Source organism: Stenotrophomonas sp. YJH_SMC_73, assembly GCF_059370155.1.
The window spans coordinates 1-224,736 of the sequence record NZ_JCAFTJ010000001.1 but is presented as its reverse complement, the minus strand read 5'-3'; the positions used below and the strand labels follow the sequence as shown (position 1 = coordinate 224,736).

General features: G+C 66.3%; 208 protein-coding genes, 3 tRNA genes, 1 pseudogene and 2 riboswitches (1 of these 214 only partly in view). Of the genes and pseudogenes, 90 read left to right on the top strand and 122 right to left on the bottom strand.

From position 1 onward, the window contains the following. The 8 genes from atpD to AC5P8R_RS01025 all read right to left on the bottom strand — a co-directional run. A protein-coding gene (gene atpD / locus AC5P8R_RS01060) for a F0F1 ATP synthase subunit beta (RefSeq protein WP_005419510.1) crosses the window boundary here: on the bottom strand, positions 1–41 show its start. 1,366 nt of this gene lie to the left of the window's left edge; 41 of the gene's 1,407 nt are visible here — the first part of the coding sequence; its start codon is at positions 39–41; its stop codon lies beyond the left edge, outside the window. 37 nt (positions 42–78) lie between these two features. Further along, complete coding sequence (gene atpG / locus AC5P8R_RS01055; RefSeq protein WP_014648494.1) at positions 79–942, bottom strand: F0F1 ATP synthase subunit gamma; 864 nt, start codon at positions 940–942, stop codon at positions 79–81. A gap of 97 nt (positions 943–1,039) precedes the next feature. Beyond that, the gene (gene atpA / locus AC5P8R_RS01050) at positions 1,040–2,587 is read right to left on the bottom strand and encodes a F0F1 ATP synthase subunit alpha (protein ID WP_005419511.1); all 1,548 of its coding nucleotides are present in this window, start codon (positions 2,585–2,587) and stop codon (positions 1,040–1,042) included. A 44-nt stretch (positions 2,588–2,631) separates the two neighbouring features. Then, positions 2,632–3,159, bottom strand: a complete 528-nt coding sequence (locus AC5P8R_RS01045) for a F0F1 ATP synthase subunit delta (RefSeq protein ID WP_014648495.1) — start codon at positions 3,157–3,159, stop codon at positions 2,632–2,634. Positions 3,160–3,161: 2 nt separating this feature from the next. Further along, positions 3,162–3,632, bottom strand: coding sequence for a F0F1 ATP synthase subunit B (locus AC5P8R_RS01040; RefSeq protein WP_005419512.1), 471 nt, complete (start codon positions 3,630–3,632; stop codon positions 3,162–3,164). A 106-nt stretch (positions 3,633–3,738) separates the two neighbouring features. Further along, a complete protein-coding gene (gene atpE, locus AC5P8R_RS01035; protein ID WP_005411133.1) occupies positions 3,739–4,044 on the bottom strand; it encodes a F0F1 ATP synthase subunit C in 306 nt (101 codons plus the stop codon). A gap of 73 nt (positions 4,045–4,117) precedes the next feature. Continuing rightward, positions 4,118–4,918: a F0F1 ATP synthase subunit A gene (gene atpB, locus AC5P8R_RS01030; protein WP_014038569.1), complete on the bottom strand. Its 801-nt coding sequence runs from the start codon at positions 4,916–4,918 to the stop codon at positions 4,118–4,120. A gap of 31 nt (positions 4,919–4,949) precedes the next feature. Then, entirely contained in the window at positions 4,950–5,315 is a 366-nt protein-coding gene (locus tag AC5P8R_RS01025) for a hypothetical protein (RefSeq protein WP_014648497.1), read from the bottom strand. Positions 5,316–5,772: 457 nt separating this feature from the next. Here AC5P8R_RS01025 and AC5P8R_RS01020 point away from each other — a divergent pair, with 457 nt between their 5' ends. Further along, a complete protein-coding gene (locus AC5P8R_RS01020; RefSeq protein WP_014648499.1) occupies positions 5,773–6,591 on the top strand; it encodes a hypothetical protein in 819 nt (272 codons plus the stop codon). Between the two features lie 951 nt (positions 6,592–7,542). Here AC5P8R_RS01020 and lpdA read toward each other — a convergent pair. From lpdA to AC5P8R_RS01005, 3 genes are all read right to left on the bottom strand, one after another. After that, positions 7,543–9,345: a dihydrolipoyl dehydrogenase gene (gene lpdA / locus AC5P8R_RS01015; protein ID WP_014648500.1), complete on the bottom strand. Its 1,803-nt coding sequence runs from the start codon at positions 9,343–9,345 to the stop codon at positions 7,543–7,545. A gap of 107 nt (positions 9,346–9,452) precedes the next feature. Continuing rightward, positions 9,453–11,165 carry a dihydrolipoyllysine-residue acetyltransferase gene (gene aceF / locus AC5P8R_RS01010; RefSeq protein ID WP_495222924.1) on the bottom strand — a complete coding sequence of 571 codons (1,713 nt, stop codon included), beginning with the start codon at positions 11,163–11,165 and terminating at the stop codon, positions 9,453–9,455. A 167-nt stretch (positions 11,166–11,332) separates the two neighbouring features. Beyond that, positions 11,333–11,848 carry a DNA-deoxyinosine glycosylase gene (locus AC5P8R_RS01005; protein ID WP_014648502.1) on the bottom strand — a complete coding sequence of 172 codons (516 nt, stop codon included), beginning with the start codon at positions 11,846–11,848 and terminating at the stop codon, positions 11,333–11,335. Positions 11,849–12,034: 186 nt separating this feature from the next. On the opposite strand from AC5P8R_RS01005, the gene AC5P8R_RS01000 reads away from it, so the two are divergent. The 3 genes from AC5P8R_RS01000 to glpK all read left to right on the top strand — a co-directional run bounded on the left by AC5P8R_RS01000 (position 12,035) and on the right by glpK (position 16,029). Next, the gene (locus AC5P8R_RS01000) at positions 12,035–12,670 is read left to right on the top strand and encodes an OmpW/AlkL family protein (RefSeq protein ID WP_014648503.1); all 636 of its coding nucleotides are present in this window, start codon (positions 12,035–12,037) and stop codon (positions 12,668–12,670) included. Positions 12,671–12,916: 246 nt separating this feature from the next. Then, a complete protein-coding gene (gene glpD, locus AC5P8R_RS00995) occupies positions 12,917–14,422 on the top strand; it encodes a glycerol-3-phosphate dehydrogenase (protein WP_495222923.1) in 1,506 nt (501 codons plus the stop codon). A 107-nt stretch (positions 14,423–14,529) separates the two neighbouring features. After that, positions 14,530–16,029, top strand: a complete 1,500-nt coding sequence (gene glpK, locus AC5P8R_RS00990) for a glycerol kinase GlpK (RefSeq protein WP_495222922.1) — start codon at positions 14,530–14,532, stop codon at positions 16,027–16,029. Between the two features lie 136 nt (positions 16,030–16,165). On the opposite strand, the gene AC5P8R_RS00985 is transcribed toward glpK, so the two are convergent. Both AC5P8R_RS00985 and AC5P8R_RS00980 read right to left on the bottom strand, forming a co-directional pair. Further along, positions 16,166–16,960, bottom strand: a complete 795-nt coding sequence (locus tag AC5P8R_RS00985) for a MetQ/NlpA family ABC transporter substrate-binding protein (protein ID WP_014648506.1) — start codon at positions 16,958–16,960, stop codon at positions 16,166–16,168. A 25-nt stretch (positions 16,961–16,985) separates the two neighbouring features. Beyond that, positions 16,986–17,957, bottom strand: a complete 972-nt coding sequence (locus AC5P8R_RS00980; protein ID WP_014648507.1) for a helix-turn-helix transcriptional regulator — start codon at positions 17,955–17,957, stop codon at positions 16,986–16,988. 81 nt (positions 17,958–18,038) lie between these two features. Between AC5P8R_RS00980 and AC5P8R_RS00975 the strand changes: the two genes are divergently transcribed. Both AC5P8R_RS00975 and AC5P8R_RS00970 read left to right on the top strand, forming a co-directional pair. Then, complete coding sequence (locus tag AC5P8R_RS00975; protein ID WP_134966655.1) at positions 18,039–18,641, top strand: LolA-like protein; 603 nt, start codon at positions 18,039–18,041, stop codon at positions 18,639–18,641. Between the two features lie 106 nt (positions 18,642–18,747). Next, positions 18,748–19,524: a DUF481 domain-containing protein gene (locus AC5P8R_RS00970; RefSeq protein ID WP_032961276.1), complete on the top strand. Its 777-nt coding sequence runs from the start codon at positions 18,748–18,750 to the stop codon at positions 19,522–19,524. Positions 19,525–19,641: 117 nt separating this feature from the next. On the opposite strand, the gene hemC is transcribed toward AC5P8R_RS00970, so the two are convergent. The 5 genes from hemC to mdoH form a co-directional block, all read right to left on the bottom strand. Beyond that, positions 19,642–20,553 carry a hydroxymethylbilane synthase gene (gene hemC / locus AC5P8R_RS00965; RefSeq protein WP_014648510.1) on the bottom strand — a complete coding sequence of 304 codons (912 nt, stop codon included), beginning with the start codon at positions 20,551–20,553 and terminating at the stop codon, positions 19,642–19,644. A gap of 578 nt (positions 20,554–21,131) precedes the next feature. Continuing rightward, positions 21,132–21,863, bottom strand: coding sequence for a LytR/AlgR family response regulator transcription factor (locus tag AC5P8R_RS00960; RefSeq protein WP_014648511.1), 732 nt, complete (start codon positions 21,861–21,863; stop codon positions 21,132–21,134). A gap of 10 nt (positions 21,864–21,873) precedes the next feature. Then, positions 21,874–22,917, bottom strand: coding sequence for a sensor histidine kinase (locus tag AC5P8R_RS00955; RefSeq protein ID WP_014648512.1), 1,044 nt, complete (start codon positions 22,915–22,917; stop codon positions 21,874–21,876). 3 nt (positions 22,918–22,920) lie between these two features. Next, positions 22,921–23,580, bottom strand: coding sequence for an alpha/beta hydrolase (locus AC5P8R_RS00950; protein WP_014648513.1), 660 nt, complete (start codon positions 23,578–23,580; stop codon positions 22,921–22,923). 50 nt (positions 23,581–23,630) lie between these two features. Continuing rightward, positions 23,631–25,556 carry a glucans biosynthesis glucosyltransferase MdoH gene (gene mdoH, locus AC5P8R_RS00945; RefSeq protein WP_041863849.1) on the bottom strand — a complete coding sequence of 642 codons (1,926 nt, stop codon included), beginning with the start codon at positions 25,554–25,556 and terminating at the stop codon, positions 23,631–23,633. 497 nt (positions 25,557–26,053) lie between these two features. Between mdoH and AC5P8R_RS00940 the strand changes: the two genes are divergently transcribed. Beyond that, entirely contained in the window at positions 26,054–28,099 is a 2,046-nt protein-coding gene (locus AC5P8R_RS00940; RefSeq protein WP_495222921.1) for a TonB-dependent receptor domain-containing protein, read from the top strand. A 60-nt stretch (positions 28,100–28,159) separates the two neighbouring features. Here AC5P8R_RS00940 and AC5P8R_RS00935 read toward each other — a convergent pair whose 3' ends face one another. Then, on the bottom strand, positions 28,160–28,330 hold the full coding sequence (locus tag AC5P8R_RS00935; protein ID WP_005419553.1) for a hypothetical protein: 171 nt from the start codon (positions 28,328–28,330) through the stop codon (positions 28,160–28,162). A 217-nt stretch (positions 28,331–28,547) separates the two neighbouring features. Here AC5P8R_RS00935 and AC5P8R_RS00930 point away from each other — a divergent pair, with 217 nt between their 5' ends. Continuing rightward, on the top strand, positions 28,548–28,934 hold the full coding sequence (locus AC5P8R_RS00930; protein ID WP_014648516.1) for a DUF2628 domain-containing protein: 387 nt from the start codon (positions 28,548–28,550) through the stop codon (positions 28,932–28,934). A gap of 78 nt (positions 28,935–29,012) precedes the next feature. On the opposite strand, the gene AC5P8R_RS00925 is transcribed toward AC5P8R_RS00930, so the two are convergent. From AC5P8R_RS00925 to AC5P8R_RS00915, 3 genes are all read right to left on the bottom strand, one after another. Beyond that, positions 29,013–31,544: a methyl-accepting chemotaxis protein gene (locus AC5P8R_RS00925; protein ID WP_495222920.1), complete on the bottom strand. Its 2,532-nt coding sequence runs from the start codon at positions 31,542–31,544 to the stop codon at positions 29,013–29,015. 211 nt (positions 31,545–31,755) lie between these two features. Next, positions 31,756–32,649, bottom strand: a complete 894-nt coding sequence (locus AC5P8R_RS00920; RefSeq protein WP_014648518.1) for an NAD-dependent epimerase/dehydratase family protein — start codon at positions 32,647–32,649, stop codon at positions 31,756–31,758. 98 nt (positions 32,650–32,747) lie between these two features. Continuing rightward, positions 32,748–33,659, bottom strand: coding sequence for a S41 family peptidase (locus AC5P8R_RS00915; RefSeq protein ID WP_049439338.1), 912 nt, complete (start codon positions 33,657–33,659; stop codon positions 32,748–32,750). A 49-nt stretch (positions 33,660–33,708) separates the two neighbouring features. On the opposite strand from AC5P8R_RS00915, the gene AC5P8R_RS00910 reads away from it, so the two are divergent. Then, entirely contained in the window at positions 33,709–34,173 is a 465-nt protein-coding gene (locus tag AC5P8R_RS00910) for a MarR family winged helix-turn-helix transcriptional regulator (RefSeq protein WP_142235137.1), read from the top strand. Positions 34,174–34,177: 4 nt separating this feature from the next. Here AC5P8R_RS00910 and AC5P8R_RS00905 read toward each other — a convergent pair whose 3' ends face one another. Continuing rightward, complete coding sequence (locus AC5P8R_RS00905; RefSeq protein ID WP_495222919.1) at positions 34,178–35,662, bottom strand: DUF4434 domain-containing protein; 1,485 nt, start codon at positions 35,660–35,662, stop codon at positions 34,178–34,180. A 194-nt stretch (positions 35,663–35,856) separates the two neighbouring features. Here AC5P8R_RS00905 and AC5P8R_RS00900 point away from each other — a divergent pair, with 194 nt between their 5' ends. After that, the gene (locus AC5P8R_RS00900) at positions 35,857–36,162 is read left to right on the top strand and encodes a KGG domain-containing protein (RefSeq protein WP_046432675.1); all 306 of its coding nucleotides are present in this window, start codon (positions 35,857–35,859) and stop codon (positions 36,160–36,162) included. Positions 36,163–36,173: 11 nt separating this feature from the next. On the opposite strand, the gene AC5P8R_RS00895 is transcribed toward AC5P8R_RS00900, so the two are convergent. Further along, on the bottom strand, positions 36,174–37,646 hold the full coding sequence (locus tag AC5P8R_RS00895) for an MFS transporter (RefSeq protein WP_049404761.1): 1,473 nt from the start codon (positions 37,644–37,646) through the stop codon (positions 36,174–36,176). 124 nt (positions 37,647–37,770) lie between these two features. On the opposite strand from AC5P8R_RS00895, the gene AC5P8R_RS00890 reads away from it, so the two are divergent. Then, positions 37,771–38,400: a TetR/AcrR family transcriptional regulator gene (locus tag AC5P8R_RS00890; RefSeq protein WP_445391937.1), complete on the top strand. Its 630-nt coding sequence runs from the start codon at positions 37,771–37,773 to the stop codon at positions 38,398–38,400. Between the two features lie 15 nt (positions 38,401–38,415). Here the strand turns inward: AC5P8R_RS00890 and AC5P8R_RS00885 are convergent, their stop codons facing one another. The 4 genes from AC5P8R_RS00885 to AC5P8R_RS00870 all read right to left on the bottom strand — a co-directional run bounded on the left by AC5P8R_RS00885 (position 38,416) and on the right by AC5P8R_RS00870 (position 39,575). After that, positions 38,416–38,766 (bottom strand): VOC family protein, encoded by a 351-nt coding sequence (locus AC5P8R_RS00885; RefSeq protein WP_032958352.1) that lies wholly within the window; start codon positions 38,764–38,766, stop codon positions 38,416–38,418. A gap of 104 nt (positions 38,767–38,870) precedes the next feature. Beyond that, the gene (locus tag AC5P8R_RS00880; protein WP_032958391.1) at positions 38,871–39,071 is read right to left on the bottom strand and encodes a hypothetical protein; all 201 of its coding nucleotides are present in this window, start codon (positions 39,069–39,071) and stop codon (positions 38,871–38,873) included. Between the two features lie 91 nt (positions 39,072–39,162). Further along, on the bottom strand, positions 39,163–39,390 hold the full coding sequence (locus tag AC5P8R_RS00875; protein ID WP_495222918.1) for a hypothetical protein: 228 nt from the start codon (positions 39,388–39,390) through the stop codon (positions 39,163–39,165). A 2-nt stretch (positions 39,391–39,392) separates the two neighbouring features. Next, positions 39,393–39,575, bottom strand: coding sequence for a hypothetical protein (locus tag AC5P8R_RS00870; protein ID WP_401729910.1), 183 nt, complete (start codon positions 39,573–39,575; stop codon positions 39,393–39,395). A 174-nt stretch (positions 39,576–39,749) separates the two neighbouring features. On the opposite strand from AC5P8R_RS00870, the gene AC5P8R_RS00865 reads away from it, so the two are divergent. Then, positions 39,750–43,100: an autotransporter domain-containing protein gene (locus AC5P8R_RS00865; RefSeq protein WP_495222917.1), complete on the top strand. Its 3,351-nt coding sequence runs from the start codon at positions 39,750–39,752 to the stop codon at positions 43,098–43,100. Positions 43,101–43,179: 79 nt separating this feature from the next. Here the strand turns inward: AC5P8R_RS00865 and AC5P8R_RS00860 are convergent, their stop codons facing one another. The 5 genes from AC5P8R_RS00860 to lanKC are packed head-to-tail and all read right to left on the bottom strand — an operon-like array spanning position 43,180 to position 50,877. Further along, positions 43,180–43,875 carry an ABC transporter ATP-binding protein gene (locus tag AC5P8R_RS00860; protein ID WP_049439239.1) on the bottom strand — a complete coding sequence of 232 codons (696 nt, stop codon included), beginning with the start codon at positions 43,873–43,875 and terminating at the stop codon, positions 43,180–43,182. A gap of 53 nt (positions 43,876–43,928) precedes the next feature. Next, positions 43,929–45,143, bottom strand: a complete 1,215-nt coding sequence (locus tag AC5P8R_RS00855) for an ABC transporter permease (protein ID WP_014648529.1) — start codon at positions 45,141–45,143, stop codon at positions 43,929–43,931. Between the two features lie 10 nt (positions 45,144–45,153). Continuing rightward, positions 45,154–46,479 carry an ABC transporter permease gene (locus tag AC5P8R_RS00850; RefSeq protein WP_046432697.1) on the bottom strand — a complete coding sequence of 442 codons (1,326 nt, stop codon included), beginning with the start codon at positions 46,477–46,479 and terminating at the stop codon, positions 45,154–45,156. Between the two features lie 37 nt (positions 46,480–46,516). Next, positions 46,517–48,160 (bottom strand): ABC transporter transmembrane domain-containing protein, encoded by a 1,644-nt coding sequence (locus AC5P8R_RS00845; RefSeq protein ID WP_014648531.1) that lies wholly within the window; start codon positions 48,158–48,160, stop codon positions 46,517–46,519. Next, a complete protein-coding gene (gene lanKC / locus AC5P8R_RS00840; protein WP_495222916.1) occupies positions 48,157–50,877 on the bottom strand; it encodes a class III lanthionine synthetase LanKC in 2,721 nt (906 codons plus the stop codon). The genes AC5P8R_RS00845 and lanKC overlap by 4 nt, the downstream gene beginning before the upstream one ends. A gap of 460 nt (positions 50,878–51,337) precedes the next feature. Here lanKC and AC5P8R_RS00835 point away from each other — a divergent pair, with 460 nt between their 5' ends. Both AC5P8R_RS00835 and AC5P8R_RS00830 read left to right on the top strand, forming a co-directional pair. Next, positions 51,338–51,439, top strand: a complete 102-nt coding sequence (locus AC5P8R_RS00835; protein ID WP_014038605.1) for a class III lanthipeptide — start codon at positions 51,338–51,340, stop codon at positions 51,437–51,439. Positions 51,440–51,752: 313 nt separating this feature from the next. Continuing rightward, the gene (locus AC5P8R_RS00830; protein WP_032958333.1) at positions 51,753–52,424 is read left to right on the top strand and encodes a response regulator transcription factor; all 672 of its coding nucleotides are present in this window, start codon (positions 51,753–51,755) and stop codon (positions 52,422–52,424) included. Between the two features lie 91 nt (positions 52,425–52,515). Here the strand turns inward: AC5P8R_RS00830 and AC5P8R_RS00825 are convergent, their stop codons facing one another. Further along, positions 52,516–52,968, bottom strand: a complete 453-nt coding sequence (locus AC5P8R_RS00825; protein ID WP_495222915.1) for a PA2169 family four-helix-bundle protein — start codon at positions 52,966–52,968, stop codon at positions 52,516–52,518. A gap of 453 nt (positions 52,969–53,421) precedes the next feature. After that, complete coding sequence (locus AC5P8R_RS00820; protein ID WP_227864594.1) at positions 53,422–53,658, bottom strand: EamA family transporter; 237 nt, start codon at positions 53,656–53,658, stop codon at positions 53,422–53,424. Between the two features lie 122 nt (positions 53,659–53,780). Here AC5P8R_RS00820 and AC5P8R_RS00815 point away from each other — a divergent pair. Together AC5P8R_RS00815 and AC5P8R_RS00810 are read left to right on the top strand one after the other, a co-directional pair. Beyond that, positions 53,781–54,050, top strand: a pseudogene (locus AC5P8R_RS00815) (helix-turn-helix domain-containing protein); the annotation flags it as partial. 86 nt (positions 54,051–54,136) lie between these two features. Further along, the gene (locus tag AC5P8R_RS00810; protein ID WP_478439802.1) at positions 54,137–54,778 is read left to right on the top strand and encodes a glutathione S-transferase family protein; all 642 of its coding nucleotides are present in this window, start codon (positions 54,137–54,139) and stop codon (positions 54,776–54,778) included. Between the two features lie 287 nt (positions 54,779–55,065). Here the strand turns inward: AC5P8R_RS00810 and AC5P8R_RS00805 are convergent, their stop codons facing one another. The 3 genes from AC5P8R_RS00805 to AC5P8R_RS00795 form a co-directional block, all read right to left on the bottom strand. After that, entirely contained in the window at positions 55,066–55,911 is an 846-nt protein-coding gene (locus tag AC5P8R_RS00805; RefSeq protein ID WP_169411464.1) for a hypothetical protein, read from the bottom strand. Positions 55,912–56,090: 179 nt separating this feature from the next. Next, positions 56,091–56,498 (bottom strand): hypothetical protein, encoded by a 408-nt coding sequence (locus AC5P8R_RS00800; protein ID WP_495222914.1) that lies wholly within the window; start codon positions 56,496–56,498, stop codon positions 56,091–56,093. A 49-nt stretch (positions 56,499–56,547) separates the two neighbouring features. Further along, on the bottom strand, positions 56,548–56,967 hold the full coding sequence (locus AC5P8R_RS00795) for an H-NS histone family protein (protein ID WP_041863852.1): 420 nt from the start codon (positions 56,965–56,967) through the stop codon (positions 56,548–56,550). 117 nt (positions 56,968–57,084) lie between these two features. Here AC5P8R_RS00795 and AC5P8R_RS00790 point away from each other — a divergent pair, with 117 nt between their 5' ends. From AC5P8R_RS00790 to AC5P8R_RS00775, 4 genes are all read left to right on the top strand, one after another. Then, entirely contained in the window at positions 57,085–57,477 is a 393-nt protein-coding gene (locus AC5P8R_RS00790) for a DoxX family protein (RefSeq protein WP_495222913.1), read from the top strand. A gap of 669 nt (positions 57,478–58,146) precedes the next feature. Further along, on the top strand, positions 58,147–58,392 hold the full coding sequence (locus AC5P8R_RS00785; protein ID WP_014648541.1) for a hypothetical protein: 246 nt from the start codon (positions 58,147–58,149) through the stop codon (positions 58,390–58,392). Between the two features lie 91 nt (positions 58,393–58,483). Beyond that, entirely contained in the window at positions 58,484–58,735 is a 252-nt protein-coding gene (locus tag AC5P8R_RS00780) for a hypothetical protein (RefSeq protein WP_014648542.1), read from the top strand. Positions 58,736–58,912: 177 nt separating this feature from the next. Continuing rightward, the gene (locus AC5P8R_RS00775) at positions 58,913–59,473 is read left to right on the top strand and encodes a fasciclin domain-containing protein (protein ID WP_495222912.1); all 561 of its coding nucleotides are present in this window, start codon (positions 58,913–58,915) and stop codon (positions 59,471–59,473) included. A 140-nt stretch (positions 59,474–59,613) separates the two neighbouring features. Here the strand turns inward: AC5P8R_RS00775 and AC5P8R_RS00770 are convergent, their stop codons facing one another. Beyond that, positions 59,614–60,348, bottom strand: a complete 735-nt coding sequence (locus AC5P8R_RS00770; protein ID WP_495222911.1) for a P-loop nucleotide/nucleoside kinase family protein — start codon at positions 60,346–60,348, stop codon at positions 59,614–59,616. A gap of 132 nt (positions 60,349–60,480) precedes the next feature. On the opposite strand from AC5P8R_RS00770, the gene AC5P8R_RS00765 reads away from it, so the two are divergent. From AC5P8R_RS00765 to AC5P8R_RS00725, 9 genes are all read left to right on the top strand, one after another. Next, the gene (locus AC5P8R_RS00765; RefSeq protein WP_495222984.1) at positions 60,481–60,804 is read left to right on the top strand and encodes a DUF1353 domain-containing protein; all 324 of its coding nucleotides are present in this window, start codon (positions 60,481–60,483) and stop codon (positions 60,802–60,804) included. A 340-nt stretch (positions 60,805–61,144) separates the two neighbouring features. Beyond that, entirely contained in the window at positions 61,145–62,428 is a 1,284-nt protein-coding gene (locus AC5P8R_RS00760; RefSeq protein ID WP_080354603.1) for a beta-barrel domain-containing protein, read from the top strand. Then, positions 62,421–64,565 carry a peptidase domain-containing ABC transporter gene (locus tag AC5P8R_RS00755; protein WP_495222910.1) on the top strand — a complete coding sequence of 715 codons (2,145 nt, stop codon included), beginning with the start codon at positions 62,421–62,423 and terminating at the stop codon, positions 64,563–64,565. The genes AC5P8R_RS00760 and AC5P8R_RS00755 overlap by 8 nt, the downstream gene beginning before the upstream one ends. A 48-nt stretch (positions 64,566–64,613) precedes the next feature. Next, on the top strand, positions 64,614–66,221 hold the full coding sequence (locus tag AC5P8R_RS00750; RefSeq protein WP_495222909.1) for a hypothetical protein: 1,608 nt from the start codon (positions 64,614–64,616) through the stop codon (positions 66,219–66,221). Then, positions 66,218–67,453 carry a radical SAM protein gene (locus AC5P8R_RS00745; RefSeq protein ID WP_049404786.1) on the top strand — a complete coding sequence of 412 codons (1,236 nt, stop codon included), beginning with the start codon at positions 66,218–66,220 and terminating at the stop codon, positions 67,451–67,453. The genes AC5P8R_RS00750 and AC5P8R_RS00745 overlap by 4 nt, the downstream gene beginning before the upstream one ends. Positions 67,454–67,608: 155 nt before the next feature. Beyond that, positions 67,609–67,794 (top strand): hypothetical protein, encoded by a 186-nt coding sequence (locus AC5P8R_RS00740; protein WP_049404788.1) that lies wholly within the window; start codon positions 67,609–67,611, stop codon positions 67,792–67,794. A 105-nt stretch (positions 67,795–67,899) separates the two neighbouring features. Next, positions 67,900–68,844, top strand: coding sequence for an aldo/keto reductase family protein (locus tag AC5P8R_RS00735; RefSeq protein ID WP_158490976.1), 945 nt, complete (start codon positions 67,900–67,902; stop codon positions 68,842–68,844). A gap of 2,220 nt (positions 68,845–71,064) precedes the next feature. Continuing rightward, complete coding sequence (locus tag AC5P8R_RS00730) at positions 71,065–71,424, top strand: hypothetical protein (RefSeq protein WP_495222908.1); 360 nt, start codon at positions 71,065–71,067, stop codon at positions 71,422–71,424. A gap of 190 nt (positions 71,425–71,614) precedes the next feature. Further along, positions 71,615–72,544, top strand: coding sequence for a tyrosine-type recombinase/integrase (locus AC5P8R_RS00725; RefSeq protein ID WP_495222907.1), 930 nt, complete (start codon positions 71,615–71,617; stop codon positions 72,542–72,544). A gap of 210 nt (positions 72,545–72,754) precedes the next feature. Here the strand turns inward: AC5P8R_RS00725 and AC5P8R_RS00720 are convergent, their stop codons facing one another. Continuing rightward, complete coding sequence (locus tag AC5P8R_RS00720) at positions 72,755–73,207, bottom strand: hypothetical protein (RefSeq protein WP_495222906.1); 453 nt, start codon at positions 73,205–73,207, stop codon at positions 72,755–72,757. Positions 73,208–73,212: 5 nt separating this feature from the next. After that, positions 73,213–73,992, bottom strand: coding sequence for a hypothetical protein (locus AC5P8R_RS00715; protein ID WP_495222905.1), 780 nt, complete (start codon positions 73,990–73,992; stop codon positions 73,213–73,215). A gap of 343 nt (positions 73,993–74,335) precedes the next feature. Between AC5P8R_RS00715 and AC5P8R_RS00710 the strand changes: the two genes are divergently transcribed. Further along, positions 74,336–74,638 (top strand): hypothetical protein, encoded by a 303-nt coding sequence (locus tag AC5P8R_RS00710; RefSeq protein WP_495222904.1) that lies wholly within the window; start codon positions 74,336–74,338, stop codon positions 74,636–74,638. A 303-nt stretch (positions 74,639–74,941) separates the two neighbouring features. Here the strand turns inward: AC5P8R_RS00710 and AC5P8R_RS00705 are convergent, their stop codons facing one another. Further along, positions 74,942–75,235: a DUF5681 domain-containing protein gene (locus tag AC5P8R_RS00705; protein WP_495222903.1), complete on the bottom strand. Its 294-nt coding sequence runs from the start codon at positions 75,233–75,235 to the stop codon at positions 74,942–74,944. Between the two features lie 988 nt (positions 75,236–76,223). Between AC5P8R_RS00705 and AC5P8R_RS00700 the strand changes: the two genes are divergently transcribed. Beyond that, the gene (locus AC5P8R_RS00700) at positions 76,224–76,403 is read left to right on the top strand and encodes a hypothetical protein (protein WP_495222902.1); all 180 of its coding nucleotides are present in this window, start codon (positions 76,224–76,226) and stop codon (positions 76,401–76,403) included. On the opposite strand, the gene AC5P8R_RS00695 is transcribed toward AC5P8R_RS00700, so the two are convergent. The 10 genes from AC5P8R_RS00695 to dtd form a co-directional block, all read right to left on the bottom strand. Further along, positions 76,378–78,753 carry a TrbL/VirB6 family protein gene (locus AC5P8R_RS00695; RefSeq protein ID WP_495222901.1) on the bottom strand — a complete coding sequence of 792 codons (2,376 nt, stop codon included), beginning with the start codon at positions 78,751–78,753 and terminating at the stop codon, positions 76,378–76,380. The two genes, AC5P8R_RS00700 and AC5P8R_RS00695, sit on opposite strands and share 26 nt — an antisense overlap. A gap of 3 nt (positions 78,754–78,756) precedes the next feature. Next, positions 78,757–80,472 carry a lytic transglycosylase domain-containing protein gene (locus AC5P8R_RS00690; protein WP_495222900.1) on the bottom strand — a complete coding sequence of 572 codons (1,716 nt, stop codon included), beginning with the start codon at positions 80,470–80,472 and terminating at the stop codon, positions 78,757–78,759. A gap of 192 nt (positions 80,473–80,664) precedes the next feature. Continuing rightward, positions 80,665–81,036 (bottom strand): hypothetical protein, encoded by a 372-nt coding sequence (locus AC5P8R_RS00685; protein WP_372484650.1) that lies wholly within the window; start codon positions 81,034–81,036, stop codon positions 80,665–80,667. A 669-nt stretch (positions 81,037–81,705) separates the two neighbouring features. Then, positions 81,706–82,182 carry a hypothetical protein gene (locus AC5P8R_RS00680; RefSeq protein WP_262257896.1) on the bottom strand — a complete coding sequence of 159 codons (477 nt, stop codon included), beginning with the start codon at positions 82,180–82,182 and terminating at the stop codon, positions 81,706–81,708. 31 nt (positions 82,183–82,213) lie between these two features. After that, positions 82,214–82,750: an HNH endonuclease signature motif containing protein gene (locus AC5P8R_RS00675; protein ID WP_495222899.1), complete on the bottom strand. Its 537-nt coding sequence runs from the start codon at positions 82,748–82,750 to the stop codon at positions 82,214–82,216. Between the two features lie 635 nt (positions 82,751–83,385). Continuing rightward, positions 83,386–84,096: a hypothetical protein gene (locus AC5P8R_RS00670; protein WP_495222898.1), complete on the bottom strand. Its 711-nt coding sequence runs from the start codon at positions 84,094–84,096 to the stop codon at positions 83,386–83,388. Between the two features lie 843 nt (positions 84,097–84,939). Next, positions 84,940–86,154 carry a tyrosine-type recombinase/integrase gene (locus tag AC5P8R_RS00665; protein WP_495222897.1) on the bottom strand — a complete coding sequence of 405 codons (1,215 nt, stop codon included), beginning with the start codon at positions 86,152–86,154 and terminating at the stop codon, positions 84,940–84,942. A gap of 177 nt (positions 86,155–86,331) precedes the next feature. After that, positions 86,332–86,407, bottom strand: a tRNA-Ile gene (locus AC5P8R_RS00660). A 944-nt stretch (positions 86,408–87,351) separates the two neighbouring features. Further along, a complete protein-coding gene (rpoD, locus tag AC5P8R_RS00655) occupies positions 87,352–89,205 on the bottom strand; it encodes an RNA polymerase sigma factor RpoD (protein ID WP_014648552.1) in 1,854 nt (617 codons plus the stop codon). A gap of 90 nt (positions 89,206–89,295) precedes the next feature. Next, positions 89,296–89,736, bottom strand: coding sequence for a D-aminoacyl-tRNA deacylase (gene dtd, locus AC5P8R_RS00650; protein ID WP_014648553.1), 441 nt, complete (start codon positions 89,734–89,736; stop codon positions 89,296–89,298). Positions 89,737–89,797: 61 nt separating this feature from the next. Here dtd and AC5P8R_RS00645 point away from each other — a divergent pair, with 61 nt between their 5' ends. The 4 genes from AC5P8R_RS00645 to AC5P8R_RS00630 all read left to right on the top strand — a co-directional run bounded on the left by AC5P8R_RS00645 (position 89,798) and on the right by AC5P8R_RS00630 (position 94,053). After that, positions 89,798–90,718 (top strand): lauroyl acyltransferase, encoded by a 921-nt coding sequence (locus tag AC5P8R_RS00645; RefSeq protein WP_134809342.1) that lies wholly within the window; start codon positions 89,798–89,800, stop codon positions 90,716–90,718. An 87-nt stretch (positions 90,719–90,805) separates the two neighbouring features. Continuing rightward, complete coding sequence (gene ribA / locus AC5P8R_RS00640; RefSeq protein ID WP_041863895.1) at positions 90,806–91,942, top strand: GTP cyclohydrolase II RibA; 1,137 nt, start codon at positions 90,806–90,808, stop codon at positions 91,940–91,942. 75 nt (positions 91,943–92,017) lie between these two features. Beyond that, entirely contained in the window at positions 92,018–92,518 is a 501-nt protein-coding gene (locus AC5P8R_RS00635; protein ID WP_495222896.1) for a PH domain-containing protein, read from the top strand. After that, positions 92,515–94,053, top strand: a complete 1,539-nt coding sequence (locus tag AC5P8R_RS00630) for a PH domain-containing protein (protein ID WP_495222895.1) — start codon at positions 92,515–92,517, stop codon at positions 94,051–94,053. Before AC5P8R_RS00635 ends, AC5P8R_RS00630 begins: the two co-directional genes overlap by 4 nt. Positions 94,054–94,150: 97 nt before the next feature. Here the strand turns inward: AC5P8R_RS00630 and AC5P8R_RS00625 are convergent, their stop codons facing one another. Beyond that, a complete protein-coding gene (locus AC5P8R_RS00625; RefSeq protein ID WP_032958279.1) occupies positions 94,151–95,209 on the bottom strand; it encodes a CDP-glycerol glycerophosphotransferase family protein in 1,059 nt (352 codons plus the stop codon). Here AC5P8R_RS00625 and AC5P8R_RS00620 point away from each other — a divergent pair. Then, positions 95,208–96,014: a glycosyltransferase family 2 protein gene (locus AC5P8R_RS00620; protein ID WP_014648559.1), complete on the top strand. Its 807-nt coding sequence runs from the start codon at positions 95,208–95,210 to the stop codon at positions 96,012–96,014. The two genes, AC5P8R_RS00625 and AC5P8R_RS00620, sit on opposite strands and share 2 nt — an antisense overlap. A gap of 30 nt (positions 96,015–96,044) precedes the next feature. Here the strand turns inward: AC5P8R_RS00620 and AC5P8R_RS00615 are convergent, their stop codons facing one another. From AC5P8R_RS00615 to def, 5 genes are all read right to left on the bottom strand, one after another. Next, positions 96,045–97,301 carry an O-antigen ligase family protein gene (locus AC5P8R_RS00615; RefSeq protein WP_014648560.1) on the bottom strand — a complete coding sequence of 419 codons (1,257 nt, stop codon included), beginning with the start codon at positions 97,299–97,301 and terminating at the stop codon, positions 96,045–96,047. A 152-nt stretch (positions 97,302–97,453) separates the two neighbouring features. Further along, complete coding sequence (locus tag AC5P8R_RS00610; protein WP_197621293.1) at positions 97,454–99,163, bottom strand: ArnT family glycosyltransferase; 1,710 nt, start codon at positions 99,161–99,163, stop codon at positions 97,454–97,456. A 24-nt stretch (positions 99,164–99,187) separates the two neighbouring features. Then, the gene (gene rsmB / locus AC5P8R_RS00605) at positions 99,188–100,519 is read right to left on the bottom strand and encodes a 16S rRNA (cytosine(967)-C(5))-methyltransferase RsmB (RefSeq protein WP_046432737.1); all 1,332 of its coding nucleotides are present in this window, start codon (positions 100,517–100,519) and stop codon (positions 99,188–99,190) included. Positions 100,520–100,522: 3 nt separating this feature from the next. Then, positions 100,523–101,446, bottom strand: a complete 924-nt coding sequence (gene fmt, locus AC5P8R_RS00600) for a methionyl-tRNA formyltransferase (protein WP_075076444.1) — start codon at positions 101,444–101,446, stop codon at positions 100,523–100,525. 120 nt (positions 101,447–101,566) lie between these two features. Next, on the bottom strand, positions 101,567–102,079 hold the full coding sequence (gene def, locus AC5P8R_RS00595) for a peptide deformylase (RefSeq protein WP_014648564.1): 513 nt from the start codon (positions 102,077–102,079) through the stop codon (positions 101,567–101,569). A 126-nt stretch (positions 102,080–102,205) separates the two neighbouring features. On the opposite strand from def, the gene AC5P8R_RS00590 reads away from it, so the two are divergent. The 9 genes from AC5P8R_RS00590 to AC5P8R_RS00550 all read left to right on the top strand — a co-directional run bounded on the left by AC5P8R_RS00590 (position 102,206) and on the right by AC5P8R_RS00550 (position 111,779). Next, complete coding sequence (locus AC5P8R_RS00590; RefSeq protein ID WP_032958270.1) at positions 102,206–103,336, top strand: LysM peptidoglycan-binding domain-containing protein; 1,131 nt, start codon at positions 102,206–102,208, stop codon at positions 103,334–103,336. 129 nt (positions 103,337–103,465) lie between these two features. Then, complete coding sequence (gene dprA, locus AC5P8R_RS00585; protein WP_014648566.1) at positions 103,466–104,593, top strand: DNA-processing protein DprA; 1,128 nt, start codon at positions 103,466–103,468, stop codon at positions 104,591–104,593. Positions 104,594–104,636: 43 nt separating this feature from the next. Further along, positions 104,637–105,110, top strand: a complete 474-nt coding sequence (locus tag AC5P8R_RS00580; RefSeq protein WP_005419622.1) for a DUF494 family protein — start codon at positions 104,637–104,639, stop codon at positions 105,108–105,110. A 39-nt stretch (positions 105,111–105,149) separates the two neighbouring features. Further along, positions 105,150–105,914, top strand: coding sequence for a pilin (locus AC5P8R_RS00575; RefSeq protein WP_014648567.1), 765 nt, complete (start codon positions 105,150–105,152; stop codon positions 105,912–105,914). A 49-nt stretch (positions 105,915–105,963) separates the two neighbouring features. Further along, the gene (locus tag AC5P8R_RS00570) at positions 105,964–106,893 is read left to right on the top strand and encodes an RDD family protein (RefSeq protein ID WP_014648568.1); all 930 of its coding nucleotides are present in this window, start codon (positions 105,964–105,966) and stop codon (positions 106,891–106,893) included. A 193-nt stretch (positions 106,894–107,086) separates the two neighbouring features. Beyond that, the gene (locus AC5P8R_RS00565; RefSeq protein WP_126411408.1) at positions 107,087–109,579 is read left to right on the top strand and encodes a DNA topoisomerase I; all 2,493 of its coding nucleotides are present in this window, start codon (positions 107,087–107,089) and stop codon (positions 109,577–109,579) included. A gap of 128 nt (positions 109,580–109,707) precedes the next feature. Next, entirely contained in the window at positions 109,708–110,298 is a 591-nt protein-coding gene (gene tsaC, locus AC5P8R_RS00560; RefSeq protein WP_080053022.1) for an L-threonylcarbamoyladenylate synthase type 1 TsaC, read from the top strand. Between the two features lie 43 nt (positions 110,299–110,341). After that, positions 110,342–111,031 carry a hypothetical protein gene (locus AC5P8R_RS00555; RefSeq protein ID WP_014648571.1) on the top strand — a complete coding sequence of 230 codons (690 nt, stop codon included), beginning with the start codon at positions 110,342–110,344 and terminating at the stop codon, positions 111,029–111,031. 34 nt (positions 111,032–111,065) lie between these two features. Continuing rightward, positions 111,066–111,779, top strand: a complete 714-nt coding sequence (locus tag AC5P8R_RS00550; protein ID WP_041864295.1) for a hypothetical protein — start codon at positions 111,066–111,068, stop codon at positions 111,777–111,779. 94 nt (positions 111,780–111,873) lie between these two features. Here AC5P8R_RS00550 and AC5P8R_RS00545 read toward each other — a convergent pair whose 3' ends face one another. Continuing rightward, a complete protein-coding gene (locus AC5P8R_RS00545; RefSeq protein WP_014038643.1) occupies positions 111,874–112,650 on the bottom strand; it encodes an SDR family oxidoreductase in 777 nt (258 codons plus the stop codon). Positions 112,651–112,762: 112 nt separating this feature from the next. Here AC5P8R_RS00545 and AC5P8R_RS00540 point away from each other — a divergent pair, with 112 nt between their 5' ends. Then, on the top strand, positions 112,763–112,975 hold the full coding sequence (locus tag AC5P8R_RS00540; protein WP_126411411.1) for a hypothetical protein: 213 nt from the start codon (positions 112,763–112,765) through the stop codon (positions 112,973–112,975). A 98-nt stretch (positions 112,976–113,073) separates the two neighbouring features. On the opposite strand, the gene sppA is transcribed toward AC5P8R_RS00540, so the two are convergent. The 4 genes from sppA to AC5P8R_RS00520 form a co-directional block, all read right to left on the bottom strand. Continuing rightward, complete coding sequence (sppA, locus tag AC5P8R_RS00535; RefSeq protein WP_032958263.1) at positions 113,074–114,996, bottom strand: signal peptide peptidase SppA; 1,923 nt, start codon at positions 114,994–114,996, stop codon at positions 113,074–113,076. 115 nt (positions 114,997–115,111) lie between these two features. Continuing rightward, complete coding sequence (locus tag AC5P8R_RS00530; protein ID WP_046432753.1) at positions 115,112–116,476, bottom strand: MATE family efflux transporter; 1,365 nt, start codon at positions 116,474–116,476, stop codon at positions 115,112–115,114. Between the two features lie 206 nt (positions 116,477–116,682). Then, positions 116,683–117,264: a DUF3106 domain-containing protein gene (locus AC5P8R_RS00525; protein ID WP_495222894.1), complete on the bottom strand. Its 582-nt coding sequence runs from the start codon at positions 117,262–117,264 to the stop codon at positions 116,683–116,685. Continuing rightward, positions 117,257–118,261 (bottom strand): hypothetical protein, encoded by a 1,005-nt coding sequence (locus AC5P8R_RS00520; protein WP_014648577.1) that lies wholly within the window; start codon positions 118,259–118,261, stop codon positions 117,257–117,259. Before AC5P8R_RS00520 ends, AC5P8R_RS00525 begins: the two co-directional genes overlap by 8 nt. 412 nt (positions 118,262–118,673) lie before the next feature. Between AC5P8R_RS00520 and AC5P8R_RS00515 the strand changes: the two genes are divergently transcribed. Further along, complete coding sequence (locus AC5P8R_RS00515) at positions 118,674–120,851, top strand: primosomal protein N' (RefSeq protein ID WP_495222983.1); 2,178 nt, start codon at positions 118,674–118,676, stop codon at positions 120,849–120,851. Between the two features lie 96 nt (positions 120,852–120,947). On the opposite strand, the gene AC5P8R_RS00510 is transcribed toward AC5P8R_RS00515, so the two are convergent. Then, on the bottom strand, positions 120,948–121,568 hold the full coding sequence (locus tag AC5P8R_RS00510) for a glutathione S-transferase family protein (RefSeq protein ID WP_014648579.1): 621 nt from the start codon (positions 121,566–121,568) through the stop codon (positions 120,948–120,950). 112 nt (positions 121,569–121,680) lie between these two features. Then, complete coding sequence (locus tag AC5P8R_RS00505; RefSeq protein ID WP_014648580.1) at positions 121,681–122,460, bottom strand: NYN domain-containing protein; 780 nt, start codon at positions 122,458–122,460, stop codon at positions 121,681–121,683. A 123-nt stretch (positions 122,461–122,583) separates the two neighbouring features. Between AC5P8R_RS00505 and AC5P8R_RS00500 the strand changes: the two genes are divergently transcribed. Beyond that, a complete protein-coding gene (locus AC5P8R_RS00500) occupies positions 122,584–123,864 on the top strand; it encodes an NAD(P)/FAD-dependent oxidoreductase (protein WP_014648581.1) in 1,281 nt (426 codons plus the stop codon). A gap of 92 nt (positions 123,865–123,956) precedes the next feature. On the opposite strand, the gene AC5P8R_RS00495 is transcribed toward AC5P8R_RS00500, so the two are convergent. From AC5P8R_RS00495 to AC5P8R_RS00485, 3 genes are all read right to left on the bottom strand, one after another. Continuing rightward, a complete protein-coding gene (locus AC5P8R_RS00495; RefSeq protein ID WP_049408667.1) occupies positions 123,957–124,373 on the bottom strand; it encodes a hypothetical protein in 417 nt (138 codons plus the stop codon). Between the two features lie 3 nt (positions 124,374–124,376). Beyond that, positions 124,377–124,808 carry a nuclear transport factor 2 family protein gene (locus AC5P8R_RS00490; RefSeq protein WP_049408669.1) on the bottom strand — a complete coding sequence of 144 codons (432 nt, stop codon included), beginning with the start codon at positions 124,806–124,808 and terminating at the stop codon, positions 124,377–124,379. A gap of 144 nt (positions 124,809–124,952) precedes the next feature. Then, a complete protein-coding gene (locus AC5P8R_RS00485) occupies positions 124,953–125,228 on the bottom strand; it encodes a GIY-YIG nuclease family protein (RefSeq protein ID WP_111206764.1) in 276 nt (91 codons plus the stop codon). Between the two features lie 40 nt (positions 125,229–125,268). Beyond that, positions 125,269–125,358, top strand: a riboswitch (glycine riboswitch). Positions 125,359–125,371: 13 nt separating this feature from the next. Further along, positions 125,372–125,477: riboswitch (glycine riboswitch) on the top strand. Between the two features lie 82 nt (positions 125,478–125,559). Here AC5P8R_RS00485 and AC5P8R_RS00480 point away from each other — a divergent pair. Beyond that, complete coding sequence (locus AC5P8R_RS00480; RefSeq protein WP_005411215.1) at positions 125,560–126,177, top strand: trimeric intracellular cation channel family protein; 618 nt, start codon at positions 125,560–125,562, stop codon at positions 126,175–126,177. 262 nt (positions 126,178–126,439) lie between these two features. Here the strand turns inward: AC5P8R_RS00480 and AC5P8R_RS00475 are convergent, their stop codons facing one another. The 7 genes from AC5P8R_RS00475 to AC5P8R_RS00445 form a co-directional block, all read right to left on the bottom strand. Then, positions 126,440–127,513 carry a 3-deoxy-7-phosphoheptulonate synthase gene (locus AC5P8R_RS00475; RefSeq protein ID WP_014038657.1) on the bottom strand — a complete coding sequence of 358 codons (1,074 nt, stop codon included), beginning with the start codon at positions 127,511–127,513 and terminating at the stop codon, positions 126,440–126,442. A 294-nt stretch (positions 127,514–127,807) separates the two neighbouring features. Continuing rightward, positions 127,808–128,065 (bottom strand): hypothetical protein, encoded by a 258-nt coding sequence (locus tag AC5P8R_RS00470; RefSeq protein WP_014648585.1) that lies wholly within the window; start codon positions 128,063–128,065, stop codon positions 127,808–127,810. A gap of 90 nt (positions 128,066–128,155) precedes the next feature. After that, positions 128,156–128,494, bottom strand: coding sequence for a DUF6616 family protein (locus AC5P8R_RS00465; protein WP_046432768.1), 339 nt, complete (start codon positions 128,492–128,494; stop codon positions 128,156–128,158). 48 nt (positions 128,495–128,542) lie between these two features. Next, complete coding sequence (locus AC5P8R_RS00460; protein ID WP_495222893.1) at positions 128,543–129,283, bottom strand: DNA alkylation repair protein; 741 nt, start codon at positions 129,281–129,283, stop codon at positions 128,543–128,545. Next, entirely contained in the window at positions 129,280–129,780 is a 501-nt protein-coding gene (locus AC5P8R_RS00455) for a MarR family winged helix-turn-helix transcriptional regulator (RefSeq protein WP_032958244.1), read from the bottom strand. Before AC5P8R_RS00455 ends, AC5P8R_RS00460 begins: the two co-directional genes overlap by 4 nt. A gap of 72 nt (positions 129,781–129,852) precedes the next feature. Continuing rightward, the gene (locus AC5P8R_RS00450; RefSeq protein ID WP_169411511.1) at positions 129,853–131,151 is read right to left on the bottom strand and encodes a sensor histidine kinase; all 1,299 of its coding nucleotides are present in this window, start codon (positions 131,149–131,151) and stop codon (positions 129,853–129,855) included. Between the two features lie 32 nt (positions 131,152–131,183). Further along, entirely contained in the window at positions 131,184–131,891 is a 708-nt protein-coding gene (locus AC5P8R_RS00445; protein ID WP_014648590.1) for a response regulator transcription factor, read from the bottom strand. Between the two features lie 106 nt (positions 131,892–131,997). Here AC5P8R_RS00445 and AC5P8R_RS00440 point away from each other — a divergent pair, with 106 nt between their 5' ends. Further along, positions 131,998–132,927, top strand: coding sequence for a retropepsin-like aspartic protease (locus AC5P8R_RS00440; RefSeq protein WP_169411501.1), 930 nt, complete (start codon positions 131,998–132,000; stop codon positions 132,925–132,927). A 67-nt stretch (positions 132,928–132,994) separates the two neighbouring features. Continuing rightward, positions 132,995–134,158 (top strand): serine hydrolase domain-containing protein, encoded by a 1,164-nt coding sequence (locus tag AC5P8R_RS00435; protein WP_495222892.1) that lies wholly within the window; start codon positions 132,995–132,997, stop codon positions 134,156–134,158. Positions 134,159–134,250: 92 nt separating this feature from the next. On the opposite strand, the gene AC5P8R_RS00430 is transcribed toward AC5P8R_RS00435, so the two are convergent. The 3 genes from AC5P8R_RS00430 to AC5P8R_RS00420 form a co-directional block, all read right to left on the bottom strand. Beyond that, on the bottom strand, positions 134,251–134,862 hold the full coding sequence (locus AC5P8R_RS00430) for a DUF6445 family protein (RefSeq protein ID WP_032958237.1): 612 nt from the start codon (positions 134,860–134,862) through the stop codon (positions 134,251–134,253). A gap of 133 nt (positions 134,863–134,995) precedes the next feature. Then, a complete protein-coding gene (gene groL, locus AC5P8R_RS00425; protein ID WP_005411226.1) occupies positions 134,996–136,645 on the bottom strand; it encodes a chaperonin GroEL in 1,650 nt (549 codons plus the stop codon). An 81-nt stretch (positions 136,646–136,726) separates the two neighbouring features. Continuing rightward, positions 136,727–137,014 (bottom strand): co-chaperone GroES, encoded by a 288-nt coding sequence (locus tag AC5P8R_RS00420; RefSeq protein ID WP_005411227.1) that lies wholly within the window; start codon positions 137,012–137,014, stop codon positions 136,727–136,729. Between the two features lie 311 nt (positions 137,015–137,325). Between AC5P8R_RS00420 and AC5P8R_RS00415 the strand changes: the two genes are divergently transcribed. From AC5P8R_RS00415 to AC5P8R_RS00395, 5 genes are all read left to right on the top strand, one after another. Continuing rightward, the gene (locus tag AC5P8R_RS00415; protein ID WP_014648594.1) at positions 137,326–139,116 is read left to right on the top strand and encodes an endonuclease; all 1,791 of its coding nucleotides are present in this window, start codon (positions 137,326–137,328) and stop codon (positions 139,114–139,116) included. 68 nt (positions 139,117–139,184) lie between these two features. Beyond that, positions 139,185–139,523 carry a divalent-cation tolerance protein CutA gene (gene cutA, locus AC5P8R_RS00410; RefSeq protein WP_014648595.1) on the top strand — a complete coding sequence of 113 codons (339 nt, stop codon included), beginning with the start codon at positions 139,185–139,187 and terminating at the stop codon, positions 139,521–139,523. Beyond that, positions 139,520–141,901: a protein-disulfide reductase DsbD family protein gene (locus AC5P8R_RS00405; RefSeq protein ID WP_014648596.1), complete on the top strand. Its 2,382-nt coding sequence runs from the start codon at positions 139,520–139,522 to the stop codon at positions 141,899–141,901. Before cutA ends, AC5P8R_RS00405 begins: the two co-directional genes overlap by 4 nt. After that, positions 141,898–142,461 carry a TlpA family protein disulfide reductase gene (locus AC5P8R_RS00400; protein ID WP_126411418.1) on the top strand — a complete coding sequence of 188 codons (564 nt, stop codon included), beginning with the start codon at positions 141,898–141,900 and terminating at the stop codon, positions 142,459–142,461. Before AC5P8R_RS00405 ends, AC5P8R_RS00400 begins: the two co-directional genes overlap by 4 nt. 625 nt (positions 142,462–143,086) lie before the next feature. After that, on the top strand, positions 143,087–145,609 hold the full coding sequence (locus AC5P8R_RS00395; protein ID WP_495222891.1) for a PepSY domain-containing protein: 2,523 nt from the start codon (positions 143,087–143,089) through the stop codon (positions 145,607–145,609). Positions 145,610–145,701: 92 nt separating this feature from the next. Here AC5P8R_RS00395 and AC5P8R_RS00390 read toward each other — a convergent pair whose 3' ends face one another. Next, entirely contained in the window at positions 145,702–148,239 is a 2,538-nt protein-coding gene (locus AC5P8R_RS00390) for a methyl-accepting chemotaxis protein (RefSeq protein ID WP_495222890.1), read from the bottom strand. A 203-nt stretch (positions 148,240–148,442) separates the two neighbouring features. On the opposite strand from AC5P8R_RS00390, the gene AC5P8R_RS00385 reads away from it, so the two are divergent. After that, positions 148,443–149,282: an arylamine N-acetyltransferase family protein gene (locus tag AC5P8R_RS00385; protein ID WP_495222889.1), complete on the top strand. Its 840-nt coding sequence runs from the start codon at positions 148,443–148,445 to the stop codon at positions 149,280–149,282. A 65-nt stretch (positions 149,283–149,347) separates the two neighbouring features. On the opposite strand, the gene AC5P8R_RS00380 is transcribed toward AC5P8R_RS00385, so the two are convergent. After that, a complete protein-coding gene (locus AC5P8R_RS00380; protein ID WP_032959087.1) occupies positions 149,348–149,719 on the bottom strand; it encodes a VOC family protein in 372 nt (123 codons plus the stop codon). Between the two features lie 82 nt (positions 149,720–149,801). Between AC5P8R_RS00380 and AC5P8R_RS00375 the strand changes: the two genes are divergently transcribed. Beyond that, complete coding sequence (locus AC5P8R_RS00375; RefSeq protein WP_495222888.1) at positions 149,802–150,518, top strand: transporter substrate-binding domain-containing protein; 717 nt, start codon at positions 149,802–149,804, stop codon at positions 150,516–150,518. 34 nt (positions 150,519–150,552) lie between these two features. Here the strand turns inward: AC5P8R_RS00375 and AC5P8R_RS00370 are convergent, their stop codons facing one another. Continuing rightward, complete coding sequence (locus AC5P8R_RS00370) at positions 150,553–151,452, bottom strand: LysR substrate-binding domain-containing protein (RefSeq protein WP_495222887.1); 900 nt, start codon at positions 151,450–151,452, stop codon at positions 150,553–150,555. A gap of 98 nt (positions 151,453–151,550) precedes the next feature. On the opposite strand from AC5P8R_RS00370, the gene AC5P8R_RS00365 reads away from it, so the two are divergent. Further along, complete coding sequence (locus AC5P8R_RS00365) at positions 151,551–151,694, top strand: hypothetical protein (RefSeq protein WP_162838509.1); 144 nt, start codon at positions 151,551–151,553, stop codon at positions 151,692–151,694. 7 nt (positions 151,695–151,701) lie between these two features. On the opposite strand, the gene AC5P8R_RS00360 is transcribed toward AC5P8R_RS00365, so the two are convergent. After that, positions 151,702–152,268, bottom strand: coding sequence for a GIY-YIG nuclease family protein (locus AC5P8R_RS00360; protein ID WP_014648604.1), 567 nt, complete (start codon positions 152,266–152,268; stop codon positions 151,702–151,704). Between the two features lie 132 nt (positions 152,269–152,400). Here AC5P8R_RS00360 and AC5P8R_RS00355 point away from each other — a divergent pair, with 132 nt between their 5' ends. Then, complete coding sequence (locus tag AC5P8R_RS00355; RefSeq protein WP_495222982.1) at positions 152,401–153,195, top strand: D-alanyl-D-alanine carboxypeptidase family protein; 795 nt, start codon at positions 152,401–152,403, stop codon at positions 153,193–153,195. A gap of 5 nt (positions 153,196–153,200) precedes the next feature. Here AC5P8R_RS00355 and AC5P8R_RS00350 read toward each other — a convergent pair whose 3' ends face one another. Then, entirely contained in the window at positions 153,201–153,794 is a 594-nt protein-coding gene (locus AC5P8R_RS00350; RefSeq protein ID WP_111205593.1) for a TetR/AcrR family transcriptional regulator, read from the bottom strand. 16 nt (positions 153,795–153,810) lie between these two features. Next, complete coding sequence (locus tag AC5P8R_RS00345; protein WP_049407909.1) at positions 153,811–154,407, bottom strand: NAD(P)H-dependent oxidoreductase; 597 nt, start codon at positions 154,405–154,407, stop codon at positions 153,811–153,813. A 126-nt stretch (positions 154,408–154,533) separates the two neighbouring features. On the opposite strand from AC5P8R_RS00345, the gene AC5P8R_RS00340 reads away from it, so the two are divergent. Next, positions 154,534–155,067, top strand: coding sequence for a hypothetical protein (locus AC5P8R_RS00340; protein WP_169411607.1), 534 nt, complete (start codon positions 154,534–154,536; stop codon positions 155,065–155,067). 56 nt (positions 155,068–155,123) lie between these two features. On the opposite strand, the gene AC5P8R_RS00335 is transcribed toward AC5P8R_RS00340, so the two are convergent. Then, positions 155,124–155,951 (bottom strand): isocitrate lyase/PEP mutase family protein, encoded by an 828-nt coding sequence (locus AC5P8R_RS00335; protein WP_134966121.1) that lies wholly within the window; start codon positions 155,949–155,951, stop codon positions 155,124–155,126. A 164-nt stretch (positions 155,952–156,115) separates the two neighbouring features. Here AC5P8R_RS00335 and AC5P8R_RS00330 point away from each other — a divergent pair, with 164 nt between their 5' ends. The 5 genes from AC5P8R_RS00330 to accC all read left to right on the top strand — a co-directional run bounded on the left by AC5P8R_RS00330 (position 156,116) and on the right by accC (position 159,902). Continuing rightward, entirely contained in the window at positions 156,116–156,844 is a 729-nt protein-coding gene (locus AC5P8R_RS00330) for a DOPA 4,5-dioxygenase family protein (RefSeq protein WP_014648610.1), read from the top strand. A 274-nt stretch (positions 156,845–157,118) separates the two neighbouring features. Then, positions 157,119–157,568: a type II 3-dehydroquinate dehydratase gene (gene aroQ / locus AC5P8R_RS00325; protein ID WP_032959080.1), complete on the top strand. Its 450-nt coding sequence runs from the start codon at positions 157,119–157,121 to the stop codon at positions 157,566–157,568. Then, the gene (locus AC5P8R_RS00320) at positions 157,565–157,990 is read left to right on the top strand and encodes a lysozyme inhibitor LprI family protein (protein WP_032959079.1); all 426 of its coding nucleotides are present in this window, start codon (positions 157,565–157,567) and stop codon (positions 157,988–157,990) included. The genes aroQ and AC5P8R_RS00320 overlap by 4 nt, the downstream gene beginning before the upstream one ends. Before the next feature lie 54 nt (positions 157,991–158,044). Then, on the top strand, positions 158,045–158,524 hold the full coding sequence (accB, locus tag AC5P8R_RS00315; protein WP_005419696.1) for an acetyl-CoA carboxylase biotin carboxyl carrier protein: 480 nt from the start codon (positions 158,045–158,047) through the stop codon (positions 158,522–158,524). 10 nt (positions 158,525–158,534) lie between these two features. Continuing rightward, positions 158,535–159,902: an acetyl-CoA carboxylase biotin carboxylase subunit gene (accC, locus tag AC5P8R_RS00310; RefSeq protein WP_014648613.1), complete on the top strand. Its 1,368-nt coding sequence runs from the start codon at positions 158,535–158,537 to the stop codon at positions 159,900–159,902. Positions 159,903–159,998: 96 nt separating this feature from the next. Here the strand turns inward: accC and AC5P8R_RS00305 are convergent, their stop codons facing one another. Together AC5P8R_RS00305 and AC5P8R_RS00300 are read right to left on the bottom strand one after the other, a co-directional pair. Beyond that, the gene (locus AC5P8R_RS00305; protein ID WP_032959077.1) at positions 159,999–160,373 is read right to left on the bottom strand and encodes a hypothetical protein; all 375 of its coding nucleotides are present in this window, start codon (positions 160,371–160,373) and stop codon (positions 159,999–160,001) included. After that, on the bottom strand, positions 160,370–161,341 hold the full coding sequence (locus tag AC5P8R_RS00300) for a hypothetical protein (protein ID WP_032959076.1): 972 nt from the start codon (positions 161,339–161,341) through the stop codon (positions 160,370–160,372). Before AC5P8R_RS00300 ends, AC5P8R_RS00305 begins: the two co-directional genes overlap by 4 nt. Before the next feature lie 164 nt (positions 161,342–161,505). Here AC5P8R_RS00300 and prmA point away from each other — a divergent pair, with 164 nt between their 5' ends. The 3 genes from prmA (at position 161,506) to fis (ending at position 163,627) form a co-directional block, all read left to right on the top strand. Further along, the gene (gene prmA / locus AC5P8R_RS00295; RefSeq protein WP_180835825.1) at positions 161,506–162,426 is read left to right on the top strand and encodes a 50S ribosomal protein L11 methyltransferase; all 921 of its coding nucleotides are present in this window, start codon (positions 161,506–161,508) and stop codon (positions 162,424–162,426) included. A gap of 42 nt (positions 162,427–162,468) precedes the next feature. Then, positions 162,469–163,236: a DUF3426 domain-containing protein gene (locus AC5P8R_RS00290; RefSeq protein WP_049407899.1), complete on the top strand. Its 768-nt coding sequence runs from the start codon at positions 162,469–162,471 to the stop codon at positions 163,234–163,236. A gap of 115 nt (positions 163,237–163,351) precedes the next feature. Continuing rightward, positions 163,352–163,627 carry a DNA-binding transcriptional regulator Fis gene (gene fis / locus AC5P8R_RS00285; protein WP_005419706.1) on the top strand — a complete coding sequence of 92 codons (276 nt, stop codon included), beginning with the start codon at positions 163,352–163,354 and terminating at the stop codon, positions 163,625–163,627. A gap of 126 nt (positions 163,628–163,753) precedes the next feature. On the opposite strand, the gene AC5P8R_RS00280 is transcribed toward fis, so the two are convergent. The 6 genes from AC5P8R_RS00280 to AC5P8R_RS00255 are packed head-to-tail and all read right to left on the bottom strand — an operon-like array spanning position 163,754 to position 169,554. Further along, positions 163,754–164,749 (bottom strand): phosphatidate cytidylyltransferase, encoded by a 996-nt coding sequence (locus AC5P8R_RS00280; RefSeq protein WP_014648618.1) that lies wholly within the window; start codon positions 164,747–164,749, stop codon positions 163,754–163,756. Beyond that, the gene (locus tag AC5P8R_RS00275) at positions 164,746–165,375 is read right to left on the bottom strand and encodes a lysophospholipid acyltransferase family protein (RefSeq protein ID WP_495222886.1); all 630 of its coding nucleotides are present in this window, start codon (positions 165,373–165,375) and stop codon (positions 164,746–164,748) included. Before AC5P8R_RS00275 ends, AC5P8R_RS00280 begins: the two co-directional genes overlap by 4 nt. A gap of 13 nt (positions 165,376–165,388) precedes the next feature. After that, entirely contained in the window at positions 165,389–165,826 is a 438-nt protein-coding gene (locus AC5P8R_RS00270; protein WP_014648620.1) for a hypothetical protein, read from the bottom strand. Beyond that, entirely contained in the window at positions 165,823–167,127 is a 1,305-nt protein-coding gene (locus AC5P8R_RS00265) for a phosphatase PAP2/dual specificity phosphatase family protein (protein WP_169411616.1), read from the bottom strand. Before AC5P8R_RS00265 ends, AC5P8R_RS00270 begins: the two co-directional genes overlap by 4 nt. A 23-nt stretch (positions 167,128–167,150) precedes the next feature. Continuing rightward, positions 167,151–168,902 carry a bifunctional alpha/beta hydrolase/class I SAM-dependent methyltransferase gene (locus AC5P8R_RS00260; RefSeq protein ID WP_014648622.1) on the bottom strand — a complete coding sequence of 584 codons (1,752 nt, stop codon included), beginning with the start codon at positions 168,900–168,902 and terminating at the stop codon, positions 167,151–167,153. A gap of 34 nt (positions 168,903–168,936) precedes the next feature. Further along, positions 168,937–169,554: a CDP-alcohol phosphatidyltransferase family protein gene (locus tag AC5P8R_RS00255; RefSeq protein ID WP_014648623.1), complete on the bottom strand. Its 618-nt coding sequence runs from the start codon at positions 169,552–169,554 to the stop codon at positions 168,937–168,939. Positions 169,555–169,762: 208 nt separating this feature from the next. Here AC5P8R_RS00255 and purH point away from each other — a divergent pair, with 208 nt between their 5' ends. Together purH and purD are read left to right on the top strand one after the other, a co-directional pair. Further along, a complete protein-coding gene (gene purH, locus AC5P8R_RS00250) occupies positions 169,763–171,346 on the top strand; it encodes a bifunctional phosphoribosylaminoimidazolecarboxamide formyltransferase/IMP cyclohydrolase (RefSeq protein ID WP_014648624.1) in 1,584 nt (527 codons plus the stop codon). Positions 171,347–171,407: 61 nt separating this feature from the next. Then, a complete protein-coding gene (purD, locus tag AC5P8R_RS00245) occupies positions 171,408–172,691 on the top strand; it encodes a phosphoribosylamine--glycine ligase (protein WP_014648625.1) in 1,284 nt (427 codons plus the stop codon). A 78-nt stretch (positions 172,692–172,769) separates the two neighbouring features. Here purD and AC5P8R_RS00240 read toward each other — a convergent pair whose 3' ends face one another. The 8 genes from AC5P8R_RS00240 to rhlB all read right to left on the bottom strand — a co-directional run bounded on the left by AC5P8R_RS00240 (position 172,770) and on the right by rhlB (position 179,882). Further along, positions 172,770–173,102 carry a helix-turn-helix domain-containing protein gene (locus AC5P8R_RS00240; RefSeq protein ID WP_014648626.1) on the bottom strand — a complete coding sequence of 111 codons (333 nt, stop codon included), beginning with the start codon at positions 173,100–173,102 and terminating at the stop codon, positions 172,770–172,772. After that, positions 173,086–173,469 carry a type II toxin-antitoxin system RelE/ParE family toxin gene (locus tag AC5P8R_RS00235; RefSeq protein WP_041864299.1) on the bottom strand — a complete coding sequence of 128 codons (384 nt, stop codon included), beginning with the start codon at positions 173,467–173,469 and terminating at the stop codon, positions 173,086–173,088. The genes AC5P8R_RS00240 and AC5P8R_RS00235 overlap by 17 nt, the downstream gene beginning before the upstream one ends. A gap of 175 nt (positions 173,470–173,644) precedes the next feature. Next, complete coding sequence (rpoH, locus tag AC5P8R_RS00230) at positions 173,645–174,520, bottom strand: RNA polymerase sigma factor RpoH (protein WP_005411269.1); 876 nt, start codon at positions 174,518–174,520, stop codon at positions 173,645–173,647. Between the two features lie 278 nt (positions 174,521–174,798). Then, a complete protein-coding gene (ung, locus tag AC5P8R_RS00225; protein WP_014648627.1) occupies positions 174,799–175,512 on the bottom strand; it encodes a uracil-DNA glycosylase in 714 nt (237 codons plus the stop codon). Then, on the bottom strand, positions 175,509–176,351 hold the full coding sequence (locus AC5P8R_RS00220; protein ID WP_014648628.1) for a response regulator: 843 nt from the start codon (positions 176,349–176,351) through the stop codon (positions 175,509–175,511). Before AC5P8R_RS00220 ends, ung begins: the two co-directional genes overlap by 4 nt. Positions 176,352–176,358: 7 nt before the next feature. Further along, complete coding sequence (gene ftsX, locus AC5P8R_RS00215) at positions 176,359–177,306, bottom strand: permease-like cell division protein FtsX (RefSeq protein WP_032961674.1); 948 nt, start codon at positions 177,304–177,306, stop codon at positions 176,359–176,361. Positions 177,307–177,309: 3 nt separating this feature from the next. Next, entirely contained in the window at positions 177,310–177,996 is a 687-nt protein-coding gene (gene ftsE / locus AC5P8R_RS00210; RefSeq protein ID WP_014648630.1) for a cell division ATP-binding protein FtsE, read from the bottom strand. 164 nt (positions 177,997–178,160) lie between these two features. Then, the gene (gene rhlB / locus AC5P8R_RS00205) at positions 178,161–179,882 is read right to left on the bottom strand and encodes an ATP-dependent RNA helicase RhlB (protein WP_049439326.1); all 1,722 of its coding nucleotides are present in this window, start codon (positions 179,880–179,882) and stop codon (positions 178,161–178,163) included. A gap of 508 nt (positions 179,883–180,390) precedes the next feature. Here rhlB and trxA point away from each other — a divergent pair. The 3 genes from trxA (at position 180,391) to AC5P8R_RS00190 (ending at position 184,476) form a co-directional block, all read left to right on the top strand. Next, positions 180,391–180,720, top strand: a complete 330-nt coding sequence (gene trxA, locus AC5P8R_RS00200; RefSeq protein ID WP_005411275.1) for a thioredoxin — start codon at positions 180,391–180,393, stop codon at positions 180,718–180,720. Between the two features lie 227 nt (positions 180,721–180,947). Further along, positions 180,948–182,693 carry a transcription termination factor Rho gene (gene rho / locus AC5P8R_RS00195; protein WP_046429862.1) on the top strand — a complete coding sequence of 582 codons (1,746 nt, stop codon included), beginning with the start codon at positions 180,948–180,950 and terminating at the stop codon, positions 182,691–182,693. A gap of 208 nt (positions 182,694–182,901) precedes the next feature. After that, positions 182,902–184,476 (top strand): sensor domain-containing diguanylate cyclase, encoded by a 1,575-nt coding sequence (locus AC5P8R_RS00190; RefSeq protein WP_032961682.1) that lies wholly within the window; start codon positions 182,902–182,904, stop codon positions 184,474–184,476. 39 nt (positions 184,477–184,515) lie between these two features. On the opposite strand, the gene AC5P8R_RS00185 is transcribed toward AC5P8R_RS00190, so the two are convergent. Both AC5P8R_RS00185 and aceK read right to left on the bottom strand, forming a co-directional pair. Continuing rightward, positions 184,516–185,406 carry an energy transducer TonB gene (locus AC5P8R_RS00185; protein WP_049439329.1) on the bottom strand — a complete coding sequence of 297 codons (891 nt, stop codon included), beginning with the start codon at positions 185,404–185,406 and terminating at the stop codon, positions 184,516–184,518. An 80-nt stretch (positions 185,407–185,486) separates the two neighbouring features. Next, positions 185,487–187,217 carry a bifunctional isocitrate dehydrogenase kinase/phosphatase gene (aceK, locus tag AC5P8R_RS00180; RefSeq protein WP_046432816.1) on the bottom strand — a complete coding sequence of 577 codons (1,731 nt, stop codon included), beginning with the start codon at positions 187,215–187,217 and terminating at the stop codon, positions 185,487–185,489. A 155-nt stretch (positions 187,218–187,372) separates the two neighbouring features. Here aceK and AC5P8R_RS00175 point away from each other — a divergent pair, with 155 nt between their 5' ends. Then, on the top strand, positions 187,373–188,119 hold the full coding sequence (locus AC5P8R_RS00175; protein WP_014648638.1) for a KilA-N domain-containing protein: 747 nt from the start codon (positions 187,373–187,375) through the stop codon (positions 188,117–188,119). Positions 188,120–188,193: 74 nt separating this feature from the next. Here AC5P8R_RS00175 and AC5P8R_RS00170 read toward each other — a convergent pair whose 3' ends face one another. The 9 genes from AC5P8R_RS00170 to AC5P8R_RS00130 all read right to left on the bottom strand — a co-directional run bounded on the left by AC5P8R_RS00170 (position 188,194) and on the right by AC5P8R_RS00130 (position 197,217). Then, positions 188,194–188,553, bottom strand: a complete 360-nt coding sequence (locus tag AC5P8R_RS00170; RefSeq protein WP_014648639.1) for a hypothetical protein — start codon at positions 188,551–188,553, stop codon at positions 188,194–188,196. A 53-nt stretch (positions 188,554–188,606) separates the two neighbouring features. Beyond that, on the bottom strand, positions 188,607–189,023 hold the full coding sequence (locus tag AC5P8R_RS00165) for a roadblock/LC7 domain-containing protein (protein WP_014648640.1): 417 nt from the start codon (positions 189,021–189,023) through the stop codon (positions 188,607–188,609). Then, positions 189,016–189,564: a GTP-binding protein gene (locus AC5P8R_RS00160; protein ID WP_014648641.1), complete on the bottom strand. Its 549-nt coding sequence runs from the start codon at positions 189,562–189,564 to the stop codon at positions 189,016–189,018. The genes AC5P8R_RS00165 and AC5P8R_RS00160 overlap by 8 nt, the downstream gene beginning before the upstream one ends. Continuing rightward, on the bottom strand, positions 189,557–190,522 hold the full coding sequence (locus tag AC5P8R_RS00155; protein ID WP_014648642.1) for a hypothetical protein: 966 nt from the start codon (positions 190,520–190,522) through the stop codon (positions 189,557–189,559). The genes AC5P8R_RS00160 and AC5P8R_RS00155 overlap by 8 nt, the downstream gene beginning before the upstream one ends. Positions 190,523–190,838: 316 nt before the next feature. Further along, complete coding sequence (locus AC5P8R_RS00150; protein WP_046432822.1) at positions 190,839–193,061, bottom strand: NADP-dependent isocitrate dehydrogenase; 2,223 nt, start codon at positions 193,059–193,061, stop codon at positions 190,839–190,841. Positions 193,062–193,418: 357 nt separating this feature from the next. Continuing rightward, positions 193,419–193,931 (bottom strand): hypothetical protein, encoded by a 513-nt coding sequence (locus AC5P8R_RS00145; protein ID WP_014648644.1) that lies wholly within the window; start codon positions 193,929–193,931, stop codon positions 193,419–193,421. Positions 193,932–193,976: 45 nt separating this feature from the next. Beyond that, the gene (locus AC5P8R_RS00140; RefSeq protein ID WP_005419771.1) at positions 193,977–194,270 is read right to left on the bottom strand and encodes a LysM peptidoglycan-binding domain-containing protein; all 294 of its coding nucleotides are present in this window, start codon (positions 194,268–194,270) and stop codon (positions 193,977–193,979) included. A gap of 285 nt (positions 194,271–194,555) precedes the next feature. Then, positions 194,556–195,374 carry an NADPH-dependent 7-cyano-7-deazaguanine reductase QueF gene (gene queF, locus AC5P8R_RS00135; protein WP_049439336.1) on the bottom strand — a complete coding sequence of 273 codons (819 nt, stop codon included), beginning with the start codon at positions 195,372–195,374 and terminating at the stop codon, positions 194,556–194,558. Positions 195,375–195,897: 523 nt separating this feature from the next. After that, the gene (locus tag AC5P8R_RS00130; protein WP_495222885.1) at positions 195,898–197,217 is read right to left on the bottom strand and encodes a M20 family metallopeptidase; all 1,320 of its coding nucleotides are present in this window, start codon (positions 197,215–197,217) and stop codon (positions 195,898–195,900) included. A 186-nt stretch (positions 197,218–197,403) separates the two neighbouring features. On the opposite strand from AC5P8R_RS00130, the gene AC5P8R_RS00125 reads away from it, so the two are divergent. From AC5P8R_RS00125 to AC5P8R_RS00085, 9 genes are all read left to right on the top strand, one after another. Beyond that, positions 197,404–198,648 (top strand): efflux RND transporter periplasmic adaptor subunit, encoded by a 1,245-nt coding sequence (locus AC5P8R_RS00125; RefSeq protein ID WP_014648647.1) that lies wholly within the window; start codon positions 197,404–197,406, stop codon positions 198,646–198,648. 74 nt (positions 198,649–198,722) lie between these two features. Then, a complete protein-coding gene (locus AC5P8R_RS00120; RefSeq protein ID WP_495222884.1) occupies positions 198,723–201,956 on the top strand; it encodes an efflux RND transporter permease subunit in 3,234 nt (1,077 codons plus the stop codon). Positions 201,957–201,987: 31 nt separating this feature from the next. After that, a complete protein-coding gene (locus tag AC5P8R_RS00115) occupies positions 201,988–205,110 on the top strand; it encodes an efflux RND transporter permease subunit (RefSeq protein WP_495222883.1) in 3,123 nt (1,040 codons plus the stop codon). A gap of 185 nt (positions 205,111–205,295) precedes the next feature. Further along, complete coding sequence (gene yccS / locus AC5P8R_RS00110) at positions 205,296–207,473, top strand: YccS family putative transporter (RefSeq protein WP_014648650.1); 2,178 nt, start codon at positions 205,296–205,298, stop codon at positions 207,471–207,473. Between the two features lie 142 nt (positions 207,474–207,615). Next, on the top strand, positions 207,616–208,410 hold the full coding sequence (locus AC5P8R_RS00105) for an SDR family NAD(P)-dependent oxidoreductase (protein WP_014648651.1): 795 nt from the start codon (positions 207,616–207,618) through the stop codon (positions 208,408–208,410). Positions 208,411–208,508: 98 nt separating this feature from the next. Beyond that, positions 208,509–210,398: an MFS transporter gene (locus AC5P8R_RS00100; protein WP_046432845.1), complete on the top strand. Its 1,890-nt coding sequence runs from the start codon at positions 208,509–208,511 to the stop codon at positions 210,396–210,398. 221 nt (positions 210,399–210,619) lie between these two features. Beyond that, complete coding sequence (locus AC5P8R_RS00095) at positions 210,620–210,907, top strand: CD225/dispanin family protein (protein WP_005419784.1); 288 nt, start codon at positions 210,620–210,622, stop codon at positions 210,905–210,907. 34 nt (positions 210,908–210,941) lie between these two features. Continuing rightward, on the top strand, positions 210,942–211,220 hold the full coding sequence (locus AC5P8R_RS00090) for a CD225/dispanin family protein (protein WP_014648653.1): 279 nt from the start codon (positions 210,942–210,944) through the stop codon (positions 211,218–211,220). 44 nt (positions 211,221–211,264) lie between these two features. Beyond that, positions 211,265–211,690 (top strand): DUF2752 domain-containing protein, encoded by a 426-nt coding sequence (locus tag AC5P8R_RS00085; RefSeq protein WP_014038725.1) that lies wholly within the window; start codon positions 211,265–211,267, stop codon positions 211,688–211,690. 478 nt (positions 211,691–212,168) lie between these two features. On the opposite strand, the gene ampE is transcribed toward AC5P8R_RS00085, so the two are convergent. From ampE to AC5P8R_RS00060, 5 genes are all read right to left on the bottom strand, one after another. After that, the gene (gene ampE / locus AC5P8R_RS00080; RefSeq protein ID WP_014648654.1) at positions 212,169–213,056 is read right to left on the bottom strand and encodes a regulatory signaling modulator protein AmpE; all 888 of its coding nucleotides are present in this window, start codon (positions 213,054–213,056) and stop codon (positions 212,169–212,171) included. Positions 213,057–213,190: 134 nt separating this feature from the next. Beyond that, positions 213,191–214,096, bottom strand: coding sequence for an NAD(+) diphosphatase (gene nudC / locus AC5P8R_RS00075; RefSeq protein ID WP_053494960.1), 906 nt, complete (start codon positions 214,094–214,096; stop codon positions 213,191–213,193). A 153-nt stretch (positions 214,097–214,249) separates the two neighbouring features. Next, a complete protein-coding gene (gene erpA, locus AC5P8R_RS00070; protein WP_005419789.1) occupies positions 214,250–214,642 on the bottom strand; it encodes an iron-sulfur cluster insertion protein ErpA in 393 nt (130 codons plus the stop codon). 31 nt (positions 214,643–214,673) lie between these two features. Continuing rightward, on the bottom strand, positions 214,674–215,138 hold the full coding sequence (locus AC5P8R_RS00065) for a bactofilin family protein (protein ID WP_032956754.1): 465 nt from the start codon (positions 215,136–215,138) through the stop codon (positions 214,674–214,676). Between the two features lie 4 nt (positions 215,139–215,142). Beyond that, a complete protein-coding gene (locus AC5P8R_RS00060; RefSeq protein ID WP_032956752.1) occupies positions 215,143–215,886 on the bottom strand; it encodes a DUF6776 family protein in 744 nt (247 codons plus the stop codon). Positions 215,887–216,065: 179 nt separating this feature from the next. Between AC5P8R_RS00060 and AC5P8R_RS00055 the strand changes: the two genes are divergently transcribed. The 3 genes from AC5P8R_RS00055 to AC5P8R_RS00045 are packed head-to-tail and all read left to right on the top strand — an operon-like array spanning position 216,066 to position 220,859. Beyond that, positions 216,066–216,683 carry a DUF4126 domain-containing protein gene (locus AC5P8R_RS00055; RefSeq protein ID WP_014648657.1) on the top strand — a complete coding sequence of 206 codons (618 nt, stop codon included), beginning with the start codon at positions 216,066–216,068 and terminating at the stop codon, positions 216,681–216,683. Positions 216,684–216,727: 44 nt separating this feature from the next. Further along, positions 216,728–218,617 carry an EAL domain-containing protein gene (locus AC5P8R_RS00050; RefSeq protein WP_041863914.1) on the top strand — a complete coding sequence of 630 codons (1,890 nt, stop codon included), beginning with the start codon at positions 216,728–216,730 and terminating at the stop codon, positions 218,615–218,617. 1 nt (position 218,618) lies between these two features. Then, a complete protein-coding gene (locus AC5P8R_RS00045; protein WP_495222882.1) occupies positions 218,619–220,859 on the top strand; it encodes an ATP-binding protein in 2,241 nt (746 codons plus the stop codon). Between the two features lies 1 nt (position 220,860). Here the strand turns inward: AC5P8R_RS00045 and bfr are convergent, their stop codons facing one another. The 3 genes from bfr to AC5P8R_RS00030 form a co-directional block, all read right to left on the bottom strand. Further along, positions 220,861–221,331 carry a bacterioferritin gene (gene bfr / locus AC5P8R_RS00040; RefSeq protein ID WP_005419804.1) on the bottom strand — a complete coding sequence of 157 codons (471 nt, stop codon included), beginning with the start codon at positions 221,329–221,331 and terminating at the stop codon, positions 220,861–220,863. 142 nt (positions 221,332–221,473) lie between these two features. Next, a complete protein-coding gene (locus AC5P8R_RS00035; protein WP_005411309.1) occupies positions 221,474–221,683 on the bottom strand; it encodes a (2Fe-2S)-binding protein in 210 nt (69 codons plus the stop codon). Between the two features lie 108 nt (positions 221,684–221,791). Continuing rightward, complete coding sequence (locus AC5P8R_RS00030; protein ID WP_014648660.1) at positions 221,792–222,412, bottom strand: RNA pyrophosphohydrolase; 621 nt, start codon at positions 222,410–222,412, stop codon at positions 221,792–221,794. A 121-nt stretch (positions 222,413–222,533) separates the two neighbouring features. Between AC5P8R_RS00030 and AC5P8R_RS00025 the strand changes: the two genes are divergently transcribed. Both AC5P8R_RS00025 and AC5P8R_RS00020 read left to right on the top strand, forming a co-directional pair. Further along, a tRNA-Met gene (locus AC5P8R_RS00025) sits at positions 222,534–222,610 on the top strand. 55 nt (positions 222,611–222,665) lie between these two features. Next, positions 222,666–222,740, top strand: a tRNA-Gln gene (locus AC5P8R_RS00020). Positions 222,741–223,063: 323 nt separating this feature from the next. On the opposite strand, the gene rpsI is transcribed toward AC5P8R_RS00020, so the two are convergent. Further along, a complete protein-coding gene (rpsI, locus tag AC5P8R_RS00015; RefSeq protein WP_005411311.1) occupies positions 223,064–223,456 on the bottom strand; it encodes a 30S ribosomal protein S9 in 393 nt (130 codons plus the stop codon). A 2-nt stretch (positions 223,457–223,458) separates the two neighbouring features. After that, entirely contained in the window at positions 223,459–223,887 is a 429-nt protein-coding gene (rplM, locus tag AC5P8R_RS00010) for a 50S ribosomal protein L13 (protein WP_005414692.1), read from the bottom strand. A 196-nt stretch (positions 223,888–224,083) separates the two neighbouring features. Between rplM and coq7 the strand changes: the two genes are divergently transcribed. After that, positions 224,084–224,728 (top strand): 2-polyprenyl-3-methyl-6-methoxy-1,4-benzoquinone monooxygenase, encoded by a 645-nt coding sequence (gene coq7 / locus AC5P8R_RS00005; protein WP_014648661.1) that lies wholly within the window; start codon positions 224,084–224,086, stop codon positions 224,726–224,728. Positions 224,729–224,736: the final 8 nt, after the last annotated feature.

Here is a 224,736-nt window from a genome sequence, read left to right as displayed (position 1 = left end):
ACGACCGCGCCGATGATCTGAACGATCTTGCCCTGACTCATTGCTGCATCCTCTAATGTGTGCTTTGAACGAACGCGGTCAGACTGCTGCCGCGCCGCCGACGATTTCGGAGATTTCCTGGGTGATCGCTGCCTGGCGCGCCTTGTTGTAGACGAGCTGCAGGGTGCCGATCAGCTTGTTGGCGTTGTCGCTCGCCGCCTTCATCGCAACCATGCGTGCCGCATGCTCGGAGGCGACGTTTTCCAGCAGTGCCTGGTACACCAGCGACTCGATGTAACGCGTCATCACGTGCTCGAGCACGGTCGCGGCATCGGGTTCGTACAGGTAATCCCAGTCGTGGTGAGCGACCTGCTTCTCAGCCGGCGGCAGCGGCAGCAGCTGATCGAAGCTGGCCTTCTGCACCATGGTGTTCACGAAGCGGTTGTAGACCAGGTACACGCGGTCGATCCTGCCTTCGGTGAAGGCGTCGAGCATGACCTTGATCACACCGATCAGCGATTCCAGCTTCGGCACGTCACCGATGTGGGTCACGCTGCCGACCATGTTGACCTTCACGCGGCGGAAGAAGGTCGAAGCCTTCTGGCCGATGGTCACCAGGTCCACTTCGGCACCCTTGTCCTGCCATGCCTTGGCTTCGCCCAGCATCTTGCGGAACAGGTTGTTGTTCAGGCCGCCGGCCAGACCGCGATCGGAGGAGATCACGATGAAACCGACCCGCTTGACCTGCTCGCGCTCGACCAGGAACGGATGCTGGTAGTCGGTGCTGGCCTGGGCCAGATGACCGATCACCTGCTTCATCGCCTGCGCGTACGGACGCGAGGTCTTCATCCGATCCTGCGCCTTGCGGATCTTGGAGGCCGAGACCATTTCCAGGGCGCGCGTCACCTTGCGGGTGTTCTGCACGCTCTTGATCTTGGTTTTGATTTCGCGTCCGCTTGCCATCTCTTGTTTCCCGTGGCGCGGGGCTGATGCCCCGCGTTGTTCAACCGTTTGTCATCTGGTCCAGCGGAGCCAGCGGCTCCGCTCTACAGGACCGCGATTACCAGCTGCCGGTGGTCTTGAACTCGGCGATGCCCTTCTTGAAGGCACCTTCGATGTCGTTGTCCCAACCGCCGGTGGCGTTGACCTTGCTGATCAGCTCGCCCTGGGTGTTGGCGAAGTGGGCGTGCAGGCCTTCTTCGAACGCCAGCAGCTTGTTGACCGGCACGTCGTCGAGGTAACCCTCGTTGACGGCGTAGATCGACAGCGCCTGGTTGGCGATCGACATCGGCGCGTACTGCTTCTGCTTCATCAGCTCGGTGACGCGCTGGCCACGCTCCAGCTGCTTGCGGGTCGCTTCGTCCAGGTCCGAGGCGAACTGCGCGAACGCAGCCAGCTCACGGTACTGGGCCAGCGAGATGCGGATGCCGCCCGACAGCTTCTTGATGATCTTGGTCTGGGCCGAGCCACCGACGCGCGACACCGAGATACCGGCGTTCACGGCCGGGCGGATGCCGGCGTTGAACAGGTCGGTTTCCAGGAAGATCTGGCCGTCGGTGATCGAGATCACGTTGGTCGGAACGAAGGCGGACACGTCGCCGGCCTGGGTCTCGATGATCGGCAGCGCGGTCAGCGAACCGGTCTTGCCGGTGACCTTGCCTTCGGTGAACTTCTCGACGTATTCCTCGGACACGCGGGCAGCGCGCTCGAGCAGACGGGAGTGCAGGTAGAACACGTCACCCGGGTAGGCTTCACGGCCCGGCGGACGCTTCAGCAGCAGCGAGATCTGGCGGTAGGCAACGGCCTGCTTGGACAGATCGTCGTACACGATCAGCGCGTCTTCGCCGCGGTCCATGAAGTACTCACCCATGGTGCAGCCCGAGTAGGCGCTGATGTACTGCATGGCAGCCGATTCGGAAGCGGTCGCGGCCACCACGATGGTGTGGGCCAGCGCGCCGTTCTCTTCCAGCTTGCGCACGATGTTGGCGATGGTCGACGCCTTCTGGCCGATCGCAACGTACACGCACTTGATGCCGGTGCCCTTCTGGTTGATCACCGCATCGATCGCCATGGCGGTCTTGCCGGTCTGGCGGTCACCGATGATCAGCTCGCGCTGGCCACGGCCGATCGGGATCATCGAGTCGACCGACTTGTAACCGGTCTGCACCGGCTGGTCGACCGACTTGCGCCAGATCACGCCCGGAGCAACGCGTTCCACCGGAGCGGTCAGGTCGGTGCCCAGCGGGCCCTTGCCGTCGATCGGCTCGCCCAGCGCGTTCACGACGCGGCCCAGCAGTTCCGGGCCGACCGGCACTTCCAGGATGCGGCCGGTGGTCTTGGCGACGTCGCCTTCGCGCAGGTGCTCGTAGTCACCCAGGACCACGGCGCCGACCGAGTCGCGCTCCAGGTTCAGGGCCAGGGCGAAGGTGTTGTTCGGCAGTTCGATCATTTCGCCCTGCATCACGTCGGCCAGACCGAAGATGCGCACGATGCCGTCGGACACGCTGGTCACGGTGCCTTCGTTGCGCGATTCCGCGGCCAGCTTGACCTTCTCGATGCGGTTCTTGATCAGTTCGCTGATTTCGGAGGGGTTGAGCGTGGTTGCCATCGTCAAGTCCTAGTGCCGGCAGCGGGGCCGGACGTTAAATGAATTCAGTTAGCGAGCGCGGTCTGCAGACGGGCCAGCTTGCCCTTCAGCGAACCATCGATGACCACGTCGCCGGCGTCGATCACGGCGCCGCCGATCAGCGAAGCATCGACCGCGGTGGTCACGTCGACCTCGCGGTTGAAGCGCTTGCGCAGCGCAGCCTTGATCGCGTCCAGCTCGCCGGCCGACAGCTCGGAAGCCGAGGTCACCGTGGCCTTGACCACGTGCTCGGCTTCGGCGCGCAGGGCGTCGAACATGCCGGAGATTTCCGGCAGCAGCGGCAGACGATGCGATTCGGCCAGGATGGCCAGGAAGCGCGAGTAGGTCTCGCCGTGCGACACCGGCGCCAGCAGGGCGACGGCGTCGTCACGACCCAGCTCCGGGTTGGCGAGCAGGGCCGCCACGCGCGGGTCGGCGGCGACGTGGGCGGAGAACGCCAGGGCGTCCGACCACGGCGCGAACGCACCTTCGTCGCGCGCGGTCGCGAACGCGGCGCGGGCGTACGGGCGGGCAAGCGTGAGGGCCTGGCTCATCCTTAGATCTCCGAGGCCAGCTCGTCGAGCAGCGCCTTGTGGGCGTTGGCGTCGATTTCGCGCTTGAGCAGCTTTTCGGCACCGGTCACGGCCAGCGCGGACACCTGCTTGCGCAGATCTTCACGGGCACGGTTGGCGGCGGCGTCGATTTCAGCCTGGGCCAGTTCCTTCTGACGGGTGGCTTCGGTGATCGCTTCGTTACGGGCTGCATCAACGATCTGGTTGGCACGCGCGTGGGCCTGATCGATGATCTCGTTGGCCTTGGTGCGGGCTTCCTTCAGCGCTTCGTTGACCTTCTCCTGCGCCTGGGCCAGATCTTTCTGGCTGCGGTCGGCAGCAGCGAGGCCTTCAGCAATCTTCTGCTGGCGCTCTTCGATCGCGTTCATCAGCGGCGGCCAGATCTTGGTCGCGATGATCCAGATCAGACCAGCGAAGGCCAGCGCCTGCGCAAGAAGGGTGAAATTGATATTCATGGTTAGCTCGATCGCTGGTTTCGGGGTGGACGTGCCGCCGAAGCGGCACATCCGGCCTTCATCCGAAACCGGGTGCATCAGCACCCGGTCGTCTCAAACCGCTGTATCAGCCGGCCAGAGCCTTGGTGACGGCGCCAGCAAAGGCAGCCGACAGCGGGTTGGCGAAGGCCAGCAGCAGGCCAACGGCGACCGAGATGATGAACGCGGCGTCGATCAGGCCGGCGGTGATGAACATGCGGACCTGCAGGACCGGGATCAGTTCCGGCTGGCGCGCGGCCGACTCCAGGAACTTACCAGCCATGATGGCCAGACCCAGACCGGCGCCCAGCGCGGCCAGGCCGATCATGATGCCGACGGCAAGGGCGGTGGAGCTCTGAATCTGCGCGAAGTTGGTCAGGACGGCGAAGTACATGGTTATCTCCAGGAACTTAAGTTGCTAAGGGTGATGAAACGGATGAAGGTTGAAACGCGTTGAAGCTTGAAACTCAGTGAGCGTCTTCCGACAGGCTCAGGTACACGATCGACAGCATCATGAAGATGAAGGCCTGCAGCGGGATCACCAGCAGGTGGAACAGCATCCAGCCGAGGCCGAACACACCACCCGCGATGGCGCCGAAGAAACCGGCACCACCCAGCACCCAGATCAGCAGGAACACGATTTCGCCGCCGAACATGTTGCCGAACAGTCGCATCGCCAGCGAGATCGGCTTGCTCAGCCACTCGACGATGTTGAGGATCAGGTTGAACGGCATCATCCACTTGCCGAACGGCGCCGTCAGGAATTCCTTGACGAAGCCGACCAGGCCCTTGGACTTGAGCGCGAAGAACAGCATCAGGAAGAACACGCTGATGGCCATGCCGAGGGTGGCATTGACGTCAGCGGTCGGCACCGGCTTCCAGTAGTGCACGCCCACCCATTCCAGCGGCTTGGCGATGAAATCGGCCGGGATCATCTTCAGCAGATTCATCAACAGGATCCAGAAGAAGATCGTGATGGCGATCGGCGTGACCAGCTTGCTCTTGCCGTGGTAGGTGTCCTTGGCCTGGCGGTCGACGAACTCCAGGCAGATCTCGACGAAGGCCTGCCACTTGCCCGGCACGCCGGCGGTGGCCTTGCGGGTCCCCAGCCAGAACGCGACAACGATCACCAGGCCCATCAGGACGGCGGTGAGGAAGGTATCGACGTGGATATGCCAGAACATACCCTCACCCTTGCCGACCGGTGCGGTCAGGTTGTGCAGGTGATGCTGGATGTAGCTGGTAGGGGTTAGAGCCTCGCCCGCCATGTGTCCGGAACCTTCAGTTAATTGAATTCTGTCAACGCCTGGCCATGGCCAGGACCTGGAACATCAAGCCGACGGCGATACCGGCCAACAGCGCCAATGCAGGCAGCTTGAAGACCAGGAACCCCACCAGCAGGACGCCGAAAACCACGACCCACTTGGCCACGATCGCAATGATCAGGCGAGCCATCGCCGATCCTGCGGCCACCGCACCACCGCCCAGAGCCATCCGTGCCGCAACCCAGCCGCCGGCCGAAATGGCCACACCGGACGCCAGCGCGCCGAGGGCATACTTCGGACCTACCAGCAGGAAGGCCAGGGCCAGGACAGCCACCGCGGCCAGCGGGTAGACCGCGGCGCGCAGCATCAGTCGCCGACCCGCATCAACGGAGTTCAGCACAGGACGTCCCGCGTGGTTGCAAGTGGAGGGCTGAGGCGGCTACAGCAGGGGGGCCTCATCGAGCCGCCAAATTATAGCAATGGGACAATTTGCGAGACAACCGCTGCCTGTTCATCCCTGGAAGCCGCAAGTTGCGGTAACGGTTACATTTTTGCGTGCCACCCGGGGACAATGACGTCCGCGTGATGCTGCACCGCAGTATTGAACTTTGGTCGCAGGCGCGGAACTTTCGCCGGATGCGCCGGTCCGATCTTTCGACCTGCCTGCAGCAACCTCGTCGACGCTCCGCCCCGCAGGTCCCACGATGGCCCCGAAGCCCGGCTCCGGGGCCATCTTTTTGCGTCGTCGCGACAGGGCTGAACCGTGCACACTCCGTGGACCATACGTTCACGGATGGTGGACGGCGGCGTCCGGCACAGTGGTCTTCATTCTGATGAACCACTGCAAGGACTCTTCGATGCGCCCCGTACCCACCCTGCTCGCCCTTTCCCTGCTCGCTGCCGGCGCCTCGTTCGCCAATTCCGCCCACGCCGCCGAAGGCGACGACCGCTTCGCCATCCGTCTGGGTGCGATGAACATCGATTCGGACAACACGCTGCGCGGCAGCACCACCGTGGCCGGCCAGGACATCTCCCTGGACCAGGACTTCAAGCTGGGTGGCAAGGAATGGGAGCCGCGCATCGACGGCATGTTCCGCATCAGCAACCGTCAGCGCCTGCTGTTCAACTACTTCAAGTACGACAAGGACCGTCGCGAGACGCTTGACCAGGGCATTTCCTTCGGCGGTGAGAGCGTGCCGGCCGGCAGCTTCGTTAAGGGCGAGCTGAAGTACCAGGTGGCCAGCCTGGTCTATGACTACTCGGTCGTCGATACCGACACCTTCGACCTGGGCCTGCAGATCGGTGGCGAGTACGCCAAGGTCAGCACCAAGGGCTACGCGGACCTGGGCACGGTGTATGAAGGCCAGTTCCTCAACGAGAAGGCCGATGGCGTGGCACCGGTGGTGGGTGCGCGCATGACCTTCACTCCGTCCGAGCGCTGGATGATCACGCTGCAGGGCCAGTACCTGAACACGCGCTGGGGCAGTTTCGATGACTACAAGGGCGACCTGAGCCGCGCCAATGCGATCGTCGATTACCGCTTCACCAAGAACTTCGGTGTGTTCGCCGGCTACGACTGGTTCAAGCTGGACGTGGACAAGAAGGGCAGCGACGGCACGGTCGGCCTGAAGCAGGAATTCAAGGGCCCGGTGGCCGGTATCAGCTTCGTGTTCTGATCCCCTGCCCCTTCCACGGCATCTTCTCTCCTGGCGCGGCCTCCGGAACATCGGGGCCGCGTTTTTTCTTTGCATCGTCGAGCAGAAAAGCAGGCTGGTCGAGCGCTGGGGGAAGAGGGGCTTGCGTGCGAATGTCCCCCGGCGCCGGCCTACGGCCGTCACCTCCTCCTTTACTTCGCACACAAGCCCCTCTTCGTGTCAGGCATCCAGGCGGGCCAGGCTGTGGCTCTCGACTATCCGCAAGCCGAGCCGCTGCGCGGGTGGCAGGCGTTTGGACAAAGTAGAGGAGGAGGCGACCGCCAAAGGCGGACGACGGGGGACATTTGTCCAGACGCCTGCCACCCGCGCACCGGCCCAGACCTTCGCGGTGGCAGTTGCCGTAGACGCAGGCGTGGTCGAGCGCTGGGGGAAGAGGGGCTTGCGTGCGAATGTCCCCCGGCGCCGGCCTACGGCCGGCGCCTCCTCCTTTACTTCGCACACAAGCCCCTCTTCCCTCGCGTGTCAGGCATCCAGGCGGGCCAGGCTGTGGCTCTCGACTATCCGCAAGCCGAGCCGCTGCGCGGGTGGCAGGCGTTTGGACAAAGTAAAGGAGGAGGCGACCGCCGAAGGCGGACGACGGGGGACATTTGTCCAGACGCCTGCCACCCGCACAGCGGCCCAGACCTTCGCGGTGGCAGTTGCCGTAGACGCAGGCGTGGTCGAGCGCCGGAGGGAGAGGGCATCCGGGCGGCTTTGGCACTGCTCTCGACCGTCCGCAAGCCGAGCCGCTGCGCGGGTGGCGGGCATTTCGACAAAGTAAAGGAGGAGGCGACCGCCGCAGGCGGACGACGGGGGACATTTGTCGAAATGCCTGCCACCCGTGCAGTGGCCCCACCCTTTGCTGCAGCACTGATCGAAGAAAAAAAGCCCCGGCAGATGCCAGGGCTTTTCGTTCGGAACGGCGCGGACGCCTTACTTCTTCTTCGGCATGTACAGATCGGTGATCGTGCCGTCGTAGATTTCCGAGGCCATCGCCACCGACTCGCTCAGCGTCGGATGCGCATGGATGGTGTGGCCGATGTCTTCCGCTTCCGCCCCCATCTCGATCGCCAGGCCGATCTCGGCCAGCAGGTCGCCGGCATGCACGCCGACGATCGCGCCACCGATGATGCGGTGGGTCTCTTCGTCGAAGATCAGCTTGGTGAAGCCCTCGGTGCGACCGATGCCGATCGCGCGGCCACTGGCGGCCCACGGGAACTTGGCCACGCCGACCTTCAGGCCCTTGGCCTTGGCTTCGGTCTCGGTCACGCCGACCCAGGCGATTTCCGGGTTGGTGTAGGCCACCGACGGAATCACGCGGGCGACCCACTCCTTCTTGTGGCCGGCTGCCACTTCAGCGGCCAGCTTGCCCTCGTGCGTGGCCTTGTGGGCCAGCATCGGGTTGCCGACGATGTCGCCGATGGCAAAGATGTGCGGCACGTTGGTACGCATCTGCCGATCGACCGGGATGAAGCCGCGGTCGGTGACCTGCACGCCGGCCTTCTCGGCATCGATCTTCTTGCCGTTCGGCGAGCGGCCCACGGCCACCAGCACGCGGTCGAAGGTGCCCTGCGCCAGCGCAGGCGCCTGGCCTTCCTCGGCGGCTTCGAAGGTCACGGTGATGCCCTTGGCATCGGCGGTGACGCCCGAGGCCTTGGTCTTCAGGTGCACGTCGATGCCCTGCTTCTTCAGGCGGTCGGCCAGCGGCTTGACCAGGTCCTTGTCGGCGCCCGGCATCAGCTGGTCCATGAACTCGACCACGGTGACCTTGCTGCCCAGCGCGCTGTACACGGTGGCCATTTCCAGGCCGATGATGCCGCCGCCGACGACCAGCAGCGAGCCCGGCACTTCGGCCAGCTCCAGCGCATCGGTGGAATCCATCACGCGCTTGTCGTCCCACGGGAAGTTCGGCAGCTTCACCGCCTGCGAACCGGCGGCGATGATGCACTTCTGGAAGCGCAGCAGCTGGGTGCTGCCGTCAGCCGCGGTGATTTCCAGCTCGTTGGCCGAAACAAACCTGCCGACGCCCTGCACGTTGCGGACCTTGCGCTGCTTGGCCATGCCGGCCAGGCCCTTGGTCAGCTGGTTGACGACCTTTTCCTTGTACGCGCGCAGCTTGTCCAGGGTGATGGTCGGCTTGCCGAACTCGACGCCGAAATCACCGGCGTGGGCAACCTCGTCGATGACCGCTGCGGCGTGCAGCAGCGCCTTGGACGGAATGCAGCCCACGTTGAGGCAGACGCCGCCGAGGCTGGCGTAACGTTCGACCAGCACCGTATCCAGGCCGACGTCGGCGGCGCGGAACGCAGCCGTGTAGCCGCCCGGGCCCGAGCCCAGCACGACCATTTCGCACTCGATATCGGCCGGCTTGCCACTGGACAGCGCCGGCTTCGGCGCAGCCGGTTCGGCCGGGGCGCGGTGCGACGGGGTCACCGGCGGCTTGCTGGCCGGGGCGGCCGGAGCCGGCGCGGCGGCCTTGGCCGGGGCTTCGGCGGCGCCTTCAGCGTCCAGCACCACGACCACGGCGCCTTCGGACAGGGTATCGCCCAGCTTGACCTTGATTTCCTTGACCACGCCGGCGGCCGAGGACGGCACTTCCAGGGTGGCCTTGTCCGACTCCAGGGTTACCAGACCCTGGTCCTTCTTCACCGTGTCGCCGACGGCGACCAACACTTCGATCACCGGCACATCGCTGTAATCGCCGATGTCGGGAACCTTGACTTCAATCGTGGCCATGGTGGGTTTTCCTCGTGCCCGCCCGGCGGCGCCGGCGGGCTGTCACTGCATCTGTTCACGCGGCCGCGCCAGGGGCTGCGGCCGCACGGTGGGGGCGAAGCGGTGCCTTACAGCAGCACGCGGCGCATGTCGGCCAGTACCTGCGACAGGTACGTGGTGAAGCGTGCGGCCAGTGCGCCGTCGATGACGCGGTGGTCGTAGCTCAGCGACAGCGGCAGCATCAGCTTCGGTGCGAATTCCTTGCCGTTCCAGACCGGCTGGATGGACGACTTGGAGACGCCGAGGATGGCCACTTCCGGTGCGTTGACGATCGGGGTGAACGCGGTGCCGCCGATGCCGCCCAACGAGCTGATCGAGAAGCAGCCGCCGCTCATGTCCGCCGGGCCCAGCTTGCCGTCGCGTGCCTTCTTGGCCAGTTCGCCGGTTTCCTGCGCGATCTGCACCACGCCCTTCTTGTCCACGTCGCGGATGACCGGCACGACCAGGCCGTTCGGCGTGTCGGCGGCGAAACCGATGTGGAAGTACTTCTTCAGGGTCAGGTTTTCACCGCTGGCATCGAGCGAGGCGTTGAATTCCGGGAACTTCTTCAGCGCTGCGGCGCTGGCCTTGATCAGGAAGGCGAGCATGGTCAGCTTGATGCCGGCCTTCTCGTTCTCCTTGTTCAACGCCACGCGCAGGCCTTCCAGGTCGGTGATGTCGGCCTGCTCGAACTGGGTGACGTGCGGGATCATGGCCCAGTTGCGGGCCAGGTTCGCACCGGAGATCTTCTTGATGCGCGACAGCGGCTGGACTTGGGTCTCGCCGAACTTGCTGAAGTCGACCTTCGGCCACGGCAGCAGGTTCAGGCCACCACCAGCGGCGACGGCGCCACCGGCAGCGGCCGGCACGCCACCGCTGAGCGCGGCCTTGACGAACTTCTGTACGTCACCCTTGGTGATGCGGCCACCCTTCTCGGTGCCGTTGATCTGCAGCAGGTCCACGCCCAGCTCGCGGGCGAACACGCGCACCGCCGGGGTGGCGTACGGCACCTTGGCCGGCAGCACGCCATCGGCATTGAACTGCACCGGCGGGCTGGACGGGGTACCGGCCGAGGCGATCTCGCGGGCCGCCAGCTTGTCCGGCTGCGCCGGCACAGCGACCGGCTCGACCTTGGTGGCGGTCTCTGCGGCAGCCGGAGCGGCAGCAGCAGCGGCCTTGGTCGGCGCCGGCGCGGCAGCGCCCTCGGCTTCGATGATGGCAACCACGTCGCCTTGCGACAGATTGTCGCCCACCTTGACCTTGATCTCCTTGACCACACCGGCCACAGACGACGGCACTTCCATGGTGGCCTTATCGCTTTCCAGCGTGACCAGGCCCTGGTCCTTCTTGACCGTATCGCCCACGGCGACCAGCACTTCGATGACCGGAATGCCGGCGTAGTCGCCGATGTCCGGCACCAGGGCTTCAACCGCACCACCGCTGGCAGCCGGAGCGGCCGGCGCAGCTGCGGCCGGCGCGCTCTGGGTGGCGGCAGCCGGGGCAGCGGCCTTGGCCGGTGCCGGTGCCGGTGCGGCCGGCTTGGCGGCTTCGGCTTCGCCTTCGGCCACTTCGATCAGGGCCACGACCTTGCCTTCGGACAGGCTGTCGCCCACTTTGACCTTGAGCTCCTTGACCACGCCCGCCACCGAGGACGGCACTTCCATGGTCGCCTTGTCGCTTTCCAGCGTCACCAGGCCCTGGTCCTTCTTGACCGTGTCGCCGACGGCGACAAGCACCTCGATTACCGGGATATCGCTGTAGTCACCGATATCGGGGACAAGTGCTTCCTTGATTTCGGCCATGGGGATAACTCCGGCAATCTGGTGTAGGGAAACGTCTATTGTGCGGCCAGCGGGGTCCAGCGCCAACCGTTACAGGTGTTTTCAGTACGCACGCAGCCGGGACAGGCTGTTGCCCATGGGTCGGGTGCGCGACCAGTCGGTAGCGTATTGTCCAGGCGATGTCCGCTTCATGTCGCCCGCGCGTCGGCCACCGGCTGCCAGGCCTGGCGCAGGCGCGGCAACGACCACGCCGCATTGGCAGGGCTGGTCGACGGCAGCGCGACCACCTTCGGCGGGGCCTCCAGCCGCGGCAACACCCAGCGCTGGAATGCCTGCAATGACGCGCCGCCATTGCAGCCGATCAGCGTCAGCTCAGGCAACGTGGCGATCAGTTCCGGCAGTGCATTGGCCACTTCCGTGCCATGCACGATGTCCGCATCCAGGCTGCCGCGCCGCTCGCAGCGCCCGATCACATCCCACAGGCCGATGCCTGCGGCGTTCAACGCCTGCAGCCGTTGCGCATAGGGCAGATCCGCGTCGAAACCGCAGATATCGGCCATCAGCGGCCAGAAGCGGTTGCGAGGATGCGCGTAGTAGCGCTGCTCCTGCAGGGATGCCACGCCTGGCATCGAGCCCAGCAGCAGCACCCGGCATCCCACGTTCACCTGCGCTGGCAGGCCAATGCACAACGTTGCTGCGCTCACATCTTCTCCAACTGCATGAATGTCGGCCAGAGCAGAAAACGCCATGAATAAAGGCATTCCGCACCCGTCGCTGAACAAGGAAAACTATTTTTTAACGTGCGTCGGATTCGATTCATGTTGGGGCGACTACGGTGTGCTCGCCCCGCAACCGGGGGCCCAAAACAAGAAACATTAGGAGATACCCCCATGCGCTCCATCCGTATCCTGAGTCTCGCCCTGCTGACCTCCGCCGCCTTCGCGCCGGCCGCTTTCGCCCAGGACAGCAGCACCACCGATACCGCTTCGGGCAAGCATTTTGCCGTTGTTGGCGGCATCTCGCTGCTGGAGCCGAAGAACGACCCGATCACCGGCGTGAAGAAGACCGACGGTGGCCCGGCGCCGACCGTCAGCTTCAGCTACTACATCAACGACAACTGGGCCGTTGAGCTGTGGGGCGCTGCCGACAAGTTCGACAACAAGTTCAAGGGCCCGAACAACGCCCGCCTGGGTTCGGTCGAGCAGCAGCCGGTCGCGCTGAGCGGCCAGTACCACTTCGGCCAGGCTGACAACGTGTTCCGCCCGTTCGTGGGCGTGGGCTACTACCAGTCGAGCTTCAGCAACGAGAAGCTGGGCAACGGCGCTGACACCGACATCCGCTTCAAGGATGCCAAGGGCGTGATCGGCACCGTCGGCGTCGACATGAACATCAACTCCACCTGGTTCGCCCGCGCTGACGCCCGCTACATGCGCGCCCGCCCGGACATCAAGGTCGGCGGCGAGAAGATCGGCGAAGCCAAGATGGATCCGTGGACCGTCGGCTTCGGCATCGGCGCCCGCTTCTGATCCAGGCAGCACCTGCTTCACTGATGCAACGCGACGGGCCCTTCGGGGCCCGTCGTCGTTTCCGTCACCCGCGTTCCGCGTGTAGAGCCGAGCCCATGCTCGGCTGCTTTTTTGTAGAGTCGAGCCAAGCCCCCTATCCCGAGTCGAGCGGCGGGCTCCGCGCGCATTGCGATGCGTTACGTTCAATGGCGCCCACGGTCAAGGGTGGCGCGGCTCGGCTCTACAGACACAGGACGCGGAGACACGATGGACGACGTCGACCTGCTGGTGATCGGTGGCGGCATCAATGGCGCCGGCATCGCCCGTGACGCCAGCGGTCGCGGCCTGCGCGTGCTGCTGTGCGAACAGCATGACCTGGCCGCGCACACCTCCAGCGCCAGCAGCAAGCTGATCCACGGCGGCCTGCGCTACCTGGAGCAGGGCGAGTTCGGGCTGGTGCGCAAGGCGCTGGGCGAACGCGAGGTGGTGCGCCGGCAGGCGCCCCATCTGGTCCATCCGCTGCGCTTCGTCCTGCCGTGGGAACCGCACCTGCGCCCGCGCTGGATGCTGCGCGCGGGGCTGTGGCTGTACGACCATCTGGGCCGGCGCAGCCCCGCCTTCCCCGCGTCACGCGCACTGGAACTGCAACACGATCCGCTCGGCCAGTGGCTCTCCCCGGCGCTGCGGCAGGCCTTCAGCTACGCCGATGCGCAGGTCGATGACGCGCGGCTGGTACTGCTCAACGCCCTGGATGCCGCGCAGCGGGGCGCACAGGTGCAGGTGCGCAGCCGCTGCATCGACCTGCACCCCGTGCAGGGCCGGTGGCGGGCCGTTCTGGAATCCGCCGATGGCCAGCGGCACCCCGTGAATGCCCGCGCCGTGGTCAATGCGGCGGGCCCGTGGGCCGGGGGCCTGCTGGAACGGATGCAGACGCGCAGCGGCGGCCCTGCGCTGCGCCTGGTGCAGGGCAGCCACATCGTGCTGCGCAGGCCCTGGCCCGATGACAGCGCCTGCCTGCTGCAGCAGCCCGACGGACGGGTGGTGTTCCTGCTGCCTTTCGCCCACGACCACCTGCTGGTGGGCACCACCGATACCGACTATCGCGGTGACCCGGCGCGCTGCAGCGTGCTGCCTTCCGAGGTGACCTACCTGTGCGAAGCGGCCAATCGCTACCTGCGTGACCCCATCGCCCCGGACGAGGTGGTCTGGGCGTTCGCCGGTGTCCGTCCATTGCTGGCCGACCCGGATCCGCGCGCAGCGCAGCTGAGCCGCGACTACCGCCTTCAGGTGCAGGTGGACCCGGCGCCGGCGCTGCATGTACTGGGCGGCAAGCTGACCACCTACCGGGTGCTGGCCGAGGAGGCACTGGACCTGCTGCGCCCTGCCCTGCCACAGATGGGACCGGCCTGGACGGCGCGCGGAGACCCGCTGCCGGGCAGCGACTGGGGCGACGCCGCACAGGCGTGCTCGCGCCTGCTGGCGCTGGCACCGTGGTTGCCCGAAGGTATCGCGCGACGCTGGGCCGGGGCCTATGGCAGTCGCAGCGCGGAACTGCTGCAGGGTGTACACGGCCTGCACGATCTGGGCGAGGACTTCGGCGGTGGCCTGCATGCACGCGAAGTGGACTTCCTGCGCGAACGCGAGTGGGCGTGTGACACCGACGATATCCTGTGGCGCCGGAGCAAGCTGGGGTTGCGCCTGGATGCTGCGCAGGTGGCACGGCTGCAGGCGTGGATGGAGGGGCGGATCCCTTTTCCACGGAAAGGGCTCTGACCCCCGTGTTGCCACGTGTGCCAACCCAGGTTGGCAGCTCTACCAGGGCAGCCGCGCGCGACGCGATCGATGCATTAGGATTTCCCCATCGCCATTGGAGACGCTGCATGACGCCCCGCTACGTGCTGGCCATCGACCAGGGCACCACCAGTTCGCGCGCGATCCTGTTCGACCGCGCCGGCGACATCGTCGGCAGCGCGCAGCGCGAGTTCGCGCATATCTTCCCGCAGCCCGGCTGGGTCGAGCATGACCCGCGCGAGATCCTTACCAGCGTCTATGCCACATTGACCGAACTGCTCAGCCGCGGGCAGATCGACCCACGCCATATCGCCGCGCTGGGCATCACCAACCAGCGCGAAACCACCGTGGTCTGGGACCGTGCCACCGGCCAGCCGATCCACAACGCCATCGTCTGGCAATCGCGGCAGAGCCACGCCATCTGCGAGCGGCTGAAGTCCGACGGGCATGAAGCACTGATCCGCGAGCGGACCGGGCTGCTGATCGACGCCTATTTCTCCGCGACCAAGGTGCGCTGGATCCTCGACCACGTGGATGGTGCGCAGCAGCGCGCCGAACGTGGTGAGCTGCTGTTCGGCACCATCGACAGCTGGCTGGTGTGGAACCTCAGCGGTGGCCAGGCACATGTGACTGACTACAGCAATGCGGCGCGCACGCTGCTGTTCAACATCCACACGCTGGACTGGGATGACGACCTGCTGGCCCTGCTCGACATTCCGCGCGCGATGCTGCCGCAGGTGCGCGACTCCAGCGCGGTGTACGCACACACCCGGCCGCAGTTCTTCTTCGACCATCCGATCCCCATCGCCGGCATCGCCGGTGACCAGCAGGCGGCGCTGTTCGGCCAGGCTTGTTTCCAGCCGGGCATGGTCAAGAACACCTATGGCACCGGTTGCTTCATGTTGATGCACACCGGCGCGCAGGCGGTGCGGTCGCGCAACGGCCTGCTGACCACCATTGCCTGGGGCCTGGACGGCCGCGTGGAGTACGCGCTGGAGGGTTCGATCTTTATCGCCGGCTCGGTGGTGCAGTGGCTGCGCGATGGACTACGCATGATCGAACGCGCCAGCGACAGCCAGGCGCTGGCTGCGCAGGTGCCCGACAGTGGCGGCGCCTACCTGGTGCCGGCGTTCGTCGGCCTCGGCGCGCCCTATTGGCGCAGTGATGTGCGCGGTGCGATGTTCGGCCTGACCCGTGGCACCCGCAAGGCGCACTTCGTGCGCGCCGCGCTGGAAGCGATGGCCTACCAGACCCGCGATGTACTCGATGCGATGCAGTCCGATGCGGGTATCGCGCTGACCGAGCTGCGCGCTGATGGCGGTGCGATCGGCAACGACTTCCTGGCCGGTTTCCAGGCCGACATTCTCGGTGTGCCGCTGCTGCGGCCGCGACTGACCGAGACCACCGCGCTGGGTGCGGCCTATCTGGCCGGCCTGGCAGTGGGGTTCTGGAACAGCCGCGAACAGATCGCCGCGCAATGGGGCCTGGACCGGCGCTTCGAGCCACGGATGGAGGTGGCCCGGCGCGAGAAACTGTATGCGGGATGGCAGCAGGCGGTGGCCGCCACCCTCGCCTTCCACGTCGATTGAAATGGCAATGCCCTGCCCTGCTGCGGCACGTGGAGTGACACTGTAGAGCCGAGCCATGCTCGGCTGCTGCTGGCGGGATACCGCAAAAAGCAGAGCCGAGCATAGGCTCGGCTCTACAGGCGAATGGGCGCTGGCGTCAGAACGCCGGCAGCACCGCGCCCTTGTACTTGGTCTCGATGAACGCCTTCACCTGCGGGCTGGTCAGGGCCTTGGCCAGCTTCTGCACGCGGGCGTCGTCCTTGTTGTCCGGGCGCGCGACCAGGAAATTCACGTACGGCGAGTCCTTGCTCTCGATCGCCAGCGCATCCTGGGTCGGGTTGAGGCCTGCGTCCAGCGCGTAGTTGGTATTGATCAGGGCCAGGTCGACCTGGTCCAGCACGCGCGGCAGCATCGCCGAGTCGAGCTCGCGGAACTTCAGGTTCTTCGGATTGGCGATGATGTCGCGCTGGGTCGCCAGTGCGTTGGTCGGGTCCTTCAGCTCGATCACGCCGGCCTTGTGCAGCAGGATCAGCGCGCGGCTGTTGTTGCTCGGGTCGTTCGGGATCACCACGTCGGCGCCTTCGCGCAGCTCGGCCAGCGACTTGACCTTGCGCGAGTACGCACCGAACGGCTCGATGTGCACGCCGATCACCTTCACCAGGTCGGTCTTGCGGTCGCGGTTGTAGGCATCCAGGTAGGGCTCGGTCTGGAAGTAGTTCGCATCCACCTGCTTCTGCACCAGCTGGTCGTTGGGCTGCACGTAGTCATTGAACACCCGCACGTCCAGGTCCACGCCTTCCTGCTTGAGGATCGGCTTGACCACCTCGAGGATCTCGGCATGCGGCACGGCCGTGGCGGCCACCACCAGCTTCTGCGAGGGCTCGCCGGACTTGCCGCAGGCGGTCAGGGCCAGCGCAGCGGCGAGCAGGGGCAGCAACAGGGTCTTTTTCATGGGGGATTGAATTCTCGGGGGAGTGTCAGGAGTTTTCGTAGTTGCTCAGGGCCAGCTCAAGCAACGCCTTGGCCTGCTCGCGCAGCATCATGGGCTCGACGATCTCGGCATCCGAGCCGTAATGCAGCACATCCATCAGCAGCTCGCGCGAGACGCTGTACGGCACCTTCAGCTCATAGCGGCCGTCGGCCAGGAAGCGGCCCTGCTGCTTGGAATGCCAGTGCTCGTCGGCCACCCAGCGCGCGGCCTTGGCGCTGAACAGGATGGTCGCCCAGCCCTTCGGCGCGCCAGAGAAGATGCCGTAGCTGGCGCCGAGCTGCTCGTCCAGCTCGCTGTCGGCGACATCGCGCGCGGTGCTGTCGACCACCCGCGCCTTGTGGATGCGGTCGACCGCGAAACTGCGCAGGGCGTCGCGGTCATGGTCCCAGGCATCCAGGTACCAGTTGTCGCGATAGTGGGTCAGGCGCTGCGGCGAGACGGTGCGCTTGGTCGGCTCGTCGGTGGAACGGGCACGGTACTCGAACGCCAGCTGGCGGCGCTCCAGCACGGCCGATGCGACGCTGCGGAAGCTGCCTTCGTCAAACTTGCGGCCACGGTGCGGAATCACCCGCACGCGGTCGACCGGCCAGCTGGACACGCCGGCCTGGGCCGCCAGCAGGCTCTCGATGCGTTGCTGCAGCGGTGCCAGCACCGACGACAGCACACCACCGCCGGTCCGCGCCAGCAGGTGCTGCGAGGCCAGCAGGGCATGCAGCTCCTCCGAGCTGAGCCACAGGCCGGGCAGCTCGAAACGGTCGCTCTCGTCAGCCTGGTAGCGGAAGCCCGCCTCGCCGTCGCCCTCGATCGGTGCCATCAGCGCATCGCGCAGGAAGGCCAGGTCGCGGTAGACGGTGGCGCGGGAACAACCGAGCTTGTCCTGCAGGGTCGCCACCGTCACCGGATAGCGCGCGGACTTGAGCAGACGATGCAGGGCGGTGATGCGTTCGTATCGGTCCATACCCCCGATTATGTCCGAGTCGCGGGTCTTGTGTGGGACGTTTGGGCTATCGTGGTCGCCCCCACCCCCATGGAATGCCCGATGCGCCGGTTGCCTGCCCTGTCCCTGCTGGCCTGCCTGCTGCTGGCCGCCTGTGATCGCGCGCCGGCGCCGGCCGGCGCCGAGCCCCCGGTACCCGTCGCCGATCCGACGCAGGCGGTGCTGGGCGCCAGCCAGCGTTTCGCGGCCCTGCGCAGCTTCCACGCCGAACTGGAGGTGCTGGGCGCACCACAGCCGGTGCGCAGCGCCATGGACTTCGTCGCGCCTGATCGTTTCCGGGTGGAGACGCCGGCGGGGCCGCAGACCATCATCGGCGACACCATGTTCCTGCAGGCCGACGGCGCGATCCGCCAGGTGCCGACCCCGCCCGGCCTGCTCGAGCAATGGCGCAACCCGCTGCCCGCCGATGCCCTGCCCGCCGATCTGAAGGCCGAAGATCTCGGCAGCCAGTCGCTGGACGGGGTGCAGACCCGGCACTACCGGCTGCGCGGTGCCCAGCCCGGCGAACGCCTGGAGTACTGGGTGGATGCCCAGGGCCTGCCACGCCAGATCGTACGCAGCGGCAGCAGCAATGGCCGCAGCTTCCAGCTGCGCCTGCGCTATTCGCGCTTCAACGACCCTGAGGTGCGCGTCGATCTGCCCTGAATAGGCGACCGCGCCAACGTTCGCTGAAGCGCGCATTGGATCGATTCGGACCGCCATCACGCTTCCAGTATCATCACCGGCTGTCAACCGTTCCGGAGAAGCCTCGATGTCCCTGCGCGTGTCCCTGCTGATCCCCCTGCTGCTGTGTGCGCCGCTCGCATACGCGCAGGATGCCTCCGAGCTGGCGGCGATGTCCTCGCCGTGGAGCGGCAGTGGTGGCGAGCTCGGGTTTGCCTCGGCACGCGGCAACAGCAGCACCGAGAGCTTCAACGGCCGCCTGCGCCTGCGCTACACCGACGGTGACTGGGTGCACAGCATGGACCTGTTCGGCCTCCGCTCCAGCTCCAAGGTGACCGAAACCAACGACGACGGCACCACCACCCGCCGCAACAACACCACCGCCAACCGCTACACCGGCAGTGCCGGCAGCGCGCTGCAGCTGGGCGAACACCGCCAGCTGACCGCGACGGTGCGTACGGAACGCGACGACTTCGCCACCTACGACCGCCAGAGCTCGTTCGGTCTGGGTTACGGCACCCGCCTGTGGAACACCGAGCGCTTCTCGTTCGACGCGCAGATCGGCCCCGGTGTGCGCCGCACCCACAGCACCGAGGACGACCGCACCCGCACCGGCCTGATCGGCCGTGGCCTGTTCGACATGAAGTATTCGCTGACTGACAACACCGACCTGGTCAACACGCTGCTGGTCGAATCCGGTTCGTACAACACCTTCGGCCAGAACGACTTCGGTGTCTCGGTGAGCATGAACGAGCACCTGGCACTGAAGGCCGGCTGGCAGGCGCGCTACAACAGTGACGTGGCCGAGGACAAGCGCAAGACCGATACGCTGACCACGATGAACGTGGTCTACAAGTTCAAATAAGCAGAACGGGCGCCAGGGCGCCCGTTCTTCTTCCGGTAGTGCCGGCCGCTGGCCGGCAACTGCGTTCAAGTGGTGGCACGCGGTTGCCGGCCAGCGCCCGGCACTACCGGCGGTAGCTCAGACGTTCAGCAGTTCGCCGGCACCGGCTTCCAGCAGCATCTTCGCCACGCGCTGGCCCAGCGCCTCCGGATCCCGGGCCGGGCCCACCGCCTCGGCGCGCACCGCACGACCATCGCTGGCACTGCCGACCAGGCCCTGCAGGTGCAGGTCGTCACCCTGCCACTGCGCGATGGCCGCCACCGGCACGTGGCAGCTGCCATGCAGCGCGCGGTTCATCGCCCGCTCGGCTTCCACGCAGGCGCGCGTAGCGGCGTCATCAAGCGTGGCGAACAGCGCCATCAGGCGCGTATTTCCACCGTCGCACTCCACCGCCACCGCGCCCTGCGCCGGTGCCGGCAGCCACTGCGGCGGTTGCAGGCGCGCGACGATGCGCCCGCCCAGGCCCAGGCGCTCCAGGCCGGCCACGGCCAGCACGATGGCGTCGTAGCCACCATTGTCGAGCTTGGCCAGGCGGGTGTTGACGTTGCCGCGCAGGTCCAGCAATTCCAGATCCGGGCGCAGCGCGCGCAGCTGGGCCTGGCGGCGCAGCGATGAGGTGCCGACCCGCGCACCGATCGGCAGCGCGTCCAGCGAGGCGTACAGGTTGGAAACGAAACCATCGGCTGGATCGTGGCGGGTCAGCATCGCCGGCAGCGCGAAGGGTTCGTCCAGTTCCATCGGCACATCCTTCAGCGAGTGCACGGCGCAGTCGGCCTCACCGCGCAGCATGGCCAGCTCCAGCTCCTTCAGGAACAGGCCCTTGCCACCGATGGCGGCCAGCGAGCGGTCGAGCACCTCGTCACCGCGGGTGCTCATCGGCACCAGTTCCACATGCAGCCCGGGATGGGCCTGGCGCAGGCGGTTGGCGACGTGTTCGCTTTGCCAGAGGGCGAGCGGGCTCTTGCGGGTGGCGATGCGGACGGTTTCCATCCGGTCATTATCGCGCCTTCGGCGCGGATACGGCCAACGGCGGAGCCCCTCGTGGCTGGCGGCGGGGTCGTGAAAGCAACAGCCGCGCTTGGCCGGGCGGGGTGGGTTCGCGGGGGACGCCGTAAACCCGTCCCTGGGGGCTTGGCCGCGGCATCCATGCCGCGGACACCCCCGCGAACCCACCCCGCCCGGCCTCTGACAGTTTCCGTGTGCGTCAGCCACGGAAGATCAAAAGAAAAGAAAAAAGAGCAGAAGCAAAAGCAACTGCCGAAGGCTTCCGGGGTCAGATCCCTTTTCCGCAGGAAAAGGGATCTGACCCCTCTTCCCCCACCCGATAACAACAATGCCTTTGCCGTCCGACGCGGGAAAAACGAGAGGGTTGGGCCGGGGTGGGGTGGCGGGACCGTTGGCGCCATGGATGGCGCCATCGAGCTTACATGGATGTACTTGCAGCGTGTCCCGCCACCCCACCCCGGCCCGACCCAGCACGTAAGAACAACGAGCCGGCCAACCTGCTGTTGATCTTGATGTTGATGTTGATCTGTAAGCAGTCGCGGCCGCAGGCCGCGCGGGACCACTCACAGATGCCGCAGTTCCTGCTTCAGCGTCGCCACACAGCGGCGGCTGACTTCCAGCGGCTGCCTGCCATGCCGCAGCACCGCCTGCACCTGCCCGCCGGAGCCGCGGCGCAGCTCCACCAGCTCGTGCCGCGCCACCAGGCAGTTGCGATGGATGCGGATGAAGCGGCTGGCGAACTCTTCTTCCAGCGACTTCAGCGATTCCTCGATCAGGTCCTCGCCGCGCGCGTGGTGCACCACCACGTACTTCTCTTCGGCCTGCAGGTAGTGGATGTCGTCCAGCGGAATCAGCCGCAGGCTGCCGCGCAGGCGTGCGCACAGTACGCTGCGTGCCTGCTGCCCGCTGTGCGCCTGCGGCTGGCCATCGCGACCGGCCAGGAACGTGCGTGCCCGTGCAATCGCCGCTGCCAGGCGTTCGGCGCGCACCGGCTTCATCAGGTAATCGATGGCTGCCGCTTCGAAGGCCGACAGCGCATGCGCATCGTAGGCAGTGCAGAACACCACCGCCGGCCGCGGTTCGAAGCTGGCCAGGTGGCGGGCTGCTTCCAGGCCGTCCAGCCCAGGCATTGCGATGTCCAGCAGGACCAGGTCCGGCTGCAGCTCCGCGCACGCGTGCAGGGCCTGCTCGCCGTTGCCGGCCTCGGCCACCACGTCCACGCCGTCCTGTGCGGCCAACAGGCTGCGCAGGCGCTCACGCGCCAGTGGTTCGTCATCGGCGATGACTACCCTCACGATCGTCCCCTCACTGGATCGGCACTGTCACCTGGCAGGCATAGTAGCCCTCGCTCCAGCCAGCCGTCATCCGCGCGGCACTGCCAAAGCGCCAGGCCAGCCGATGGCCGATGCTGTGCTGGGCATGGCCAGCCCCCCGCGCCAGGGCCAGCCCGGGCGCCTGCGGATCAGGCGCGGGATTGCGCACGCGGATCTGCAGATCGTTGCCCTCGCGCAGCAGCTGCAGCTCGATGGTGCCGCCCTCGGGCAGGCGCGAAATGCCATGCAGCACGGCGTTTTCCACCAGCGGCTGCAGTACCAGCCTTGGCAATGGCAGGTCCCACGGCAGCGGCTCGTCACGCTGCCAGCGCACCTGCAGGCGTTCGCCCAGGCGCAGCGATTCGATCGACAGGTAGCGCTCGGCCAGTTCGCATTCGTCGCGCAGGGTGGAATCGCCCTCGCCTGCACCGAGCGCAGCACGGAACAGATCGGACAGGTCGAGCACGGCACGCTCGGCCACCGCCGGGTCCCGATGCAGCAGGCTGGCGATCAGGTTCATGCTGTTGAACAGGAAATGCGGGCGGATGCGCGCCTGCAGCGCATCGGCCTGCGCGCGCGCATTGGCCTGCACCTGGGCCGCCCAGCGGTCGCTGACATAGAAGTAGCGCAGCGCCAGCGCGCTGATCAGCGCGGTGGTGGCGGCGCTGCCGAGGGTGAAGCGCCAGAAGCTGATGCCGTTGGCGAAACTGTCACCCAGCACCGCGTACAGCGCGTGCACGATGCCGGCGCAGACCACCGCGATCAGGGCCGCCAGTGCGATGGCAGCGACCGCCCCCATCACCTGCGGCAGCCTGGACAGCGCCTGCCGCAGCAGGCACAGGCTGGCGGTCACGGCCAGCGCCAGCCACAGCGCGAAGCCGCTGGCCGACAGCAGCTCGCCAACGGTCCAGTGGCGGCTGCCATCCGGCGCAAGCGCCAGCACCACCACCACCAGCTCGGCCAGGCCCAGCATCGCCGCCAGCCGCGGCAGGCGGCACAGTTCCGGCATCCACGGCGATGGGCTGGCCAGGGGCATGGCTCAGGCCGCGCCCAGCCGTTCCTGCAGCCAGTCACCCAGTGCCTGGATTTCCTCGGCACAGACCTGGTGGGCCATCGGGTAGCTGTGCCACGCCACGTCCAGGCCCAGCGTACGCAGCGCCTGTGCGCTGTGGGCCGCCACGGCCTGCGGAATCACCGGGTCGCCACTGCCATGGGCCATGAACACCGGCACCTGCACCGCGCCTTCAACGCGCGTGGCACTGTCGGCTTCGGGCAGATAGGTGGACAGGGCGATCAGGCCGGCCAGCGGCGCGGTACGCGACAGTGCAGCAGTCAGGATGATCGCACCACCCTGCGAGAAGCCGGCCAGGAAGATCTTCTCCGCCGCGACGCCACGCTCGATCTCGCGCGCGATCAGCGCGTCCAGCTGCACCACCGATTCCTGCACGCCGGCCATGTCGGCACGCGACCGGAAGTCCATGCCGACGATGTCGTACCAGCCGCGCATGGGCACGCCGTTGTTGATCGTGATCGGCCGCACCGGTGCGTGCGGGAACACGAAGCGCAGCGCCGGCCAGTGCGGCCGCACCAGCTCCGGCACGATCGGCGCGAAATCATGGCCATCGGCGCCGAGGCCGTGCAGCCAGATCACCGACCACTGCGGCGAGGCGCCGGTTTCCTGTTCCACCGTTTGCAGCATGATGCGGCTCCTTCAAGTTCGAGCCGCATTATGCCGCTGGCGTGGGGCAATCAGTACAGCGGCGGTTGCTCGGCCGCTTCGCGCCGCAGCTGCGCGGCGCGGACCAGTACCGGTGGCGGGATGTTCTCTTCGGGAATGTCCAGCAGGCCCAGGCGATGCAGGAAGGCGCCCGGACCACGCGAGGAGGTCAGCGCCACCACCGGAATGGCCAACACCATGCCGATCACCACCGGCGCCATCCACGCCGCCAGCGACGGCGACACGGCCCAGGCCAGCACGCCCATGAAGGCGCCGAACACACCCAGGCCACCGTAGCCGCGGATCAGTGCCAGCCACGAGATGCCGCCGTCGTCACGCTGCTGCGCATCCCAGCCGGAATCGCGGCCGGACAACACTTCGGCCACGCCCCGCGACTGCACGTACATCACCACCGGCGCCATCAGCGCGGCCAGCACGGTCTCCACCAGCATCGACACGAAGGCACGGATCGCACCGCCGCAGCCGCGGCGGTCGACCGGGTCCAGCAGCATCGCCAGGTAACCGAGCACCTTGGGCAGCAGCAGTACCGCCATCGTGGCGGCGAACAGGCGCACCACCTGCTCTTCGTCCTGTGCGCGCCAGTACACGCTGGGCGACAGGTGCAGCAGGGCATTGAAGTCGATGCCCTCCTGGAACAGCGGGATGGCGATGCCGATCAGCATCAGCATTGCCCACATCGGTGCGGTGAAATAGTGGCCGATGCCGATCAGCATGTGCGTGCGGCTGATCCAGTGCAGGCCGCGGCTGCCCACGACCTTGCCGTGCTGCAGGTTGCCCTGGCACCAGCGGCGGTCGCGAACCAGCAGATCGGTCAGCGTCGGCGGGCCCTCTTCATAGCTGCCACCGAGGTAGGGCACCATGTGCGCGGCCCAGCCGCCACGACGCATCAACGCTGCTTCGACGAAGTCATGGCTGAGCACGTGGCCGCCGAACGGCTTGCGCCCCGGCAGCGCCGGCAAGCCGGCGTGGTCGGCGAAGGCGCGGGTACGGATGATGGCGTTGTGGCCCCAGTAGTTGCTCTCGGCGCCATGCCACCAGGCCACGCCACGGGCGATCACCGGCCCGTACACGCGGCCACCGAACTGCTGCATGCGTGCGAACAGGGTGCGGCCGCCGATCACCGACGGCAGGGTCTGGATCAGGCCGACGTCGGCGTTGTGCTCCATGCCGGCCACCAGGCGCACGATGCTGTCGCCGGTCATCAGGCTGTCGGCGTCGAGGATCAGCATCTGCGGGTAGGCACCGCCGAAGCGACGGACCCAGTCGGCGATGTTGCCGGCCTTGCGCCCGCTGTTGTCACCACGGCGGCGGTAGAACAGGCGGATCTGCCCGTCCGGCACCCGCTCGCGCAGCTCGCCGAACACCCGCTCCTCGGCAGCGGCGATGTCCTCGCGACGGGTATCGCTGAGCACGAAGAAATCGAATCGGCCGAGCTGGCCGGTGGCCGCCACCGACTCGTAGATCGCCTGCAGGCCCGCCAGCAGGCGGCGCGGGTCTTCGTTGTAGGTCGGCATCAGCAGCGCGGTGCGGCTGTGCACGGTCGGCAGCGGCTTGTCCGGGTCGATGCCGAGGCGATAGCCACGGTCGAACACGGCGGTCAGGAAGCCGGCCAGGGCGCTGGCGAAAGACAGCGCGATCCAGGCAAACAGGCCAACGAACAGCACCAGCAGGCAGGCTTCGAGCACGCTGATGCCATTGGCCGACAGCACCCGCCACATCATCCGCGTGGCCACGGCGGTCATGCCGAGCGTGCCACCGAAGATGTACAGCCGGCGCAGGCCGATCAGGCGCGGCGACGTGCGATGCCGCCGGACCTTCAGTGCACCTTCGCGCAGGGTCTGTTCGGGCATCTGCAACGGCGATTCAGCGGGCAGCAGCGCCCAGCCGGCGTCGAGCCGGGGCGTTTCTGCTTCCGCATGGATGGTCTGCACCCCCATCGCCGCCTACTCCGCGCCGTCGGCACGGCCGGCCATCCCGGCCGGGCTGCATGCACCAAGGTTCCCGGCGCGCTTTCCCGGCGCCCGCACTTGTCCAGACTGTGTCGGCTTCAGGCCGCACAGTCGATGTCTGTCACTACCGGAACCCACACGATCTCCAACGGGGCGGAATCGAAAATGCGGCCCAGTCTAGGGCGCTGAATGTAAGCCGGGTGCGAAGGCCTACGCCGGGATTTATCCCCATTCAGCAAATAGCAGGCGATCACGTCGGGGGATGGCCAGATGTCCTTGCATCGCCCCGGGTACTGGATCGTATCAAACGCGAACGGTTATCATTTCATTAACCAGGCAGGTCACCGTCTTCCCGCACGGCCGCGACCCACCCAGCTGCGCCGGTCCACACCGCGCGCACCGACGACCCACGGAAGGGTGGCTGCCTGCTGTCTGCCTGCGCCTGCTGCTTCCACCGGGTCACCCCACCTCCCATGGAAGCCGCCATGTCCCCATCGTCCCGTTCCCGTTCCGCGCGCCTGCCGCGCACCCGCCTGGCCCATGCCCTGACCTCCGCCTGCCTGCTGGCCCTGCCAGGCCTGGCCGCTGCAGAGGCCGGCACCGATGCCTCCACCAAGGATCTGGATACCGTGGTGGTCACCGCCTCGGGCAGCCAGCAATGGATCAAGGATGCCCCGGCCAGCATCAGCGTGATCAGCCGTGAGGACATCGAGCGCCAGCCGGTTCCCGACCTGGCCACCCTGCTCAGCCGCGTGCCGGGCGTGACCGGCGGCCTCAGCGCCGTCGGCGAACAGTCCAAGATCAAGCTGCGCGGCATGCCGTCCAACTACACGCTGGTGCTGGTGGACGGCAAGCGCATGGGCAGCTCGGCCGCGACCAACTACCGCCCCGACCTCGGCCGCCAGGACCTGAACTGGATCTCGCCCGACCAGATCGAACGCATCGAAGTGGTGCGTGGGCCGATGTCCTCGCTGTACGGCTCCGACGCCATGGGCGGGGTGATCAACATCATCACCCGGCGCATCGGCGACGAATGGAACGGCAGCGCCACCCACAGCTACACCCGTCCCGGTGATGGCAAGCGCGGCGATACCCAGCAGATCGGCGCGACCTTCTCCGGCCCACTGGGCGAACGCTTCGGCCTGCGCATCGGTGCCAACAGCATGCGCCGTGATTCGGACCAGTCCAACCACGGTGTCTACGGCAATGCCTACGCCGGCGAGAAGGACCGCACTGTCGATGCGCTGCTGCAGTGGAAGCTGAGCGACGCACAGGAACTGTCGCTGGAGGCCGGCCATGGCGTGCAGCAGGCCTTCATCGATGCGTCGCTGGAAAAGCAGGACGAAGGCGCCTGGGGAGCCAGTGAGCTCAAGCGCAGCTCGCTGGCGCTCAACCACGATGGCACGTGGAGCTTCGGCACCTCCAGGCTCAGCGCGTACTGGACCGAATACAAGAACGACATCGGCGCCACCGGCCGCTCAGAGGCCACCGACACGATCATCGAAGGCAGCCTGACCACGCCGTTCACTCTGGGCGTTGAACACCAGTTTGCCGTGGGTGGGCAGTGGAAGCGCCAGGAACTGACCAACACCGATACCATCGGCCGCGCGCCGATCGACTACGCCGGCAACGCCGTCAGCGGCTCCAGCCTGGAAGTGGATACCTGGGCGCTGTTTGTCGAAGACGAACTGAAGCTGCACCGCACCCTGGCCCTGACCGTGGGCGCGCGCCTGGACCACCATGAGAAGTTCGGCGGCCACGTCAGCCCGCGTGCGTACCTGGTCTGGCATCCGGCCGAACAGTGGACCATCCGCGGTGGCGTCTCCAAGGGGTTCCGTGCGCCCAGCCTGACCGAGAATTCGGCCACCGCTGCCACCCAGTCCGGCGGCCGTGGCTGCACCTCGCTGATCCCGCTGGGTTATGCCCGCGGCGGGTGCTACATGGCCGGCAACCCGGACCTGGATCCGGAAACCAGCACCAACCGCGAGATCGGCATCAGCTTCGACAATGACCTGATCGATGTTGGCGTGACCTACTTCCACACCGACTTCCGGAACAAGATCGAATACGCACCGCTGGGCCGCTTCAACGGCATCTGGTGGACGCGCATGAGCAACGTGCAGCGCGCGCGCACCAGCGGCATGGAAGGCAACTTCAACGTCCGCTTCGGCGAGCAGTGGCGCTGGCGCACCTCGGCGACCTGGATGAAGGAAGCCAGGAACCTGACCACCGGCCGCAACCTGATCGATACGCCGGAATTCTCCGGCTACTCGTCGCTGGACTGGTCGCCGAATACGGTGTTCTCCGGCAGCCTGTCGGCGCAGTACACCGGCAGGCAGACCGGCACCGCCACGACCTTCCTCAAGGCCTACATCCTGTATGACCTGACCGTCGCATGGAACGTCAACGAGGTGCTGACCCTGCGCGGTGGCGTCAGCAACCTGGCCGACAAGAAGCTGTATGCGGAAGGCTCCACCGACTACTTCGTCGCCGGGCGCAGCTACTTCCTCAGCATGACCGCGCGCTTCTGACCGGCGGCACGCGCCGTGATCGCGCTGGCGACATGCCAGCGCGATCGACGGTATTGCGGGTTACTCGCTTTCCAGCGCGGCCGGCGCCGCGTCCCGCGTGGCGGCCGTGCGCGCACGGTCCATCGCCACCGCCAGTTGCTGGCGTGCGAGCAGTTGTTGTGCCTGCACCACTTCAGGTGTCGGCAGGAGCACCGGTCCCGGTGCGTTTTCCGGTGTAGCAGGTGTGGTCATGCAACCTCCATGGACATCCCGCCGCCGCACGGGTCCAACCGGGGCGGCAGCGGAACTGCGCACCCTATCCTAAAAACAAGGCGGGCGGGTGACGGTGCGGCACCCGGCCGCAGCCTGTGGAACACGGCACGCGTCACATTTTTGACGGCAGCCCTTGGATCCTGAATAGGACTTGCCTTATCATGAAAACGTTTTCTCACAGGGATGTTTCCCCCAAATGAATACCACTGACCTGTCCCAGTTCAGCCCGAAGTGGCAGTTCCGCTTCAACTTCTTCCGCCAGCATGGCGCGCCCAAGAATCCCGGTTTCAAGCAGGCCTGGAAGGCGCTGTCGTTCGGTGACCGCCTGAAGATCAACCTGAACTTCTTCGCGTTGTTCTTCGGTGCGATCTACCTGTTGATCCTGGGCATGTGGCGCAAGGCGCTGGTGGTCATCGGCATCAACATCGCGCTGGCCATCGTCAGCATGTTCCTTCCCGACGTCGTCGGGCGCATGCTGTTCATCGCGATGAATCTGCTGGTCGCCTCCAGCACCAACTACAGCTACTACCTGGAGAAGGTGGAAGGTCGCGCCAGCTGGAACCCGTTTGAAGGAATGTTCTAAGCCATCAGACCGGCGCAGGGATGCGCGGCAAGGACGCAACCGACGCCCGGCCCCCGCCGGGCGTCTTCATTTGCGCGATCAGGCCGCGCGGCGTGCCACGGCCGCCGGCTCGGCCTGCAGGCGGAAGCGCGACACCGCCACCGCCAGCTGCTCGGCCTGCTCCTCCATCGCGCGCGCGGCGGCACTGGCTTCCTCCACCAGCGCGGCGTTCTGCTGGGTGGTTTCGTCCATCTGCACCACAGTCTGGTTGACCTGCTCGATGCCGGCCGATTGTTCGCGCGACGCGGCCGAGATCTCGGCCATGATCTCGTTGACCCGACCGACCTGACCGACGATGTCCTGCATGGTGCGCCCCGCGCCGTGCACCAGCTGCGCACCGGCACCGACCTGGGCCACCGAGGCGTCGATCAGCTCCTTGATCTCCTTCGCAGCACCCGCCGAACGCTGCGCCAACGCGCGCACTTCACTGGCAACCACGGCGAAGCCACGGCCCTGCTCACCGGCGCGCGCCGCTTCCACTGCTGCGTTCAACGCCAGGATGTTGGTCTGGAACGCAATCCCATCGATCACCGAGATGATCTCGGCGATGCGCTGCGAAGACGCCTCGATCTGCTCCATGGTGTGCACCACCTGGCTGACCACCTGGCCGCCTTCGCTGGCCACGCCCGCCGCGGAACCGGCCAGCGCGTTGGCCTGCAGCGCGTGGTCGGCGTTCTGGCGCACGGTGGAGGTCAGTTCTTCCATCGACGCGGCGGTTTCTTCCAGGTTGGCAGCCTGCTGTTCGGTACGGCGCGACAGGTCGCTGTTGCCGGCAGCGATCTCACCGGCGGCCAGGCGGATGCTGGCTGCCGACTGCTGGATCTGGCCGACGATCTGGGTCAGGTGCTGCACGGTGCTGTTGGCATCGTCGCGCATCACCGCAAATACCCCATGGAAGTCACCCTGCATGCGGGTACTGAGGTCACCGGCGGCGATCGCGCGCAGCAGCGTCGACAGTGCGGCCAGGTTGTGGTCGCTGACTTCCATCATGGTGTTGAGGGTCTCCACCATGTGGCGGAAATCGTGGTCGAAGCGCAGTGCATCACCGCGCACGGCGAAGTCACCGGCGGCGGCCGCAGCGGCAAGCTGCTGGATCTGCTCGTTGATCGCGGCCAGGTTGCGCTTGGTGGTGGCCATCGCAGCGGTGAACACCGCCTTCTCGCCCGGCAGTGCTTCCATGTCCACGCTGAGGTCGCCGACGGCATAGCGCTGCATCACTTCAACCAGGCGCTGGGTGACCGCGTTGCTGGAGGCCACCAGCTGGTTGCTGTCGGCCACCATGCGGCCGTACTCGCCCGGGAACGCCGCGGCATCCATGCGGTAGCTGAGTTCACCGGCATCGTGGCGGCGCGCCATTTCGGCCTGCGCAGCCATCACCGCCTGCAGCTGGCCGCGCATGCCCTGCATCGCGTCCAGCAGGCGCCCCACTTCGTCGTTGCTGCGCGCCGGCAGGGTGCTGTCCAGCTTGCCGGCGGCGACGTCACCGGCCACGCGCACCGCTTCGGCCAGCGGGCGGATCGCCAGGCGGCGCAGCAGTATGTAGACACCGGCGCTGAGGGTCAGCGCGGCGATCACGCCGACCAGCAGGGTCAGCCACAGCAGCTGGCGCGCTTCGGCCACGATCACCGCATGCGGCATCACCACGCCCAGCGCGAAGCGCTGCGGGGCATCGCCCACGCGCAGCGGCACATACACGCGCACGTTGCCGGCCGCATCGGGGCTGAAGGCCTCGAAGGGGCGGTCGGCGGCGATCTCGGCCAGCATGCTGCGGGTCAGTGCGTCGTCGCGAGGCTTGCCGATTTCGGCGGCATTGGCCGAGGCCAGCACCACGCCCTTCGGCGACAGCAGTTCGACGCGGCCGGCCCCCATCGGCTTCAGCGTGGCCAGGTGCTTCTGCAACGCTGCCAGCGAGAAGTCGACGGTGAAGACACCGAGGAACCTGTCGTTCTCGATGATCGGCGTGCTCAGCGTACTCATCAGCACCTGCTGCCCGGCGATGTCATAGGCATACGGTTCGCTCACTTTCGGCAGCTTGTCGCGGCTGGGCACCATGTACCAGTCACCGGAACCGCTGGCGGTCTCGGTGTAATCGGTCATCACCGACTGCTGCGGCTTGCCGTCCTGCCAGGCCCAGTAGCTCATGTAGCGGCCGGTGGCATCGTGCGCCTCGGTGTTGACGAACTCGGCATCCTTGCCGTCGAAGGCATCGGGCTCCCACATGGTGCTCTTGCCCAGCCATTCGGGATGGGCGCGCAGCTGCTCGCCCAGCACCGCCGCCAGGCTGGCGCGGTCGGGCACGTCACCACGGGCGCGCTGGGCCAGCACGCCTTCAACCATGGCATCGTTGCTGGCAAAGGCGGTGCCCAGATCGGCCGCCACCTGGCGCGCCTCAGCGGTCGCCTCGCTGGTCATGGTCTGGCGCGAGGCGCTGATAAGGCTGGCGCTGGCCTGTCGGTAGATCAAGAACGCGGTCAGGCCGAAGCACAGCAGCGCGATCGCGGCGGTGCCCAGCATCAGCTTGTGGGCGATGCTGCCCGGGCGGCGGGCAGCGGCGGAACGGGAAGAAGGCATGGGAGGGTCCGCAAGGCAGTTCAGGACGACCGGCACCACGAAGGCACCGCGCAGGCGCGCGATCCGTCGCGCAGGCCACCGGCCGCCGGGCGGGCCCGGCGCTGGAAGCGCACCGGGTTAGCGGCCGCCCGCCAACGAGGTTGAGGCGACCGGCCTGCACATTCCTGAATCTGCTCAGGGTCGGGTCAGCCACCCGTCCGTCGCGATGGCCTCACTCGGCCACGCGGTCCTTGATCCACTGCGCGCGCGGCAGTACCTCGATGCTGCCGACGGCATACTGCTGCAGCACGTCGTCCGGCCCGAAGCACGGTTGCCAGCCCAGCTCACTGCGCAGGCGGGCACTGTCGTAGACACGGTCGATGCTCAATGGCAGCGGCCAGCCACGGCGTTCGAACTCGGCCAGCAGCTGCGGCGCGCGACGGGCCAGCACGCTGCGCGGGTGGGTGGCCAGTTCCAGGCAGTCCTCGCGCCGGAACGGCGTCGGTGCGCAGGCGAGATAGCGGGCGAATCGGGCGCCTTCGTCGAGCAGCAGTGCAGCGTGTGCGCTGGCCACATCGCGGGCGTCGATGCCGCGATGCAGGCGGAACATCGCCATGCGCTCGGGCGGTTCCGGGAAGCACCGGCCCATGCGCAGCACGCGAACGCTGAAGCCCGGCGTGGCGGCAGCTTCAGCCAGGGTCTCGGCCTGCAGCTTGGTGCGATGGTAGATCGTGCGCGGCAGTGGCTCGGTGTCTTCGTCGATCCAACGGCAGCCACCGGCTACCACGGCATGGCCGTACAGCGCGGTGGTGCTGGTCAGCACGAAACGCCGTGCGCCGGCTTCGCGTGCGGCCTGCAGCAGGTGCGCGGTTGCCTCCACGTTGATCTGCTGGAATACCGCGTCCGGCACCAGGCCGACATGCGGAGCATGCAGGGCCGCGGTATGGATGACCGCGTCCACGCCCTGCACCGCACGCGTGACCGCCTGGCGATCGGTGACATCGGCAATGATGCGCGTGGTGGCGAACGGGCTGCGGTCCAGCCCCACCACTTCGTGGGCGGCCGCCAACGCACCGAAGATCGCGCGCCCGATGCGCCCGGAACTGCCGGTCAACAGAATCTTCATTGAGTCCATTCACTCGAAGCGCCCGGGAACTACCGGGATGCTTCGATTCTAGGCATGCATTCGCGCATCTGCGATAGGACAGCCATGCAATCGTGCGTTCATCTTGACGACTTCGCAGGCGCCAGCAGTTGCCGCGCGATGAACAGCGGATCGTCGCCGCCGGCCACATCAGGCCTCACGCCGGTGCCTTCCCAGTTGCCGCCGGTGCGCAGATTGATCGGTTGCCGGTCGGGAATGCTGATCTGATAGCCATCGGGCAGCAGCACAGGATCACCAAACATATGCGCGGCACCGCCACTGCGCGTGCCGACAATGCGCGCGCGGCCCAGGGCCTGCAGCGAATAGGCGACGAACTCGGCCGCCGAACCGGTACGCCGGTCGATCAGCACCACCAGCGGCTTCAGGTACACAGGCAGGCTGGCAGGCGGCAGCGGTACCGGCGTGCGCCGGCCACGCTGGTCCAGCTGCTGCACCGCGCCGATCTTCGCGTCCAGCAGCGTGCGCACCAGCAGGTCGGCACTTGCATCGTCGCCTCCCCCGTTCTGGCGCAGATCCAGCACCAGGCCATCGGTGTCGGCCAGCAGCGTGAAGGCCGCAGCGAACTTCGGCCGCGCCAGATCCAGCGGGTAAAAAGTACTCAACCGCAGGTAGCCAATGTTGCCTTCCAGCACCCGCACCTCGCGCACACCGGCACCATTGCTGCGGGCATCGGCACGCCAGGCCATCAACCAGTCGTCCTGGCCGGCAGCTGCGTCCACGCGCTCAACGTGGAAGTGGCCATCGAACATGTCCAGGTCCTGGTTCAGGCGTGCGCTGAACGCAGCAGGATCCGAACAACTGTCCGCATAGCGCTGCTGCGCCGACCAGCTGCGCAGGGCATCGGCGATGCGGGCGGCCTCCGCCTCGTCCAGGTACTGCGCCTGCACGGCGCTGGCGGCCGCCTGCAGCACCGCATCCTGCGCCGGGCAGGCCGTCGCCAGCAGCGCGCCGAGCATCCAGGAGACCGCCATCATCCACCCCGCATTGAGGATATATAAGCGCTTATATATCATCCCACTCATGGATCTCCAACACGCCACGCTGGGTACCCTGCTGCGCGCACTGCTGGACCAGCTGGACCCGGCCGTCGAGCAGGCCTACCGGCACCTGCAACTGGACTACCGGCCGCGCTACACGCCGGTGCTGCGCACGCTGATGGCGCAGGGCCCCTGCCGGATCAAGGACCTCGCGCTGGCCTGCGGGCTCAGCCATTCGGCGCTCAGCCAGACCGTGGCGGCGATGGTGCGCGATGGTTGGCTGCACACTGCCAATGGTGACGACGGGCGCGAACGCATCCTGCAGTTGAGCCCGCGCGCGCAGCGCGCGATGCCCGTGCTGCAGGCGCAATGGCAGGCCACCGCAGTGGCGGCACGCAGCCTCGATGCCGATCTGGGGCAGTCGTTGGAGCAGGTGCTGCGCAATGCACTGGTGGCGCTCGAACAACGGCCCTTCGCACAGCGCCTGCAGGACGCCCGCCGGCGCTGAGGCGTTACTGCTCTGCAGCCATCTCGATCTCGCTGAGGAAGGTCCAGCTGCCGTTGGCCACGCGCAGCTCCAGCGTGCGGCATTGCGCAGCCAGGGGGGCTGCATTGCCGAGCACGTACTCCTCTTCGGTCGAGCCCATCACGCCGGACTGGGTGAAGGGTGCCGACAGCGTGCCGATCGTTACGGCGGCAGTTCCGGGCTCGGCGCACATCACCTCCACCGACATCGGCGTGACGATGCCCCAGGCCGGGCGGGTCATCGTGTGCAGGCCGATCCAGTCCACCCGTCGGCGCTGGCCCAGGTCGATGGTGATGTCGACGTTGCCGTGCACGCCTACCCAACCCGCGTCCATCGGATTGCGCGGGTCGCCTACACGGCGGTCGAACAGCTCATGGCCGCTGCCGTCGGGATAGCTGGTCGCCGGCGCCACGCTGTAGTGATAGGTGGTCTGCACCGGATCGACGAGGTACGAGGCACCCAACCCGTACAACCCACGATAGGTGTTCATCATCCGCGGCGCCTCGCCGTAGCCCTGGCCGGGGCCGACCACTTCGGACATGTGGTACTGGTTGAGCCAGGCAACGCGCTTGCCAGCCGAACGCGCGCTCCACAACTGCTGGTTGATGCGCTGCACCGACGCCGACCGGTATGCACCGGACAGGCCGTTACCGGCATCAAGGAACAGCGGGCTGCCATGGTTGAACAGCTCGATGTCGGCCCACACAGCGCTGGCGCCCAGCTGCGCCGACAACGCCTGGTAGTACTGCTCGGTGGAATAGCCCGGTCGATCCCACTGGAACAGTTTCGCGTGCGACGCCGCGCCGATGCCGTCCTGCCAGATCTGCACGTCGACCCCCGTGGCAGAGCGAAACCGTAGCGCAGCACTGGCCACGCTGGCCGGGTCGACGCTGGAGGATGCCAGATAGGGCGCCACCATCACCGGCCTGGATGGCGTCGCCGCTTTCAGTGTGGAAACGATTGAACGATAGAACGACGCACGCTCGGCCGGTACCTGCGCGGGCTCATCGGTGATGTACCAGCCGGCGAATGCCGGATGCATCGCGTACTGCTGGGCCAGCTGCGCCATCGACTGCGCTGCGTCCTGCGCCACCGCTGCAGCGTTCGAGCCCTGCCAGAACGCCGCACACTGGCCCGAACTGTAGGTGGTGCCGACCACGACCTTCATCCCACGCGCTGCGGCCGCGTCCAGCACCGTGCCCAGCTTGGCCGGGAAGCCGGCGATCCATTCGAAATCCTGCGCGCTGCTGGCGCAGCCCACGCCGGCACGGGTGGCGCGGGTCTGGCCGATGATGAGCGTGTCGTTGCCCAGGTCCCGCAGTTCGTCGAGGAACAGCGGCAGCTGCGCCGCTGGCAGCTGCTCATCGGTGGACGAGTAACCGAAGTGAACGAAACTGCCGCTCAGCAGCGCAGTGTCCGCATGGGCCGGTGCAGCGCAGGCCAGCAGTACAAGCCATCCGAATCTGTTCACGGCGTCCTTTCCTGTCTGGGCGGTCATCCGCCATGCCGGTCCATCCTAGCCAAGCGGCGCTCATCGCGCAGCGGCGTAGTTGCGCCGTGAAAGCCGGTGCGGCGTGGCGTGAGGGCAGCACCGCCGGTGCGGACACTGCCTTAGCCGGGCACACGCAAGGATGAGCTCCCCTTCCATGCACCGGGAGCCTTCACATGGCTGACCAGCATCACGGCACCTCCCATCGCGGCTTCGCTTCGATGGACCGGGACAAGCAGCGCGCGATTGCCGCAAAGGGTGGACGCGCCGCGCATGCGTCCGGCAATGCACATGAGTTCAGCCCGGCCGAGGCACGCGTGGCGGGCCGCAAGGGCGGCGAGGCGATCAGCCGCAATCGCCAGCACATGGCAGCGATCGGCCGCGAAGGCGGGCACGCGCGCCACGCCAATGCACGGCAACAGCGGCAGCACGCGGCCGAACCCGCGCCGACGAAGGAAGGGCCGCAACGCCAGCAGGGCTGACCGCAGCGTGCTCAGGCGCGCCTGCACTGGCGGTACAGGGCGAGCGCCGCCAACAGGGCCAGCACGCCGGCGACAGCCATCGCCCAGCCGAAACCGCTGGCCATCGCGCCGCGGTACCAGGCCAGTATCTGCGTCCCCGGCAGCAGTGACGACGGCTGCAGGATCAGCGTGCGCGCCTGTGCGGCCACTGCGGGCTGCCCTGCCGCCTGCGCGGTCGCAGTGAACTGGCGTACCGCGCGCAGGCCCATCAGGCTGCCCAGCAGCGCGATGCCAAGGCTCATGCCCGCCTGGCGCAGCGCGTTCATCGTGGCCGACGCAATGCCGGCACGCTCGGCCGGTACGCATGACATCACCGCCATGCCGGTCGCAGGTACCGCCAGTCCCATGCCAGTGCCGAGCAGCATCAGCAGTGCGCTAGCCTGGCCGTGCGCTGTAGTCGGCTCGAACGTGGCAATCGCACACAGCGCCATGCCTGTCATTGCATAGCCCGTCACCAGCGCGGCATGCAGCCCGAACCACGCCGCCAGACGGCCGAACAGCAGCGACACCACCGCCATCAGCACGAACTGCGGTACCAGCTGCGCACCGGCCTGCGCAGCCCCATGTCCCTGCGCCTGCTGGAAGAACAGCGACAGGAAGAACAGGCTCGCATAAGCGGTGAATCCAAGCACGAACGAGGCCAGGTTGAGCATGCCGAAACCCGGCTTCGCCAACAGGTCCAGCGGCAGCAGCGGCCGCGCCACGCGGCGCTCGACCCACGCAAACAGCGCCAGGCCGGATGCTGCGATGCCGAGCGCCAGCAGGGTCGAAGGTGCCAGCAGGCCGTGCTCGCCGATCGCGATCAGGCCGTAACTGAGTGCACCCAGCGCGACGATGCTGAGCAGCTGCCCGGCCGGGTCCAGCGCGGCGTGCTGCGGATGCCGTCGCTCTGGAATGCCCCAGGCCCCCAGCGCGAGTGCAAGCAGGCCCAGCGGCAGGTTGATCAGGAAGATGCTGGGCCAACCTGCGCGCTGCACCAGTTCGCCTCCCAGCAGCGGCCCCAGCACCAGCGCCAGCGCGCTGAACGCCGACCAGCCCCCGATCGCGCGTGCACGCTGGCGCGGATCAGGGAATGCATGGCTGAGGATCGGCATCGCACTCGGGATCAGCAGGGCGCCGGCCACCCCCTGCACCGCCCGCCCCGCCACCAGTGCGGAAAGACTGCCTGCGCAGGCACACAGCAGCGAGCCCACGGTGAAGGTCGCCACGCTGAGCAGCCACATGCGGCGGTGGCCATAGCGGTCACCCAGCGGCCCCGCCGACAGCATCACTGCGGACAGGGCGATGGCATAGGCGTTGATCACCCACTGCAGCCCGGCCATGTCGGTGTGCAGTGCCTGCTGCAGCGTCGGCAGCGCGACGTTGACGATGCTGATGTCCAGCGAGGCGAGGAAGGTGCCCAGGTAGGCCGCCAGCACCAGGGCCGGCCGTCGGAAGCGTTGCATGTGCGGATGCCGGGAGGGAGCGTGCGCGCATCGTAGTTTGCTGACTGACCGTCAGTCAATGACCGGCGGTCAGTCATTGCCGGAGGAAGCTAGAATGGCGACCGTCGCACCCGGACCCCGCCCCATGCAGATTCCCGCAGTCGCCAGGCCCCGCACCAAACCCGCTGAAACCCGCCAGGAAGAGCTGATGGACGCCGCGCAGGCGCTGTTCCTGTCACAGGGCGTGGAAGCGACCACCATCAGTGACATCGTGGCCGCCGCCGACGTGGCCAAGGGCACGTTCTATACCTACTTCGCCTCGCGCACCGAGATCCTGCAGGCGCTGGCGCAGCGCTACACGCTGCAGTTCATGGCCGAGGTCGACCATGCCGTTCAGCAGCAGCCTGCCCACGATGGCGTGGCGCGCCTGTGCGCCTGGATCCGCGCCAACATCGAGACCTATGTGCGCACGCACGCACTGCACGACGTCGTCTACGCCAACCATCACCACCACCAGCGCGGCAATGCCGAGCGCAACGCCATCCAGCAGCAGCTGCTCGACATCCTCGAGGCGGGCACCCGTGCAGGCCTGTGGCAGCTGCCGGCACCGCAGATCACGGCCTCGCTGATCTATGCCGGCGTACATGGCGCCACCGATGACCTGATCGCTGCGCCCACGCAGGACGCCGACACCTTCATTGCGGCGGTGGTGGCCGATTGCCTGCGCATGGTCGGCGTGTCGCCGGCGCCGAAGCATGGCGGCACCCGTCGCTGAAGCGCCCGCCGTCGCTCAGGCGTGGGCGAGGATGTTCAACAGCCGGCCGAACGGGTCGCGGACGAAGAAGCGCCGCACGCCCCAGGGCTCGTCGGCCGGCCCATAGTCCAGCGCGATGCCAGCCGCGTGCATGCGTTCCAGCACCTCCTGCAGGTTGTCCACTTCGATAGACAGGTCCGGCACCGGTGCGCCGGAACCCCCTTCGCTGGCGAAGCTGACCTGCGCCAGCGCACTGCCCTGCCCGCCATGGGTGACGATCCAGCCATGGTCCATCACCACCGGCATGCCGAGCAGCTCGCCATAGAATGCAGCGGCGCGGGCGGGATCAGACGTGGCGATGTTGGCGACGACACGCATGACGGCCATGTTCCACTCCACCAGGAAGAATGCGCCGAGAGTGCCCGACCCTGCGCACAAACAGAAGAGCCCCGTCATGGACGGGGCCCGTCATCAGCCGATCATGGCTGGGCTTACACCGCGCCGCAGCGCTCCATGACGCATCGATCGTATTCGTACTGGCATTCCATGGCATCACCCCCACCGGCTACACACGCCTGGTAGGCCTTCCAGCAGGGAAAATCGCAGGGCTGGACCGGTCCGGCCACGGCCACCGAGCCGCTGCAGGCCAACGCGAACACAGCACCGGCGATCACTTTCCTGAAAGTACGCATCGACATCACTCCTTGATAAGCCTGGTGAGCCCAGGCCGGGCAACCTTAGCGCTGCACACGGGACGTTGGGTGAAGGCGGATGCGGCTGGACTCAGTGTTGCAGCATTCCCAGGACACGCAGTTGCCCGGCCAGCTCATCACTGTTGCGCCACGGCAGGATCGGCGAATTGCCGCGCTCGTCCGGCGGGGTGTCCGGCAGCGCGTCGGACCCGCTACCTGCCCCTGCAAGCGGCAGCAGCGGCCGCTTGTGCAGCCAAACCTCCGAGATCGTGCAGGCGCGCCCACCGCTGACGATGCAGGCATCACCGGCAAGGGCCATGATCAGGTTGCGCGCATCCCCATGCCACAGGGCACCACCACCGTGGCCGGCCAGTCGGCCGGCGGCATGCTGCCTTCCGGGATGACGCTGGGCACCTGGCCACCAGCTGCGCGCTCGAACGCGTCGCTGCCAGGATCGGCACCGCCCAATATCGCCAACGGTGGTTTACGGAATGCGGTACGCATGGGCGGTTCCGAAGCCTCGGAAGGAAGGGTCACGTTGCCCTGCCCGCTGGAGCCGCACCATGCACCGATCACAAAACATTAACACGTTCATAAAATTCCCTTCACATTACTGGGGGATATCGCCATGCCTTGGCGTTAACGGCCTTGTTGTCCGTCAACCAAGGAAGTTGTCCGATGAATCACCCGCTGTACGGCCGTTCGTCCCGCTCCCTGTCGCATCGCCCGCTGGCGCTTGCCGTCGCCAGCTCGCTGCTGCTGGCCACCGCACTGCCAGCCATGGCCAGCGAATCACTCGAGGCCTGGCAGCAGCAGCGCCAGCTGCAGGCCGCGTGGGCGCAGCCCGCTGCCAGCACCGCACCTGCAACCACGGCCACGGCAGCTGCCGCCAGCAGCAACGCCGTTCTTGGCAATCCCGGCGATCCGGCCAGCTGGCGCAGCGACGAATTCAACGCCGATTGGGGCCTGGGCGCGATGGGCGCGGACTACGCCTATGCGCGCGGCCTGACCGGCAAGGGCGTACGCCTGGCGCTGTTCGACTCGGGCTCCGCACTGGCGCATCCGGAGTTTGCAGGACGCAATACCTCCAGCATCACCATCGGTGCCGACTGTGCGACGCCGGGCGTGGTCGCAGGGGCGGGCGCCTGCGGGCAGACCCGCGGCGAACAGCCCGGCTACAACTACTACGGACTGGGCGCCGGCGTTCCGGCCTCACTGGCGGCACGCCTGATCGCCGCCGGCCAGCCCTATGGCTTCAGCTACGCCGATCACGGCACGCATGTGCTTGGCACCATCGGCGCCAACCGCAATGGCACCGGCATGCATGGTGTGGCCTTTGGTGCGGATCTCACCGCCGCCCGCGTGTTCGGTGACACCTACTACGAGTGGCGCCTGGACCCGGACAGGTTCTATCGTCCGCGCGCGGTGTACCGCACCGATCCGGATGATGCCGCCACGCTGGACATGTATGCGCAGATCCAGGCGCAGGGTGTACGCGCCATCAATCACAGCTGGGGCATTTCCACGCGCAACATGACCGCCGCCGCGCTGGACCAGCAGTACGCCAGCATCGGTGCCGACTACGGCGTATACGGCAGCATCTACGCCAACAACGGCGATGCCCCGGGTTCCACTCTCATCCAGGTGTGGTCGGCTGGCAACGGCAGCGGCGCGGTTGCCGGCATCACCGCCTCGATGCCACGCTGGAAGCCCGAACTGGAACCGTACTGGCTGGCGGTCGCCAATGTCCGCCGGCCCGACGCCGCCGCAGGTGAAACCGACTACGTGATCGATGGCAGTTCCAGCATCTGCGGGGTTGCCGCCAACTGGTGCATCTCGGCCCCCGGTACCGATATCGTCAGCACCATCGTCTCCGGCGATATCCAGGGCCGCATCGAGAACACCTCCGCCTACGTGCGGCTGATCATCGACAGCGAGAACACCAGCTACGTCTACGGCACCAAGACCGGCACGTCGATGGCCGCCCCCCATATCACCGGCGCCCTCGGCCTGCTGATGGAGCGCTTCCCGTACCTGGACAACGCCCAGGTCCGCGACGTGCTGCTGACCACCGCACGCGATCTCGGCGCGCCAGGCATCGATGCAATCTACGGCTGGGGCATGGTCGACCTGCGCAAGGCCATCGAAGGCTATGGCTCGCTGCGCGTGGACACCAACGTGGTGATGAACCAGAGGGCCGGCGGCCTGAAGGTCTGGGAAGGCGATGCGTGGGACAACTGGACCAACGACATCGGCGGCCCCGGCAAGCTGACCAAATCCGGTATCGGTTGGCTGCGCCTGAGCGGCAACAACAGCTTCAACGGCGCCGTGGTGCAGGACGGCATGCTGGAGTTGAACGGCGCCAACACGCTCACCTCGGCGGTCGAGGTCCAGGGTGGCCGGCTGCTGCTCAACGGCAGGCTGGTCTCCACCGCCCTGACCACCACCGGTGGCGTCAGCACGGTCAGCACCAGCGGCGTGCTGGATAACAGCAACCTGGTAGTCAACGGCGGCGTGGTGTCCTTCAACGGCACGCAGGCCGGTGGCACCACCACCGTCGGCGCCAATGGCCTGCTGAAGGGCGTCGGCACGCTCGGCAACACCCGCGTGGACGGCATCATCGCGCCGGGCAACTCGATCGGCACGCTGACCATCAACGGCAACTACGTGCAGGGCGCCACCGGCGTGTATGCGGCGGAGCTGGCACCGGGTAGTCGCAGTGACCAGCTGCACGTGACCGGCACCGCCACCCTCGGCGGCACCCTGGTCGCCCTGCCGGAACCGGGCGTGTATTACCTCGGCGAACAGTTCAACGTCCTGCGTGCCGACGGTGGCATCAGCGGCCAGTTCGCCAAGACCGACTTCAGTGCGTTCTCGCCCTTCCTGCAGTTCAGCCTGGCCTACGGCGCCAATGGCACGCGCATCGACGTTGCCCGTGGCGCTTCGCTGGCCACGGCTGCCAACACGCCCAACCAGCGTGCGGTGGCGGCCGCCGCCGACCTGCTGCCGATCGCCCAGGGCCTGCCCAAGCCGCTGACCCAGCTGTTCCCGCAGCAGGTCGGTGGCGTGCTCGATGGCCTCAGCGGCGAGCTGCATCCGGCCACGGCCATCGCCCTGGTCGAGGGCAGCCGCTACGTGCGCGATGCCGCGTTGTCACGCCGGGCCGGCGCCGCCGCACCCGGCAGCGACGTGGGTGATGCGACGGGCGCATGGGTGCAGGCCATCGGTGGCAACAGCAGGCTGGACGGTGACTTCAACACCGCCCGCACCGAGGCCAACAGCAACGGCCTGCTGGTCGGCATCGACCGCGAGTTCTCCGGCTGGCAGGTCGGCGTGCTGGCCGGTACCGGCCGTACCGACGTCAAGCAGCAGGACCGCCGCGCCAAGTCGAAGATCGACAACACGCACTTCGGTGCCTATGCCAGCCACACCTGGGGCGGCTTCGGCCTGCGCGGTGGTGTGGCGTGGAGCAAGCACGAGGTGAAGAGCACGCGTGAAGTCGCCTTCGCAGGTTTCAGTGACAGCCTGAGCGCGCGTTACGACGCCCGCACCCGCCAGGCCTTCATCGAAGCTGGTTATCGCTTCGGTGGCCCCGAAGCCGGGCTGGAGCCGTACCTGCAGGTGGCGCGCGTGGAAGTGGACCTCAAGCGCATCAGCGAACGCGGTGGAGCAGCGGCGCTGCAGGGCAAGGTGGACGACACCGGAACCACGATCGCCACCGCCGGCGTGCGCTTCGACAAGGGGCTGAAGGCTTCGTTCCAGCAGGACAGCTGGCTGCACCTGCGCGGGGGCGTCGGCTATCGTCGTGCCTCGGGGGATCGCAGCCAGGTCGCCAACCTTGCGTTTGCCAATGGCAGCTCCACGTTCGCGGTCAACGGCGCGCCGATCGCCGACAACGCGGTGGTGGCCGAACTGGGCCTGTCGGCGTGGCTCACCTCGCGCCAGCAGCTGGAGCTGGGCTACAGCGGCCAGTTCGGCAGTGAGAGCCGTGACCATGGTGCGAATGCACGCTGGTCCGTGCGTTTCTGATCTGTGCCTGCAGTGCGATGAAAACAGGAGGGGCGGCCCATCGGCCGCCCCTTCTGCTTGCGGGTGACGCTCTTTCAGCTCAGGCGCACAGCGCCTGCATGGCCTGTGCTGTGACCTCGACGATCTGCCCATCCACGATGTGGACGCTGCGACCCGCGCACGCCGCCAGCTCCTTGTCATGCGTCACCATGATGATGGTCATGCCGCCCTGGTTGAGCTCACGCAGAATCTCCATGACCCCCTGCGACATCTGCGAGTCCAGGTTTCCGGTCGGCTCGTCAGCCAGCAGCAGGGCCGGCGTACCCGCGATGGCGCGGGCGATCGCCGCGCGCTGCTGCTGCCCGCCCGACAGTTCGCCGGGATAGTGCGACATGCGGCTGCCCAGTCCGACCTGGGCCAGTGCCGAGGCCACACGCTGCCTGCATTCGGCTGCCGCCATGCCACGGTAGCGCAGGGGCACCTCCACATTGGCCTGGATGGTCAGATCCGGAATCAGGTTGAACGCCTGGAACACGAAGCCGATCTTCTCGTTGCGCAGCGCGCTGAGCGCCGCGTCGCGCATGCCGCCAACATCCACGCCACCGATCGCGTAGTGGCCGCCGGAAAAGCCCTCGAGCAGACCGAGGATGTTCAGCAGTGTGGACTTGCCGGAGCCGGAGGGGCCGGTAATCGACAGGAAATCGCCCTCCTGCACCGACAGGTCGATGGAGCGCAATGCATGGGTCATGACTTCACCCACCTGGAACACTTTGCTGACGCCTTGCATCCTGAGCATGGGAATTCTCGCTTGCAGATGGAAGCAGCGACCGGCCAAGGCCGCTGCGGGACTCACAACGAACGGATGGCCGACACCGGCGCGATGGCCGCGGCACGCAGCGCCGGCAGCAGTACCGCCGCCTGGCCCAGCAGCAGCAGGATCACCGCACTCACCGGCAGGTACAGCAGTGGCAGGCGCGGCAGTTCGTAGAAGCGCATCAGGGTCAGGTTCATCGCGTAGGCCAGCAGAGCCCCGGCCGCGATGCCGATGGAGACAATCAGCAGGTTCTCGATCTGGAAATAGCGCATCACATCGGTGCGCGTGGCCCCCAGCGCGCGGCGGATGCCGATCTGCTTGCGACGTTGCTCCACCCAGTAACTGGCCAGTCCGACAATGCCCAGGGCAGTGGCAGCCAGCAGTGCGATGATGACACCGCCCAGCAGCCCCATCATGACCCGGTCACCTTCGAAATGCCGCTCGCGCAGTTCGGAGATCCGGCGGCTGCCCTCGACATCGAACACCACGTCCGGCGCGACACGGCGGATTGCCTGCTGCGCATCGCGCATTACGTGGTTCATGTCGCCGGCCTCGGCGCGCACCAGATAGCGGCCGGTCAGGCGCGGCCCCTGCGATGCGGGCACGATCACCGACCAGTCCGAGCCCTTGGCTTCACCGCGGCCGGGGCGGGATACGGCCATGTGCTCGACCACGCCGATCACCCGCAGCCGGGTGTCCATCGCCCACAGGCTCTTGCCCACGGCGTTTTCGCCGGGCCAGTAGCGTTGGGCCAGCTCCTGGGTGACCAGCGCCGGGGGATTGGCCGGCACCAGTTCATCGGTCGGTGCGAACTCGTCCGCACCGGGCATGCGCCCCCCCACCAGGTGCAACTGCAGCGCGTCCAGGGCCACGGCATCGGCCAGGTAGAAATCCAGAACACCGCCGGGCACCTGCTGGTCCTCGTCCAGGTTGACGCCGGCGCGTATGCCCGGGCTGCCGAACGGCATGGCACTGACCAGCCCGGCCGCCGTCACGCCGCTCAGCCCCCGCAATGCACCAACGACCCGCGCGTTGACATCGTTGGCGCGCTCGGCATCGATGCCGTCGAGCTGGATCACCCCCAGCCGTGACTCGTCCAGGCCACTGACCAGCTGCATTGCAGCGCTCCGCTCGATCATCAGGAAGATCGCGTTGCACAGCACGGCGCAGGCCAATGCGATCTCCATCGCGATGAGGAAGGTCGCCAGGCGGTGCCGGCGCAGGGCCGAAAGTACGATGCCGATCTGCATGGTGGTTCCTCTACAGAAGCTTCAGTTGGGCGATGGGCTGGACCGCACTGGCACGGATCGCGGGAATCAGGCTCGCCAGCAGGCTGGCCAGCACCGACAGCGCCAGGGTGAACAGCAGCATGGTGGTATCAAGCCGCGCCAGGTCCGCATAGGCCACCGGCTGGCTGCGCACCGCGCTCAGGCCGAGCCAGGTCAGCAACAGGCCCAGCGTGCCACCCAGTGCCCCCACCAGCGCGGCCTCGACCACGCACTGCAGGAAGATCGCCGCGCGGCTTGCGCCCAGTGCGCGACGCAAGCCGATCTCGCCGCTGTAGCGCAGGAACTTCGCCAGCAGCAGACCGACCACATTGGCAATGCAGATCCCGAGGAAGGCGAAGGCCAGGATGGCCTGCAGCTTCACGTCGCTGGGTACCACCTGGTTGAAGTCGAGCCACTGCATCAATGAGCGCAGCCGCGTGTTGTCGGCGTGGCTGATCCGGCCCAGGGCCTTCTGCTCAGCGGCATAGTTCTGCAGGAACCGCTGATAGGCGGCCACCTTGGCGGCGCTGTCCAGCTTGACCCACAGGTGTACCCAGACACACGGCGCGGTCTGCAGCCGGCCGCGCTCCTCCGGCGTGGACCAGCAGGTGAACGGCACGAAGTCGCCGTCATTGATCTCCAGGCTGGAGGTCAGCGGCATGAACAGATCATCGGCCGAGGCGAAGAAGCCCGACGTGTTGCCGCCGCTAAAGCGGCCGCCCCGCACCTTGTAGAACAGCGGCGAGGGTCGCCAGGGCGCGAGCACGCCCACGATGCGCATCGCGGTGTCCTTGACCCGCAGTGTCTGCCCCACACTGTCGCCCCCACCGAACATCTGCTCGTTGAGCTCCGACGAGATCACCACCACACGTGCGCGCGCGTCATCCTCCTCGCGCGACCACCAGCGTCCATGCGCCAGCGGCACCGCGAACATCGTCGCGAAGTCGGTGGTGGTGGAGATCGATGAGCGGATGACCGGTGGCGCGCTGCCCTGATCGGGCCGCAGCTTGACCGGATTGGTAACCACCAGTGTCTGCTGGTCCGCGCGCCCGGACGACCACAGGTCGAAGGCCGAGCGATAGTCCAGCACGTCGTACGGCTCGCGGCCCTTCGAGTTCGGATTGGCATCCAGCTGGGGGTAGTAGAGGTCACCGCTGCGCCCGGGCAAGGGATCGCCGGACAGCAGGTAGACCACGGTCAAGGTGGTCATGCTGGCTCCAATTCCCACCGCGATGGCCAGCACCATCAGGGCGGTGATGGCCTTGCTCCGCAGTGTATTGTGCAGCGCCACCTGCGCGCAGTAGACCAGCCTGCGCATGCCCGCACCCTTTCCTGCACCCTGTATCGACTTCATGTCATGCCTCTCCCCGGACGTGCACGGGCGTGACCCGTGCCGGTTGCCACATGGACCTGCCAAGTTCGTGTACGTGATCGAATCGGGCGCGGTAGGCCTCGGCGCCGTGCATGATCATCACCAGCATGCGGCCATGGCTGCGTGCGAAGATCGCGTCCATCGCAATCTCGCGGCTGGCCGTATCGAGGTTGGCGACCGGCTCATCAAGAATGTAGAGGTCGGCGTCCTCGCCCAGCACCATCGCCAGGGCGATCTTCTGCTGCTGCCCTGCCGACAGGGTTTCCGGCAGGCTGTCGGCGATCCCGTCGCCGTCCATCCCCAGTCGCGCCAGCAGCACCGGATCGGCGCCGAGGTCGCGCACCTTCAGCGGAGGGAACTGCAGAGGAAGCGTGATGGCGCGGATACGCGCCGGTCGCAGCAGCTGGCCGGCGACGGGCTGGAAGTACCCGGCCAGGACGTTGGCCAGGGTCGTCTTGCCGCTGCCATTGTCGCCAATCACCAGTGCACGTTCACCGGGTGAAAGGGCCAGGGTAAAATCCGAAAACACGGGAGTGGCGCCGTACCCGTAGCCGATCGACGTCGCCAGCAGACCACCCTCGATGTGCGTGGCCGACGCCGCGGCTGCCGGCGCGGTCATGAACTCCGCCACCCGCACCACCACCACACCGTGGCTGTGCATCTCGGCAATGTTCTTGAAGATGCCGATGAGCGTCGTGGCGGAGCGCCAGAAGGCGTTCATGAAGGCGATGAACGAACCCAGTGTCATCTGTTGGCGGAACACGAACAGTGCGCCGACGAAGATCGAGCAGACATCCGAGATCACCATCGTCAGGTCGCTCGCACCCTGCAGGGTCCTCACCACCCTGAAGCGCTGGTAGGTCGAATCCAGCACCTCGCGCAGGCTGCGGTCATGGGCCTGCACCGTCCTGGGGCCCAGGCCGAACGTACAGACCATCTTGAAGGCAGACACGGCCCGGGTCAGCAAAGAAACCAGTTCGGCCTCGCGGTCACGCTCCACCACGGTCAGCTCGCGGATGCGTCGGCCGACCAGCACGCTGACCGTGGTGGCGATGGGGATGATGGCCATCAGCACCAGGAACGCACGCCAGGAGATGATCAGCAGGGCTGCGATCAAGGCGACGAATGTCACCGCCTGGGTCAGGGTGGTGCGTGCGACCGACAGCATCGGCACCACGCCATCCTTCACGTCCGAGCGGATCCGCGCCACATAGTAGCCAGCCCCCTTCTGCACCACCTCGTCATAACTGCGGCCATAGTAGGCGGTCAGCAACGAGGTCCCGATCCGCTCCACGATGCGGTTATCCACGCGCTGCTGCCACAGCGCGCAGCTGTAGTTGCCCAGGTTGGTCACCAGGCACAGCAGCAGATATGCACCGGTAAGCAGCAGGAAGCGATTGAAATCCTGCCGGCTGGCGGCCTCGTCGAAGATCGCGCGGATCAGCAGCGGATGCAGCAGCCCGCCCAGTCCGCCGAACATCGCGGTGGTGGCGGCCACCGCAAGGTAGCGCCCGCGGAGGGGGCCGAGCAGGATCGCGAAGCTGGCGAGGATGGCGCGCACACTGTGCCGCTGCGCGGTCTGCTCGCGCTGAAGTGGCTGTCCGGCCGGGTGCGGGCGCGCATTCATGCAATCGCCGCCTGCCCCACCTCGGCTCCGTCCACTTCCCGTACCACCGCGCCATGCACATCGAGTGCATCCAGGAAGAACTCATCCGGCGCCAGCGTGTCGTACCGATGCAGGGCGCGGATCACTCCGGCGATGCCGGTACCGTGGTCGAAGGAAATGCGGAACAGATTCTCGCCCGGCACCGCCGCCATTCCCTCCTCCTCCTCGAACAGATACAGATCGACGATGCCCTGGTACGGTCGCTCCGCCATCTGCAGGTACCTAGGGTCACCGGAGTAGAGATGGGCGTCGACAAACACATCCAGCATGCCCGACAGGCCATACAACAGACCGCAGAAGCCGGAATACTTGCGATGGAAGTCATCCACCAGCCGATTCACGTCCTGCCACAGGCCGTAACGGATCGCGACCTTGGCGATGCCCGCAGTCCCCTGCTCCAGATAGGGTTCATAGGTGTTGACCTCTTCCGGTGAGCTGGGAAAGGTGGTCACCCCGGTCTCCAGCTCGAAGCCGTAGGAGAGATCGTGTCGCAGTGCCTGCTCGCCAAGCACGCGCCATGCCGGATCACCACTGAGCTGCGACAGCCTCAGCAGGAACAGCGCCACGCCGGCCTGGCCGTAACCCATGCCGATGCGGACGCCACCTTCGTCCTGCCAGTAGGCACCCCGCTCTCCGTGGTGGACGGTGTCTGCAAGCCGCCGCGCCAGCGACAGCGCCCTGTCGAGATGCCCGGGCAGGCCGGTCGCGTGATGCATGGCCAGGTGCGCCATTCCGATACCCGCCATGCCGTGATACAGCGAGTGATGCGCATGCAACAGGTCACTGCTGTCAGCGCTGTCGAGCAGGCTGCGGGCCAGTTCCACCTCGCCACGCAGCAGCGCCGACCAGGCGATGCCGGCAAGGCCGGTGAGGAACCCCGGCGGTAACGATGTGCGATCCAGGGCCTGCAGCTCCTGCGCATAGCGCTCCATCACCGCCGGCGACGGCTGATGACCCACCCCATGGAAGGCGTGGATCACACCGGTCGCCCCCAGACCAAGGCTCATCGTGTTGGTGGAGTGCGAGAACGGATCAAGTGGGAACAGCGTCCGCTCCGGCTGCAGCCGGCTGTGTGCATCCATGAACGCGAGCAGCCGCCGGATACACTGGCGCGGCGCCGGCAACGGGCGCTGCGGCGACGAGAACGGCGCCTGCAGGGTCGCCGGCTGCTGCAGCAGCTGTGCGGCCTCTTCCAGGCCGATACGGTCGTCCACCAGCGCCTGGATGACCTCGGCCACTGGCGTGTGTTGCCAGCCGATATCCTCCATCATCACCGGCAGCACCTTCTGGAACAGGTCGGTACGGATGTAGGCCATGGCCATCAGCGGGAACAGGCAGTAGAACATCACCACTGCGGTCGCGTAACGGTCATCCCTGAAACAGCTGGCGCGCTTGCGCCCCTTCATGATCCGGCGGAATCCGGGCGTGTGGATGTCATCCCACTCATCGCTGCCGTCCAGGAACGCGGCCTCCAGATCGATCAGGCGCACACGCATGTCGCTGCGGTCGACCATGATGTTGGACGGCGAGATGTCACCGATCACCACTCCCACCTTGTGTGCGCGGTCGACCGCGCGAAGCAGACCGGTGAAGATGGTCACGCACATGCCGTAGTAGTCACTACCATCGCGTGCGCTGGGACGGGCCTTCATCAGCGGCGAATGCTTGAGCATCAGCTCGCGAAGATCGAATGCATCCAGGCGCTCTTCCACCAGATAGCTGTTTTCCCAATCGGTGAATGCATCCAGGCAGCGCGGCGAGGCGCCCACCGGGCCCAGCAGTTCCAGATTGCGTCGTTCGCGTGCCAGGCGGCTGGTGGCGTCGAACCCTTCCCCGTGCATTTCCACATGGGGCCGCGCCTCCTTGATGACCACTTCCTCCCCGGTGACCTGATCCAACGCCAGGTAGACCCCGCCCGTGTTGGAGAACCCAAGCGCGGCCTGCACCTGATAGCGGCCCTCCTTCAACGTCATCTCGCCGGGATCATCCTCGCTGGGGAACGGGTCGGTTTCCCAGGCAGGCACCTCGAAATAGGGATTGCGCAGGTCGGGAACATGGCTGCCGTCGGGCGCGACCAGCATCGGCACCTTCTGGCCGATGAAATCAAGCCGGTACACCTGGCGCATGCCGCCATAGCGGTAATACAGGCAGCGGCAGTCCTTGTAGCGTCGATCGGACAGGATGTACGAGCCATCTTCGTCCTTCAGCGCCCCGTGCAGCTGCTCGATGAAGCGCGTGAAGACCGCAAGGTCCAGCGGATAGAGCGTGATGAACTTGCCCGAGCCACCGCGTGGCCAACGCTTGGAGCTCATCATGCGCATCGTGTTCATGTCATTGGCGAACTTGAACTTCACGCGCTCGGCCAGGGCCATCCGGGTGACGGTGCGCAGCACCCGCTGGCAGTTCTCCTGCGTGGCTGAAACGTGGATCTTCCAGCCTTGCGGCGGCAGGTTGCCGGCGACCGGGTCGCCATGCGTCGCCAGGTGCGACCAGACACCGATGCGATGGATCGTCCACGCCATGCCGGCCGCCTCGATCTCCGCTTCAACGATACTGCGGAAATCTTCGCTGGGCCGGTACTGGTTGTAGCTCAATTCGTAGAACCGCTCGTCGCCCCCCACATAGGCGGCCTTGTCCATGTGGCGTGCTTCACGCAGTGATCGTTGACGCGCTGACATCGTCTCTCCCTGGTCGGTTCCACGGCTCGTTTGCCCGGTGCACACATCCGCGAACGCCTCGCAACGCCTCGCACATGCGCGATGGATGCATTGCGGGCGCTCCAGCCTGCAGGCATCGCAAAATGCGGAATGCGGATTCCCTGCCTGCTTCATTCGTAAGCACGGCGTGAAATCCGCCGGCTATCGCTGCAATGCAGCCGCCCGGAATGTCCCTGCAGATCGATGATTGCCACCGTACCTTGCCGCTACATTGCGCAGGCGATTCTCATTCCACAATTGACTTGACTCATTCCAATCGGCAATGCCATTTTCCATCCGCCACGTATAGACCGGGGTTCTTCAGCAACTGCAACAGGGCTTTGAGATTGCGTGGTGCAATCGCGCAGTGAATCATTTCATTGCGTAACGCGTGGGAGGCACGCATGCCTCCCGATCCCATGTACGACTAAGGAGAGTTGATATGAATCGCGTCCTGAATCTGCAGCGCCTGATGATCGAAAACCAGCAGGAAAACCTGGGCAACAGCTGCAGCAGCTCCGACAGCAACTGCTGCAACGGCTAAGCCTCTCCGGCTTGCCTGAGGTGGTGGTGCGCGCCCACCACCTCGACATCTGCCACAGCGTGATGCACCGCCACGTGGCAGGTCTCCATACGACGTAGAGATCGCTTGGCAGGCAGCCGTCCGCTGCCCGCGCTGCGCGTCCTGCATCTGCCAATGCCAGGACAGGCATCCCGGGGGGGGGATGATCAGCCAGCTGCAGCACGTGCTGCAGCCGTGACCATTGCTCGGCCCCGCTGCGACCTCACCACCATGACGGACGCTACGCAGTGCGCCTGCACGCCCGCCGGATCCAGCAATCAGGAAAAGACGCAGCATGCGCATCCTCGTGGCCATGGACGACGCCGAACTTGCACAGGCGCTTCGCAACGTATTGCAGAGCCGCAACATGCTGGTGGACCTCGTGGCAACCTGGTCACTGGCCAAGGCCGCGGTACAGGCCGTGGAGTACCGCGCCCTCATTCTCGACCGCTGGCTGCCCGAAGGCGATTCACTGAAGCTGGTGCAGATCGTGCGCGGCTTGCGTACCTGGCTGCCCATTCTGCTGTTGGGGCGCCACAACCACGCTGCAGACTGCATCGCTTGCCTGGATGCCGGTGCCGATGACTACCTGCCCACGCCGTTCGAGTTCGACGAACTGGCCGCGCGGCTGCGCGCGATTACCCGGCGCCTCGACGCTGATGCCGGCCACATTCTGAGAATCGGCAATTTCACGTTCGATTTTTCCAACCGCATGGCATTGGTAGGCGGTGCGCCCCTGAGCCTGCCGCGCAGCCAGCTGCTGCTGCTGGAAGCCCTTTGCGCCCGCCAGGGCCGGATCGTCCGCCATGAAGTGCTGAGTGCTGCCGTGCACCTGGCCGGCGCCGACGGCGGTACCACCGTGTTGGATCCGCACGTATCACGCCTGCGCCGTGCCCTGCGCTCGGCCAGTGTCAGCATCGAGTCCAAGCGTGGGCTGGGCTACATGCTGAACGACGACGCGGCCTGATCAAAGGCCATCGGCGCGGGCCGCAAATGCAACAGCCGGGGCGGTAAACCGCCCCGGCTGCCAGTCCCGCTGATTGGGCCGACCGCTGCGGTCAGGCGGCCTTCATTGCTTGCTTTCGCGCACGCATGACGTTGTGGCACTCCTGCACTTCCGGCAGCAGCTGGGTCACTTCCTGGCGCACGGCCGGCGGCAGCTCGTTGTCCTGCAGCACATCCTTGAACGCGCCCAGCAGGCGGTCCTCGGATTCTTCAAGTTCAGCCACGTAGCCATAGTTGGTGTCACCGAAAGCGGCTCGAACCTTGCCGTAGAACTGCTGCATCGAACCGACCACGGTGCCATGTTCGGCCGGCTTGCCACCGCTGGCGGCCACTGAGCCGCTCAACGCTGCCACGATGCGGCCCTTGACGCCAGCGATGCGGGTGAACAGTGCCGACAGCTCGGCATCCTTGACCTTGGTGGCCGCTTCTTCATAGAACGACTTGCCATCGCGGGCGATTTCGATCAGGTCGTTGAGGCGATGTTCGATGGTGGACTGGGTGCTCATGGCGTCGCTCCTGTGTGCTCGAAAGTCAGTGGAGAATGGCAGTGCATCTGCATTGCCTTCGACCCAACTGTGTGCAATCGCGTGTGCCAACCAGGTGAGCACGAATTGATGCACGCATCACCATGCGAAACACCTGCTGACTTCGTCATTTCAAGCATCGTCGGCTTTCACGGAATCTGAGCGCGTTGCACGCGTTACCACGGTGCGGTGACGATGATCAGAGTGACCAGCAGCGCGATTGCCAGGATCACCAGCAGCACGTGCCATTGCTTCCAGGTGGGTCTCGGCTTTCCAGGCGTATTCATCGATGGGCTCCTGCGCGGGCGGGGAATGGGGTTGCCAGACTGAAGCGCAACGGCATCGCACAACGTCGACGTGAGGTGCACGTTTCGTGCAGACCTTGCTGGAATATCGGGCCGCATCGGCCTTCCGCACCCGTGCTTGGCGGCATATTCAGCAAGTACCACACCCGACACCGCCAGCAGGCTGCCACCCAGCACCCCATCCGCTGAGTGACTCACCCAGCAGCATCACCGCCAGTGCGGCGGTCACGATCGGCACCAGGTTGAAGAATCCCGAAACGCGCGCCGCGCCCAAGCGCGAAAGACCGGTCATCCAGCTGAGGGGCGCAAGGATCGATGCACACACCGCAGCGAAACCGAAACAGCCCACCGCGGTCAGGTTGTTCACTCCGGCAGCTGCACCGGCAGCAGGATCAGCGACGCCGCCGTGGCCTGCAGGAACAGTGACTCCAGCACCGTCAGCGGAATCTTCCGGCGCTGCATCAGCACGATGCAGGCGGCAAATGCACGGCCGAATCCGTGGCCGAGATCGCGCAGCGGCCTCACATGAGCGTGCGCACGCTGGAGCGCATGGCGCGCAGTGAACTGGGCATGTCACTCGGCGGCCGGCGTGGGCGTGTGAAGTTCGTGCGCGCCACCGAGGCGCTGTGCACACGCAAGCCGATCAGCCGCATCGCCGGGGAGCTGGGCTATTCAGGCGTCAGCGCGTTTGCCGAAATGTTCAAGCGGCACGCGCAGTGCACGCCCGATCAGTATCGGGAGCAGCATCGGGCCGGGTGAAGGCCCGCATCGAGGGCTGTCGATTTCCCGCCCCGTCGCTCGTCGGAACAGGAAAGGCAGGCCCATCGGCCTGCAGGAGCGCTCCAATGCCGCCGATCCTCACCGCCTTCGCCACCTCCCCCGACCGCGGCCAGGGCCTGGCCCGTGACATGCGCGTGCGCTGGGCGCTGGAGGAACTGGCCGTGGCCTATGACGTACAACTGCTCAGCTTCGCCGAGCTGAAGCAGCCCGCGCACCTGGCACGGAATCCGTTCGGGCAGATTCCCACGTGGCAGGAGGGCGACCGGACCCTGTTCGAATCCGGCGCCATCGCCCTGCACCTGGCCGAACAGCACCCCGGCCTGCTGCCGCGCGATCCGGACGCCCGCATGCGCGCGATCATGTGGGTGTTCGCTGCGCTGAACACGGTGGAGCCCCCCATCGTCGAGCGCTCCATGGCCTGGGTGCTTGAGCGCGAGCAACCCTGGTACGCGCAACGGCTGCCAATGCTCGATGAGCGGGTCCGGACGCGGCTGGCCCAACTATCGACGTGGTTGGCCAGGACAACGTGGCTGGACGGCGAATTCAGCGTGGGCGACCTGATGATGGTCTCGGTGCTGCTGCGCCTGAAGAGCAGCGGCCTGCTCGACCAGTACCCACAGGTCGCCACCTATGTGGCCCGGGCCACGCAGCGGCCGGCCTACCAGCGTGCGTTTGCTGCGCAGCTGGCGGTTTTCCAGGACGCCTAGCGCTGCGCCTCCTCCCAGGCAACAAGGGGCCAGCAGTCACGCAGGCCCCATGCGTTACTTCAATCGACGCGATCTCCAGTTCAGGTAACCCCGCCAGCCAAAGGGAGCACTAAAAAGCGCAACCGCGCCGCACGCCAGCAGGCCGTTGAACATCCAAGGGGTCAGCTCCGGGGAACCTGCCGACATGGATGGAAACACGAACCCGCATAGCAGTGCTCCCACAAAGGAAGTACCGAATATGACCGTGGAACCCAGGCCTGGTGAAACTCGCATCGATCTATTCCTCATCAGTTCCGGTTGCAGGTCACCTTGACCTCGGTCAGCCTGATCGTGCTGGTGCAGGTGACAGACTGATTGCCCGCCCCCGTCACCGGGACACCGATGTTGTTGAGCGCATTGACGAAGCTTCCCATATCGGTGGCATTCCCATTCGGGAATTCGAAGCGATGCGTAACGCCGCCTCGCCCCTCGCTCAACTGTGTAACGCTAAGCGGAATGGAGTTACCGAACCTGTCCTTGTAAAGGAGGGCGTTGGGCTCCCAGCGACGGTTGATCATGCTGTAGTTGTAGGAAGCGGTAGACCCGTCAGCATAGCGGATCTTCTGCGGCGCCCAGACATCGATGCCAAGCGAGTACGCGCCGGAAGCCAGGTAGATGTAAGTCTCGAAACGCTGCCCCAGATGCTGGCTGACCGCATCCCTTCTCTGCGGATTCTGGATGTCATCGTACACATTGGTCGGGTAGCCGGGCTCAGACAGGCTGATCACCGATTGAGCGACTATGCGCTTGAACTGAAGATAGTTGATCGCCGGTTGCTCGACCGGGAGCTCGTCGATGATGACGAAGGGTTCGCAATCCATCGCGCCGGGTTCCATTTTGTCGCAACGGATGCCGCCTTCACGATCACGCATGACGCTGAACTTTCGTGCCATGTTGCCCGATGGATTCAGTATGTAGAGGATCCTGTGCGACGGCATGCTCATGCCGTGCGCGAACGACTCCGCCATTCCCTGCATCTGCGGGTAACTGCAACCATCGCAGTCTCGAGCCACGACCTGCTGGGCATGCGCCTCCCCTGCTCCACCCAACCACGCCATCGCGATCAAAGCCGACGCACCAATCCATGTAGCCACGTTCTTTCCTGCCACTGCTTCATATCCCTGAAATCAAGTGAGTCCAGACAAGGTACGTGGAATTTCACAAATATGAAAGACACTTCGTGAGCATCGCGCGCCACACGCGATGTCACTACCGCTTTGAAGGATTGAGAGCGCTTGCCATACCCGGCACTTCTCCCGCAGCGACGACACTGTCAGTGCAACCTGCGCCGGCAGGCGGCCTGCACCAGCATCAGCTGCGCCACCAGGACCAGCATCGCGCAGCCCGACAGCAGCCACGGATCGATGTACCACTGTTCGTTGAAACTGAAGTCGCCGGCGGAAATGCGCTTCCAACCGTTGAAGTGCTGCATCGCCGCCACCACGAACGCGAAGGCGCCCGCGCTGTACGACAGCCAGGGCACCACGATGCCGCCCGGGCGCGCGAACAGCGCCAGCAGGCCCAGCACGCCGATGACCGTGCGCTGCACGCGGCAATATGGGCAGACATAGGCCATCCCGCTCCATTCCACCGCCCAGGCCAGCAGGCTGACCAGCACGGCCGCGGCCGCGGCGGTATACAGCATCGTGGGCGTGATCGTCCTGCCTGCATCGTGTGCCATCCCGCGCTCCTTCGTTCAAAGACCCCGGCAGGGTAGCAGCGTGGCAGGTTCAATCCTTCTTGAAGACCGTGCGCTTGCCGATCGGGCTGCCCTTGCGCGCCGTCGGTCGCGCCAACCCGGGAATCAGGAAGTCGGTGACCTTGTGGCCCTTCTGGATCCTGGAAGCGAGCCAACGCGGCATGCGCCCGCGGCCGGACCAGGTCAGCCGCTTGTATTCCGGGTCTCGGTATTTGGCGGCCACTTTGCCGGTTCTGCGCCGTGCCGGTTTCCGGCTGGGTGCGCCCGCTTCGATGGCTTCATCGCCAAAGAGTTCTTCGAGGGTATATCCCGCTTCCGCCGCGGCGGCTTTCAGCATACGCCGCACCGCGCTGGCAGGACGGCGGTTGGAAATCAGCTGCTTCCGCTGTTCAGCGGCAACCACCAAGGCGCCCAGCTCCCGCAGGCTGAGCGATTCAATATCGATCGTCATGCTGGAAAGGTCTACTGCCGCGCGGCGCCTGTCAAGGCGGCTCGCCCCCGCGTAGACACGGGCTTCACTGCGGGTGGGCTCCGATCGCCTTCGTCGGCCATCCCCGAGGACATCCCTGTGAGCACCTCATCGCATTCGCTTGCCTACCTGCTTGCGCGCATCCTGCTGATGGCGCTGTTCCTGGTCTCCGGGCTGGGCAAGCTCGGCGATCTCAGCGGCACCCAGGCCTATATGGAAGCCATGGGCGTGCCCGGCATCCTGCTGTGGCCAACGGTCGCCTTCGAGATCGGCAGTGGTCTGTGCATCCTGCTCGGCTTCCAGACCCGGCTGGTGTCGATCGTGCTGGTGGGCTTCACCCTGGTCACCGCTTTCATCTTCCACCACAACTTCGCCGACCAGACCCAGCAGATCATGTTCCTGAAGAACCTGGGGCTGGCCGGTGGGTTCCTGCTGCTGGCCTGCACCGGGGCCGGGCGCTACAGCATCGACGGGCGCGGTCGGCGCGGGTAAGCCTCGATTCGAGGTGTGCACGCGCTAGCGGCGAAGTTCGGCCTCTGGCGCCAGCGTGTGGATCACCTTGCCCTGTGCATCCAGAAACTCGATGGCACCGTAACCCTCGGCCGTGAGGGTCCGGCCACGTTGAAGGCGCGCTTGTACTGCAGGCCATCGATGATCGGCGCCGGCGTCTTGACCTGGGTGATTCGCCAGCGTCGGACGCGAATGCCCGAACGCATTGCGATGCAGCCAGAACGAAGGACGTACAAGCACTGCGCATCATGCGATCTCCTGTCGGGATCGGAATCAGCATCCGCACGCCCAGCATGCCTGTGGTCGACGACCCCGCGCGGTGACACCGGCATGCTGGCGATGGGTCGACACCATCCCGTCAACCACGCCCCCCGACGTCGGCCTTCCCCCTGTGCACGCCGCCGGATACGGAAATGATCCCGGCATGCGGACGGGGACATGCCGACAATGCCCTGGGACACCTTGCGGAAGGCGCTCACGTCGTCGTATCCAACTCTCACTCGCGCGGCGTTGGATTACCTGTCCCGCTGCGAGTCCGCACCGTCACTCGAATTCTTAACTCTTCAGAATTCAACCAAGCCACCTTTGTCCCAGATGGCCCACAAAACAGCATGATGGCGCCCTACGGATTCAGGGATTTCGTTCATCTTCATGCGTGACATCGGACAGTTCTACGTAATCAGCGTCGAGGGAGTGACGCGGGCAGACGGCACCCTGCTGCAGGTCACCCGAATCGATTGCTCCTGCATCAAGTGTTCCTGGCAGTTCAGGGCCATTCCCAACCATGGCCTTGTCGATCTCGACGGTGCGGCTGCCCTCAGTTGCCCAACCTGCGGCAATCACCAGTCAGTCAGCCGCGCGCGGCTTGAAGAGCTCAATCGACGCAGCGACGAATAGCCTGCACTTCAACCATCCATCAACACAGCACCGACACGACCGATACCCGGTGGGCCCTATCGTTCGTCAACAAGCACCCCCCGGCATTCCCATGAGTCATACCGGCATTTTTCAGATCACCGATCTCACCTACAAGGCTGGGGAGCAGGGCGACCTGGCCCGCGCACTGCAGATCGTCGCCACCTGCACCGCCTGCGGATCGACGAGCGTGTGGGACGAGCATGAGATGGAACACGTTGCCGGTGGAACCGTGCTGTCATGCCGTGGCTGTGGTGTCCGCCAGGCCATCAGCAACGCGCGCCTTTCTGGCTGCGCTTCCGACATCCGCCATCCGCGCCGCTGAGCGGCGCGCAGTTCGTACTGCGTAGCCGCCGGCAGGGGCAGTCGTTCACTCGGCTTTTACAACGCTGCGACGTTTCAAGCGACAACGCGCACTGATGCATCTGCCTGCATCCAAGGGCCGCGCCAGCGCGTATGTAGGATGCTCGCGCCTTGCGGGCATCCCATAGAGGAACGCGCCGTGAAAGCCCTTCAGCGGATAGCCGCCACAGTCAGCTTCGCCGTACTCGTCTCAGCCACTTCAATGAGCTTCGCCGCCAGTACCGTGGTGGTCGGCGGAGCGGAGATGTATCCCACCAGGACCATCGTCCAGAACGCCATCAACTCCAAGGACCACACGACCCTGGTCGCTGCGGTCAAGGCAGCGGGCCTGGTCGATACCCTCAATGGCGCCGGCCCCTTCACCGTCTTCGCGCCCACCAATGCAGCCTTCAGCAAGCTGCCCGCAGGTACGGTCGATACGCTGGTGAAACCTGAAAACAAGGCACAACTGACCAAGATCCTGACCTACCACGTGGTGCCAGGCAACTACAGTTCAGCGCAGCTGATGGCCGATGCCAGGAAGCACGGCGGCAAGGCGACGCTGAAGACCGTTGAAGGTGAATCCCTCACCGTCGCACTGCACGATGGCAAGCTTTGGGTCATCGATGCGAAGGGCGGCAAGGCGGGGATCAGCATTGCCGATGTCGGCCAGTCCAATGGCGTGATCCACGTGATCGACACGGTGTTGATGCCGAAGTAGTTGCAAGCAGCAGGACGTCCACATGAGCGGCAGCCGCATGGCGGCTGCCGCTGCCGCCTTCCTTGAACCAGAATCGCGGCTGCAGGGCAGATGACACGCCATCGCATCGCTCCTGAAGCACCCGGCAGCCTTGATATCCCTCATCCACCAGAAGCAGACCCTGGATTCCAGGTGATTACCTGGACGTCGTAGATCTCGCACTCGGTTTGGTCCATGGGCTCCCAATGGTCGCTCGCCAACTCAAAGAAGGCATCCGGCACATCCATGGAAAACGTTGGGCCTTTCTCGCGATTGCGCTGGCGGACGCGATCACGACGAACGTCACGTGGGGCATCCAGGAGATACACGGCCAGATCGTAGCCCGCCTCCCTGACCTGCGCGTAGAAGCTCTCGCGGCTGGCTCTCTCCACCAGACCCAGCTCGAGTACAACGTCGCGACCCGTATCGAGCACTTCGCAGGCTGTGATCCATATCTGCGCCATGCAACGCGCCTTCCTTGCGGCATACCATTCCATCAGGTTGGCGGCGGGACGGTCCGGGCTGTACAGCCGTACGAACCACGCGTCCAGAATGAATCCTGCAGCCGTGTGCAGACTTCGCAGCTCGGCAACAAACGTGGATTTGCCCGCACCGACGGGCCCTTCGACCAGGTGAATCGTTGCCATCGTGGTGGAGCCATCCATCATTGCATTCAGAGACAGACCGGCCATCAGAGACCAATCGCTGTTTCGGAGGTGATAGCAGAGGTGAGGGGTATGACCATGGACATCCGTGACACTGACGATCAGGCTCACCTGGACCGCTGGCAACCCCGCGCTCCTGCCCCACGTGAATTCTGCCCGCGGCACAAAAAAGAGCACCTGGGCGGAACCCAAGTGCCATTCCTGCGGTGGGCCCACCAGCACTCACACTACCCACATTTCGCGGGATTCGTGCATGACGGAGCGTCCATCCCGAGAATCCTACATGTCGCCACTCCCAAGACACGCTGGTAGGGCCGGGCCGCCATCATTCACGATTGCCTGCACTGGTCTCAGTTATGCCCCCGAAAACAGGCCGACAATTTGATGCTGATTGCGATGAAAGAGAGCAATGTCTCCACGATTGATCGTGTCGCAATCCACATGGCAGTAAGGAAGGGAGCCCCTGACATGTCATGCCGATTGCAGCACTGGTCAGGACGGGCCGATACATCCCCCCACCTACATCACTCCCCCGAACCTCACTTCGGTTTTCGTAGCGGCTGGATTCAGGCGGCCAAGTCAACTGGTGATGCAGGGGATCCAAGCGCACCCCCACCATTGTGTCGCCTTTCGTCTGCTTGGCGCTGACCTGCGTACACCGCAACGCCGAGGGTGACTATGTGAGATCAAAGCATTGCCACCATCTTCGATGCACCCCGCTCCACGCTCCACGCCGAAGGGGTTGACGCCATGCAAATACTTCCATAAAGAAATTGCATACAAGGATGGTGGCGGAGAAATTCGATGGGGGCATTTCCTGTTTTCGCGTGCGCTGCGATCAAGGACCAGCGGGGCTGGTCTAGGCCCGACGCCAATGGCGACAGATGCCCGGCTGGGGGGGGCATAGCCACCGGAGCCGATTGCGGACATCGCCTCATTTCGAGGCTGAGCGACATCGCGACTGTGCATCAATGGCGCGAGGTATGCCGTGGCAGATAACCTCTTTCGCAGAGAGGCTTCACCTGAAGATCAGCATAGTGGCCTCGGCGAGACCCTGCTTGCCGGACCACCTTCTCGCTGGCTATGGCTTTGCCTGATCCTTCTGCTAACGACTGCTATGGGCCTGTTCCTGGTCCTAGGCCAATACACCCGCCGAGAAACGGTGACGGGTCAACTGGTGCCCGCTAGCGGACTGATCAATATCACCGCTCTTAGCCCGGGAACAGTCGCGCGACTACATGTTGAAGATGGCCAATCCATACAGGCAGACGAAGTCCTGATGGAGATCTCAAGCGATCAGGACACGGTTCGACTTGGTGCAACCCGAGCATCAATTGATGAGCAGCTTGCGGAAAAGGAGGGGCGCTACAGGGCCGATCTCGTTTCCCAGGATTCTGTCGCCCGGCATCAGCGAGAGGCGCTGGTTGCTCGCGAATCGCTCATACGACGACAGCTGGACCAAGTCGGCGAACAGGTTGCATTGCAGGCTGAGGAAGTTGAAGGCTCGCAGGCGCTCTTGGAGCGGATCGAGCCTTTGGGAAAGGGTGGATACATTTCGGCATTTGAGATTCAGCGGCAGCAAGCGGTGGTACGTGCCGCACGCTCCCGGAAGGCAGAACTGCAGCGGCAGGGGCTCGAACTCCAGCAACAGCTTGCTGCCGCCCAGGAGTCCTTGGCGAAACTTCCGCTAGAGGACGCAACTCGCCGAAACGAAATCGTGCGAGAGCTTGCCGACGTAGCTCAATCGCAGGCCCAAAACGATCTACAACGCGGCACACTGTTTAGAGCGAGACAAGGAGGTGTCGTCGCAGCTCTACTTGTTAAGACCGGTCAAATGGTGAGTGCCGGTCAGCCCATGATAACGATACTGCCTGGCGACGCGAAGCTGCAGGCGCAGCTCCTTATTCCTAGTCGTGCAATTGGATTCATCGCTCCAGGCAATCGCGTCATCCTCCGCTATGAGGCATTTCCGTACCAGAAATTTGGTCAGCAGTACGGAAGGGTATCCATCGTCTCCCGAAGCGCACTGACGCCAGCGGAACATTCCGCTTTGACTGGCCGACTACCGCCAGCGGATCAAGGACCACTCTATCGAGTAGATGTAGAGCTGGACCGGCAGTACGTTTCCGCATATGGGATCAAGGAGTCGATCCGGCCTGGGATGGCGCTACAAGCAGATGTGCTTATAGAGCGGAGACGCCTTATCGAATGGTTGTTTGAGCCGCTTTTTGGCATCCAGAGACGTGTGTTCGAGGAAAACTCCAATGGCTGATGGCTCCGCATCGGCAGAGCGGAGGCGCCCCGATCGACATTCGCGAGCGGACGTCCGGGCCGAACTCCGTTTTGGGTGGCGTCGCGATACGCCATTGATTCTGCAGGCAGAGACCGCTGAATGTGGACTGGCCTGTCTAGCCATGGTCGCGGGGCATCACGGTCATCATGTGGATATGCTGGGAATGCGGGCGAAATTCGGATCGTCCCAGAAGGGCGTCACGCTGAGGCAGATGATGCATTTGGCGACGGCACTCGGCATGGAGGGGCGACCGCTGAAGCTCGATCTTGGCAACCTATCAAGATTGAAGCTGCCCTGTATCCTGCATTGGGGCATGAATCATCTCGTCGTGCTGTGCAAGATTGGCCCTCGATCGGCTGTAATTCACGATCCGGCACGAGGTGTCCGAAAGCTCGATCTTCTGGAGGTGTCAAGCCAGTTCACCGGTGTCGCTTTGGAGCTCATACCAGGCGCCGACTTCCGTCCAGCGCACAGATCCCCATCTATTTCACTTCGGCGACTGGCAGGTACCATCCAGGGACTCGTGCCGGCTTGCCTCCAAGTTCTGGGGCTTGCACTGGCGCTAGAGGCATTCATTCTCATTGGACCATTCTATCTCCAGTGGACGATGGATCAGGTCATCGTATCCGCTGATAGAGATCTTCTTTCGCTGCTGGCGATTGGTTTCGCAATTGTTGCGGTCTTCCAGGTTGTCATCACGGCACTACGCGCCTGGCTACTGAGCTGGATCAGTGCAACAACATCTGCGCAATGGATGAGCAACATGGTGGGGCATCTCCTCCGGCTGCCCTTGGCTTGGTTTGAGAAGCGGCAGGTGGGTGACATCGTCTCGCGACTTGGCTCAGTCCAGATCATCCAAAGTACGCTGACAGTCCAGTTCATCGGCTCACTGTTGGACGGGCTGATGTCACTTGTCGTTCTTTTGATAATGACCTTCTACAGCCCTGGATTGGCGGCGCTGGTAGCGGGCCTATTTCTACTTTACACGATGCTTCGATGGGTGTTCTTTGCTCCGTTGTGGAGGGCAAACGAAGATCAGATTGTTCATGCGGCACGCCAGCAGGGCGAAATCCTAGAATGCATCCGAGGAATTCTTCCGATCAAGCTGGCCAATCAGCAGAATGTGCGACGCGCACGCTATGCCAATGCTTCGGTTCAGGTAATAAACCGCGGAATCCGAATTCAGCAACTGAATATTTCTTTCGGAATTATCAACGGCCTTATCTTTGGCCTGGGCAGAGTCGCACTGATCTGGATAGCTGCTTCTCTGGTCATGGATGAGAAGTTCTCTGTTGGCATGATGGTTGCATTTGTCGCCTTCGCAGACATGTTTATTCATAGATCTACTTCTTTGGCGGATAAGTGGGTGGATTTCAGGATGCTTAGATTGCACGCGGAACGGTTGTCCGATATCGCCCTCAGCGAACAGGAGAGCGCCGACGGAGTCGACTCGTGCCACGTGCCGGACGATTCGAGTGTCGAATTCAAGAATGTCAGTTTCCGCTACTCCGACGGAGAGCCCTGGGTGTTGAGAAACTGTAGTTTTAAAGTGGAATCGGGTCGTTCAATCGCCATCACTGGAGTGTCAGGGAGCGGCAAGACGACACTCGCCAAGATCATGCTCGGCCTACTGAAGCCTAGCGAAGGAGAGGTGATCTTTGGAGGACAGAAAATTGATGATATGGGTCACGGACGATTCAGAGGCCTGGTCGGTGCAGTCATGCAGGAAGATCAGCTGTTCGCCGGAACGATCGGGGACAACATCAGTTTTGGTGATCAGGACTCAACCGATGAGCGCATCAGGGAGGCGGCGACGCTCGCTGCAGTGAGCGACGATATCGAGGCGATGCCAATGGGCTACAGAACTCTGGTAGGCGACATGGGTTCCAGCCTGTCTGGAGGGCAGAAGCAGCGAGTGATCCTCGCTCGAGCGCTATATCGCCGCCCCCGTCTGCTGGTCCTGGATGAGGCAACCAGCCATCTGGACCTCGAGTGTGAGCGGCGCGTCAATGCGGCCGTGAAGATGTCGAGCATGACCCGGGTGGTGATCGCCCATCGGCTGGAGACAATACAAAGTGCAGACGAACGGTTCGAGATAAAGCACCGGGAGTGCTGAGCAATGCTGAGTCTGAGGATTCAAGGAAGTGGCTGTGGACGGGGTGATATGCGCGTAACTGTCGGCAAAGCTTTCATTCGACTGGTGCCCATAGCTCCAAAGCCATGGGCGCTGTTGGCAACCTTGCTCATGTTGGCTCTGCCCACGGCAAACGCATGGGCAGGGAAGCGTGATTGCCTCGCGTCCGGCCTTGAGGTTGACACAGCCATGTCAAAGGCGACCTTGCGAGTGACCTCGCTGGGTACGCCCAAACTCAACCTGCAGGAGTGGCAAGCGTCGAAGAGCGCCCGCCCGGACGAACACGTCTATACCTTGGATATCAGCAGGAGCCGGCTTCCGGAGGGAAGAAAGTATCCGCTGATCATCAGGTTGGCGCCCTCCACTGTCATGATCAACCTACAGCCTCTGATCAATCCTGACGATCCGCAGTTTGAACGCCTATGTGGCGATATCGATCCAGGAGCCTCACAGCACCCAGCAAGCTCTCCAGTGACGGTGTTCGAAGGCTACGCATTCTTCAGCGATGGGCGGCCAGTACCCGTTCCAACGATGCTGGCCGATCAAGGCGTGCCACAGGTGTTCAGGAGCCAGTATAAGAATTGGCTGGAGAAGGCCCAGAAGTTCTATGGGCGTGCCCTCGGACCTGAGCAGCACAGCGTGAGCTCTGTAATCTTCTTGCTTGAGCAGGGCGCCAATACCCAGCAGGGCTGCCACTTCAGCGGAAGCTCATTGCCCGGACTGCTGCTGATTGGCCTTCGTGCGGGTTGCCTGGACATCTCAAAGGGCTTTCCAAAAGACTTATCTCACTTCATTGCCCATGAAGCATTTCATCAATGGAATCAAGATGTGCAAATGATGGAGTCACTCCCACAGCAAAGCAGAATGATGCTGCTCGAGGGCGGGGCAGAAATGGCAGCAAGCTTGTTTCTTTCGGAGGAGACTGGGAGCAAGGAGCAAGGGATCACGCGCGACGTGGGCGCAGCTGCAGAGTCATGTATCGACCAGGCAGAGTACAGGAAGCGACCATTGAACGACCTGATCAGTGAGGGCAAGTATCAACTCGCCTACTCCTGCGGGATGGTCTACACGTTCCTCAACCTCGTCCGGACAGATTCTGATCCAGCAGCTGCTCTGGGCACGTTCTGGAAAAGTACCCTGCAGGATAACTCCTCGTCTCGTTTCAATGAACGCACCGACTTCAATGAGGCATTCGGTGCGCGATCGTCGGTGCAGAACGCCATGATCGAACTTCTAGCCCAGAATGGCTACGCGCTTCGCGAAGCGATCAGCGGCTTGAGCAAGGACCAGCAGTTCCGCATTGCCGCCGAACTGATGCGAGAGGTTTCACGCAACGACTGCCAAGGGAACTACGGCCTGTTTACCGGTGGCGGGGTGATTGTGCTTGATCCCGAAGTGAAGACCTGCAGCTCTCTGAGGCCTGGGGGAAAACCCGCGGCAATAGATGGGTTTGATTTTAGAGAGCATGTGTTGGACGCTCGATCTGCATGGATTTCTGCTTGCCGGAATGGAGGAGCAGTGCGCATCGACTACTCCGACAGCTCTGCGAAACGGTCGATCGTGTCGTGCCAATCCCCCCCAAGATCCCTGTACACGCCGTTTCATCTTTCCCGAATCACGCCAAGGGGGCGACCATGATCGACGTACTCAACAGCGACACATCTTCCCCGATTCAGAAGCTACATGAGCTGCAGGTCATCATCAAGATCGCCGAGCGCTGCAACCTCGCTTGCAGCTACTGTTACTACTTCTTCATGGGCGATGATTCCTACAAGGGCCGTGATCCGATCATGAAGCCTGACAAATTCTCAGCCGTCGCTGATTACATCAAGCGTGGCGTCGAGGATCTAGGCATCAGGAATGTAAACATCGTCTTCCACGGCGGGGAGCCCACCCTCATGAGGGCTCGCGATTTCAGGGGACTGGTTTCTGCTCTGCGTGAGACGTTGACCCCCATATGCGGGTTGAGTCTTGGCATACAGACAAATGGATATCACCTTACGGCCGAGTGGGAAGATCTGATTTCAGAGTTCAGTATTTCCGTTGGCATCAGTCTTGATGGTCCGGCTGAGTACAACGATAGATTCCGGGTAACCCATAAGGGGAAGGGATCGCATGAGAAGATCGCGCGCACGGTTGGGCGACTTCACGAGTTGGAGGCCGAGCGAAAGATCAGTGCAATCGGCGTACTAAGTGTGCTTGGACGCGACATCCCGATTGAAGAAACATTTGATCACTTCGTTGAGGAGCTCAAGTTCCGTCATATGGGGTTCCTGTTGCCGGACAGGAGTCATGATGAACCATTCGTCGATGGAGAGACCCCAGACGAGTACGGAGATCTACTGATAGGCCTCTTCAATAAGTGGCTGAGCCACCAGGACATCTCTGTGAGGGAAGTAACGAAGGTAATTCGCTACTTTCAAGAGTATGCGCCTGCACGCGCCGCGGCCACGGACGTATTCGACAAACGAACCCATGTGGTGGTGATCCAGAGCACGGGCGAAGTGAGTTGCGATGACTCGTTGATTCCCGCATTGGAGTGGCGATCCTCGCAGCGTTCGTACTCAATCTTCGGTTCGTCGCTCTATAGCTTCGTCAATGACCCAGGCCTTGTGGTACTTGATCGGGCGCGAGCAAACCTCCCCGATGACTGTTTCAACTGCAGGTGGGTGAGAATATGCGGAGGGGGCGCACTAGAGAATCGCTTTAGCCGCACTCGACAGTTCGATAATCCAAGCGTCTATTGTGCTGGACTGAAGAAGTACTACTCACATGTAGTTGATTTTCTGATCGAGAACGGATATCCGGAGGCAGCGATTCAGGAGCGCCTGAAGGCTGACGAGGTCATGCAGCCCACCTTCGCCATCTAAGCAGTGTGCTGGACCTGAGCGGTGATTGCTTGGCAATCCTGCTCTCTCGCTTCACCGAGGCTCATGCCTGTTGTACCCGTCGATCCCGACCGCGGTCGACAGAAATCAAGGGAAGTGCGGTCAATTGTTGATCTACAATCAGAAGGGAGTTCGCGATGAATGCAAGCGACAAGAAGTCACAGGGTGAAGAATTGGTCGCGCGGCTGCTGACGCCGCAGGAGACCGATGCCGTCGCTGGTGGCGGGTTCGAAACCTATGCGCAGAATACAGGTGGGTATTGCAAATTCGACCAGAAAAGCGGCGGATATGACCAGAAGTGCGAGACGCCTAGCTTTTCCTGAGATATTCAACTTCTAATCTTGCTGCGTGACGGGGTGTCCTATGGCCACCCCGTCTTTACCGGTACTTTCATGCAATATCGATATCTTGGAAGGACGGGCTTGAGCGTGTCTGTACTCAGCCTTGGCACCTGGCTTAGTGTTGGTCAGCGGCTGAGTAATTCGGATGGCGCCAGGTTGCTATCGCAGGCTTACCATAGAGGAATCAATCTGTTTGATACCGCCCAGAATTATGGCTGGGGTGGGGCGCAGACGGAGCTGGGGCGTGCGATAAGAGATGCCGGCTGGCAGCGCGACACCTACTCCATCTGTAGCAAAGCATTCTACGGGGCAAAGCCGGACGACCAGCTCAAGCCGACTCAACGCGGTTTGGGCCGCAAGCACCTGGTGGAGGAGTGTGATGCTGCGCTGACACGGCTGGGCTTGGAGTACCTGGATATCTATCTTTGCCATTCACAAGATGCAAATGTGAGTGTTGGAGAGATCGTATGGACGATGCACTCGTTGATTGTGCAGGGCAAGGTGCTGCATTGGGGGACGTCGAAGTGGCCTGCTGGACTGGTGGCGGAGGCGCATGATTTCGCTCTTTCCAATCATCTGATTGGCCCGTCCGTCGAGCAGCCTGAGTACAACCTGGTCGCTACCAGAGCTGTGGAGGAAGATCTACCAGACCTGATTGATCGATATGGCATGGGGTTGCTCACTTGGTCGCCATTGAAGCAGGGCATACTCGCTGGTCGCTACGACCAGGGCATCCCGCCTGGCTCGAGACTGTCCTTCCGGGACTTCACGACGTTGAGGGATCATGCGGGTGAGGCACAATTCCTGCGATGGGTCGAAGCTGCAAAAGGCATCGAGAGAATTTCCAAGGCTCTGGGAGTATCTCGCGCCCAGCTTTCCATTGCGTGGTGCTTGCAAAACAGGCTCGTCAGTAGTGTCCTGCTCGGTTGTTCGGAGGGCACGCAACTAGCCGAATGTCTGAAATCAGTAGACGTCGCGAGCTCCATCACTCCAGAGTTGTGGCTGGAGTTGCACTCGCTGGGTCAGTGCTGATCTCATGCGCCAGCCGAGGGGTCGGGAGAGATCCGTCCGCCGTTGATACCAGAGCGACATCCAGCGTTGGATTCGCGCACGCAGGAGCGCTCTGCAGTGGACGCCCGAAGATGCAGGGCAACCCGCGGCCAACTGTGACAGCAGCGGAGCGTAAACGGTCACCGAGCGGTCACCGGGTCGCGCCGGCTTGACGAAGAAGGCGCTGCGGATGATTCTAAGTGCCTGATTCGATGGTGCCCACCAGCACCCACAAAGGTCACGTATCCATCTGATTTATATTGAATTTACACTGAGATTTACAATATTCGACTCGCAAAATGACTCACTTTACAGAATCTGCTAGCGTCGCCCCTCAGCCAGCTCGGACCACCAGCATCTTCTCAGTCGATCTTGAATAGGTACATGTTCACCGCCGCCACTCCAGTCGTCTGATCTGCGTAGATGACGGTAACTGGAATCGGGTCTCCAGTACTGCAGGTCCAGGGTGCAGGGGCGGAGTGCAGTACGGTTGCGACTCCGTTTGTCCCGATAGACATGCAGCCCTTAGGCCGGTAGATCAGTTTTGGCGAGCCTGTGACATCGGTTGTGTTTCCTGCCGGATCTACGAGCTTGATTCTCAGCTGGAAGGAGCTTCCCCTAGCCACACCTACCTGAGCAATGCCCGCCGCACTGAACACCTCATTGGCCGTTGCGGCGCCAGACAGAGTCGATAGCTCCCATTCGCCAACGAGATCAGTGGAAGGAGTTGATGCCTTCAGACTCCAGGTCGGCCTATCGTCGCTCTGCGCGCCCACAGAGAACGTCATGGCAGCGGCTGCAAGCACCGCTAGTATTACTGAGGTACTGCGCATACTTTCCCCGCGATGTCTGTGTTGATGTCCAACGATCCGCTAGGACGATTAGCTCTGCATTGCTGCCTCACTCTCTCACGGGCGTAATGTACAAACACTCCGCCCATTTCGTAGTAGGCCTGCGGGTAACCCGGCTGCGTCTCCCGGAGACAGGGCACAATTTGCTCCCCGACCAGATCCCAATCATTCTTTGATCCACAACCGTATTGGGTTAGCGCGTTCTTCAGATCGACCTGGACGTGATACCACCCCATGGTAGAAAAGCACTCTCTGTCCGCGATCCACTTACCAACGGCACCATGACCAGCCATGGCGGCGACCACGCCGGTGCAGGAGGCTTCAACCATGGGCCACAGATCCTCGCCCCCCAGGTAAGGATCGACAAATGCTGGAATTACACGCTCCATCCACTGGCAGTTGTCCATCTGACAACGCAGCTCGCATGACTTCCTTGCAATGCAAGTTTGTTGCGCGTGGAATAGGCGAGTTGGGTCAATCGGAGACTTAGCGGTCGCCTCAAGCTCCGCAACGCTCTTTCCGCAACCATAGCCACTGTTAGCAGGATAGCGATCGCAAGCATTGGGAACTCTGGAACATTGACCGGTCCCAAAGTTCATCGTAAATCCAGCTCGACAAACAGCCCTGAGTTGAATACTCCGAACGTACTGATACGGCGCTCCAGGCGGGGAGAGACCATCTGGCCGATAGCTTTGACAGGTATGTGTGAAATTCAGATGCCCGGACCACTGCTGTGGAAAAGGGTAGTACACCACTGGGTTCGTACTCACGTCGGCGGCACCGCAGCGAGTGTGCCATGGGGAACTTGGCTGCTGAATGTCCCAACCATTCTTTTCGAGGTAGTCCGCCTCCGCTTGAGCGGCGGCCGCCCCCTCATCAGAGTACATCTTGGTCTTGTACTCGTAAGGTCCTCGTCCACCCCCGGCATATATATCGCAAGGTCCTGTCACGCAGTGCGCGAAGTAGTCAAGATCCTTTTTTAGATCATCGGCATCGGCGGTGCCTGGAAGGAGTAGGCATACCCAAAGAGCAAGGCATAGCGACCATACGTACCAGCTGTACCCATGCAACTTCCATTGCATTGCAGTTGCTCCTACTCCGAAAGTTGATCTTGAACCGACAATCCCCGATGGATAGTTGATTATCAGGCAGCATGTCCACTGTCCATTCCCTAGGTGCGGGCCTGCGACGAAGTTCTCGAAATGCACACTCAATAGCTACAGCGCCGTTGTCAAGAAGTACACACGACAGGCTAAGCATCAGCGCCTGAAGTTGGATCGGCTGATCTCCGGGGTTACGACGTAGCCCGCACTGTGGCAGGGTGCAGGTAGGCACGCAGGAGCAGATCCAGATGGACACCCCTGAACCCGACGTCTCCCTACAGGACGAGATCAAAGCTCTCCGACAGCAGTTGGCTGCCCTACGTTTCGACATTCGAGGTAAAGACTGGCTCACCGTTGACGAGGCAGCCCATTACTGCGGCGTGTCGTCCCGCCAGTTTCGACGAAATGCCCCTGAACTCGGCCTTGTGCCCAGAAACTTCATGGGCAAGCAGCTCTATGAGAAGAATGAGCTGTACAAAGCAATCGAGAACTCCGGCAACTGGAGATCCCGGGGGACAGCGGGCGCCTCCCTGATCCCGACCTCCCCCCAGATGGAGGAGGCTCTTGCTCGGCTGAGGCGCTACGACCAGCGAAGGGGAAAGGGGTAATGGCTCCGACTGACAAGCTAATGACGCTCGCTCAGGCTGCGGAGCTTTGCGCCTGCCACCCACGAACCCTTCGCCGCGCCATAGGCATAGGCGAATTGGCCGCGTGTCGATTGGGCCAGGGCCCGAAATCAGACAGGATTCACCCCGTAGACCTGGCCGTTTGGCTGGGCAAGTGCAGGGCCAAGACTCTATGCCCATCACCAAGCGCGCCAATGGTCACTATCAAGTTACCGTCGGATACGGCGGAAGAACGCATCGCAAGACTTCTCGACTCTGGTCGTTCAAAGACGCGAAAGACTACGAACGCAGGTACATCTCAGCGCTCAAGGACATTGCGGCCGGTAGAGAGCCGGAACGAGTGATCGCCGATGCGGTCGAGCGCTGGCTGACGGACCACGTGCCGCGCCTGCGCTCGGCGACCAAGACAAAGGCCCATGTCCGGGCGCTGCTGCCCTACATCGCTGGTCGGAAACTGGAGGAGATTGCCCAGGTTTGGGCGGAGATAAAAGCGGCCGAGATCGGGAAGGCTCCTGCCACGGTCAACCACAAGGGGCGCATCCTGCGGCAGATCAGCCGGATGGCGTGGCGCGAGTGGGGGTGGCTGGAACGGCCTGCTGCGATTGGCTTATTGCCGGAGAAGCCTCGTGAGACGTTCCTGACGCTCGATCAGGTCGAGGCGCTGGCGAGGGCATGCCCGAACGCTGCGGCGGGCGACTATGTGCGGCTGGCAGCGTATACGGGAATCCGTCGCGGACACCTGCTGCGCTTGACCGCTCACGACGTGCGCGGCGGGTTCATCCATCTGGACCGCACCAGCAAGACGCGGACACTGCAACTGGTCCCGCTGCATCCCAAGGTGGCAGGGATCGCGGCTCGGCTTCCGCTGGGCGCCTCAGACGATCAGGTCCGGGATTCGTGGGCTAAGGCGCGCGAGGCGTGTGGCCTGCAGCACGTCCGTTGGCATGATCTACGGCACACGTGCGCCTCATGGCTTGTCCAGGCTGGCGTGCCCCTGCATACGGTGTCGGAGGTGCTTGGGCACAGCTCTATGGCGATGACCCGGCGCTATGCTCACCTGTCGCCGGAACACCTTTCAGACGCCATCAAAAAGATGGCCTAGCGCATCGGGGATGGGGTGCAATTTCTGCACCCCGAGGCAGTGCGAGCGCATCCGAAATCGATGCGAACGCATTGCGAACGCATCGCCCAAGCATGACGAACGCATTGGAGGACTACATATAACTCAAGCGGCGAATACACCAAAGGGCAGCACGCAAGCGCTAGTCAGAGGTGACGTCACTGCTACGTCACGGTGTAGGCTCGTTGCCCTCTATGCAGTAGACGAGCCAGTTGCCACACCCCTGTCCTGCTCGACAACTGCAAGAAGGTTGTGGGTAGCACGGATAACCTGCTCTACGCGATTGATCTGCCCCAAGGTGTCGGCAAAGGAAACGTCTTGACCAAGCCGATAGTCTGCGATGATCCGCTTAGCGCGCGCGGCATCCATAGCCCGCTGAGCTCGGGCCTTAATGTCGCGATAGCCCTTGAGCGCCGGACAGAGAGACTCCACTCGCCACTCGACCAAACGTTCGGTGACTTCAAAGTGATTTACATCCCTGCCAACCGCATTCGCAGACGGCGGGAGTTCCTGAACTAGAGGAAGTAGCGAATGAAAGGCGGCGTAGTACGAACGGCTCATCGACGCTCTCAACTGGCATTCGCTCGCATCTTCTGATGCAAGCGACTTTGCGTACGTGAGCAGGTCATCTTCCTTGATTGCCATAGCAGCTATGCTCCCTTTGAGTCGGTCGTAACACTGAAAACAATGCGCCTATCCAGCTCTAATGGGAAACCCTCCGCGTCTAGCCTGCCGTAAAGATCCCATTCAAGCTCGGAGGCGCGGTCAGGCGCCGCACTGACCTCAAGCTCGTACAACACAGCCGACGGCATCTTGTCCTCCGCCGGGACCACTGTGATGGCCACGCGCTGCAGGTTGACGCCTTCTTCAAACAAGAACCGCCGAACGAAGGCCACAACCGGCGCGGTGTCAGAATCAGTCACACCATCGCTATCGAACTGGGCGAGCAAATGCTCACCAGGAGCATAGGAGACCTCTTCTACAGTGGCGTTCATTTTTGCTAACTCCGCCCTCAGTTCGCCGGCCGCTTTTAAGTAACCATGACTGGCCAAGATCTGTCGCGCCTCCTTGGTCGCCGTTACGTTACCGGCAAAGGCGTGACGATGCTCAAAAAACACCTCAGCCACTTCGGCAGACAATCCTCGCTGCTGAAGGCCCTGCATGTATCGAAGTATCACGTTCGGAGAATTCGGGGAGAGGGCCAAGACCCGGTCCAAAAGCTCGCGCCCGGCCTCCAACTTATCCGAGAGGAGCGCGAGGTGCCCGCGAATCTCCATTGCCCAAACGGCATTCACACCTGCCAGTTGATCAGCCTTCACCTTCAATTGGCGAAGAGTGAATTCATTTGCGGAACTCTCTCCCAAGTAGAGAGATGCAAGCTCTTGCAGCAGGTCGTTGTAGATCGAGTCGGGAGCGGCTGAAGCTCTCATCTGTTCCTCATAGGAATGCCATCCAGTGCATTCAGGCAAAAGATCATAGCGCCACTAGGGTTCCCATGCGTTAACCAAGGGAGGACATAGTGGAGCCAACTTCCGAGCCCCCTGAACAAAATTCATATAAGTATTTGATTTTAAATAACTTCAAGTGAACTTCGAACATGGCCGCCGGGCTTGGATGGTGGCCGGCCCGGTGACTCTAGGCACATGCTAAGGCGGAATTACGCGCCGCCGCCAAGACCGTCTCATGCCATAGCTCTCCCTGTGCCCAACACCCTGATGTGCATACGCGTTGCGGACGCTGATACGCTACCTCTACCAAGCCAAGGATCTGGCTATGTCCAGACTACCGGTCGTCGGTCTTTTTCTTCTCGTCAACCTTCAGGGCTGCTCCAAACAGTCGGAGACATGGACTGCCTTCCTCTACCCGCCCGGGAAGTCCTTGGCTGCCGAAGACGCATCGAAGGCGATCTACGGTCACTACGAGTCCTTCGAGCAGTGCCAAGAGGCATCTATTGGCGCTCTGCGGCAATTGGCCTTCCAGCATCAGTCCGAGGACTTCGGGAGCTACGAGTGTGGCGTCGGCTGCCGGTACGAGAAGGAGTGGGAAATGTACGTCTGCAAGGAGACCCGGAAGTAGGGCTAGTGCAGCGTGAAGATGTCCTGGACCGAATGGAACATGTCGACCCCCGCTATCCAGCGTCCATTGCTGAAATAGCTCACCAACCCGCATTGGCAGTTGCCACCGCTCAGGGCGGGGCATCGCCCTTCATGTAGGTCGTACGCCCTCCAAGGGGCGCCAATTGCAGCGGCAGCCACTTGCATCCGGCCTTCGAAATCCTCAGGCAGGCATTGCCGCTCGGCAGCGAAGACCTCGTAGGTCACACCGTCCCAGGACTCTTGGGAGCTATCCGCTTCTAAAGTAGAGATTGCCTCTCGGTCATCAGCCACGAGCGCCCTCCGGCTCATTGTCAGCTGTCACAGGTACAAGTCGCACCGTTATGGCTCGGACCGGCTCCGAATCAGGATCTATCCCTACTGATTGGACTGGCTTGCCATAGCCGCGATCCAGCAGCGCCTCACTGGCCGCTTTGGCGAGGGCCGCGTTATCGCCCCGCATGATCGCCACCAGCTTCTCGATGGCCTCCCGGCCGTACTCTCTCGCCAACTGTCGAACCTCAAAATCCACTTTGGGCCGGCCACTCGGGTTGCCCGATTGCCCTGGCTTGAACGCCATAGCCTTCACCTATTGTTTTCAGTTGTTACCAATGTGAACCCGTGCTTTCGGAAGCTCTTGTCCGCTGTTTCCAGACCCACCTCCTCGACGTGTCGTAGGAGGAACCTCGCGGCGACCTCGGTGACGTCCAAGCCGCCTAGGTAGACACGTTGCCCGGCGTTGGCTCGAAGCATCACTGCAGCGATGCCCTTCACCGCTGAGGGTGACAAGGGAGCAGTCATGGCCGCTCTCCTATGCTTTCTTCGTTGTGATGAAACCGCGCTTGTAGTCCACTGGGTTACTGCCTGCGAATCGGCCGCCCACGATGCCCGGCATGCCGCCTCCGCTTGTCTGGCCGCTACCCCCGCCTGAGCCGCCCCCAATGAAGCCGCCCACGTTGTTGCCCAGCCCAAGGTTCGACCCTGTCGGAGCCGCCAGCTGCTGGCCCCATGCGCTATGAGGGTTCCAGTTCCCGATGCTTGCCATACCATTGCCAAACTGGGTGTTGCCGAAGCTGCCCATAGAGCCAGCTCCACCCGTGTAGCCGTACCAGCTGCCGCCCGGTCGCTGGGCGCCCAGGCCGAGGTTCTGCGTTGTCATCTGCGAAGGCGTGGGCGCAGTGAATGCTCGGCTCGACGAGGGAGCACCCGGGATATCAACCTGCTCCATGACTGGGCCACCGATACCGTAGTCAGCCCCTCGGTTCACCCAGCCGGATAGCCCTCGGTCCACCAGCAAACCCGTTCCGGGAACAAACGCGTTTGCGAGCAACTTGAGGCCGGTGGCGATGGCCGCCCTGCCGCCGTTGCCCATATAGTTGCCACGTGCGTCAAAGACGTTTCCCGGCACCGCCCCGTTAACAAAGCGATTGCGCGCCCCTACAAAGAATGCCGGAACTCTTGAACCTGCCATTACACACCCCTTGGGCACGTGCCGTGCCCGTTCATTTTCTTAAGTGATTAGCGGGGCCAGGTGTATCCTGACCCCACACCTCTCCGATGGACGGGAAATGGACGCCTGGAAAAAGACGAGCTACCCCCTGCCGCAGCCGCTGGAAAGCGACCGCTTTTCTGATGGACGGAAGGGCGGCCTATACGGCCTTGCCTTTGCCAGCTTGCTGATCGCAGTTCCCGTTCTACTGGCGGCCTTGGTAGTGCTCGCCTTTACGGGCTTCGCTGTGGCCTCGTAGCCTCAAGCCGATCTGCAAACGCATCCAGATCCGGGTTGTCTTCCCGCTCTGCAATTTCCCGCAGCAAACGCGCTTGCGGTATCAGCTCACCAACTGGCTTCTCGCCGTTCTGCGCAACCCAGCGCACGAAGCCGGGGCTGGTCATAAGGCGGGCCAATCCACTCAAGCCACCAGCCAGCGCCATCGAGCCAGAGACAATCCCCGCAGCCAGCAGCGGACTACCCGCCACCAATGCGCTACCGGCACTGCTCGCAGTGCCAGCCGACTGAGTTATCAGGGAGATCAGGCGAGCGGATCCTGAGGGATTGCGGAACACCGAACTTCCCTGCCGAATTCGATCCGTCATCCTGGCGATCCTGTCCATGTCCTGCCGGAAGCCGAGGCCATGCCGGTCAAACAACACCCGCTTTGCCTCAGGGCTCATGTTCGCCCAGTTGGTGAGGAACGTCTCCATACTGAAGACGTCACTGTCCGCATTCTGCTGACTGCCGGTGGCCCGACCCATGCGGCGAATGAAGGACGCCGATACTTCACGCTGGGCGTCCTTTGGCAACGACTGCATCACCGCTCGCAACGTGGTCGCACCCTCTCGGGTGTTGCCAAACGCCGCCTTGTAAACAGCCTCCGGTCCGCCGCTCTTTTCCACCACATGCGCCACGGCGTCGATTCGATTGCTACGCGCCGCGTAGTAGGCGTTTGCCCGACTCCAAGCCTGCCGCGCTTCGGGTGTCGTGGCGGCGGCCTCCATATCCTTCGTAAGTGCCCCATAGAGCGTTTTCCACTTGTCCCGGGGAACGCTGTCAGCCAAGGAGTAGTTATCGAGCTCCCGCCCAACCAGCGTGCGAAGCTTGGTAAGCGCCTGATACGGCAGTTGGTTGTCGGCCATTCCAGATACGGCGGCCACCACCTGCTCGTCGATCTGCTGAGGCGTCAGAACGGGAAGCGAGCCACGCATCCCCAGTGACTGAAGGCGCGCGTTCTCCGCAGCTGCCCGCTGCGCCTGCCCTTCAAGCTGCTGTTTCAGCTGCTCTGCTTGGCGCTGTACATCCGGGCGCTGCAGTGCCGCCTCCATCCCGCTGATGTCCTCGTCCAATGCACCGCCGATTCCTCGAATGCGGGCGTTCTGGAATAGACGCGCAACGTTGGGGGCACCCTCGATGGAGGCGTTCAGATCGGCCAGCGCCCTCTGCGTGTTCTCCACAGGCACCCGTGCATCCGGTGCAATTTGCTTCGAGACTCGACCGTAAAGCTCTTCCGCCCTTTTGGCTGACTTGGGGACGAAGGCGGCAGCGCTCTTCCCCTCAATTCCTTCTAGGATGGTACGTCCTGCCTGCTCTGGACTCATTGCTCGGCCGCGTGGAGAAAGTTCCGCCGCGTACTGACCAACCGCCGCGTTAGCGTTATCCGCCTGGTTGCGCGCAAGACGCGCAATCGGACCAGCACCGCCAGCAACGTTGCCCAACATGGTCTCTGTAGCCTGGGCAAACCGCCCGCCCGTTGCCTGGCCCACACTCGGCGAAGTACCTGCTGCCGCGAAATCGGAAATCGCCCTTTCCACGTCCTGGGCGGTCACGCGCTCACCCGAAGCATTGCGGCCCCTCAGCGCTCCACGGGTAGCATCCGCGACAACCTGAGGAACGATGCCGCTACGCATGCCAGGAAGCGCCGAAGCGACGCCCGGGGCGAAGCCACCAGCCAGCCCAGCGGCTACCTGTGCACCAGTACCACCACCCGCCTCACGAACGGCTGAGCTTGCGCCTGTGCCTGCCACAGTGGCAGCGGTCTGCAGGACAGGATTTGCGGCAAAGAACTCGCCGACAGTCTGGACAAGCCCCCTGCCACCGCTAGCCGCTGAGCCTGCGCCCAGGGTGAGCGCTGTCCCGGTCAGCCCTTCGCCAATGTCTGAAACAATGCGCTGCGCCTTCGTCTGGGGCCGCTGCATGCCCAACTCATCTGCAATCTGCTCGCCGACCTGGCGATACGGGGCAGTCGGAACGAAGATGTCCCGCCCCGTAGCGATATCCTCTTCCGTAGGTTCGTGCAGGCGGCGCCGAATCGGATCCACGACATAGTGGTTGAAGGCGTCGCCGCCAAGGGCACCGAGAAGGCCGCCAGCACCTTGAAGGACTTGGCGCCCGCCATACTGACCCAGCCACCGACCTAGGGCGTTGCCTGGCAACTCGGCGGTGCTATCCCAGCTGGACGCTACCTCGCTGAAATCGGGTTTGGCGGCCTGTACGGCAGGGAGCGTCACGATCTCATCGGGCTGGTCGAACTGGTCAAAGACGTTCTGCCCGGTTGAAGAAGCGCCCGATGGGGCATCAAACTGATCAAATGGATTTCTTTCCATTGGCTACCTCAGGTAGTCATCTGCGCTAACGCCGTACTTCTGCTCGAAGGCGGCACGCATGTTGGGGTTTTTCCGAAGGAAGTCCACCGCCGCTGGGGGAACTGCGGAGGCCCCACGTGCTGCTGCACCACCAGATGCAGTGGACCTACCCACTACACGCTCCGGCGCGTAGTTGTATTCCCGCGCCAAGCCCGAGTACTGCTCTCGATAGGCGTCGATCTGAGACTTCGCCTGGTCGTGCAGCCCCTTGGCGGAGTTAACAAAGCCAGTTCGCTGCTCAGGGTTCAGCCGCTGACCATCTCGGAGCCTGTTGTACTCGTTGCGGATGCGGTCCGGAACGCCAGCGGCGTTCTGAGCATTCGCGAACTCGCCCTCGCGAACCACCGAAGTGGGATCAAGCATGCGCATGTAAGAAAAGATCAGCGCAAGATCGTTCTGCGCAGACGGATTCTTGGCGGCCTGCGCGATCTGCTCGTAAGAGTTGACCACCGTCTGAGGGACCTTGATCTGAGCGATGAACTCTTTCCGCAGCGCCTGCTCCGCCTGAGCGAGATCGCCCGGGGCAGGATTGTTCTTTCGGTCTGCGGGGCCGCCAGGGATAGCCTCTAGCTGTGAGCCATCGGCACTAAAGCGGTAGCCAGACGGAGCTTGGCGCTCCGCCTGACGAGCCGAACGATCAGGTCTGAAACCAACCTCCAGACCAGCAGTTCTCGTCGGCCTCGCCTGGCCTGCCTGCGCAAGCACCTTCGGGACATAGGCGCGCGTCTCGGCCGGAGCAGATGCGAGCATGGCGTCTACGTTTCCGCCCGCTGCACGCAGGGCATTGTCGACATTGCCAGGACCCCAGTTGTAGGCGGCAAGCGCAGCACGCGGGTCTGCGTACTGGCGAAGCATGGCGCCAAGATAGTCCTTACCCACTCGCTCCTGCTCAGCCGGAGACTGGTCACGAGCCGGGGCAACTCCGTACCCCGGATCGCGCAGCGTCCCAGGCATCGTCTGCATGGTGCCTACCGCGCCCTTGCTCGACACGGCAGCCGGATTGCCGCCCGACTCAACCTGCATCACCGCCTGTTCCAAGCCTGGAATGAGGTCGGAACCCGGCAGTCCCCCGCTGGGCATTTGCAGCCGCGCTGCATCTCGCGACAGAAGGCCTGCACTCGGCAACTGCGGTGCAGCGGCTCCTGAGCCAAGCAGGCCTTCACTGATGATGTTGCCTTGCAGATCCCGATACTCTTGGGTTTCGGTGTTGCGGATGACATCCAGCAACCCCTCCTTACCCGTCTTCGGGTCGCGGTAGCCGATCTGGCCCGGCTCCCATTTCGCCTTCGGACTCACCTTCTGCCGGAACTCCTGGGCGCCAACGGGGTCGACACTTGCCCACTGACTCCATGAGCCCTCATTGAGCGATCCGTCAGGGTTAAGTACGCCTCGCTGAGCCTCTTCAATAGCCGCGTTCCGCAGCATGCCCTGGCGAGTCCGAGCGAGGATTTCGTCCTTGTACCGGGCGTTCTCGACATCGCTCACGCCTTGGTTCGCCGAGAGAAGTCCACCTTGGATGCCATTTGCCAATGCAGCGCCAAAGTTACCTCCGGTCGGCCGGAGCATGGCAAGTCCAGCGGATAGCAGGCTCTGGCGAGCAACCGCACCCTGGTCCTTCTCAGAGAGACCTTGCCATCTCGGCGTGACCCTGCCGAAGAAATTGTTAATGTAGGAGTTCATTTGCTTCCTGTGCTTCTAGGGCGTCTCATACGCCGGATGGGAATGGGCGGCGCCACCACTCGATGACGCCGCCCAGGAGCCCGCCCTTGGGTAGTAGAGCCCCTATTACTTGTGGCGTTTGGCGGGTGTAAATCGCTCCCGGGCAAATGCGCGCGGGACAAAGAACCCAGAGGAAAGGGCTGGGTTTACTGGTTAGCCACTCGCCGTCACATTCAAGATTCTTCCCACGCCAACATCCCATCCTGTGCTCTCTCCGAGCTCCTCCAGCAGGGCATAGCTGGCCCGTTCAAGCCAATCCCAGAGAATGGCCTCGACGGTTGACACTTGCTTCCGATAGGTAGCCTCTCGAACTCCGGAACTGCGCGCGCCGTCCTTGTAGCTGCGCCCGACGCCGAGAAGCTTGGCCGCCGCCGCCCTTGCCACTTCGGCTGTATGCCCCATTACGGTCAGATAGAGCTCAACCTTGGGCCATAGCTCCATCCTCTGTGCCGCGTAGACCATCAGCCATGCCTCAAGCGGGCCATCAAGCGACGCATCGGACAATGCCAGCAGCACTGGCTTCACCGGCCTCACAGTTGGGATGACCAAAGCTCCCGCAAAACGGTGGTTCTCCCAGCGCCGCACGCGTCGAACACGCGTGGCGCACGCGTCCGCACGCATGTTCGCAACTTGATCGAAGTCCTCAGCTGCTTGCCGGTCTTCAGCTCTGAAGGAGCGTAGAGCGGCTATCCGTGCCCGCGTACTTTTGGGCAGATATCCCCGAGCGTCCTGAACTACGCGCCCCCTGGTGTGAATGGCTAGCCCCGCTGGATCAACTGAGCCGTCTTCATCAGGCAGAACCTCCACCCAAGTAGCCTGCACTGGCAATGACATGCATGGGCCGCAACCGAAAGCAGCGGCAAGGGCCTTGGAAGCTCGATCCACGTTAATCGATCCTTCCAGCCAGGGCTTTGACAGCCCTGAAATTTCCGGCGCTCGTACCTGCTTTAGGCCGGCTTTGAACTGTGCTCGACCGTTCAAGGGGCGCCCTCCCTAGAGCAAGGCTTCAGAAGCACTGGAAGCAATGAAGAGCGCGCTCCGCTTGGTATATATCTAGAAGGGTGTACACATAGCGACCTCGAAGGGGTGTGGATAACCGCCTGACTGGCCTGCATTGCGACCTGGTAGGTCTCTATACGGGCCAACTCAGAGCGGGATTGGCCTGCATAGCGACCACATTGGCCCACATAGCGACTACCCATTGCGATTCCTCCACAGGTTCAGTGGAGTTACGGTCGCTGGCTCAAGGTGCTTTTCGGACTCATCGACGGCGTAATAGGTCAGCGCGTACAGGCTGCACATGTTCTTGCCGCCTTTGCGCGTCTCGATGATCCAACCTGCGGCAAGGAGCTCCAGCTTGGCGCCATGCACCGTAGCCTTACTCCTCCAGCCACGGGTCGAGAGCATTGACCACGGGATGCTCAAATCGCCGTTCTTGCCTGGTCGGTATTGGCGGGCCAGCTCCAGCAACAGCTTGACGGCATTACCGGACAGTTGACCAAACTCCGGCGAGTCGGAAATCCTGTGCTCAAGCATCAGGAATGGTGCGCCCTTTGACCGCCCTACGAGCTTCTGCCGTCGCCTTTCAGTGTTCTTCTTGGGTTGCGCCAGGCCATAGCTGGCGCCGCCCTCTGGAGACCGCTGCGCGCGGTCCTCACTTGTGCTGTGCATACACCCCCCAAGGGCATAGGTATGAGCCCGACTAGGGCTTCTTGCGACGTGCCTTCGCGGCGCGCTTCCCCGGCAGGTGCGCCCAGGTCTGTCCGCTACGAACTTGGTTCACCGTGCGAAGAGATATTCCGAGTCGCTTGACCCAAACCTTTGACGGAATGCTCTCCGTGCTGTCGCGTATTGCGCTGACTTGGTCAGGCGACAATTTGCAGTACGGTGATCTACAGCCGTACAGCGCCAGACTCCTATTAGCCTGCCTGGCGCGGTTCTCCTGGGGGGTCACCAAATCTAGATTGGACAGCGCGTTGTTGCCCGCATTGGAGTCGAGATGATCGATCTGCATGCCCTCAGGGATGGGTCCGTGAGCGGCTTCCCAAACCAGTCGGTGCGCGTACCAGGTCACGGGGGTACGGGCTTCTGACTGGCGACGTATCACCCTCACATAGGTGTCCGAAGTCTGGATCCCTACCTCTAATCCATCCGGCTCAAAGATCCTTCCGGTGGAAAGACTGACAAGGAGGCCAGATGACACGTGTGGCACAAGCTGACCAATAGCCTGCTCCGTCATAGCTGCCCCTCCTCCCGGTCGTCTGGCTCAATCTCCTGTTCCCTTGAGCCGCTCAATGTCTGCCAGGCGCGCTGAACGTCTTGCGGGACGTAGTACTCGACCACCTTGTATGATCCGTGGTCGTCCTCATGCGTGGCGGGGTAAGCCTCAATGAGCCCACGCTCTACCAGCTCCCTGACGGCGCGCCGCGTAGGGGCTGGACGAGCGCAGCCGGCCGTCCACCCAGCCGCATCCAGAAGAGCCGACTGCTCCCGATTAAGGCAGGAAAAATTGAACCCGTTCACGCTGCGACCTCCGTGGAGGCCGCAGCGAGCCGTGCGGGTAGTGTGTAAAGGCTATCGAGGTAGACGAATCGACGTGTGCCGATGCTGACTGTCTCAAGCAGACCGGCCTTTGCCAGCTCGTAAGCCTTAGAGCGGCCGATACCTACCTTCGCGCATTCCGGAATGAAGGGCCGGAAGTCCCGATGTCCATACGTATCCATTGACTGCACCGTGTGGCCGCTGTGCGCGGCGGGTGAGTCGAAATTTATGGATGCGGGGCCTAATGAAACATGCCGTCAAACCTGCGATCTACTGATTTGGCTCAGCTGAATCAGAATCAGGAATTCCTGATTCTGATTCAGTGCCGCCGACCTACGCTCTCTTCGAGACAGGAGCCAGCTTGGAAATAGCAGCCTCGTCCAAGTCCTCAGTGCTAAAGAACACCGAGGTTAGCGCGAGCACCAGCGCTCTGTGTGGCGTACCAAACTCCCTCATGAACTTGCTAGTCACTCGCCGGATAAAGCGCAGCCTCCTTACGTTGGGGTCGTTCGGCTTCTTTACCTCGCTTTCCAATTCAGCCAGTCGAAGAGCGCCATTGTGGATCGCATCAAAGACAAGCCCTAGGTCCATCTTGATCCCGTGATAGATGGCGAACCGAATTCGGTTGAACGAGTCCTCTCTTTCATCTTCGTCAAGAGCTTCGAAATCATCCGGATGGGCAGCCTGGTAGTTGATCGCGCTGTTGAGCGCAGCCAGGTCCAGATCGGGCTGAAAGGGCCAATCTAGGCCACTCTTCTCGTCGTAGAACGGTATGAGCAGTTCCCTGAGAGCCTCGCAATGGACGACCATCTTCTTTGAGGCTTCCTGCCTCTGTTTGGATGTCATCTTTTCGAATGGCTCCAGTTCTGCGAGACCGTGCATCACCGCACCGCCAATCCAATCCTCCAGCGTCCCCGCCCACATCCCGGGCCTGCGATCTTTTCCCTTCAGGGATTCCAAGCACAACGCATACTCCGCAGATGCCGTCAGCTTCCGCCAAGCAGCTTCTGCCCCCTGATTCATGAAATATCGGGTCGTACTCATACGCCGCTCCGATGTGGTCTCCAGCCTGGGAGTTCCCGAGGTTCCGACATCCTACCTAGGGCCACTCAGGTGGGCGATAGTGTCGTTTACTAGATCGCGAGCCGCGCACCTCGCCTGGGCCATTGTTCTAAGCTCAGGGCCATCGGCAGGTGGATTACGCAGCAGGTCTTCCGCAAGCCTCTCGAGACTTCGCCTTGCCTTCTCCCGCGCCCGCTTGGCAGTCTCCTGCTGTGTACGCTTGAAGCGTCTATCCGCTGCCGCATCGCGCCGTCGCTGCCGCTCTCGGCCCGCTATCAGCGCGACCTCAGGAAAGCCAAGGGGAAGCATTTCGTCAGTGTCATCGTAAGCACTCGCATACCAGTGAATGCCTCGCCGAAGATTGTACGAAGCCTCTTCGAATAGGTGGCAACCCGCACCAGGTCCCATCGGGTCCTCGACGGGCCGCCAACCGATCTCCTGCGCACGAGTGAGAAGCTGGTCGGCGCCAACCATTTCCGTCACGACTGCGCCTGCGCTGTCGTAGTAGCACAAGCAGAACCTGTCTCGACGGTGCACGGCCAGCCAGTCCATGCAAACGAGTTGGTGAGAGATGAGCAAGCGGGGAGCCACCCCCATTGCCAAGAGTTCGTCAATCGGGTCACGGTCCTGAATGGCCGGCTCACCCGTGACGGGATCTTTATGCGTGCTCCCGGAGGCAGCATTTATACTCACGCTATCCATGATCGACTCTCCAATAGTCGTTTGTGGTAGGCCGAGCCAGGGGTTGCCGCCCCTTCCTCGGCCGCTTTGTTTATGCGGCTGTGCTTCTTTGACCGGCCCTCCCTAATGGCCTTTCTCTGGCGGTCAGGCGCGCTTGGCTGTAAAGGCCAACACGTTCGGTTCTGCAACCCGCAGTTGGTCGAGGTAGTCGGACCAGGCCTGCATCATCTTCCTGCGCTCCGGCAGGTGGGTCGCTCGGTTGTAGGCACGCCCAAGTGGGTCCTTCACGGCGTGCGCCAACTGATGCTCGATGTAGTCCGGGCGATAGCCAAGCACTTCATCCAGCACCGTTCTTGCCATCGCTCGGAAGCCATGGCCCACCATCGTGTCTGAGTCGTATCCAAGATTTCGCAGCGCCGCGTTCAGCGTGTTCTCGCTCATGGGTTTTTGGGCGCTACGGACCCCCGGAAACACGAACTCGCTGCGCTTGGTATAGGGATACAGGTCCCTGAGCACCTCCACGGCTTGGCTCGAGAGCGGGACGATGTGCGGAGTCTTGGTCTTGCTGGTGACGTAGCGCCACTCCGCCGCATCGAGGTCGATGTCAGCCCACTTCGCCTGCCTCAACTCCCCTGGACGGACAAATAGCATCGGAGCCAGCTTTAGCGCGGCCTGTGTGACCAATGCCCCCTGGTAGCCCCACAGCGCGCGCAGGAGGCTACCTATAACGGCGGGGTCGGTCACGCTGGCAAAGTGCTTGGTCTGAGGCTGCTCAAGCGCTCCTGTGAGGTCCTGAGCGGGATTCCGATCAGCACGACCCGTAGCGATGGCGTAGCGGAAGATTCGGCCGGCGTGGGCTCTAGCCCGATGTGCAGTCTCGACTACGCCCCGCTGTTCCAGCTTCCTAAGCGCAGCTAGCAGAACCGGCGCGGTGATGTCGCCAACAGGCAGATCCGCCAATCCAGCCAGATCCTTCTCGATCAGCCGACGCTCGCGCACAACGGATCCAGGGGAAAGACCTTCCTTTGTCCGCTTGGCGAGCAACTCCAGGCCGATGGCACCGAAGGTGTTCGCTGCCCTTTCTCCTTGCGCAGCCTTCTCGGCCCTTGCCACCTGAGCGGGATTTGCTCCGCCGCGCAGCAGCGCACGAAGACGGTCACGTTCGACGCGAGCAGCCTGCAGCGACATTGAGGGGTATTCGTCGAGGGTGACGATGCTCGCCCTACCGGCGTACCTATAGCGGTACCGCCAAGCCTTCGACCCCGTTGGACGCACCTCGATGCATAGCCCATTTGAGTCAGCGATCCGGTAGGCCGCTGACTTGGGCTTCAGTGTGCGAACTTTGGTGTCGGTGAGCATGTGAGTCATCCGCCAGTGAGTCGGGGTCGGGAATTACCTACCCTCGACTCACAGCCTGACTCACTTTTTTTGCGGATGCAAGTGGATGCCAACGGATGCCGACGGACGGTCAAGCAGCCTAAAAGACCCATTTCTCTAGCATTCTTGGACATCCCCGGACTTCGCTGGACGTCAATGTGGTGGGCCCACCAGGATTCGAACCTGGAACCAAGGGATTATGAGTCCCCTGCTCTAACCGTTGAGCTATAGGCCCTGCGCAGCCTCACAGTGTAGTGGAGGCCGCGCTCGATCGGCTACCCGGTAGCATCAAGAGTCTCAGCAACGCGCCCCAATCGCTTCTCCGCCACTTCCGCGAACCACTCCAGTCGCCGCAAGTGGGCGTGGAACAGCGCCACCGTCCTCCTGGCCTCTTCCAGCCCAATCTGGTTGCCGCCGCCGAAGCCAGCAAGCAGTCCGGCACCCGACTGTGTCAGCAATGCCAATGTCGCTCGTCGGGCGAACCCCAGTGGATCCTCGCGTTCATCACGCAGCACATCGTCCCAGTCCAACAACGGGGGGAAGTCGCAACCACGCGTACCCGAGCCACCCCAGCCACACCCACCGTCAATCTCCGTCAGCCCCATACTCACTCTCCTACGATTCGTCGAACCTCTTCCGCCTCCTGTTGAGAGAGGCGACCGGGTGCTTCAACACGGTCGTAGGGCCGCCCGCAGCTTTCCCCTTGCAGGGTCTTGTATGGCTGCGCGCCACCCGGCCAGAAACCCTTGGGCTCACCGGAATGGCGAGAGTTGCGGTTTGACCTTGGATTGCCTGCTGTTGCGGCAGACAGTCCGCCTACGACGGTGTGTTGAGCACCTGAGGAGGACTGTGTGGAAGGAAGGCTAGAGGCTTCAATTGGTGAATGCGACATTGCGTGCGCTTATCACTCACATGCGGCTACTCATTTCATTGAGGCACTTGGGGTTTCGGCTGAATGACCACTTCCCCCGGCAGCGAATCGCAGCGAAGTCCTCAAGAATCCTCAGGCCAGTTACGTCACAAGGTGCGGCAAGCAACCGACACCCGTTGAGAAGACCCGTCGAATACGTCATCGCGAACAGCAGCCGAGCATGGCTCGGCTCTACAGAAAGCACGCCCAAAAAAGAAAAACCCCGCACCAGGCGGGGTTTCTCTCAACGCTTCACCAGCCGCTGGAAATCAATCGATATCCAGGAAGCTGCGCAGCTGCTCCGAGCGGCTCGGGTGACGCAGCTTGCGCAGCGCCTTCGCTTCGATCTGGCGGATGCGCTCGCGGGTCACGTCGAACTGCTTGCCGACTTCTTCCAGCGTGTGGTCGGTGTTCATGTCGATGCCGAAGCGCATGCGCAGCACCTTGGCTTCCCTCGGGGTGAGGCCGGCCAGCACGTCGCGCACGGTTTCAGACAGGTTGATGTTGGTGGTGTTCTCGATCGGGGACTCCACGTTGGTGTCCTCGATGAAGTCGCCCAGATGGGAATCCTCGTCGTCGCCGATCGGGGTTTCCATCGAGATCGGCTCCTTGGCGATCTTCATCACCTTGCGGATCTTGTCTTCCGGCATGTCCATTTCCTTGGCCAGCTCCTCCGGCGTAGCCTCGCGGCCGTACTGCTGGAGCATCTGGCGGGAAATGCGGTTCAACTTGTTGATCGTCTCGATCATGTGCACCGGGATACGGATGGTGCGCGCCTGGTCGGCAATCGAGCGGGTGATCGCCTGGCGGATCCACCAGGTGGCGTAGGTCGAGAACTTGTAACCGCGGCGGTACTCGAACTTGTCCACGGCCTTCATCAGGCCGATGTTGCCTTCCTGGATCAGGTCGAGGAACTGCAGGCCACGGTTGGTGTACTTCTTGGCGATCGAGATCACCAGGCGCAGGTTGGCCTCGACCATTTCCTTCTTGGCCTTGCGCGCCTTGGCTTCACCGTAGGCCATGGCACGGCTGATTTCCTTCAGCTCTTCCAGGTCCAGCTGGGTCAGCTTCTCGATGTCGATCGTCGCCTGCTGTTCGGCGATGATCTGGTCCTTCACTTCGCGCAGGGCCGACGACCACTTCTGCTTGCGCTTCAGTGCGTCTTCCACCCACTCCAGGTTGGTCTGGTTGCCTTCCCAGGAGCGGATGAAGTCCTTGCGCGGCATGCGCGCGGTGACGGTGGCCAGGTTCAGCACGCGTCGCTCATGGGCCTTGATCGACGCCATGGTGTCGCGCAGCTGCTTGGTCAGCACGTCGGTCAGCGGCAGCGGCAGCTTCAGGGTGACGAACACCGCCGACATCTCTTCGCGCAGGCGCGGCAGGTTCTTCTTGTCGCCCTTGGTCGCCGCCTTCTTGAAGGCATTGAAAGCATCGCTCAGCGCCTGCATGCGCGCAGCGACTTCCTCCGGATCCGGACCGGTCGGTGCGGCTTCTTCCTCGCCACCCTCGACGTCATCGTCCTCGTCCTCGTCGCCTTCTGCGTCGGCATCGCTGCTGTCATCGGCAGCGACCGCCGGCGGCGCCGGCTCTTCGTCGGCCAGGTCGTTGAAGCCGACGATCACTTCGGCCAGGCGCTTCTTGCCTTCCTTGTGGGCCTCGTAGTCGGTCAGCAGCGATTCGACCGAAACCGGGAACTGCCCCAGGGCGGCCTGGACCTGCGAAAGGCCTTCCTCGATGCGCTTGGCGATGGCGATTTCGCCTTCGCGGGTCAGCAGCTCGACCGTGCCCATTTCGCGCATGTACATGCGCACCGGGTCGGTGGTACGGCCACCTTCGGTGTCGAGCGCGCTCAGCGCGGCGGCAGCTTCTTCGGCCGCGGTGTCATCGACTTCGCGGTTACCGGTGTTGCCGTCGTTGAGAAGCAGGGTTTCCACATCCGGCGCAACTTCATGGACATCGATGCCCATGCCGTTGATCATGCCGATGATGTCTTCGATCTGTTCCGGGTCGACCATGTCGTCCGGCAGATGGTCATTGACTTCGGCGTAGGTCAGGTAGCCCTGTTCCAGGCCCTTGCTGATCAGTTGCTTGATTTCGGATTGGGCAGGACGTTCGTTGGCCATGTAGTGCTCGCGCCACCGGCTAGGGAGAAATAGGGAACGTAGCATTATACCAGCCCGGGGCCCTGCCTGCCGGGCGGTGGTCCCGGCGGCCTAGGGCCTGAGAAGGAAGGTCACGGGACCGTCGTTGACCAGGCTGACGACCATATGGGCACCAAACCGGCCCGTTTCCACCCCTGGCGCATGATTTTCACGGCAGATGTCGACAAATCGATTGAACCCGCGTTCAGCCTCGTCCGGCGGTGCGGCGCTGGTGAAACTCGGCCGCATGCCCGAACGGGTATCGGCCGCCAGGGTGAACTGGCTGACCAGCAGCAGGCCGCCACCGGTGTCGCGCAGCGACCGGTTCATCTTCCCGGCCTCGTCGGCGAACACCCGGTAACCCAGCAGGCGTTCGGCCATCCGCCGCAGCTGGGCCTCGCTATCCCCCGGTTCCATGCCGACCAGGGCCAGCAAGCCGGGGCCGATCTGCCCCACCACCTCCTCGTCGACATGGACGGCGGCCTGGCTGACACGCTGGATCAGGACGAGCATCGTGGGCTTCCAATGAACGGGGCCAGCCACGATAGCAGCGCCCTTGGCTAAACTGGCGCCGATGAATCCGCAACGCAAAGCCCGGCTGGTCTACCGCGCCACCACCCTGTTCGCCCGCCTGCCCTGGCCGCTGCTGCGGGGGGTCGCACACGCCCTGGCGTGGACGTGGGTTCGTGTCAATGCCCGTGAGAGCCGCGTTACCCGGCGCAACCTCGAACTGGCCTACCCGGAGCTGGACGGTCCTGCACGCGACCGCCTGCACCGCGAACTGCTGCGCTCCACTGCGCTGCAGGCCATCGAGACCCTGCGTTTGTGGAGCCGGCAGCCGGCCGACAACCTGCGGCTACACCTGAAGCAGCGCCACGGCGAAGCCCTGTACGACGCGGCCCTGGCCAGCGGCAAGGGCGTGATCGTGGCCGCACCGCACTTCGGCAACTGGGAGCTGCTGAACCAGTGGCTGGCCTCGCGCGGGCAGATCGCCATCGTCTACAAGCCGCCGGAAGACGAGGCCAGCGACGCCTTCCTGCAGCTGGTGCGCGGCGGCCAGAACGTGCAGCAGGTACGCGCCGAGGGTCCGGCCGTGCGCCAGCTGTTCAAGGTGCTCAAGGACGGCGGCGCCACCGGCATCCTGCCCGACCAGCAGCCCAAGGCCGGCGATGGCGTGTTCGTGCCGTTCTTCGGCGTGCAGGCGCTGACCATGACCCTGGTCAACCGGCTGGCCGAGCGCACCGGCGCCACCGTGCTGTATGGCTGGTGCGAGCGCATCGGGCCGGACATGGAATTCGCCCTGCACATCGAGCCGACCGACCCGGCCGTGGCCGATCCGGACCCGCAGGTGGCCGCCACCGCGCTCAATGCCGGCATCGAGCGCATCGCCCGCCGCGACCCGTCGCAGTACCAGTGGACCTACAAGCGCTATACGCTGCGGCCACCGGGCAGCGGCGAGGAAGATCCGTATGCGACCGAAGAGCATCCGCACTGACGGCCCCCACGCCCAGGCCCATCCGGCCCCTGCGACCGGCGGCCGCACCACGTTGAATACGACGCCGGCGCCCCCATAGAGACTGCGATGTCCGCCTCCCCCGGTCCCGCCATGCCTGCTGCCTCTTCCCTGTTCGGCGACCCCGCCGCGATCCGCTGCGAACGCGCGGTGGCCGAACTGCGTGCCGGTCGCCCGGTACTGCTCCACGATGGGCAGGGCCAGCGCCTGGCGGTGATTGCACTGGACAGCGCCACTGCCAGCAGCTTCGCTGCCTTCGCCGCTGCCGCACGCGAGCGCCATTACCTGTTCCTGACCGCCACCCGCGCCCGCGTGCTCGGCGTGGAGGCACCGGCAGGCGCGCGCCTGCCGCTGGCAGGGGTTGCCTTCGATGCCCTGCCCTCGCTGGGCTACCTGCGCGAGCCCGGCCCGATGCCGGACGACTGGACGGCCGGCGACGCCTTCGATGCCGGCGCGGTGGAGCTGGCCCGCCTGGGCCTGCTGCTGCCGGCCATGGTGGCCGTGCGCCTGGACGCAGCTGACCGCACCTTCGAGGGTGCTGCTGAAGTGGCGCTCTGCGATCTGGCCGAAGGCGCGGCACACGCCGCCCACGATTACGAACTGGTCGCCCGTTCGCCGGTACCGCTGCGCGACGTCGGCATGACCACCTTCGCGGTGTTCCGCGGCGGCGTGGCCCAGCGTGACCAGGTCGCGATCATCGTCGGCGAACCGGACCTGTCGGCGGTGGTGCCGGTACGCGTGCACTCCTCGTGCCTGACCGGCGACCTGTTCGGCTCACTCAAGTGCGACTGCGGCGACCAGCTGCGGCGCGGCCTGCGCAAGCTGAAGGAACTGGGCGGCGGCGTGCTGCTGTACCTGGACCAGGAAGGCCGCGGCACCGGCATCGCCGCCAAGATGCGCGCCTACGGCTACCAGCACGACGGCCTGGACACCATCGATGCCGATGCACAGCTGGGCTTCGGTGCCGACGAGCGCCGCTACGGCAGTGCGGTGGCGATGCTGCATGGACTGGGCATTTCGCGCGTGGCCCTGCTCAGCAACAACCCGACCAAGGCACAGCGTCTGCGCAACGCCGGCATCGAGGTGCTGGACTGCATTCCGGTCACCGGCGAGATCACTGCCGAGAACGAACACTACCTGCGCACCAAGGCCGATCGTGCCGGCCACATGCTGGATGTGGACGCGCTGATCCAGGCTGCCCAGTAGCGCGGTCGACCTGCTACCGTCTGCGCGGTGCGGCCCCCGCCGCCACCGCCCGCCCTGCCACCTGACGGAGCCTGCGTGATTGACGTTCCCCTGACCTCCCCGCCTGCCGATGCCTGGCAGTCGCTGCCGCAGCGCGCCGCCCGCCTGGCCGCACTGGAAGGCGCCTTCGGCGGACTGTTCGTGCCGGGCCTGCCGCTGGCCGCGGCCGCGTGGTTCTTCGAGCTGCCCGGCGGCCTGTGGACGGCCGCCCTTGGGCTGCTGATCGGCATCGTCTTCGGCGCGTGGCTTGGCCACCGGCGCTTGACCCGCACCCGCTGGCGGCTGGATACCCAAGGGCTGGGCCTGCGCCGCGACCTGATGTGGCAGCTGGAAACGCGCATCCCCATTTCGCGCGTGCAGCACCTGGACCTGCGCCGCGGCCCGCTGGAACGCCGTGCCGGCCTGGCCACGCTGATCGTGCACACCGCCGGGACCCGCATGAGCGCAGTGACCGTGAACGGCCTGGACGAGGCCGACGCCGAGCGCCTGCGTGACACCCTGTCCCATCAGCTCGACCAGGACGCCGACGCCCTGTGAGCCTGCCGCCACCCCTGCCCGCATCGCTGCCTGCCGGTGGCGAGGACCATCGCCTGCACCCATGGTCGTGGCTGTTCGTGCTGCTGATGCAGCTGCGCCACTACTTCCTGCCGCTGGTGGCGCTGCTGGTGTTCGGCCAGCGCGGTGACCGCGACCCGATGTGGGCGCAGCTGATTCCGCTGTCGGCGATTGCCGCGCTGGTGCTGGTCTCGGTGCTGCAGTACCTCAGCTACCGCTACCGCATCGGCAGCGACGCGATCACCGTGCGCAGCGGACTGCTGGCGCGCAACCGCCGCGAGATCCCGTTCGCCCGCATCCACAACGTGGAAGTGCGGCAGAACCCGCTGCACCGCCTGTTCGGCGTGGCCGAGCTGCGCCTTGAATCGGCCGGCGGCGTGCGTCCGGAGGCCGAAATGCGCGTGCTGAAGCTGGACCAGGCGTTGGCGCTGGAACGACTGGTGCGCCAGCGTGGGCAGGCACCGCAGGCCGCCGACGTCGTGGCCGCCCCCTCGATCACCGACGCCGACACCGAACAGGTGCTGCTGCGCCTGTCGAGCTGGGATGTGGTGCGCATGGGCCTGCTGTCCAACCGCGGCTGGGCATTGGCGATCGCCGCTTTCGGCGTGCTGTTCCAGACCGTGCCGCGGCCGGTGATGGACGCGGCCATCCAGCGTGGCGGCCGGGAAGCCTTCGGCTACGCAAGCCACCTGCATCCCGGCGTGGCCGGCGCCTTCCTGCTGCTGGCCGCAGCCTTGCTGCTGGGCTGGCTGGCGCTGCGTGCGCTGTCGGTGGTGCTGACCCTGCTGCGCTATCACGGCTTCACCCTCAGCGAGCAGGACCGCCGCCTGACCGTCTCGGCCGGCCTGCTCAGCCGCACACGCAGCAGTGTCGCGCGTCGCCGCATCCAGGCCTGGACGCTGCGCGAAACCACCCTGCATCGCTGGTTCGGCCTGCGCCAGCTGCGCATCGACAGCGCTGCCGGCGGGCCCTCGCGCGACGAGGACCGCGCCCTGCGCGAGCTGGCACCGCTGGCACCGGCAATGCGCTGCGAGCAGCTGGTGCAGCACCTGTTGCCTCAACTGCGGTGGCCGCCAGCGCAATGGCAGTCCATTCCGCAGCGTGGCTGGTGGCGGCTGTGCCTGGGCGCGCTGCTGCTGGTGCCGTTGCTGGCAGCGGCCGCGTACTGGCGCTGGGGATCATGGGGCCTGATCGTGCTGGCCTGGCTGCCGGTGGCGCTGCTGGTGGCACATCGGCAGATGGCGCGCATGGGCTGGTATCTGGATGCCCATTACGTGGCCGTGCGCGGCGGCTGGTGGACGCGCTGGTGGCGCTGGGCCGAGCTGGACAAGGTGCAGGGCCTGCGCCTGCAGCGTTCACCGCTGGACAAGCTGCTCGGCACCAGCAGCCTGCAGCTGGATACGGCCGGTGCGCACGGTGATGTGGCGTTGACCCTGCGCCACCTGCCGCAGGCGCAGGCGCAACACGTGATGGAGCAGCTGGCCGCGGCGCTGGCGCGGCGCAAGTTGCGCTGGTAAGCAACACCGGTAGTGCCGCCCGCTGGCCGGCAACCGCAGACATTCCCGAGGTTGCCGGCCAGCGGCCGGCACTACCGCGAGCGGGGTCGGCGAGGCATCAGCGCTGCGACGGCCCCCAATATCCCAGATCCTTGCGGATCTGCAGGTCGCGCACCCAGCTGCCGAAGGGCTTGCGCCGCAGCACGCCCATTTCACCGGACAGGAAATCCTCGGTGGCGGCGATCACCCTCTCGCTGGACAGGCCATCGCGGTACGGATGGATGGCGTCGGCGTAGCGCACGATCTCCGCCTGCAGCGCGGCGTCGGGATGCAGCGCGCGCTGCAGCATCGCCGGCAGCTGCGCCGGGTCATCGAAGTCGATCATGTGCGGCTTGGGCACGCGGTTGCGGAAGGTCACCACCGGCTTGTGCTGGACGATGAACTCCGAAACGATCGACGAGGTGTCCGACACCAGCACATCGGCGGCGCGCTGCGCGGCCATCACCTGCTCCGGCTCGATGAAGCGGGCATGGGCACCGGCCAGCGCGCGGTAGCGCTCGAACAGTTCCGGTGGGCACTTCGGGTGCAGGGTCAGCAGCCAGTAGCGCTCACCGCCAGCGATATCGGCGGCGATCTGCGCATGCAGGTGGGGCGCTGCGCTCAGGCGCTCGGTGAAGGTCGAACCGAACAGGATCACCGGGCGCCCGCCCGCCGCTGCGCGCAGCGCGGCGCTCTCGCCACCGTCGTCGCGGAACAGCGGGTCGAGCTTCGGCCAGCCGGTCTCGGCTACGGCGAAGTGGCCCTGCAGGGCGGCGATCTCACGGAACGGCGCGGTGGTGGCCGGCCCCTGCGTGCAGTACAGGTCGAACATGCCGCGCACCCGGAAGTGGCCGCGCGCACTGTCGCGCTTCTCCACGTTGAAGCCATGGAACAGCTGTACCTTGGCGCCGGACAGGAAGGTCGGCACCCAGTTGGCGGCGCTGAACACGGCACGCGGCCGCATCGCCAGGGCCTGTTTCAGTCCGATGTTGGGCACGCCCGGCAGGCTGCTGGCGGCCGCGCCGTCCTCGAACCAGGCCGCCACCTCCTGCCCGGAGGCGTGCAAGGCCTGCGCCAACGGGGCGAGAATAGGCAGCGCATAGCGCTCCGTCGCAAACAACAGGTACCCGGCCATCATGTCCTCCACGACCGCTCCCATCGAACGGCCTCGCATCTCGGCCTGCATTATCGCGTTCAACGAGGCCGGCCGCATCGGCGACTGCCTGGCCTCGCTGGCCTTCTGCGACGAAATCATCGTCGTGGACTCGTACTCCACCGATGCCACCCTGGCCATCGCCGAGGCCGCAGGCGCCCGCGTGCTGCAGCGCGCGTTCGATGGCTTCCGTAGCCAGAAGGCCTACTGCGTCGAGCAGGCAAGCCACGACTGGGTGCTGTGCCTGGACGCCGATGAGCGGATCAGCCCGGAACTGCGCGCAGCCATCGAACGGGCCCGCGACGGTGGCTTCGCCGGCCATGCCGGCTATCGCTTCGCGCGCCTGTCGGAGTACTTCGGCAGGTTCCTGCGCCATGGCAACGCCTACCCGGACCGGGTGATGCGCCTGTTCGACCGCCGCCGCGGCGGCTGGCGCGGCAAGCGCGAGATCCACGAGGCGGCCAGCGTCGACGGCAGCGTCGGCACCCTGCGCGGCGACCTGGTCCATTACCCGTACCGCTCCCTGCAGCAGCAGCTGGCCAAGACCGAGAAGTACGCGCGGATGATGGCCGAGCACGAGTTCGCACGCGGCAAGCGGGCCACGCTGGGCAAGCTGGTACTGGCGCCGGCCTGGCGGTTCTGGCGCGGCTTCGTGTTCCGTGGCGGCTTCCGCGACGGCTGGCACGGCCTGGTCTACGCCTACGTGCGCGCCAACTACGTGCGACAGAAGACCATCATGCTGTGGATGCTGGGCAACGGCCAGCCCGTGGCCGACCCGCCGAACCCCTGATCGCCGGGGCCCGCCCGGCGCGCCGACGCATCACGAGCCGGTGATCGCCCGGTGGCGCGCGCCTTCGACGATCGACAGGCCGGTCAGCAGGCCGACCAGGGTCACGTAGAAACTGGCCGTCATCTGGTGCGCGAACATCGACTGGGTCAGCCCGCACAACGCGTAGGTGATCACCAGCATGACGCCGGCAGCGGCCGGCCCGCGGAAGGTCGCCCGTCCGCTGCGGCGATGCAGGCGCACGAACAACCACAGCGGGATGCCATACACCGCCAGCAACAGCAGCAGGCCCGGTACACCCTGGGTCGCCGCCCATTCGGCCACGTCGTTGTGGGCATGCCCCAGGTGGCAGCGCAACTCTTCCGGGTTCTCCCGGCAGACCGGCACGCGCTGCATCGCGCTGTCGAAATGACCGATGCCAACACCCACCAGCGGATGATCGAGGAAGGTCTGCCAGGCTACCTGCAGGCGCTCGACGCGGGCACCGGCGGAAGAATCACTGTCGCCCAGCTCCATCCGCTGCACGTCGCTGTGCAGCTCGCTCAGGCGGACCTGGTGGCGCAGCTCCGGTACCGACAGCAGCAGCGTCGCACCGATCGCCAGCATCCCGGCCAGCACCGACAGGCGCGCCGCACCGGTACGCCAGCGCAGGCTCAGCGCCAGCACCACCAGCAGCGCCAGCAAGGCGGCGAACACACCGCGGCTGCCGGTCAGCACGATGGTGCCGCAGCCGGCGGCCATGCCGAGGATCACCAGCGACCAGCGCCGCGACGGGCGGCAGAACACCAGCAGCACCATCAACACCATCACGATGTCGGCCAGCACGATGGCGTTGGTGAACAGCTCCGCGCGCGGGGCGCCGCCCAGCACCTGCCACAGCGACATCACGAAGGTGGCGAGCAGGCCGGTCAACGAGCCGTACCAGAGCCACCGCAGGCTGGGACGCAGCGCGCAGATCCACAGCGCGATCCATGGGATCACCACGAACCGCGAACGGTTGTCGACGTCACGCAGGCCCTGTTCGAACAGCACCACCGACAGTACGCCGAGCGCCAGCACCGCCAGCATCAGCCAGACCAGCACTTTCACCGGCTGGCCGGCCATGCCCCGCGCGCGCCACAGCAGCTCCGGCGCCAGCAGGGTGCTGAGCAGCAGCAGAAGACCATACGGCAACAGGTTGATCGGCACGGTCAGCACCAGTGCCGGCAGGCAGAACAGCCCCAGCTGGGCCAGCCCGTGTGCAACCCCGTGACGCCCACCGACGGGAACGCCCAGCGGGTCGCCGGCCATGAGGTTCAGGTTGTCCGGTGAAGCTGGCACGTCGGGAAGTATCGCTGCAATCTGCTGGAAGAATGGGACGGGCCAACGCGGCCCGTCCCAGCCTGCTGTTTTACTGCCTTTGGACCCGCTTGGGCAGACTGGACAAGCGGAAATCGTGCTGGCTAGTCATGTTCCTGCAAACGCCGTTCACGTTCCCGCTCCTCGGCAGTGACCACGCACGGCACCGTCACCGCCGCCGCCGGCACCAGCCACCAGCGCCGCCGGTTGGCCACGCCGGCCAGTTCGGAGCGGTTGCGGTCGACGCACGACAGCATCGCGTACTCGTGGACCAGCAGCCAACGGCGTCCGGGCGCCAGCCGCTGCCAGCGCGTGGCCGCCACCAGCTGCTCGTCCCAGTCAGTCTCGAAACCGAAGGTCGCTGCGGGACGGTCGGCCAGCAGCAGGTGCTGTTCCTTCCAGGCCACCAGCCCCAGCTCGGCATCGGGGCCCAGGCGGGTACCGACCGCGCGCATCAGGCCACGGGCCGAACTGGAATCGTTCAGCAGCGGGTAGCCGACCAGGCTGTACAGCACCCAGACCACCGCCAGGGTCGACACCAGCGCAAGCTGCCGGCGACGGCCACAGGCCAGCAGGCTCAATCCGCCCCACAGGCCCATCGCCAGGATCGTCCACGCCAGCGCGTCGACGGCCCCGGGGGCGAGCCCGCGGCTATGGGTCAGGCGCAGCTCGAAGGCCGGGTCACCCAGCACCGCCATCGCGCCAGCCACGGCCAGGCCCAATGACAGCAGGCCGGTGAACAGCCCCACCACGGCCTGCACATCGCGTCGCTTCAGCAACCCCGGCAACAGCGGTGCCAGCACCAGGCAGAACATCGGCAGCGCCGGCAGGATGTAGACGTCGCGCTTGCCGGCGGGAATCGAGAAGAACAGCACCACCATCAGCCACCAGGCCAGCGGCAGCAGATAGCGCGCGTCGCGGCGTTGCAGTCGGCGGCGCCAGGCCGGAATCGCCCAGGGCAGGGCCAGGAATGCCGGGATCCACATCAGCGGCATCGTCGCCAGGAAGTACCAGGCGGGCTGGTGGTGATCCCAGGAATGGGTGTAGCGCCGCGCCGTCTGCTGGAACAGGATATCGTCCATGTAGGCGCGATATTCGTCCGAGCCGGTGGCAAAGCCGGCCAGCAGCATCGGCGCCAGCCACAACGACACCGCCAGCAGGAAGGCCAGCGGCGCCAGCCAGAAGCGCGCCTCGCGCGCGTGCAGGCCCACCCGTGGCCACCGCAGCGCCGTGGCGATTGCCGCGGGCACGATCATCAGCAGCGCCAGCATGCCCACGCCCTTGGTGATCACGCCGATGCCGGCGAAGAACCAGCCCAGCCACCACCAGCGCCAGGCAGGCCCCAGCAGCAGGTGGCGCAGCAGGCCGTAGTTGGCCAGGGTGATGAACAGCAGCAGCAGGGGATCGATCTGCGCCTTCTTCGCCTGGAAGGTGAACTGCAGCGCGAACAGCAGCGCCCAGCCGGCATACAGCCCCACCCGCCGCGTCCACAGCCGCCGGCCCAGGTCGACCACGCACCACAGCGTGCCCAGTGCCGCCAGCAGCGACGGCAGCAGGAAGGCCACGCGCCACTGCCCGACCAGGCTGTACAGCGTGGCCTGCCACCACATCAGCATCGGCGGCTTGTCCGAGTACAGCTCGGTCCCGCGGTGCGGGAACAGCCAGTGGCCGCTGTCGAACATCTGCTTGGCCACCAGCGCGAAGCGCGGCTCGTCCGACGGCCACGGATCACGAAGGCCCAGCCCGGCCCCCAGCACCAGCAGGGCCATCACCACGAACAACCACGTCTCGCGCGACGCGCGGGATTTCAGCATGGGACTCGCAACGTCAGCGGGGGGTCAGGCCGTTTTTAGCAGACGCGCGTAAAAGAAACCGTCAGCATCGCTGTCACCCGGCAGTCGCTGGCGCGCGATCCCCTCGCAGTCCAGGCCGAATCTGTCATCCAGCGGCTGTGCCACCGCGTCCGGATGCCACTTCAGGAAGGCCCGCACCTGATCGATGTTCTCGGCGCGCAGGATCGAACAGGTGGCGTACAGCAGCACGCCGCCCGGGCGCAGCATCGACCAGCAGGCCTCCAGCAGGCGGGCCTGCACGCCGACCAGCGCATCGATATCCTCGGCGCGGCGGTGGAACATCACGTCCGGCTGGCGGCGGATCACGCCGGTGGCCGAACACGGCGCATCCAGCAGGATGGCGTCGAACGGTGTGCCATCCCACCACGCACCGGGGTCGCTGGCATCGGCCACCCGGGTCTGCGCGCCCTCACCTACACCGGTGCGGGTGTAGGTATCGCGGGCACGCGCCAGGCGACGCGCATCGATATCCAGCGCCAGCAGGCGCAGGCTCGGGTCACGCTCCAGCAGGTGCGCCGACTTGCCACCCGGTGCCGCGCAGGCGTCCAGAACGCGGGCGCCGGACGCCGGTGCCAGCGCGTCCGCCGCACATTGCGCCGACAGGTCCTGCACCGACAGCGCACCGTCGGCGAACCCCGGCAACTGGTTCACCGCGATGGGCGCCACCAGGCGCAGCGCGTCGGCGCTGAGCGGGCTGGCTTCGGCAGCAATGCCGGCCTCGGCCAGCGTGGCCAGCGCCTTGTCACGCCCCCCCTGCTGGCGGTTGGCACGCAGCCACAGCGGCGCCGGCTGCAGGCTGGCAGCAAAGATCGCCTGGGCCTGGGACGGCCAGTCGCGCTCGACGGCATCGGCCAGCCACGCCGGAAAGGCGTCACGCGCAGGCTGCTCCGGGAACCCCTCGCGCTGCGCGCGGCGCAGGATCGCGTTGACCAGCCCGGCCTGGCGCTCACGGCCCAGCGCGCGGGCGGCGTCGACCGTGGCCGACAGGGCCGCATGCGCCGGCAGTTCCAGCACGTCCAGCTGCGCGAAGCCCACCATCAGCAGCGTGCGCAGGTCGGCATCACGCGCCGACAGTGGCTTCTGCATCCACGACTGCAAGGCAGCGTCGTAGGTACTGCGGCGGCGCAGGACTGCAAAGCACAGCGCTTCCAGCAAGGCCCGATCACGACTGTCGGCCAGCTTGGGCAGTGCCCAGGCCAGTTCCGCCTTCAGCGAGCGGCCACGGGTGAACACCTGCGCCAGTACGCGTGCGGCCAGCATGCGGGTGGCCGCGCCCGGCGCCGCCTTGGCGACGGAGAAATCATTCTGCTTCGACACCGCTTATGCCCCCACGTGCAGGTCGCGGCGGGCATTGAGGTAGTCGGCGGCGGTGATCGCCTTGCCGCCTTCGCGCTGCAGCGTGCGCAGGCGCAGCGCGCCCTGGCCGCAGGCGATGTCGATACCATCGCGGCCGGCCGCCAGCACCGCTCCCGGCGCCTGGCCGTGGGCCAGGTCAAGAGCGACCGCGCCGTGGATGCGCACGCGCTCGCCGGCCAGCGTGGCCTCGGCGATCGGCCACGGATTGAAGGCGCGCACGGTGCGCGCCAGTGCATCGGCGTCCTGCGCCCAGTCCAGGCGGGCTTCGGCCTTGTCCAGCTTGTGCGCGTAGGTCACGCCCTGCTCGGGCTGCGGCCGCGCGATCGGCTTGATGCCGGCACGCAGCAGGCCCAGGCCGTCGGACAGCACCTGTGCGCCCAGTTCGGCCAGCTTGTCATGCAGCTGGCCGCCGGTATCGGTGGCCGCGATCGGCAGCTCCTGGTGCAGCAGCACCGGGCCGGTATCCAGGCCGGCTTCCATCTGCATCAGGCACACGCCGGTCTTTGCGTCACCGGCCTGGATCGCGCGCTGGATCGGCGCGGCACCGCGCCAGCGCGGCAGCAGCGAGGCATGCACGTTCCAGCAGCCGTGGGTCGGGATCGCCAGTACCGCCCTGGGCAGGATCAGGCCGTAGGCGACCACCACCATCAGGTCCGGCTGCAGGTCGCGCAGCTGCCGCTGGGCAGCTTCATCCTTCAGTGATTCGGGCTGGTAGACCGGAATGCCACGGGCCACGGCTTCGAGCTTGACCGGCGACGGTGCCAGGCCACGGCCGCGCCCGGCCGGGCGATCAGGCTGGGTATAGACGGCCACGACCTCGTGGTGGCGCGCCGCGGCGCGCAGCGACGACACCGCGAATTCCGGCGTACCGGCAAAGACAATCCTCATGGCTACCCCACTTGCAGGATGGATTCGTGCAGGAAAGAAAACGGCGCCGTCGGCCGGCGCCGTACAGCCCGCGCGCGTCGCGCAGGCACGGGCCACCCGGAGGGCGGCCCGGATTGGCGATCACGCCACGTGCTTGCGCTGCTTGGCCAGCTTCTTGCGGACCATCTCGCGCTTGAGCGGCGACAGATAGTCGATGAACAGCTTGCCGTCCAGGTGGTCCATCTCGTGCTGGATGCAGGTGGCCAGCACTTCACCGGCCTCCAGCTGCTGCTCCTGGCCGTTGCGGTCCAGGTACTTCACGGTGATGGTGTCAGCGCGGGTCACGTCGGCGAAGATGCCCGGGACCGACAGGCAGCCCTCCTGGTACACCCGGCCCCCGTCCTTGGCGACGATTTCCGGGTTGATGAACACATGCGGTTCATTCTTCTCTTCGCTGACATCGATGACCATGAAGCGCTTGTGCACGTCCACCTGGGTGGCGGCCAGGCCGATGCCCGGGGCGTCGTACATGGTCAGGAACATGTTGTCGATCAGTTCCTGGAAGGCCGGCGTGGTGACTTCGGCGGCGTCGATCAACGCAGCCTTGGTACGCAGGCGCGGATCGGGGAACTCGAGAATGGGGAGAAGGGCCATGGCTGTTTCCGGGTAGGGGGCCGGCACGCCGGCATACGTCGCAGATTCTAGCTCCAACGCTTGCCTTGCGCCCCGGTTTCTGGACTATAGTGCGTGGACCTGTTGGGGAATCAGGGCTTCACACCTATGTTGCTTCGTTTTCGTACGGTCGTCGCCGCGGCGATGCTGACCGTGGCTGCCTATGCTACCGCCGTGGAAGTGAATGGCGGGCACCCGGACACCTATGTGGTCCGAAAAGGGGATACGTTGTGGGATATCGCCGCACGTTTCCTGCAGAAGCCTTGGCTGTGGCCGGAGATCTGGCAAGCCAATCCGCAGATCGCCAACCCGCACCTGATCTATCCAGGTGACGTGCTGAGCCTGGCCTACCTGGACCGGGTGACCGTGTCCCAGGCCGGTCCGCGCCAGGAGGCCCCGATCGACGCCATTCCGCTGGCCCAGGTCGAGCCGTTCCTGAAGCAGCTGAGCGTTGTCGACAGCGTCAAGCAGCTGCCCTACGTCGTCGGCCTGGAGGACAGCCGCCTGCGCGTGTCCGGTGGCGACACCGTCTACGTGCGCCTGGCGGATGCCCAGGTGGGCCAGCGCTGGGCCGTGGTACGCCCGACCGTGCGTTACGCCCAGCCCAAGCCGACCGAGGACCTGACCGCCAACGGCGACGTCACCCCGGGCAGCGGCAACCTGTGGAAGGCCTACAACGCACCCAACGCACGTCGTGGCGTGCTCGGCTACGAACTGGCCCAGGTCGCCACCGGCACCATCACCCAGATCGCCGGCGGCAAGGTCGAGGCCTCCACGCTGGTGCTGGACAAGAACGTCGGCGGCCGCGAAGTGCGCGCCGGCGACCGCCTGGTGCCGGTCGAAGCCCGGCCGTACGACCTGCAGTTCGTGCCCCACGTACCCGCTGCGGGTGTCGAGGGCGTGGACGTGCGCGTGCTGGCGGTCACCGACATGTTCACCGCCGGTGGCCCACGCGACGTGATCGCGATTTCGGCCGGCCGTGCCCAGGGCGTGGACAACGGCACCGTGTTCTCGCTGTGGCGCCCGGGCCGCCATGTAGCGCACCGCATGAAGTACCCGACCTCCTCGCGCATGGACGACTCGCTCAGCACCGGCGCAGGCCGGGTCTCGCTGCCGGATGAATATGCCGCGCATGCGATGGTGTTCCGCACCTTCGACAACGTCAGCTACGCGCTGGTGATGCAGGGCGTGAAGCCGGTGCAGGTGGGCTACAACGCGCTGCACCCAGACGCGAAGTAACGGTTGCCGGACTGCCCCGGCCACCACTGGAGTGCCGGCCGCGGGCCGGCAGGCACCTCCGGCAAAACCTGACAGCCACATGCGAAGGCGCCCTAGGGCGCCTTTGTTGTGTGCGGCCGATAGTGGGGGATGACCACACATGCATACGAGGCGCTGCTGCGCCTGTTGATGGCGGGAGGCGCACTGGCGTCCCGACGGGCCCTGCTGCAGGCCGCGGGCGATGCGGAAACCGCCATCGCGCAAGGCACTGCGACCTGGCGTGCGCACGGTTGCACGCCGGAGCAGTGCGCCGCCCTGGAACGCCCCGATACCCGGGCTTGGACATCCGCCCGGCGCTGGCTGGAACAGGACAACCATCACCTGCTGCCGTGTACCGATCCGGCCTTTCCGCCATCACTGCTGGAGGTACCCAACCCGCCGCTGGCGCTGTTCGTGGCCGGTGATCCCTGCCTGGCCTGGCGCCCTTCGGTGGCGCTGGTCGGCAGCCGCTCGCCCACCCCGGGCGGGCGTGCACTGGCCGCGCGTTTTGCCGGCTGCTTCGTCGAGGCCGGCCTGGCGGTGACCAGCGGCCTGGCCGCAGGCATCGATGCGGCCGCGCACCAGGCTGCGCTGGAGGCCGGCGGCTGCACCATGGCAGTGATCGGCACCGGCCCTGACCGGGCCTATCCGGACAGCCACGCGCGGCTGCAGGCGCGGATCGCCGCCGAAGGCGTGGTGCTCAGCGAGTACCTGCCGGGCACGGCTGCCCGTCCCAGCCACTTCCCTGCGCGCAACCGGCTGGTGGCCGGACTGGCGCTGGCCACCGTGGTGGTCGAGGCCGCGCAGCGCTCGGGCGCGCTGATCACCGCGCGCCTGGCCGCCGAGGCAGGCCGCGAGGTCTGTGCCCTGCCCGGGTCGGTGCTCAACCCGCGCGCGACCGGCTGCCATCGCCTGATCCGCGAGGGCGCGGCGCTGGTCGAGCGCCCCGAGGAGGTCCTGGAACTGCTCGCCCCCGCCCTTCGCCAGCAGCTGCCGGGCTTGCAATCGCGGTTGGCCACCCCCACTGAACAGGCACCGCCGGCGCTCCTGCCGGCGCGCTGGGCCGACGACCCTGACTACCAGTGCTTGTGGCGGGCGCTGGACCACAACCCAAGCGGTATGGATTCACTGATCACGCGTTGTGGATTGACGGCGTCACAGGTGTCCTCCATGCTGCTGGCCATGGAACTGGCGGGAATCGTGGTGTGCGTACACGGCCGCTACTGTCGAACTCCCTAGTTTCTTCACCTCCACAGCGTCGCGCGACGCAGGCCGAGGGGCAATGAAAGAGAGCATCCTGGATGTACTGCTGTACCTGTTTGAACACTATTTCAGCGAAGATGCGGACCTGATCCGTGACCGCGATTCGCTCCAGAACGGCCTGATCCAGGCCGGTTTCAGCCCCACCGAGATCAACAAGGCGTTCGACTGGCTCGATGCCCTGGCCGCGCAGCGGCCGAGCGTGGCCCAGGCGCGGGTCGATGGCCCCGTGCGCATCTACCACGGCCCCGAGCTGGACAAGCTGGACGTGGAATGCCGCGGCTTCCTGCTGTACCTGGAACAGCACGGCATCCTCGACGCCGACCAGCGCGAGCTGGTGCTGGACCGGGCGATGGCCCTGGACCAGGACGAACTGGACCTGGACGACCTGAAGTGGGTCGTGCTGATGGTGCTGTTCAACCAGCCCGGCTCCGAAGCGGCCTACGCCTGGATGGAGACGCAGATGTTCATGGACGAGCCAGAACCCCTGCACTGACCGTACACTTGGGGGCATAGCGCATTCAGGAGCGTCCCCGTGAGCGAGTGGTTCCACGCAGAAGGCAACCGGCAGCAAGGCCCGCTGCCGGCGGAACAGTTGGTCGAGTTGTTCCGCAACAACCAGATCTCCCTGGACACCCTGGTCTGGCGCGACGGCCTGCCGCAATGGCAGCCGTTGCGCAGCGTGGTCGATGAGCTGGGCCTGATCGTGCCGGCGCTGGACGTCGCCGCGCCGGCCGTGGAACCCGAGCCGGAGCCCGAACCGGAACCGGTTGCGCCGCCGCCGCCGCAACCACCGGTGCTGCCACCGTCCACGCCCTATGCCACGCAGACCCCGGCCGGGGTGCTGCCGCCGCCGAAAAAGAAGCTCTCCGGCTGCGCCCTGACCGCGATCATCGGCGGCGGCCTGCTGCTGGTGCTGGTGCCGGTCATGGCCATCCTCGCGGCGATCGCCCTGCCTGCCTACAACGACTACACCGTGCGTGCCAAGGTTGCCACCGCGGTCAATGCCCTGCAGCCGCTGAAACAGCAGGTGCAGCACTTCGCCGACGACGAAGGCCGCTGCCCCGGTGCCAACGATGCCGGTTTCCCGGCGCCGGGTGATTTCACCCAGGCCGGCCTGTCGGCGGTGAACATCGGCCGCTTCAACAACGGCCACTGCGGCATCGAAGCAACGCTGGCCGTGCCCGGCAAGAGCCTCGATGGCGACCTGCTGTGGCTGGAATATGATCGCGACAGCGGCCGCTGGGAATGCAGCGGTGAAAGCGACGACAAGTACCTGCCGCCGTCGTGCCGCGGCTGAGCCACGTGCACGGCAGCACCTCCAAGGACGATCCAACAGGGAACATGCAATGACCGAGTGGTACTACGCCGAAGGACAGCAACGCCAGGGCCCGCTGCCGGTCCAGGAAATCCGCCAGCGCTTCCAGCGGGGCGAACTGAACCTGGACACCCTGGTCTGGCGCGAAGGCATGGCCCAGTGGGCTGCACTGCGCCAGGTGGTCGATGAGCTCGGCCTGCAGACACTGGCCGATGCCAGCACGGCCACCGCCAGCGGCGGCTTCGACCTGCGCGGCGACTACGCCGCCATCGACAACGGCACTGCACCGCTGCCTGGCACGGGCGCGCTCAGCAGCTCGCCCTACAGCGCCCCGGCCGCTTCCGGTGCCGGTGGCCCGCAGCCGGTGATCGGCGGCGAGGTGGTCTACGCAGGCTTCTGGAAGCGCGTAGCGGCGTACATGATCGACTACTTCGTGCTGGCCATTCCGGGCGGCATCATCGGCGCCATCATCGGCGTGGTGCTTGGCGCCAGCATGGGCGCGGTGGGCAGCGGCGAGACCTCCATCGAAATCGTCGCGCAGGTGGCCAGCGCGCTGATCAACATGGCCATCGGCGTTGCCTACTACACCTGGTTCCATTCCTCGCAGGGTGGCGCTACGCTGGGCAAGATGGCGGTCGGCATCAAGGTCGTGCGCAGCAACGGCGATCGCCTGACCAAGGGCCGCGCCTTCGGCCGCTACTGGGCCATGCTGCTGAGCAGCTTCACCCTCGGCATCGGCTTCCTGATGGCCGCCTTCACCGAGCGCAAGCAGGGCCTGCACGACATGATCTGCGACACCCTGGTGGTCGACCGCTGGGCCTACACCGACCAGCCGCACCTGCAGCGCCATGAGCTGGGCACGGTCACCATCGTGATCCTGGTGCTCACCGGCCTGCTGGTGCTGGCGGGCCTGGTGCTGCTGGTGGCCGCGGTCGGCTTCATCGCCAAGATGGCCTCATGAACGGCCATCCTCACGTCTGGCTGCTTGACAGGGGCTGGCCGGGCGTGATTCCTCTAATAAGGTGAAACCTGAACGCCCGGCACACTACCGGGCGTTCAGCGTATTGATTTGTCCGTGGCCGCTTCACTAATGCGGCCGTTTGCTCCACCCTAGCGGCCCCTCCCCTGCGGCTCGCCCCACAGACACTGCTGCCATGCCCAAGCACCTGCTCATCGTCGAATCGCCGGCCAAGGCCAAGACGATCAACAAATACCTCGGCAAGGACTACACCGTCCTGGCCTCGTATGGGCATGTGCGTGACCTGATTCCGAAGGAAGGCGCGGTCGACCCGGACAACGGGTTCGCCATGCACTACGACGTGATCGACAAGAACGAAAAACATGTCGACGCGATCGCCAAGGCCGCCAAGGGCGCCGACGACATCCTGCTGGCGACCGACCCGGATCGCGAAGGTGAAGCGATCAGCTGGCATATCGCCGAGATCCTGAAGGAACGCGGGCTGGTCAAGGACAAGCCGATGCAGCGCGTGGTGTTCACCGAGATCACCCCGCGCGCCATCAAGGAAGCGATCAGCCAGCCACGCGCGATCGCCAGCGACCTGGTCGATGCCCAGCAGGCGCGCCGCGCGCTGGACTACCTGGTCGGCTTCAACCTGTCGCCGGTGCTGTGGCGCAAGGTCCAGCGCGGCCTGTCCGCCGGCCGCGTGCAGAGCCCGGCGCTGCGCATGATCGTCGAGCGCGAGGAAGAGATCGAAGCCTTCATCGCCCGCGAGTACTGGTCGATCGCCGCCGAGTGCGCACACCCGTCGCAGCACTTCAACGCCAAGCTGATCAAGCTGGACGGGCAGAAATTCGAGCAGTTCACCATCACCGACGGCGACACCGCCGAAGCCGCCCGCCTGCGCATCCAGCAGGCCGCGCAGGGCTCGCTGCATGTCACCGACGTGGCCAGCAAGGAGCGCAAGCGCCGCCCGGCGCCGCCGTTCACCACCTCCACCCTGCAGCAGGAAGCCTCGCGCAAGCTCGGTTTCACCACCCGCAAGACCATGCAGGTGGCGCAGAAGCTGTATGAAGGCGTGGCGATCGGTGACGAAGGCACCGTCGGCTTGATCTCGTACATGCGTACCGACTCGGTGAACCTGTCGCAGGACGCGCTGGCCGAAATCCGCGACGTGATCGCCCGTGATTACGGCATCGCCTCGCTGCCCGACCAGCCGAACACCTACCAGACCAAGTCCAAGAACGCCCAGGAAGCGCACGAGGCGGTGCGCCCGACCTCGGCCCTGCGCACCCCGGCCCAGGTGGCGCGCTTCCTGACCGACGACGAGCGCCGCCTGTACGAACTGATCTGGAAGCGCGCCGTCGCCTGCCAGATGATCCCGGCCACGCTCAACACGGTCAGCGTCGACCTGTCCGCTGGCAGCGAGCACGTGTTCCGTGCCAGCGGTACCACCGTGGTGGTGCCCGGCTTCCTGGCCGTGTACGAGGAAGGCAAGGACAACAAGAGCGCCGAAGACGAGGACGAAGGCCGCAAGCTGCCGGCGATGAAGCCGGGCGACCGCGTGCCGCTGGAACGCATCCAGGCCGAGCAGCATTTCACCCAGCCGCCGCCGCGCTACACCGAAGCGGCGCTGGTGAAGGCGCTGGAAGAGTACGGCATCGGCCGTCCGTCGACCTACGCCTCGATCATCCAGACCCTGCTGTTCCGCAAGTACGTGGAAATGGAAGGCCGCAGCTTCCGCCCGTCCGACGTCGGCCGCGCGGTGTCCAAGTTCCTGTCCAGCCACTTCACCCAGTACGTGGACTACGACTTCACCGCCAAGCTCGAAGACGAGCTCGACGCCGTCTCGCGTGGCGAAGAAGAGTGGATCCCGCTGATGGCCCGCTTCTGGGAGCCGTTCAAGGAGCTGGTGGAAGACAAGAAGGAATCGGTGGACCGCGCCGAGGCCAGTGGCGCGCGCGAGCTCGGCACCGACCCGAAGACCGGCAAGCCGGTCAGCGTGCGCCTCGGCCGCTTCGGGCCTTACGCCGCCATCGGCAGCACCGCCGAGGACGCCGAGGAGAAGCCGAAATTCGCCTCGCTGCGCCCCGGCCAGTCGATGCACACCATATCCTTGGAAGACGCGCTGGAACTGTTCCTGATGCCACGCGCGCTGGGCGAGGACAACGGCGAGCCGGTCAGCGTCGGCATCGGCCGCTTCGGCCCGTTCGCCAAGCGCGGCAGCACCTATGCCTCGCTGAAGAAGGAAGACGACCCGTACACCATCGACCTGGCCCGCGCCGTGTTCCTGATCGAAGAGAAGGAAGAGATCGCGCGCAACCGGATCATCAAGGAGTTCGAGGGCAGCGACATCCAGGTGCTGAACGGCCGCTTCGGCCCGTACATCAGCGACGGCAGGATGAACGGCAAGATCCCCAAGGATCGCGAGCCGGCATCGCTGACCCTGGCCGAAGTGCAGCAGCTGATGGAAGAAACCGGCAAGCCCGTGCGCAAGGGCTTCGGCGCCAAGAAGGCTGCCGCGAAGAAGGCACCGGCCAAGAAGGCGGCGGTGAAGAAGGAAGCGGCGCCGAAGAAGGCCGCAGCCAAGAAAGCGCCTGCCAAGAAGGCGGCGAAGAAGGCCGTGGTAAAGAAGGCCGCTGCAAAGAAGGCACCGGCGAAGAAGGCCGTCAAGAAAGCCGCGAAGTAGATTCACGCCATGCGTGGATAAGGGGTAGTGCCGGCCGCTGGCCGGCAACATCCAGAAGCACCCGATGCCGGCCAGCGGCCGGCACTACCGGGCCAGGGTCCACCCCTTCTGCACGCCGCAGGGGGATAATGGGGGCCCACGTCGGGCCGGTCGCCGCCATGAAAGAACTCACCCTGGACTCTGCTGTCGCCACGCTCCGCGCCGGCGGCGTGATCGCCTATCCGACCGAAGCGGTCTGGGGCCTGGGCTGTGATCCCTCGCATGAGGCGGCGGTGCACATGGTGCTGCGGCTGAAGCAGCGCCCGATCGAGAAGGGCATGATCCTGGTCGCCGCCGAATTGTCGCAGCTGGAGGGCTGGGTGCGCCTGCAGGCGTTGCCCGATGCCCGCCAGCGCGCGGTGCTGGCCAGCTGGCCGGGTGCCAACACCTGGATCCTGCCGGCCGGTCCGCGCGCCCAGCCCTGGATTACCGGCGAGCACAGCGGCATCGCCGTGCGCATCAGCGCGCACCCGCTGGTCGCCGCCCTGTGCCGCGCCTGGGGGGGGCCCCTCGTCTCCACCAGCGCCAACCTGGCCGGTGAACCACCGGCACGCAGCCGTGCCGAGCTGGATCCACGCCTGCTGCGCCTGCTCGATGGCATCCTCGATGGCGAAACCGGCGGCCTGGCCCAGCCCACCCCGATCCGCGACGCGCTCAGCGGCAACGTGCTGCGCTCCTGAGCGGACGATTGCACTGCCACGCACAATCACGCACCCTGCCGCCATGAACCTGCTGCGCACCGCCCTGGGCCTGTGCCTGCTGCTGCCATGGACCGCACCGGCCGCCGAGGACGTGCGCGTCTACCGCTGCGTCGCCAGCAATGGCGCCGTGGCCCTGCAGGACAGGCCCTGCAGCAGCGGCCGGCAGGAGGTGCGTGACCTGCAGCGCCCGCGCGATCCGGCACCCCGGGTGGTGCGCAGTGACGCCCCTCCCGCGGCGCCCAGCGAGGTTCCGGTGATGCGCGATCGCGAAGTCCGCCACGTCTACATCCAGCCGCCACAACCGTTGTACGAGTGCGTGAGCGACGACGGTCGCCGCTACACCAGCGACAGCAACGAGGGCAATCCGCGCTGGGTCCCGTTGTGGACCAGCGTGTGGCTCCCGCACGGGCACCACGGCGCGGTCCATCCCGGTCCACGCCCGGGCTTCGGCACGCCGGTCGGTGCGCCGATCGGTGAAGGCACAGGCTACCGGCCGCCTGCGGTGGGCGTCGGCGTGCAGGTGCCGGCCGGCAGCGTGCTGGTCCGTGACAGCTGCCATGCGCTGCCGCCGCAGGACGTCTGTGCGCGCCTGCGTGACCGCCGCTGGGAACTGGACCGCCGTTACAACAGCGCGCTGCAGAGTGAGCGCACCGCCATCAGCAATGAACAGCGTGGCATCGACGCGCGCCTGTCGCGGGACTGCGAACGCTGAGCGCGATGCCTGCCGGGGCATGTACGCTGTGCGCATGAAGAACCTGATCTGGCTGGCCCTGGGCCTGTTCGCCGGCAACGCGTTGGCCGACGACGGGGTGATCTACCGTTGTACCTCCAGCAGCAGCGATGTGCCCACCCTGCAACGCACGCCCTGCCCTGCCGGCAGCAAGCAGCAGGTGGTGAGGGTGCCGGCCAGTGCTCCGCCGGCGCCGGCGTCAGCGGCACCCGTGCCGGCCGCGCCCGGACCGGCCGCGGCCACTGCGCCGTCCGTTCCCGCACCCGCGCCTCGTCGCCCCGGCGAAGGACGCACGATCATGGAAGCTGGCATGGTCGAACGCGAAGGCGGCGATCTGATACTCGACAGTGCATCGCTGCCACGCCAGGCCGATGCCGCGCCGGACAGCAATGCGCCGCCGAAGCCGCCGCTGCCACCGATCTTCCAGTGCACCGACAGCCAGGGCGGTGGCTACCTGCACGAATACGAAGCCGCCCCCGGGCGCTGCGAACTGATGACCGTGCAGGGACTGGGCGGCGCCACGCCGGTCAATGCCGCCGGCTGCGAAGTGGTGCGCGACCGCTGCGAGGAACTGCCGGACGCGCAGCGCTGCAGCAGCTGGCAGCAACGCTTCCGCGACGCACGTGGCCGTGAGCGGTTCGCCTCGCCGGAAAACCGCGACAACGCCCGTGGGGAACGCGAACGGCTGCAGGGCGTGCTGGAGGCCAGCAACTGCCCGGTACCGGGGTGACAGCCACCCGGTAGTGCCGGCCGCTGGCCGGCAATCGCAGGATCTTCAAATGATTCCAGTTGCCGGCCAGCGGCCGGCACTACCCTTTGGAAGATCAGAACCCGTAGCGCAGGAAGCCGCCATCCACCGCGATGCATTCGCCGGTGACATAGCTGGCCGCCGGCAGGCACAGGAAGCCAACGGCTGCGGCCACTTCCTCCGGCTCGCCGATGCGGCGCATCGGCGTGCGGTTGATCACTTCCTCGTAGTAGTCCGGGTCCGACAACGGACCGGACGTGCGCCGCGTGCGGATGTACCAGGGCGCCACCGCGTTGACCCGGATGCCATCCTCCGCCCACTCGACGGCCAGGTTGCGGGTCATCTGGTGCATCGCCGCCTTGGTCATGCCATAGACCACGCCACTGCGCACATGGGTCAGCCCGGACACGCTGCCGACATTGACGATCGACGACGACGCGTGCCGGGCCAGCAGCGGATGCGCGTAGCGCGACAGCTCGAAGGCCGAGAACAGGTTGGTCTCGAAGATCTTGCGCCATTCGTCCTCGGAATATTCCGTGGCCGCCTTGGTGACGTTGCCACCGGCATTGTTGACCAGGATGTGCAGGCCATCGCTGTGATCTTCCACCCAGTCCAGGATCTGCCGACGGTCCTCGTCATCGGAGACATCGGCCGCCAGCGCGTGCACCTGGTGCTGCGGATAGACATCCAGCAGTTCGTCGCGCGCCGTTTCCAGCATGTCGATGTCGCGGCCGACGATCATCAGGTCGGCGCCGAGGCCCGCCAGTTCGTGCGCAATGGCCAGGCCAATACCGGCGCTGGCACCCGTGATCAGGGCCGTCTGGCCGTCCAGGCGCCACCGTTGCTGGGTCATGAGTCCTCCGGGGCCGCGCCCGCTGTGTTTCGATGCCGCAAGGATACGCGCTCACGGCAGCGCTCGGCCGGGGATGCGACACTTGCCCATACGCCCACCGCGGAGAGCCGCCATGCGTATCCTGATCCAGTCCACGTCGCTGCTGGCCAGCCTGCTGCTGGCGGCCTGCCAGCGGCCGCCCACGCCGAACCCGGAGAAGCCACCGGTGCCACGAGCGATGTCGCGTGCGATCAACGACCCGCTGGACCGCGCCAAGGACGTGCAGAAAACCGTCGATGATGCCGCTGCGCGTGAGCGCAAGGCCGAAGCCGACGCGACGCAATGACCTGTGGGGTCAGAGACCTTTGTGCTGCCAAGGAATCCGACCCCATGAACGAAAACGCCCGGCCAGAGCCGGGCGTTTTCATTCGGTACCGTTGCCGATCAGAATCCGCAGAAGCAGTACGCCAGCGCCTTCACCGGAGCGCCATTGCCCTTCTCGCGGGCCGCGTTCTCGACGAAGCGCAACTGAGTGTCCACTTCCGGCATCGTGCGTGCCAGCATCATCCGCGCCATCCCCGAATCGGACAGCATCCAGGCACCGGCGCGGCTGCCGGCGAAACCGCTGACGAACTGCGCGAACGGCGTGGCCGCCTTCTCGATGTAGCGCACGCGATAGGCATCGGCCTTGCCCAGCTTGGCGCGGCTGGCCGCATCGGCCACCGCGTCCTTCAGGCCACCGAAGGCGTCGACCAGGCCGCGTTCCTTGGCCTGTGCACCGCTCCACACGCGGCCACGGGCGACCTCGTCCACTGCCTCGACCGGCTTCTTGCGGGCGTCGGCGACACGGCCGGTGAAGTCCGCGTAGCCCTTGTTGATCACCGTCTGGATGACCTGGCCGACGGCCGGGTCCATCGGGCGGGTGACATCGAAGGCGCCGGCGAAGCGGGTGGTGCCGACACCGTCGGTGTGCACGCCGATCTTGTCCAGCGCGCGGCTGAAGTTCGGCACCATGCCGAAGATGCCGATCGAACCGGTGATGGTCGACGGATCGGCATAGATGCGATCGGCGTTCATGCTGATCCAGTAGCCACCGGAAGCGGCCAGATCCCCCATCGACACCACGACCGGCTTGCCAGCGGCCTGCAGGGCTACCACTTCACGACGGATCTGCTCGGAGGCGAACACTTCACCGCCCGGCGAATCCACCCGCAGCACCACCGACTTCACGTTGTCGTCGTCGCGCGCGGCACGCAGCAGCGCCGAGGTCGACTCGCCACCGATGCGGCCGGCCGGCAGGTCACCGCCACTGATTTCGCCGGCGGCCACCACCACGGCCACCTGCGGACGCGAGTCCACCGGGTTGCGGCGCGCGTCGAGCAGGGCCAGGTAGCGGCCGAAGTCAACGTTGCGGAAACCACCGTCGGCATCCTCGTCGGCCACGCCGCGCTCGATCATCAGATCCTCGAATTCCTCGCGGGTCTTCAGCGCGGTCACCAGCTTCTGCTGCAGGGCGAACTTGGCTAGGTCACCACCGGCGGCAGCGATGCCTTCCGGCAGGGTGTCGATGCCGGCGGCCAGCTGTGCCGGATCCAGGCGGCGGGCCTTGGCGATGTCGCCCAGGTAGCGCTGCCACACGTCGTTCATCCAGAACAGGTCGGCTTCCTTGGAGGCCGGCGACGCCGCGTCGAGCACGTACGGCTCGGCCGCGGACTTGTACTCGCCCACCTTGAACAGGTGCACGTCCACGCCCAGCTTGTCCTGCAGGCCGGTGCGGAAGTACTGGCGGTAGCGGCCGAGGCCTTCGAGCACGACCGAACCCATCGGGTCCAGGTAGACCTCGTCGGCCTGCGCGGCCAGCAGGTACTGCGACTGGCCCATGCTCTCGCTGTAGGCCACCAGCTGCTTGCCGGAGGCGCGCAGGTCCTGCAGCGCGGCGGCCACCTCACGCAGCGAGGCGAAACCGGACGGCTGCAGCTTGTCCAGCTCCAGCACCACGCGTTCGATCTTCTTGTCTTCCTTGGCCGACTCGATCACCCGCAGCAGATCGCGCAGCTGGATCTCCTCGGCGCCGTTGTCACCCACCGCCTTGGCCAGCGCGCGGCTGACCGGGTCGGCGCTGAACTGCTCGACCAGGCGGCCTTCCGGCGCGATCACCAGCGTCGTGCGGTCCTGCAGCGACTTGCTGGCACCGGCGCCCATGCCGGCGGCGATGACGAACATCACCAGCAGCAGGAACAGCAGGCCGAAGAACACCAGGTTGAGGATCAACCGGCGGGTGAAGTTCATGACGTCCCACAGCCCGATGAAGAAACTGGCGACGGGGTTGCGACGCGCCGGGGGCAGCGGGGGCACGGGTTGATTCATGGAACGCTCCGGATGGCTTCTTGCCGTGGTACCAGCATAGCCGGTGCCGCGTGATGCAGCATCGGACACAAGTCAGGGGATCGCCCGTCACGGGTGAACGTGGCGGGCGGGAAGATCAGGACAGCGCGGATTGCCCGATGCGCTGGCTGCTGCGGCGCAGGCGCCAGCCCATCAGGATGGCAGCGGCGGTCAAGCCGACGATCAGGCCGATCCACATGCCCTGCGGGCCCATGCCCAGCCCCAGGCCGAGCCCGGCGCCGAGCGGCATGCCCAGGCCCCAGTACGCGAACATGGCGATGAACATCGGCACGCGGGTGTCCTTCAGGCCGCGCAGCGCGCCGGCCGACAGCACCTGGATGCCGTCCGGGAACTGGAAGGTGGCCGCGTACAGCAGCAGGGTCGAGGCCAGGCCGGCCACTGCCAGGTCGTTGGTGTACACACCGACGATGGCATCGTGGCCGAACAGCAGCACCGCCGCCGACAACGTCTGCGTGCCCATGATGATCGCGTAACCGGCCCAGGCCGCACGCCGCACGCCGAAGCCGTCACCACGGCCGACCGCATGGCCGACGCGCACGGTGGTGGCCTCGGCCACGCCCATCGGGATCATGAAGCACAGCTGCGCGACATTGATCGCGATCTGGTGCGCAGCGGCTTCGTTGGCACCAAGGCGGCCGATCAGCAACGCGGTGACGATGAACAGGCCGCCCTCCATCAGCACGGTGATGCCGATCGGCAGGCCGGTGCGCAGCAAGTCCCAGATCGCCTTCCAGCGCGGCCCTTCGAAATGCGAGAACAGCTGCAGATGGGCGAAGCGCCTGGTGAACCACAGGTAGGTGGCGAAGGCGATTGCCTGCAGCCACATCATCACCGCCGAGGCGATGCCCAGGCCTTCGGCGCCCATTTCCGGGAAGCCGAGCTTGCCGTTGGCCAGCACATAGCCCATCGGTGCCAGCACCAGCAGGCCACCGAAGCCGAGCAGCATGGTCGGCAGCGTCCAGTGCATGCCTTCACTGAGATAGCGCATGCAGAAGTACAGGGTCAGCGCAGGTCCGCCCCAGCGCACCGCATGCAGGAACGCGGTCGCCCCCGGCACGATGTCCGGCGCGATGCCGAACGACGGCAGCAGCGGCGGCACCACGGTGAGGAAGGTGAACATGATCAGGCCCAGCCCCAAGGCCAGCCACAGTGCCTGGCGGAACAGCGGGCCGATCTCGCGCTCGCGGCCGGCGCCATGCAGCTGCGACACCGAGGCGGTGAGCGAGATCAGGGTGCCGATCGGAATCAGCATCGGCAGCCACAGCAGTGCCGTACCGATGGTGACGGCGGCCAGTGTGGCCGTGGCGTGGTGGCCGGCAATCACGTTGTCGACGAAGGAGATCAGACCGGTGGACACATGGCCCAGCACAAGCGGCAGGGCGAGCAGACCGGTGGCGCCGACTTCCTTGCTGAAGCGCGGCGTGGAGGTTGCAGTAGACATAAGGTGCTTGACGCGAACTGCGGTTGCGCGCGAAGGGCACAGGCACCGGGTTGCGGGCGCCCATCTTACGCGGGCGGCGCCAGCATTCCCATGACATGGCGTGAATGCTGGGTTTCAGCCGCCCCACACAAAAAGGGGACGGAGGGGATTAAGTCGTTTCAGGCCCGCTAGTGCCGGATGCGACTTAATCCCCTCCGTCCCCTTTTTTACTGGCCGGCCTGGCGCTTGAGCCAGCTGTCGCGCTCGGCGGCGGGCACGGCGAGGAAGGCGCTGCGCACTGCGTCGCGTTCCTGCGGTGGCGTGCGCTGCGCGACCAGAGTCAGCTGGGCCAGCTGCGCCGGGCTGAGCTGGCGCAGTACGGCCAGCGCGGTCTCGCGCTGTTCCGGCGGCACGAAGCCGAACAAGCCATGCAGCTTGGGGAATTCCAGGCCCAGTTGCGGGCCCAGCCGCCACCCGTCGCGGAACGCCTGGTCCTGGTCGCGGAACTGTTGGCGCAGGCGCTGCTGCTGGTCCGCAGGCAGCGCATTGAATCGCGCAGCCGCCTGGCGGATGCGCTCGCGCTCTCCTTCCGGCAGCGCGCGCCAGGCGGCGTAGTCGGCGCGGCGCTGGCGCTGCTGCTGCGCATCGAGCTGGGCGAAGCCAGAGGGTGCTGCCGTCGACGGTGCTGGCGGAGCCACCGGGGTGGCCGGCGACGTCGGTGGCGGCAACGGCACGTTCAACGATTGCGGCGCGGCAGACAGCGACAACGGCAGGGCCAGCAGCAGGCTGGCGAACACGGACTTATTCATCGGCAGCAGCGGTTTCCAGCGTGGCACTGGCCGGCTCCGGCCGGCTCGGCCTGGATTGCGATTCATCCACCGGCAGCGGGCCGCCCGCGGCAGTCCACGCGTACAGGTCGGCATCGGCAACCAGCGGGTAGTCACGATCGGCCAGCATCGCTGCGTCGTCCGTGGCCTGGGCCGTGGTCGCATCCGGCGTGGCGTTGACCTTGCTGGGTGGCAGGGCTTCCACCGTCACCGGACCGGCTTCGCCCACCACCCCCTCCGGCAGCGGTGCATCACTGCCGAAGGAATGCCCCTGCCAGTGGCGCCAGCCCAGCGCTGCGGCCAACAGTATCGCCACGGTCGCCAGCAGGATCAGCGGACCGCGCCAACGTGGCTTGGCGTTCGTGCGACGGCGCTTGCCATTGGCGGCCGCCCGCTCATCGCGCTGCGGTGCGCGCCAGCTCGGGGTCGGGGCTTCATTGTGGGCGGTCGCGGCGGCGGGTTGCTGCAGCTGCTGCAGGCGCGCGGCCGGCAACTCACGGATACGCGCCTGCACCTGTTCGGCCAACTGGCGCCAGGCCGAGGCATCCGGCTGGCCGTGGGCATCACGCGGGCAGGCGTCGGCCAGCAGGTGCTGGTAGCCCGCCTCGTCCTGGTCGAGCACGCGCATGGCGATGCCCTCGTCCAGGCTGCCACCCACCCGCAGCAGCAGCGCAAGGCGCGGCAGCGGCGGCATCGCGCCCAGTACGGCCAACGGCGGCAGCCACTGCCCGCCCACCGGCTCGCGCAGCGCCTGGCGCTGGCCCAGAAGGGTCCAGAAGCGGGTCGGCCACTGCGCCATCGGCAGGTCGCTGGCCACTGCGGCAAAGGCGCGCATCACCGCCACCAGGGTCTGCTCGGCACGCGCGGCATCGCCGCACTGCAGTTCAGCGACCACCAGGGCACGGCGCTCGACGCCACGCAGGAACGCCGACAGCGCGCCGGCCGCGGTCGAGGAAACAGGGGCGGGCACAGCCGTCATCGGTCACTCCAAAGGTCTGCCGGCATGATAACGGCAGGCCATCGACGCCCGTAGGACTTGCGCCCACAGGCACTTCGTGCTGCAGGTTGTGCACAGCACCACGCCCCCTCCGGCGAAAACTGTGGCTTCGGGCTGAATTCACTCTGTTTCAGCATTGTTTCACACTTAAGATATTGATTTTATTGTCTTTTGTTGTGTGGCGATTTTTTGACCAACCCAAGCGTGAGGCCGTCGCCATCGGCCTTCTACGTTTCCGATGGCCGTTAACGCACAACGTTATCCACAGAACATGTGGATAAGACTGAATCTCCAATGGACACCGATATTTAGGTGACATTTATGATTCAACGGGCGCCGCCCCGCCGCTCCCGCTGCTGCCGTTCGCGCGCGCATGGCCCGTTACACTGGCCCGATGCTTTCACCGATTCCGACCCTGCAGGTCGCCCTGCCTGTCCCCCTGTCCCGCCTGTTCGACTACCTGTCGCCGGAGGGCGATGCACCGGCGGTCGCGGTCGGCTGCCGCCTGAAGGTGCCGTTCGGCAACCGGGAGCTGGTCGGTGTGGTGGTGGGGCACGGCCAGACCGACGACGGCCAGGGACTGCGCCAGGCCCTGGCCTGGTGCGACCCGCAGCCGCTGCTGCAGGGGGAGCTGTGGCAGAGCCTGCAATGGCTGGCGCGCTACACCCATGCGCCACTGGGCGAGGTGCTGAGCACCGCCCTGCCCGGCCCGCTGCGCCATGGCGAGGTCCTGCCCGACACACACCACTGGGGTTGGCAGCTGACCACCGAAGGCCACGCCCAGCGTGAAAAGCTGCGCGCCGGCAGCCGTCCACGGCAACTGGCCGAGCTGCTGGCCGAAGCCATCGTGGATGAGGACGTGCTGGGCGAACGCATGCAGGACTGGCGCACCGCCGCGCGCAGCCTGGCCAAGCGCGGGCTGGCCGAGCGGGTTGCGCTGAGCGTGGCCCCCCAACACGCGCAGCCACTGCCCGGTCCCACGCTCAACCCGGACCAGGCCGAGGCGGTGGCCGCGATCACTGCCGCCGACGGCTTCCAGCCGTTCCTGCTGGATGGCGTGACCGGCAGCGGCAAGACCGAGGTCTACCTGCAGGCGATCATCCATTGCCTGGCGCAGGGCAGGCAGGCGCTGGTGCTGGTGCCGGAAATCGGCCTGACCCCGCAGACCCTGGCACGCTTCCGTGGCCGCCTCGGCATCGCCGTGCATGCGCTGCACTCGGGGTTGAACGACAACGAGCGCGCGCGCGTCTGGGCAGCGGCCTCACGCGGCGAAGCGCGCGTCATCGTCGGCACCCGCTCAGCGGTGTTCACGCCGCTGCCCCAGGCCGGCCTGCTGATCGTCGACGAGGAACACGATGGCAGCTACAAGCAGCAGGACGGCATCCGTTACCACGCGCGCGATTTCGCCCTGGTCCGGGCCAAGTCGCTGGGCGTTCCGGTGTTGCTGGGCAGTGCCACGCCCTCGCTGGAAACCCTGCACAACGCCTACGCCGGGCGTTACACCCACCTGCGCCTGAAACAGCGCGCCGGCGATGCGCGGCCACCGCGCGTGCGCATCCTCGATGTACGCAAGCGCCCGCTGCATGACGGCCTCTCGGCCGATGTGCTGGCCGGCATCGGGGAGCATCTGCAGCGTGGCCAGCAGGTGCTGGTGTTCAAGAACCGCCGCGGCTACGCACCGGTGCTGCTGTGCCACGACTGCGGCTGGACCGCGCCATGCCAGCGCTGCGATGCGCCGATGACCGTGCATGGTGGCGGTCGTCGCCTGCAGTGCCACCACTGCGGCGCGCGGCAACCGGCGCCGCTGGCATGTCCGGCCTGCGGCAGCCTGGCACTGCAACCGCAGGGCATCGGTACCGAACGCCTGGAAGAACATCTCACTGCGGCCTTCGCCGACTTCCCGGTGGTGCGCATCGACCGCGGCACCACCTCACGGCGCGACGCGCTGGAACAGCAGCTGGCGAAACTGGGCGACCAGCCCGGCATCCTGGTCGGCACGCAGATCCTGGCCAAGGGCCACGACCTGCCCAAGCTGACCCTGGTGGTGGTGGTGGGTATCGATGAGGGCCTGTTCTCAGCCGACTTCCGCGCCAGCGAAAAACTGGCGCAGCAGCTGATCCAGGTGGCCGGTCGCGCGGGACGTGCGCGCGACCCGGGCGAGGTCTGGCTGCAGACCCATCACCCCGGGCACCCGCTGCTGGAAACCCTGGTGAGCGGTGGCTACCATCCGTTCGCGCAAGCCGAGTTGAACCAGCGCCAGGCGGCCGGATTCCCGCCCTTCGCGCATCTGGCGCTGATGCGCGCCGAAGCGCAGCAGGTGGAGCATGCCAATGCATTCCTGCTGGCAGCCCGGCACCTGCTGGGCGAACAGAACGTGGTCGAGGCCTACGGGCCGATGCCGGCGCCGATGCCGCGGCGGGCCGGTTACCAGCGCACGCAGCTGCTGCTGTCTGCGGTGCAGCGGCCGCCGCTGCATGGCGTGCTTTCGCAACTGGTTCCGCAGCTGTACGCGCTGCCGGAAGCACGCAAGGTGCGCTGGTCGCTGGATGTGGATCCAACGGATCTTTATTGAGGGGTCAGAGCCCACCCGTCGGGTGGGATCCGACCCCGATGCCCTGGGGTCGGATCCCTTTTCGCAGAAAAGGGCTCTGACCCCGGACGCCTTCGCTTACGTCAGCGGCGACATCACGCCGCGCTGGTAGGCCGGTCGCTCACGCAGGCGCGCATACCACTCGGCCAGGTGCGGCAGGTCCGGGCGCTGGATCGGCAGTTCATACCAGGCGTACACCAGCGAGCCGAGCGGAATGTCGCCCATCGCGAACGTCCCGCCCGACAGCCATGGCTGCGTGGCCAGGGTGGCATCGGCCATCGCCAGGTAGTCACCGGCACGGACGATGGCCGCGCTGATGCGCGCTTCGTCACGGTCGGCCGGCGCGGTGCGCATGATGCCCCAGACCAGGTCGCTGTACAGCGGCGCCATCCGCGAGGTGCTCCAGTCCATCCACTTTTCGGCCTGCGCGCGCTCCATCGGGTCCTCGGCGTACAGCGTGCCCAGCGCATAGCGCGCGCTCAGGTAACGCACGATGGTGTTCGATTCCCACAGCGGCAGGCCGTGGTCCTCGATCACCGGCACCAGGCCGTTGGGATTCATCGCCTGGTACTCCGGCGTCTGCGTGCCGCCATGGCTGCCGCCGACTTCGATGGATTCGTACGGCAGGCCGATCTCCTCGGCACACCACAGCACCTTGCGGACGTTGCTGGAATTGCGGCGGCCCCAGATCTTCAACATGCGGGTTTTCCTTGCTGGCAATGCGAGCGGCAACGATACGCCTGATTGGAGTGGAGATGTGCGTGCAGGATGCGGGATCGGGCGCCTGCGCGCTGCCGGCCGGCGGCCGGCACTACCGGTTCTTTTTTGGCAGCGCGCGCACGTAGGACGACTTGCCGTCCTTCTTCAGCTCGAACAGGCCGATCGCCGCCAGCAGATCGCTGAGTTTGCCGTAGCCATAGTTGCGCGGATCGAACGAGGCCTGGTTGCCGATCTGGCTGCCTACCGGCCCCAGGTGCGACCAGCCATCCTCGCCCTCGGCCGAGGACACCGCGCGGCGCAGCATCTTCACCAGCCGGGTGTCGCTGCGCATCTCCGCCCCGCTCTTGCGCGGGCGTGCATCATCATTGGCGACGGGCTCGTTCGATGCCTGTTCGCTCGATGCCTGCTCGGCATCCGGCACGCTGGCGTGGGTCTGGCCCAGCGCTTCCAGGTAGGTGAACTTCGAGCACGCGTTGACGAACGGTTCCGGCGTCTTCTTTTCGCCGAAGCCATACACCTTCACGCCGTCGGTCAGCAGGCGCATCACCATCGGGGTGAAATCGGCATCGCTCGACACGATGGCGAAGCCATCAAGGTTGCGCGCGTACAGCAGGTCCATGGCATCGATCACCATCGCCATGTCCGACGCATTCTTGCCCTTGCTGTAGGCGAACTGCTGGATCGGGCGGATCGCGTATTCGTGCAGCACCGCTTCCCAGCCCTTCAACCGCGGGCTCTTCCAGTTGCCGTAGGCACGGCGCACGTTGGCCACGCCATAGCGGGCGACTTCGGCCAGGACCTCGTCGATCTTCGAGGCCGGCGCATTGTCGGCATCGATCAACAGGGCGATGCGCTTTTCCGGTTCGCTCATGGATTCCTCGCGGGCGGTTGCCTGAACCCGAGTATCGCCGATCCACCCAGGCGCTGACGTGACAGGTGGCCGCCGTGCGAAGATGCCAGGCGCTTCCCCCAATGCCCCCACTGGAGTGAGTCGATGAGTCGCGAGCGCGTTCCCCACCTGGTCGTTGTCGGCGGCGGTTTTGCCGGTCTCTGGGCCACCCGTGCCCTGGCCCGCGAGCGCATACGCATCACCCTGGTCGACCGCCGCAACCATCACCTGTTCCAGCCGCTGCTGTACCAGGTGGCCACCGCCGGCCTGTCCGCGCCGGATATCGCCGCACCGCTGCGCCACATCCTCGGCCACCAGCGCAACGTGGAAGTCCGCCTCGGCGAAGTGGTCGCCATCGACAAGCAGGCACGGCAGATCGGCATGGCCGATGGCAGCACGCTGGACTACGACAGCCTGCTGCTGGCCACCGGCGCTACCCACGCCTACTTCGGCAACGACCAGTGGGCCGATGATGCCCCTGGCCTGAAAACGCTGGACGATGCCATTGCACTGCGCCGCAAGCTGCTGCTGGCGTTCGAACGCGCCGAGGCCGAACCGGACCCGGCCAGGAAGGCGGCGTGGCTGAGTTTCGCCATCGTCGGTGGTGGTCCCACCGGCGTCGAACTGGCCGGCACGCTGGCCGAGATCGCGCGCCACACGCTGCGCAACGAATTCCGCCACATCGATCCGGCCAGCGCCAAGGTGCGGCTGGTCGAGGCTGGGCCGCGCGTGCTGTCCTCGTTCCCGGAAGTGCTTTCGCTGAAGGCGCGCCGCCAGCTGGAAAAGCTGGGCGTGGAAGTGCTGACCGGTACCCCGGTGAGCGACATCGACAGCCAGGGCTTCAAGCTCGGTGAGCAGTTCGTGCCGGCCCGCACCGTCGTCTGGGCCGCCGGCGTGGCCGCTTCACCACTGGCGCGCACGCTGGACGTGCCGCTGGACCGCGCCGGCCGCGTGCAGGTGCAGCCGGACCTGACCCTGCCCGATCACCCGGAGCTGTTCGTGGCCGGCGACCTGGCCGCACTGAGCCAGGCCGACGGCAAGCCGGTTCCCGGCGTGGCGCCCGCGGCCAAGCAGATGGGCAAGTACGTGGCCGAGGTGGTCCGTGCACGCCTGCACGGCAAGCCCGAGCCCGGTCCGTTCAAGTACGCCGACTACGGCAACCTGGCCACCATTGGCCGCATGGCCGCGATCGTGCACCTGGGCCGGCTGCAGCTCTCCGGCGTGCTGGCCTGGTGGTTCTGGCTGGCCGCGCACGTGTTCTTCCTGATCGGCTTCCGCAACCGCATCGTGGTGCTGCTGAACTGGGCGGTCGCGTACTGGAGCTACCAGCGCAGCGCGCGCATCATCTTCGGTGATGATCAGGACGACCGGCGGCCGAAGCGGTAAGGCCGCACGCAACAGGGGTCGGATCCCTTTCCGCGGGAAAGGGCTCTGACCCCGTCAACAAACATGGAGCGCCATCCACGCATGACGTGGATCTACTTCCGGCAGAAGTCCTCCTTCCTCGCGGTGTCGGCAATCTGCGCGGTACTCCAATGCCGGGTGATCCAGATCGCCAACGCGGTGCTGCTGAGATGCCAGCGCAGCATGCCGCGCCGAGGTTGCCGCCACAGGTGGCGCCGGGCAATCCAGAAGGCCTCCCGCTCCACTTCAGGCACCTTGTTCTTCATCCCGTCCTTGTCGAAGAACTGGGCGGTGAAGCGCCAGGGGTTCATCGGCTGGTATCCCGCCCGTGGCTCACCGCTGCACGCAGCCACGCCACTGGGCGCGCGGTCGGCCGGCTTCGGCCGACCGTCCACCAATGCCAGCCCGAGCAGATACAGCAGGCCAGGCAGCAGCGCGATGCCGGCGACCAGCACGACGACGGAGATCCATGCGTTGCCGGCGGCACGCATCGCTCAGTGCGCCTTCGGTTTCGGGTACCACAGTGCGTTGACGATGACCCAGCGCTGGTCGAAACGCCCCATGTGGAAGTAGTCGACGAACCACGGGGTTTCCAGCCGCACCGAGGCCGCGTTGCCGGTCACGTCCAGCACCGTGCAGCGGCGATCCCATTGATCCTTCGGGGTCTTCAGCGCGCCCTGTTTCGTCAACGAGACCAGCTCTTCCTTCGACATCCGGCGCAGGCCCAGGCGCTCGTCGGGTGTATCGCCGAGGACCGCGCGCTTGGCCAGGTCCGGGTGCAGCGAACGGGCGACGCGCTGCGGGTCGGCCTCCAGCTGGCCATCGACGTAGTCGTGGCAGGTGGCTTCGATGGCCGCGATCGTGGCGGGGTCGGCGGCAGGGCTCGTTGCTGCGGAGAGAGCGAACAGCAGGGCGATCGTGGACATCCGGGTCTCCAGCTCTGGGCGCGGGGCGATCATCGCATGGACCGGGTAGCCCATCCACGCAGGGCGTGGATCTACTGTAGAGCCGAGCCCGTGCTCGGCTCCCGCATCGGGCAGACGGAACAACAGCCGAGCGTGGGCTCGGCTCTACAGAAGCGCAGGATCCGTTGCCTGCAGCCAGGCCAGCTTGCGTTCGCGGGGCTGCTGCTTGAGTTGCCACTCGGCCCGCGAGGCCGCGGCCCGGTCCGGGTACTCGCGCACGGCCAGCACGCGCAGCGGCGGCCGGGCCCGGGTGTAGCGCGCGCCCTTGCCGGCCTGGTGGGCGGCGAAACGCGCCTCCACATCGGTGCTGATGCCGGCGTAATAGCTGCCATCGCGGCATTCGAGCAGGTACAGGAACCACGGGCGGACGGACGAGGCCATGCCTGGATTATGCCGTGCTGCACTGCAGCGGATATACTGGCGCCCGAATGCAGGAGAGAGGCGCCGCGCTGGCGCCCGCCGAAGGCGCAGGCTCCCATGATCGCTCAGGCCGGTGGGCTGGAATCCCACCAACCATGCATTCGACTCGCCGAGCTGGAGAGAGGTCACCGGGCATGCCCGGGACGATCCGCCGAAGGGGCACGCGGCCCATGCCGCTGAACTCTCAGGCAAAAGGACAGCGGGAGCGGCACCGGTCATCGTCATCCCGTCATTGCGCAGGCAGTGGCGGTGGTCGCGCATGGCCGGCCCCACCGCGCCCGGAGCCTGTCCCATGCTGCTGTCCATCATCTACCTGATCGCCATTTCCGCCGAAGCCATGACCGGCGCACTGTCCGCCGGCCGCCGCCGCATGGACCTGTTCGGCGTGGTCATGATCGCCTGCGTCACCGCCCTCGGTGGCGGCTCGCTGCGCGACATCCTGCTCGGCCACTATCCGCTGGGCTGGGTGAAGCATCCCGAGTACCTGGGCTTCACCGTATGCGCGGCGCTGATCGCCACCTGGGTGGCGCGCTGGATGCACCACTTCCGCCGCACCTTCCTGGTGCTCGATGGCCTGGGCCTGATCGCCTTCACCCTGATCGGCTGCTCGATCGCGCGCGAAGCCGGCCATGCAATGCCGATCGTGCTGATCGCCGGCATGCTGACCGGCGCGTTCGGCGGGGTGCTGCGCGACATCCTCTGCAACGAGGTACCACTCATCTTCCAGAAGGAGCTGTACGCGATCATCGCGCTGCTGACCGGCGCGGCCTATCTGTTGCTGCTGCACTGGGGCGTGGCCGATGCCACCGCGATCCTGTGCTGCCTCGGCGGCGGCTTCGCGTTGCGCCTGCTGGCGATCCACTACCGCTGGGAAATGCCGAAGTTCGTCTACCACGACGAAGTGCATTGAGCCTCTTCGTAAAGTCGAGCCATGCTCGACTGCTCTTTGCAGGAAACCAACGCGCTTCGCGCGCAGGTCGGGCATGGCTCGACGCTACAGGAAGCGGTATCACCACCCCGGCGATGTACCTGGCGCTGTCGCTCATGCGCAGCGCCAGGCGCATCGCCGGTGCAGATGGGCCGGCCTCCAACTCCGACCGGCCCTGATCGCGGCCGCACCCCCGCAGGCGCTGGCCGCCATCCACACACGTGCCGCACTCGGGCGGCTTCCATCAGGCTGCTTCGGACACCTTCACGTCGCGACGGGCGCGCACGGCCGCAGCCAGACGCTCCAGCACCGTCACGGTGGTGTCCCAGTCGATGCAGCCATCGGTGATGCTCTGCCCGTAGACCAGCGGCTGGCCTTCCACCAGTTCCTGGCGGCCACCGACCAGATGGCTCTCGATCATCACGCCAACGATGCGCTGTTCGCCGTCTTCCAGCTGAACAGCGATGTCCTCGATCACCTTCGGCTGGTTCTCGGGGTTTTTCAGGCTGTTGGCGTGGCTGGCGTCGATCATCAGGCGCGTCGGCAGCTTGGCCTTGGCCAGCACCTGGCAGGCGTCGGCGACGCTGCCGGCGTCGTAGTTCGGCTGCTTGCCGCCCCGCAGGATCACATGGCAATCCGGATTGCCGGTGGTCGACACGATGGCGGTGCCGCCCTGCTTGGTGACCGACAGGAAGTGATGCGGGTTGGACGCCGCACCCACCGCGTCAGCGGCGATCTTGACGTTGCCATCGGTGCCGTTCTTGAAGCCGACCGGGCACGACAGCCCCGAGGCCAGCTCACGATGCACCTGGCTTTCGGTGGTACGCGCGCCGATCGCGCCCCACGCCACCAGGTCGGCGATGTACTGCGGCGAGATCACATCGAGGAATTCGACACCGGCCGGCAGGCCGAGCTTGTTGATGTCGCGCAGCAGACCGCGGGCAATGCGCAGGCCCTTGTCGATCCTGAAGCTGCCGTCCAGGTCCGGGTCGTTGATCAGGCCCTTCCAGCCCACCGTGGTGCGCGGCTTCTCGAAGTACACACGCATGACGATTTCCAGTTCGCCGGCCAGCGCGTCGCGCAGCGGCTTCAGGCGCTGGGCGTATTCGATGGCGGCCTTCGGGTCGTGGATCGAGCACGGGCCCACCACCACTGCCAGGCGGTCGTCACGGCCGTGCAGGATCTGGTGCAGGGCCGCGCGCGAGGCGCTGACGGTGTCGGAGGCTTCATCGTCACAGGGCAGCATCGCCAGCAGCTGGGCAGGCGGTGTCAGCGGTTCGATGGTGCGGATACGCAGGTCGTCGGTGTGCGGGGGCATTGCAGGAGATCTCCGGAACGTTGGGGTCCCCAGCGTGGCGGCATGAAAAAAGCCGCCAGGTTCGCTGGCGGCTTTCGGGAATGCGTCTGAAGCTTTCTTCAGGGTGAGCGCAGTCCTTCCTCCGCCAGTGGCTTCGGAAAGTAATACCAGTAAAAGCGGGTGGCGGCTGCGTTCATGGGGTGTATTGATAGCACAGCTTTTGCGCAGTGCAAAATGTTTCATCCGCAACCGCGGGTGCGGTTCAGCGAGGCGCGCGCCGGCGCTGCCCACGCGGCAGCAGCCACGCAAAGCCGCTCATTTGCCATGCACTTCCACGTCCAGCAACAGGCCTTCGTGGATGTCGGCCCAGCGCTCCAGCACGCGGTCCAGCTCCTGCCTGGCCTCGTCCAGCTGCTCGGGATTGAGCAGGGAACGGGTGGTGTAGAGGTCGGAAACCAACCGCCGCAGGGCCGCCTCCGGGATGGCCACCGACGGCCCTTCCCGCCCCGGCAACTGCAATGCCGGGCTGTCGCCAAGCGGGCCGAACAGCGTGACCTGGAGCGTGCTCTGCATGATCAACTTCCCTGCGGATGGACATGGGCAATGTCCTGTTTACCGCGTCCGGGTGACAGGCGCATGTGCCATGCGCGTCCGGAGACGCTGCTACAAGGCGGCCAGGTCGGCAAGGTGCTGCCCCATCCCATCGTCTGCGCCGACGGCGTTGATGGTGGCGAAGTACTGATGCCAACCGGTGGCGGCAATGCCGGCCACCAGCGCATCGGCGTCCGCGCGGCTTGCACAGCGCCAGACCGCATAGAACTGCTCATCGCTGCCGTGCTGTACGCCCCTGGCAATGCGGCCCATCGCCAGCAGTGTGATGCGGACTGGATCGAACTGCTGCATGCCTGCACCGATACGGGCGAAGAAGGCATTCCGCTGCTCGGGCTGGAGCGTGGTCCAGGCGGGGGTGGCGGTGTAGAGCTCGATGAAGGTGTGCGACATGCTGCTTCTTCCTTGAAGGTTTGGGGGGTTGCCGGCCAGCGGCCGGCACTACCGGAGCGAGCGCATGGCGCGTTTGCGGATGTAGGCATTGGCATCACCAGGGTGCTGCTGTTGCCAGCGCGCGCACAGCGCACGCAGCCACTGCGGCTGTGTCTTGCCGGCATCATTGAGCCAGTTGCCGACCGAGTCCTGCACATAGCGCTCCGGGTCGTCGGCGAGTGCTTCCAGCATCGCCTCTGCAAGTTCCGGCTGCCGCTTGAACAGCGCGACATGTGTGGCCCACACGCCGCGCGGGCGCAGCGCTTCGCAGGCGAAGCGGCGCAGGTACGGCGATCCTTCCTGCGTCCATGATTGCAGGTACTCCAGCGCCTGCAGTGGTGCGGCAACAATGTCGGCACGCAGCGCCAGCCACGCCCATTCGCGCACGCCGAAGTGCGGGTCGTCAGCCAGTGGCCGCATCGCCTGCAGCTTGGCCGGCAGCGTCGCGTCGGCGTCGCCGCCGATCAGGTAGCAGGCCCAGCCACGCACCGTGTCTGACGTATGCGCCTGCCAGCGCGCAGGCTCCCCCTGTCCGGCTTCGTGCAGCAACCGCGCCGCCAGCGCCATGCGCTGGGTGATGCCCTTGCCAGAGGCGTCGCGCATGCATTGCAGCGATTCCGGCTCAAGGGCAGGCGCCACCACCTGCAGCAGCGCGGTGAAATCCACGGCCAGGCATTCGGCCAGATGGGTGGCAGCAGCGCTGCCACTGTTGAGTGCATGCAGCCTTTGCGCAGGAACGGGCGTGCTCATGCTGCCGATTCCCGCCCGCCGTCCGTGTGCTGCCAGACCTTGTGCAGCAGCTGCGACAGCTGCTGCTGTTCACCCGCATCCAGGCCGTCGAACAGGCCGCTGATCCATTGCGTGTGCTGCTCGAACAACGACTCGGCCAAGCGCTTTCCCGGTGCGGTCAATACGATCTGCAGACGGCGGCCATCCCCGTCATCGCTGCGACGCTGCAGCAGGCCTTCACGCTGCAGGCCATCGAGCAGGCCGCTGATGGTGGCACGGGTCACGCCGGCACGCTCGGCCAGCAGGTGCGGCGGCAGCGTGCCACCGGCCCCGTGCAGCAGGAACAGCACGATGAAGCGGCCCTCGCTGAGCCCATGCGGTGCCAGCCGCGCGGCGCAGTCGCGATCGATCGACGAGGACAACGAGAGCAGCTGGAAGCACAGGCGCAGTTGCGCGATGTTGGCGTGGCCGCGTCGCTGCGATTCCTCCAGCAGGGCCTGATGCTTGGCTTCGATCATCTCACTAACACGATATGGTTAGGAGCCTAATCATATAACCGGATAGCCGCCATGTGTAAACCACAGCCGATATCAGCGGAGCTTTCCCAGCAGCAGGCGCGCGATCAGCCCGCCGCCCTCGCGGTGCAGCAGCTGCAGTTCGCCTGCGTGACGCCTGGCCACGTTGGCGGCCATGGCCAGTCCCAGCCCGGTCCCACCGGTAGCGCGACTGCGCGAGCTTTCGCTGCGCTGGAATGGTTGCAGCAGGCGGACACGATCAGCTTCGGCGATACCCGGCCCGCGATCCATCACATCCAGCTGCACCCCATGTCCCCACACGGCGACATGCAGCTCCACGGCGCCCGCGTAACGCTCGGCGTTGTCGATGAGATTGTCGACCGCGCGCCGGAGCAGCAGCGCATCGCCATGCCACGGCAGCGTATCCGGGCACTGAAGCGAAATGTCGACCCCGCGCAGCAGCGCCCCTTGCAGGCATTCCTGCAGCAGGTCAGCCAGATCCAGCGAGCGCATCTGCAAGGGCTGCAGCTCGCCGCGTGCATAGTCCAGCACCTGCTCGATCATCGCGTCCATGCGTTCGATGTCCGCCACCATCCGGGCGGCCTGTGGTGCGGGAGCGAACTCGGCGCGCAGGCGCAGGCCGGTCAGGGGCGTGCGCAGGTCATGCGCCACTGCCGCCAGCATATGGGTCATGTCCTGTGCCTGGACCCGCAGGCGTTCGCGACCGGTGCTGATCGCGGCGGCCAGCATCTGCACTTCGCGTGGGCCATCGTCGGGCAATGGCGACTCGGCCTGCAGGTCGACGCGTGCGCTCGCTTCGGCCAGGCGCCGCAGCGGGCGCCCCAACCGGATCGACGCCCACGCCGCCAACGGCGCCAGCAGGATCGCACCGCCCAACAGGGCGAGCATCACCTGGCGGCGCCAGGCCGCCAGGTCACTATGGTCGCTGCCGACCACCCGCCAGCGGCCGTCGGCCTGGCGCATCCCCAGTTCAAACGGCGGCCACTGCATCGCGGTCAGCAGCGCGGCCTGTGATTTCAGCACGCCAGCACGACCGGAGGCGTCCAGTACCGCGCCACCCTCGATGACCTGCACATCGGGCGCCCTGCCCTGCCCCGTCCATGCCAGGCGTACATCCTCGGCCGGCATGCCCATCTGCGCGGCCGCCAGCTGCGCGAGCCAGTCGCTGGCGCTACCTTGGGGGGGCGCGTCCTGCGTCGCCCTGCGCAATCCCAGTGGCGCCGGCGCCTGTTCCCCACGCAGTACCTGCATCGCATGGTCCAGCCGCATCGGTGGCGGCGCGGGCCGGGGCATCCAACCCACCACTGCAACACTGACCAGGGTTGCCAGCAGCAGGCTGGCCAGCGCCAGCATCGCGATCCAGCGTGTGGTCGACCACCGGCTGCTCACAGCACCTGTACCTCAGCGTCGAAGCGATACCCTTCCCCGCGCAGTGTCTGCACGAGGGCTTCTGCCCCGGACGCGGCCTGCCCGAGCTTGCGGCGCAGGCGGCTGATCGCGAGGTCGATGGCACGGTCCACGCTGTCACTGGCTTCTCCGCGACTCAACTGCAGCAGCTGCTCACGCCCCAGCACCCGCCCGGGACGTTCGGCCAGCGCCAGCAACAGGGAAAACTCGCCACGACTCAGCACCAGCTCGGCACCGTCCGGTGCGAACAGGCGACGCTGGTCGGGCAGCAATCGCCAGCCATCAAACCGCAGCTCGCTGGCCACCTGCGTGCGCAGCTTGTCCTGACGGCGCAGCAGTGCGCGTACCCGCGCCAGCAGTTCACGCGGATCAAAGGGTTTGGCCAGGTAGTCGTCCGCGCCCATCTCCAGGCCGATCACGCGGTCCGGTGCAGCCCCCATCGCCGACAGCATCAGGATCGGGATCGCCCTCGCCTGCAGCCTGCGGCAGACCGACAGCCCATCCTCACCGGGCATCATCCAGTCGAGGATGATCAGGTCCGGTCGTTCGGCCTGCAGCAGCACGTCCAGTGCCGCCGCATCCGCCGCCAGGCGTACCTGGTAGCCGTGCAGCAGCAGGTGGTCGGCGATGGCGTCGCGGATGCTGGCATCGTCGTCGACGACGATGACACGGATGGGAGTACTCATTCGGACAGTATCCAGCACCTGTGTATCAGGACGGTATCAGCGCCGATATTCCGGCGATACGCCGCCGTGCGCCAATGGTCACCCACGATCACTGCGGAGTCTTCCCTTGCGCCTCTTCCTGTTGCCCCTGTTCGCCGCTCCCTTGCCTGCGCTCGCCTCCAACGCCGCCGCGCACATCCTGCCGATGTGGATGCAGGGCGGTCATCCGGCGGTGGCCGTCTCGCTGGACGGGCGCGCCGAACCGCTGCGCTTCGTGGTCGACAGTGCCGCCGGGGCAACGCTGGTCGATGCCCGCGTCGTGCGGCGCTATGGCCTGGAGGATGCGGATGCAGAGGTATCACAGGCGCAAGGGGCGAGTGCAGCTTCGGCGCGGTTGCAGCGCATGCGCAGCACGTCCTGGCAGCTGGGCAGCTGGCAGCTGCAGGCCCAAGCCATGAACGTGGATCTGTCATCGTTGCCGAAGGATGATGATCCAGCCATCGACGGCTTGATCGGCAACGATCTGACCGGGCGCTGGGACACCCGTTGGGACTTCGGCCGCAATCAACTGGCGCTGTGGACACCCGGCGGATTGAACCTGGAAGGACCGGGTTGCCAGCCCAATGCGCTGCCCGGCCGCACTGGCGGCCTGCGCCAGTTCGGCTTCATCACGCTTGTACTGGGCGCGCCTGCGGTGGACGCCATCGCCGTGGTCGACACCGGTGCCGCACAGACCGTCCTCAACGCCGAAGCCGCCCGCGCACTGGGGCTGCGCACCGACGGCAGCGACGCGCGGGTGCGGGTGCGTGAAAAGGGCACCGAAGGCCTGGGCGGCGGCAAGCAGGCAACCTGGCTGTACACCCTGCCCGGCATGACCGGCGGCGGCTGGCAGCACCCGTCGATGGAGGTCCGCATCAGCGAACTGCCGGTGTTCAAGGCGATCGGCCTGGAGGGCCGGCCGGCGCTGATCCTCGGTGCCGATGCAATGCGCGGCGGCCAGGTGGACATCGGTGCCGGCGCGGCGCGGATCTGCCTGCGCCGGCCGCAGGCCAGCTGACATCTGGCGATGACGCCAGCGGCAGCCCGGCGTAGCATCACCGTGCGCCCCACCAGGAGTTCCACGCATGTGCCGTGCCACCCTGATGTTGCTGACGCTGCTCCCGCTGGCGGTACTGGCCGCGCCGCCACCCGTGCCCTCGCCCACTCGCATCGATGCCGAAGCACGGCGGCTGATGCAGGCGGCCCATGCGCGCGGGATGGCGCTGGCGGTGATCGATGACGGCAAGGTGGTGCATGTGGCCGCCTACGGTGAACGCAACGCCGCAGGCGAGCCGCTGCGCACCGACACCGTGATGTATGCCGCATCGCTCACCAAGATGGCCTTCGGCCACCTGGTCGCACAGCTGGCGCAGGACGGGGTGATCGATCTGGATGCCAGCATCGCCACAGCTCTGGACGTGCCGCTGCCAGACTACCCGCCCGAACCGAAAAAGTACGCCGACTACAGCGTGCTGGCGAGTGATGCACGCTGGCGCCGGCTCACGCCGCGAAAGCTGCTGAATCACGCCAGCGGCTTTGCCAACTTCGGCTTTCTCGAACCGGATGGCCGGTTGAAGTTCCACTTCGAGCCCGGCAGCCGCTACGGCTATTCCGGCGAGGGCCTGATCCTGCTGCAGTTCGTGATCGAACGTGGGCGACTGGGCGAGGATGTGGGTGCGTTGATGCAGCAGCGCGTGTTCGATCGCTTCGGCATGGCGCGCACCAGCATGTCGTGGCGCGCGGATTTCGCCGGCAACCTGGCCGATGGCTGGACCGTCGAAGGCAATACAGAGCCGCACGATCAACGCAGCCGTGTGCGGGCGGCAGGATCGATGGATACCACCATCACCGACATGGCCCACTTCGCCGCCGGTTATGTGCGCGGCGATGGGCTGTCTGCGGCAATGCGCAGGGAACTGGTGCGGCCGCAGCTGCCGATCACCACCGCCAGCCAGTTCCCAACGCTGCAGCCGGAGCTGCCCGTTGCGCAGCAGCACCGGGATCTGGCCGCGGGCCTGGGCGTGGTGACCTTCCGTGGCCCCCAGGGTGCAGGCTTCTACAAGGGCGGCCACGACGATGCGGTCGGCAACACCCTGGTGTGCATCAAGCGGCACAAACGCTGCGTGGTAATCCTGGGCAACGATGTACGGGCCGAGGCCACCTTCCCGGCACTGGTGGCGTTCGTGCTGGGTGATACCGGCGTGCCATGGCAGTGGGAGTACGGCGCGGCGAAGGCCTTCGTCGAATGAAGGCGCGATGATCCCTGGGCGGGGAGTGCGGAGGGATGGGAGCAACCATGCATGGCGTGTGGATCCACCTCACGCGTGGATGCCTGCTCCGCTCAGCGCGCCTGCTCGAAGAACATCAGGTACACCAGCCGGCCATTCTCCGGGCGGTCGCCGAACGCTGGCCCGGCGGTATGCCAGAACCAGGGCCGCAGCAGCACCAGCCGGTTGAAACGCATCGGGATGCGCATGGTCATTTCCCACTGGCTGTCGTCGTTGCTGTCGCGCTCGATGATGTCACGATGCATGTCGCCGCCGTTGGCATAGCCCAATGCGGCCAGCTCCGCTGCATCCAGGGCCATGCGCTCGGTGCCGGTACGGCGGTGGCGGAAGAACTCGGTGCCGCCCTCGCAGTGCTCCGGTGCACTCAGGTAGAGGATGCCCGACCAGTGCGAGTGATCGGCGTGCACCTTGGCGCGGCCGGTGTCACCGGCCAGGGTAAGGCGGAACTTGCCGTGCGACTGCAGTGGGTTGACCGGCCGCAGCGGTTCGTTGACCAGCCGCGAGACCGCGCCGGACAGCCCATCCAGTTCCAGCCGCTGCTGCGAATTGCGGCCGGGGAATGCACCCTCCTGCACCGGATAGGTCAGGCCCAGCGCCGCCTGGCGCAGCCCCTGCGCATCGGCAGGAGAAAGGAAGTCGTCGACGACGATGAAGGAGGTAGGCATGGCCACCGAGCGTAGCGATGCGCTGCTGCGGCGGCAACCGGGCAACGAAAAACCCCGCCTTGCGGCGGGGTTCTTCCTTGCATCGGGAGGGCGTGCCGACCAGGGTCGGCAACGACCGCCGGGGGACGTGGACTTAGAAGTCCATGCCGCCCATGCCACCCATGCCGCCCATGCCACCGGCGCCACCCATGGCCGGCTCGTCCTTCTTCGGAGCTTCGGCAACCATGGCTTCGGTGGTGATCATCAGGCCAGCGATCGAGGCGGCGTTCTGCAGCGCCGAACGGGTCACCTTGGTCGGGTCCAGGATGCCGAACTGCAGCATGTCGCCGAACTCGCCGGTGGCGGCGTTGTAACCGAAGCTGCCGGTGCCTTCCTTGACCTTGTTGATGATGACCGACGGCTCGTCACCGGCGTTGGCCACGATCTCGCGCAGCGGGGCTTCCATCGCGCGCAGGGCGATCTGGATGCCGTGGTTCTGGTCTTCGTTGGCGCCCTTCAGGCCGGCCAGCGCGGTGATCGCGCGGACCAGGGCAACGCCGCCGCCCGGAACCACGCCTTCTTCAACGGCCGCACGGGTCGCGTGCAGGGCGTCGTCGACGCGATCCTTCTTTTCCTTCATTTCGATTTCGGTCGAGGCGCCGACCTTGATCACGGCAACACCGCCGGCCAGCTTGGCCACGCGTTCCTGCAGCTTCTCGCGGTCGTAATCCGAGGAGGTGTCCTGGATCTGGGTCTTGATCTGCGCCACGCGTGCATCAACGTTGGCCTTGTCGCCGACGCCGTCGATGATGGTGGTGTTCTCCTTGGAGACCTGCACCTTCTTGGCGCGGCCCAGGTCCTTGATGGTGGCCTTCTCCAGCGACAGGCCGACTTCTTCGGAGATCACGGTGCCGCCGGTCAGCACGGCCATGTCTTCCAGCATCGCCTTGCGACGGTCGCCGAAGCCCGGGGCCTTGACGGCCACGACCTTGACGATGCCACGGATGGTGTTGACCACCAGGGTGGCCAGCGCTTCGCCTTCGACTTCCTCGGCCACGATCAGCAGCGGCTTGCCGGCCTTGGCGACGCCTTCCAGCACCGGCAGCAGGTCACGGACGTTGGAGATCTTCTTGTCGTGCAGCAGGATGAACGGGTCATCCAGGTCAGCGGTCTGCGACTGCTGGTTGTTGATGAAGTACGGCGACAGGTAGCCGCGGTCGAACTGCATGCCCTTGACCACGTCCAGCTCGTTGTCCAGGCCCGAGCCTTCTTCAACGGTGATGACGCCTTCCTTGCCGACTTCCTTCATCGCGTCAGCGATGATCTGGCCGATCGACTCGTCCGAGTTGGCCGAGATGGTACCGACCTGGGCGATCGCCTTGTCGTCGGCGGTCGGCTTGGAGATGTTCTTCAGCTCGGCGACGGCGGCCGAGACGGCCTTGTCGATACCGCGCTTGAGGTCCATCGGGTTCATGCCGGCGGCAACGGCCTTGGCGCCTTCGCGGATCAGGGCCTGGGCCAGCACGGTGGCGGTGGTGGTGCCGTCGCCGGCATCATCGTTGGTGCGCGAAGCAACTTCCTTCACCATCTGCGCGCCCATGTTCTCGAACTTGTCAGCCAGTTCGATCTCCTTGGCGACGGAGACGCCGTCCTTGGTGATGGTCGGCGCGCCGAAGCTCTTTTCCAGCACGACGTTGCGGCCCTTCGGGCCCAGGGTGGCCTTGACGGCATTGGCGAGAACGTTGACGCCGCGCACCATGCGCGAACGGGCGTCTTCACCGAAACGAATATCCTTGGCAGCCATTGCATTTACCTCATTGGTAGCGCCGGACGATGCCCGGCGGCTGGGAGTTTGGGATCAGGTTGAAACAGGTCGCGCCGGGGCTCAGCCGATGACGGCGAGCACGTCGTCTTCGCGCAGGACCTTGTATTCGACGCCTTCGCTCTTGTACGAGCTGCCGGCGTACTGGCCGTAGATGACCTTGTCGCCGACCTTCAGCGACGGCGCGCGCACGTTGCCGTTGTCCAGCGGCTTGCCGGGGCCGACGGCCACGACCTCACCCTTGGTGGACTTTTCCTTGGCCGAGTCGGGGATGACGATGCCACCGGCGGAGATTTCGTCGGCTTCGATCGGCTTGACCACAACGCGGTCGTGCAGCGGCTTGATGCTCATAGGAGACCTCTTAAGTGATTGATTGGTCTAAAAAAGTCCGGCGATGTTAGCACTCACCCCAAGCGAGTGCCAGAACCGCACGTGAAGAAACCCGACAACGTCGGGAGCAGGGCAGAGATGGAGCCCCGCCGCCCCCTTTCAAGGGCGGAATGAAAAAATTTTTCCGCCCGCGCGCCTCGGCCAAGGCGTCGGTCTTGGACAATTTCGGTGACAAGCGTCGCACTGTCAGATATCTGACGTTCATTTACGACAAAGTGTCACTGGATCGGCCTTAGGCTCGGTCAGGCATTCCCAATCACAAGGAGTAGTCGATGCGATTGCTGTCCCCGCTTGCCGCCGCCTGCCTGCTGGCACTGGCCGCCGCGCCGGCCCAGGCCGAGGTTTTCATCAACGAACTGCACTACGACGACAGCACCGCCGCCGGTGACGTCGGCGAAGCCATCGAAGTGGTCGCCACCGCCGGCGAGGACCTGTCCGGCTACCGCCTCTACCTCTACAACGGCAGCAATCCTTCGGCGGCCGCGGTCTACGCCAACAACCCGGTCCCGGCCGGCACCGCCGCCGGCTGCGGCAGCGCGACCATCGCCGTGGTCAACTACCCGACCAACGGCATCCAGAACGGCCCCAACGACGGCATCGCCCTGGTTGATGCCAGCGGCAAGGTGGTCCAGTTCCTCAGCTACGAGGGCGCCATCACCGCCTCCGGTGGCCCTGCCGCCGGCATGACCAGCCAGAACATCCCGGTGGCCGAGACCAACAGCACGGCCGCGGGCACCTCGCTGCAGCTGACCGGCAGCGGCAGCCAGTACACCCACTTCACCTGGGCCGAGTCGGCCAGGCAGACCTTCGGCAGCTGCAACAACGGCCAGACCTTCAGTGGCGGCGGAACCCCGGGCCCGAACACACCGCCGTCGGTCTCCACCACCACCCCGGCGCAGGGCAGCAGCACCTTCCCGGCCGCCGCCGACCTGGAAGTGGTGTTCAGCGAGACGGTGAACCTGGCCAGTGGCGCCTTCGCCCTGAGCTGCGGCACCTCCGGCAGCGTGCCGTTGACCTTCCCGGCCAGCGGCCGCAGCGTGAAGCTGTCCACCAACACTGCGCTGGTGGCCGGTGAGGCCTGCCGCTTCGACATCCGCGCCGCGCGCATCACCGACCTGCAGGGCGCGCACCCGGCCGCCGACAGCCGCATCGCCTTCACCGTGGCCAGCACCGGCGGCAATCCGGACCCGGGCAACCCGGGCGTGCCGGCCGGCTATTACTCCAAGGTCAACACCAGCAGCCCCAGCCAGCTGCGCTGCTCGCTGCATGCCACCATCAAGGGCCACACCGCCTACCCTTACAGCGGCTCGGGCACCAGTACCTGGACCATTCTGGAAATCGCCGACGAGGATCCGAACAATTCCGGCAGGATCCTCGATGCATATCGCAACCACAGCTACGCCAAGGTGACCGATCGCGCCGGCAGTGGCAGTGGCCTGAAGTACAACCGCGAGCACACCTGGCCGAACTCGCTGGGCTTTGCCACCACCACCGGTGACAAGGGCCTGCCGTACGCGCCGTATACCGACACCCACATGCTGTACCTGACCGACGCGCAGTGGAACGCCGACCGTGGCAACAAGCCGTTCGGCAAGTGCGACGCCAACTGCGGCGAGCGCGCCACCGAGGCCAACAACGGCCAGGGCGGCGGCAGCGGCGGCTATCCGGGCAACTCCAACTGGGTGCGCACGCCGGACGGCAACACCGGCACCTTCGAGGTGTGGGGCAAGCGCAAGGGCGACATGGCGCGTGCGGTGATGTACATGGCGATCCGTTACGAGGGCGGCAAGGATGCGGCCACCGGCCAGTCCGAGCCGGACCTGGAGCTGACCGACGACCGCAGCAAAATCGTCAAGACCAGCAGTTCGCCGGCCTACATGGGCCTGCTGTCCACGCTGATCGACTGGCACCTGTCCGATCCGCCGGATGATGCCGAGCGTGCGCGCAATGACGTGATCTACAGCTTCCAGGGCAACCGCAACCCGTTCATCGACCACCCCGAGTGGGCAACCCCGGCCCTGTTCACCTCGGCCAAGCCGGCCACCTGCCAGCTGGCCAACTGACCGCGCAACGCAGCGGTCCACTGCCGCCGCCGGGCCCTGACCCGGCGGCGGCCCTATACTCGGCGGTCATGTCGACCGTCGATCCCGTCCTGCTGCTGTTGACCACCTGCCCGGACCGGGCCAGTGCCGAGCGCATCGCGCACGCGCTGGTCGGCGAGCGCCTGGCGGCATGCGTGACCCGCCTCGATGGCGCGCAGTCGACCTACCGCTGGCAGGGGGAGGTGACCACCGACGCCGAACTGCAGCTGCTGGTGAAAACCACCGCGAGCCGCGTCGATGACGCAATTGCCCGGATCGTCGCACTGCATCCGTATGAACTCCCGGAGTGCATCGCGGTCGAAACCCGGGCCGGCCTGCCGGCGTATCTGGACTGGATCCGGGCACAGACCCGGGAGGACACTGATTGAAGACTCTGTTTGCGCGCGGCGCCGCCTTGTGCGCCCTGTTGTGGCTCTCGCTGCCGGCCTTCGCGCTGGATGAGAAGGACCTGCTGCCGGTGGACCAGGCGTTCGCGCTGACCGCCAGTGCCCCCGAACGGGGCCAGGTGCAACTGCAGTTCAAGATCGCACCGGGCTATTACCTATATCGCCACCGCACCAGCGTCAAGGCCGACCCGGCCTTCAATGCCGGCGCGCTGCAGATGCCCAAGGGCGACAAGCACCACGACGATTTCTTCGGCGAAGTCGAGACCTATCGCGAGCGCCTGCAGGCCACCCTGCCCGGCACGCCGTCCGAGGCTGCCGGCACCATCAGCCTGGAAGTGCGTTACCAGGGCTGCGCCGATGCCGGTGTCTGCTACCCGCCGCAGAAGCGCGTGGTGCAGGTCACCCTGCCGGGCGCCGGTGCGGCGGCGGCGGTGCCTGCCGCGCGTGCCGGTGCGGCCAGCCCGTTCAACAACCCGCTGGCCGGTGCCGGCAACAGCGGTGGCCTGCGCCTGCCGGGCGCGGCCAACAACAGCCAGGCCCTGCCGCTGCCGTCGGAACAGGCGTTCGGCTTCGATGCCATCGCCAGTGACGGCAACACCCTGCTGCTGCGCTTCAGCCCAGCGCCCGGCTATTACCTGTATCGCGACCGCACCTCGCTGAAGCTGGAAGGCAGCGCCGGCGTGCTGGCCGGCAAGCCGCGCTGGCCAGCCGCGCAATCGCATCGCGACGAGCACTTCGGCGATGTCTCGGTCTACTTCAACCAGGTGGAAGTGCCGCTGCCGCTGCGCCGCACTGTCACTGATGCCGTCGACAGCACCCTGGTGGTGACCTTCCAGGGCTGCCAGACCGATGGCATCTGCTACCCGCCGATGACCCGCCGGGTGAAGCTGTCGATTCCCGCTGGCAAGCTGTCCGCCAGCATTGACCAGGCGCCAGCGCGCAACGAGGTGATCAGCCCGCTGCCCGCCGCCGGCGTGCCACGTGAATCCGCCAACGGCGCACCGTTGCGCCTGCTGCCGACCGTCCCCAACGACGGCATTGCCACTCCCGCCGCCAGCGGCAGTGAGGGTGCGCGCAATGAGTTCGCCGCCGACGCGCGCGATGGCAACGCACTGCGCACGCGCCCACCGGCGACAACCCCGAACCCGGACCGTTCGTTCGTCTGGGTGCTGCTGCTGGCGCTGGCCGGTGGCCTGGTGCTGAACCTGATGCCCTGCGTGCTGCCGATCCTGTCGCTGAAGGTGCTGAGCCTGGCGCAGAGTGGCGAAAGCCCTGAGCGGGCACGCAGCCATGCCCTCTGGTACACGCTGGGCGTGCTGGTCGCGTTCGCGGTGATCGGCGCGCTGATGGTGGGCCTGCGCGCGATCGGCAACGCCGTCGGCATCGGCTTCCAGCTGCAGCACCCGGGCGTGGTGGCGGCGCTGGCCTACATCATGTTCGCGGTGGGCCTGAGCCTGTCCGGCGTGTTTACCCTCGGCGGTGGCATCGGCAACCTCGGCCAGTCGCTGGCCAGCCGCAGCGGGCCGGCCGGCGATTTCTTCACCGGTGCGTTGGCCTGCCTGGTCGGCAGCGCCTGCGTCGGCCCGTTCATGGGCGGGGCGATCGCCTACGCGTTCATTGCCCCGCCGCTGAAGGCGATGACCGTATTCCTGTTCCTCGGCCTGGGCCTGGCGCTGCCGTTCCTGCTGATCGGCTTCGTGCCGGCGCTGGCACGCCGCCTGCCCAAGCCCGGCCCGTGGATGGAAACGCTCAAGCACGTGCTGGCCTTCCCGATGTATGCCACCGCACTGTGGCTGCTGTGGGTGCTGGGCAAACAGCGCGGCGTGGACGGCATGGCACTGGTGCTGGGTGGCCTGCTGCTGTTCGCCTTCGGCCTGTGGCTGTTCGAGCGCAATCGCTGGACCGGCTCGCGTGCGGTGACCCTGCTCGGCGTGCTGCTGGCGATCGGCGCGCTGGTTCCTGCCTGGGGCGTGACCCAGCTGGCACCACCGGCGCGGGCCGCACAGGCCGCCAGCGAGAACGTGGTCGAGTATTCGCCGCAGTTGCTGGACCGCCTGCGTGCGGACAACCGCGTGGTGTTCGTCAACATGACTGCCGACTGGTGCGTGAGCTGCAAGGCCAATGAACGTGCCGTGCTGTCGCGGCCGGAGTTCAAGGAACTGCTCAAGCGCACCAACGCGGTGTACATGCGCGGTGACTACACCAACGTCGACCCGCAGATCACCACGTTCCTTGAAGAGCACAAGGCCGTGGGCGTGCCGCTGTACGTGGTGTACGGCCCGGGTGCGCCGCCGACCGTGCTGCCGACCCTGTTGACCCAGGCGGTGGTCGAGGAAGCGCTGCTGCGCACCGCACGATGAAGTGGCAACGGCCAGCGCTGCTGTGGACAGCGGTGCTGGCCGCCGGCCTCGGCCTGTGGGCCGGGCATCGATTCTCACCCGGCCCGTCTGCACCGGCCGCGCCAACGACGGCTTCCACAGCGACGGCCGTGAAGCCTGCCCTGCAGGTGGGTGATCCCTTGCCGGCGCTGATCCTGCCGGACCTGGCGGAACAACCGCTGGACCTGCGCGCCCGCTTCGCCGGCCGGCCGCTGCTGATCAATGTCTGGGCCAGCTGGTGTGCGCCCTGCGTGGAAGAGATGCCCGAACTGGCCCGCTTCGCCGAAGCCCAGGGCGACAACGGTGTGCAGGTGCTGGGCATTGCGCTGGATGCCCCGGACGACGTGCGCGCTTTCCTGCTGCGGGTACCGGTGGACTACCCGATCGTGGTCGAGACGCCGGGGCCAGGCGATGCCAGCGTGCAACTGGGCAATACGCAGGGCCTGCTGCCCTACAGCGTGCTGTTCGATGCACAGGGGCGGCGGGTGAAGGCAAAGCTGGGGCCGTTCGCCCACGGCGAGATCGACGGCTGGGTGAAGTGAGGGTGTTTTTGCAGGGCTTGGAGCCCTGCACCCTGCTCAATGCAACGGCAACAGCCAAAGCGGGCTTTCCGTGGGATGGCGGGGCGCTGTGGCTGTGCAGGACACGCCGTAAACCCGTCCGTGGGGGCTCGATGGCGCCATCCATGGCGCCAACGGTCCTGCACAGCCACACCGCCCCACCTTCGACAGATTCCGGCGGCTGTTGGTAGGTGTCGACCTTGGTCGACACATCTGTCAGATATCGATATTCAGAACGGAATCAGACCCCGTGCCGACCAACGGTCGGCACCCACCAAAGCAGAACGCCGTTCCGACAGATCGCAGGAAACTGTCGAAGGCGGGGTGGGTCCGGTTGAGGGGGCGTGAGCGCCATGGATGGCGCGACCGAGCCTCCATGGACGGGTTCATGGCGTCCCCCGCAACCGGACCCACCCCGCCTACCTGCTAAAAATCCACTGTTTGTGCTGTTGCCGGCCAGCGGCCGGCACTACCGCGGGTGCCGGGCGCAGCCCGGCCGGCAACCCCTGCTTGACCGCAGCCGGGGCGCCGCGGAGAATTCCGCGACTAATTCTCATTTGCTGTTGCGCAGGATGCGGGCGGCAGCCTCCCGGGCCCCTCTCCTTCGATGTTCAAGAACGTCCTGTTCCAACTGCATTGGCTGCTGGGCATTACCGCCGGTGCCGTCCTGGCCCTGATGGGCCTCAGCGGCGCCATGCTGTCCTTCGAGGACGAGCTGCTGCGCGCGGCCAATCCTGGCTTCGCTGAGATCGCCGAGCACCATGCGGACGGCCAGCATCCCCTTGCACTCAGCGAACTGGTGCCGTTGCTGCAGGCTGGCAGCGAGCGCCCCCTGCAACGCCTGCGCGTGGATGCGACCGGACAGCGGCCGTCGGTCGCGCGCTTTGCCGGCGGCAAGGAACACTGGGTGTACTTCGATCCGTACAGCGGCGAGCGCTTCAGCGCCCTGCGCGGGCAGGCATTCTTCGACGTCGTCGAGGACCTGCATCGCCACCTCGCTGCCGGTGAGCGCGGCAAGTGGATCACCGGCAGCTGTGCAATCGCGCTGCTGTTCTTCACCCTGTCCGGTCTCTACCTGCGCTGGCCACGACGCTGGTGGCACTGGCGCAGCTGGCTGGCGGTGGAGTGGACGCGCAGCGGCCGAGGCTTCCTGTGGAGCCTGCACTCGGTGGTCGGCACCTGGGTGCTGCTGATCTACCTGATGAGTGCGCTGACCGGCCTGTGGTGGTCGTTTGACTGGTACCGCAACGCGGCCAACACGCTGCTCGGTGTGGCGCCGGCGGCAAAGCACACGGTTGCCGCCGACGCGGCACTGGACGTCCATCGCATCGAGGCCACGCTGTACGCGCTACCCGGCGTGCGCACCGGCTTCATCGACCTGCGCCTGCCGGAGAAGCCGGGGCAGGCGCTGAACGTGCGGGTGATGGCCGGTGATCCGTCGCAGCGCGGCGGCCACCACGACCGTGCGCATGACCTGCTGCAGCTCGATCCGGCCAGCGGCGCGGTTCTCGATGCCCGCCCGTACGCACGCCAGGGCGCGGGCGGACAGCTGGCCACCAGCGTGTTCGCGCTGCATTCGGGCAGCTACTTCGGTGTGCCCGGGCGCGTGGTGGTGATGCTCAGCAGCCTGGGCATGAGCCTGTTCTTCATCACCGGCTGGATGCTGTACCTGGACCGCCGCCGCAGCCAGCGTGCAGCGCGAGGGCTGCGCCGCGCGCTGCCGGCCACGACCACCGATGGCCGTAGTCCGCCGTGGCTGGTGGTGCATGCCAGCCAGAGCGGACTGGGCGAACAACTGGCGTGGCGTGCGGCCGCGCAGCTGCAGGCGTCCGGTCATGCGGTGCAGGTGCTATCGCTGGCCCGCGTCGGTGCCGCGACGCTGCAGGCCACCTCCCAGGCGCTGCTCGTGCTGAGCACGTTCGGCGACGGCGAGCCACCGGATGCCACGCGCCGCGCGGCGCGGCTGCTGCTCGCACAACGCCTGGACCTGTCGCGCCTGCAGTTCGGCCTGCTCGCGCTGGGCGACCGCCAGTACCCGCATTACTGCGGCTTCGGCCGCCAGTTCGATGGCTGGCTGATCGGCAACGGCGCGCGCCCGCTGTTCGAGCGCATCGATGTCGATGCCGCTTCGGTGCCGGCATTGCGCCAATGGCAGCAGCAGCTGGGTACGCTCACCGGCATCGTCACCGATGACAGCGTGCTGCCTGCGGCTACGCAGATGCATGAGTGGCGCCTGCTCGGCCGCGACCACCTCAACCCGGGCAGCGTCGGCGGAGCCATCTGGCGTATCCGTCTTGCCGCACCGGCCGACGTGCAGTGGCAGGCGGGTGACATCCTGCACATCGCACCCCGCCACAACGCGCGGCATGCCGGTGCCGTGCTGAAGGGACACGGTCTGGATCCGCTGCAGCCCCTGCTGGTCGATGGCCATCCGCGCACGCTGCTGGCACTGGCCAGTGAACGCGAGCTGCCCGAGGCCGATGCCGCGCTGGCGGTGCAGGATGCCTGCCTGTGGCTGGCCGGGCTGCCGCTGCTGCCCAGCCGCGAGTATTCGATCGCCTCCTGCACGGATGACGGCGTGGTGGAGCTGGTGGTGCGGCTGGTGCATGACGCCTCCGGTCGCGCCGGGTTGGGCTCGGGCTGGCTGTCGTTGCATGCACCGATCGGTGCCGGCATCGTCGCCCGCGTGCATCGCAACCCCGGTTTCCATCGCGTCAGCGGCGCGCCGATGGTGCTGATCGGCAACGGCACCGGCATCGCCGGGCTGCGCAGCCTGTTGCGCGAAGCTGCCCACGCAGGCGAGCGCGGGCACTGGCTGCTGTTCGGTGAACGCCAGCGCGCACACGACTTCCTGTTCGCCGACGAGATCGAAGCCTGGCAGGCCAATGGCCATCTCACGCGGGTGGACCTGGCGTTCTCGCGCGATGGCGAGGGTGGTTACGTGCAGGATCGCCTGCGTGCGGCCGTCGATGCGCTGCGCGACTGGATGCAGCGCGGTGCGGTGATCCATGTCTGTGGGTCGTTGCAGGGCATGGCCGAAGGCGTGGACCAGGTGCTGCGTACTGCGCTGGGTGATGAAGCGGTGGAAACGCTGCTGGAAAACGGGCGCTACCGCCGCGACGTGTATTGATTCCTGCCGCCGAACGCTGGTGTGAGCCGAGCATGGGCTCGGCTCTACAGTGTTCGTGCAGCCGATGTAGCGCCGAGCCCACGCTCGGCTGACTAGGCCGCCGCGCGCGCCTGCGGCATCGACTGCAAGCGGAACGCGCCCACGGCTTCTGCCAAAGCACGCACCTGCGCCTGCATCTGCGCAGTCGAGGCCCCCGCCTCTTCCACCAGGCTGGCGTTGCGCTGGGTGCTGGCTTCCATCTGCACGATGGTCTGGTTCACCTGAGCGATGCCCGCATGCTGGTCCTGCGACGCACTGCGGATACCTGCCAGCAGCTCGGCCAGCTGCTGCACGCTGCCGACGATCTCGCCCATCGTGGTGCCGGCCTGCGCGGCCTGCTGGTTGCCCTGGCCGACACGCGCCACCGAATCCTCGATCAGCCCCTTGATCTGCTTGGCCGCCTCGGCACTGCGCTGCGCCAGCAGGCGCACTTCGGCGGCCACCACGGCGAAGCTGCGGCCCTGCTCGCCGGCACGCGCCGCTTCCACCGCCGCATTGAGGGCAAGGATGTTGGTCTGGAAGGCGATGCCGTCGATCAACTGGGTGATGTCGCCGATCCGTCGCGAGGCTTCGCTGATGCCATGCATGGTCGCGACCACCTGGCCGACCGCCTCGCCACCCCGCTGGGCCACCGCCGCCGCGCCCTGCACCAGTGCATCGGCGCGGCCTGCGGCATCGGCGTTGCGGCCGACGGTATCGGTCAGCTCCTGCATCGACGCCGCGGTCTCTTCCAGGTTGGCGGCCTGCTGCTCGGTGCGCCGCGACAGATCGTGATGGCCGGCGACGATCTCGCCAACGCCGGTATCCAGGCCGGAGGTGGCCTGCTGGATGCGGGTGACGATGCGGCCCAGCTGCGCGACGGTGGCATTGGCATCGTCGCGCATGCGCGCGAACACGCCCTGCAGGTCCCCCTCCATGCGCACGCTGAGGTCGCCGCGGGCCAGCGCAGCCAGCAGTGCCTGCAGGTCACCAAGGTTGGTTTCAAAGGTGGCCAGCAGGCGGTTGATGCTGGTCGACAAGGTGCGCACGAAGCCCTGCTTGCCCTCCAGCACGATACGGCCATGCAGGTCGCCGCGTGCTGCAGCATCGACCAGGGCAGCGACCTCGGTTTCCAGCAGCGTCTCCAGCGCACGACTGCGCCACTCCACCGCTACGCCGAGGAACTGCCCTTCGTCGATGATGGGGTTGGCAATCAGCTGGTAGCGCACGCCGGCATGGCCGATCTCGCGCTCCTCGCGCTGGCGCGCGGCGGCCAGGCTGGCCAGCGCCGGATGCAGGCCCACGGCATCGCTGCCCACCAGATCTTCGGCCTCGCGCTCGAGTTGCTGCAGCAGTGCCGGATTGACGTAGGCCACCTGGCCCTCGGCATCGATCACCATCAGCCCGGTCTGCGCACTGTCCAATGCCTGCCGCACACGGGTGTTGCCGCGCGCCACGGCACGCTCGGCCTCGATGCGCGCGCGCAGGCGCTGCTGCATGTCGACCAGGCGCTGCGCCAGCTGGCCGATTTCATCGTTGGCGTTGTAGACACGCAGGGTGGTGTCGAGTCGGTCGTCGGCGACGTCGCTGGCGAAGCGCAGGGTGTCCTGGATCGGCTGGCGCACCGCACGCCGCACCAGCACCAGGCTGGTGATCAACACACCGGCGACCAGCAGCAGGGTCACCGCGAACAGCACGCTCATGGTGCGTGCGCCGGCCTGCTGGCGCGCCTGTGCCTTGGCCAGCGCCGCCACCTGGGCCTGCTGGAAGGCGGCCAGCGCCGGCGCCACGCCGGCGGCGGTATCCAGCAGCGATTGCGCCTCTACATCCAGGCCCACGCGGGCGGCGGTATAGCCCAGCAATGCGGCCTGATAGGCCTCCATGCCGTTACGAAGGGCATCCTGCGCATCGGTCGGCAGGCCCACCAGTGCGAGATCGAACGGCAGCTTTTCTTCGCTCGCACGGTCGGCATGGGTGGAGTCGCCATCGAGCAGCAGCAGTGCCTCCTGTCGGCGCATCTTCTGCAGGGACAACGCCAACGAAGGCCGCTGCAACGCATCCACCTGCGCCTGCAGGGCGTCGGCGGCCTGCTGCAATTGCGCGGCGAGGCCGGCATCGCCACGACCCATCTCATCGACGCGTTCGAACAGGGCGGCCACACCCTGCGAGAACGCGCCGGCGGCTTCGGTCAGTGCCTGCAGCGCCTCGCGCCGGCCGGGATCCATCGGCATCGCGCGCAGCGCCTGAAGATCGGCCTGGAGCGCCTTCTGCGTCGCCAGCAGCTGCGCGCGGTCGGCATCGTCGAAACTACGTGCATACTGGGTCTGCAGACGACGCGCCTCGGCCACCCGCGTGGCCACGCTCGCGGCCAGATCGCTGCCGTGCTGGTAGCTGGCCTGGCTGCGCGCCGCCTGCGTGCTGGCATGGCCGGTCCAGGCGTAGACGGCGGCGATCGCGATCAGGCCCAGCCCACAGACCCACAGGGTCGCCTTGAGCTTGCTGGCCACACTGAGCCGATGCGGCTGCAGCCACAGCAGCAGGCCGGGGGACGCCGAGCGCAGTGCGGCAAGCCGCATGCGCAGGGACCGGAGGTGGGGGACGACGGCCGACATGACAGGCTCCAGGCGGAAGGACGCACCTGTATCGGCGGGAAATGGCGCGACTTTAGGGCGCTCCTGGTTCACTCCCACCGATTGCTGGCGGACGCGGCCTTTGTACCCGGCACAGGCGACGGGGGGATGACACCCGCGCAATGCTTGACCTCAACCCCGGTTGGGAGAGCACAGTAGATCTCCCTCCCCCGCCCGGCGCGCGCATGACGACGCTCGATGTCCCCCGCTACCTGCAACGCCTGAAGCTGGATGCACCGCCACCGCTGACGCTGGCGGGCCTGACCCTGCTGCAGCAGCGCCACAACGCACTGCTTCCGTTCGAAACCCTCAGCTGCCTGCTGCGCGATGCAGTACCGATCGACCTGGACAGCGTGCAGCGCAAGCTGCTCGACGACCGTCGTGGCGGCTACTGCTTCGAACTCAACGGCGGCCTGCTGGCACTGCTGCAGGCGCTGGGCTTCGATGCACAGCCGTTGAGCGCGCGCGTGCTGCTGGCCGCCCAGGACGGCGAACTGACCGCACGCACCCACCTGCTGCTGCGCGTGCAGGTGGACGGCGATGACTGGCTGGTGGATGCCGGTTTCGGCAGCCTGACCCCGACCGTGCCGCTGCGGCTGCATGATCCGCAGCCGCAGGCCACGCCCCACGAGCGCTTCCTGTTGCAGCGCCTGCCCGGCGAGGGGGATTTCGTGCTGTCCGCCGAGTCCGGCGATGGCTGGCGGGCGATGTATCGCTTCGACCTGCACGCGCCGGCACCGATCGACAACGTCGTGGGCAACTGGTACGTGTGCACCCATCCCGATTCCAGTTTCCCCGGCCAGCTGCGCGCATCCCTGACCGGGCCGGACTGGCGACGCACCATCGGCAGTGGCAACTACACCGAGTACCGTTCCGGCCAGGCACCGGACAAGCGTCCGCTGCGCGATGTGGGCGACGTGCGCGAGGTGTTGCAGCAGCGCTTCGGCATGCAGCTGCCGGACGACCCACGGCTGGACCCGGCGATCAACGACTGGCTGCAGCGCTCGCGCGCCGCGCCCTTGTAGAGCCGAGCCCATGCTCGGCTGCTGTTGGCCCAGCCGCTCCAGCTCAGCCGAGCATGGGCTCGGCCCTACAGAATCACGCGCGCCTGCAGCGCAATGCGATTGCCTTCGCTGTCGGCGATCTCGGCCACGCGCCAGTCACCGGCATCGGCCGGGCCGAAGCGCAGCTCGGCCCCGGCCTGCAGTGCACGCTCGAGGCTGGCATCCAGGTCATCAACCCCGATGTAGATGCGCGCACCGTGGACGGAGGGCAGATAGTCGGCCCCCCGCACCAGCGCCATGCTGGCACCGGTGGCCTCATCGGCAAACGGCAGGTAGGCCATCCTGCAGTCGTGCAGCAGGATCGGTTCGTCCACCGCCACCTGCAGCCAGTGCTGGTAGAACGTGATGGCCCGGCCCAGGTCAGTGACCGGTATCTCGACGTGCAGGATGGGGTTCATGTCCGCAGGATAACCGGATGCTGACACTGCCTTGCAGGTCCGTACTGGCATGCTGGACCGCCCTTTCCCCGCGGAGTCCTGCATGTCCCTGGCCGATCATCGTGGTGCGCTGGCACCGCTGGGCTTCCTGCGCGTGGCCATCAACCTGGGCAATCCAGTACTGGCGCAGGGGGACGCGCGCTCACCGCGCGGGCCGTCACTGGAACTGGCCACGGCATTGGCGCAGCGCATGGGCGTGCAGGCACGCTTCACCTGCCACGACGCCGCGGCCGCGGTGGTCGCTGCAGCCAGCAAGGAGGCCTGGGACCTGGCCTTCCTGGCCATCGATCCGGCGCGCGCCGACCGCATCGCCTTCAGCGCCCCCTATGTGGAGATCGAAGGCACCTACCTGGTGCGCGAGGACAGCCCTGCGCAGCAGGTGGCCGACCTGGACCGCGATGGCCTGCGCATCGCGGTCGGTCGTGGCGCCGCCTACGACCTGTTCCTCAGCCGCGAACTGCGCCACGCCATGATCGAGCGGGCCGAGACGTCGGCCGCTGCCATCACCCTGTTCGATCTGCAGCGCCTGGATGCCGCCGCCGGCGTGCGCCAGCCGCTGGCCGCCTGGGCGCAGGCGCATCCCGGCCACCGCGTGCTGGCCGACCGTTTCACCGTGATCCAGCAGGCGGTCGCGGCGCCGGCCTCGCGCCCGGCCGATGCATTGCAGGCGCTGTTCGAGGAAGTGGAGGCGATCAAGGCAGGCTCGTTGCTGGGCGAAGCCTTCGCCCGTGCCGGGCAGACGGTTACGTTGGTACGGTGACTGCCGGACACACGCAGTCGAGCATGGCTCGACGCTATAAATGCGCGTCTGCCATGTGCCGGACGTGCTCGGCCGCCTGAGCGTGCAGCCAGTCGCGGAAGGCCAGGAAGCCGCGATGGCGGGCCGAGCGCTGCGGGTAGACCAGCCAATGCGGCCAGGCGGTTTTCAGTCGCAGGCTGGACAGCGCCACCAGTTGGCCGGAATCCAGCAGCAGGCGCGCCCGCGTCACCCGTCCCAGCGCTACGCCCACCCCGTCCAGCGCCGCACGGTGATGCGCCTCCGAATCATCCAGCACCGCCACGAAGCGCGGCGGCGGGTTCTGCCCACTCAGCGCGAACCAGGCGCCCCACGCGCCATCGGGATCCCCCAGCAGCGGCCACTGGTTCAGCGGCACGCGGTCGATCCCTCCCATGCGTTCGATCAGCGCCGGGCTGGCCATCGGCAGCAGCCACTCGTCGAACAGCGGCTCCACCACCAGGCCCGGCCACTGCCCGCTGCCCAGCCGCAGCGCGGCGTCGAACTGGCGCTGTCGCTCGAAGTCAATCAGGCGTTCACTCGACTGCAGGTTGATCTCGATCTGTGGATGCTCGGCAACGAAGTGCCCCAAGCGCGGCACCAGCCACGCCGACGCCATCGACGGTACCGCGCTGATCGTCAGCACGTGCTCGGCGCGTGCGGCATAGGGCTGGAAGGCCTCGTTGATCGCATCCAGATGCGGGCCGACCTGGTCGAGCAGGCGCTGCCCTTCCAGGGTGAGGGTGACGCCGCGTGGCTGGCGGACCAGCAGTGGCTGCCCCAGCCGCTCTTCCAGCTGGCGCATCTGATGGCTGAGCGCACTGACGGTCAGGTTCATCGACGCCGCTGCGCGTGACAGGTTGCCCAGCCGCGCGGCGGCCACGAAACCCTGCAGGACGTGAAGGGGCGGACGGGACATCAGGCTTGAATTCCTCTCAAGGCATGCTTGCGGAAATGTCGCTTTTTCCCGGTCAATGCTGCCCGTATCGTGCAATCCACTCAAGTGGAGGGACGCTCATGAACATCTACGGCAGCCTGTTGTTCCTGCAGGGCCACGTGGCCAACGCCGAACTGGCCCGGCAGCTGGCCTGCCCGTCCACCGGCTCCCCCACGGGTGCGCCGCAACCGGCCGCGCCGGTTCAGAAACCGCGTGGCCGTTGAACACGGCTCAACCTGCATACCAACGCTGGACGTGTTCAGGCAGCCATGGCATTGGGTCGATATCCAGCACCCGGCAACCGTCGAGGGTGTCACGCAGCACGCGCTCGCCGGGGCCACCGGGCATGCGCAGGCCATCCTCTTCCGGAAGCTGCACCGCCGCCCAGTCGTGCAGCCGGTCCATGCGCAGGCGCTGGGCGGCCTGCAGCCAAGCCTTGAGCTGGAAACAGCGATAGCCCTGTGCGCCCAACGCATCAACCGCGAGCGACAACGCCTGGTTGGCACCACGCACCCATTCGGTGCGACCTCCGGCCTTGTCCTGGACCGTCATCGGCGCCGGCGCGCGGTGCGCCTTGAACGGCGAACGCAGCTGCAGCTCCAGATCACGCGCATCGCGCTCGCTCTCCGCTTCCACCAGCGTACCGGCATCAAGGTCGAAGAACTCGAACCAGCGCCGGTGCAATGCGCTGATGCGCCCGAGCGGATCGCGTGAAAAGCCGATCTTCGCGTAGTCCTCCCACGCACAGGGGAAGACGTAGGCGAAGACACGACCGTCGATGCGGATATGCGACTGCATGTGCGCAGGCTGCCTCCACTGCAGCCCGGGCGCAACCGGGCGTTGCCGTGGGCGCCGCAGGGCTTTGGCAGTACAGCTTCATGCAGCCGCTTCGGACTATCCTTGCTGGCTGTCGCTGTCATCACCGCCACCATGCCTGCTCCTGCGCCTGCCCACCTGCCGGTCTCGTCCATCACCCTGGACGCGGCAACCTTCGCGGTGGTCCACCAGCACAACGCGGACATCGCGCGGCAACCGGCCTCGCTGACCAAGCTGATGACCGCCTACGCCGCTTACGGATGCGTCGAAGAGAACGGTGGCACGTGGGACCAGGCGGTCACCATCGCCGCCGAGGATGTGCTTGCCGTAGCCGATGATGAAACACGCATGGGCCTGGTGCCCGGCGAAACGGTCACGCTGGCGCGCCTGCTGGAAGGGTTGATGATCGTCTCCGGCAATGATGCGGCGCTGGCCATCGCACGCCATCTGGACGGATCACAGCCTGCGTTCCTGGGCCGCATGAACTGGCACGCGCGCCAGCTTGGCCTGCGCAGCACGCGGTTCGCCAGCGTGTCCGGCATCACCACCCCGCACCATGCCTCCAGCGCGCGCGACATGGCGGTACTCGCCGCCTGCCTGCTGAATGACCATCCGCAGATCCTGGCAATCACCGCGCAGCGCACGTTCGCGCATGGCCGCTTCAGCCGCAGCAACCAGAACGCACTGCTTGGCGAAGACGGCGTGGATGGATTGAAGACCGGTTACACCCAGGCCGCAGGCTTCTGCCTGGCCGCCACTGCCTGCCGGGCTGTGCCCGGGCGGAACCTGCCGGTACGCCTGATCACCGTGGTGCTGGGCGCTGAAAGCCGCGACGCACGCGATGCCCTTGTGCGCGAGCGGCTGGCCGCCGGGTTTGCGGCGCTGGCCGACACCACCGTCGACGCCTGAGCGGATCAGCGTCGCTTGACCGTCGCCACGATCAAGCGCTGCAGCTCGGCCTCGGCGCCGGCCTTGTCCAGCGCGCCTGCCGCCACGGCTTCGGACAGGGCTTCGGCCGCACCGAGAATCGCCCAGCGTCCGGCCAGGGGGACCGTGCCATCGGCCGCAAACGGGCCCAGCCAGGTGTCGCAGTTGTCGATGAAGTCCTGCTGGTAGCGCCGACGCACTTCATGGAGTTCCGGCGCGCCCACCAGCGCAGCGAGGATGCCCTGCACTTCACTGCCCTGGCTGAGGACGCAGTCGATGTAGCCGGAGGCGATGGCCGCTGCACGATCGGCCAGCTGCGCCCTGGCACGGCCGATACGCTCGTGGAAGACCACCGTCTGCCGCCCGTCATAGTCATCGTAGAGCGCGGCCAGCAGCCCGTTGCGGGTCACGAAGTGATCATAGGCCACCGGTTTGGTCACACCGGCCGCCTCGGCCAGCCGCCCCAGCGTCAATGCGTCGGTGCCTTCGTCGCCGACCAGCGCCCAGGCCACGTCCAGCAACTGGCGGGCGCGTTGCTCGCGGGTCAATCGGCGGCGCGTGGGAGCGGCGTTGGCAGGCATCGGTGGAGCACGGCGGTCAGCGCATCGGAGCACCGATTTTACGGCCGATCGCCAGCGCGGTCTGCAGATGCGCTTCGGCTGCACCGGAATCGGCGTCCAGCAGCAGGTCGGACGACAGCACGCGCGCGCCGCAGTAGTCGAAGATGCCCATGTCGATCTGGGTCTTCATCGCCGCACCGTAGCCGCGCCGTTCGATCATGTCCGCGCCAGCCCCGCCGATGCCGACCAGATGCACGCCCAACCGCTGCAGCTTTTTCTGCACCTTGCCATCGGCGCCGTCCTGGTAGGCCCAGCCCTGGGTGAACACACGATCGATCCAGCCCTTCAGCAGCGCGGGGAAGGACCACCAGTACAGGGGATAGACCAGTACCAGCGTGTCGGCAGCCTGCAGCCGCGCCTGCTCGGCGGCGACGTCAGCCGGAGTTGCGCCGGTGCCACGGAACAGCGCCTGGTCCTGCATGTTGAAGCGCGGATCGAAGCCTTCAGCCATCAGATCGGCGTGGGTCACGCTGTTGGCGGCATCCGACGCGGTGATGGCTTCGCCGATGCGCCTGGCGATGGCATGGGTCAACGCGCCGGGTTCAGGGTGGGCGGTAACGATGAGGGTGTGCATGGGGCATGTCCGGAGTTCACTAACTACCAATAGTAAGTAGTGTCGCCCGGGATACCAGCGCCATGCGTGGGACGCTGTTTCCGCATCCACCGTATAGTGCGGCAGTTCCCACTGAGCTGCCCGACGATGCACCGGTATCTGCTTGCCCTTCTGCTGGCCCTGCCGATGGCAATGGACGTTACGCCCGCGCTGGCCGGTGAACTCAGTCCGGAAGACTCGGCCGCATTGCGCAATGAGGTGCAGGCGATGATGGGCGCCTTCGCCCGTGGCGATACCGAGCTGATCATCGCGCGTACCCATCCCAGCCTGAAGCAGCTGGCCGGTGGCGACGAGGCCTATGCGCGGGCGACCCGCGACACCGTGAAGGCGCTGCGCAAGGCCGGCGTCACGATCATCAGCGACGAGGCAGGCGTGCCGGGCCGCACCTATGCGGCCGGTGACGAGGAAGTCTGCTTCGTACCGCGCCAGTCACTGCTGCGCGTGCGCGAAGCGCCGATGCGCAGCACGTCATTCATGGTTGCTGTGCGACGCGTCGGTACAACGCAATGGCGCTATCTGGACGGCGCGGCGATGCTGGACAACCCGGCACTGCTGCGGCAACTGCTGCCGGCGCTGGAGCCGGGCGTGACGCTGCCCAGGGGCGGGATGGAAGCGCTGTAGTCGCAGGCGCGCGTCCATCCACGCCCGGGGTGGTCCATTGCAGGCCTGGGCATGTGTCAGCGGAACAGCGCGTTCAACGCCGCGCCCGAAGCCGCCTGCTGCAGGCCATCGAAGCGACCGTCCTGCATGATCGGCTCGATGGCCTGCATCAGCCCACCCCACGCAGCTCGCGCCAGCGCACCGCCCAGGCTGACCCGTCGCACGCCGAGTGCGGCGATGTCCTGCAGGCTCAGCGGTGTCGGTCCCCCCACCAGCAGGTTCACCGGCTTCGCCCCTGCAGCGGCAACCACCGCGCTGATCTGTTCGGGCGTGCTGATGCCCGGTGCATACAGCACATCGGCGCCGGCCTCGGCATAGGCGCGCAGGCGCTGCAGGGTGTCCTGCAGATCCGGCACGCCAACGAAGAAATTCTCGGCCCGCGCGACCAGCAGCACATCGCCCCCCGCGCGGTCGATGGCCGCACGTGCCGCACACAGTCGCTCGACCGCCTGCCCGATCGGCCGCAGCGGCGCATCGGCCACGCCGCTGGCGTCCTCGATCGACAGCGCCGCGATACCGGTGTCGATGGCCGCCGCCACCGCCTCGCCCACTGCCTGTGGCGTGGCGCCGAAGCCATCACCGAAATCGGCGTTCAACGGCAGCGGTGTCGCGGCCGCCATCAGCCGCAGATGTTCCAGTGTGGCCTGCAGCGAAACCGCCCCATCCGGCCGCCCTTCACTCCAGGCGCAGCCGGCACTGGTCGTGGCCAGTGCCTGGAAGCCCTGCCGCTGCAGGTAGCGGGCGCTGCCCACGTCCCACGGATTGGGCAGCACGAAACAACCGCGCGCATGCAGCTGGCGGAAACGCGCGCGCTTGCGCTGGGTGTCGGCATCAAGCGGGGTCATGGCGGGTTCCCGGGCGGCGGACCTGCACCCTAGCCCACGCTGCGGCGGCACTCAATCACGGCGTGGGCCAGCGTGCATGAGGTGATGCCGGCTGCTTATTGGACACCACCGTGCACGCTGCCCGAGCGTGCTTGCCTGCCACACAGTGCCCCACGGAGCCCCAGATGCACCCGGACCCGCAGACCCTGATCGACGCCGGCGACGATGACGCCCATTGGGCCGACCTGCTTTCACCCGCGCGCCGTCGCCTGATCGCGTCGGCCGGGCTGGCCGCTGGCGGCCTGGCCAGCGCGTCGGCTGCCACCGCAGCCGCGCGCAGCGACAACGCCGTGAACACCACCGAACCCGGGCGACCCGGCTTCCGCGCCATCGTTCCGCCGGCGCCCGAGGGCCGCAGCCCTTGGGGCCAGGCCACGGCCAGCGAGCCTACCCCGCGGCCGGCCAGCGTGCGCCCCGGCGAGGCCACGCTGCCCACCCGGCCACGTGCCTACACCGCCATCAAGAGCTACCACGCCCACATCTACTTCGACGAGGACAGCTTCGAGAAGGCCGCGCTGCTGCGGCGCTGGGCCGCCGAGCGCTTCCCTGTGGAGCTGGGCAACTGGAACCTTGAGCCACGCGGGCCGCACGTCACCCCGTCGTTCTATTTCGGCTTCACCAACGACCTGCTGCCGGTGCTGGTGCCCTGGCTGCAGCTCAACAGCCTGGGCCTGACCATCCTGATCCACCCCAATACCGGCGATGGCCGCGCTGACCATCTGCATTACGCGTTGTGGGTGAACCGCGCGCAGCCGGTCAATGCCTACAACTGGCCGGCGCCGAAGCCCGGGCAGCCGGAACCGCTGGAAGAGGTGTTCCCGAACGTGGTGCCGACGGTGCCGCTGGAGATCTGAGCGGCCGGGTGCCGGACAGCTCCATGTGGAGGCGCAGTGTGCTGCCCACCGAACCCCGTCCTCCCCGCATGGCGTGGATGCCGGCATCGTCGGCCTACGTGCACGCATCCCCGTCCAGCACCACGTTCAGCGCGCCTTGATCCAGCGCCCGCCATACGGCCGCAAGCGCTCCGGCAGATTTCAAACATACGATTGAAACGCTGCAAACTTCGCCGAACTGGACAGCATCCGCCGGTTCCGCCAGACTGCCGCCCTTTCCCGTCTTCCGGATCCCATGGCGAAGCTGCTGGTCCTGCACGGCCCCAACCTCAACCTGCTCGGCACCCGCGAGCCGGAGGTCTACGGCCACACCACGCTGGCCGACATCGACCAGGCCCTGGCTGCCCAGGCATCGGCCGCCGGACACACCGTGGAACGGCTGCAGTCCAACGCCGAGCATGTGCTGGTGGACCGCGTGCAGGCTGCGCGCAGCGACGGAACCGCTTTCATCCTGATCAACCCCGCCGCCTTCACCCACACCTCGGTCGCCCTGCGCGATGCGCTGGCGGCGGTGGCGGTGCCGTTCATCGAGATCCACCTGTCCAACCCGCATACCCGTGAGCCGTTCCGCCAGCACAGCTACTTCAGTGACAAGGCAGTGGGCGTGGTATGCGGTTTCGGTGCCGACAGCTACCGCTACGCGATGGACGCGGCGCTGCTGCGCGTGCAGGCGGCCAGCGCGTGAAGATGCCGCCGCGCGTGCTTGCCGGCATCCTGCTGTGGGCCGGTCTGTGCGGCGCCAGTGTCGCTGCCGAGCGCGCGGCCGCGGGCATCGACTGCGCACAGGCAAGCGGCGGCTACGAGCGCGACATGTGCGATTCCGATCGCCTGGATGATGCCGACAGCGCATTGAACGCCGTCTACGCGCAGGCGCGTGGCGAACTGAAGGCGCAGGCAACCGATGGCAGCTGCAGCCGCTGCGCGGCGGCCGAACAACAGCTGGTGAAGGCCCAGCGCATCTGGATCACCTTGCGCGATGCAGATTGCGAGGCGGTGTATGCCTTCAATGCAGACGGCACCTCGCGCAACCCCGCGAAGATGCAATGCCTGATCACCCAGACGCGCGACCGTACGCGGCAGCTGCGCGAGTTCTACGAACTGCTTTGAACCGAGTGCAACCGCACTCTCCACCACACTGACATCACGAGCAAAGAGGCCACCATGGATCTCCGCAAAATCAAGAAGCTGATCGACCTGCTGGAAGAGTCGAACCTGGCTGAAATCGAAATCAAGGAAGGCGAAGAGTCGGTGCGCCTGTCGCGCGCCCCGGTGGCCGGCTATGCCGCCCCGGTCGCCGCGCCGGTGTATGCCGCTCCGGCCGCCCCGGCGCCGCAGGCGATGCCGATGCAGTCGCCGACCGAAGCCTCCACCGGCGGCAGCGCCAAGCCGGGCCCGGCACTGCCGGAAGGCCACGTGCTGCGCTCGCCGATGGTCGGCACCTTCTACGCCTCGTCCGCCCCGGACAAGCCGGCCTTCGTCACCGTGGGCCAGCAGGTCAAGGAAGGCGAAACCCTGGCCATCATCGAAGCGATGAAGATGTTCAACCCGATCGAAGCCGACACCTCCGGCACCATCGTTGCCATCCTCGGCGAGAACGGCCAGCCGGTGGAATTCGACCAGCCGCTGTTCGTGATCGGCTGAGGGGCGCGCCATGCTCGACAAAGTCGTCATCGCCAACCGAGGGGAGATCGCGCTGCGCATCCTGCGCGCGTGCCATACCCTCGGCATCCGCACGGTGGCCGTGCACTCCACGGTCGACCGCAACCTCAAGCACGTGGCCATGGCCGACGAGTCGGTCTGCATCGGTCCGGCGCCGTCGCCGCAGAGCTACCTCAACATCCCGGCCCTGATCGCGGCGGCGGAAGTCACCGACGCCCAGGCCATCCACCCGGGCTACGGCTTCCTGTCGGAGAACGCCGACTTCGCCGAACGCGTGGAAGAATCCGGCTTCATCTTCATCGGCCCCAAGGCCGACACCATCCGCATGATGGGTGACAAGGTCGAAGCCATCCGCGCGATGAAGGCCGCGGGCGTACCGTGCGTGCCCGGCTCGGGCGGCCCGCTCGGCGAGGACATCGTCGCCAACACCAAGATCGCCCGCGAGATCGGTTATCCGGTCATCATCAAGGCGGCCGGCGGTGGCGGTGGTCGCGGCATGCGCGTGGTGCACGCCGAAGCGTCGCTGAAGACCTCGATCGAAACCACCAAGAGCGAGGCCAAGGCCGCGTTCGGCAATGGCGAGGTCTACATGGAGAAGTTCCTGGAGAATCCGCGCCACGTGGAAATCCAGGTGCTGGCCGACGGACAGGGCAACGCCATCCACCTCGGTGAGCGCGACTGCTCGATGCAGCGCCGCCACCAGAAGGTGGTGGAAGAGGCACCGGCGCCGGGCATCACCGCCGAGCAGCGCGAGCAGATCGGCAAGGTCTGCGTGGAAGCCTGCATCCGCATCGGCTACCGCGGCGCGGGCACGTTCGAGTTCCTGTACGAGGACGGCCGCTTCTACTTCATCGAGATGAACACCCGCATCCAGGTGGAGCATCCGGTCACCGAAATGGTCACCGGCATCGACCTGGTGGCCGAGCAGCTGAAGATCGCCGCCGGCCAGAAGCTGTCGATCAAGCAGAGCGACGTGGTGCTGACCGGCCATGCCATCGAGTGCCGCATCAACGCTGAAGATGCTGAAACCTTCGTGCCGAGCCCGGGCACCATCACCGGCTTCCATCCGCCGGGTGGCCCCGGCGTGCGCGTGGACACCCACATCTACAGTGGCTACCGCGTGCCGTCGAACTACGACTCGATGATCGGCAAGCTGATCGTGCACGGCCCGGACCGCGAAACCGCCATTGCCCGCATGCGGGTGGCACTGAGCGAAATGGTGGTCGATGGCATCAAGACCAACATCGCCCTGCAGCAGCGGATCATGCGTGACAAGGGCTTCCAGGCCGGTGGCCAGAACATCCACTACCTGGAAAAGCGCCTGGCCGAGCGCAAGAACAAGCCGATCGCATTGACCTGATCGGCGCCAGGTGCTGGACATGAAAAGGGCGGGGATCTCCCCGCCCTTTTCTGTTCCTGTAGAGCCGGGCCCATGCTCGGCTCCACAGCGAGCACGTCAGCGCTTGTCGGCCACGTCGGCCGGAATCTGCGAATGGGCCAGCGGCCGCACGCCATTGGGCGAGGTCGGATCGACGATCACCATGGTTTCGGTCGAACCATCGGGCCACACCACCTGGAAGGTGCTGCCGGCCGGCAGTGAAGCGAATGGCATGCCACTCTGCGCGCGGTAGACCGCAGCGACCTGGCTGGCACCGGCGCGGCGCACGTCTTCCTGCGCCTTCACCGTGGTCAGCTCCACCTTCGACAGATGCCGGTAGCGGTCCTCGTAGGTATCGATCATCAGCAGGCCAACCGCCCCAGCCGAGTAGGCCACGAACAGCGCCACCCAGAACCAGAACTTGGCCCCATGCAGGAATCGACGGTAATTCATCGCCCGTCCCTCTTTCCAACCAATCGCTTGATCCATTCCTTCATTTTCCCAGCACCTTGCCGCGATACCGCAGCGTCATACACGAAATCCCGGAAATCCTGCGCTCCATCCTGCGAACAGATCCCTCCGTTCGCACAAAAATTGTTGACCAGCACGCTGTCCGCTCCACAGGCCAGGCCGAGTTCACAGGCCGCAAGCCGCCATGCAAGTTCACTGAGCTGCTCGCCCGCCACCAGCCCGTCAAGCGCGCGGTCACCGGCCGCACGCACGCCCATGCCTGGCGCGATGGCCATGTAGGCCTCGGGGTCGCGCGAGGTGCGCACGCGCTCGACCAGGTCGCGGCGGTACTCGGCACTGTCATGCAAGGGCTCGCCCTCGGCGAACAGCGACGCTTCCGCGGCCAGGTTGCCCTGCGCGGCCGCCTTGCGGCGTTCGGCCAGCACCAGCGCCGCGCCCAGCTTGTCGCCCGGCACGAAACCGCCACACCGCTGTGCCACGCGCTCGCGTGCCTCGATCATCGCCGGCGCCGCAGTCAGGCCCAACCCGCTCAGTACGTTGTTGTCCAGGCGGTAGCCACCCGGATCCAGTGCGTACTGCGCGCAATAGTCATAGACGCGGCTGAGCATCCAGCGCGCCTCGTGATTGCCGGTGTCGGCCTGTGCGCGCAGACGCTGGGCGTAGGCATACAGGTCGCTGGCGTCTTCGATGTCGGCGCGCAGGTCCAGCGGCAGGCCCGACGGCAGCGTGTTGCCGCGCTCGAAAGCCGCCAGCCGCCGCGCCAGGGCTTCCGGCACCACCGGCAGCGGCGCTCCGCCGTCACGGCTGGCCATGGCCAGCGGCAGGTCCGGCGACGCCGACGTCGACGCCACGCCCGCAGCATGGCCGCTGGCCCGATACCCGGCCACGCCCAGCACGGCCACCGCCGGCAGCACGAGCAACCAAGTTTTCAGGGTCGGAGCGAAGGCCATCGGCGGTGGTGAGCGTTCACGGCACACAGGAAAGCGCCGAGTTTAGCAAGGCCCGGCAGGCCTGTCTGAACTGCCCCCATTCATCTCAGAGCGGCATCTCAGGCAATACGGAGACGCCCCGATGGTCTAGCATTGCCCCCTTTCCCGCGACTGTCCCCACCGCCATGCCGTTCCTGGAACTGACCCTGCGCTGCACCGAAGCCACCCAGCCCCGCTATGAAAATGCGCTGGAGGACGTCGGCGCACTGGCCGTGACCCTGCTTGATGCCGAAGCCGACACCAGCAACGAACAGGCCATCCTCGAACCCGGCGTGGGGGAAACGCCGCTGTGGGACACCCTGGTGCTGAGCGCGCTGTTCCCCGCCGACAGCAATGCGCTGCTGCTGCTGGCCGCCCTGGAATCCTTCGACCCGGAACTGGACTGGAGCAATGGCAGCTTCCGCGCGGTCGAAGACGAAGACTGGGAGCGCGCATGGCTGGACCAGTTCCAGCCGATGGATTTCGGCAGCCGCACCTGGATCGTGCCGTGGAACCATGAACTGCCGGACGCTGCACAGGCCGCCGATGCCGCCGTGGTGCGGCTGGACCCGGGCCTGGCCTTCGGCTCGGGCACCCACCCGACCACTGCCCTGTGCCTGCGCTGGCTGGACCAGCTGGCCGTGGACGGCCAGCTGCAGGGCCAGCGCGTGCTCGACTTCGGCTGCGGCTCGGGCATCCTCGCGCTGGCCGCGCTGAAGCTGGGCGCCGCCGAAGCGATCGGCGTGGACAACGACCCGCAGGCGCTGGTCGCCACCGCCGACAATGCCGAGCGCAATGGCGAGCAGGCCCGCATGCAGGTGTACCTGCCGCAGGACGAACCGGTCGCCACCTACCCGATCGTGGTCGCCAACATCCTTGCCTCGGCGCTGGATGCGCTGGCCGAGCTGCTGGCCGCACGCGTCGCCGCCGGCGGTCGCATCGCCCTGTCGGGCATCCTGCAGGGCCAGGAAGGCGAACTGCTGCAGCGTTATGCCGCGTGGTTCAACGATCTGCAGGCCACCCAGGATGGCGACTGGATGCGCATCACCGGCACGCGCCGCGCCTGATCGTGATTGAATGACCGCTGGATCCGAGCCCGCGCCCTGAGCATGTCCGAGCCGAACCCGCCGCGCCGCCCTTTGGCCACCTTCCTGCGCCCCGCGTCGGAAGGCGAGGCCGCACCTGCGACCGACGCGCGCACGCCCGACCCGTCGGCGCATGACATCCCTGCCGCGAAGTCCGGGGACCCGGTCGACGCGGCGCTGCCGCCGATGGCGGAGACGCGACAGCTCGATGACACCGTCATCCTCGACGAAGCGACCGTGATCGAACCCGTCCTTGCCGTCCCGGCCGCGCAGGCGGTGGCCGGCGATGCGCCGAGCTTCCTGGGCACTTCGCGGCCGCGCGCGCTGCCGACGCCGCGCTGGCACTGGGTGCTGGTCGCCGGGCTGGCACTGCTGCTGGTACTGCAGAGCGTGCTGGCCGATCGTGCGCGACTGGCCGCCGACGCCGGCAACCGCACCTGGCTGGGCGCACTGTGCGGCGTGCTGCGCTGCAGCCTGCCGGCCTGGCACGAGCCGACCGCGTTCACCATGACCAGCCGCGAGATCCGCCCCCTGCCCGGCCAGGCCGGTGTGCTGCAGGTGCAGGCCAGCATCCGCAACGATGCGCGCTGGGCACAGGCCTGGCCGGACCTGCGCCTGTCACTGTCCGATGCCGATGGCCGGGTGATCGGCAGCGGCGTGTTCACGCCCGCGCAATACCTTGGCGAAAGCCCGGCCACGACCGTGCTGGAACCGGGCCAGAGTGCGCGCATCGCGTTCCGCGTGCAGGAACCCGCCGCGTCCACCGTCGCATTCACCTTCGACTTCCTCTGACCAGGGTAGAGGCGACCAGCCGTGGCAGGTCGGGCACGCTCGCGCTAGACTGGCCGCCACCACCTCGTCCGGCCGCGCGCTCCGCGCGCACGGGCCAACCGAATCGGGAACCCCCTTGAACGCTGTCCTCTCTCGTCCTGACAACAGTCGTGGCGCTCCCCGGCCACCGCTGCGTGAACACGTCGCCCAGTCCGTGCGCCGCTACCTGCGTGATCTTGATGGCTGCGACGCGGACGATGTCTACGAGATCGTGCTGCGCGAGATGGAAATCCCGCTGTTCGTGGAAGTGCTCAACCACTGCGAAGGCAACCAGAGCCGCGCCGCCGCGATGCTGGGCATCCACCGCGCCACCCTGCGCAAGAAGCTGAAGGAATACGGCATCAGCGCCTGAGCGCGCGCGGGTAGTGCCGGCCGCTCGCCGGCAACCCCATGAACGATGGCAGGATGTCGCAGTTGCCGGCCAGCGGCCGGCACTACCGGTAGATCCACGCCATGCGTGGATGCAGCCCCGGCGGGATCACCCGCCGCCGCCCGCCTTCCAGTAGTACCGCACCACATGGAAGAACACCGGCGCGGCGAAGCACACCGAATCTAGCCGGTCGAGCATGCCGCCATGGCCCTCGATCATGTGGCCCCAGTCCTTGATCCCACGGTCGCGCTTGATCGCCGACATCACCAGGCCGCCCCAGAATCCCATCAGGTTGATCAGCAGCGACAGGCCGAACGCCTGCAGCGGCGTGAACGGGGTGATCCACCACAGCGCCGCCCCAAGCGCGCTGGCGCTCAGCACGCCACCCACGAAGCCCTCCACCGTCTTCGACGGCGACAGCTTCGGCGCGATCAGGTGCCGGCCCAGCAGCTTGCCCCAGATGTACTGCAACACGTCCGAGGATTGCACCACGATCACCAGGAAGGCGAACAGCAGCACGTTGCGCGAGGGGTCGTGACCGGGCACGTGCAGGTTCAGCAGCAGCGGCACGTGCGAGATGCAGAACACGCAGATCATCAACCCCCACTGCACCTTCGCGGTGCGCTCCAGGTAGTGCGTGGTATCGCCACCGATGGTCGACAGGATCGGCAGGAACAGGAACGCATAGACCGGGATCAGCAGCGTGTACATGCCGTACCAGTCGATCCACACCAGGTAGTACTGCCACGGCAGCACGATGTAGAACGCAGCCAGCAGCGCGTAGTAGTCGCCTGAACGGGTCGGCGCCAGGGTGATGAACTCGCGCAGCGCGAACAACGAAATGATCGCGAACAGCACGATCACCCCGGCGCGGCCGAAGAACAGCGCCAGCCCGACCACGATCGCCATCACCCACCATGCACGGATACGCGACACCAGGTTGGCGATCACCGCGCTGGGCTGACCGCGCTGGCGCCAGCGCAGGGTCTCGGCCACCAGCGTGGCCAGCACCAGCACCGCGCCGACGCCGGCAAACAGCAGGCCGGTCTGCTGGCCGACACTCTGCGTTGCCAGATCGCCAGATACATCCAGCACGAAACTCATGCACGACCTCCATTCGGCGCCAGGTCCAGCAGCGCCTGCCGGCTGCGGGCCAGGAATGCGGCCTTGTCCTCGTCGGCCTGCAGCCGCAGCGGCATGCCGAAGGTGGCCGTGCACAGCAGCGGCAACGGCAGGAACCGCCCCTTCGGCATCACCCGCTTCAGGTTGTCGATCCATACCGGCACGAACTCCAGCTCCGGCCGTTGCCGCGCCAGGTGGTAGATGCCGCTCTTGAACGGCAACAGCGGTTCATCGCCGATATTGCGCGTGCCTTCCGGGAACAGGATCAGCGAGCAGTCTTCGTCCACCGCATCGCGCAGTACCTGCAACGGGTCCTGCTGGCGATGGCCGGCCTCGCGCTCGACCAGAACACCGTTGAACACCGCATCGATCAGGTAGCGACGCAGGCCATCACGCTGCCAGTACTCGGCCGCGGCCACCGGGCGCACCTGGCGCCGCAGTGCCGGTGGCATCGATGACCAGATCAGCACGAAGTCACCATGGCTGGCGTGGTTGCCGTAGTACACGCGGCGCTCGCTGGACGGCGCGCAACCGATCCACAGCGCGCGTGCGCCGGTCACCACATGGATCGCGCCACTGCAGGCGCGGGCAATCAGTTCGGCAAACATCGGTCACTCCCATTCACGTCTGCGGCCACACCACGGCCAGCACCAGCAGTGCGAACTGCACTGCGGTCAGCAGGTACTGGCGCAGCAGCAGGCGGCGCATGCCGGACCAGCGCGCATCCCAGCCACGCAGTGGCGCATCGGGCGACGCGCGGCGCAGGCCACTGTCGTGCAGCAGCTGATCGATGCGGCGTGCGGCGGCTTCGCCCTCCAGTCCTTCATCGCGCAGCAGCTGCAGCAGGCTGGCATCCAGCCCCACCCGCCACGCGTGGTAGGCCTGTGCGATGCCCGCGGCAACACTGAGCAGCAACAGGCCGGCAGCGATCATCGCCAGCCCCGGCTCGGTGCCGAGCAGCAGCAGTGCCACCAGCAACATGCCCAGCGACAGCAGCGCCGGCCAACGCCCCTGGCGCAGCAGCAGGTGCATGGTCACCAGATCGGGAACCGTGCTCATGCGCGCGCTCCTGCCGCAGCAGTGATGGCATGCAGATGCGCCGCGTGCAGCACGATGCCGGGGCGTGCAGCCCGCACGATCGCCACTGCCGCGTTCGCATCGGCGGCACGACCACTGCGCAGCAGCCAGGTGGCGACGCTGGCGGCGCTGCGCGAATAGCCCAGCGCGCAGCACGCCAGCAGCGGCCCCTGCACGCGCAGACGCTCGATGGCATCGGCCGCCTCGCGCAGCTGTTCCGGCGTGGGCACCACCAGGTCCAGCATCGGCACGCTGGCATACGCCGCGCCCGGCGCGCGGCAGGACAGTTCAGCACAGGTATCGACCACGCCGACCAGCGGTGTTGGCAACGCAGCACAGGGAATGCGTCCCAGCCACACGTCATCCATCACCGGCACCGGCTGCGGCGCACGCCGCGTCCACAGCCGCGAATTGACCCAGGCTGCGCCCAGGTACGGCGCCAGCAGCCAGCGTGCCGCCATGGTCAGGCGACCATCGGCGCGCTTCTGGAACACCGCGGTACCCAGCCCGGCATAGGCCAGCGCCAGCAGCAGCAGCGACACCACCGGCCACAGCAGCCACAACGCGGCGCCACGCAGAAGCACCACCGGCACCAGCAGTACAGCGGCCCCCAGCAGGTACACCCCTGCCAGGCGCCAGCGCTTGGCATCACGTGCCGTGCGCCATGCACGCAGCGGTGGCGTGCCCTGCTCCGGCCACAGCCACACGCACAACCAGCCGGCCAGCAGGCCGGTCGGGATATCGATGAAGTGATGCTGGAACGTGGTCAGCACCGAGACGCCGATCAACAGCGCCCACGCGTGCAGCACCCAGCGCCACACCCCGTGCAGGTACTGTGCGAACTTCACCCACAGCACGATCAGCAACACGATGTGCAGCGACGGTGCCTGGTTGAACGGCTTGTCGAAGCCCAGCAGCACATCGAACAGCCAGCCGAACACACCGCCGATCTGCGGACGCTCGAAGCTGAAGCGCAGCGGCCACAGCAGGAAGCAGCTCACGGCGATCAGCTGTGCGCTGAACAGCCGCAATGCGTGCCGGTCCAGCTCCAGCCGTTGCCGGCACAGGAAGAACGAGACCGCGTAGAACAGGTCGATCGACCAGTACGGCACGATGGTCCATGGCACGAACGGGATGCGGGTCTCCCAGCCGAACGCCATCACCGGCAGGGTGGCGTGGCGGCCGGCCATCCAGTTGGCGAAGCCATAACTGGCGAAGAAGAACGGACCCAGCAGGGCCAGCCACAACAGGGCGCGCCGCCAGGGGCGCCCCTCTGCGGCCAGTGGGGATGCGGCGAGCGTCGCCATCACGCGGTCCGGCGCGCCAGCGATACGGTGAAGATGCCGAAGTCGTCGATACGCTGCGCCACCTTTTCGAACCCGGCCAGGCGCACCAGCTCGTCCATCTCCTGCTGGGTACGGCGGCGCATCACCCACGCCGCGCCACCGCGGTGGCTGGTCAAGGCACGGGCAATGAATTCCAGCTGCGGGTGCCAAGGCTGGCCGGTATAGGCCAGGTAGCCACCCACTGGCACCGCTGCGGCAATGCCCTGCAGCGAGCGCAGCACGGCGTCGTTGTCGGGGAACAGTTCGTACAGGCCCGAGACTACCGCCAGCGTCGGCGCTGGATCGACCTTGGCCAGCTGTGCCGGGTCGAACGCATCACCCTGCTCGAAGCGCGCGATGTCGGCCGCGCCCAGGCGCTGGATCAACGCCTGGCCCTGGGGCACGTTCAGATCGCTGAAGTCGCGCAGCACGATGCGGTCGGCGCGCTGCTCGCCCTGGCCCAGTGCTTCCAGCACATAGCGGCCATGGCCGGCGGCCACGTCCAGCACCCGCACCGGCGTGCCCTGCCCGCGCAGGCGCTGTGCGGCGTCGCGCAGCAGTTCCTGCAGGTGCTGGCCACGCACGCGGATGCCACGCCAGCCGATCGCATCCAGGTAGTTGCGGTCGACCATCCGCCCCAATGGACCCTTGCCGCGCGCCTCATTCCGGTAGATGTAGTCCAGCGTGCTACCGGAATCGAAACCGGTCTGCAGGCCCAGCGCGATGCCTTCGGACAGCGTGCCGCCGAAGCGCAGGCCGCCACGTACCACGCGCCAGCGCAGGTCGGCCAGGCTGTTGCGTTCCGGTGGCCAGGCCAGGATCTCCGACTCTTCGAAGGTCGGCCCATGGCGGTGCGCGTCGCGCCGTGACAGCTCGCGCAACGGTTCGGCGAAACGCGCCTGGATGAAGCTGCGGATGCGCGCCAGTGCCGGTGCCCGATCGCGCTCGCCCAGCGTGTCGTGGAAGAAGCCCGGCAGGTGCACCCGCTCCTTGATCGGGCTGGACAGGCGCTCATAGAAGCGATCCTGCGGGCCACGGTGCACCACGAAATCCGAGCCGGACACCAGCAGCTGCACCGGCACGCTGATCGCCTGCGCATCGGCCACGATGCGGTCGGCCGCTTCGTACAGGCCCAGCAGCACGCGCACCGAGATCGGCCGGGTGATCAGCGGATCGGTACGGTAGCTTTCCACCCGCGCCGGGTCATGGGTCAGCCACTGCGGCTTGACGTAGCTGTTGACGAAGAAGTTGCCGCGCAGCTTCTGCATCAAGGCCAGGCCCGGCCGCGCGAACGGCACGTACAGCTTCACCTTGAACGCCGGTGAAGCCATCACCAGCGCACGCAGGCGTGGCGCGTAATCGTGCACCCAGGTCGCGGCGACCACCGCCCCTACGCTCTGCGCGATCACCACGATGTCTTCCACCGCAATGCCGTGCTCGGCGCCGATGTGGGCGATGAAGCTGTCCAGGTCGCGCACCAGCGCCGGGAAGCCCGGTGCATCGCCACGCGCACCCGGCGAACGGCCATTGCCGCGCGCATCCCAGGCGAAGAAGGCGGTGTCGGGCAGGTCCAGCTCATCGACCAGGTGGGTGACGCGCCCGGAGTGCTCGTGGCCGCGGTGCAGCAGCACGATGGCCTGGGTGGCCGGGGTTGCGGTGGTGCCCGCCCAGTACCGGTAGAACAGCGGTACCTGGTCGAAGCTGTGGAATTCCCGTTCCTGCGCCTGACGCATGCAATCTCCTGATTGTCTTTTTGTATCTGCTTGATTAATTCGACGAAACCGCCGTTTCCCGCAGTCCGCGACGGACGCGGTTGATCATGGTCAGCATGCACAGCACCGCCATGGCCGCAGCCACGCCAGTGACCGTCATCGCGCCAACCCACTCAGACGCCAGCAGCAGACCCAGCACGCCGACGACGAAGGCGCGGTCACTCTTGCCCATCGGGCCGTCATAGCGGCGGCTGGCACCGACCATCAGCCCCAGCACCCCGGCGTACTCGCTCAGCGCCGCCGTCCAGGCCAGCAGCCACAGCACTTCCGGGCGCACGCCCGGCACGCTGAGCAGGCTCAGGTACAGCGCCGCGTCGGCGATCACATCGCACAGCTCGTTCAGATAGGCGCCCAGCCGCGACTGCTGGCCGAACTCGCGGGCCAACATGCCGTCCACGGCGTTGAGCGCCATGCGCAGCAGCATCCACAGCGGCAGCAGCAGGTACAGCAGGGGCTGGGCCGGCGCGCAGCACCAGACGGCGGCAGCCACCAGCAGCGAGACCGCGGCCGCGGTCACGGTCACCGCATTGGCGGTGATCCCCATGCGGTACAGACCGCGTACGGCCGGACGCAACAGGTCCTGAAAACGTCCTTTCAATGCATAGATCGACACGATCCGAACCCGCTGATCCTTGGCAGTTCCGGCACAGCCTACCCGATTGGAGCAGCGCGCCCCATCGAATTGCTTGCGGACCGCCCCCGGCCAGGCTGTGCTGAAGGCGGCCACAGGCCGTGGGTGCGGGTCGATTTTCCCCGCCGGCGCCCGCCACCGGCCCCCACCGCCTACAATATCGGCCCCGCTCCGCTGCCGATTCTGTCCCATGACTGCTGATCTGTTGCCCGTCCGCCGGGCCCTCCTCTCCGTTTCCGACAAGACCGGCCTGGTCGAGCTGGCCACTGCGCTGGCGGCACGCGGCGTGGAGCTGTTGTCCACCGGCGGCACCGCCAAGGCGATCCGCGATGCGGGCCTGGCCGTGAAGGACGTGGCCGAGGTTACCGGCTTCCCGGAAATGATGGACGGCCGGGTCAAGACCCTGCACCCGATGGTGCACGGCGGCCTGCTGGGCCGTTCCGGCCTGGATGATGCGGTGATGGCCGAGCACGGCATCGGTGCCATCGACCTGCTGGTGCTGAACCTGTACCCGTTCGAATCGGTCACCGCCCAGGCCGACTGCACCCTGGCCGACGCGGTCGAGAACATCGACATCGGCGGCCCGGCCATGCTGCGCTCGGCTGCCAAGAACTTCGCCCGCGTGGCGGTGGCCACCGATCCGTCGCAGTACGCCGAGCTGCTGGCCTCGCTGGAGGCCAACAACGGCCAGCTGACGGCGGCCACCCGCTTCGCATTCTCGGTGGCCGCGTTCAACCGCGTCGCCCAGTACGATGCGGCGATCAGCAACTACCTGTCGGCGGTCACCGCCACTGACGCCGCCGTGCCGGCCCGTGCCGAGTACCCGGCGCAGATGAACTCCACCTTCGTGAAGGTGATGGACCTGCGCTATGGCGAGAACCCGCACCAGAGCGGCGCGTTCTACCGCGACCTGTACCCGGTGCCGGGCACGCTGGCCACCTTCCAGCAGCTGCAGGGCAAGGAGCTGAGCTACAACAACCTGGCCGACGCCGATGCGGCGTGGGAATGCGTGCGCCAGTTCGATGCGCCGGCCTGCGTCATCGTCAAGCACGCCAACCCGTGCGGCGTGGCCGTCGGTGCCGGCAACGGCGATGCCTACGAGCTGGCCTACGCCACCGACCCGACCAGCGCCTTCGGCGGCATCATCGCCTTCAACAAGCCGCTGGATGCCGCCACCGCCAAGGTGATCCTCGATCGCCAGTTCGTCGAAGTGCTGATCGCCCCGGACTACGAGCCGGCCGCGCTGGAGTACGCGCAGAAGAAGGCCAACGTGCGCGTACTGCGCATCCCGCACGGCGACGGCCTGAACAACTTCGACAGCAAGCGCGTCGGCTCGGGCCTGCTGCTGCAGTCCTCGGACAACCGCGGCATGACCCGCGACGAACTGAAGGTGGTCAGCAGGCTGGCGCCGACCGACAAGCAGTTCACCGACCTGCTGTTTGCCTGGAAGGTCGCCAAGTTCGTGAAGTCCAACGCGATCGTCTACGCCAAGGACAACCGCACCATCGGTGTCGGTGCCGGCCAGATGAGCCGCGTGTACTCGGCCCGCATCGCCGGCATCAAGGCCGCCGATGCGAACCTGGTGGTCGAGGGCTCGGTGATGGCCTCCGACGCCTTCTTCCCGTTCCGCGATGGCATCGATGCCGCTGCAGCCGCCGGCATCAAGGCGGTCATCCAGCCGGGCGGTTCGATGCGCGATGCCGAAGTGATCGCCGCCGCCGACGAACATGGGCTGGCCATGGTGTTCACCGGCGTGCGCCACTTCCGCCACTGATCCGCATCACCAAGCCGGGCCCTGCCCGGCTTTTCTCTTCCGTACCCGAGAACCCTGTCCCATGAAGATCCTCGTCATCGGCTCTGGCGGCCGCGAACACGCCCTGGCATGGAAGCTGGCCCAGTCCTCCCGTGTCACCGAAGTGATCGTGGCGCCCGGCAACGCCGGTACCGCCAGCGAAGACACGTGCCGCAACGTGGCAGTCAAGGTGACCGATATCGACGGCCTGCTGGCGTTGGCCCAGGCCGAAGGCGTAGCGCTGACCGTGGTCGGCCCGGAAGTACCGCTGGTGGCCGGCGTGGTCGACCGCTTCCGCGCCGCCGGCCTGCGCATCTTCGGGCCAACCGCCGCCGCCGCGCAGCTGGAAGGCAGCAAGGCCTACGCCAAGGACTTCCTGGCGCGCCACAACATCCCCACCGCGTACTACGCCGTGCACAGCGACGTGGACGCCGCGCTGGCGTATGTGCGCGAGAAGGGCGCACCGATCGTGGTCAAGGCCGATGGCCTGGCCGCCGGCAAGGGCGTGATCGTGGCGATGAGCCTGACCGAGGCCGAGGACGCGGTGCGTGACATGCTGTCCGGCAACGCGTTTGGCGATGCCGGTGCGCGCGTGGTCATCGAGGAATTCCTCGACGGTGAGGAAGCCAGCTTCATTTCGATGGTGGACGGCGTGCATGCGCTGCCGATGGCCACCTCGCAGGACCACAAGCGCGTCGGCGACGGCGACACCGGCCCGAATACCGGCGGCATGGGCGCCTATTCGCCGGCCCCGGTGGTGACGCCGGAGGTGCATGCACGGGTGATGCGCGAGGTGGTGAACCCCACCGTGCAGGGCATGATCGCCGACGGCATCCCGTTCACCGGTTTCCTCTACGCCGGCCTGATGATCGATGCCAGCGGCGCACCGAAGGTGATCGAATTCAACGTGCGCTTTGGCGACCCGGAAACCCAGCCAGTGATGCTGCGCCTGCAGTCGGACCTGGTCGAGCTGGTGGAAGCGGCTATCGATGGTCGCCTGGATGAGGTCGAAGCGCAGTGGGACGCGCGCCCGTCGCTGGGCGTGGTGCTGGCGGCCAGGCCGTACCCGGAAGCGCCGATCACCGGTGACGTGATTTCCGGCCTGGACGACGTGCCGGCCAGTGCCAAGGTGTTCCATGCCGGTACGGCATTGGATGCGCAGGGCCACGTGGTCAGTGCGGGCGGTCGCGTGCTGTGCGTGGCCGCACTGGGCGACAGCGTGCGCGACGCGCAGGCCAATGCCTATGCCGGCGTGGCCAAGGTGAGCTGGGCCAACGCGTTCCACCGCAACGACATCGGTTGGCGCGCGATCGCACGCGAGGGGTGAGGCACACCCCCGCTTCCATGCATGGCGCGGATTGAATACCACAGTAAAGCAAAGGCCCGGCATTGCCGGGCCTTTGCTTTACAGGACTGCTTCGAGACCCTTCCGATCAATCAGGTTCAAAAGCTTCAGCGACGGCCCGCTCGGCTTCTTCCCGCCCTGTTCCCAGCTACGGACTGTCGAAACGCTGGTGTTGAGCACACCTGCGAACACCGGCTGGCTAAGTTCCAACGACGTGCGAAGTGCACGGATCTGGGCGCTGCTGTATTCGGGCACAGGCCTCAGACAAAGCGCCTCGTACATGCTCATGCGCCGCTTGTCGATGAAGCCGCTGGCGTAAAGGCCCGCCGCGCCTTCATGCACCGCATCGAGGATCGCACTCTTTGCACGTCCATGTTCAACCGTCTTTGTCATGGCAAATCTCCTGCAGTTCTCCGCAGATAACTGCCCTGTCCAACTGTTCAGGGCTCATTCTCAAGAACTCAGACGCATACAGCTGAAGGGCGTCCCGTTCCGCACTACTGATGGTCGCGCGCGCGTTCTTCTCGTAGCAGAAGAGAAAGAACCAGTAGTGCCCCACCCTAGTTGCGACAATAACGCGGGCGCTACCGCGCTTTCCGCGGCCCGGCAGCGCCACCCGCTTTTTGAGAAGGCCGCCCCCTATATCTGCATCAATCAGTCCTTGACGCATTTCCACCACCGCGCGGCACAAGGCTCTATCGGTCAGTGAAGAACGTCGTGTACTGCGGTTGAAGCTTCGAGTGCGGAAGACACGTGACATGATCATACCGTGCCACCGAGTGGTACGGCGTGAAAATCAGCGTCCAGCGCATGCTCCGGTCGGCGCAGCTGCCACCCTGGCGTCAGGATTGATCCATGCCATGCGTGGATGCGCTCCAGAAACAAAAAGGCCCGGCATCTCCGCCGGGCCTTTCTTCAATCCAACGCCACCCCGCTTACGCGGTGAACAGCGCCTTCATCTTCTTCAGCGCGTTCGCTTCAACCTGGCGGATGCGCTCGGCCGACACGCCGTACTCGTCGGCCAGTTCCTGCAGCGTCACCTTGCTGTCCGCGTCCAGCCAGCGGCGGCGGATGATGTCGCGCGAGCGGGCATCCAGTTCCGCCAGGCCTTCGCGCAGCAGCTGCATCTGGTTATCTTCGCTGTCCTCGCGCTCGTAGGCCATCGACGGGTCTTCGTCATCGGCAACCAGGAACGCAGCCGGCGACGGCGGCGCGTGCTCGTTGTCCTCGTCGGTCGGCGCATCGAACCCGATATCGCGACCCGACAGGCGCGACTCCATTTCCATGACCTCGCGCTCGGACACGTTCAGGTCCTTGGCCACCGCGCTCACTTCCGCCGCGTTCATCCAGCCCAGGCGCGTCTTCGACTTGCGCAGGTTGAAGAACAGCTTGCGCTGCGCCTTGGTGGTGGCGACCTTCACGATGCGCCAGTTCTTCAGGATGAACTCGTGCATCTCGGCACGGATCCAGTGCACCGCGAAGGAGACCAGGCGCACGCCCATGTCGGGGTCGAAGCGCTTGACCGCCTTCATCAGGCCGATGTTGCCTTCCTGGATCAGGTCGCCCAGGGCAAGGCCGTAGCCGTTGTAGCCGCGGGCCACGTGCACCACGAAGCGCAGGTGCGAATGCACCAGCTCGCGGGCAGCGTCCAGATCGTTGCCGTCGCGGAAGCGACGGGCCAGGTCCTGTTCGTCATCGACCGACAGCACCGGGATCTGGTGCACGGCACCGATGTAGGCGTCCAGCGAACCGAGCGCACTGGGAATCGGGAGATTGTTTGCCACAAGGGCAGTAGAGGTGTTCTGGCTCATAGGCACCCATCTTAGCAGTCCGGGATTTGGACTGCTAAAGGAGGAAAAAGTTCCAGCATCCCATCGATGCAACACTGGTCCCAAACAGAGCCCTACCGTAGCGCGATTTGATGACAGTGGCGAGCATGCTTTTCGGGATTCACAATCCCTTGGAATTCAAGCAATTACCTGCCGGGAACCGGCCGATTCCGGTCAAGCGGAGCTGAACGGGCCGTTCTGGAGGCCCATTCAGGCCAGGGAACGTTGTCCGGCGTTCAGGCCCGGCCGCCAGCCGGCGCTCAGAGCACCGAGCGCGGCGGCAGCGACCAGTCGATCGGGGCCTGGCCGCGGCGCTGCAGGTACTCGTTGGCCATCGAGAAATGACGACAGCCGAGGAAGCCCCGATGGGCCGAAAGCGGCGACGGATGCGGCGACTTCAGCACGCGATGGCGGCGGGTGTCGATCACCTTGCCCTTCTGCTGCGCATAGGCGCCCCAGAGCATGAACACCAGCCCTTCGCGCTCGCGGTTGAGCACATCCACCACGTGGTCGGTGAAGCCTTCCCAGCCACGACCCTGGTGCGCACCGGCCTTGCCCTCTTCCACCGTCAGTACCGCATTGAGCAGCAGCACGCCACGCTGCGCCCACGGAATCAGGCAACCGTGGTCCGGACGCGGGATACCGAGATCGCTCTCGATCTCCTTGTAGATGTTCAGCAGCGACGGCGGCACCGGCACGCCCGGCGGCACCGAGAAACTCAGGCCATGTGCCTGGCCGCGACCGTGGTACGGGTCCTGCCCGAGGATCACCACCTTCACCTGCTCGAACGGCGTGGCGTCGAACGCGGCGAAGATCTGCGGGCCGGGCGGGAACACCGCCGCGCCACTGGCCTTGCGCTGGCGCAGGAAGCTGGACAGCTCGCGCATCTGCGGCTGCAACAGGTAATCGCCGACATGCTGCTTCCAGCTCGGTTCCAGCTGGATCGTCGGGGTGTCGGCTACTTCATCCATCATCGCAACAGAGGTCCATCGTTCAATCGGGCCAGCCTCAGCTGGAACAGCACCTTGGTGACCAGCAGCCGTTCTTCGATCGGCTTGAGCACCAGGTCGTTGGCACCGGACTGCAGCAGCCCGGTCTGGTTGTGCGGGTTGCCATCGCCGGTCATCACCAGCACCGGCAGGCGGCGCTTGCCGTAGCCGAAATCCACGCGCACGCGCTGCACCACGTCGCGACCGCTCAGTTCGCCCTTCAGGGTGACGTCGGTCAGCACCAGGTCGATGCGGTGGCGACTGCGGCCCAGCGACTCGGCGGTGAGCAGGGTGAACGCTTCTTCGGCGCTGACCACGTGCAGCACGTTCAACTGCTGGCGTTCCAGCATGCGCTTGGTGGCCTCGGCCACCACGCGGCTGTCCTCGATATAGAGGATGGTGGCGCCGGGGATGGTCTGCGGCTGCACGTAGCCGCGGATGAAGGTCGCCAGTGCTTCATGGCCGAGCGATTTGTCGAAATAGTCGGTGACGTACTCGGTGAAGCGGCGCTGCTCCAGGTGCTGCTGGGCATCGCCGGAGACCACGATCACCGGCACATAGGCCTGGCCGGCCGCTTCGCGCACCATCCGCGCCAGCGCCAGGCCGTCGCCATCGCGCAGGGTCAGCGAGGTCGTCACCAGGTCCACCGGCCCCTGTGCCAGCGCCTGCTGTGCGTCCTCGATGCTGTTGCAGCCGATCACCTCCACGCCCGGCAGGTCACGCTGCAGGACGTCGGCGATCAGCTTGCGCACCAGCTTCGAGCCATCGACCACCATCACCCGCGTCGCGGGCCCTTCAAGGTGTTTCAGCGCTTGCGGTTGCATGCCGGTCTCAGGTGTCGGTCGGGCGGGTCTGGCGGAGGAAGTGGCCGGTGACCAGCCAGGCGCCCAGCCAACCCAGCAGCAGCGTGCCGAGCAGGACCAGGCCGCCGTGCAGCAGGTCCAGGCCGTGCAGTACGAACGGGCTGCCGTAGCTGCGCGAAAGTTCGGCCAGCGGCATGCGCAGGGCGGCACCTGCAGCGCCGATCAGGGCCAGCGCCACCGCGCCGGCGCCCAGGCCGTACCACGCGCCCAGGTACAGGAACGGGCGGCGGATGAAGCCATCGCTGGCGCCGAGCAGCTGCAGCACGCCGATCTCTTCGCGGCGGGCCTGGATGTCCAGGCGCACCGTGTTGCCGACCACCAGCGCGGCACCTGCGCCGAGCAGGACCGACAGCACCTGCACCAGCCGCGCACCGAAGGCAAGCCAGGCATCCAGGCGCTGGCGCCACAGCGCATCGTGCTGCACCAGATCGGCCTCGGGCAGGCTTTCCAGCGCGCGCGCCAGGCGTGCGTCGTCCTTGCCCTGGCCGGGAGTGATCACCAGCAGCGAAGGCAGCGGATTGTCGTTGAGTGCGTCGATCGCCTCACCCAGGCCGGCATCGCGCAGTTCCTGCAGTCCCTGCTCGGGCGTGCGCACGTTCACTTCGGCCACGTCGTCGCGGTCGCGCAGCTGGCCGGCCAGGCGCAGCGCGCCGGGTGCATCGACGTTGCCCTTCAGGAACACGTTGATGTCGCGCGACTGCTGCACGCTGCCGGCGAACTGCTTGAGGTTGTCCAGCGCGATCGACAGGCCCAGCGGCAGCGCCAGCGCCAGCGCCATGACCATCACCGTCAGCAGGGTCGCCCATGGCTTGCGGCAGGCGCGGCCCAGGCTGAACACCACGCTGTGCACGTGGTGCTGGAACCAGACGCCCACGCGCGAGGGGGCGGCGGCTTCGCTGTTTTCGTTCTTCGCCATCGGTTACTCCGCCAGGTCCTGCGGCGAGATGTCATCCACCAGCCGGCCATGGTCGAGGATCAGCACGCGCTTGCGCATGCGGCGCAGCAGCGGCAGGTCGTGGCTGACCACCAGCACGCTGGTGCCGCGCGAGGGCAGCTCGGCGAACAGGGCCATGATCTCCGCCGCCAGGGTCGGGTCGAGGTTGCCGGTCGGCTCATCGGCCACCAGCAGCTTGGGCTCGCCGACGATGGCGCGGGCGATGCCCACGCGCTGCTGCTCGCCGGCCGACAGCTGCGAGGGCAGCGCCTTCTCGCGATGGCCCAGGCCCATCCGCTCCAGCACCGAGCGCACGCGCTTGCTGATGTCGCCACGGCGGGTGCCGCGCAGGATCAGCGGCAGCGCCACGTTCTCGGCGATCGAGCGGTCCATCAGCAGCCGGTGGTCCTGGTAGACCGCGCCCACCGCGCGTCGGTGGCGGGGCACGTCGCCGCCGCGCACCTTCAGCAGGTTGCGCTCGTCGAACACCACCGCGCCGCGGCTGGGCCGCTCGTCGAGGTGGATCAACTTGAGCAGGGTGCTCTTGCCCGCACCGGAATGGCCGGTGACGAACAGCATCTCGCCCGGCGCGACCTCGAAGCTGACATCGATCAGCGCCTCGTGGCCACCGGCGTACTGTTTGCTGACATTGTCGAAGCGCAGGACACTCATGCCCCGATTATGCAGGAGCGGCGCGACCTCGTGGAGACGGTGGCGCCGATCGGTAGTGCCGGCCGCTGGCCGGCAGCCATGTGGGTTGCCGGCCAGCGGCCGGCACTACCGTTCAAAGCCACCCGACCAGCGGTCGGGGGCTTCCCGCTGATCGGCAGCGCCGATCAGCTGCCCGACAGCATCCGGCGGATCTTGCGGCCGATGCGGGTCAGGAACGAATCGCCGCTGTCGGCCGCCGTGCGCACCGGCTTGGCCACCACCTGCACCGGGGTCACCGGGCTGGCGCCGTTGCCGGCGTTGGCCTGCACGCCCTCGCCACCCTCGACCGGACGGCCGTGGCGACGACGACGGCGCTTGCGCGGCTTGCGCTCGCCATCCACGGCACCTTCCGGCGCGCCCTCGGCGCGGGGCGGGCGCGGCGGACGCGGAGCCTGGGCGACAGCGGCTTCAGCACCTTCGGCCGGGGCAGCTGCAACCTGCTCGCCTTCCACGCGCGGCTTGCGCGGGCCACGCGAACGGCGCTCGCCGCTGCGCTCACCGTCGCGACGCTCGCCACGGCCACCGCCGGAGCGGCCCCCACTGCGACCACCACCACGGCGCTCTTCTTCAGCGGCGCGGGCTTCGCGCGCTTCACGGAAGATCTGGCCGACGCTCTCGTTCTCCTCACCTTCCTCGCCAGCAGCCGGGGCCGGGCGTTCCGGGCGCGGCAGCGGCGTCAACAGTTCCTTGGTGACCGGCTCGGACGGGATCTTCTGCTCGATGTAGGCCTCGATGTCCGGCAGGCCCATCGCGTAGCGTTCGCAGGCGAAGCTGATCGCATCACCCTCTTCGCCCAGGCGCGCGGTACGACCGATGCGGTGCACGTAGTCTTCGGCGTCGAACGGCAGGTCGTAGTTGTAGACGTACTTGATGCCGTCGATGTGCAGGCCACGCGCGGCCACGTCGGTGGCCACCAGGATTTCCAGCTGGCCCTTCTGGAAGCGGTTGAGCAGGCTCTCACGCTTCTTCTGCGGCACGTCGCCGGACAGCACGCCGACGCGGTAGCCGGCCTTTTCCAGCGAGCGGGCGACGCGCTCGACGAACACCTTGGTATTGACGAACACCATGGTGCGCGCGCCTTCACTGCGCGACAGCAGGCCCAGCAGCAGCGGGATCTTCTCGTCGTCGGCCGGGAAATAGATGCGCTGGCGCACGCGCGCAGCGGTGATGGTCTCGGCTTCGACCACCAGCTTCTGCGGCTCGTTCATGTGCTCGTAGGCCAGCTCCAGCACGCGATGGCTGAGGGTGGCACTGAACAGCAGGGTCTGGCGGATGGTGCGTTCCGGCATGCGGCGCAGCAGGAAGCGGATGTCCTTGATGAAACCCAGATCGAACATGCGATCGGCTTCGTCCAGCACGCAGATCTCGCAGGCATGCAGCGAGACCACCTTGTGCTGCTTGACGTAGTCGATCAGGCGGCCCGGGGTGGCGATGATCACGTCCACGCCCTGCTGCAGCAGCTCACGCTGCTTGTCGTAATCCACGCCACCGTAGACCAGCGCGAAACGCAGACCCAGGTCGGAACCGAACTTCACCGCATCCTTGTGGATCTGGATGGCCAGTTCGCGGGTCGGGGCAAGGATCAGCGCACGCGGATCCTCCGGCTTGCGGTCGGCCAGCGCCGGGCGGGTCAGCAGGCGGTTCACGACAGCGACCAGGAAGGCCAGGGTCTTGCCGGTGCCGGTCTGGGCCTGGCCGGCAACATCACCGCCGGGCAGCGCGACCGGCAGGGTCAGCGCCTGGATCGGGGTGCAGCGGGTGAATCCGGCTCCTTCAAGGCCGGCCTGCAGGGCCGGATGCAGCTCGAAGGAGGAGAAGGTCAAATCGGTCAGCGGTTTGTCGCTCATGAGTCCGTCTTGGTATGGCCGCCGGCCCGTGGGGCGGCTGGCACTTCATCGTCTAGGGGCACCGTCGCAAACTGCGGCCCCTGCGGCGGGTTGGCAGGCTGGGACCACCGGTCCGCGCGCCGCACAATGCCCCAGTTTACCGCACTCGGGCAGGCAAACCGGAATGCGGCGTCTCATGGCGTCCAGAGACGCCACCTTCACCCAGCCACACCGGACTTGAACGGCCTGCCCGGGTTCGCTGGTGTCGCCCACTGCCAGCCCCATGTACAGGAAGACAGTGAAATCCGACACATACCGGCCATCGAAGCGATCACGATACGCTGGGTTCCAACCGGCGCCTGTCCCTGCCCTGCGATAGGGGTACACTGCCGGCCGTGAGCGTCCAGGCATCCCGCCGAACGCACCGCGGCAGTGCGCCGCGAGGCAACGACGAGGGTCGCGCCACCGGGCATGGCCCAGTTCACCCACCTCCGGCATGGCCGGGTGCAATCCAAGACGAGAAACCAAGATGAGCGACAAGGTTGTACATGTCGGCGACGCCGACTTCGATAGCGCAGTGCTGAATTCCAAGGAACCGGTGCTGGTCGATTTCTGGGCCGAGTGGTGTGGCCCCTGCAAGATGATCGCCCCGGCGCTGGACGAACTGGCCGATGCCTACCAGGGCCGCGCCAAGATCGCCAAGGTCAACGTCGACCACAACCGCGCACTGGCCGCCAAGTACCACGTGCGTTCGATTCCGTACCTGGTCGTGTTCAAGGACGGCGAGAAGGTCGGCGAGCAGATCGGTGCGGTGGGCAAGGCCCAGCTGGCCGGCCTGCTGGACAAGGCCCTGGCCTGATCCTGCTGTTCCCGGCAGCCGCTGCCCGCGGCTGCCGGCGGGCGCCCCGCGTCCATCATGAATGCTGTTCCCGGCGACCCTTGCATGCCGCCGCAGGCCGATGATAGTGTCGGCATATCCGGCCGCGCTCGCGTGCCGCACCCTCTGGACGCAGTTTCTTCCAGACCCATTCCCAACGTTCGCCGCCCCAGCCGGGCGCTCGCACCTTCAAGCGAGGAATAACGCTCTTGTCCGATAACACTTCCGAAACCGGCAGCGCCGATGCGCCCGCCGAAAAGCGCGTGCGCAAGCCCCGCGTGAGCAAGGCCGCCGCCCCGGCAGCCGCCGAAACCAGCGCCGCTCCGGCGCAACCGACCCTGCCGCTGGCAGCCGCGCCCGAAGCGCCGGCACCGGCTGCAGCCGCCCCCGCGCCGAGCGCGCCTGCCACTGAAGCCCCCGCCTCCGGCGGCGGTGAGGGTGGCGAAGGCCGCGAATCCGGACAGCGCCAGCAGAACCACCAGGGCGGTGGGCAGCACCAGGGCCAGGGTCAGAACAACAACCCCTACAACCAGAACGGCCAGCAGGGCCAGGGCAATCGCCGCGACCGTTTCCGCAACCGTCGCGACCGCGACCGCAACCGCGGTGGCCGCGATGACGGCATGCCGCAGGACGGCGGCGAGCAGCAGCCCTTCGTGCCGCGCCCGCACGCCAACGTGCCCGAGGGCTTCCCGGTCTACTCGCTGAGCGACCTCAAGCGCATGCCGGCACAGAAGCTGCTGGAGATCGCCGAGCAGCTGCAGATCTCCGAAGGCGTGGCCCGTGCCCGCAAGCAGGACGTGATCTTCGCCCTGCTCAAGGTGCTGACCCGCCACGGCGACGGCGTTGCCGCCGATGGCGTGCTGGAAATCCTGCCGGACGGCTTCGGCTTCCTGCGCGCGGCCGAAGCCAGCTACCTGGCCGGCCCGGACGACACCTACATCTCGCCCAGCCAGATCCGCCGCTTCAACCTGCGCACCGGCGACCACATCTCCGGCCGCATCCGCTTCCCGAAGGACGGCGAGCGCTACTTCGCGCTGAACATCGTCGACACCATCAACGGTGAGCCGATCGAAGCGTCGAAGAACAAGGTGCTGTTCGAGAACCTGACCGCGCTGTTCCCGCGCCGCCGCTTCACCCTGGAGCGTGGCAACGGTTCGTCGGAAGACATCACCGGCCGCATCCTCGACCTGATGGCGCCGCAGGGCAAGGGCCAGCGCTCGCTCATCGTGTCCCAGCCGAAGGCCGGCAAGACGATGATGATGCAGCAGGTCGCCACTGCCATCACCACCAACCATCCGGACGTGCACCTGATCGTGCTGCTGATCGACGAACGCCCGGAAGAAGTGACCGAAATGCAGCGCACCGTGCGCGGCGAGGTCATCAGCTCGACCTTCGACGAGCCGGCCGCGCGCCACGTGCAGGTGGCCGAAATGGTCATCGAGCGCGCCAAGCGCCTGGTCGAGCACAAGAAGGACGTGGTGATCCTGCTCGACTCGATCACCCGCCTGGCCCGCGCCTACAACAACGTGGTGCCGAGCTCGGGCAAGGTGCTGACCGGTGGCGTGGACGCCAACGCCCTGCACCGCCCGAAGCGCTTCTTCGGTGCCGCGCGCAACGTGGAGGAAGGCGGCAGCCTGACCATCATCGCCACCGCGCTGGTCGACACCGGCTCGAAGATGGACGAGGTGATCTACGAAGAGTTCAAGGGCACCGGCAACAGCGAAGTGCACCTGAGCCGCCGTATCGCTGAAAAGCGCGTGTTCCCGGCCATCGACATCAACCGTTCCGGCACCCGCCGCGAAGACCTGCTGATCGAGCCGGAACTGCTGCAGAAGATCTGGATCCTGCGCAAGCTGCTGCATCCGATGGATGAAATGGCCGCGATGGAGTTCCTGCTGGACAAGATGAAGAACACCAAGTCCAACGACGAGTTCTTCGGCTCGATGAAGCGCTGATCCACGGCATTGCATCGAAAGGAACCTGCCGCTCGCTGCGGCAGGTTTTTTTTTGCCTGCAGGGCGACCCACTTCACTTTGCCGCCGCCGACTTTTGGCGATAATCCGCCCGATACCCTGCCCGGCCCTGCGGGCGTGGCCACCGATTCCGCTGTCGCCCCTTCCGGAGAACCGGTCGGGTCCAGCCTCCTGCCGGATCCGTCGACGCATGCGAACGCTGTCTCCCCGCCTCAACCTGGGCAAGCTGATCCTCGCCCTGGCCCTGCTCAGCGCCATCATCGCCCTGGCCAATACACTGCTGGCCAGCTACCGCGTGCAGCGCGACCAGCTGGTCGGCAATACCCTGGAAGCCAACCGCGTCTATGCCACCAAGCTGGCCGAGACCACCCAGAACTTCCTGTTGGCCGCGCAGCAGGAGCTGGCCTACGCCGCCACCCGGCTCGGCCAGAGTGACCTCGATCCGGCACAGGCGCAGGACGAGGCCAGCCGCCTGCAGCTGCAGACCAACAGCTTCAATTCCTCGCTGGTGGTGGACGCCGACGGCCTGGTGATCGCCACCTCGCCGCAGACCCTGCAGCTGCAGGGCGAGATCCTGCACAGCGTCGGCAACAATGCCGCATTGGCTGCACGCCAGCCGATGATCAGCGACCCGTACCAGTCGACCACAGGCAAGCTGCTGGTCTCGCTGTCGCACCCGATCTTCGACCGCCAGGGCCACTATCGCGGCTACGTCAGCGGCACCCTGTACCTGCGCCAGCGCAGCGCGCTGCATACGCTGCTGGGCAAGCACTACTACCGCGACGGCTCCTACCTGTACGTGGTCGACCGCCATGGCCGCCTGCTGTACCACGCCGACGGCAAGCGGGTCGGCGACTACGTGGTCGGCAACCCGGCGGTGAAGGCGGTGGTGCGCGGTGAGCGCGGCGCGCAGCAGGTCCGTAACAACCTGGGCGTGTCGATGCTGGCCGGTTACGCGCCGGTACCGGCCACCGGCTGGGGCATCATCGCCCAGCGGCCGACCGAGGCCACATTGCAGCCGTTGTCACGGTTGATGACCGCGGTGATCTGGAACGCGATCCCGCTCGGCCTGCTGTCACTGCTGATCACCTGGTGGTTCGCCCGGCGCATCTCGATGCCGCTGTGGCAGCTGGCGCGCAACGTGCAGGGTGGCGAGGACACCGGCAGCGCGATCAACCACGTCAGCGGCATCCGCGCATGGTACTTCGAGGTTGCCCAGCTCAAGCAAGCGGTCCTGCACAGCTTCAACGCCCTGCAGGACCGCATTGGCACACTCAACCGCGCCAACCGTACCGATCCGCTGACCGGCCTGCTCAATCGCCGCGGCCTGCAGCAGGCGCTGGATGCGCTGCAGGTGCAGGGCATTCCGTTCGCGATCCTGGCGCTGGACATCGATCGCTTCAAATCGATCAACGACAGCCACGGCCATGACGTCGGTGACGCCGCCATCGTCCATATCGCCGACCAGATGCGCCGCTACTCGCGCGACAGCGACATCCTCTGCCGTGCCGGTGGCGAGGAATTCCTGCTGCTGCTGCCGGGCATCAGTACCGACTCGGCGCGCCAGGCCGGCGAGCGCCTGCGCCAGCACATCGCCGATCATCCGTTCGAGCCGGTCGGCACCATCACCGTGTCGCTGGGCGTGGCCCACTTCCCCAGCTTCCATGTCGATGCCGAGCAGGCGCTGCGGCTGGCCGACAAGGCCCTGTACATGGCCAAGGAACAGGGCCGCAACCGCGTGGTGGTCTACCCGTACGCGGACTGAAAAGCGGCCGGCCTGGCCGACCGCTCCATCGCACCGGGCTCAGCGCTGCGCCAGCGGCGTCAGCAGGCGCAGGCCGCGCTGGGTGCCATCGACCATGTACACGCCGCCGGCCGGCAGCAGATCACTTCCCGCCTGTCCGGCGCCATCCGGCGTGCGCCAGGGTGCGGCCTGGCGCGGGCCGGGGATGAAGGCACGCCAGCGGCCGTAGCGTTCCGGCTGGCCGTTGTCGCTGTTGTTCAGGGCGAAAGTGACCGGCACGCGCACGGTCCATGAATCCCGCGTGCTGTCCTCGCCGGTGGTCGGCGGCGAGAAGGTCCACTTGCGGGCCGCACTGATACTGGCCTTGGCGAAGATGTCGCGCATCCTGGCCATGGTCCGTTCCGGTGCGACCACGGTCATGTTCACCTGCTCGGCAATGACATCGGCCACGGTGCCGTCGCGTGCGACCTTGACCAGCAGCAGTACGTCACCCTGCCCGCCATTGCGGAAGGCCTCTTCGGGGTAGCGCGGCGGCGGCATGCGCTTCTGGGTGATCGAATCGGTAGCCTTCGGATCATATTCACTGAAGTCGACGCTGGTCATGCTGATCTGGTAGTTGCCGTCTTCCTGCTGCTTGCCACGCAGGCGTACGCGCAGCGGTGCGTGGACGGCCACCGGCGTACCATCACGCAGCGTCGGTTCGAACTGCCAGCCGCGGATGGCGCCTTCCACGAACGACACGATGCCGGGTGCGAGCATGGCACGCTGGTCCAGGACCAGCGTGCTGACCGAACCATCGGCTGCCACGTCGATACTGCCTGACAGCACCATGCTCATCTCGGCAGTGGCGCGCACGGCGCGCGCGTTCTGGGCCACGGCATCGGCCGGCAGCAGGGGCGCACCGGCGGCGAACGCCAGGGCCAGCGCAAGGAACAGGGGGGAACGCATCATTGCCGGATCCATGGTGATGAGGTGAACCCCGAGCGTACCGCAGTCCGAGCGGGACCGGCAGGCAGTCCACGCCACGCCGTTCAGGCCAGGCGATGGACCGCCGCATAGGGCGGCGTATCCGGATAATCACCGCTGGCGAAGCGCGCCTGCAGGCCCTGCCACCACGCGGGATCAAACAGGTGCCGGTAATGTTCGCGCACCGCCGCCAGCTCACCCGCCGGCAGGCCCATGAACGGGCCGAAGCGCTCGGGAAACACGTCGCGTGGCCCGACATGGAACCAGGGTTCGTCGGCCATGGCTTCCTCCGGCGTGCGCGGCTGCGGCCAGGCGCGGAACACGCAGTCGCTGACCAGGCACAGCTCGTCATAGTCGTAGAAGACTGCCCGGCCATGCCGCGATACGCCGAAGTTCTTCGGCAGCATGTCGCCGGGGAAGATGTTGTTGCGCGCCATGTCGGTGATCGCCTGCGCGTAGTCGAGTACCGCCGCACGCACCGCGTCGCCGCCCTGCTCGCGCAGGTAAAGGTTCAATGGACGGAAGCGACGCTGCACGTAGCACAGTGCGACTTCCACCTGATCGCCATCGACGCGCACGCTCTGCGCGCACTGCGCAAGCAGCTCCTGCAGCAAGGCCGGTGCGAAGCGGTCGCGCGGGAAACGCAGATGGCGGTACGGCTGCGCATCAAGCAGGCGACCGACACGGTCGAGGTTGAACACCAGCGCATACTTCTCTTCCACCTGCTGCCGCGACATCGACTTCGGCCACGCGAAGCGGTCGCGGATCAGCTTGAACACCAGCGGATAGCTGGGCAGGGTGAACACCGCCATGACCATGCCCGGCGTGCCTTCGGCATGCACCAGCCGCTCCTGCGGATGTTCGTTGAAGTGGCGGAAGAAGGTACGGTAGCGCTCGGTCTTGCCCTGCTTGGCGCGGCCCAACACCGTATAGATCTCATCAATGGGCTTGCCCGGCAACAGGCTGCGCAGGAACACCACCGCATCGCCCACCGTGGCCAGGTCGGCCTGGAAATAGCTGCGCGACACGCCGAACAGATGGGCGACATCGCGACGCCGGGTCAGCACCGCATCTGCACGCAGGCCCTGCCCATCGTTGACCAGGGCGATCACGCACGGTGAGAAGCGGTGTTCGCCGAACACGCGACCCACCAGGTAGGCGCGGCGCTCCCGGTAGAACACGGTGTCGAGCAGCTCGATGCTGCGCACCGGCGTATCACCCCAGTGGGCCAGATCATCCTGCAGGCGCACAGCGATGGTCGCCGCGCAGCGCAGCTGGTGCGCATACGGAATGTCGAAGCGGTAATCGGCCAGCACGCGCTGGAGAGCCTCCACCGGCCGCGTCGGCGAGACCGCATAGGTATGCCGTGCGACCGGGTGGGTGATCGCATCGGACGGCTCGACATCGAAGGCGATGAACTCCAGCGCCGGGTCCACGCCACGGGTGGAGAACAAGCGCCGCGACAGCGTGTTGTAGAAGGTCTTGTACAGCTCGGCGTCGATCAGCCCCCGCAGCAGTGCGCTATAGCGCGCATGCACCTGCAGCCACAGCGCGCGTTCCCCGATCGCTTCGCCGGCGAGACGCCGCAGCGCATCCATCTGTTCGGCGATGCACAGGTCGTACAACGCGATGCGCTCGACTGCATCCCGGCGCGCGCCCACCCAGTCGCGCTGCTCGAAACGCTGCCGCGCACGGGCGGTGATCGCCGCAAAGCGGGCGTGATACTGCTCGAAGCCGGCGTGAATGGCGCCGGCGATGCGCGACGCCAAGTCGGCAACGGTGTCAGGCTCGGACATGCAGGGTTCACCCGGGAGGACCTGCCTCACCATACGCTGGCGTGGGGTGGCTTGTGTAGGGCCACTGCATGCCGCGACAAACGCAACGATTCCTACAGACCTGATGCCTCCCTGCTGCCTACCCTTTCAGGCCCAACAACGGCACGAGGTGACGCATGCAGCAAATGACCTTTATTCCGCGCGTGGAGGAAGGCAACGTCATCCCGCAGCGCGCCCGCGACGGCTACATCAGCGCGACCGCCCTGTGCCAGTCCGTCGGCAAGCGCTGGTCCGACTACCGGGCACTGAAATCGACGGAGGAGTTCCTGCAGGAGCTCATGGCGCAGACGAAGCTGTCCGAGAATGAGCTGATCCACGTGGTATCCGGTGGGAACCCGGCCATGCAGGGCACCTGGATCCACCCGTACCTCGCCATCCACCTCGGCCAGTGGCTGTCGCGCAGGTTCGCAGTGAAGGTCTCGCAGTGGGTGGTGGAATGGCAGCAGGGTCGCGCCAATGCGTTGCTGCCCGTGCACATCGACCGCTACATGCAGAACCGTGCCAAGGTGCCGTACACCCATTTCTCGATGCTCAACGAGCTGACGTTGAACCTGATCGCACCGCTGGAGCAGGCGGGCTATACGCTCCCGCAGGCGCTGGTGCCGGACATCTCCGAAGGCCGCCTGTTCTGCAAATGGCTGAGGGATCATCGCGGCGTCGACACCGATGCGCTGCCCACGTATGACCACGCCTATCCGGACGGCCGCACGGTGCAGGCCAAGCTGTATCCCAACGAGTTCTACGAGGACTTCCGCCGCCACTTCAACGAAGTGTGGCTGCCAGATCATGCGCCCAGGTACTTCGCCGCACGCGACAGCAAGGCTCTCTCGTTCGTCTCTGCACTGCTGCTTCCAGCAGCCTGAAGGCAGCGCCGAACGTGCTCGGCTGCTTCGGCTGGAAGCAGCCGAGCATGGTCCGGCGCTACGGAGGCGGCCGCTCAGATCGCCAGTTCGGCCTCCACGTCCTGCACCTTGCGCCGGGCCAATGCCAGGTTGGACTTGGTACGGTCCAGCACGATGTAGAAGAACAGGCCCTTCTTCTTCGCCACCGGGCGCATGATGTGGTACGCCTTGCCCAGCGAGATCAGGATGTCCTCGATGCTGTCGTTGAGGTTCAGCGATGCGGCGGTCTTCATCTTCGCGCGGATCACTTCGGTATTGCCGGCGGCGGCCACTTCCATGTCCATGCCGGCACCGGCTTCGCCCAGCAGCATGCCGCTTTCGTAATCGACCAGCGCCACTGCCTGCGCGCCGTCGATGCCCATCAGTGCGTTCAACGAATCATTCAATCCAGCCACGTCGCACCCCTTGTCGATGTTGGTCCGAGCCCCTTGTTCCCCTGCGGCCGGGCTCACGATCCGCCGAGTTCGGCCAGGATCGCCTGGCCACATTCCCTGCTCTGCCACAGCACCTGGCCGATCACGCTGCGCTGGTCGCAGGCCGCCATCAGCAGCAACGGTGCGCGCCCTTCGGCCTGGATCGCCAGCATCAGCACCTTTCCGCCCGCCGCTTCCAGCATCAGTGTCTGCAGATCGCCCAGCACCAGTTCGCGCCCGACCGCCGCAGCCAGCGCCAGCATCGCGCTGGTCATCGCCGCCAGCCGTTCGCCGCGCCCTTCGGCGCCGGCGCTGACCAGGGCAAAGCCATCGACGCTGGCCAGCACGACCGTGCGCACGCCTTCGACCCGCTGCTGCAGGTCCTGCAGCAGGGGCTGCAGGCGCTCACGCTGACCGGCGTCGGGCAGTACCGCCAGCTGCCCGTCAGCCATGTGCAGCCACCAGTGCGTGCGCTTCCATTTCGCTCATCAGTACATCCATCAGCAGCAGTCCCTGTCCTCGGTCACGGGCATCCACGGCCAGCAGCGGCAGCGGCTGGTCGTCAAGGCAGGCACGGATGGCCCAGTCATCCAGTGCGGCCTGCGGTGCCTGGTCCAGGTGGGTGACCGCCACGACCAGTGCCAAGGATGATGCGAACGGCTGCAGCACCTGCAGATAGCCTTCCAGCTCGCTGGCCAGGCCGGCGCGGCGCGCATCCAGCAGCAGCACCGCGCCACGCGCGCCCTGCAGCAGGATCGGCCACAGGAAATCGAAACGCTGCTGGCCGGGTGTGCCGTAGAGACGCAGGCGTTCGCCGTTGGGCAGGTCGATGTCTGCATAGTCCAGCGCCACGGTGGTGGAGGCCTTGTCGGCGCCGAGGCGATCACTGTTGGCCACATCCGTGTCGACCACCGCGCCAGCCGCGATGCTGCGTACCAGCGTCGACTTGCCGCTGCCCATGCCGCCCAGCACGACCACCTTGTGCTCACGCATTGCGCTCGCTCCCGCGCAGGTGCCGCCACAGGCGGGCGAGCAGTCCGTTGTCGGTGCGGGTGCCACCTGCCGCCATCATCAGCGTCGCCGGGGCGGCCTGCAGCTGCGCGTAGCCACACAGATAGGCGGCATGGATGAAATCGCGAACGGCCGCCGCCGGCAGTTCGAGCAGCATCGTGCATTCCTCAACCGTACACGCACGCTTGAGCAGCAGCGAGCACAGGCGGAAGCCATCGTGGTCATGGCCCAGTACGCGGAAGTCCGGCCAGCGCAGCAGCTTCACCGAGGCGCCGCGCAGGCGCTCGTCCAGCGCCTGCCAATGGCGGCTGCGTTGCGCCCATTGCCACAGCAGTGGCCGCAGCGGCTGGCGTGGCCGCTCGCCGGCCAGGGCCTGCAGGCGCGCCGGTGTCAGCGCGTCCAGCTGCAGGCGCTCAAAGGCATCGGCCAGCCGCTCCACCAGCGCCGCAGCCGGCTCCTGCAACAGCACGGCCTGATCGTGCTCCAGATCCATCAGCAGCAGAGGCTCGCCTGCATCACCCAGCAGTGCCTGGCCCTGTCGCAGCGGCAGCCGCTCGCGCAGCAGGCGGGTGATGGCGTGCGCGCCATCTGCCAGGCGGATCGGCGCAGGTGTCTGCATGACCAGGGGCTCCGGTGCCAACTGCATGCGACGCAACGCGCGACCGATGGCACCGTCATCAAGCACGTCCTGATGCCCGTCGCCATCACGCAGCTGGCCGCCGATGTCCTCGATCCAGCACTGCAGGCGCGGACGTTGCTGTCGCATGCGCTGGGCGGCGTTGCGCAGCGCCGGGGTATCGCGGATGACCAGCAGATCACAATCGTCCAGATCCTGGCTGCGGCGGACCTGGCCATCCGGCAGCGCCGAGGCCAGGCGCAGCCTTTGCAGCAGGGCCTGCTCGCCCTGGATATCGGTTCCCACTACCAGCACGCGTGCCATCCGTGTTCCCCGTGCGGCCACCTCCCCGGTGGCCTCGCGTCGCCAAGGCTAGGGCATCGCCAGCGGCGGCCGTCGTGATCGATTGCTCAGATTCAAGGCGACTGCGAAACGGCGCCGATCCATTCTGCGACCGCCATCGCGGGCAAGTTTCATGCCCCGTTGACGGCATTCCGACGACCGACGGATGTCACGGTTCTGGACACGGGTCGAATGGGGTCAGATCCCTTTTGCTTGCAAAAGGGATCTGACCCCAGCGCCATAAAAAGAAACCCGCGCCGAAGCGCGGGTTCCGGTGTCACGGCCGAACGGCAGTGGATCAGCCGCGCAGCTGCTCCAGCGCGGCGTTGAAGGTCGCGCTCGGGCGCATCGCCTTGCTGGCCTTGGCCACGTCCGGGCGGTAGTAGCCACCGATGTCCACGGCCTTGCCCTGCACTGCGATCAGCTCTTCGACGATCTTCTGCTCGTTGTCGGTCAGCGTCTTGGCCAGCGGGGCGAAGCGCGCCTTCAGGGCGGCGTCCTCGTCCTGCGCGGCCAGGGCCTGGGCCCAGTACAGCGCGATGTAGAAGTGGCTGCCACGGTTGTCGATGCCACCCAGCTTGCGCGATGGCGACTTGTCGTTGTCCAGGAACTGGCCGTTGGCTTCGTCCAGCGCCTTGGCCAGCACACGGGCAGCGGCGTTGTCGTAGCGGTTGCCCAGGTGTTCCAGCGACGCGGCCAAGGCCAGGAACTCACCCAGCGAATCCCAACGCAGGTAGTCCTCTTCAACGAACTGCTGCACGTGCTTCGGGGCCGATCCACCGGCACCGGTCTCGAACAGGCCGCCACCGGCCATCAGCGGCACGATCGACAGCATCTTGGCGCTGGTGCCCAGTTCCATGATCGGGAACAGGTCGGTCAGGTAGTCACGCAGCACGTTGCCGGTCACCGAGATGGTGTCCTCGCCCTTGCGGATGCGGTCCAGCGAGAACGCGGTGGCTTCCACCGGCGGCAGGATGCGGATGTCCAGGCCGGTGGTGTCGTGGTCCTTCAGGTACTGCTCGACCTTGGCGATGACCTGCGCGTCGTGGGCGCGGGCGGCGTCCAGCCAGAACACGGCCGGGGTGCTGCTCAGGCGGGCGCGCTCGACGGCCAGCTTGACCCAGTCCTGGATCGGCGCGTCCTTGGTCTGGCACATGCGCCAGATGTCACCAGCTTCCACGGCGTGCTCGAACACCACGGCGCCGGCATCATCGGTGACCTTGACCACGCCATCGGCGGCGATCTGGAAGGTCTTGTCGTGCGAGCCGTACTCCTCGGCCTTCTGCGCCATCAGGCCGACGTTCGGCACCGAGCCCATGGTGGCCGGGTCGAAGGCACCGTGCGCCTTGCAGTCGTCGATGACGGCCTGGTACACGCCGGCGTAGCAGCGGTCCGGAATGACCGCCTTGGTGTCCTGCAGCTTGCCTTCGGCATTCCACATCTTGCCCGAGTCGCGGATCATCGCCGGCATCGAGGCGTCGACGATCACGTCGCTCGGCACGTGCAGGTTGGTGATGCCCTTGTCCGAATTGACCATGGCCACGCCCGGGCGCTGCGCGTACTCGGCGGCCAGGTCGGCCTCGATCGCGGCGCGGGTGGCTTCAGGCAGCGACGGCAGGCGCGCAGCCAGGTCACCAATGCCGTTGTTGGCATCGAAACCGGCCTGCTTCAGCACGTCGGCGTGCTTGGTCAGTACGTCCTTGTAGAACTCGTTCACCGCCACGCCGAACATGATCGGGTCGGAGACCTTCATCATGGTCGCCTTCAGGTGCAGCGAGAACAGCACGCCCTGGGCCTTGGCATCGGCAATCTGCTCGCCGATGAACGCGGCCAGTGCCTTGCGGCTCATGACGGCGGCATCGACGATCTCGCCCGCCTTCACTGCGGTCTTTTCCTTCAGCACGACGGCGCTGCCGTCCTTGCCGTGGAAGGTGATCTTCAGCGAACCGGCGTTGGCCAGGGTGGCCGACTTCTCGCTGCCGTAGAAGTCACCGGCGGCCATGTGCGCGACGTGCGACTTCGAATCCGACGCCCAGGCGCCCATGCGGTGCGGATGCTTGCGCGCGTAGTTCTTCACCGACAGCGGTGCACGGCGGTCGGAGTTGCCTTCGCGCAGCACCGGGTTCACCGCACTGCCCTTGACCTTGTCGTAGCGCGCCTTGTAGTCGCGCTGCTGGTCGTCGGCCGGGGTTTCCGGGTAATCCGGCAGCGGATAGCCCTGGTCCTGCAGTTCCTTGATGGCCGCCTTCAGCTGCGGCACCGAGGCGGAGATGTTCGGCAGCTTGATGATGTTGGCGTCCGGGGTGGTCGCCAGCTGGCCCAGCTCGGCCAGGTCGTCGCTGACCTTCTGCGCGTCGCTGAGCAGTTCAGGGAACAGCGACAGGATGCGGCCGGACAGCGAGATGTCACGGGTTTCCACCACGATGCCTGCGGTGGCGGTGTAGGCGCCGACGATCGGCAGCAGCGACTGGGTGGCCAGGAACGGTGCTTCGTCGGTCAGCGTGTAGAGGATCTTGGACATGGGGGACTTGGACTCTGTAGCAATGCTCAGGGGAAGGCCGGCGCCAGCGCCGGGCCACGTGCAACCGTGTCGCGCGCGGGGCCGGGCCCCACGCTTTCCCCCGTCGCCGTCAGGGTGGGCGCGCGGCGGGGAAACCCCTGCATTGTCGCGTTTTCAGCCGCGCGGGGCAAAGCTGTGCCATACGCGGCGGTACTGCACGGCGGCAACGCTGTGATCCATCCGCGCCAGGATGAAGCCCCCCACCGCATCAGCAGATCCACGCCATGCGTGGATGAAGCCAGCCATCGCCCAACAAAAAAGGACGCAGCCTCGCGGCTGCGTCCATCGTGAGCCCTGCCGGGAGAGAGTCGGCAGGACTTACTTGACCTCGAACTCCTGCGGCGTTCCGGCCGCCTTGCCATCGACGGTGACCTCGGCGCGGTACTTGCCGGCCGGCCAGCCCTTTGCATTCTTGAACGTGACGTTGGTGGTTTCCGCACCACTGGTGTTCAGGGTGGCGTTCTGTTCGCCGGCTACCTGGCCGTCCTGATAGGTCAGCTTGGCGCCAACGGTGACGTTGTTTGCAGCGCCGTCGGTCTTGACCGAGACGATGATGTCATCCTTCGGTGCGAACAAAGCCGTCGTCGCAACCGACTTGTCGGCGGCGGCGGTCTTGCCGACGGTGACCGACGAGACGTTGACCGCAGCGGCTTCGGCCATCGGCGGCGGTGCGCCGGTCATCGGCGCGGGAGCAGCGGGTTCGGCCGGGGCGGTCGCTGCCGGAGCGGCGTTGCTGTCGGTCGACTCTTCCTTCTTCTTGCAACCGACCAGGGCAACGCTGCCCAGCAGGGCGGCGATCAGGGCGGTCTGTAGCGGGGTGGTCTTGATCATTCGGGGTTCCTCCCAGGGATTGTCGGACGGCGTTCGATGGCCGGCTTACTTCGGCGGCAGTTTCAGGGTCTGGCCCGGGAAGATCTTGTCCGGGTCATCAAGCACATCGCGGTTGGCTTCGAAGATCTTTTTCCAGGCATTGGCGTCGCCCAGATGCTGCTTGGCGATCTTCGACAGCGAGTCACCCTTCTGCACGGTATAGGTGCCGCCGCTGACAACGTCTGCGGTGCTGTCCACCGAAGCGCTGACGCCGGAGAAGTCCGCCTTCGGCACCTGCTCGGCGGTACTGTCGACACTGCCACTGACGCCGGAGAAATCGGCTTTCTTCTCGGTACTCATCCACAACTCCCGTCTGCATGACTACGTGATTCGCACGGTGCCATGGAGGTTGTTAAATGGGGATGGTGCAGATGTGAAGCCGCCCCCCGGGGCGGCTGAACAATCGGGGGAATGGACGCCCGGTAGTGCCGGCCGCTGGCCGGCTGTGCCAGGGGGATCCGGCCTTGGCCGATTGCCGGCCAGCGGCCGGCTCCACCCGTAACCACCTGCGAATCATGGTAGTGCCGGCCGCTGGCCGGCGCTCGCCGGGCATGGCCCGGCGCAACGGGCAACCGCCTGTGGCGGTTACTGCCGCAGTTCGCGGTAGGTCGCGGCCGGGGCGGCGATGCCCGGGCTGGCACGCCAGGGGTTGATATCCAGGCCGCCACGACGGGTGTAGCGGGCCTCCACTTCCAGCCACTGCGGCTGGCAGCGCGCAGACACCTCGCTGAAGATCCGTTCAACACACTGCTCGTGGAACTCGGCGTGCTCGCGGTAGCTGACCAGGTAACGCAGCAGGCCGGCGCGGTCGATCTTCGGCCCGCGGTAGCGCAGGCTGACCGTGGCCCAGTCCGGCTGGCCGGTAACCGGGCAGTTGGACTTCAGCAGCGCCGAGACCAGGGTTTCCTCCACCACCTCGCCGGCATCAGCGGCGAGGAAGTCTGCCTGCGGCGGGCCGTAGCAGTCGATCTCCAGGTCCAGCCCATCGATGGATTCGCCGAGCGGCGTCTCACGCAGGCCCGGCAGGCCGAATTCGACCTCCACCGGCGCACCGGCGCAGGCCGACAGATCCGCCACGATGCGCGCGCGCAGTGCCTCGGCGCTGTCGATACGGGTGCTGTTGAGGGAGTTCAGGTACAGCTTGAACGACTTCGATTCGATCAACCGCGGCGAGGTGCACGGCACCTGCACGGTGGCGACGGCGACCTGCGGCTTGCCACGCGCGTCGAGCCAGCTCAGCTCGAAGGCATGCCAGCGGTCGTGGCCGACGAACGGCAGCGCGGCGTCATCGAGGCCGATCTCGGCGCGGGCGCCGCTGCGGGGGATGGGAAACAGCAGGCCGGGATCGTACTGCGACGGGTAACTGACCTCGCGACCGAGGCTGGAATCCTGTGGGGTGTTCATGGGCGCCATTGTATCGCGCGGGCGGCGGGCCTTCGGCCGGGCCGGCCAACGGCGGAGCCCCTCCGTGGTGGTTGTGTTGCCGGATACAAGAGCTGGCCGGGAGGGTGGGTTGGCCGGGGGACGCCGTGAATCCATCCATGGAGGCTCGGTCGCCGCATCCATGCGGCTCACGCCCCCAGCCAACCCACCCTCCCGGCCACGGACAATTTCCCGCGCCACCACGGGAAAGATCAGGAAAATCAGAATCCGATCCTTCAGACGTTCATGACGTCCGCCGTGCCGACCAACGGTCGGCACCCACCAACAGCAGCGGGCACCAACAGCCGCGGGAAACTGTCGAAGGCGGGGTGGGTCCGGTTGAGGGGGTGTCCGCGGCATGGATGCCGCGGCCAAGCCCCCAGGGACGGGTTTACGGCGTCCCCCTCAACCGGACCCACCCCGCCAGCCCACGGAATGCCCGCTGTTGACGTTGACGTTGCCGTTGATCCAAGCGGGTGCAGGGCTGCAAGCCCTGCGGAAACCCTCACCCCGCCGGGGTACCGGCACCGTGCAGGTAATCCAGGCTCACCTGCAGCAGCGCGCGGAACCCGACATCCAGCGCCTTCTCATCCAGCAGGAACTTCGGCGAATGGTTCGCCGGCGCCGTTGCCGGATCGATGCCCGCGCTGGTGGAGCCGACGAAGAAGAACATGCCCGGCACTTCCTTGGCGTACAGCGAGAAATCTTCCGCACCCATCTGCAGCGGTGGCTCGTATACGTTGTCCTTGCCCACCACCGCCTGCAGGCTCGGCAGCATCTTCGCGGTCAATGCCGGGTTGTTCACCGTGGCCGGGTTGCCGTCGGCTTCGTAGATCTCGGTTACCGCCTTGGCACCATGCGCGGCGGCGGTGTGCTCGGCCACGTTGCGCAGGTCGGCGAAGATCTGCTGGCGCATGCCTTCGTCGAAGGTGCGGATGGTGCCGACCATCTCCACTTCATCGGGAATGATGTTGTAGCGGATGCCGCCGTTGATCGCGCCGAAGGTCAGCACTGCCGGCTGCTTGGACAGGTTGGCGCGGCGGCTGACGATGGTCTGCGCGGTGCCCACCAGGTCGGCGGTGGCGACGATCGGATCAACCCCGTTCCACGGCGCCGAGCCATGCGTCTGGCGGCCGATCACCTTGATCCCGAACCGGTCCGAGGCCGCCATCAACGGGCCACCGCGCACCGCGATCTGACCCACCTGCACGCTGGAGAACACATGCAGGCCGAACACCGCTTCCGGCTTGAAATCGGCGAACAGGCCTTCCTTCAGCATGAGTGCCGCACCACCCTCTTCCGGCGGCGGTGCGCCCTCCTCGGCCGGCTGGAAGATCAGCATCACCTGGCCCGGCAGGTCCTTCTTCATCGACACCAGTGCTTCGGCCACGCCGAGCAGGGTCGCGGTGTGCGCGTCATGGCCACAGGCATGCATCACGCCCACGGTCTGCCCGCGGTACTGGTCAGTGGCCTTGGAGGCGAACGGCAGGCCGGTCTGCTCGGTCACCGGCAGCGCGTCCATGTCGGCGCGCAGGGCGATCTTCGGCCCCGGCTTGCCGCCCTCGATGATCGCAACCACGCCGTGGTGGGCGATGCCGGTCTTCGGCTTCAGGCCCATCGCACGCAGGCGCTTGGCGACCTCGGCCGAGGTGCGCGCCTCGCGGTTGGACAACTCCGGATGCTGGTGGAAATCTCGGCGCCATTCGACCACCTTGGCCTGCAGCCGCTGCGCGGCGGCGGTCACTTCCGGGCGCTGCCCGTCCTGGGCGTGGGCAAATGCCGGCAGGGCCAGCAGCAGGGCGGACAGCAGCAGCGAACGGCGCATCACAATCTCCACAGCAGAAGGGTTCCAGCTGAATGTAGGGCAACACCGCCGCCACGGGAACCTCCGGCGCTCGATCCGGTCTTAGCGCCCGTCCCATCCGTCATGCAGGAAACGTGATGTGGCACAGGTATGCTTTGCGCATTGCCCCGGCGTCCCGCCTGGTCCAGCCCTCTCGGAGTCCTCGTAATGTCACGTGTTTGGAAGATCGTGCTGCTGGTCGTGGCAGTGCTGGTGCTGGCCGTGGTCGGCCTGCGCGTCATGGGCGGGGGCAAGGACAAGGCCGGTGGTGCAGCTGCGGGGGCGCGCCAGGGCGGCGAGGATCCGAATGCCGGTCCAGTACCGGTGACCGTGGTGGAGGCCACGCGCCAGGACGTGCCGGTGTATGCCAGCGCGCTGGGCACGGTGACTGCGATGAACACCGTTACCGTCAGCCCGCAGGTCGGCGGCCAGCTGATGAGCCTGAATTTCCGCGAAGGCCAGGAAGTGAAGCAGGGTGACGTGCTGGCGGTGATCGATCCGCGCACGGCCCAGGCCAGCTATGACCAGGCCGCCGCAGCCAAGCGCCAGAACGAAGCCCTGTTGGCCACTGCGCGCTCCAACTTCCAGCGCTCGAACGCGCCTGAGTATCGCCAGTACGTCGCCAAGACCGATCTGGATACACAGCGAAACCAAGTGGCACAGTACGAAAGCGCCGTGGCCGCCAACGAGGCCAGCATGCGTTCGGCGCAGGTGCAGCTGCAGTACACCAAGGTCACCGCACCGATCTCCGGCATCGCCGGCATCCGCGCGGTCGACGCGGGCAACGTGGTCAACGCCGGCACCGCGCTGGTCACGCTGACCCAGATCCATCCGATCCACGTGCTGTTCAACCTGCCCGAGCGCCAGCTCGGCGACGTGCGCCAGGCGCAGGCCGCCGGCACGGTGCCGGTGGCCGCGCTGGACCGTGCCGATTCGCATGTGTTGTCCGGCGACGGCAAGCTCGACGTGGTCGACAACCTGATCAGTGCCGACAGCGGCACGTTCAAGGCGCGTGCGATTTTCGACAACACCGACAACGGCCTGTGGCCGGGCCAGTTCGTCAACGTGCGCATGCAGCTGCGCACGATCGCCGGTGGTGTGGTCATCCCCACCCAGGCGGTGCTGCGTGGCCCGGATGGCGAGTACGTCTACATCGTGCAGGGCGACAACACGGTAAAGATGCAGACGGTGCGCAGCGGCGTGGAAGTGGGCGACAGCCAGGTGCAGATCGCCGAAGGCCTGAAGGGCGGCGAGCGGGTGGTCAGTGAAGGCCAGTTCCGCCTGAAGCCGGGCAGCAAGGTCACCGCGCTGAAGCCGGGCGAGACCCCGGCCGCACCGACCGAGGCCGAACTGAAGGCGGCCGAGCAGAAGAACGCAGGCGGCGGTGGCCGTCGCGGTGGTGGCCCGCGCTGAGCGCAGGCCACTGATCTCCCTCGCGCCGGCATACCCGCCGGCGCCGACATTGAAGTGCCAGCAAGGATCAGTCCGTGGGCTTTTCGACGATCTTCATCCGCCGCCCGATCGCCACCTCGCTGTTGATGGCGGGCCTGTTGCTGCTGGGCATCCTCGGTTACCGCAAGCTGCCGGTGTCGGCGCTGCCGGAAATCGATGCGCCCAGCCTGGTGGTCACCACCCAGTACCCCGGTGCCAACGCCACCACCATGGCCTCGCTGGTCACTACCCCGCTGGAGCGCCAGTTCGGGCAGATTTCCGGGTTGGAGCTGATGACCTCCGACTCGTCGGCCGGTTTGTCGACGATCATCCTGCAGTTCTCGATGGACCGCGACATCGACATCGCCGCGCAGGACGTGCAGGCGGCGATCCGCCAGGCCACCCTGCCCTCGTCGCTTCCCTACCAGCCGGTCTACAACCGGGTGAATCCGGCCGACGCGGCCATCGTCACCCTGAAGCTGACCTCCGACACGCGCCCGCTGCGCGACGTCAACAATTACGCCGACTCGATCCTGGCCCAGCGCCTGTCGCAGGTGCAGGGCGTGGGACTGGTGTCGATCGCCGGCAACGTGCGCCCTGCCGTGCGCATCCAAGTCAATCCGGCGCAGTTGTCGAACATGGGCCTGACCCTGGAGCAGCTGCGCAGCGCACTGACCCAGGCCAACGTCAATGCGCCCAAGGGCTCGTTGAACGGCAAGACGCAGTCCTACAGCATCGGCACCAACGACCAGCTGGCCAGCGCCGCCGAGTACCGCGACACCATCATCAGCTACAAGAACGGCCGCCCGGTGCGGCTGTCGGACGTGGCCGAGGTGATCGATGGCGTGGAGAACGACCAGCTGGCCGCCTGGGCCGATGGAAAGCCGGCGGTGCTGCTGGAAGTCCGGCGCCAGCCTGGTGCCAACATCGTGCAGACCGTCGAGCGCATCCGCGCGATCCTGCCGCAGCTGCAGGGCGTGCTGCCGGCCGACGTGCACCTGGAGATCTTCAACGACCGTACCGAGACCATCCGCGCCTCGGTGCATGAAGTGCAGTTCACCCTGATCCTCACCATCGGCCTGGTGGTGGCGGTGATCTTCGTGTTCCTGCGCCGGTTGTGGGCCACGATCATCCCGTCGGTGGCAGTGCCGTTGTCGCTGGCCGGCACCTTCGCGGTGATGGCGTTCGCCGGCATGTCGCTGGACAACCTCTCGCTGATGGCGCTGGTGGTGGCCACCGGCTTCGTGGTCGACGATGCGATCGTGATGATCGAGAACATCGTGCGCTACATTGAGCAGGGCAAGAGTGGCAAGGAAGCGGCCGAGATCGGCGCGCGCCAGATCGGCTTCACCGTGCTGTCGCTGACCGTCTCGCTGGTGGCGGTGTTCCTGCCGCTGCTGCTGATGCCCGGCGTCACCGGACGCCTGTTCCACGAGTTCGCGTGGGTGCTGAGCATCGCGGTGGTGCTGTCGATGCTGATCTCGCTGACGCTCACCCCGATGATGTGTGCCTACCTGCTCAAGCCCGACGCCCTGCCCGAGGGCGAGGACGCGCATGAGCGCGCGGCAGCGGCCGGCAAGCAGAACCTGTGGACGCGCACCGTCGGCCTGTACGAGCACAGCCTGGACTGGGTGCTGGGCCACCAGCGCCTGACCCTGGCCGTGGCCGGTGGTGCACTGGTGCTGACCGTGCTGCTGTATGTGCTGATTCCCAAGGGCCTGCTGCCCGAACAGGACACCGGCCTGATCACCGGCGTGGTGCAGGCCGACCAGAACATCGCCTTCCCGCAGATGGAACAGCGCACCCGGCAGGTCGCCGAAGCACTGCGCCACGATCCGGATGTGACCGGCGTATCGGCGTTCATTGGTGCCGGCAGCATGAACCCCACGCTCAACCAGGGCCAGCTGTCGATCGTGCTGAAGGAGCGCAGCCAGCGCGATGGCCTGGACGAGATCCTGCCGCGCCTGCAGAAGGCGGTGGCCGGCATTCCCGGCGTGGCGCTGTACCTGAAGCCGGTGCAGGACGTGACCCTGGATACCCGCGTGGCCGCTACCGAGTACCAGTACTCGCTGTCGGACGTCGATTCGGCAACGGTGGCCACCCAGGCCACGCACCTGACCGAAGCGCTGCGCAAGCGCCCGGAACTGGCTGACGTGGACAACAACCTGTCCAACCAGGGCCGCGCCCTGGAGCTGAACATCGACCGCGACAAGGCCAGTGTCCTGGGCGTGCCGATGCAGACCATCGACGACACGCTCTACGATGCGTTCGGCCAGCGCCAGATCTCCACCATCTTCACCGAGCTCAACCAGTATCGCGTGGTGCTGGAAGTGGCGCCGGAGTTCCGCACCAGCACCGCGTTGATGGAGCAGCTGGCGGTGGCCTCCAACGGCGCCGGCGCGCTGACCGGCACCAATGCCACCAGCTTCGGCCAGGTCACCTCGTCCAACTCGTCGACCGCCACCGGCATCGGCGCGCAGAACACCGGCATCACCGTCGGCGCAGGCAACATCATCCCGCTGTCGGCGCTGGCCGAAGGCAAGGTGAGCAGCGCGCCACTGGTGGTCAGCCACCAGCAGCAGCTGCCGGCGGTGACGGTCTCGTTCAACGTGGCGCCGGGCTATTCGCTGTCCGAAGCGGTGCGTGCAATCCAGGAGACCAAGGACAGCCTGGACATGCCCACCCACCTGCATGCCGAGTTCATCGGCAAGGCCGCCGAGTTCACTGGCAGCCAGACGGACGTGGTGTGGCTGCTGCTGGCCTCGCTGGTGGTGATCTACATCGTGCTGGGCGTGCTGTACGAGAGCTACATCCACCCGATCACGATCATCTCCACGCTGCCGCCGGCCGGTGTCGGCGCGCTGCTGGCGCTGATGCTGTGCGGCCTGAGCCTGTCGGTGGATGGCATCGTCGGCATCGTGCTGCTGATCGGCATCGTCAAGAAGAACGGCATCATGATGGTGGACTTCGCGATCGAGGCCCGCCGCGCCGGTGCCAACGCGCACGAAGCGATCCGCCGTGCCTGCCTGCTGCGCTTCCGCCCGATCATGATGACCACCGCCGCGGCCATGCTGGGCGCGCTGCCGCTGGCCCTGGGCACCGGGATCGGCTCGGAGCTGCGCCGCCCGCTGGGCATCGCCATCGTCGGCGGCCTGCTGCTGTCGCAGCTGGTCACGCTGTACACCACGCCGGTGATCTACCTGTACATGGAGCGCTTCTCCGAGTGGCTTGCCCGCCACCGCGAGCAGCGTGCGTTGCGCGACGGTTCGCTGCAGGAGCCGCAGGCATGATCCACGCCCCGCTGCTGCAAGGGGCCGCACGATGAACCTGTCCGGCCCCTTCATCCGCCGCCCGATCGGCACCGCGCTGCTGGCCATCGGCCTGTTCATGGTCGGCCTGATCTGCTACCTGCGCCTGGGCGTATCGGCACTGCCGAACATCGAGATCCCGGTGATCTTCGTGCATGCCAGCCAGTCCGGCGCCGATGCGGCGACCATGGCCTCCACGGTTACCGCGCCGCTGGAACGCCATCTCGGCCAGCTGCCGGGCATCGACCGCATGCGCTCGTCGAGCTCGGAAGGCAGCTCGCTGGTGTTCATGATCTTCCAGAGCGGCCACAACATCGATTCGGCCGCGCTGGACGTACAGACCGCGATCAACTCGGCGCAGGCCGACCTGCCCTCGGGCATGGGCTCGCCGATGTACCAGAAGGCGAACCCGAACGACGACCCGGTCATCGCCATCGCGCTGACCTCGCAGACGCAGTCGGCCGACGAACTGTACAACGTCGCCGATTCACTGCTGGCGCAGCGCATCCGCCAGATCAGCGGCGTTGCCTCGGTCGACATCGCCGGTGCCTCCACGCCAGCGGTGCGGGTGGACGTCAACCTGCGCCTGATGAACGCGATGGGACTCACTGCCGACGACCTGCGCAACGCGGTGCGCGCGGCCAACGTGACCTCGCCCACCGGCTTCCTCAGCGACGGCAACACCACCACCGCGATCATCGCCAACGATTCGGTGGCGCGTGCGGCCGACTTCGCCGATCTGGTGGTCAAGACCCAGGGCGATGGCCGGGTGATCCGCCTGAAGGACATCGCCAACGTCTACGACGGCCAGCAGGATGCCTACCAGGCCGCGTGGTTCGACCACAAGCCGGCGGTGGTGATGTACGTGTTCACCCGTGCCGGCGCCAACATCGTGGAGACCGTGGACCGGGTCAAGGCGCAGATCCCGACCCTGCGCGACTACCTGCAGCCCGGCACCACGATGACGCCGTACTTCGACCGTACGCCGACCATCCGCTCGTCGCTGCATGAAGTGCAGATCACGTTGCTGATCAGCCTGGCGATGGTGGTGCTGACCATGGCGCTGTTCCTGCGCCGGCTGGCACCGACGCTGATCGCCGCAGTGACCGTACCGCTGTCGCTGGCCGGTGCCGCGTTGGTGATGTACGTGATGGGCTTCACCCTGAACAACCTGAGCCTGCTGGCGCTGGTGATCGCGATCGGCTTCGTCGTGGACGATGCGATCGTGGTGATCGAGAACATCATGCGCCACCTCGATGAGGGCATGCCGCGCATGCAGGCGGCGCTGACCGGTGCGCGCGAGATCGGCTTCACCATCGTCTCGATCACCGCCTCGCTGGTCGCGGTGTTCATCCCGCTGCTGTTCGCCAGCGGCATGATGGGCGCGTTCTTCCGCGAGTTCACCGTCACCCTGGTGGCGGCCATCGTGGTCTCGATGATCGTTTCGCTGACGTTGACCCCGGCGCTGTGCAGCCGCTTCCTCAGCGCCCATGACCACAGCGCGCCGCCGTCGCGCTTCGGACGCTGTCTGGATGCCGGCCACGAGCGCATGCTGCGCATCTACACCGTGTTCCTGGACTTCTCGCTGCGCCACGCGCTGCTGCTGTCGCTGACGCCGCTGATCCTGATCGGCGCCACCATCTTCCTGTTCGGGGCGGTGAAGAAGGGCGCGTTCCCGCCGCAGGACACCGGCCTGATCTGGGGCCGCGCCAATTCCAGCGCCACCGTCTCCTTCGAGGACATGGTCGCCCGCCAGCGTCGCATCACCGACATGCTGATGGCCGACCCGGCAGTGAAAACCGTGGGTGTGCGCCTCGGCAGCGGCCGTCAGGGCTCCAGTGCACAGTTCAACATCGAGCTGAAGTCACGCAGCGACGGTCGCCGCGAAACCACCGCACATGCGTTGGCGCGACTCAGTGCCAAGGCCGATCGCTACCCCGACCTGCAGTTGCGCCTGCGCGCGATCCAGGACCTGCCCAGCAACGATGGCGGCGGTTCCAGCCAGGGCGCGCAGTACCGCATTTCCCTGCAGGGCAACGACCTGGCTGCTTTGCAGGAATGGCTGCCCAAGCTGCAGGCGGAACTGAAGAAGAACCCGAAGCTGCGTGACGTCGGCACCGACGTGGACAATGCCGGACTGCGCCAGAACATCCAGATCGACCGCGCCAAGGCCGCGCGCCTGGGCATCACTGTCGGCGCCATCGACGGCGCGCTGTACGGTGCGTTCGGCCAGCGCCAGATCTCCACCATCTATTCGGACATCAACCAGTACAGCGTGGTGGTCAACGCCCTGCCCTCGCAGACCGCCACCCCGGCGGCGCTGGATGAGGTGTACGTGCGTGCGCGCAACGGCGACATGGTGCCGATCACCGCGGTGGCCACGCAGATGCCCGGCCTGGCCCCCTCGCAGATCACCCACGAGAACCAGTACACGACGATGGACCTCAGCTACAACCTGGCTCCGAACGTGAGCATGGGTGAGGCCAAGGCGATCATCGATGCCACCGTCGCCGGCATGCGCATGCCTGGCGACATCCGCCTGGCCGACGATGCGGGCTTCGGCTTCAATTCAGATCCCAGCGACATGCTGATCCTGGTGTTTGCCGCGATCCTGACCGTCTACCTGGTGCTGGGCATGCTCTACGAGAGCCTGATCCACCCCGTCACCATCCTGTCCACGCTGCCGGCGGCGGGCGTCGGTGCGCTGCTGGCGTTGTTCGGCACCAACACCGAACTGTCGGTGATCTCGATGATCGCGCTGGTTCTGCTGATCGGCATCGTCAAGAAGAACGCGATCATGATGATCGACTTCGCCCTGGTGGCGCAGCGCGAGCATGGGCTGGCGCCGCGCGATGCCGCACGCGAGGCCAGCATCGTGCGCTTCCGCCCGATCATGATGACCACGATGGTCGCGATCCTGGCCGCCGTGCCGCTGGCGATCGGCCTGGGTGAAGGGTCCGAGCTGCGCCGCCCGCTGGGCATCGCGATGATCGGCGGCCTGCTGTTCTCGCAGAGCCTGACCCTTCTCAGCACGCCGGCGCTGTACGTGATCTTCTCGTGCCTGGCCGAGCGTTGGCGCGCACGCCGCGCACGCAGGCGCGAAGCCAAGCTGCTCAAGCGCGCGCAGCGGGCCTAGAAGGGCCCATCCACGCGCGGCGTGGATCTATGGGTAGAGCCGGCCGCTGGCCGGCTTTCTCCGTACCGCAAATCTGCCGGCCAGCGGCCGGCACTACCACTACCGTGGGTGCGGACCGTTGGTCCGCACTCCATATTTCACCCCACACCCGCAATAATGGTCGGAGACCCTTCCGCCGAGCCTGCATGTCCGCCCGACAATCCCGCCTCAGCCGCCTGTGGGCCCACGAGAAGGCCAGTTACGGCCTGCGGGTGTTCATCGCCCTGACCGCGGCGCTGGCGGTGTGCTGGCAGCTGGATGCGCTGACCGCCTTGCCCGGCGTGTTCCTCGGCATCATCGCCAGTGCCATCGCCGAAACCGATGACAACTGGTGGGGCCGGACCAAGGCGGTGGCGCTGTCGCTGTTGTGCTTCTGCATTGCCGCAGCATCGGTCATCTGGCTGTTCCCGTGGCCGTGGATCTTCATCGGCGCGCTGGCGCTGTCCACCTTCGGCCTGACCCTGCTCGGCGCGCTCGGCGAGCGCTATGCGTCCATTGCCCAGGCCACGGTGACGCTGGCGATCTACACCATGATCGGCCTGGAACAGCACGGTGCCAGCGACCTGCACAGTGCGCTGGAAGCGGTCAGCCACCTGCTGGCCGGTGCGGTCTGGTACGGCCTGCTGTCGATCCTGTGGACCGCGCTGTTCGCCAACCGGCCGGTCCGCGAGCGGGTGGCGCGACTGTACGTTGAGCTGGGCCGCTACCTGCAGCTGAAGGCCGCGCTGTTCGAGCCGGTGCGCGAAGCCGACCTGCAACGTCGCCAGCTCGACCTGGCCGAACAGAACCGCCGCGTGGTCGGCGCGCTGAACGAGGCCAAGACCGCGATCCTGGCCCGCTTCGGCCGCTCCGGCCGACCCGGCGTGAACTCCGGCCTTTACCTGCGCCTGTACTACATGGCGCAGGATTTCCACGAGCGCGCCAGTTCCTCGCATTACCCGTACGGCGCGCTGGTGGACGCGTTCTTCCACAGCGACGTGCTGTACCGCTGCCAGCGCCTGCTTGACCTGCAGGGACAGGCCTGTGCCCGCCTGGGCGAGGCAATCCGGCTGCGCCGTCCGTTCGTGTACGGCGAAGGCAACCAGCAGGCCGGGCGCGACCTGGCCGATGCGCTGGCCTACCTGCGCGACCAGCAGCGGCCGCAATGGCAGCGCCTGCTGGGCTCGCTGGACCTGCTGGTGCACAACCTGCGCAGCATCGAACGGCGCCTGCTGGATGCCGAGCGCTCCGAAGCCAGCCTGGACAACGTCGATACCCGCCTGCGCGACAGCAACCCACACACCCTGCGCGAGATGGGCGTGCGCATCCGCCAGCAGCTTACGCCCGGCTCGGTGCTGTTCCGGCATGGGCTGCGCATGGCGCTGGCGCTGATTGCCGGCTTTGCAGCGATCCGCCTGTTCAATGCGCAGAACGGTTCGTGGGTACTGCTGACCATCGTGTTCGTGTGCCGGCCCAACTTCGGCGCCACCCGCCAACGCCTGGCCCAGCGCATCGTCGGCACCCTGGCCGGACTGGTGCTGACCTGGGCGCTGCTGCAGCTGTTCCCGCAGCTGCACGTGCAGCTGCTGATCGCCTTGCTCTCTGCACTTCTGTTCTTCTTCACCCGCACCGACCGCTACCTGGTGGCGTCGGCGGCGATCACGGTGATGGCACTGACCTGCTTCAACCTGATCGGCGACGGCTTCGTGCTGATCGTGCCGCGCATGGTCGATACGGTGCTGGGTTGCGCGATCGCAGCGGCGGCCGCGTTCCTGGTCCTGCCCGACTGGCAGGGCCGGCAGCTGCATCTCGTCCTGGCACGCGTGCTGGACACTGCGGCTCGCTACCTGGATTCGGTGCTGGGCCAGTACCGCAGCGGCATGCGCGACGACCTGGCCTACCGCATCGCGCGGCGCGACATGCACAATGCCGATGCCGCGCTGTCCACCGCACTGTCGAACATGCTGCGTGAGCCCGGCCATGTGCGCCGCAATCTGGATGCCGGCTTCCGCTTCCTGGCGCTGTCCAACACGCTGCTGGGACACCTGTCGGCGCTGGGCGCGCATCGCGACCAGGTGGACAGCTATGCGGGCGACCCGCTGGCATTGGCGGCCGGCGAGCGCGTGCGCAAGGCACTGCAGCAACTGGCCTCGGCGCTGACCGCACGGCAACCGGTCGCCGACGATGACAACGACGCCGACCGCGCGGTGGCCGCCGAGCTGGAGCAGATCGACGAGGCGATGCCGCCGAAACTGCAGCTGATCCGCACGCAGATGGCGCTGGTGCTGCGAATGCTGCCGAAGGTGCGGGCAGCGGCCAATGAAGCGGTGACCAGCCTGACCTGACTCCTCATCGCTGATCGGAGATCCCACCCACGCGTGGCATGGGTCAATTGCGCCGTGTGCAACGACGCGTTGCGCCTGGCGCTGCGGTTCGATCACGCGGCCGCGCGGATACTGGGCAATCCCCCCGCTCCGGACTATCGCCATGAAAATCGAGCTCAGTGGCCGCACCGCGCTGGTCACCGCCTCCACCGCCGGCATCGGCCGGGCCATCGCCCAAGGACTGGCCAGCGCTGGTGCGCGAGTCATTCTCAATGGCCGCAGCACCGACAGCGTCGAGCGCGCCCGCCGGCACCTGCTCGCCACCGTGCCGGGAGCCGACGTGCTCGGCGTCGCCGCCGATCTCTCTGATGCAGCCGGTGTCGAAACACTGTTGGCCGGCCTGCCCAAGGTCGACATCCTGGTCAACAACGCCGGCATCTTCGGCCCACAGGACTTCTTCGAGACCGATGACGCGACCTGGGAGCGCTACTGGCAGACCAACGTGATGTCCGGCGTGCGCCTGTCGCGTGCGCTGCTACCGGCAATGGTCGATGCCGGCTGGGGCCGCGTGCTGTTCATTTCCTCCGAATCAGCGCGCAACATTCCCGCCGACATGATCCATTACGGGGTCAGCAAGACCGCGCAGCTGTCGTTGTCGCGCGGCCTGGCCAAGCGCGTGGCCGGCAGTGGCGTCACCGTCAACGCGGTGCTGCCCGGCCCGACCCTCTCCGATGGTTTTGCGGCGATGTTCGAGGATGAACGCCAGCGCAGCGGCAAGCCGCTGGAGCAGATCGGCCGTGAGTTCGTGATGGCGCACCGGCCGTCCTCGGTGATCCAGCGCACCGCCACGGTCGAGGAAGTGGCCAACATGGTGGTGTACCTGGCCTCGCCGCAGGCCTCGGCAACCTCGGGTGCGGCGCTGCGCGTGGATGGCGGCGTGGTCGACGATATCGTCTGAGAGTGCTGGCAGGTGTGCGGACCAACGGTCCGCACCCACAGGTCCGCATCCACAGCGGAGGGGAAGGAATGCTAGGCTGCGCCGGTCAAGGAGGTTCCATGTCCGGTCACAACCAGTTCGCCCTGCTGCGCCAGCGCCGTTTCCTGCCGTTCTTCGTGGTCCAGGCGCTCGGTGCGTTCAACGACAACGTGTACCGGCAGGCGATCATCAGCATGTTGCTGTTCATGGCTGTGCCGGAGGAAGAACTGGGGTTGTACGCCACCCTGGCACCGGCCATCTTCATCCTGCCATATTTCCTGTTCTCGGCGCTGGCCGGGCAAATCGCCGACAAACTGGAAAAATCGCGACTGATCGTGATCACCACCACCATGGAGATCGTGATCATGTCGCTGGCGGCCACCGGCTTCCTCACCCAGAGCCTGCCGGTGCTGCTGGTCGCGCTGTTCTGCACCGGCATGCAGTCCACCCTGTTCGGCCCGGTGAAGTACTCAGTGCTGCCGTCGGTGCTCAGGCCAGAAGAGCTGACCGGCGGCAACGGCCTGGTCGAGATGGGCACCTCGATGTCGATCCTCTCCGGCATGATCGTCGGCGGCCTGGTGTTCACCGTGGCTGGCAGTCACGGCACGGTGGTGGCCGCGTGCGCGATCATCGCCCTGGCGATCTGCGGCAACATCGCCGCGCGCCTGATTCCCAAGGTCGATGCCGGCGACCCGAATCTGAAGATCAACTGGAACCCGTTGCCGGAATCGCTGGCGGTGCTGCGCATGGCGCGCCAGCAGAAAGCCGTACGCAACTCGATCCTGGGGGTGTCCTGGTTCTGGTTCGTCGGCACCGTGCTGACCTCGCAGTTGCCGGCCTATGCGGTGACCAACCTGGGCGGCCAGCCGACCCTGTACATCTTCGCGCTGGCCCTGTTCTCGGTGGGCACCGGCGTCGGCTCGCTGCTGTGCGAGAAGCTGTCAGCACGTACGGTGGAAATCGGCCTGGTACCGCTGGGCGCGTTCGGCATGACCGCGTTCCTGCTCGACCTGTACTTCGCCCGCAGCGGCGAAGCGACAGTGCACGGGCTGACCATCGGGCCGTTCCTGCAGCAGCCCGGCAGCATCCGCATCGTCATCGACCTGATCGGCATCGGCCTGTTCACCGGCATCTTCGTGGTGCCGCTGTTCGCACTGATCCAGAGCCGCACGCCGAAGGCGCAGATGTCGCGCGTGTTCGCCGCACTGAACATCCAGAACTCGGGCTTCATCGTCGCTGCGGCGCTGCTGTCGCTGGCCGCCCACAAGCTGCTGCACTGGACCATTCCGCAGCAGTTCCTGGCGCTGGCCATCGCCAACGCCCTGGTGGCGATCTACATCTTCACCATCGTCCCCGAATTCCTGATGCGCTTCCTCAGCTGGCTGATGGTGCGCACCCTGTACCGGCTGCGCCCGCACGGCATCGAGGCCAACGTGCCGGACGAAGGCGCCGCACTGCTGGTCTGCAACCACGTCAGCTACATGGACGCGCTGATCCTGTCGGCGACCATCCCGCGCCCGGTGCGCTTCGTCATGTACTACAGGATCTTCAACATCCCGGTGATGCGCTGGATCTTCCGGACCGCCAAGGCGATCCCGATTGCCGGGGCGCGCGAAGACCCGGCGCTGATGCAGCGTGCGTTCGATGAGATCGACGCGGCGCTGGCCGAAGGCGAACTGGTCTGCATCTTCCCCGAGGGCGCGCTGACCCGCGACGGGCAGATGGCGCCGTTCAAGTCCGGCGTCGAGAAGATCCTCGAGCGGCGGCCGGTGCCGGTGGTGCCGATGGCGCTGCGCGGCATGTGGTCGAGCATGTGGAGCCGCCGCGACAGCCGCCTTGGCCGCATGCGGGTGCCGCGTCGTTTCCGCGCCACGGTCGAGGTGGTGGCGGCACCGGCCGTGGATGGCCACGCCACCAGCGCCCCGGTGCTGGAGGCCCAGGTGCGGGCCCTGCGTGGTGATCACGCCTGATCGACCGCACGGACACGGGTAGACCGTCCCAGCGACAAGCCCCCATCCTCGCCCTCCGATGCATCGCAGAGCTCCGTCAGATGCGTCAGATCAAGGGCCATACCGGCCAGTATCTGACTGTAACCGCATACATGCAGCGCGGGTTGAGGTAGATTACGCACCCACAGGGGGGAGGTTAGGCCGTTTCATCATGGCCGGCCACCAAGGAATGGAGTCTTGCTTTGAATCAACCGCCACCGCTCAGCCGTCCGGTCTACATCCCCAACCATCTGGTCTGGGCGATCCTGACGACGCTGTTCTGCTGCCTGCCGTTGGGCGTGGTGTCGATCGTCTATGCCTCCCAGGTCGATGGCCGCCGCGCCGCCGGCGACCTGCCGGGGGCCTACAGTGCGTCGCGCAAGGCGGGCTGGTGGGCGGTGGCTTCGGCCGTGGCCCTGCCGGTCCTGTTGCTGTTGTGGTTCGGGCTGTTCGGCGGCTTGGCCGTACTGGGCGCTCTTTCCGACCAATGATTCACCACCACCACCCATCAAGGAGCTTGAACCCATGAACACCGCCACTCCGCAGGTCCCGAACAATCTGGTCTGGGCCATCCTGAGCACCCTGTTCTGCTGCCTGCCGGCCGGCATCGTGTCGATCGTCTACGCCGCGCAGGTCAACGGCAAGCTGGCCGCTGGCGACATCGCCGGTGCCCAGGACTCCGCCGCCAAGGCCAAGAAGTGGGCGATCTGGTCGGCCATCGCCGCCGTCGTGGTCGGCGTGCTGTACGGCATCCTGATCGTCGCTGTCGGCGGCATGGGTGCAATGAACAACAGCGGCTACTGATCCGCGTGGACGGATCCGGCGCCCGCGCCGGATCCGTTGCTGCAATGTCCGCACTTCCCGCCCGCTCCCGATTCGCCCGCTGGGCACCGCTGCTGGCCGCCACCGGCCTGGCCGCCGGTGCCGCGGTGGTGCTGCGCAACGTCAATCCGTATGTCGCCGGCAATCCTCTGCCGAGCTGCCCGCTGTACGCGCTGACAGGCCTGTACTGCCCGGGCTGTGGCAGCACCCGCTGCCTGTATTCACTGGTCCATTTCGACCTGCCCGGCGCGATGGCGATGAACCCGCTGCTGGTCATCAGCCTGCCGTTCCTGCTGCTGATGCTGCTGAACGTCGCCGGCATCCGGCCGCGCGTGCTCGACCCGCTCATGCGGGTACTGGCCAATCCCACGTTCTGGCTCTGGGTACTGCCCGGGTATGCGCTGCTGCGCAACCTGCCGTGGGCGCCGTTCACTGCACTGGCACCGATCTAGGTTTCCAGCCAACGGCCGCAGCCCCTCGTGGCGGGCGGCGTTTGAAGGCAGAAGCCCTGGGGTTGGCCGGGCGGGATGGGTTTGCGGGGGACGCCATGAATCCGTCCGTGGAGGCTTGGCCGCGGCATCCATGCCGCGGACACCCCCGCAAACCCATCCCGCCCGGCCACGGACAGTTTCCGTGTGCGTCCACCACGGAAAAGAAGGAGAAGATCAAAAGCGGAAGCGGATCGCTTCGCTGCGCTCGCTCGGAGCCGAGCATGGCTCGGCTCTACAGAACGTCAGTGCGCGGAAAACTGTCGAAGGCGGGGTGGGTCGGATGGCGGGGGTGTGAGCCGCATGGATGCGGCGACCAAGCCTCCATGGACGGATTCACGGCGTCCCCCGCCATCCGACCCACCCCGCCGACCCGCTGCAATCCTGCCGTTGCAGTTGCTGTCGACTCTGCAGGTGTAGGGCTGCAAGCCCTGCAAAACAACTACGTCACCCAGCCTGCAATCACCAGCAGGGCGAGGACCGCCAGCCACAGCAGCAGCATCCGCCACACCAGGCTCATCGCATCACGCAGGTCCGGCAACCGCTGCCACACCGGCAGCAACCCTGCCTCGGTGTAATCGTGCGCATCCTCACGCAGCTCGGCGTTGACGCTGGCCCGCGCCACCGCGCCAAGGAACCCGATGTTGCCGGCCAGGCGTTCGCCATGGGCCTGGCGCCAGGCCTTCCACGCCGTATCGAAATTGCCCACCAGCGCCATCGAGAAGGCCATCAGCTGCGCCACCGGCCACTCGATCCAGCCCAGCAGGCGCTGCGCCAGCGCCAGCGGCTCCACCGGCACGCGTGCGCGCATCGGGCTCTCCGCCATCAGCGCCAGCAGCCGGTAACCGAGCGCGCCAGCCGGGCCCAGCAACAGGAACCAGAACAGCACCGCGAACCAGCGCCGCAGTGCGTTGAGCACCGTCGCCTCGACCAGTGACGGAATGTCCTCGCGCAGGCTGCCGCCGGCCGACTGCAGGTTGCGCACTGCAGCCTGCCGCGTCGCCGCATCATCGGCATCGATAATGGCCTCGATATCGCGGTCCAGGTCACGCGGGCCCCAGCACCAGGCCAGCACCGCCACGCCCAGCAGCAGCGACGGCAGGCCGAACAGCACCCCGCGCAACAGCCACGCCAGCAGCACCATCAGCAACAGCGGCGGCAGCAGTGCCAAGGCAACGCCGGCCGGTCCCTGCCAGGCCTTGCCACCACGCGCATCCAGCCAGCCCAGCCAACGCCGGAAACCGTCGAAACGGCGCAGCGAGGCAGCAGCGGCCGGAGCAACATGGCCCAGGGCCAGTGCCACCAGCACGGCGGCCAGAGTGGTGAACATGGCAGGTCTCCCTACGAAACAGAACGCTCGGCGCCGCTACCTTACCTGTCGCAGCGGCGCCCTCCGCGATGACCCGCACTGTAACCCGGGCCGTGTTCAGGTGGCGGCAATGCAATCGCCCCAGCCGGCCCGGCTCAGCCCTTCTGCTGCCGGTACCAATGCTCGATCAGGCCGCGCGAAATCGAGATCGGCGGCGACAGGCGGATACCCTGGCCATCGTCCTCCACGTCGCGCGCCAGTGCCGCGCCGACCTCGTCGGCACTGAACCAGCGCGCGTCTTCCAGCTCACCGTCCACGGTCGGCCGGTCATCCTGCGCCTGTGCGCGGAAGCCAACCATCAGCGCACCCGGGAATGGCCAGGGCTGCGAACCGAGGTACTGGCAGGCCGTCACCCGCACCTTGCTCTCTTCATGGACTTCGCGCACCACGGTCTGCTCGAAGGTCTCGCCGGGTTCGACGAAGCCGGCCAGCACCGAGTAGCGACGCGGGGCCCAGTTCGACTGCCGGCCCAGCAGCAGCCGGCCCTGGTTTTCCACGGCGACGATCACCGCCGGGTCGACACGCGGGTAGTGTTCGGTGGAACACTGCCCGCAGCGGCCGACGAAGCCACCACGGGCAAACGCCACGGCGCCGCCGCACACGCCGCAGAAGCGGGTGCGCGAGTGCCAGTACGACATGCCGCGGGCATAGCTGAAGGCGGTCGCATCGGCCATCGACCACAGCAGCGCGGCCTGGCGCAGATCAAGCCGGCGTGGTGCGCTGATGGTGACGTTGGTGGCTTCAACCGAGAACCACGCCTGCTCTCCGCGCAGGCCGAGGAAGATCGCGGCACCCGGGCCGCCGCCGATGTCGGCGCCGGTCAGCGCCAGTGGCTGATCGTCATCGCCGGTGAAGGCGCTGCCGTCCTGATCGAGCACGAGAATGCGCGCGCCCGGCCACAGGCGCGCCAGTGCATCGGCATCTTCGCGCAGGGCATCGGCGCGCTCCAGCGGTTCACCCACGAAGGCGAAACCGGAAAGCGGCGAAGGAGTATTGGGCATCCTGCAAGCGTGCCGCCAATCGATGCGGGTGGCAAGGTCGGCGCTGTGCGCAATCTGCCGTTGTGGATGCAGGAAGGATCATCCACGCATGGCGTGGATCTACCCGCTCTGGCAGGTGCCAACCCTGGTTGGCACATTCCGGCCACAGGCCTTTTACATGCTGAAGCTGCTGCCGCAGCCGCAGGTGGTCTTTGCGTTCGGGTTGCGGATCACGAACTGGGCACCGGTCAGGCTCTCGGTGTAGTCCACCTCGGCGCCCATCAGGTACTGCAGGCTCAGCGGGTCGACCAGCAGGGTCACCCCGCTGGTCTGTACCGCCAGGTCATCCTCGGCACGGTTCTCGTCGAACTCGAACCCGTACTGGAAGCCCGAACAGCCGCCGCCCTCGATGTACACACGCAGGGCCAGGTCGGGGTTGCCCTCTTCCTGGATCAGGGATTTGACCTTGGCGGCCGCCGACTCGGTGAAGTTCAGCGGGCGCTCCAGCGATTGGTAATCGGGCGCGGCAACCGGGGTGGCGCCGGGCAGGGAGACTAGCGTGCTCATGGTGCCAGCATGGGGGTGCCGGGGATGGCTTTCAAGCCATCGCCTCGGCCAGCTTGCGGCGTGCGGCGGTGTCGCCCTTGCCGCCATTGGCCTCATCGCCTTCCGGCGCCGGCAGGGCCGCCATCGGGGCGCTGGCATGGATCAGGCGGCCGTTCAGCTGGGCGCCCGCATTCATCTCCACCACCTGGTAATGGACGTTGCCATTGACCCGTGCGCTGGGGGTCAGCTCGACCTTCTCGGTGGCGTGTACATCGCCGTCCAGGCGGCCGCTGATGACCACCACCTGGGCCCGGATCTCACCCTCGATCACGCCATGCTCGGCGACCGTCAGGGTCGCGCCGCTGGCGCCTTCGGTGGCGATCACCTTGCCGTGGATGCGACCTTCCACATACAGGCCACCACTGAATTCCACATCACCGCGGATCACCACCTGGTTGCCGATCAGGGCATCCACCACCAGCTGGCCTTCACGGTTGGATTTGCTGCTTCCGAACATCTGCCTACTCCCCTTTGCTGGCCGGCGCACCGGCCTGTTTCCAGTCGAATACCTGGGTGGTACCCCCCGTACCACTCCCCAATGTCACCCGCACGCGTTGCGGGGTGAAGTCAGCCGGCAGCATCACGCTGCCGGTGAGCTGCTGGAAGTACCGGAACGAGTAATCCTGTCCCGGCACCTTGCTGCGCTGGTGCAGATCATCCCAGCTGATCGTGGCCAGCTTGCCGTTCTTCACGCCTTCCACGGTGAAGCGCATCTGCCCCTGGCTGATGGCGCCGCGGTTGAGGTTCTGGGTCAGCACGGCGGTGTACTGCCAGGTGCCGGCCGCTTCCGGGCTGAACTCGATCGAATGGGTGTTCAGGCCCTTGCGCTGGCTGGTCGAACCCACCAGGCGCTCATAGAAGGCAACGTCGGCGCGCAGGCCGGCGATTTCCTCATCGCGCTCGGCCAGCGAGGACTGCACCTCGTTATTGGCGGCGCGGCTGATGCGGTCGGAGGCTTCCAGCGTGGCCTGCTTCTGGCGCAGCTCGGTCAGCTGCGCCTGCAGCGTCTCGGCGCGCTTCTCGGCAGCCTGCAGGCGCTGGCCCTGGGCATCGCGTGGCGTGGCCATCCAGCAGCCACCCAGCACCGCCAGCACCAGGCTGAGCAGCCAGATGCCGCCGATCACCAGCAGGCGGCGACGGTCGGCCGGCGGTTGCGGCGCGCCGGGCAGGCGTACCTGCACGCGCATGGGAGGACGGTTGGTCATGGGTGGTTTCCGGGGTATCGCGAGGGCGACACCGGTACGGCCCCTGTGGCAAACGACGGGCTAGTGTATGACAGGACGGGTGGGTTTCCTGCGCCGTGGCCGGCCACGGTCTGTGGCGTTCAGGCATGCCATCGTCGATAGTGTGGTCCCCTGCACAGTTCCGTCGCCGGAGCATCGCCATGACCGAAGCCCACCTGTTCGTGATCGGCATCCTGCTGGCCTGGCTGGCCGGCATCCGCGTCTACCTCACCGTGTTCGGCGTCGGCCTTGCCGGCCTGCTCGGCTGGGTCGACCTGCCGCCCGCTCTGCAGGCCACCGAATCCTGGTGGGTGCTGGGCACGTCGGCGGCGCTGGCCATCGCCGAGTTCTTCGCCGACAAGATTCCCGGCGTGGACTCGGTCTGGGACCTGGTGCAGACGCTCGCACGCGTGCCGGCCGGCGCGTTCCTCGCAGCGGCTACCCTGTCGCCGGACGGTCAGCTCGGCGCCGGCGCACTCGCCGCCGGTGCCGGCGTCGCCCTCGCCAGCCACGGCCTGAAGGCCGGTACCCGCGCGCTGCTCAATACCTCGCCGGAACCGGCCAGCAACTGGGTCGCCTCCGCCGCCGAGGACACCGTGGTAGTCGGTGGCCTGGCGCTGGCCCTGGCACACCCGTGGATCGCGCTGGTGGTGGTGCTGGCCTGCAGCCTGGCCGGCGCGCTGCTGGTGTGGCTGGTCTGGCGCGCGCTGTGGAAGGGCGTGCGCTGGCTGGCGCGCGGTGCATCGGCAGCACCGCCGGGGCACAGCAGTACCGGTTGAGCACCGGGCTTGTCGCATAATGGACGCGAACACCAGGAGCACCGATGGCCGCAAACGAATCCCCCGCGGGCGCCCGCCCGGGACGCGCTGAAACCCCTCCGGCCGATCATTGGCAGCGCTGGGCGCCCGAGGCGGCAGGCCCCGCTGTGGCCGCACCGACGGTTGCGACCCCGCCGCCCATCGCGACCGATGCCCTGGCGCCGGTCAACAGCGCACCGCCGCCGCTGCCCGGCCCGATCGCACTGGCCGAAGCCGGCAACAACGATCTGGCCCCGCCGCCCTCGGACTCGCCCTACCGCGTGCTGATCGTTGAAGATGATCGCGCCCAGGCGCTGTTCGCGCAGAGCGTGCTGCACGGCGCCGGCATGCAGGCGATCGTGCACAGCGATGCCGATGCCGCGCTGCAGGCGATCAAGGAGCACCGCCCCGACCTGATCCTGATGGATCTGCACCTGCCCGGGCTGGACGGCATGCGCCTGACCGCGCTGATCCGCCAGCAGCCCGGCCTGCAGCTGCTGCCGATCGTGTTCCTCAGCGGCGATCCGGATCCAGAGCGCCAGTTCGAAGTGCTCGACAGCGGCGCCGACGACTACCTGAGCAAGCCGATCCGGCCGCGCCACCTGATCGCAGCGGTGGCCAACCGCATCCGCCGCGCGCGTGCCCAGGCCGCGACCCTGCCGGGCGCCACCGGCGCACCGGCCACCAGCAATCCGGAAACCGGCCTGCCGACGCGCCACCATGTGCTGCAGCAGCTCAACACCGCACTCGCCCACCGCGACCGGGGCGGCGTGTTCTTCATCGAAGTGGCCAGTGCGCTGGGCCTGCGCGAACGCTATGGCTATGCCGCGTTTGAACGACTGATGGTGCAGGCCGGGCAGCGCCTGGCCGAAGCCGGCCATCCGCACCTGCTGGCGCGGCTGAACGACAACAGCTTCCTGCTGCTGGCCCGCAACGCCGACGAGGACGCCCTCGAAGGCATCGCCGCGAGCCTGCGCGAGCAGCTGTCGGCCCGCGCCTTCGTGATCCGCGACGACGAATCCGTGCATCTGCGCGGCGTGGTCGGTTATGCGCCGCTGTCGCCGGGCTTCGAGGATGCCAGCAGTGCGCTGGAAGCGGTTGAGCGCACCACCCTGCAGGCGCGCCTGCTCAGCGCCGGCGTGGCGGGCCATGTGCATCGCCAGGCGGTCACCGAACAGGAACACCTGGCGCTGCTGGAGGGCCAGCTGGAACTGGCCTACCAGCCGATCGTCGCCGTGGCAGGCGGCAACACCGCGCAATACCAGTTGCTGCTGCGCCTGCGCCAGGCCGATGGCACGGTGCTGGCGGCCGGCCAGGTGATCCCCGCCGCGGAAGCCGCCGGGCGCATCGCCGACCTCGACCAGCAGGTGATGGACCACGCACTGGGCCTGCTGGATCTGTACCGGCACGCAACGCAGCCGCTGAGCCTGTTCGTCTCGCAGTCGCTGCGCACCCTGCAGCGCGATGCCTTCGCCGACTGGCTGCTGGAATCACTGCAGCAGCGTGACCTGCCTGGCAGTGCGCTGGTGATCGACGTGCGCCTGCCCGACGCACTGATCCACACCGTGCCGCTGCAGCAGTTCTGCCAGCGCATGGCCAGCGCAGGGGTGCGCTTCTGCCTGAGCCAGTTCGAACCCAGCGGCGAGGCCGATGCACTGCTGACCCAGCTGCCGCTGTCGTTCGTGCGCATGGCTGCGCGCTTCTCCAGCAGCCATTCCAATCCGGCCACGCGCGAGGCGCTGCGCAAGACGATCGAACAGGCCCATGCCGCCGGACTGCAGATCATCGGCCAGCAGATCGAGGATCCGCAGGCTGCAGCGGCGATGTGGGTAGGCGGCGTCGACTACATCCAGGGCAACATGGTGCAGTCGGCCGGCAGCGACCTGAACTTCGACTTCCACAACGCGGTGCTCTGACGTGCCGCTGTGGGGCGTGCTGCTGGTTGCCCTTGCTGCGGCCGCCATCGCGCTGCTGCTGTTGGGCCTGCGCCTGCGCGCGCGCAACCATGCGCTGGCCCAGCTGCAGCGCACGCACAGTGCGCTGGCCGCCGAACGCGACCAGCTTCGCCATACCACCGAACGCCAGGGCCAGCTGGAACAACAGCTGCTGCAGGCCAAGCAGGCCGCCGAGGCGGCCGTGCTGGCCAAGGGCGAGTTCCTGGCCACGATGAGCCACGAGATCCGCACCCCGCTCAACGGCATCCTGCCGATGCTGGAGCTGATCGCACGCGGGCCGCTGGGCGAAGACCAGCGGCAGATGCTGGCCACCGCCTCGGCCAGTTCGCAACAGCTGCTGCGCATCGTCGACGACATCCTCGACTACTCCCGGCTGGAAGCGCAGGCGCTGGAACTGGAGATCACCAGCTTCAACCTGCGCGACCTGCTCGATGGCGTGGTACAGCTGATGCAGCGGGCCGCCGACGCCAAGGGCCTGGCCCTGGGCCTGCAACTGGATCCATCGGTGCGCCTGCCGGTGCGCGGCGACCCGGTGCGCCTGCGCCAGGTGCTGAGCAACCTGCTGGCCAACGCCATCAAGTTCACCGCCCGCGGCCAGGTGCAGCTGCGCGTGCTGCGCCTGGGTGAAAGTGCCGCGCAGCACCAGCTGCGCTTCGAGATCATCGATACCGGCATCGGCATCGACGACGCGCTGCAGGCACGCCTGTTCCAGTCCTTTAGCCAGGCCGACGCATCCACCACCCGCATCTATGGCGGCACCGGCCTGGGCCTGGCCATCTGCAAGCGCATCATCGACCTGATGCACGGGCACATCGGCGTGCACTCCACGCCGGGCCAGGGCGCAACCTTCTGGTTCGAGATCCCGCTGCTGAAGGTCGCTGGCGACCTGCCGGCGATGGCGCGCGCACCGGCACCGCTGCTGCTGTTCAGTGCCGATGCAACGCTGCAGGCACGTATCGAGCGCATCGCCGCCCACCATGGGCTGCAGGTGCAGGTGCTGGCACAGCTGGATGCCGTGGTCGAGCGCCTGCGCGCTCCCGCGCGGCCCGGACAACCGGCACCGGCATGGCTGCTGGTCGATGCCCGCGCACGCCGCAACGGTGAGGCCACGCTGCAGCTGGCGCTGAGTGAACGTGGTGACGACGATGCGCTGCAGGTGCTGTGGCTGCAGGAGGGCGCACTTCCACAACGCCAGCGCCAGCGCCAGCTGCCCCCGCACTTCGACGATGCGGCCCTGCATGCACTGCTGGCTGCACCGGTCGCCCCCGCCCGCCCCGCTGCGCTGCTGGCCAGCGCGGACAACGAGCAACCGGCTGCCACGCTGCCGCCGTTGCATCTGCGTGTGCTGCTGGTGGAGGACAATACGGTCAACCGGATGGTCGCCGAACAACTGCTGCGCGTGTTCCAGTGCGAAGTGCGCAACGCCGCCGATGGCGAGCAGGCGCTGGCCGCCCTCCGCGAAGGCGGCGTGGACATCGTGTTGATGGATTGCCAGATGCCGGTGCTGGACGGCTACGCCGCCACGCGCCGCTGGCGCGCCGAAGAAGTGGAGACCGGGCGCGCCCGCCTGCCGATCATCGCCATGACCGCCAACGCCATGGCCGGTGACCGCGAGCGCTGCCTGCAGGCGGGCATGGACGATTACCTGTCCAAGCCGATCGCGCGCGCCACGCTGCATGCGCTGCTGCTGCGTTGGGGTGGCGGCAAAGCTGCATCACCTGGACAACTTTCTGTGGAGCCGTCTGTAGAGCCGAGCCATGCTCGGCTGACGGCCAGTGGCACTCCCACACCATCAGCCGAGCATGGCTCGGCTCTACAGGAGACGACAAGCCAAGCCGCGCCGAAACCGGTGATCGACCGCGACGTGCTGGATGAACTGCACACCGTGATCGGCGACGCTGCCACCCAGATCGTCATGGTCTTTCTTGAAGATGCGCCGGTGATGATGCAGCAGTTGCAGCTGGCCGCGCAGAACGGCGATGAGCTGCGCTTGCAGGCCACAGCGCACAGCCTGAAGTCATCGAGTGCAAACGTCGGCGCATTGTCGCTGTCGGCGATCGCGCAGCGGATCGAGCACGAAGCCCGTAGTGGCAGCCTGCAGCGCCCCGCAGTGGCGGTGGCGCTGCTGGTTGCGGAATTCGCCCGGGCGCGTGTTGCACTGACGGGCTACCTGGCACAGCACCGCGCCGGCCAGGGCAGCTGACTCACTCTTCCAGCTTGCTCAGCAGGTACTTCGGCTCGCCGATACGCTCGATCAGGTCCAGCTGGGTTTCCAGCCAGTCGATGTGCTCCTCTTCCGAATCGAGGATCTTCACGAACAGCTGGCGGCTGACGTAGTCGCCAACCGAATCGGAATAGGCCACGGCCTCGCGCAGGGTGACCACGCCATCGCGTTCCAGCGACAGGTCGCACTGCAGGATCTCGGTCGGGTTCTCGCCGATGCGCAGCTTGCCCAGCGCCTGGAAATTCGGCAGGCCTTCAAGGAACAGGATGCGGTCGGCGAGCATGTCGGCATGCTTCATCTCGTCGATCGATTCCTTGTACTCGTGTTCGGCCAGTTCCTTGATGCCCCAGTTCTTCAGCATCTTGGCGTGCAGGAAGTACTGGTTGATCGCGGTCAGCTCGTTGTAGAGGACCTTGTTGAGGAATTCGATGACCTTGGTGTCGCCCTTCATGGGGGTGCTCCTGCACGCTGAAAACGCAGGCACTTTAACGCCTCGCGTGCGGTCGTGAAGGAACGCGAATCGTGCGCATTGGCCTGCGCGGCCGAAGGTGAAGGATGCGAAAGCGCGGCGTCAACGCGCCGCGAAAAGGCGATCAGGCGACCTGCGCCAGGCCCAATACCGGCAGCGGCAGATCGTGGGTCGCACGTGCCTTGGCCAGCAGGTCGCCGGCCATGTCCAGGCAGGAACCGCAGGTGGCACCACAACCGGTACGCATGGTCAGTTCGGCCACCGTGCTCACGCCATGGCTGGCGGCTTCGCGGATCTGGTGGTCGGTGACTCCGTTGCAGATGCAGACGTACACAGGCGGGAACCGGGCTGACAGGCCAGAAGCGGCCTGGTGGCTATTCCAATGGAAACGAGAATGGTTGTCAATCAGAGACCTGAACCATTCTCGATACCGTTCAGCCGGTCAGCTGGCCGGTCCGTCGCCCGTGACCTTCTTCGGCCAGTACCCTCGGGTCCGCGGGCGCTTGCGCGGGCGGTCGTGCCCGGCGGTGTGGCCCGGCATCCAGGCCTCGGCGGCGCTCTTGGGCATGGCGGTGACGCCCTGCCCGGCCACGCCGCGCGCCAGTGGCGCCAGGTGTCGCAGGGCACGCGCATAGACGCCGCGCTTGAACATCACCACGTGCTCTACCGGGTACCAGAAGTCGACCCAGCGCCAGTGGTCGAACTCGGGCGAGTCGGTGTGGTCCAGCGTCACGTGGGATTCGTCGCCGGTCAGGCGCAGCAGGAACCAGACCTGTTTCTGGCCGATGCAGACCTGCCGCTCGTTGCGGCGGATGGCCCGCGCCGGCAGCTTGTAGCGCAGCCAGCCGGGCGTGGCCCCGAGCACTTCCACATGCTCAGGCAGCAGGCCGGTCTCTTCCTGCAGTTCACGATACATGGCCTCGACAGGCGTCTCGTCGGTGTTCATGCCACCCTGCGGGAACTGCCAGCCATCCCGGCGCACGCGTCGTGCCCAGAACACCTGGCCGTCCTGCCGCATCAGCACGATGCCGACGTTCGGTCGATAGCCGTCCGGATCGATCACGATGCGGACTCCTAAGAAAATCTACTGGTCGGGACTATCCCATGCCCTCTGTCGGCCCACAAGCACGACACAAAAGTGTTGACAGGGTCGATACACATCCGCAGAATAGCGGGCTCACCAAGGCTATGTAGCTCAGCCGGTTAGAGCACAGCACTCATAATGCTGGGGTCGGTGGTTCGAGTCCACCCATAGCCACCACACTGAAAATCAAGTTGTTTTTCAGTGTGAAAAGTGAGAAAATAGTTGCACGTTTTGCCCCGTCGCCAAGCGGTAAGGCACCTGACTCTGACTCAGGCATTCGGTGGTTCGAATCCATCCGGGGCAGCCAAATTAAAAGCAAAAGGCCAGATCGAAAGATCTGGCCTTTTGCTTTTAATTTGGTCGCGCATTCCACCTTATCCCCGCGCCTGTCGGCGCGCCCCCTTGAACATCAAGGGGGCACCCCTCCAGAGAGAGGCCCGGGGTCGGATCCTTTTCCAAAGGAAAAGGCTCTGACCCCACCCCTTCCGAGATGCGAAACCCCGGGTAGTGCCGGCCGCTGGCCGGCAACCACGAAATGCCTGACTCCAAAACGACAAAAGCCCGGCCGAAGCCGGGCTTTTGCTTTTCCAACCAGCGGGCTCCCGCAGGAGCCCAACCAGGCGCGGTAAATCAGCGCTTGGAGAACTGGGTGGCGCGGCGGGCCTTGTGCAGACCGACCTTCTTACGCTCGACTTCACGGGCGTCACGGGTCATGAAGCCGGCCTTGCGCAGCTCGGACTTCAGGGTTTCGTCGTACTCGACCAGCGCACGGGCGATGCCCAGGCGGATCGCACCGGCCTGGCCGGTGGTGCCGCCGCCAGCGGCGGTGACCAGGATGTCGAAGCTTTCGGTGTTCTTGGTCAGCTCGAGCGGCTGGCGCACGATCATGCGCGCGGTCTCACGACCGAAGAACTCGTCCAGCGGACGACCATTGACGGTGATGTTGCCCGAACCCTTGCGCAGGAACACGCGAGCGGTGGAGGACTTGCGGCGGCCAGTGCCGTAGTTTTGAGTGATAGCCATGATTAGATATCCAGAACCTGCGGCTGCTGTGCGGCGTGCGGATGCTCAGTGCCGGCGTAGACCTTGAGCTTGCGGTACATCTGGCGACCCAGCGGGCCCTTCGGCAGCATGCCCTTCACGGCGATCTCGATCACGCGCTCCGGGTGGCGCTCCAGCGCCTGGGCCAGGGATTCGGTCTTCAGGTTGCCGATGTAGCCGGTGAAACGGTGATACATCTTGTCCTGCAGCTTCTTGCCGGTGACGGCAATCTTTTCTGCATTGATGACGACCAGGTAGTCGCCGGTATCAACGTGGGGGGTGTAGACCGGCTTGTGCTTGCCGCGCAGACGGCGGGCCAGCTCGGTGGCGAGACGGCCCAGGGTCTTGCCCTCGGCGTCGACGAGGTACCAGTCGCGCTGGACGGTCTCGTTCTTGGCAGTGAAAGTGCTCATGAAGAACTCTAGGTTAGGTCGGGCTCATTGCGGCGAAGGACTCGCCGGAACTCTGCCACGCGTTGTGAAAGGTGAAGCGCAAGAGGCGGGATTGTACGCAGGTCACGCCCTCGGTGCAAGCTGGCCCTGCCCCGGGTTGGCAGGGGAGCGGGGGCGGGCGAGAATCGGCGGGTCTCCCGCCCCACCGCGTGCCGCCATGACCGTGCTCCGCCAGACCACCCCGCTGGACCACCTGCTGACCGAGGCGCAGCGCGCCCTGGACACGGTGTTCGGCAACCCTCCGGCGGCCCGCCCCTACCCGGCCGCAGGCACCGGCGAGCCGGGCATGGACCGCGCCGAGCGCCGCCACGCCGCGGGGCTGATGCGGATCAACCATGTCGGCGAGGTCTGCGCACAGGGCCTGTACTTCGGCCAGGCGGCCGTGGCCCGCGACCCGGCCACCCGTGAACACCTGCTGGAAGCGGCCCAGGAAGAGACCGATCACCTGGCCTGGTGCGCGACCCGGCTGGATGAACTGGACAGCCGCCCGAGCCTGTTCAATCCGCTGTGGTACGCCGGCAGCTACACCATCGGCACCCTGGCGGGTCTGCGCGGCGACGGCTGGAACCTGGGCTTCGTGGTTGAAACCGAGCGCCAGGTGGAAGCCCATCTGGACGAGCACCTGGTCGACCTGCCGGCCGGCGATCTGCGCAGCCGCGCGGTCATCCAGGTGATGAAGGAGGACGAGGCCCGCCATGCGGAGCACGCCGAACAGGCCGGCGCACGCCGCCTGCCGTTCCCGATCCCGGGCGCGATGGCGCTGGCTTCCAGGGTGATGAAGACCATCGCCTACCGCATTTGAAGGGTCGC

What these genes read in the sequence shown, in the direction of transcription:
- atpG (WP_014648494.1), bottom strand. Translation starts at nt 942, where the DNA reads ATGGCAAGCGGACGCGAAATCAAAACCAAGATCAAGAGCGTGCAGAAC.
- atpA (WP_005419511.1), bottom strand. Translation starts at nt 2,587, where the DNA reads ATGGCAACCACGCTCAACCCCTCCGAAATCAGCGAACTGATCAAGAAC.
- AC5P8R_RS01045 (WP_014648495.1), bottom strand. Translation starts at nt 3,159, where the DNA reads ATGAGCCAGGCCCTCACGCTTGCCCGCCCGTACGCCCGCGCCGCGTTC.
- AC5P8R_RS01040 (WP_005419512.1), bottom strand. Translation starts at nt 3,632, where the DNA reads ATGAATATCAATTTCACCCTTCTTGCGCAGGCGCTGGCCTTCGCTGGT.
- atpE (WP_005411133.1), bottom strand. Translation starts at nt 4,044, where the DNA reads ATGTACTTCGCCGTCCTGACCAACTTCGCGCAGATTCAGAGCTCCACC.
- atpB (WP_014038569.1), bottom strand. Translation starts at nt 4,918, where the DNA reads ATGGCGGGCGAGGCTCTAACCCCTACCAGCTACATCCAGCATCACCTG.
- AC5P8R_RS01020 (WP_014648499.1), top strand. Translation starts at nt 5,773, where the DNA reads ATGCGCCCCGTACCCACCCTGCTCGCCCTTTCCCTGCTCGCTGCCGGC.
- lpdA (WP_014648500.1), bottom strand. Translation starts at nt 9,345, where the DNA reads ATGGCCACGATTGAAGTCAAGGTTCCCGACATCGGCGATTACAGCGAT.
- aceF (WP_495222924.1), bottom strand. Translation starts at nt 11,165, where the DNA reads ATGGCCGAAATCAAGGAAGCACTTGTCCCCGATATCGGTGACTACAGC.
- AC5P8R_RS01000 (WP_014648503.1), top strand. Translation starts at nt 12,035, where the DNA reads ATGCGCTCCATCCGTATCCTGAGTCTCGCCCTGCTGACCTCCGCCGCC.
- glpD (WP_495222923.1), top strand. Translation starts at nt 12,917, where the DNA reads ATGGACGACGTCGACCTGCTGGTGATCGGTGGCGGCATCAATGGCGCC.
- glpK (WP_495222922.1), top strand. Translation starts at nt 14,530, where the DNA reads ATGACGCCCCGCTACGTGCTGGCCATCGACCAGGGCACCACCAGTTCG.
- AC5P8R_RS00985 (WP_014648506.1), bottom strand. Translation starts at nt 16,960, where the DNA reads ATGAAAAAGACCCTGTTGCTGCCCCTGCTCGCCGCTGCGCTGGCCCTG.
- AC5P8R_RS00980 (WP_014648507.1), bottom strand. Translation starts at nt 17,957, where the DNA reads ATGGACCGATACGAACGCATCACCGCCCTGCATCGTCTGCTCAAGTCC.
- AC5P8R_RS00975 (WP_134966655.1), top strand. Translation starts at nt 18,039, where the DNA reads ATGCGCCGGTTGCCTGCCCTGTCCCTGCTGGCCTGCCTGCTGCTGGCC.
- AC5P8R_RS00970 (WP_032961276.1), top strand. Translation starts at nt 18,748, where the DNA reads ATGTCCCTGCGCGTGTCCCTGCTGATCCCCCTGCTGCTGTGTGCGCCG.
- hemC (WP_014648510.1), bottom strand. Translation starts at nt 20,553, where the DNA reads ATGGAAACCGTCCGCATCGCCACCCGCAAGAGCCCGCTCGCCCTCTGG.
- AC5P8R_RS00955 (WP_014648512.1), bottom strand. Translation starts at nt 22,917, where the DNA reads ATGCCCCTGGCCAGCCCATCGCCGTGGATGCCGGAACTGTGCCGCCTG.
- AC5P8R_RS00950 (WP_014648513.1), bottom strand. Translation starts at nt 23,580, where the DNA reads ATGCTGCAAACGGTGGAACAGGAAACCGGCGCCTCGCCGCAGTGGTCG.
- mdoH (WP_041863849.1), bottom strand. Translation starts at nt 25,556, where the DNA reads ATGGGGGTGCAGACCATCCATGCGGAAGCAGAAACGCCCCGGCTCGAC.
- AC5P8R_RS00940 (WP_495222921.1), top strand. Translation starts at nt 26,054, where the DNA reads ATGTCCCCATCGTCCCGTTCCCGTTCCGCGCGCCTGCCGCGCACCCGC.
- AC5P8R_RS00935 (WP_005419553.1), bottom strand. Translation starts at nt 28,330, where the DNA reads ATGACCACACCTGCTACACCGGAAAACGCACCGGGACCGGTGCTCCTG.
- AC5P8R_RS00930 (WP_014648516.1), top strand. Translation starts at nt 28,548, where the DNA reads ATGAATACCACTGACCTGTCCCAGTTCAGCCCGAAGTGGCAGTTCCGC.
- AC5P8R_RS00925 (WP_495222920.1), bottom strand. Translation starts at nt 31,544, where the DNA reads ATGCCTTCTTCCCGTTCCGCCGCTGCCCGCCGCCCGGGCAGCATCGCC.
- AC5P8R_RS00920 (WP_014648518.1), bottom strand. Translation starts at nt 32,649, where the DNA reads ATGAAGATTCTGTTGACCGGCAGTTCCGGGCGCATCGGGCGCGCGATC.
- AC5P8R_RS00915 (WP_049439338.1), bottom strand. Translation starts at nt 33,659, where the DNA reads ATGGCGGTCTCCTGGATGCTCGGCGCGCTGCTGGCGACGGCCTGCCCG.
- AC5P8R_RS00910 (WP_142235137.1), top strand. Translation starts at nt 33,709, where the DNA reads ATGGATCTCCAACACGCCACGCTGGGTACCCTGCTGCGCGCACTGCTG.
- AC5P8R_RS00900 (WP_046432675.1), top strand. Translation starts at nt 35,857, where the DNA reads ATGGCTGACCAGCATCACGGCACCTCCCATCGCGGCTTCGCTTCGATG.
- AC5P8R_RS00895 (WP_049404761.1), bottom strand. Translation starts at nt 37,646, where the DNA reads ATGCAACGCTTCCGACGGCCGGCCCTGGTGCTGGCGGCCTACCTGGGC.
- AC5P8R_RS00890 (WP_445391937.1), top strand. Translation starts at nt 37,771, where the DNA reads ATGCAGATTCCCGCAGTCGCCAGGCCCCGCACCAAACCCGCTGAAACC.
- AC5P8R_RS00885 (WP_032958352.1), bottom strand. Translation starts at nt 38,766, where the DNA reads ATGGCCGTCATGCGTGTCGTCGCCAACATCGCCACGTCTGATCCCGCC.
- AC5P8R_RS00880 (WP_032958391.1), bottom strand. Translation starts at nt 39,071, where the DNA reads ATGCGTACTTTCAGGAAAGTGATCGCCGGTGCTGTGTTCGCGTTGGCC.
- AC5P8R_RS00875 (WP_495222918.1), bottom strand. Translation starts at nt 39,390, where the DNA reads ATGGCCCTTGCCGGTGATGCCTGCATCGTCAGCGGTGGGCGCGCCTGC.
- AC5P8R_RS00870 (WP_401729910.1), bottom strand. Translation starts at nt 39,575, where the DNA reads ATGCGTACCGCATTCCGTAAACCACCGTTGGCGATATTGGGCGGTGCC.
- AC5P8R_RS00865 (WP_495222917.1), top strand. Translation starts at nt 39,750, where the DNA reads ATGAATCACCCGCTGTACGGCCGTTCGTCCCGCTCCCTGTCGCATCGC.
- AC5P8R_RS00860 (WP_049439239.1), bottom strand. Translation starts at nt 43,875, where the DNA reads ATGCTCAGGATGCAAGGCGTCAGCAAAGTGTTCCAGGTGGGTGAAGTC.
- AC5P8R_RS00855 (WP_014648529.1), bottom strand. Translation starts at nt 45,143, where the DNA reads ATGCAGATCGGCATCGTACTTTCGGCCCTGCGCCGGCACCGCCTGGCG.
- AC5P8R_RS00850 (WP_046432697.1), bottom strand. Translation starts at nt 46,479, where the DNA reads ATGCGCAGGCTGGTCTACTGCGCGCAGGTGGCGCTGCACAATACACTG.
- AC5P8R_RS00845 (WP_014648531.1), bottom strand. Translation starts at nt 48,160, where the DNA reads ATGAATGCGCGCCCGCACCCGGCCGGACAGCCACTTCAGCGCGAGCAG.
- lanKC (WP_495222916.1), bottom strand. Translation starts at nt 50,877, where the DNA reads ATGTCAGCGCGTCAACGATCACTGCGTGAAGCACGCCACATGGACAAG.
- AC5P8R_RS00835 (WP_014038605.1), top strand. Translation starts at nt 51,338, where the DNA reads ATGAATCGCGTCCTGAATCTGCAGCGCCTGATGATCGAAAACCAGCAG.
- AC5P8R_RS00830 (WP_032958333.1), top strand. Translation starts at nt 51,753, where the DNA reads ATGCGCATCCTCGTGGCCATGGACGACGCCGAACTTGCACAGGCGCTT.
- AC5P8R_RS00825 (WP_495222915.1), bottom strand. Translation starts at nt 52,968, where the DNA reads ATGAGCACCCAGTCCACCATCGAACATCGCCTCAACGACCTGATCGAA.
- AC5P8R_RS00810 (WP_478439802.1), top strand. Translation starts at nt 54,137, where the DNA reads ATGCCGCCGATCCTCACCGCCTTCGCCACCTCCCCCGACCGCGGCCAG.
- AC5P8R_RS00800 (WP_495222914.1), bottom strand. Translation starts at nt 56,498, where the DNA reads ATGGCACACGATGCAGGCAGGACGATCACGCCCACGATGCTGTATACC.
- AC5P8R_RS00795 (WP_041863852.1), bottom strand. Translation starts at nt 56,967, where the DNA reads ATGACGATCGATATTGAATCGCTCAGCCTGCGGGAGCTGGGCGCCTTG.
- AC5P8R_RS00785 (WP_014648541.1), top strand. Translation starts at nt 58,147, where the DNA reads ATGCGTGACATCGGACAGTTCTACGTAATCAGCGTCGAGGGAGTGACG.
- AC5P8R_RS00780 (WP_014648542.1), top strand. Translation starts at nt 58,484, where the DNA reads ATGAGTCATACCGGCATTTTTCAGATCACCGATCTCACCTACAAGGCT.
- AC5P8R_RS00755 (WP_495222910.1), top strand. Translation starts at nt 62,421, where the DNA reads ATGGCTGATGGCTCCGCATCGGCAGAGCGGAGGCGCCCCGATCGACAT.
- AC5P8R_RS00750 (WP_495222909.1), top strand. Translation starts at nt 64,614, where the DNA reads ATGCGCGTAACTGTCGGCAAAGCTTTCATTCGACTGGTGCCCATAGCT.
- AC5P8R_RS00745 (WP_049404786.1), top strand. Translation starts at nt 66,218, where the DNA reads ATGATCGACGTACTCAACAGCGACACATCTTCCCCGATTCAGAAGCTA.
- AC5P8R_RS00740 (WP_049404788.1), top strand. Translation starts at nt 67,609, where the DNA reads ATGAATGCAAGCGACAAGAAGTCACAGGGTGAAGAATTGGTCGCGCGG.
- AC5P8R_RS00730 (WP_495222908.1), top strand. Translation starts at nt 71,065, where the DNA reads ATGGACACCCCTGAACCCGACGTCTCCCTACAGGACGAGATCAAAGCT.
- AC5P8R_RS00725 (WP_495222907.1), top strand. Translation starts at nt 71,615, where the DNA reads ATGCCCATCACCAAGCGCGCCAATGGTCACTATCAAGTTACCGTCGGA.
- AC5P8R_RS00720 (WP_495222906.1), bottom strand. Translation starts at nt 73,207, where the DNA reads ATGGCAATCAAGGAAGATGACCTGCTCACGTACGCAAAGTCGCTTGCA.
- AC5P8R_RS00715 (WP_495222905.1), bottom strand. Translation starts at nt 73,992, where the DNA reads ATGAGAGCTTCAGCCGCTCCCGACTCGATCTACAACGACCTGCTGCAA.
- AC5P8R_RS00710 (WP_495222904.1), top strand. Translation starts at nt 74,336, where the DNA reads ATGTCCAGACTACCGGTCGTCGGTCTTTTTCTTCTCGTCAACCTTCAG.
- AC5P8R_RS00705 (WP_495222903.1), bottom strand. Translation starts at nt 75,235, where the DNA reads ATGGCGTTCAAGCCAGGGCAATCGGGCAACCCGAGTGGCCGGCCCAAA.
- AC5P8R_RS00700 (WP_495222902.1), top strand. Translation starts at nt 76,224, where the DNA reads ATGGACGCCTGGAAAAAGACGAGCTACCCCCTGCCGCAGCCGCTGGAA.
- AC5P8R_RS00695 (WP_495222901.1), bottom strand. Translation starts at nt 78,753, where the DNA reads ATGGAAAGAAATCCATTTGATCAGTTTGATGCCCCATCGGGCGCTTCT.
- AC5P8R_RS00690 (WP_495222900.1), bottom strand. Translation starts at nt 80,472, where the DNA reads ATGAACTCCTACATTAACAATTTCTTCGGCAGGGTCACGCCGAGATGG.
- AC5P8R_RS00680 (WP_262257896.1), bottom strand. Translation starts at nt 82,182, where the DNA reads ATGCACAGCACAAGTGAGGACCGCGCGCAGCGGTCTCCAGAGGGCGGC.
- AC5P8R_RS00675 (WP_495222899.1), bottom strand. Translation starts at nt 82,750, where the DNA reads ATGACGGAGCAGGCTATTGGTCAGCTTGTGCCACACGTGTCATCTGGC.
- AC5P8R_RS00670 (WP_495222898.1), bottom strand. Translation starts at nt 84,096, where the DNA reads ATGAGTACGACCCGATATTTCATGAATCAGGGGGCAGAAGCTGCTTGG.
- AC5P8R_RS00665 (WP_495222897.1), bottom strand. Translation starts at nt 86,154, where the DNA reads ATGCTCACCGACACCAAAGTTCGCACACTGAAGCCCAAGTCAGCGGCC.
- rpoD (WP_014648552.1), bottom strand. Translation starts at nt 89,205, where the DNA reads ATGGCCAACGAACGTCCTGCCCAATCCGAAATCAAGCAACTGATCAGC.
- dtd (WP_014648553.1), bottom strand. Translation starts at nt 89,736, where the DNA reads ATGCTCGTCCTGATCCAGCGTGTCAGCCAGGCCGCCGTCCATGTCGAC.
- AC5P8R_RS00645 (WP_134809342.1), top strand. Translation starts at nt 89,798, where the DNA reads ATGAATCCGCAACGCAAAGCCCGGCTGGTCTACCGCGCCACCACCCTG.
- ribA (WP_041863895.1), top strand. Translation starts at nt 90,806, where the DNA reads ATGTCCGCCTCCCCCGGTCCCGCCATGCCTGCTGCCTCTTCCCTGTTC.
- AC5P8R_RS00620 (WP_014648559.1), top strand. Translation starts at nt 95,208, where the DNA reads ATGTCCTCCACGACCGCTCCCATCGAACGGCCTCGCATCTCGGCCTGC.
- AC5P8R_RS00625 (WP_032958279.1), bottom strand. Translation starts at nt 95,209, where the DNA reads ATGATGGCCGGGTACCTGTTGTTTGCGACGGAGCGCTATGCGCTGCCT.
- AC5P8R_RS00615 (WP_014648560.1), bottom strand. Translation starts at nt 97,301, where the DNA reads ATGGCCGGCGACCCGCTGGGCGTTCCCGTCGGTGGGCGTCACGGGGTT.
- AC5P8R_RS00610 (WP_197621293.1), bottom strand. Translation starts at nt 99,163, where the DNA reads ATGCTGAAATCCCGCGCGTCGCGCGAGACGTGGTTGTTCGTGGTGATG.
- fmt (WP_075076444.1), bottom strand. Translation starts at nt 101,446, where the DNA reads ATGAGGATTGTCTTTGCCGGTACGCCGGAATTCGCGGTGTCGTCGCTG.
- def (WP_014648564.1), bottom strand. Translation starts at nt 102,079, where the DNA reads ATGGCCCTTCTCCCCATTCTCGAGTTCCCCGATCCGCGCCTGCGTACC.
- AC5P8R_RS00590 (WP_032958270.1), top strand. Translation starts at nt 102,206, where the DNA reads ATGTTGCTTCGTTTTCGTACGGTCGTCGCCGCGGCGATGCTGACCGTG.
- dprA (WP_014648566.1), top strand. Translation starts at nt 103,466, where the DNA reads ATGACCACACATGCATACGAGGCGCTGCTGCGCCTGTTGATGGCGGGA.
- AC5P8R_RS00580 (WP_005419622.1), top strand. Translation starts at nt 104,637, where the DNA reads ATGAAAGAGAGCATCCTGGATGTACTGCTGTACCTGTTTGAACACTAT.
- AC5P8R_RS00570 (WP_014648568.1), top strand. Translation starts at nt 105,964, where the DNA reads ATGACCGAGTGGTACTACGCCGAAGGACAGCAACGCCAGGGCCCGCTG.
- AC5P8R_RS00565 (WP_126411408.1), top strand. Translation starts at nt 107,087, where the DNA reads ATGCCCAAGCACCTGCTCATCGTCGAATCGCCGGCCAAGGCCAAGACG.
- tsaC (WP_080053022.1), top strand. Translation starts at nt 109,708, where the DNA reads ATGGGGGCCCACGTCGGGCCGGTCGCCGCCATGAAAGAACTCACCCTG.
- AC5P8R_RS00555 (WP_014648571.1), top strand. Translation starts at nt 110,342, where the DNA reads ATGAACCTGCTGCGCACCGCCCTGGGCCTGTGCCTGCTGCTGCCATGG.
- AC5P8R_RS00550 (WP_041864295.1), top strand. Translation starts at nt 111,066, where the DNA reads ATGAAGAACCTGATCTGGCTGGCCCTGGGCCTGTTCGCCGGCAACGCG.
- AC5P8R_RS00545 (WP_014038643.1), bottom strand. Translation starts at nt 112,650, where the DNA reads ATGACCCAGCAACGGTGGCGCCTGGACGGCCAGACGGCCCTGATCACG.
- AC5P8R_RS00540 (WP_126411411.1), top strand. Translation starts at nt 112,763, where the DNA reads ATGCGTATCCTGATCCAGTCCACGTCGCTGCTGGCCAGCCTGCTGCTG.
- sppA (WP_032958263.1), bottom strand. Translation starts at nt 114,996, where the DNA reads ATGAATCAACCCGTGCCCCCGCTGCCCCCGGCGCGTCGCAACCCCGTC.
- AC5P8R_RS00530 (WP_046432753.1), bottom strand. Translation starts at nt 116,476, where the DNA reads ATGTCTACTGCAACCTCCACGCCGCGCTTCAGCAAGGAAGTCGGCGCC.
- AC5P8R_RS00525 (WP_495222894.1), bottom strand. Translation starts at nt 117,264, where the DNA reads ATGAATAAGTCCGTGTTCGCCAGCCTGCTGCTGGCCCTGCCGTTGTCG.
- AC5P8R_RS00520 (WP_014648577.1), bottom strand. Translation starts at nt 118,261, where the DNA reads ATGACGGCTGTGCCCGCCCCTGTTTCCTCGACCGCGGCCGGCGCGCTG.
- AC5P8R_RS00515 (WP_495222983.1), top strand. Translation starts at nt 118,674, where the DNA reads ATGCTTTCACCGATTCCGACCCTGCAGGTCGCCCTGCCTGTCCCCCTG.
- AC5P8R_RS00510 (WP_014648579.1), bottom strand. Translation starts at nt 121,568, where the DNA reads ATGTTGAAGATCTGGGGCCGCCGCAATTCCAGCAACGTCCGCAAGGTG.
- AC5P8R_RS00505 (WP_014648580.1), bottom strand. Translation starts at nt 122,460, where the DNA reads ATGAGCGAACCGGAAAAGCGCATCGCCCTGTTGATCGATGCCGACAAT.
- AC5P8R_RS00500 (WP_014648581.1), top strand. Translation starts at nt 122,584, where the DNA reads ATGAGTCGCGAGCGCGTTCCCCACCTGGTCGTTGTCGGCGGCGGTTTT.
- AC5P8R_RS00495 (WP_049408667.1), bottom strand. Translation starts at nt 124,373, where the DNA reads ATGCGTGCCGCCGGCAACGCATGGATCTCCGTCGTCGTGCTGGTCGCC.
- AC5P8R_RS00490 (WP_049408669.1), bottom strand. Translation starts at nt 124,808, where the DNA reads ATGTCCACGATCGCCCTGCTGTTCGCTCTCTCCGCAGCAACGAGCCCT.
- AC5P8R_RS00485 (WP_111206764.1), bottom strand. Translation starts at nt 125,228, where the DNA reads ATGGCCTCGTCCGTCCGCCCGTGGTTCCTGTACCTGCTCGAATGCCGC.
- AC5P8R_RS00480 (WP_005411215.1), top strand. Translation starts at nt 125,560, where the DNA reads ATGCTGCTGTCCATCATCTACCTGATCGCCATTTCCGCCGAAGCCATG.
- AC5P8R_RS00475 (WP_014038657.1), bottom strand. Translation starts at nt 127,513, where the DNA reads ATGCCCCCGCACACCGACGACCTGCGTATCCGCACCATCGAACCGCTG.
- AC5P8R_RS00470 (WP_014648585.1), bottom strand. Translation starts at nt 128,065, where the DNA reads ATGCAGAGCACGCTCCAGGTCACGCTGTTCGGCCCGCTTGGCGACAGC.
- AC5P8R_RS00465 (WP_046432768.1), bottom strand. Translation starts at nt 128,494, where the DNA reads ATGTCGCACACCTTCATCGAGCTCTACACCGCCACCCCCGCCTGGACC.
- AC5P8R_RS00460 (WP_495222893.1), bottom strand. Translation starts at nt 129,283, where the DNA reads ATGAGCACGCCCGTTCCTGCGCAAAGGCTGCATGCACTCAACAGTGGC.
- AC5P8R_RS00455 (WP_032958244.1), bottom strand. Translation starts at nt 129,780, where the DNA reads ATGATCGAAGCCAAGCATCAGGCCCTGCTGGAGGAATCGCAGCGACGC.
- AC5P8R_RS00450 (WP_169411511.1), bottom strand. Translation starts at nt 131,151, where the DNA reads ATGCTGGCGCTGGCCAGCCTGCTGCTGGCAACCCTGGTCAGTGTTGCA.
- AC5P8R_RS00445 (WP_014648590.1), bottom strand. Translation starts at nt 131,891, where the DNA reads ATGAGTACTCCCATCCGTGTCATCGTCGTCGACGACGATGCCAGCATC.
- AC5P8R_RS00435 (WP_495222892.1), top strand. Translation starts at nt 132,995, where the DNA reads ATGTGCCGTGCCACCCTGATGTTGCTGACGCTGCTCCCGCTGGCGGTA.
- AC5P8R_RS00430 (WP_032958237.1), bottom strand. Translation starts at nt 134,862, where the DNA reads ATGCCTACCTCCTTCATCGTCGTCGACGACTTCCTTTCTCCTGCCGAT.
- groL (WP_005411226.1), bottom strand. Translation starts at nt 136,645, where the DNA reads ATGGCTGCCAAGGATATTCGTTTCGGTGAAGACGCCCGTTCGCGCATG.
- AC5P8R_RS00420 (WP_005411227.1), bottom strand. Translation starts at nt 137,014, where the DNA reads ATGAGCATCAAGCCGCTGCACGACCGCGTTGTGGTCAAGCCGATCGAA.
- AC5P8R_RS00415 (WP_014648594.1), top strand. Translation starts at nt 137,326, where the DNA reads ATGCGATTGCTGTCCCCGCTTGCCGCCGCCTGCCTGCTGGCACTGGCC.
- cutA (WP_014648595.1), top strand. Translation starts at nt 139,185, where the DNA reads ATGTCGACCGTCGATCCCGTCCTGCTGCTGTTGACCACCTGCCCGGAC.
- AC5P8R_RS00400 (WP_126411418.1), top strand. Translation starts at nt 141,898, where the DNA reads ATGAAGTGGCAACGGCCAGCGCTGCTGTGGACAGCGGTGCTGGCCGCC.
- AC5P8R_RS00395 (WP_495222891.1), top strand. Translation starts at nt 143,087, where the DNA reads ATGTTCAAGAACGTCCTGTTCCAACTGCATTGGCTGCTGGGCATTACC.
- AC5P8R_RS00390 (WP_495222890.1), bottom strand. Translation starts at nt 148,239, where the DNA reads ATGTCGGCCGTCGTCCCCCACCTCCGGTCCCTGCGCATGCGGCTTGCC.
- AC5P8R_RS00385 (WP_495222889.1), top strand. Translation starts at nt 148,443, where the DNA reads ATGACGACGCTCGATGTCCCCCGCTACCTGCAACGCCTGAAGCTGGAT.
- AC5P8R_RS00380 (WP_032959087.1), bottom strand. Translation starts at nt 149,719, where the DNA reads ATGAACCCCATCCTGCACGTCGAGATACCGGTCACTGACCTGGGCCGG.
- AC5P8R_RS00375 (WP_495222888.1), top strand. Translation starts at nt 149,802, where the DNA reads ATGTCCCTGGCCGATCATCGTGGTGCGCTGGCACCGCTGGGCTTCCTG.
- AC5P8R_RS00370 (WP_495222887.1), bottom strand. Translation starts at nt 151,452, where the DNA reads ATGTCCCGTCCGCCCCTTCACGTCCTGCAGGGTTTCGTGGCCGCCGCG.
- AC5P8R_RS00365 (WP_162838509.1), top strand. Translation starts at nt 151,551, where the DNA reads ATGAACATCTACGGCAGCCTGTTGTTCCTGCAGGGCCACGTGGCCAAC.
- AC5P8R_RS00360 (WP_014648604.1), bottom strand. Translation starts at nt 152,268, where the DNA reads ATGCAGTCGCATATCCGCATCGACGGTCGTGTCTTCGCCTACGTCTTC.
- AC5P8R_RS00355 (WP_495222982.1), top strand. Translation starts at nt 152,401, where the DNA reads ATGCCTGCTCCTGCGCCTGCCCACCTGCCGGTCTCGTCCATCACCCTG.
- AC5P8R_RS00350 (WP_111205593.1), bottom strand. Translation starts at nt 153,794, where the DNA reads ATGCCTGCCAACGCCGCTCCCACGCGCCGCCGATTGACCCGCGAGCAA.
- AC5P8R_RS00345 (WP_049407909.1), bottom strand. Translation starts at nt 154,407, where the DNA reads ATGCACACCCTCATCGTTACCGCCCACCCTGAACCCGGCGCGTTGACC.
- AC5P8R_RS00340 (WP_169411607.1), top strand. Translation starts at nt 154,534, where the DNA reads ATGCACCGGTATCTGCTTGCCCTTCTGCTGGCCCTGCCGATGGCAATG.
- AC5P8R_RS00335 (WP_134966121.1), bottom strand. Translation starts at nt 155,951, where the DNA reads ATGACCCCGCTTGATGCCGACACCCAGCGCAAGCGCGCGCGTTTCCGC.
- AC5P8R_RS00330 (WP_014648610.1), top strand. Translation starts at nt 156,116, where the DNA reads ATGCACCCGGACCCGCAGACCCTGATCGACGCCGGCGACGATGACGCC.
- aroQ (WP_032959080.1), top strand. Translation starts at nt 157,119, where the DNA reads ATGGCGAAGCTGCTGGTCCTGCACGGCCCCAACCTCAACCTGCTCGGC.
- accB (WP_005419696.1), top strand. Translation starts at nt 158,045, where the DNA reads ATGGATCTCCGCAAAATCAAGAAGCTGATCGACCTGCTGGAAGAGTCG.
- accC (WP_014648613.1), top strand. Translation starts at nt 158,535, where the DNA reads ATGCTCGACAAAGTCGTCATCGCCAACCGAGGGGAGATCGCGCTGCGC.
- AC5P8R_RS00305 (WP_032959077.1), bottom strand. Translation starts at nt 160,373, where the DNA reads ATGAATTACCGTCGATTCCTGCATGGGGCCAAGTTCTGGTTCTGGGTG.
- AC5P8R_RS00300 (WP_032959076.1), bottom strand. Translation starts at nt 161,341, where the DNA reads ATGGCCTTCGCTCCGACCCTGAAAACTTGGTTGCTCGTGCTGCCGGCG.
- prmA (WP_180835825.1), top strand. Translation starts at nt 161,506, where the DNA reads ATGCCGTTCCTGGAACTGACCCTGCGCTGCACCGAAGCCACCCAGCCC.
- AC5P8R_RS00290 (WP_049407899.1), top strand. Translation starts at nt 162,469, where the DNA reads ATGTCCGAGCCGAACCCGCCGCGCCGCCCTTTGGCCACCTTCCTGCGC.
- AC5P8R_RS00280 (WP_014648618.1), bottom strand. Translation starts at nt 164,749, where the DNA reads ATGAGTTTCGTGCTGGATGTATCTGGCGATCTGGCAACGCAGAGTGTC.
- AC5P8R_RS00275 (WP_495222886.1), bottom strand. Translation starts at nt 165,375, where the DNA reads ATGTTTGCCGAACTGATTGCCCGCGCCTGCAGTGGCGCGATCCATGTG.
- AC5P8R_RS00270 (WP_014648620.1), bottom strand. Translation starts at nt 165,826, where the DNA reads ATGAGCACGGTTCCCGATCTGGTGACCATGCACCTGCTGCTGCGCCAG.
- AC5P8R_RS00260 (WP_014648622.1), bottom strand. Translation starts at nt 168,902, where the DNA reads ATGCGTCAGGCGCAGGAACGGGAATTCCACAGCTTCGACCAGGTACCG.
- purH (WP_014648624.1), top strand. Translation starts at nt 169,763, where the DNA reads ATGACTGCTGATCTGTTGCCCGTCCGCCGGGCCCTCCTCTCCGTTTCC.
- purD (WP_014648625.1), top strand. Translation starts at nt 171,408, where the DNA reads ATGAAGATCCTCGTCATCGGCTCTGGCGGCCGCGAACACGCCCTGGCA.
- AC5P8R_RS00240 (WP_014648626.1), bottom strand. Translation starts at nt 173,102, where the DNA reads ATGACAAAGACGGTTGAACATGGACGTGCAAAGAGTGCGATCCTCGAT.
- AC5P8R_RS00235 (WP_041864299.1), bottom strand. Translation starts at nt 173,469, where the DNA reads ATGTCACGTGTCTTCCGCACTCGAAGCTTCAACCGCAGTACACGACGT.
- rpoH (WP_005411269.1), bottom strand. Translation starts at nt 174,520, where the DNA reads ATGAGCCAGAACACCTCTACTGCCCTTGTGGCAAACAATCTCCCGATT.
- ung (WP_014648627.1), bottom strand. Translation starts at nt 175,512, where the DNA reads ATGATGGATGAAGTAGCCGACACCCCGACGATCCAGCTGGAACCGAGC.
- AC5P8R_RS00220 (WP_014648628.1), bottom strand. Translation starts at nt 176,351, where the DNA reads ATGCAACCGCAAGCGCTGAAACACCTTGAAGGGCCCGCGACGCGGGTG.
- ftsX (WP_032961674.1), bottom strand. Translation starts at nt 177,306, where the DNA reads ATGGCGAAGAACGAAAACAGCGAAGCCGCCGCCCCCTCGCGCGTGGGC.
- ftsE (WP_014648630.1), bottom strand. Translation starts at nt 177,996, where the DNA reads ATGAGTGTCCTGCGCTTCGACAATGTCAGCAAACAGTACGCCGGTGGC.
- rhlB (WP_049439326.1), bottom strand. Translation starts at nt 179,882, where the DNA reads ATGAGCGACAAACCGCTGACCGATTTGACCTTCTCCTCCTTCGAGCTG.
- trxA (WP_005411275.1), top strand. Translation starts at nt 180,391, where the DNA reads ATGAGCGACAAGGTTGTACATGTCGGCGACGCCGACTTCGATAGCGCA.
- AC5P8R_RS00190 (WP_032961682.1), top strand. Translation starts at nt 182,902, where the DNA reads ATGCGAACGCTGTCTCCCCGCCTCAACCTGGGCAAGCTGATCCTCGCC.
- AC5P8R_RS00185 (WP_049439329.1), bottom strand. Translation starts at nt 185,406, where the DNA reads ATGATGCGTTCCCCCCTGTTCCTTGCGCTGGCCCTGGCGTTCGCCGCC.
- aceK (WP_046432816.1), bottom strand. Translation starts at nt 187,217, where the DNA reads ATGTCCGAGCCTGACACCGTTGCCGACTTGGCGTCGCGCATCGCCGGC.
- AC5P8R_RS00175 (WP_014648638.1), top strand. Translation starts at nt 187,373, where the DNA reads ATGCAGCAAATGACCTTTATTCCGCGCGTGGAGGAAGGCAACGTCATC.
- AC5P8R_RS00165 (WP_014648640.1), bottom strand. Translation starts at nt 189,023, where the DNA reads ATGGCTGACGGGCAGCTGGCGGTACTGCCCGACGCCGGTCAGCGTGAG.
- AC5P8R_RS00160 (WP_014648641.1), bottom strand. Translation starts at nt 189,564, where the DNA reads ATGCGTGAGCACAAGGTGGTCGTGCTGGGCGGCATGGGCAGCGGCAAG.
- AC5P8R_RS00155 (WP_014648642.1), bottom strand. Translation starts at nt 190,522, where the DNA reads ATGGCACGCGTGCTGGTAGTGGGAACCGATATCCAGGGCGAGCAGGCC.
- AC5P8R_RS00150 (WP_046432822.1), bottom strand. Translation starts at nt 193,061, where the DNA reads ATGTCCAAGATCCTCTACACGCTGACCGACGAAGCACCGTTCCTGGCC.
- AC5P8R_RS00145 (WP_014648644.1), bottom strand. Translation starts at nt 193,931, where the DNA reads ATGATCAAGACCACCCCGCTACAGACCGCCCTGATCGCCGCCCTGCTG.
- AC5P8R_RS00140 (WP_005419771.1), bottom strand. Translation starts at nt 194,270, where the DNA reads ATGAGTACCGAGAAGAAAGCCGATTTCTCCGGCGTCAGTGGCAGTGTC.
- queF (WP_049439336.1), bottom strand. Translation starts at nt 195,374, where the DNA reads ATGAACACCCCACAGGATTCCAGCCTCGGTCGCGAGGTCAGTTACCCG.
- AC5P8R_RS00130 (WP_495222885.1), bottom strand. Translation starts at nt 197,217, where the DNA reads ATGCGCCGTTCGCTGCTGCTGTCCGCCCTGCTGCTGGCCCTGCCGGCA.
- AC5P8R_RS00125 (WP_014648647.1), top strand. Translation starts at nt 197,404, where the DNA reads ATGTCACGTGTTTGGAAGATCGTGCTGCTGGTCGTGGCAGTGCTGGTG.
- AC5P8R_RS00115 (WP_495222883.1), top strand. Translation starts at nt 201,988, where the DNA reads ATGAACCTGTCCGGCCCCTTCATCCGCCGCCCGATCGGCACCGCGCTG.
- yccS (WP_014648650.1), top strand. Translation starts at nt 205,296, where the DNA reads ATGTCCGCCCGACAATCCCGCCTCAGCCGCCTGTGGGCCCACGAGAAG.
- AC5P8R_RS00105 (WP_014648651.1), top strand. Translation starts at nt 207,616, where the DNA reads ATGAAAATCGAGCTCAGTGGCCGCACCGCGCTGGTCACCGCCTCCACC.
- AC5P8R_RS00100 (WP_046432845.1), top strand. Translation starts at nt 208,509, where the DNA reads ATGTCCGGTCACAACCAGTTCGCCCTGCTGCGCCAGCGCCGTTTCCTG.
- AC5P8R_RS00090 (WP_014648653.1), top strand. Translation starts at nt 210,942, where the DNA reads ATGAACACCGCCACTCCGCAGGTCCCGAACAATCTGGTCTGGGCCATC.
- AC5P8R_RS00085 (WP_014038725.1), top strand. Translation starts at nt 211,265, where the DNA reads ATGTCCGCACTTCCCGCCCGCTCCCGATTCGCCCGCTGGGCACCGCTG.
- ampE (WP_014648654.1), bottom strand. Translation starts at nt 213,056, where the DNA reads ATGTTCACCACTCTGGCCGCCGTGCTGGTGGCACTGGCCCTGGGCCAT.
- nudC (WP_053494960.1), bottom strand. Translation starts at nt 214,096, where the DNA reads ATGCCCAATACTCCTTCGCCGCTTTCCGGTTTCGCCTTCGTGGGTGAA.
- erpA (WP_005419789.1), bottom strand. Translation starts at nt 214,642, where the DNA reads ATGAGCACGCTAGTCTCCCTGCCCGGCGCCACCCCGGTTGCCGCGCCC.
- AC5P8R_RS00065 (WP_032956754.1), bottom strand. Translation starts at nt 215,138, where the DNA reads ATGTTCGGAAGCAGCAAATCCAACCGTGAAGGCCAGCTGGTGGTGGAT.
- AC5P8R_RS00060 (WP_032956752.1), bottom strand. Translation starts at nt 215,886, where the DNA reads ATGACCAACCGTCCTCCCATGCGCGTGCAGGTACGCCTGCCCGGCGCG.
- AC5P8R_RS00055 (WP_014648657.1), top strand. Translation starts at nt 216,066, where the DNA reads ATGACCGAAGCCCACCTGTTCGTGATCGGCATCCTGCTGGCCTGGCTG.
- AC5P8R_RS00050 (WP_041863914.1), top strand. Translation starts at nt 216,728, where the DNA reads ATGGCCGCAAACGAATCCCCCGCGGGCGCCCGCCCGGGACGCGCTGAA.
- bfr (WP_005419804.1), bottom strand. Translation starts at nt 221,331, where the DNA reads ATGAAGGGCGACACCAAGGTCATCGAATTCCTCAACAAGGTCCTCTAC.
- rpsI (WP_005411311.1), bottom strand. Translation starts at nt 223,456, where the DNA reads ATGGCTATCACTCAAAACTACGGCACTGGCCGCCGCAAGTCCTCCACC.
- rplM (WP_005414692.1), bottom strand. Translation starts at nt 223,887, where the DNA reads ATGAGCACTTTCACTGCCAAGAACGAGACCGTCCAGCGCGACTGGTAC.
- coq7 (WP_014648661.1), top strand. Translation starts at nt 224,084, where the DNA reads ATGACCGTGCTCCGCCAGACCACCCCGCTGGACCACCTGCTGACCGAG.